Annotated in this window: 178 protein-coding genes and 2 pseudogenes; 134 read left to right on the forward strand and 46 right to left on the reverse strand. The window is 46.7% G+C overall.

The window, feature by feature from the left end; genetic code table 11:
* Nucleotides 1-191: 191 nt before the first annotated feature.
* The 3 genes from MZO40_RS08575 (at nucleotide 192) to MZO40_RS08585 (ending at nucleotide 8,224) form a co-directional block, all read left to right on the forward strand.
* Nucleotides 192-6,575: a mucin-binding protein gene (locus MZO40_RS08575; RefSeq protein ID WP_252133223.1), complete on the forward strand. Its 6,384-nt coding sequence runs from the start codon at nucleotides 192-194 to the stop codon at nucleotides 6,573-6,575.
* A gap of 329 nt (nucleotides 6,576-6,904) precedes the next feature.
* Nucleotides 6,905-7,456 carry a sugar O-acetyltransferase gene (locus MZO40_RS08580; protein ID WP_105961362.1) on the forward strand — a complete coding sequence of 184 codons (552 nt, stop codon included), beginning with the start codon at nucleotides 6,905-6,907 and terminating at the stop codon, nucleotides 7,454-7,456.
* Nucleotides 7,457-7,477: 21 nt separating this feature from the next.
* Nucleotides 7,478-8,224 carry an SDR family oxidoreductase gene (locus tag MZO40_RS08585; protein ID WP_122211145.1) on the forward strand — a complete coding sequence of 249 codons (747 nt, stop codon included), beginning with the start codon at nucleotides 7,478-7,480 and terminating at the stop codon, nucleotides 8,222-8,224.
* 102 nt (nucleotides 8,225-8,326) lie between these two features.
* Here MZO40_RS08585 and MZO40_RS17440 read toward each other — a convergent pair whose 3' ends face one another.
* The 4 genes from MZO40_RS17440 to MZO40_RS08600 are packed head-to-tail and all read right to left on the reverse strand — an operon-like array spanning nucleotide 8,327 to nucleotide 11,261.
* Nucleotides 8,327-8,449 (reverse strand): hypothetical protein, encoded by a 123-nt coding sequence (locus MZO40_RS17440; RefSeq protein ID WP_260209097.1) that lies wholly within the window; start codon nucleotides 8,447-8,449, stop codon nucleotides 8,327-8,329.
* A gap of 30 nt (nucleotides 8,450-8,479) precedes the next feature.
* Nucleotides 8,480-9,475 carry an iron ABC transporter permease gene (locus tag MZO40_RS08590; protein WP_105961363.1) on the reverse strand — a complete coding sequence of 332 codons (996 nt, stop codon included), beginning with the start codon at nucleotides 9,473-9,475 and terminating at the stop codon, nucleotides 8,480-8,482.
* Nucleotides 9,472-10,470 (reverse strand): iron ABC transporter permease, encoded by a 999-nt coding sequence (locus tag MZO40_RS08595; protein WP_088770694.1) that lies wholly within the window; start codon nucleotides 10,468-10,470, stop codon nucleotides 9,472-9,474. The genes MZO40_RS08590 and MZO40_RS08595 overlap by 4 nt, the downstream gene beginning before the upstream one ends.
* On the reverse strand, nucleotides 10,467-11,261 hold the full coding sequence (locus MZO40_RS08600; RefSeq protein ID WP_088770695.1) for an ABC transporter ATP-binding protein: 795 nt from the start codon (nucleotides 11,259-11,261) through the stop codon (nucleotides 10,467-10,469). The genes MZO40_RS08595 and MZO40_RS08600 overlap by 4 nt, the downstream gene beginning before the upstream one ends.
* Before the next feature lie 257 nt (nucleotides 11,262-11,518).
* On the opposite strand from MZO40_RS08600, the gene MZO40_RS08605 reads away from it, so the two are divergent.
* Nucleotides 11,519-12,457 (forward strand): ABC transporter substrate-binding protein, encoded by a 939-nt coding sequence (locus tag MZO40_RS08605; protein ID WP_050339928.1) that lies wholly within the window; start codon nucleotides 11,519-11,521, stop codon nucleotides 12,455-12,457.
* Nucleotides 12,458-13,590: 1,133 nt separating this feature from the next.
* On the opposite strand, the gene MZO40_RS08610 is transcribed toward MZO40_RS08605, so the two are convergent.
* Entirely contained in the window at nucleotides 13,591-14,190 is a 600-nt protein-coding gene (locus MZO40_RS08610; protein WP_105961365.1) for a TetR/AcrR family transcriptional regulator, read from the reverse strand.
* A 117-nt stretch (nucleotides 14,191-14,307) separates the two neighbouring features.
* Here MZO40_RS08610 and MZO40_RS08615 point away from each other — a divergent pair, with 117 nt between their 5' ends.
* Together MZO40_RS08615 and MZO40_RS08620 are read left to right on the forward strand one after the other, a co-directional pair.
* Nucleotides 14,308-15,780, forward strand: a complete 1,473-nt coding sequence (locus tag MZO40_RS08615) for an MDR family MFS transporter (RefSeq protein ID WP_105961366.1) — start codon at nucleotides 14,308-14,310, stop codon at nucleotides 15,778-15,780.
* A gap of 112 nt (nucleotides 15,781-15,892) precedes the next feature.
* Nucleotides 15,893-16,846, forward strand: a complete 954-nt coding sequence (locus MZO40_RS08620; RefSeq protein ID WP_105961367.1) for an aldo/keto reductase family oxidoreductase — start codon at nucleotides 15,893-15,895, stop codon at nucleotides 16,844-16,846.
* Between the two features lie 455 nt (nucleotides 16,847-17,301).
* Here MZO40_RS08620 and MZO40_RS08625 read toward each other — a convergent pair whose 3' ends face one another.
* Entirely contained in the window at nucleotides 17,302-18,342 is a 1,041-nt protein-coding gene (locus MZO40_RS08625) for an aldehyde reductase (protein WP_050339776.1), read from the reverse strand.
* A gap of 122 nt (nucleotides 18,343-18,464) precedes the next feature.
* On the opposite strand from MZO40_RS08625, the gene MZO40_RS08630 reads away from it, so the two are divergent.
* Complete coding sequence (locus MZO40_RS08630; RefSeq protein WP_105961368.1) at nucleotides 18,465-19,037, forward strand: TetR/AcrR family transcriptional regulator; 573 nt, start codon at nucleotides 18,465-18,467, stop codon at nucleotides 19,035-19,037.
* Nucleotides 19,038-19,385: 348 nt separating this feature from the next.
* Here MZO40_RS08630 and MZO40_RS08635 read toward each other — a convergent pair whose 3' ends face one another.
* Complete coding sequence (locus MZO40_RS08635) at nucleotides 19,386-20,114, reverse strand: SDR family oxidoreductase (RefSeq protein ID WP_101872842.1); 729 nt, start codon at nucleotides 20,112-20,114, stop codon at nucleotides 19,386-19,388.
* A gap of 133 nt (nucleotides 20,115-20,247) precedes the next feature.
* Between MZO40_RS08635 and MZO40_RS08640 the strand changes: the two genes are divergently transcribed.
* Nucleotides 20,248-20,613, forward strand: coding sequence for a helix-turn-helix domain-containing protein (locus tag MZO40_RS08640; RefSeq protein ID WP_050339773.1), 366 nt, complete (start codon nucleotides 20,248-20,250; stop codon nucleotides 20,611-20,613).
* A gap of 1,094 nt (nucleotides 20,614-21,707) precedes the next feature.
* On the opposite strand, the gene MZO40_RS08645 is transcribed toward MZO40_RS08640, so the two are convergent.
* Nucleotides 21,708-21,992 carry a DUF1905 domain-containing protein gene (locus MZO40_RS08645; RefSeq protein ID WP_050339772.1) on the reverse strand — a complete coding sequence of 95 codons (285 nt, stop codon included), beginning with the start codon at nucleotides 21,990-21,992 and terminating at the stop codon, nucleotides 21,708-21,710.
* A 275-nt stretch (nucleotides 21,993-22,267) separates the two neighbouring features.
* On the opposite strand from MZO40_RS08645, the gene MZO40_RS08650 reads away from it, so the two are divergent.
* The 6 genes from MZO40_RS08650 to MZO40_RS08675 all read left to right on the forward strand — a co-directional run bounded on the left by MZO40_RS08650 (nucleotide 22,268) and on the right by MZO40_RS08675 (nucleotide 30,492).
* Nucleotides 22,268-24,955: an SH3 domain-containing protein gene (locus MZO40_RS08650; RefSeq protein WP_105961739.1), complete on the forward strand. Its 2,688-nt coding sequence runs from the start codon at nucleotides 22,268-22,270 to the stop codon at nucleotides 24,953-24,955.
* Nucleotides 24,956-25,300: 345 nt separating this feature from the next.
* The gene (locus MZO40_RS08655) at nucleotides 25,301-25,993 is read left to right on the forward strand and encodes an N-acetylmannosamine-6-phosphate 2-epimerase (protein ID WP_105961738.1); all 693 of its coding nucleotides are present in this window, start codon (nucleotides 25,301-25,303) and stop codon (nucleotides 25,991-25,993) included.
* Between the two features lie 9 nt (nucleotides 25,994-26,002).
* Nucleotides 26,003-26,791 (forward strand): Cof-type HAD-IIB family hydrolase, encoded by a 789-nt coding sequence (locus tag MZO40_RS08660; protein WP_225366910.1) that lies wholly within the window; start codon nucleotides 26,003-26,005, stop codon nucleotides 26,789-26,791.
* Nucleotides 26,791-28,323, forward strand: a complete 1,533-nt coding sequence (locus MZO40_RS08665) for a DUF4127 family protein (protein WP_122217829.1) — start codon at nucleotides 26,791-26,793, stop codon at nucleotides 28,321-28,323. The genes MZO40_RS08660 and MZO40_RS08665 overlap by 1 nt, the downstream gene beginning before the upstream one ends.
* 3 nt (nucleotides 28,324-28,326) lie before the next feature.
* On the forward strand, nucleotides 28,327-29,628 hold the full coding sequence (locus MZO40_RS08670) for a PTS sugar transporter subunit IIC (RefSeq protein ID WP_225366909.1): 1,302 nt from the start codon (nucleotides 28,327-28,329) through the stop codon (nucleotides 29,626-29,628).
* 48 nt (nucleotides 29,629-29,676) lie between these two features.
* Nucleotides 29,677-30,492, forward strand: coding sequence for a MurR/RpiR family transcriptional regulator (locus MZO40_RS08675; RefSeq protein ID WP_105919681.1), 816 nt, complete (start codon nucleotides 29,677-29,679; stop codon nucleotides 30,490-30,492).
* Between the two features lie 273 nt (nucleotides 30,493-30,765).
* On the opposite strand, the gene MZO40_RS08680 is transcribed toward MZO40_RS08675, so the two are convergent.
* Both MZO40_RS08680 and MZO40_RS08685 read right to left on the reverse strand, forming a co-directional pair.
* Nucleotides 30,766-32,178: an NAD-dependent succinate-semialdehyde dehydrogenase gene (locus MZO40_RS08680; RefSeq protein WP_050340086.1), complete on the reverse strand. Its 1,413-nt coding sequence runs from the start codon at nucleotides 32,176-32,178 to the stop codon at nucleotides 30,766-30,768.
* Nucleotides 32,179-32,215: 37 nt separating this feature from the next.
* On the reverse strand, nucleotides 32,216-33,130 hold the full coding sequence (locus MZO40_RS08685) for an SDR family oxidoreductase (protein WP_105961376.1): 915 nt from the start codon (nucleotides 33,128-33,130) through the stop codon (nucleotides 32,216-32,218).
* Between the two features lie 125 nt (nucleotides 33,131-33,255).
* On the opposite strand from MZO40_RS08685, the gene MZO40_RS08690 reads away from it, so the two are divergent.
* The 4 genes from MZO40_RS08690 to asnB all read left to right on the forward strand — a co-directional run bounded on the left by MZO40_RS08690 (nucleotide 33,256) and on the right by asnB (nucleotide 38,519).
* Nucleotides 33,256-33,837, forward strand: a complete 582-nt coding sequence (locus tag MZO40_RS08690) for a TetR/AcrR family transcriptional regulator (protein WP_105961375.1) — start codon at nucleotides 33,256-33,258, stop codon at nucleotides 33,835-33,837.
* Between the two features lie 334 nt (nucleotides 33,838-34,171).
* Complete coding sequence (locus MZO40_RS08695) at nucleotides 34,172-35,452, forward strand: GHKL domain-containing protein (protein ID WP_105961374.1); 1,281 nt, start codon at nucleotides 34,172-34,174, stop codon at nucleotides 35,450-35,452.
* A complete protein-coding gene (locus tag MZO40_RS08700; protein ID WP_105961373.1) occupies nucleotides 35,449-36,189 on the forward strand; it encodes a LytTR family DNA-binding domain-containing protein in 741 nt (246 codons plus the stop codon). Before MZO40_RS08695 ends, MZO40_RS08700 begins: the two co-directional genes overlap by 4 nt.
* A 431-nt stretch (nucleotides 36,190-36,620) precedes the next feature.
* Complete coding sequence (gene asnB / locus MZO40_RS08705) at nucleotides 36,621-38,519, forward strand: asparagine synthase (glutamine-hydrolyzing) (protein ID WP_105919676.1); 1,899 nt, start codon at nucleotides 36,621-36,623, stop codon at nucleotides 38,517-38,519.
* A gap of 165 nt (nucleotides 38,520-38,684) precedes the next feature.
* Here the strand turns inward: asnB and MZO40_RS08710 are convergent, their stop codons facing one another.
* On the reverse strand, nucleotides 38,685-39,326 hold the full coding sequence (locus MZO40_RS08710) for a L,D-transpeptidase (protein WP_088770714.1): 642 nt from the start codon (nucleotides 39,324-39,326) through the stop codon (nucleotides 38,685-38,687).
* A 570-nt stretch (nucleotides 39,327-39,896) separates the two neighbouring features.
* Nucleotides 39,897-41,102, reverse strand: coding sequence for an MFS transporter (locus MZO40_RS08715; protein ID WP_252133224.1), 1,206 nt, complete (start codon nucleotides 41,100-41,102; stop codon nucleotides 39,897-39,899).
* A 125-nt stretch (nucleotides 41,103-41,227) separates the two neighbouring features.
* Between MZO40_RS08715 and MZO40_RS08720 the strand changes: the two genes are divergently transcribed.
* From MZO40_RS08720 to MZO40_RS08795, 16 genes are all read left to right on the forward strand, one after another.
* A complete protein-coding gene (locus MZO40_RS08720) occupies nucleotides 41,228-41,590 on the forward strand; it encodes a helix-turn-helix domain-containing protein (protein ID WP_082230333.1) in 363 nt (120 codons plus the stop codon).
* A gap of 371 nt (nucleotides 41,591-41,961) precedes the next feature.
* The gene (locus MZO40_RS08725; protein ID WP_105919673.1) at nucleotides 41,962-44,565 is read left to right on the forward strand and encodes a BspA family leucine-rich repeat surface protein; all 2,604 of its coding nucleotides are present in this window, start codon (nucleotides 41,962-41,964) and stop codon (nucleotides 44,563-44,565) included.
* A gap of 237 nt (nucleotides 44,566-44,802) precedes the next feature.
* Nucleotides 44,803-47,553: a BspA family leucine-rich repeat surface protein gene (locus MZO40_RS08730; protein ID WP_252133225.1), complete on the forward strand. Its 2,751-nt coding sequence runs from the start codon at nucleotides 44,803-44,805 to the stop codon at nucleotides 47,551-47,553.
* 171 nt (nucleotides 47,554-47,724) lie between these two features.
* Nucleotides 47,725-48,114: a hypothetical protein gene (locus MZO40_RS08735; protein ID WP_050340097.1), complete on the forward strand. Its 390-nt coding sequence runs from the start codon at nucleotides 47,725-47,727 to the stop codon at nucleotides 48,112-48,114.
* Nucleotides 48,111-48,719, forward strand: a complete 609-nt coding sequence (locus MZO40_RS08740; RefSeq protein WP_050340098.1) for a WxL domain-containing protein — start codon at nucleotides 48,111-48,113, stop codon at nucleotides 48,717-48,719. The genes MZO40_RS08735 and MZO40_RS08740 overlap by 4 nt, the downstream gene beginning before the upstream one ends.
* A gap of 71 nt (nucleotides 48,720-48,790) precedes the next feature.
* A complete protein-coding gene (locus MZO40_RS08745) occupies nucleotides 48,791-49,834 on the forward strand; it encodes a DUF916 and DUF3324 domain-containing protein (protein WP_252133226.1) in 1,044 nt (347 codons plus the stop codon).
* A 1,155-nt stretch (nucleotides 49,835-50,989) separates the two neighbouring features.
* Nucleotides 50,990-51,616: a GyrI-like domain-containing protein gene (locus tag MZO40_RS08750; protein ID WP_105961517.1), complete on the forward strand. Its 627-nt coding sequence runs from the start codon at nucleotides 50,990-50,992 to the stop codon at nucleotides 51,614-51,616.
* A 101-nt stretch (nucleotides 51,617-51,717) separates the two neighbouring features.
* A complete protein-coding gene (locus tag MZO40_RS08755) occupies nucleotides 51,718-52,113 on the forward strand; it encodes an iron-sulfur cluster biosynthesis family protein (protein WP_105919668.1) in 396 nt (131 codons plus the stop codon).
* Nucleotides 52,114-52,141: 28 nt separating this feature from the next.
* Nucleotides 52,142-53,110 (forward strand): alcohol dehydrogenase catalytic domain-containing protein, encoded by a 969-nt coding sequence (locus MZO40_RS08760; RefSeq protein WP_105961518.1) that lies wholly within the window; start codon nucleotides 52,142-52,144, stop codon nucleotides 53,108-53,110.
* A gap of 691 nt (nucleotides 53,111-53,801) precedes the next feature.
* The gene (locus MZO40_RS08765; RefSeq protein WP_252133227.1) at nucleotides 53,802-54,506 is read left to right on the forward strand and encodes a WxL domain-containing protein; all 705 of its coding nucleotides are present in this window, start codon (nucleotides 53,802-53,804) and stop codon (nucleotides 54,504-54,506) included.
* A 61-nt stretch (nucleotides 54,507-54,567) separates the two neighbouring features.
* On the forward strand, nucleotides 54,568-55,635 hold the full coding sequence (locus tag MZO40_RS08770) for a DUF916 and DUF3324 domain-containing protein (protein ID WP_105961519.1): 1,068 nt from the start codon (nucleotides 54,568-54,570) through the stop codon (nucleotides 55,633-55,635).
* A gap of 30 nt (nucleotides 55,636-55,665) precedes the next feature.
* The gene (locus tag MZO40_RS08775; protein WP_101872861.1) at nucleotides 55,666-56,100 is read left to right on the forward strand and encodes an LPXTG cell wall anchor domain-containing protein; all 435 of its coding nucleotides are present in this window, start codon (nucleotides 55,666-55,668) and stop codon (nucleotides 56,098-56,100) included.
* On the forward strand, nucleotides 56,093-57,583 hold the full coding sequence (locus MZO40_RS08780; protein WP_105961520.1) for a cell surface protein: 1,491 nt from the start codon (nucleotides 56,093-56,095) through the stop codon (nucleotides 57,581-57,583). Before MZO40_RS08775 ends, MZO40_RS08780 begins: the two co-directional genes overlap by 8 nt.
* 514 nt (nucleotides 57,584-58,097) lie before the next feature.
* On the forward strand, nucleotides 58,098-59,426 hold the full coding sequence (locus tag MZO40_RS08785) for a GHKL domain-containing protein (protein ID WP_105961521.1): 1,329 nt from the start codon (nucleotides 58,098-58,100) through the stop codon (nucleotides 59,424-59,426).
* Nucleotides 59,427-59,465: 39 nt separating this feature from the next.
* On the forward strand, nucleotides 59,466-59,729 hold the full coding sequence (locus tag MZO40_RS08790) for a TfoX/Sxy family protein (RefSeq protein ID WP_228733582.1): 264 nt from the start codon (nucleotides 59,466-59,468) through the stop codon (nucleotides 59,727-59,729).
* A 430-nt stretch (nucleotides 59,730-60,159) separates the two neighbouring features.
* Complete coding sequence (locus MZO40_RS08795; protein ID WP_050340107.1) at nucleotides 60,160-60,921, forward strand: AraC family transcriptional regulator; 762 nt, start codon at nucleotides 60,160-60,162, stop codon at nucleotides 60,919-60,921.
* A 243-nt stretch (nucleotides 60,922-61,164) separates the two neighbouring features.
* Here MZO40_RS08795 and MZO40_RS08800 read toward each other — a convergent pair whose 3' ends face one another.
* The 3 genes from MZO40_RS08800 to MZO40_RS08810 all read right to left on the reverse strand — a co-directional run bounded on the left by MZO40_RS08800 (nucleotide 61,165) and on the right by MZO40_RS08810 (nucleotide 64,589).
* Nucleotides 61,165-61,932, reverse strand: coding sequence for a TerC family protein (locus tag MZO40_RS08800; protein WP_105961522.1), 768 nt, complete (start codon nucleotides 61,930-61,932; stop codon nucleotides 61,165-61,167).
* A gap of 269 nt (nucleotides 61,933-62,201) precedes the next feature.
* Nucleotides 62,202-62,672 carry a YhcH/YjgK/YiaL family protein gene (locus tag MZO40_RS08805; RefSeq protein WP_105961523.1) on the reverse strand — a complete coding sequence of 157 codons (471 nt, stop codon included), beginning with the start codon at nucleotides 62,670-62,672 and terminating at the stop codon, nucleotides 62,202-62,204.
* Between the two features lie 159 nt (nucleotides 62,673-62,831).
* Nucleotides 62,832-64,589 (reverse strand): PrpR N-terminal domain-containing protein, encoded by a 1,758-nt coding sequence (locus tag MZO40_RS08810; protein ID WP_105961524.1) that lies wholly within the window; start codon nucleotides 64,587-64,589, stop codon nucleotides 62,832-62,834.
* Between the two features lie 180 nt (nucleotides 64,590-64,769).
* Between MZO40_RS08810 and MZO40_RS08815 the strand changes: the two genes are divergently transcribed.
* The 10 genes from MZO40_RS08815 (at nucleotide 64,770) to MZO40_RS08860 (ending at nucleotide 76,375) form a co-directional block, all read left to right on the forward strand.
* The gene (locus MZO40_RS08815; RefSeq protein WP_105961525.1) at nucleotides 64,770-65,996 is read left to right on the forward strand and encodes a four-carbon acid sugar kinase family protein; all 1,227 of its coding nucleotides are present in this window, start codon (nucleotides 64,770-64,772) and stop codon (nucleotides 65,994-65,996) included.
* 37 nt (nucleotides 65,997-66,033) lie between these two features.
* Nucleotides 66,034-67,182, forward strand: a complete 1,149-nt coding sequence (locus MZO40_RS08820) for an exo-alpha-sialidase (protein WP_165861023.1) — start codon at nucleotides 66,034-66,036, stop codon at nucleotides 67,180-67,182.
* Nucleotides 67,179-68,339 (forward strand): iron-containing alcohol dehydrogenase, encoded by a 1,161-nt coding sequence (locus MZO40_RS08825; RefSeq protein WP_216681111.1) that lies wholly within the window; start codon nucleotides 67,179-67,181, stop codon nucleotides 68,337-68,339. The genes MZO40_RS08820 and MZO40_RS08825 overlap by 4 nt, the downstream gene beginning before the upstream one ends.
* A 25-nt stretch (nucleotides 68,340-68,364) precedes the next feature.
* Nucleotides 68,365-69,291 (forward strand): 4-hydroxy-tetrahydrodipicolinate synthase, encoded by a 927-nt coding sequence (gene dapA / locus MZO40_RS08830; protein ID WP_105961527.1) that lies wholly within the window; start codon nucleotides 68,365-68,367, stop codon nucleotides 69,289-69,291.
* Entirely contained in the window at nucleotides 69,284-70,312 is a 1,029-nt protein-coding gene (pdxA, locus tag MZO40_RS08835) for a 4-hydroxythreonine-4-phosphate dehydrogenase PdxA (RefSeq protein WP_216681112.1), read from the forward strand. Before dapA ends, pdxA begins: the two co-directional genes overlap by 8 nt.
* A 357-nt stretch (nucleotides 70,313-70,669) precedes the next feature.
* Entirely contained in the window at nucleotides 70,670-71,950 is a 1,281-nt protein-coding gene (locus MZO40_RS08840) for an SLC13 family permease (protein ID WP_105961528.1), read from the forward strand.
* A 365-nt stretch (nucleotides 71,951-72,315) separates the two neighbouring features.
* Nucleotides 72,316-72,690 (forward strand): cupredoxin domain-containing protein, encoded by a 375-nt coding sequence (locus MZO40_RS08845; RefSeq protein WP_050340108.1) that lies wholly within the window; start codon nucleotides 72,316-72,318, stop codon nucleotides 72,688-72,690.
* Between the two features lie 31 nt (nucleotides 72,691-72,721).
* A complete protein-coding gene (locus tag MZO40_RS08850; protein ID WP_050340109.1) occupies nucleotides 72,722-72,991 on the forward strand; it encodes a cupredoxin domain-containing protein in 270 nt (89 codons plus the stop codon).
* On the forward strand, nucleotides 72,988-74,916 hold the full coding sequence (locus MZO40_RS08855) for a copper-translocating P-type ATPase (RefSeq protein ID WP_105961529.1): 1,929 nt from the start codon (nucleotides 72,988-72,990) through the stop codon (nucleotides 74,914-74,916). Before MZO40_RS08850 ends, MZO40_RS08855 begins: the two co-directional genes overlap by 4 nt.
* A gap of 337 nt (nucleotides 74,917-75,253) precedes the next feature.
* Nucleotides 75,254-76,375 carry an NAD(P)-dependent alcohol dehydrogenase gene (locus MZO40_RS08860; protein ID WP_088770728.1) on the forward strand — a complete coding sequence of 374 codons (1,122 nt, stop codon included), beginning with the start codon at nucleotides 75,254-75,256 and terminating at the stop codon, nucleotides 76,373-76,375.
* Between the two features lie 348 nt (nucleotides 76,376-76,723).
* On the opposite strand, the gene MZO40_RS08865 is transcribed toward MZO40_RS08860, so the two are convergent.
* Nucleotides 76,724-77,896, reverse strand: coding sequence for an iron-containing alcohol dehydrogenase (locus tag MZO40_RS08865; protein ID WP_252133228.1), 1,173 nt, complete (start codon nucleotides 77,894-77,896; stop codon nucleotides 76,724-76,726).
* A gap of 295 nt (nucleotides 77,897-78,191) precedes the next feature.
* Nucleotides 78,192-78,587, reverse strand: coding sequence for a hypothetical protein (locus tag MZO40_RS08870; RefSeq protein ID WP_050340199.1), 396 nt, complete (start codon nucleotides 78,585-78,587; stop codon nucleotides 78,192-78,194).
* 301 nt (nucleotides 78,588-78,888) lie between these two features.
* Here MZO40_RS08870 and yjeM point away from each other — a divergent pair, with 301 nt between their 5' ends.
* The 4 genes from yjeM (at nucleotide 78,889) to MZO40_RS17445 (ending at nucleotide 82,224) form a co-directional block, all read left to right on the forward strand.
* Nucleotides 78,889-80,373, forward strand: coding sequence for a glutamate/gamma-aminobutyrate family transporter YjeM (gene yjeM, locus MZO40_RS08875; protein ID WP_088770729.1), 1,485 nt, complete (start codon nucleotides 78,889-78,891; stop codon nucleotides 80,371-80,373).
* 175 nt (nucleotides 80,374-80,548) lie between these two features.
* Complete coding sequence (locus MZO40_RS08880) at nucleotides 80,549-81,376, forward strand: helix-turn-helix domain-containing protein (protein ID WP_105961530.1); 828 nt, start codon at nucleotides 80,549-80,551, stop codon at nucleotides 81,374-81,376.
* Nucleotides 81,377-81,671: 295 nt separating this feature from the next.
* Nucleotides 81,672-82,100: an SRPBCC family protein gene (locus tag MZO40_RS08885; protein WP_252133229.1), complete on the forward strand. Its 429-nt coding sequence runs from the start codon at nucleotides 81,672-81,674 to the stop codon at nucleotides 82,098-82,100.
* The gene (locus tag MZO40_RS17445) at nucleotides 82,090-82,224 is read left to right on the forward strand and encodes a hypothetical protein (RefSeq protein WP_257790728.1); all 135 of its coding nucleotides are present in this window, start codon (nucleotides 82,090-82,092) and stop codon (nucleotides 82,222-82,224) included. The genes MZO40_RS08885 and MZO40_RS17445 overlap by 11 nt, the downstream gene beginning before the upstream one ends.
* A gap of 91 nt (nucleotides 82,225-82,315) precedes the next feature.
* Here the strand turns inward: MZO40_RS17445 and MZO40_RS08890 are convergent, their stop codons facing one another.
* On the reverse strand, nucleotides 82,316-83,257 hold the full coding sequence (locus MZO40_RS08890) for a magnesium transporter CorA family protein (RefSeq protein ID WP_252133230.1): 942 nt from the start codon (nucleotides 83,255-83,257) through the stop codon (nucleotides 82,316-82,318).
* A gap of 190 nt (nucleotides 83,258-83,447) precedes the next feature.
* On the opposite strand from MZO40_RS08890, the gene MZO40_RS08895 reads away from it, so the two are divergent.
* Nucleotides 83,448-84,338, forward strand: coding sequence for an SDR family oxidoreductase (locus MZO40_RS08895; RefSeq protein WP_105961531.1), 891 nt, complete (start codon nucleotides 83,448-83,450; stop codon nucleotides 84,336-84,338).
* Nucleotides 84,339-84,410: 72 nt separating this feature from the next.
* Here MZO40_RS08895 and MZO40_RS08900 read toward each other — a convergent pair whose 3' ends face one another.
* Together MZO40_RS08900 and MZO40_RS08905 are read right to left on the reverse strand one after the other, a co-directional pair.
* Nucleotides 84,411-85,604, reverse strand: a complete 1,194-nt coding sequence (locus MZO40_RS08900; RefSeq protein ID WP_122217825.1) for an amidohydrolase — start codon at nucleotides 85,602-85,604, stop codon at nucleotides 84,411-84,413.
* A 425-nt stretch (nucleotides 85,605-86,029) separates the two neighbouring features.
* Nucleotides 86,030-86,629: a hypothetical protein gene (locus tag MZO40_RS08905; RefSeq protein WP_105961532.1), complete on the reverse strand. Its 600-nt coding sequence runs from the start codon at nucleotides 86,627-86,629 to the stop codon at nucleotides 86,030-86,032.
* A 420-nt stretch (nucleotides 86,630-87,049) separates the two neighbouring features.
* On the opposite strand from MZO40_RS08905, the gene MZO40_RS08910 reads away from it, so the two are divergent.
* The 6 genes from MZO40_RS08910 (at nucleotide 87,050) to MZO40_RS08935 (ending at nucleotide 94,758) form a co-directional block, all read left to right on the forward strand.
* A complete protein-coding gene (locus MZO40_RS08910; protein ID WP_122217824.1) occupies nucleotides 87,050-88,774 on the forward strand; it encodes an ABC transporter ATP-binding protein in 1,725 nt (574 codons plus the stop codon).
* Complete coding sequence (locus MZO40_RS08915; RefSeq protein ID WP_088770735.1) at nucleotides 88,767-90,548, forward strand: ABC transporter ATP-binding protein; 1,782 nt, start codon at nucleotides 88,767-88,769, stop codon at nucleotides 90,546-90,548. Before MZO40_RS08910 ends, MZO40_RS08915 begins: the two co-directional genes overlap by 8 nt.
* 21 nt (nucleotides 90,549-90,569) lie before the next feature.
* Nucleotides 90,570-91,757 carry a hypothetical protein gene (locus MZO40_RS08920; protein ID WP_252133231.1) on the forward strand — a complete coding sequence of 396 codons (1,188 nt, stop codon included), beginning with the start codon at nucleotides 90,570-90,572 and terminating at the stop codon, nucleotides 91,755-91,757.
* A 403-nt stretch (nucleotides 91,758-92,160) separates the two neighbouring features.
* A complete protein-coding gene (locus MZO40_RS08925; RefSeq protein WP_088770737.1) occupies nucleotides 92,161-92,733 on the forward strand; it encodes a hypothetical protein in 573 nt (190 codons plus the stop codon).
* 52 nt (nucleotides 92,734-92,785) lie between these two features.
* On the forward strand, nucleotides 92,786-94,300 hold the full coding sequence (locus MZO40_RS08930; protein WP_105961536.1) for a LytTR family transcriptional regulator: 1,515 nt from the start codon (nucleotides 92,786-92,788) through the stop codon (nucleotides 94,298-94,300).
* Entirely contained in the window at nucleotides 94,300-94,758 is a 459-nt protein-coding gene (locus MZO40_RS08935; RefSeq protein ID WP_105961537.1) for a hypothetical protein, read from the forward strand. Before MZO40_RS08930 ends, MZO40_RS08935 begins: the two co-directional genes overlap by 1 nt.
* Nucleotides 94,759-94,893: 135 nt before the next feature.
* Here the strand turns inward: MZO40_RS08935 and MZO40_RS08940 are convergent, their stop codons facing one another.
* The 3 genes from MZO40_RS08940 to MZO40_RS08950 all read right to left on the reverse strand — a co-directional run bounded on the left by MZO40_RS08940 (nucleotide 94,894) and on the right by MZO40_RS08950 (nucleotide 97,669).
* Nucleotides 94,894-96,030: a GGDEF domain-containing protein gene (locus tag MZO40_RS08940; RefSeq protein ID WP_105961538.1), complete on the reverse strand. Its 1,137-nt coding sequence runs from the start codon at nucleotides 96,028-96,030 to the stop codon at nucleotides 94,894-94,896.
* Nucleotides 96,031-96,201: 171 nt separating this feature from the next.
* A complete protein-coding gene (locus MZO40_RS08945; protein WP_225367230.1) occupies nucleotides 96,202-96,858 on the reverse strand; it encodes a DNA-3-methyladenine glycosylase I in 657 nt (218 codons plus the stop codon).
* 271 nt (nucleotides 96,859-97,129) lie between these two features.
* Nucleotides 97,130-97,669, reverse strand: a complete 540-nt coding sequence (locus tag MZO40_RS08950; protein ID WP_252133232.1) for a hypothetical protein — start codon at nucleotides 97,667-97,669, stop codon at nucleotides 97,130-97,132.
* Between the two features lie 113 nt (nucleotides 97,670-97,782).
* On the opposite strand from MZO40_RS08950, the gene MZO40_RS08955 reads away from it, so the two are divergent.
* Nucleotides 97,783-98,676, forward strand: a complete 894-nt coding sequence (locus MZO40_RS08955; protein WP_252133233.1) for a metal ABC transporter solute-binding protein — start codon at nucleotides 97,783-97,785, stop codon at nucleotides 98,674-98,676.
* Here MZO40_RS08955 and MZO40_RS08960 read toward each other — a convergent pair.
* The gene (locus tag MZO40_RS08960) at nucleotides 98,665-99,009 is read right to left on the reverse strand and encodes an ASCH domain-containing protein (RefSeq protein WP_105961542.1); all 345 of its coding nucleotides are present in this window, start codon (nucleotides 99,007-99,009) and stop codon (nucleotides 98,665-98,667) included. The two genes, MZO40_RS08955 and MZO40_RS08960, sit on opposite strands and share 12 nt — an antisense overlap.
* A gap of 156 nt (nucleotides 99,010-99,165) precedes the next feature.
* On the opposite strand from MZO40_RS08960, the gene MZO40_RS08965 reads away from it, so the two are divergent.
* Nucleotides 99,166-99,756: an SdpI family protein gene (locus MZO40_RS08965; protein WP_225367231.1), complete on the forward strand. Its 591-nt coding sequence runs from the start codon at nucleotides 99,166-99,168 to the stop codon at nucleotides 99,754-99,756.
* 167 nt (nucleotides 99,757-99,923) lie between these two features.
* On the opposite strand, the gene MZO40_RS08970 is transcribed toward MZO40_RS08965, so the two are convergent.
* The 3 genes from MZO40_RS08970 to MZO40_RS08980 form a co-directional block, all read right to left on the reverse strand.
* Nucleotides 99,924-100,601 (reverse strand): LysM peptidoglycan-binding domain-containing protein, encoded by a 678-nt coding sequence (locus tag MZO40_RS08970; RefSeq protein WP_120769213.1) that lies wholly within the window; start codon nucleotides 100,599-100,601, stop codon nucleotides 99,924-99,926.
* A 559-nt stretch (nucleotides 100,602-101,160) separates the two neighbouring features.
* A complete protein-coding gene (locus MZO40_RS08975; RefSeq protein WP_050340131.1) occupies nucleotides 101,161-101,784 on the reverse strand; it encodes a LysM peptidoglycan-binding domain-containing protein in 624 nt (207 codons plus the stop codon).
* 383 nt (nucleotides 101,785-102,167) lie between these two features.
* Nucleotides 102,168-102,611: a MerR family transcriptional regulator gene (locus MZO40_RS08980; protein ID WP_088770745.1), complete on the reverse strand. Its 444-nt coding sequence runs from the start codon at nucleotides 102,609-102,611 to the stop codon at nucleotides 102,168-102,170.
* A 106-nt stretch (nucleotides 102,612-102,717) separates the two neighbouring features.
* Between MZO40_RS08980 and MZO40_RS08985 the strand changes: the two genes are divergently transcribed.
* From MZO40_RS08985 to MZO40_RS09005, 5 genes are all read left to right on the forward strand, one after another.
* The gene (locus MZO40_RS08985) at nucleotides 102,718-103,734 is read left to right on the forward strand and encodes an NAD-dependent epimerase/dehydratase family protein (RefSeq protein ID WP_105961545.1); all 1,017 of its coding nucleotides are present in this window, start codon (nucleotides 102,718-102,720) and stop codon (nucleotides 103,732-103,734) included.
* A gap of 282 nt (nucleotides 103,735-104,016) precedes the next feature.
* Complete coding sequence (locus MZO40_RS08990) at nucleotides 104,017-105,399, forward strand: glycoside hydrolase family 1 protein (RefSeq protein WP_122217822.1); 1,383 nt, start codon at nucleotides 104,017-104,019, stop codon at nucleotides 105,397-105,399.
* Nucleotides 105,399-106,871 carry a PTS sugar transporter subunit IIC gene (locus MZO40_RS08995; RefSeq protein ID WP_088770747.1) on the forward strand — a complete coding sequence of 491 codons (1,473 nt, stop codon included), beginning with the start codon at nucleotides 105,399-105,401 and terminating at the stop codon, nucleotides 106,869-106,871. Before MZO40_RS08990 ends, MZO40_RS08995 begins: the two co-directional genes overlap by 1 nt.
* Nucleotides 106,872-106,893: 22 nt before the next feature.
* Nucleotides 106,894-107,220: a PTS sugar transporter subunit IIB gene (locus tag MZO40_RS09000; protein WP_003639677.1), complete on the forward strand. Its 327-nt coding sequence runs from the start codon at nucleotides 106,894-106,896 to the stop codon at nucleotides 107,218-107,220.
* Between the two features lie 878 nt (nucleotides 107,221-108,098).
* Complete coding sequence (locus MZO40_RS09005) at nucleotides 108,099-108,545, forward strand: PTS glucose transporter subunit IIA (protein WP_088770748.1); 447 nt, start codon at nucleotides 108,099-108,101, stop codon at nucleotides 108,543-108,545.
* 159 nt (nucleotides 108,546-108,704) lie between these two features.
* On the opposite strand, the gene MZO40_RS09010 is transcribed toward MZO40_RS09005, so the two are convergent.
* Both MZO40_RS09010 and MZO40_RS09015 read right to left on the reverse strand, forming a co-directional pair.
* Complete coding sequence (locus MZO40_RS09010) at nucleotides 108,705-109,529, reverse strand: helix-turn-helix domain-containing protein (RefSeq protein ID WP_105919645.1); 825 nt, start codon at nucleotides 109,527-109,529, stop codon at nucleotides 108,705-108,707.
* Nucleotides 109,530-109,711: 182 nt separating this feature from the next.
* Nucleotides 109,712-110,026, reverse strand: coding sequence for a hypothetical protein (locus MZO40_RS09015; protein WP_050340138.1), 315 nt, complete (start codon nucleotides 110,024-110,026; stop codon nucleotides 109,712-109,714).
* Between the two features lie 404 nt (nucleotides 110,027-110,430).
* Here MZO40_RS09015 and MZO40_RS09020 point away from each other — a divergent pair, with 404 nt between their 5' ends.
* From MZO40_RS09020 to MZO40_RS09050, 7 genes are all read left to right on the forward strand, one after another.
* Nucleotides 110,431-111,276, forward strand: a complete 846-nt coding sequence (locus MZO40_RS09020) for a metallophosphoesterase (RefSeq protein WP_105961548.1) — start codon at nucleotides 110,431-110,433, stop codon at nucleotides 111,274-111,276.
* 62 nt (nucleotides 111,277-111,338) lie between these two features.
* The gene (locus tag MZO40_RS09025; RefSeq protein ID WP_050340140.1) at nucleotides 111,339-111,707 is read left to right on the forward strand and encodes a hypothetical protein; all 369 of its coding nucleotides are present in this window, start codon (nucleotides 111,339-111,341) and stop codon (nucleotides 111,705-111,707) included.
* Between the two features lie 285 nt (nucleotides 111,708-111,992).
* On the forward strand, nucleotides 111,993-115,394 hold the full coding sequence (locus tag MZO40_RS09030; RefSeq protein ID WP_252133234.1) for a LamG-like jellyroll fold domain-containing protein: 3,402 nt from the start codon (nucleotides 111,993-111,995) through the stop codon (nucleotides 115,392-115,394).
* Between the two features lie 422 nt (nucleotides 115,395-115,816).
* The gene (locus MZO40_RS09035) at nucleotides 115,817-117,820 is read left to right on the forward strand and encodes an ABC transporter ATP-binding protein/permease (RefSeq protein WP_252133235.1); all 2,004 of its coding nucleotides are present in this window, start codon (nucleotides 115,817-115,819) and stop codon (nucleotides 117,818-117,820) included.
* Between the two features lie 374 nt (nucleotides 117,821-118,194).
* The gene (locus MZO40_RS09040) at nucleotides 118,195-118,758 is read left to right on the forward strand and encodes a cadmium resistance transporter (protein WP_050340143.1); all 564 of its coding nucleotides are present in this window, start codon (nucleotides 118,195-118,197) and stop codon (nucleotides 118,756-118,758) included.
* Nucleotides 118,759-118,781: 23 nt separating this feature from the next.
* On the forward strand, nucleotides 118,782-119,096 hold the full coding sequence (locus MZO40_RS09045; protein WP_050340144.1) for a helix-turn-helix transcriptional regulator: 315 nt from the start codon (nucleotides 118,782-118,784) through the stop codon (nucleotides 119,094-119,096).
* An 11-nt stretch (nucleotides 119,097-119,107) separates the two neighbouring features.
* Nucleotides 119,108-119,794 carry a TVP38/TMEM64 family protein gene (locus MZO40_RS09050; RefSeq protein WP_050340145.1) on the forward strand — a complete coding sequence of 229 codons (687 nt, stop codon included), beginning with the start codon at nucleotides 119,108-119,110 and terminating at the stop codon, nucleotides 119,792-119,794.
* Between the two features lie 178 nt (nucleotides 119,795-119,972).
* On the opposite strand, the gene MZO40_RS09055 is transcribed toward MZO40_RS09050, so the two are convergent.
* From MZO40_RS09055 to MZO40_RS09065, 3 genes are all read right to left on the reverse strand, one after another.
* Nucleotides 119,973-120,245: a hypothetical protein gene (locus MZO40_RS09055; RefSeq protein ID WP_105961551.1), complete on the reverse strand. Its 273-nt coding sequence runs from the start codon at nucleotides 120,243-120,245 to the stop codon at nucleotides 119,973-119,975.
* Nucleotides 120,246-120,436: 191 nt separating this feature from the next.
* On the reverse strand, nucleotides 120,437-120,868 hold the full coding sequence (locus MZO40_RS09060) for a universal stress protein (RefSeq protein WP_050340147.1): 432 nt from the start codon (nucleotides 120,866-120,868) through the stop codon (nucleotides 120,437-120,439).
* Nucleotides 120,868-122,460 (reverse strand): Nramp family divalent metal transporter, encoded by a 1,593-nt coding sequence (locus MZO40_RS09065; protein WP_003639664.1) that lies wholly within the window; start codon nucleotides 122,458-122,460, stop codon nucleotides 120,868-120,870. Before MZO40_RS09065 ends, MZO40_RS09060 begins: the two co-directional genes overlap by 1 nt.
* Before the next feature lie 440 nt (nucleotides 122,461-122,900).
* Between MZO40_RS09065 and MZO40_RS09070 the strand changes: the two genes are divergently transcribed.
* Entirely contained in the window at nucleotides 122,901-123,563 is a 663-nt protein-coding gene (locus MZO40_RS09070) for a helix-turn-helix domain-containing protein (RefSeq protein ID WP_105961553.1), read from the forward strand.
* Nucleotides 123,564-123,702: 139 nt separating this feature from the next.
* Here MZO40_RS09070 and MZO40_RS09075 read toward each other — a convergent pair whose 3' ends face one another.
* Nucleotides 123,703-124,344 (reverse strand): hypothetical protein, encoded by a 642-nt coding sequence (locus MZO40_RS09075; protein ID WP_105961554.1) that lies wholly within the window; start codon nucleotides 124,342-124,344, stop codon nucleotides 123,703-123,705.
* Between the two features lie 244 nt (nucleotides 124,345-124,588).
* On the opposite strand from MZO40_RS09075, the gene MZO40_RS09080 reads away from it, so the two are divergent.
* The 16 genes from MZO40_RS09080 to MZO40_RS09155 all read left to right on the forward strand — a co-directional run bounded on the left by MZO40_RS09080 (nucleotide 124,589) and on the right by MZO40_RS09155 (nucleotide 140,365).
* Nucleotides 124,589-125,059 (forward strand): GtrA family protein, encoded by a 471-nt coding sequence (locus MZO40_RS09080; RefSeq protein ID WP_105919638.1) that lies wholly within the window; start codon nucleotides 124,589-124,591, stop codon nucleotides 125,057-125,059.
* A gap of 355 nt (nucleotides 125,060-125,414) precedes the next feature.
* On the forward strand, nucleotides 125,415-126,227 hold the full coding sequence (locus MZO40_RS09085) for a matrixin family metalloprotease (protein WP_088770759.1): 813 nt from the start codon (nucleotides 125,415-125,417) through the stop codon (nucleotides 126,225-126,227).
* 89 nt (nucleotides 126,228-126,316) lie between these two features.
* A complete protein-coding gene (locus MZO40_RS09090; RefSeq protein ID WP_003639659.1) occupies nucleotides 126,317-126,535 on the forward strand; it encodes a hypothetical protein in 219 nt (72 codons plus the stop codon).
* A 497-nt stretch (nucleotides 126,536-127,032) separates the two neighbouring features.
* Complete coding sequence (locus tag MZO40_RS09095) at nucleotides 127,033-128,226, forward strand: ABC transporter substrate-binding protein (protein ID WP_003639658.1); 1,194 nt, start codon at nucleotides 127,033-127,035, stop codon at nucleotides 128,224-128,226.
* A gap of 27 nt (nucleotides 128,227-128,253) precedes the next feature.
* Nucleotides 128,254-129,132 (forward strand): branched-chain amino acid ABC transporter permease, encoded by an 879-nt coding sequence (locus tag MZO40_RS09100; protein WP_050340152.1) that lies wholly within the window; start codon nucleotides 128,254-128,256, stop codon nucleotides 129,130-129,132.
* 13 nt (nucleotides 129,133-129,145) lie between these two features.
* Nucleotides 129,146-130,108 carry a branched-chain amino acid ABC transporter permease gene (locus MZO40_RS09105; protein ID WP_105961555.1) on the forward strand — a complete coding sequence of 321 codons (963 nt, stop codon included), beginning with the start codon at nucleotides 129,146-129,148 and terminating at the stop codon, nucleotides 130,106-130,108.
* Nucleotides 130,101-130,880: an ABC transporter ATP-binding protein gene (locus tag MZO40_RS09110; RefSeq protein ID WP_050340154.1), complete on the forward strand. Its 780-nt coding sequence runs from the start codon at nucleotides 130,101-130,103 to the stop codon at nucleotides 130,878-130,880. The genes MZO40_RS09105 and MZO40_RS09110 overlap by 8 nt, the downstream gene beginning before the upstream one ends.
* Nucleotides 130,881-131,585 carry an ABC transporter ATP-binding protein gene (locus MZO40_RS09115; protein WP_003639654.1) on the forward strand — a complete coding sequence of 235 codons (705 nt, stop codon included), beginning with the start codon at nucleotides 130,881-130,883 and terminating at the stop codon, nucleotides 131,583-131,585.
* A 2-nt stretch (nucleotides 131,586-131,587) separates the two neighbouring features.
* A complete protein-coding gene (locus MZO40_RS09120) occupies nucleotides 131,588-132,226 on the forward strand; it encodes a CBS and ACT domain-containing protein (protein ID WP_088770760.1) in 639 nt (212 codons plus the stop codon).
* A 1,131-nt stretch (nucleotides 132,227-133,357) separates the two neighbouring features.
* Entirely contained in the window at nucleotides 133,358-134,125 is a 768-nt protein-coding gene (locus MZO40_RS09125) for a WxL domain-containing protein (protein WP_105961556.1), read from the forward strand.
* A gap of 79 nt (nucleotides 134,126-134,204) precedes the next feature.
* The gene (locus MZO40_RS09130) at nucleotides 134,205-135,248 is read left to right on the forward strand and encodes a DUF916 and DUF3324 domain-containing protein (protein ID WP_252133236.1); all 1,044 of its coding nucleotides are present in this window, start codon (nucleotides 134,205-134,207) and stop codon (nucleotides 135,246-135,248) included.
* 64 nt (nucleotides 135,249-135,312) lie between these two features.
* On the forward strand, nucleotides 135,313-135,708 hold the full coding sequence (locus MZO40_RS09135; protein WP_133305829.1) for a cell surface protein: 396 nt from the start codon (nucleotides 135,313-135,315) through the stop codon (nucleotides 135,706-135,708).
* Nucleotides 135,683-137,194 carry a WxL domain-containing protein gene (locus MZO40_RS09140; RefSeq protein WP_105961559.1) on the forward strand — a complete coding sequence of 504 codons (1,512 nt, stop codon included), beginning with the start codon at nucleotides 135,683-135,685 and terminating at the stop codon, nucleotides 137,192-137,194. Before MZO40_RS09135 ends, MZO40_RS09140 begins: the two co-directional genes overlap by 26 nt.
* Before the next feature lie 512 nt (nucleotides 137,195-137,706).
* Nucleotides 137,707-138,672, forward strand: a complete 966-nt coding sequence (locus tag MZO40_RS09145) for an ABC transporter substrate-binding protein (protein ID WP_105961638.1) — start codon at nucleotides 137,707-137,709, stop codon at nucleotides 138,670-138,672.
* Between the two features lie 27 nt (nucleotides 138,673-138,699).
* A complete protein-coding gene (locus MZO40_RS09150; protein WP_105961560.1) occupies nucleotides 138,700-139,701 on the forward strand; it encodes an ABC transporter permease in 1,002 nt (333 codons plus the stop codon).
* Nucleotides 139,598-140,365: an ABC transporter ATP-binding protein gene (locus MZO40_RS09155; RefSeq protein WP_105961561.1), complete on the forward strand. Its 768-nt coding sequence runs from the start codon at nucleotides 139,598-139,600 to the stop codon at nucleotides 140,363-140,365. The genes MZO40_RS09150 and MZO40_RS09155 overlap by 104 nt, the downstream gene beginning before the upstream one ends.
* Before the next feature lie 621 nt (nucleotides 140,366-140,986).
* Here MZO40_RS09155 and nagE read toward each other — a convergent pair.
* A complete protein-coding gene (gene nagE / locus MZO40_RS09160; RefSeq protein ID WP_105961562.1) occupies nucleotides 140,987-142,978 on the reverse strand; it encodes an N-acetylglucosamine-specific PTS transporter subunit IIBC in 1,992 nt (663 codons plus the stop codon).
* Between the two features lie 525 nt (nucleotides 142,979-143,503).
* On the opposite strand from nagE, the gene MZO40_RS09165 reads away from it, so the two are divergent.
* The 11 genes and pseudogenes from MZO40_RS09165 (at nucleotide 143,504) to MZO40_RS09215 (ending at nucleotide 153,765) form a co-directional block, all read left to right on the forward strand.
* Entirely contained in the window at nucleotides 143,504-144,157 is a 654-nt protein-coding gene (locus MZO40_RS09165) for a nitroreductase family protein (protein ID WP_088770766.1), read from the forward strand.
* 232 nt (nucleotides 144,158-144,389) lie between these two features.
* On the forward strand, nucleotides 144,390-144,926 hold the full coding sequence (locus MZO40_RS09170) for a MarR family winged helix-turn-helix transcriptional regulator (RefSeq protein ID WP_050340166.1): 537 nt from the start codon (nucleotides 144,390-144,392) through the stop codon (nucleotides 144,924-144,926).
* A 27-nt stretch (nucleotides 144,927-144,953) separates the two neighbouring features.
* A pseudogene (locus MZO40_RS09175) lies at nucleotides 144,954-146,710 on the forward strand (ABC transporter ATP-binding protein).
* Between the two features lie 291 nt (nucleotides 146,711-147,001).
* Nucleotides 147,002-147,883 (forward strand): ROK family protein, encoded by an 882-nt coding sequence (locus MZO40_RS09180; RefSeq protein WP_252133237.1) that lies wholly within the window; start codon nucleotides 147,002-147,004, stop codon nucleotides 147,881-147,883.
* 384 nt (nucleotides 147,884-148,267) lie between these two features.
* Complete coding sequence (locus MZO40_RS09185) at nucleotides 148,268-149,533, forward strand: sensor histidine kinase (protein WP_105961565.1); 1,266 nt, start codon at nucleotides 148,268-148,270, stop codon at nucleotides 149,531-149,533.
* Nucleotides 149,526-150,248 (forward strand): LytTR family DNA-binding domain-containing protein, encoded by a 723-nt coding sequence (locus MZO40_RS09190; RefSeq protein ID WP_101872918.1) that lies wholly within the window; start codon nucleotides 149,526-149,528, stop codon nucleotides 150,246-150,248. The genes MZO40_RS09185 and MZO40_RS09190 overlap by 8 nt, the downstream gene beginning before the upstream one ends.
* A 251-nt stretch (nucleotides 150,249-150,499) precedes the next feature.
* Entirely contained in the window at nucleotides 150,500-150,859 is a 360-nt protein-coding gene (locus MZO40_RS09195) for a DUF2712 domain-containing protein (protein WP_105961566.1), read from the forward strand.
* 66 nt (nucleotides 150,860-150,925) lie between these two features.
* A complete protein-coding gene (locus MZO40_RS09200; RefSeq protein ID WP_101872920.1) occupies nucleotides 150,926-151,720 on the forward strand; it encodes a hypothetical protein in 795 nt (264 codons plus the stop codon).
* Complete coding sequence (locus tag MZO40_RS09205; RefSeq protein ID WP_105924167.1) at nucleotides 151,704-152,417, forward strand: hypothetical protein; 714 nt, start codon at nucleotides 151,704-151,706, stop codon at nucleotides 152,415-152,417. Before MZO40_RS09200 ends, MZO40_RS09205 begins: the two co-directional genes overlap by 17 nt.
* The gene (locus MZO40_RS09210) at nucleotides 152,414-153,124 is read left to right on the forward strand and encodes a hypothetical protein (protein ID WP_105924166.1); all 711 of its coding nucleotides are present in this window, start codon (nucleotides 152,414-152,416) and stop codon (nucleotides 153,122-153,124) included. The genes MZO40_RS09205 and MZO40_RS09210 overlap by 4 nt, the downstream gene beginning before the upstream one ends.
* Before the next feature lie 2 nt (nucleotides 153,125-153,126).
* Nucleotides 153,127-153,765, forward strand: coding sequence for an ATP-binding cassette domain-containing protein (locus MZO40_RS09215; protein WP_105924165.1), 639 nt, complete (start codon nucleotides 153,127-153,129; stop codon nucleotides 153,763-153,765).
* 657 nt (nucleotides 153,766-154,422) lie between these two features.
* Here the strand turns inward: MZO40_RS09215 and MZO40_RS09220 are convergent.
* Complete coding sequence (locus MZO40_RS09220) at nucleotides 154,423-155,124, reverse strand: esterase (protein WP_101872926.1); 702 nt, start codon at nucleotides 155,122-155,124, stop codon at nucleotides 154,423-154,425.
* Between the two features lie 192 nt (nucleotides 155,125-155,316).
* On the opposite strand from MZO40_RS09220, the gene MZO40_RS09225 reads away from it, so the two are divergent.
* The 9 genes from MZO40_RS09225 to MZO40_RS09265 all read left to right on the forward strand — a co-directional run bounded on the left by MZO40_RS09225 (nucleotide 155,317) and on the right by MZO40_RS09265 (nucleotide 167,219).
* Nucleotides 155,317-156,222, forward strand: a complete 906-nt coding sequence (locus MZO40_RS09225; protein ID WP_105961567.1) for a DMT family transporter — start codon at nucleotides 155,317-155,319, stop codon at nucleotides 156,220-156,222.
* Nucleotides 156,223-156,359: 137 nt separating this feature from the next.
* A complete protein-coding gene (locus MZO40_RS09230) occupies nucleotides 156,360-158,204 on the forward strand; it encodes a collagen binding domain-containing protein (RefSeq protein WP_105961568.1) in 1,845 nt (614 codons plus the stop codon).
* Nucleotides 158,205-158,529: 325 nt separating this feature from the next.
* A complete protein-coding gene (locus MZO40_RS09235; protein WP_105961569.1) occupies nucleotides 158,530-159,942 on the forward strand; it encodes a subtype B tannase in 1,413 nt (470 codons plus the stop codon).
* Between the two features lie 1,280 nt (nucleotides 159,943-161,222).
* The gene (locus MZO40_RS09240; protein ID WP_105961571.1) at nucleotides 161,223-162,317 is read left to right on the forward strand and encodes a PTS transporter subunit IIC; all 1,095 of its coding nucleotides are present in this window, start codon (nucleotides 161,223-161,225) and stop codon (nucleotides 162,315-162,317) included.
* Nucleotides 162,318-162,505: 188 nt separating this feature from the next.
* Nucleotides 162,506-163,255, forward strand: coding sequence for an alpha/beta hydrolase (locus MZO40_RS09245; protein WP_105961572.1), 750 nt, complete (start codon nucleotides 162,506-162,508; stop codon nucleotides 163,253-163,255).
* Between the two features lie 192 nt (nucleotides 163,256-163,447).
* Nucleotides 163,448-163,708 (forward strand): bacteriocin immunity protein, encoded by a 261-nt coding sequence (locus MZO40_RS09250; protein ID WP_225083501.1) that lies wholly within the window; start codon nucleotides 163,448-163,450, stop codon nucleotides 163,706-163,708.
* Between the two features lie 69 nt (nucleotides 163,709-163,777).
* A complete protein-coding gene (locus MZO40_RS09255) occupies nucleotides 163,778-163,891 on the forward strand; it encodes a hydrolase (RefSeq protein WP_105961573.1) in 114 nt (37 codons plus the stop codon).
* Nucleotides 163,892-164,225: 334 nt separating this feature from the next.
* Nucleotides 164,226-165,698 carry a UbiD family decarboxylase gene (locus MZO40_RS09260; protein ID WP_003639625.1) on the forward strand — a complete coding sequence of 491 codons (1,473 nt, stop codon included), beginning with the start codon at nucleotides 164,226-164,228 and terminating at the stop codon, nucleotides 165,696-165,698.
* A gap of 141 nt (nucleotides 165,699-165,839) precedes the next feature.
* On the forward strand, nucleotides 165,840-167,219 hold the full coding sequence (locus tag MZO40_RS09265; protein ID WP_105961575.1) for an SLC13 family permease: 1,380 nt from the start codon (nucleotides 165,840-165,842) through the stop codon (nucleotides 167,217-167,219).
* Between the two features lie 98 nt (nucleotides 167,220-167,317).
* Here MZO40_RS09265 and MZO40_RS09270 read toward each other — a convergent pair whose 3' ends face one another.
* Nucleotides 167,318-168,235 carry a LysR family transcriptional regulator gene (locus tag MZO40_RS09270; RefSeq protein ID WP_105961576.1) on the reverse strand — a complete coding sequence of 306 codons (918 nt, stop codon included), beginning with the start codon at nucleotides 168,233-168,235 and terminating at the stop codon, nucleotides 167,318-167,320.
* A 445-nt stretch (nucleotides 168,236-168,680) separates the two neighbouring features.
* Here MZO40_RS09270 and MZO40_RS09275 point away from each other — a divergent pair, with 445 nt between their 5' ends.
* The 3 genes from MZO40_RS09275 (at nucleotide 168,681) to MZO40_RS09285 (ending at nucleotide 171,652) form a co-directional block, all read left to right on the forward strand.
* Nucleotides 168,681-170,030 carry an LPXTG cell wall anchor domain-containing protein gene (locus tag MZO40_RS09275; protein ID WP_252133238.1) on the forward strand — a complete coding sequence of 450 codons (1,350 nt, stop codon included), beginning with the start codon at nucleotides 168,681-168,683 and terminating at the stop codon, nucleotides 170,028-170,030.
* A 270-nt stretch (nucleotides 170,031-170,300) separates the two neighbouring features.
* A complete protein-coding gene (locus MZO40_RS09280; RefSeq protein ID WP_050340187.1) occupies nucleotides 170,301-170,495 on the forward strand; it encodes a hypothetical protein in 195 nt (64 codons plus the stop codon).
* A gap of 152 nt (nucleotides 170,496-170,647) precedes the next feature.
* On the forward strand, nucleotides 170,648-171,652 hold the full coding sequence (locus MZO40_RS09285; protein WP_122217815.1) for a tRNA-dihydrouridine synthase: 1,005 nt from the start codon (nucleotides 170,648-170,650) through the stop codon (nucleotides 171,650-171,652).
* Nucleotides 171,653-171,883: 231 nt separating this feature from the next.
* Here the strand turns inward: MZO40_RS09285 and MZO40_RS09290 are convergent, their stop codons facing one another.
* The 3 genes from MZO40_RS09290 to MZO40_RS09300 all read right to left on the reverse strand — a co-directional run bounded on the left by MZO40_RS09290 (nucleotide 171,884) and on the right by MZO40_RS09300 (nucleotide 173,944).
* Nucleotides 171,884-172,885, reverse strand: coding sequence for an FAD:protein FMN transferase (locus MZO40_RS09290; protein ID WP_105961579.1), 1,002 nt, complete (start codon nucleotides 172,883-172,885; stop codon nucleotides 171,884-171,886).
* A 46-nt stretch (nucleotides 172,886-172,931) separates the two neighbouring features.
* Nucleotides 172,932-173,342: a peptide deformylase gene (locus tag MZO40_RS09295; RefSeq protein WP_050340189.1), complete on the reverse strand. Its 411-nt coding sequence runs from the start codon at nucleotides 173,340-173,342 to the stop codon at nucleotides 172,932-172,934.
* A gap of 128 nt (nucleotides 173,343-173,470) precedes the next feature.
* A complete protein-coding gene (locus MZO40_RS09300; protein ID WP_050340190.1) occupies nucleotides 173,471-173,944 on the reverse strand; it encodes a hypothetical protein in 474 nt (157 codons plus the stop codon).
* Nucleotides 173,945-174,403: 459 nt separating this feature from the next.
* On the opposite strand from MZO40_RS09300, the gene nrdD reads away from it, so the two are divergent.
* The 7 genes from nrdD to MZO40_RS09335 all read left to right on the forward strand — a co-directional run bounded on the left by nrdD (nucleotide 174,404) and on the right by MZO40_RS09335 (nucleotide 183,939).
* Nucleotides 174,404-176,626, forward strand: coding sequence for an anaerobic ribonucleoside-triphosphate reductase (nrdD, locus tag MZO40_RS09305; protein ID WP_252133239.1), 2,223 nt, complete (start codon nucleotides 174,404-174,406; stop codon nucleotides 176,624-176,626).
* Nucleotides 176,592-177,140, forward strand: coding sequence for an anaerobic ribonucleoside-triphosphate reductase activating protein (gene nrdG, locus MZO40_RS09310; protein ID WP_260201273.1), 549 nt, complete (start codon nucleotides 176,592-176,594; stop codon nucleotides 177,138-177,140). The genes nrdD and nrdG overlap by 35 nt, the downstream gene beginning before the upstream one ends.
* Before the next feature lie 210 nt (nucleotides 177,141-177,350).
* Nucleotides 177,351-178,031: an EAL domain-containing protein gene (locus tag MZO40_RS09315; protein WP_050340193.1), complete on the forward strand. Its 681-nt coding sequence runs from the start codon at nucleotides 177,351-177,353 to the stop codon at nucleotides 178,029-178,031.
* Nucleotides 178,032-178,046: 15 nt separating this feature from the next.
* Entirely contained in the window at nucleotides 178,047-179,180 is a 1,134-nt protein-coding gene (locus tag MZO40_RS09320; RefSeq protein ID WP_252133240.1) for a GGDEF domain-containing protein, read from the forward strand.
* A gap of 447 nt (nucleotides 179,181-179,627) precedes the next feature.
* Nucleotides 179,628-180,161 carry a PTS glucose transporter subunit IIA gene (locus MZO40_RS09325; RefSeq protein ID WP_050340195.1) on the forward strand — a complete coding sequence of 178 codons (534 nt, stop codon included), beginning with the start codon at nucleotides 179,628-179,630 and terminating at the stop codon, nucleotides 180,159-180,161.
* A gap of 521 nt (nucleotides 180,162-180,682) precedes the next feature.
* Complete coding sequence (locus MZO40_RS09330; RefSeq protein ID WP_065674859.1) at nucleotides 180,683-180,925, forward strand: cytochrome b5 domain-containing protein; 243 nt, start codon at nucleotides 180,683-180,685, stop codon at nucleotides 180,923-180,925.
* A 374-nt stretch (nucleotides 180,926-181,299) separates the two neighbouring features.
* Complete coding sequence (locus MZO40_RS09335; RefSeq protein WP_252133241.1) at nucleotides 181,300-183,939, forward strand: collagen-binding domain-containing protein; 2,640 nt, start codon at nucleotides 181,300-181,302, stop codon at nucleotides 183,937-183,939.
* 453 nt (nucleotides 183,940-184,392) lie between these two features.
* On the opposite strand, the gene MZO40_RS09340 is transcribed toward MZO40_RS09335, so the two are convergent.
* Entirely contained in the window at nucleotides 184,393-185,112 is a 720-nt protein-coding gene (locus MZO40_RS09340) for a UTRA domain-containing protein (protein ID WP_088770793.1), read from the reverse strand.
* A gap of 174 nt (nucleotides 185,113-185,286) precedes the next feature.
* On the opposite strand from MZO40_RS09340, the gene MZO40_RS09345 reads away from it, so the two are divergent.
* From MZO40_RS09345 to MZO40_RS09355, 3 genes are all read left to right on the forward strand, one after another.
* Entirely contained in the window at nucleotides 185,287-186,117 is an 831-nt protein-coding gene (locus MZO40_RS09345; protein ID WP_105961582.1) for an alpha/beta hydrolase, read from the forward strand.
* Nucleotides 186,118-186,263: 146 nt separating this feature from the next.
* Complete coding sequence (locus MZO40_RS09350) at nucleotides 186,264-187,556, forward strand: alkaline phosphatase family protein (protein ID WP_105961583.1); 1,293 nt, start codon at nucleotides 186,264-186,266, stop codon at nucleotides 187,554-187,556.
* Nucleotides 187,557-187,561: 5 nt separating this feature from the next.
* Nucleotides 187,562-188,812: an MFS transporter gene (locus MZO40_RS09355; protein ID WP_050340399.1), complete on the forward strand. Its 1,251-nt coding sequence runs from the start codon at nucleotides 187,562-187,564 to the stop codon at nucleotides 188,810-188,812.
* Nucleotides 188,813-188,976: 164 nt separating this feature from the next.
* On the opposite strand, the gene MZO40_RS09360 is transcribed toward MZO40_RS09355, so the two are convergent.
* Together MZO40_RS09360 and MZO40_RS09365 are read right to left on the reverse strand one after the other, a co-directional pair.
* Nucleotides 188,977-190,353: an APC family permease gene (locus MZO40_RS09360; RefSeq protein ID WP_105961584.1), complete on the reverse strand. Its 1,377-nt coding sequence runs from the start codon at nucleotides 190,351-190,353 to the stop codon at nucleotides 188,977-188,979.
* A 55-nt stretch (nucleotides 190,354-190,408) separates the two neighbouring features.
* Nucleotides 190,409-191,314, reverse strand: coding sequence for a proline iminopeptidase-family hydrolase (locus MZO40_RS09365; RefSeq protein WP_105961585.1), 906 nt, complete (start codon nucleotides 191,312-191,314; stop codon nucleotides 190,409-190,411).
* Between the two features lie 359 nt (nucleotides 191,315-191,673).
* On the opposite strand from MZO40_RS09365, the gene MZO40_RS09370 reads away from it, so the two are divergent.
* Entirely contained in the window at nucleotides 191,674-192,975 is a 1,302-nt protein-coding gene (locus MZO40_RS09370) for an ATP/GTP-binding protein (protein ID WP_105961586.1), read from the forward strand.
* Between the two features lie 166 nt (nucleotides 192,976-193,141).
* On the opposite strand, the gene MZO40_RS09375 is transcribed toward MZO40_RS09370, so the two are convergent.
* Nucleotides 193,142-194,038 carry a helix-turn-helix domain-containing protein gene (locus tag MZO40_RS09375; RefSeq protein ID WP_252133242.1) on the reverse strand — a complete coding sequence of 299 codons (897 nt, stop codon included), beginning with the start codon at nucleotides 194,036-194,038 and terminating at the stop codon, nucleotides 193,142-193,144.
* 99 nt (nucleotides 194,039-194,137) lie between these two features.
* Here MZO40_RS09375 and MZO40_RS09380 point away from each other — a divergent pair, with 99 nt between their 5' ends.
* Nucleotides 194,138-195,361 carry an MFS transporter gene (locus MZO40_RS09380; protein WP_252133243.1) on the forward strand — a complete coding sequence of 408 codons (1,224 nt, stop codon included), beginning with the start codon at nucleotides 194,138-194,140 and terminating at the stop codon, nucleotides 195,359-195,361.
* A gap of 224 nt (nucleotides 195,362-195,585) precedes the next feature.
* On the opposite strand, the gene MZO40_RS09385 is transcribed toward MZO40_RS09380, so the two are convergent.
* Nucleotides 195,586-198,093 carry an excinuclease ABC subunit UvrA gene (locus MZO40_RS09385; RefSeq protein WP_252133244.1) on the reverse strand — a complete coding sequence of 836 codons (2,508 nt, stop codon included), beginning with the start codon at nucleotides 198,091-198,093 and terminating at the stop codon, nucleotides 195,586-195,588.
* A gap of 147 nt (nucleotides 198,094-198,240) precedes the next feature.
* Between MZO40_RS09385 and MZO40_RS09390 the strand changes: the two genes are divergently transcribed.
* From MZO40_RS09390 to MZO40_RS09450, 13 genes are all read left to right on the forward strand, one after another.
* A complete protein-coding gene (locus MZO40_RS09390; protein ID WP_105961589.1) occupies nucleotides 198,241-200,073 on the forward strand; it encodes a DUF2207 domain-containing protein in 1,833 nt (610 codons plus the stop codon).
* 79 nt (nucleotides 200,074-200,152) lie between these two features.
* Nucleotides 200,153-200,947 carry a Cof-type HAD-IIB family hydrolase gene (locus tag MZO40_RS09395; protein ID WP_050340415.1) on the forward strand — a complete coding sequence of 265 codons (795 nt, stop codon included), beginning with the start codon at nucleotides 200,153-200,155 and terminating at the stop codon, nucleotides 200,945-200,947.
* A gap of 328 nt (nucleotides 200,948-201,275) precedes the next feature.
* A complete protein-coding gene (locus MZO40_RS09400; RefSeq protein ID WP_050340417.1) occupies nucleotides 201,276-202,898 on the forward strand; it encodes an ABC-F family ATP-binding cassette domain-containing protein in 1,623 nt (540 codons plus the stop codon).
* Nucleotides 202,899-203,104: 206 nt separating this feature from the next.
* Nucleotides 203,105-204,304, forward strand: a complete 1,200-nt coding sequence (locus tag MZO40_RS09405) for a CPBP family intramembrane glutamic endopeptidase (RefSeq protein ID WP_105961590.1) — start codon at nucleotides 203,105-203,107, stop codon at nucleotides 204,302-204,304.
* Between the two features lie 475 nt (nucleotides 204,305-204,779).
* Nucleotides 204,780-205,610: a phosphotransferase gene (locus MZO40_RS09410; RefSeq protein WP_105961591.1), complete on the forward strand. Its 831-nt coding sequence runs from the start codon at nucleotides 204,780-204,782 to the stop codon at nucleotides 205,608-205,610.
* Between the two features lie 76 nt (nucleotides 205,611-205,686).
* Nucleotides 205,687-206,214, forward strand: coding sequence for a GNAT family N-acetyltransferase (locus MZO40_RS09415; RefSeq protein ID WP_105961592.1), 528 nt, complete (start codon nucleotides 205,687-205,689; stop codon nucleotides 206,212-206,214).
* 226 nt (nucleotides 206,215-206,440) lie between these two features.
* On the forward strand, nucleotides 206,441-206,980 hold the full coding sequence (locus MZO40_RS09420; protein WP_105961593.1) for a GNAT family N-acetyltransferase: 540 nt from the start codon (nucleotides 206,441-206,443) through the stop codon (nucleotides 206,978-206,980).
* Nucleotides 206,981-207,060: 80 nt separating this feature from the next.
* Complete coding sequence (locus tag MZO40_RS09425) at nucleotides 207,061-207,990, forward strand: DNA/RNA non-specific endonuclease (RefSeq protein ID WP_003639595.1); 930 nt, start codon at nucleotides 207,061-207,063, stop codon at nucleotides 207,988-207,990.
* A gap of 595 nt (nucleotides 207,991-208,585) precedes the next feature.
* The gene (locus MZO40_RS09430) at nucleotides 208,586-208,915 is read left to right on the forward strand and encodes a helix-turn-helix transcriptional regulator (protein WP_003639594.1); all 330 of its coding nucleotides are present in this window, start codon (nucleotides 208,586-208,588) and stop codon (nucleotides 208,913-208,915) included.
* A gap of 98 nt (nucleotides 208,916-209,013) precedes the next feature.
* A complete protein-coding gene (locus MZO40_RS09435; RefSeq protein WP_050340275.1) occupies nucleotides 209,014-209,568 on the forward strand; it encodes a TetR/AcrR family transcriptional regulator in 555 nt (184 codons plus the stop codon).
* A 24-nt stretch (nucleotides 209,569-209,592) separates the two neighbouring features.
* The gene (locus MZO40_RS09440) at nucleotides 209,593-213,468 is read left to right on the forward strand and encodes a YhgE/Pip domain-containing protein (protein WP_105961594.1); all 3,876 of its coding nucleotides are present in this window, start codon (nucleotides 209,593-209,595) and stop codon (nucleotides 213,466-213,468) included.
* 341 nt (nucleotides 213,469-213,809) lie between these two features.
* On the forward strand, nucleotides 213,810-214,598 hold the full coding sequence (locus MZO40_RS09445; RefSeq protein WP_105961595.1) for an alpha/beta fold hydrolase: 789 nt from the start codon (nucleotides 213,810-213,812) through the stop codon (nucleotides 214,596-214,598).
* A 361-nt stretch (nucleotides 214,599-214,959) separates the two neighbouring features.
* Nucleotides 214,960-215,286, forward strand: coding sequence for a bacteriocin immunity protein (locus MZO40_RS09450; RefSeq protein WP_133305828.1), 327 nt, complete (start codon nucleotides 214,960-214,962; stop codon nucleotides 215,284-215,286).
* Nucleotides 215,287-215,398: 112 nt separating this feature from the next.
* Here the strand turns inward: MZO40_RS09450 and MZO40_RS09455 are convergent, their stop codons facing one another.
* Nucleotides 215,399-216,793 (reverse strand): MFS transporter, encoded by a 1,395-nt coding sequence (locus MZO40_RS09455; protein WP_105961596.1) that lies wholly within the window; start codon nucleotides 216,791-216,793, stop codon nucleotides 215,399-215,401.
* Nucleotides 216,794-217,078: 285 nt separating this feature from the next.
* Nucleotides 217,079-217,183, reverse strand: a pseudogene (locus MZO40_RS09460) (IS5/IS1182 family transposase); the annotation flags it as partial.

Below are 217,183 nucleotides of genomic sequence, written 5' to 3' on the forward strand. Positions count from 1 at the left end.
TCAATCATAACCGACTAAATAAGTAGCCACATCTTGACCAGCATGGTCTTGAGTGGGTACTTATTTTTTTGTTGTAATCACAATAATCATTAGGTGGTTTATTAGTAAAAGCGGTATGCTTATCATTAATATGAAATATATAAATAAATGATTAAAGTGAAAAACCGAGTAAGGATTTGGGGTGATGGAAAATGCAAAAACGACGGTTACAACGTGCACGTTTGACTGAAAAAAGAACTTATAAAATGTACAAAAAAGGGCGTTTCTGGCTGGTGGCTGGTCTGAGCACCTTTACGTTAAGTACTGGAATTGTTCAGATGCGGGCGCATGCCGACGATACGGCGGGTAGTGCGACGGCACAGCAGGGGGCAACGGCGGCCAGTATCACGGCACAGTCAGTCACGCTCACTAGTCATAGCCAAGCGACTAGCGTTGACGAATCAAATACCGCAACTGATTCGGATGCGACCGAAGCGACGACGGCACAGTCGACGAGTCACACTGATTCATCCACGGCCGCAACCGAGACCGCGACAACTGATTCAGATAAAGCGACGGCTGATCACAGCACAAGCGAGACCACGGTAACGACTGATACCACCTCAAAAGCGAAGACATCTGATACTGCAACGACTAGTGCCACGTCAACCGATGCCACCAAAACTGATACGACGGCCACACAAACAGCTGCTAAGACTGCGACTGACCAAGATAGCACGTCAAAGCAGACCAGCACAACCAATCAAGGCGATACCACTACTAAAACGGACGCAGCTGGTCAATCGACGGCAAGTAGCCAGACCACTGACGACCAAACGCCCACTGAGAATGCAGCGTCAACCACAACTACCCAGTCAACTGCAACCGATTCCACCAGTTTAGCGGAAACTGCGACTGAAGCCTTGGCTACCAGTGACGTCAAAACGGCTACCGACCAAACGATGCAAACCGCTGCCAAAAATACCATCGCGGCAGTTTTGTCACAGCAATCAGGCTTAATGCGTGCTCGCAGCGCGGCCGTCACCGTGGCGACACTCAATGATGCGACCAAAGCCTATGATGGCAAAACGACGACACCTAATCAGTACACCGTCACGTTGGCGGATGGCACTAAGGCGCCCGCTGATTGGGCAGCGACGAGTACGGCGAACGTTTATACGGTCACTGACCTAACAGACATCGACACCACCTCGTTTAGCGCTGGCGTTGGAACTTACGCAATTGCGTTCTCAACGACCGGGTTGGATAAACTCGCACAGGCGAACAGTAGCGCCGATATTACGGCCGCTAACGTGGTCACTGGGACGTTGACGATCACGCAGGCGCCAGTTCCGAGTTCGACGATTACGATTGGCTCGACCAGCATTGACTATGGGGATGCCAAACCAAGCACTTATACGATTACGGTTCCGAGTCAGTACAACGTTCCAAGCGATTGGACGTTAACGAGTACGGCGACGGATGGGACCACTAACACTTACAGCATTGCGAGCGCCAGTGGTGATATCACGGTTCCGACCGCAACGGCTTCTGGAACTTATCAATTAGTCCTCTCAGACCAAGGCATGACGGCGTTGCAACAGGCTAATCCGAATGAGGCCATTACTGCAGATACCGTCGTGACGGGGACTTTAACGATTGCGAGTCACGATATTATCACCATGGGCGCTTCGACGGTGACGGTCAATAAGACGACCAGCACCGTACAAGTCACGGTTAATAGTCGTTCAGTGGTTGTTCCGAGTGATTGGAAGGTGTATTACGACGATTCGGAAACTGATTCAATCGTGTATAGTGTTCCAGTTGCGGATACCACCTATTCGACTGCGGTTAATACGGCCGTTATTGGTCAATATACGATTACACTGACGGATGCGGCGTTGGCTGATTTAACCAGTTTGAATACTGGTATGACGTTTGACCGTGATAACGTTGGTGACGGTGTTGTATTGGTTAAGGCCAGCTCGACAGTTAACCTGTCTCCGAATAACTTTGGCGCTCAGGCTAGTTACGAAAGCCCAGTAACGGTCCTGACCATCTCACATGCGCGAACTAAAGGCATCGATTTGTCATATGGTCAAGGGTTGTACTTGGTATTGCCATTACTCAATATGGCTCAAGTGGCCGCCAGCGGTCAATTAACTGTGGATAATTTGACGGAATATGTGATCGTACCCGCGGGGTTTAAAGTGGCAAGTACGGCTAGTGATGGCAAACTGCAAGTGGCAACTGACCCAGTCGCTACTTTGACTGCCGCTATTGAAACGATGTTAACGACGCATGATGTGACTTATCAGGGTTTAACGGTTACGCAATTGACTGATTACAAGGGACGGCAAACTTTTCAGGTACATTTTGATCAAACGGTGGTATACAACGGTAATGCGTTTGAGTCATTGATTTATACATTATTGCCAACGATTGCGGTACAAAGTAGTGGTGTCACGAGTGGCCTGATTGGTAACCAAGTCTCAAGCCCTGATTCGGCAGTTGTGTATGTGACTGATGATCCTGATAAAAATGAGGGGAGCTACTCGCTCAACTTGCAGAGTTATACCAATATCGACAGTGTTGCCGATGCGTTGGGAATCGCGGATGCCGTAACGATTAGTAGTGGCTTTACTAACTATTTATACAGCTACAAACTGTCAGCAAAGTCAATTACAGATACTTACCAATTAGTCAGCACGGACGGGACGGATTTAGGGCAGGTCACCTATACCGGTGATAGTGGTGCGACGTACGTACCACTAGCCAAATTGCCCACCACGATTGATAAAGACGGCGTGACCTATTATCTGAATGTGAGTGCGGTAGCGGCAACACAAACGTATGATGGTGATGATCCGAGCACTTACACCGTCACTTACCAACGCTACGTCACGACCACCAGCACGGACACGACGGCCGCAATTACGATGGCACCGGCGACTAAAGTGTATGACAACGATGCGACGACTGACCCAAGCAGTTACACGGTTTACTTGCCGACGGAATACACGGCCCCAAGTACTTGGTCCGTTGATAGTACGGCAACGGCTGTGACTGGTACGACGGCCTACACGGTGCCAGTGACTGATGTGGATGTGACGGCGCTTGAGCAAAATGTTGGTGCTTACGCCGTGACCTTGAATGCGACGGGGATGGCGGCATTGGCTGCGGCTAATCCGGGCTTGTTGATTGCAAACAAGGTCAATGCTGGCGGCACGTATACGATTACCAAACGGCCAGCGACCATCACGCTACCAGACACGGTTCTGTGGGCCAATGGACAAGAACAAAATATCACGCCAGCCGTCAGCAACGTCGTCACGGGCCAAACCTTGGGCTACACATTAACGGCTGGCTTGACGGAACCCGGAACTGAAACGGTGACGGCCACGTTAACGAGTGCGGCGGTCAATGATAACTACGACATTACGATCGTTCCTGGCAAGCTAATGGTCGGCGATATCACGGTTGTGTATCAGTATCAAGATTATGATGCGGCTAGCGGGACCTATCACTTAGCGACCACGGCAACTGGGACGGTCACGCATGGCACGGACCGCACGGCTGCTGACTATTTGACCTATTCGACAACTGGCGCCGCCAAGACTGGCTACACGCTCGTTTCTGATGATACTGGCTACGCCCCGAATGGCACGTTGAGCGATGTAGGCGGCCAAGTCGTTTACATTTATCAGCAGAACAAGGAAACGGCGACGGTCACCTTCATGGATACAACCACTAACCAACCACTCGGGACGACCGTGCAATTGACCGGTGGCTACGGGTCGACGGCGACCTATTCACCCGCAGACCAAATTGCGGCCTACGTCAAAGCCGGTTACGTGCTCGTTTCAAACGGCGTACCGACGACCGGTATCACGTTTGGCGCTACTGGAAATGATTATGTCATTGAACTAGCACATGGCACTCAGACGGTCACGGTCGATCAGCCGGGTAGTGTCGACCCTGATACGTTGCGGCAGACCAGTCAGCGGACGATTCATTACGTGTACGCTGATCAGACTAAAGCAGCGGATGACCAAGTCCAAACGGTCGCTTATACACGCGCGGCCACGGTCGATACCGTTGACCAGACCGTGTTATCGTATGGCAATTGGACGACGGCGGATGCGACCTATGCTGCCGTAACGTCACCGACGCTCGTCGGGTATACGCCCGATATCGCAACGGTGGCTGCAGCAACGGCCACCAAAGTCGGCGAAGCGTTGGCGACAACGGTGACATATGCGGCTAATCCCGAAAGCATCACCGTGCAGTTTGTTGACGAAACGGCCGGCAACACGGTCTTAAAGAGCGTCCCACTGAATGGTTATTACGGCGATGTGGCTGACTATAACGCTACAGCCGATATTGCTCAGTACACGCAACTCGGCTACATTTTGACCGCCTCGGATTTGCCAGACCAGCTCGTTTACACTGAGGGCCAACCGGTTTATACCATTAAGCTTGCGCATCAGCGGGTGACGGTGAGTGTCGACCATCCCGGAACCCCTGGCAGTGCGATTGACCCGACCAATCCAGATGGACCTAAGTATCCCGCTGGCACGGCGCAAACTGATTTACAAAAGACAGTCACGCGGACGATCGATTATCAATATGCTGATGGGACGCAGGCGGCAACGCCCGTCCAACAGTCGGTCACCTTTGACCGTACGGCGACCTTTGACATGGTGACTGGCGATCAGTTGACCTATAGCGATTGGACCGTGGCAACTGGCCAAAGTGCCGGCGTTGCAGCAGTGACATCACCAACGATTACTGGTTATCAGGCTAGTTCTGACGAAGTGGCGGCAACGACGCTGACTAGCCAGAACCAACCGCAAACCATCGTGATTACGTATGCCCCACAAGCGATGACAGCAACGGTGACGTTTATCGATGCCACTGGTGGGCAGACGCTGACGACGACTCCCGTGACCGGTGACTATGGCACGACGAGCACTTATTCACCAGCTACACAGATTACGGCTTACGAGCAACAGGGCTATCAATTAGTGGACAATGACGTCCCAACGACCGGTATCCAATTCGACCAAGTGGGCACACCACGTAACTATACGGTCAAACTAACGCACCATTTGACGACGGTAACGCCGAGTGAACCCGGAACGCCGGGACAGCCCATCGATGGCGATAATCCCGATGGCCCCAAATATCCAGCTGGTACTGGTAGCGCGGACTTGACGATGAGCAAACAGCGCACGATCACGTACGTTTACACGGATGGAAGTACCGCTGCACCCACGGTCACGCAAACCGTCGCCTTTTATCGCAATGCAACGGTTGACCAAGTCAGCCAACAAGTGGCTTACAGCGATTGGCTGACAGCTGATGCCGCCACGACTGGGTCGTACGCCGCGATGACGTCGCCAACGATTGTCGGGTACACCCCAGATACCACGCGCGTCACTAGTGTCGATGTCGGCGCGACAGCTGCAGATACGCAAGCGGTCGTGACGTATCAGGCAAAGACGGAAACCACGACAGTTACCTATATCGACGCGACGACCAATCAACAGTTAGGCGCGACAATCACGTTAACGGGCGCGTTTGGGACGCCACTCGGCTATCAAACGACTGCCCAGATTGCAGCGTACGTTCAAGCTGGGTATGTCTTGATGGGCAGCGATTATCCAGCGGACGCGACCTTCGACCAAGACGACGCGGTCCAAGCGTACACCGTTTACTTGGCACACAATAAGATGGTGATTACGGCGCCTACTCAGCTGACGAAGGTCGTGACCCAAACGATTCATTATCAAGACCGAGCTGGTAAAGCGTTATTAGCCGATACGGTACGAACGCTGACCTTCACCCGTTCTGGGGTCAGTGATGCAGTCACTGGTGTCAACACGTATAGTGAATGGACACCGACGACCATGGCGTTCACGGCATTAGCGGCACCAACGCTTGCGGGCTACCACGCGGTAACGGCCGGGGCCCAAGCTGTCACGATTACGGCGGCGAGTGGTGATGACGTTCAAACGGTGACATATGCAGCGAATGAACCAGTCAAGCCGACTGAGCCGACAAAGCCAGTCAAACCAACTGAGCCAACGAAGCCAGGTCAACCGACTAAGCCGGAGAAGCCAGCCGAACCAGTAAAGCCAACTGAACCAGCGAAACCAGTCAAACCGATGAAGCCAACGGAAACAACCAAGCCGGTCAAGCCAACCAAGCCGGGTCAATCAACGACCACGGTTAAGACGGATGACCACGTTCAACCCGGTAAGACTGGTCAAACGACCCCAGCACCGCAACCGGCAACGGGAACGTCAACTGGTCAAGTTGCTCAAGTAACGACGACTAAACAAGCACGCTCGTGGCAGGCAGCGCAGACCAAGCAATCTAATGCACGACTTAAGCCCGCGACGGCCGCTATCAAGTCGGGTGTAAAAGCGACATCGGCACCGACTCGTCAGCGTCAATCCAACGCAGCCGGTCAGCTACCACAGACCAGTGATAACCGGCAGTCTGGGTTAATGGCAACGACGCTCGGGTTGACGTTAGCGACATTCCTGTTGGGTTTTGGTGGCGTGAAGCGGAAACGGCATCATGAATAAGCCCTGAATTTCAACAGTTTTTAAATAAGATTAGAACGCCTCACAAGCTCAGGATGGGTACTAGTTACCATTCCTGATGATTGTGAGGCGTTTTTGTGTATTTGCATGATAGAGGGCGAATTGAGTCGCGACGTTGGACCGGAATAGGATGGGACGCCGTTTTCGAGGTGCTCGAGTTTAACGCTGGTTTTTCGCAGTTGTCAGTCTGCGGTAGCCTGCCAGATAGGTGGCGTCGATTAAACGTTCGAACTATGCTTAAAGGCTATCAATTATCATTTGATATAAGTATTTTACATGATAGCTACTCGCCCGTATACTAGACGTATCTTATGAAGGAGGGACGACTTATCGAACCTAAATATTTAGATAAGGCGCAGCTCGCGGCAATTCAACCAGTAATTGATGAGAATCAGCGGCGCGTTCACCAATTGAATCATACGGCTAAGACATTACCGGAGATTCGCCAAATCTTGTCCGAAATCACTGGTCAAGATATTGACGACTCCGTGGAAGTGCGGTTGCCATTGTGGACGGATTACGGGCGTAACTTGCGACTCGGTAAACGCGTCTACATCAACGATAATGTTCAGATTACCGATTTGGGCGGCATTAGCTTGGCAGACGACGTGTTGATTGGCCCCGGTGCGATGTTGTTATCCGTGAACCATCCCTTGGATCCGGCTAAACGGCGGGCCGTCGTGGTTGAGCCGATTAAAGTAGAACGCAATGCGTGGATCGGTGCGGGTGCTAAAATCCTGGCGGGTGTCACGATCGGTGAAAATGCGGTCGTCGGCGCTGGTGCAGTTGTTACTAAGTCAGTGCCGGCCAATACCGTGGTTGCGGGCGTTCCCGCCAAAGTCATTAAAACAATCGAAGGGTAATTTTAGGAGGACGATTAAATTATGAGTATTGAAAATAAAGTTGTCGTGATTACGGGTGCATCGAGTGGGATTGGCGCTGCCACTGCAAAATTACTCGCGTCGAAGGGGGCTAAAGTTGTGTTGGGTGCTCGCCGTGAAGATCGGTTACAGAAATTAAGTCAAACGATTGGCGACAATGCCGTCTATCAAGTGACGGACGTGACTGACCGAGCACAAGTCAAAGCACTGATCGACCTAGCCGTCAGCAAATTTGGCCGCGTGGATGTCTTATACAATAACGCTGGCACGATGCCCCAGGGTAATTTGAGTGACCGTGAATATGACAAATGGCAGATGATGCTAAACGTAAATATCATGGGCGTTTTGAACGGTATCGGCGAAGTCTTACCCATCATGCAAAAGCAACAAGATGGTCTGATTATTGCGACCGATTCAGTGGCCGGCCACGTCGTTTACCCAGCATCTGCCGTTTATAATGGAACGAAGTATGCGGTCCGGGCAATCATGGAAGGCTTACGTCAGGAAGAAAAGAACCACGGGATTCGGTCAACAATCGTTTCACCAGGTGCGGTTCGGACTGAACTGGTCAACACGATTGGCAACACCCAGATTCAGGCTGGAATTAGCGAATTAATGAATGCGGATGACAGTAAAGGATTAGCGTTGAATCCGGAAGACATTGCAAACGCCGTGTTATTTGCGATTGACCAACCTAAGCACGTTGCGATTAGTGAAGTGTTGGTACGGCCGGCACAACAGGAAGTTTAATTTTAAATCAAAAAATGATGCGCTAGTAAAAAGCGTGTCCTAACTATTGATTGATGATAGTCAGGACACGTTTTTTTGAGCAAGCAAGTGAAGTCCATACAATTAGTTGTGATGCTGGTCGCCAGATGTTATTCGAGTGACGGAACAATCAAAAACGGCCCCTAATTCCACAATCCAAGCAGAATCAGGGGTCGTACGTAACTCAATAATTGCTAAAATTTCCATCAATCCTAAGCGTCCCACACGCGTCCGTATTTACCCCCGCACCAACAAATAAATAAAGTACGGTGCGCCAATCAGCGCGACTAGCACGCCAGCGGGGAGTTCCGTCGTCGTGGTGATCAGTTTACCGAGCGTGTCAGCCGCCAATAATAGTGCGCTCCCTAATAAGCCGGCCAGTGGCAACTGGTAACGCTGCCGGGGACCGACGATGCGGCGCGCTAGGTTAGGCGTGATGAGACCGATGAAGCTGATACCGCCACTGATGGCGACGCTCACACCTGCCAGCATCGCAGCGACGCTGATTAAGCCGAGCTGGCGATGTTTTAAGTTGATGCCTAGGGTTTGTGCAGTGGTGGAACCTAACGTGAAGGCGTCCAGGACGGGCAGTTGGGCGAATAGAATCAGGCTGCCGCCAATCAACCACGGTAATGCCCAGCCAATGTAGGACCAAGCCGTTCCCCAGAGGCTACCGGCCAGCCAGTTCATCACAAATTGATAGTTATCAGGTGATAATTCGAGTGTCATTAGAACCATCAAGGCTGAAAAACATCCTGATAAGGCGACGCCGACCAGTAACAGGCGTTTGGATGATAGGCCGCGTTGGGGCTGGTTTGCAAGTAGAAAAATCAGGCCGGTGCTGCCCCATGCGCCGAGTAATGCCACGATGGGCAGGCTAAAAGTTAGTGCCGGGTTAGTGCCCGCGCTAATAATCAACAGCATAACCGCCAGTCCCGCACCGTTATTGATGCCTAATAGGCTCGGATCGGCCATTGGATTATTCGTCAGTGTCTGGAGCACGTTGCCGGCTAATGCCAAGGCCCAGCCGACGATGATGGCGAGGACGATTCGTGGAAGCCGAAAGTTCAGTAATACGAGTGTATCAGTCGCGGAACCTTGCCCACTCAGTAATTTGACGAGCGCGGACCAACCAATCGCCATACTTCCGGTACTCAGGTTGAGAACCGCTAAGCAGCCGATGATGACGACTAATGCCAGCGTCCAAGTGATTAAACGTTGTCTTTGGCTCATGCGGTCGTCGACTCCTTTCGTGCCAAGTAGATAAAGCACGGCACCCCAATCAGTGAAATGATGATTCCGAATGGCGTTTCGTGGGGTGGGTTGACGAGGCGTGCAATCAAATCAGCGCCAACCGTCAAAGTTGCACCCAAGATCAGGGTCAGTGGCATACTGTAACGATAACTGGCCCCGACTAACCAGCGCGACATGTGCGGAATCATTAGGCCGACGAAACTGATCGTGCCGACTAACGCGACGGAAATACCTGAAAGAATCACGGCACAGACGAGTGCGAGTCCACGTAATAAGGGCAAGCTTTTGCCCAAACTTTGCGCGTTATCGTCAGTCAGGTAGGCGAGGTTTAACTGGGGTGCTAATAGTAAGGTCAGTAGGAGTCCGACTACTAGTCCGGGTCCTAATAAGTTCAGCTGAGACCAGCTAACGGCGCCGAGACCCCCAAAATACCAGAAGGCCAAGTCTTGTTTGAGCTGCAAGACAAGGGCTAGGCCTTCACTAATGGCCGTCAGCAGGCTACTGATGGCGATACCGGCCAAGACGAGAATTGTTGGGTCGAGTTGCACGTGGCGGGCGGTACTGATCATAAAAATCAGACCGGCGCTCACTGCGGCACCGACCACGGCCCATCCAGTCGTTTGTAAGGTCGAGAGGTGCGGCCAAAATGCGAGACAGAGCGTCAGCATCAAGCCGGCGCCGGCGTTAATGCCCAGCAGACCGGAGTCCGCTAACGGATTACGCGTCACTGCCTGCATCAGCGCACCACTGCCAGCGAGGGCCGCACCAATCAACGCCGCCCCCAGTACGCGCGGCACCCGAATATGGCGGATGATTTGCTGATTGAGGGTCGTAGTCTTAGAAGCCGTCAACGCTTGCCAAACGGTTGCGGTTCGTACTTGGTCCGCGCCGAATCTGAGACTTAATAACATGACAATTAACAGGACGCCAACGCTGAGCCCAAGAACGAGCCAAGTTTTAGTCGTCGTTTTCATGAATGGACCGCCCCTTGACAACCGTTGTAGGTCAGGATTAATGGCGTCCCTTGGTAATCGACTAGGGTCGCGTCGATATTAAAAATCGTTTTTAGATTAGCAGCCGTCATAACGCTCGCAACCGGGCCGTGCGCTAAGACGTGACCGTCCTTGAGCGCAATCAGTTGGTCTGAGAAGCGGGCGGCGTGATTTAAGTCGTGCAAGGCCATAATAATCGTCCGGTGGGCCTGCTGATTGAGCTGTTGAACGAGCTGCATGACTTCCAATTGATGGGTCAGGTCTAGGTAGGTCGTCGGTTCATCCAAGATAATCGTCTCGGTATCTTGAGCGACTGCCATGGCAATCCAAGCACGCTGGCGCTGCCCACCAGATAAAGTGCTGAGTGGCCGATCGCGGAGGTCCTGCAGACTAGCTTGTGTCAACGCCCACTCAATCTTCTCGTGGTCCGTGGCACTGAGACTGCTCAATGGGTGCCGATAAGGTAAGCGGCCAAAGGTGACGAGTTCGTCGACGGTTAAGTCGTTGGCCGATTGGTTCGTTTGCGGCAGGACCGCAATCTTTTTGGCAAAGGCCTTACTCTTGATATGTTGGATGTTCTGATGGTCGAGTAAGATAACGCCAGTGGTTGGTTTCAACAGGTGGGCAATTGACCGGATCAGTGTCGACTTGCCACTACCATTGGGGCCAATCAAGGTGGTGATTTGGCCCTGTGGAATGGTCAGTGAGAGTTGGTCGACGATGACTTTGGTGCCATAACCAAGGCAGACATTTTGTGCTTCAATCGTATTCACAGATAGACTTCCTTTCGAAAAATTGCGTACTAGTGCAGGGATACTATGTAAAAAAGTGTAAGCGTTCACTTAATTGGACTTTGTTTAGTTGTACACAATCTAGTTTTATTAAATCTTAATTGAACTATTAATAGACAATGCCGGTTTAACGTGGTTTTATTCATCTTTTATATCGATGAATAGTTACATTTTAAATGTTTTTGTTGACAATTGATAGTGTTTTCACTAATAATTTGAGTAATGACGGAAAGGTGGCAATGAGATTGGTAAAACGGTGGCAGGGAATCAAGTTAGGGTTAGTCGTGGGGCTCGCGTGCAGCCTATTATTAGGCGCTTGTGGGACTACGAAGCAGACCAGTTCGACGACGGTGACGCGCACAGATTACTTAAAACATAAGGTCAAAGTACCGAAGCATCCCAAACGCGTGATTGGGAGTTACTTAGAAGATGATTTAGTCGCCCTCGGCATCAAGCCGGTCGTGCAGTGGTCGGTCAAAAACGGGAGTGGCACGCAGGAATATTTGAAGAAATCGTTAAAGGGCGTTCCGTTGATTGATTATTCCTTACCCTATGAAGCGGTGACGAAAGCCAAGCCGGATTTAATTCTGATGGGTACGAGTAGCGCGGTCGCGAATGGCAAGTACGCCCAATACAGCAAAATCGCGCCGACCTACGTCGTGAAGAATGGGACTAATGTAACTTGGCGCCAGACTTTCTTAGACGTGGCCAAGGCGGTCAATCGACAGGCCAAGGCCAAAAAGGTGCTCGCCAAGTACGATCAGAAGGTTGCGACCACTCGTAAGGCGTTGAAGAAATCAGGCCAACATAAAGTCGCCGTCCTGTGGGTGACCAATAATACGGCTTACATGGTCAATGACAGTTCTGCCAGCGGCGCACTATTGTACGGTGATTTGAAGCTCGGTGAGCCTAGCTTGGTCAAACAAGTTTCTAAATCCGCGACTGCGGACTGGTCGGCAGTTTCATTGGAGAAGCTCGCTAAGTTGGATGCGGACGACATTTTCTTAGTCAACAGCCAGAAGGGGGCCGCCCTGTTTAAGGACCCACTGTGGAAAAATATCAAAGCCGTTAAGAACAAGCATCTGTACCAGTACGGCGATAGCAGCAGTTGGCAGTATTCTGGCCCAATTGCCTATTCACAAATGATTGATATGGTGAAGAAGGACTTGTTGAAGTAGTGGTTAGGTCGTTATTCTAGAGGATTCGGGTTCGGAAAATGAGATTTGGCTGGGCGAACGTACCCATGCCAAGCACGTTATGTCCTGTTTGAGAACGCGAATTCAACCGGCTTTGCCCACTCAAGATCGACTGATAAGCATCGTTAATGATGCTTATCAGTCGATTTTTTTGGAAGTTTCATGCTTCAGTTTGTCCCCACCTGATAAAAATAGTTTGTCATGTTAGCTTTCATTATTTGTGCTTTTTAGTCGGATAACAGGTCAACAGACGAGTGATTTTCAAAGGGAGAATAATGACTCGCGTGTAATAATAACGATGTAGATAGTTGACGGATGATTTGTTAATATGACGGTATTACGCAGATTTGTGAGGCATTAGTTTTTGAGGGGGTCAAGATTGAAAAAAAGTCTATTTACGATATCAAAACCAAATTAATGGTTTTATAGATGTCAATAAATTTATGTTGATATTTGACTTTGTCTTATTGTTTGTCGTGAAGGGCGGTATTGATTGTTTTAACAAGCGACCATATGATTGGGTTAACTATTTAACGCAATTGATCCGCTACTCCATAGGTACATTTGGCTTTTTTAGTATTATTCTAGTGATTGAATGTGTCCGGAGTAGGTCCAAATAGCGGGGATGTAGACGAAATGTGCTTAAACAGCAGGTGATAACCAGAAATATTCTCAATGGCGATTTGGGTACTCACAAAAAGGAGGGGGCTTAAGGCGAGGATGTGTGCCTTGCTTGCAGTTCAGAAACTGGTCGGCTCTATGTTCAAGGTAAGGTTGATGTTGAACCAATTTTGGGTAAGTTGAAGGCGTCTTTTCGGAGTTAATCGTTTCTGGGTGCGTGGCTTCGAGCGAGCCATCGGAGAAGTCGAAATCGTCGCCATGGTATTCAACATCATGAAACTGGTCGTACGGGGCCAGCTAAAAATACAGACGTCAGCAAATAGGACGAGCAACCGAATTTTGGTTGCTCGTCCTATTTGCTTGTGTAGCCGCTGACTTATGACACAGCGTTTTGCCAAATAGTGGTTACAAGCATCGACTTAATGGACAAAGATGGAAAACTAAATCATCGTGGCAGGTGCGGCTACGTCTGTTGTTAACATGTCTCAACCTGATTAGCCCAATACGTGATAATAGGCAGGAACTAATAAGTCATCAATTAGAAATTTTAGCGTTGCATCTGTGATTGGTTCGTTGGTAAAAGCCCGATAACGAAGCCAATCGAAAGGCAATAATTTTAATTCATTTGGAAGTGTCCCCGCTTTTAGCTCACCGCGCTTTTGGGCCCGCTGACAGACACGATCGATGGCGTGCGCGTCGATGGCCTTAACGGATTCAAGTAGCGCCTGAACTTCAGGATTACTTGGCTGGTCAACGTGTTGAAACCAAGTGATGACTGCCGCCTGATTGAATGTGTCGATGCTAACGATGTATCGTTTAAGAACTTGTGATAAGTCTTCGGTAAGTGTTGTTCCAGTTAATTCGAGTTCATCCAATCGACCATGATTTTCAGTAACGATTTGATCTTGAATGGCAGCGATAGCTAACTCCAGTGGTGAATGCCAGCGTCGATAGAGTACAGGTTTACTAGTACCCGCACGTTCAGCGATAGTAGCAAAACTAAGTTGTTCGATGCCATCTTTGCTTAAAATTTCGCGCGTAGCTTGAAAAATAGCTTTTTCCAATTCGGCCCCGCGACGACGCGTTTCTGTCATAAACTTACTCCTTTCGTCAATAAGAAACTAAAAGTTTCTTATTGACTTTTTCTTTATACAGCGTATTATACCAGTTATGAAAATAAGATACTTCAAGTTTCTTAATTAGGAGGAAATATGAAAACTAAAATTTCGAAGTCAACAATGACGATCGCATGGGTCGTTGTGTTCGGTGCAATGGCACCATTATTGGATTCGACGATGATTAACATCGCAATCAATGATTTAGTGAACAGCTTTGATACTAATGTGACCACCGTGCAGTGGGCGGTCACTGGCTACTTATTGGCAACCGGAGTCGCAGTACCATTTTCTAGCTGGCTGTTAGATAAATTTGATGGGAAGGCCGTTTTTATGGCTGGTGAGGTCTTATTTGGCCTGGGATCGATTTTTGCCGCGCTGGCGCCAAGTATTCAATTGTTAATTCTGGCGCGTCTCATACAAGGCTTTGCCGGCGGACTGATTATGCCGTTATTGACAACGTTACTTGTGCAGACAGCAGGTGCAGCGGTTATGGGCCAAATGATGGCAACAGTTGGCTTACCGATGATTCTTGGACCACTGGTTGGGCCAGTCATTGGTGGCATTATCATTAAAGTGACTTCGTGGCATTGGATTTTTTGGATTAATGTTCCAATTGTCATCCTTTCGTTGGTCTTAATCGTCTGGAAAATGCCGCACTACCCAGCTCAAAATCGTCAAGCAAAAATGGACTTCATCGGTATTCTATTGTTGATCGTCGCGTCTAGTGCAATCATCTATAGTTTGGTGAATATTGCGCACACGACTAGCTTCGACAACCAAACGAGCCTTGAAATGCTTGCACTTGGGATAGCTGCTTTGATTGGCTATGTTGGTTGGGCGGCATGGAAAAAGGGACGAGCGGTTGTTCCGCTGCAACTGTTTGCTTTTAAGTCATTTATTGGCTCTGGGCTAGGATTATTTGTTGCCGGCACTGTTTTGAATGGTGCGATGTTACTCTTGCCACTTTATTTTCAAAATGTGCGTGGTATGAGTGTGGTGATGGCTGCTTTGGCACTGGTTCCCCAAGGGTTAGGGATGTTAGTATCTCGGACGCTGACCGGTAAGTTGACTGATCAAATTGGGGCGAAGTACGTGGTGTTAGTTAGTGTCATTATTACTTGTATTGGGACATTGCCGTTTTATTGGTTTGGACAACATACCGCTTACTGGATCATGGGAGTCGTGTTGTTTATTCGTGGCATTGGCGCTGGTGGAATTTTGATGCCGTTAATGGCGGATGCGTACACGGGCATGCAGCCAAAGCAAGTACCCGCAGCGACGATTGGGACTCGTATTATCCAGAATATCGGTAGCGCGTTTGGCTCGGCCTTGATTACAACGATCGTAACGCAGTATTTAACGCATCAAGTCGCTATATTCAAGCAGCATCTGAATTCCGGTGCCTACCACGTGAATGCGACTCACCTACAAGCATTTACGGCTACCCATTTAGCGGCGATTCGGTTGGCTGGCTATCAACAGGGCTTCCTCGTGATTGCCGTCGCAGCGCTAGTCATTATTTTACCGACGCTACTGTTAACGAACAAACTAAGGACAGAAAAATAGCCGGCCACTCACAAATTTAAAATTCACGCTTGACTTATAGCTGACTCTAACGACTATATTAGTCTCGTTGGCAGATGCTTTAATATAATTCATCGAAAGGGAGACGAAATTTATGAAAACAATTCAAATTGGCGCGAGTCAGCTCAAAGCGTCCGCAGTTGCGTTAGGAATCATGCGGATGGTGCGGTTGGACCCCAGCGCAGCGGCCAATGTCTTGGCGCAAGTTCATGACCGGGGCATTAACTATATTGATTCCGCGGATATTTATGGTAATGGTGATTCGGAGCGAATCTTCGGACAGGCGTTAAAGCAATCAGGCTTGAAGCGAGAAGACTTCTTCATTCAATCCAAGGGTGGCATTGTCCTGGACCCGAAGAAGAGCGCCGGCGAATTAGTCTTTGGGCAACGGTATGATTTTTCAAAACAACATTTGATTGCGACGATCGATAAAATCTTGCAACGGATGCAACTGGACTACCTCGATGCATTTCTATTGCACCGGCCAGACCCATTGATGGATCCCGCTGAAGTAGCCGCAGCGTTTGATGAATTGCAAGCTTCCGGTAAAGTACGTCACTTTGGGGTTTCCAACTTTAATCCCATGCAAGTCGAGATGTTACAGGCTGCGGTGAGTCAGAAGTTAATGATTAACCAACTACAATTTGGCGTAATGCACACGGGTCCCATCCAGTTTGGGCTGCATACCAATATGCAAGATGCGGCTAGCCTCAATCATGATGGGGAAATCATTGAATATTCGCGGCTGCATCACATGACGATTCAAGCTTGGTCGCCATATCAATACGGGATGTTTGCGGGGACCTTCATCGACAATCCGAAGTTTCCAGAACTGAACAAGAAATTACAAGCGTTAGCCGACCAATACGGTGTGACCAAGAATGCGATTGCGACGGCCTGGATCTTACGGCATCCAGCTAATATGCAAGTCATTTTAGGGTCAATGAATCCGCAACACCTTGATGAGAGTATTGCGGGTGCTGACGTCACATTGACACGCCAAGAATGGTACGACGTTTACTTTGCGGCGGGCAACGATTTGCCTTAATCATGATGTGAAACTGAAATAAAATCCCCATGTGGATAACTGGTTACTTTAGCAGTTATCCACATGGGGATTTTTGAATATCGTTTTTTATGGTCAATTGCATTGACAGCGGGAGTCACGCTCAACTGGGGTCGATGTTTTGCTACGGCAAACCTTAGCTGAATGATATTTGGCAATTCAAACTGAGTGTCCGGGGCAAAGTTGAGTACCGGCGCTTGATATGGTGTTCGTGCAGAGACAATGACGGTGCCTAATCTGGTGTTCGTGTAAAGCTGAGTGCCGGCGCTTGATCCGACGTTCGTGTAAAGTGGCGTGTTTACATCTAATCTAGTGGTTGCGTAAAATTGAGGACTCGCATCAAAGTTGATGTTTGTGCAATACATACGGCAGAGCGCCTAAGCCAGTGCTAGTCCAAAACAGGGGGCTGGTGCTTGATCTATCGCTGGTGCAATGGCTTAGTGTGGTGCCTTCACGATGCCCAAATCAATCATGGATTGGGCAGTCGCGATAATAGATTCCGCAGCGGGGCGCGGATGCCAGTCTAGTAATGTCTGGGCCTTATGATTGCTGGTGCCCGCATAAGTTCCCACTAGTGAAGCGACCATCCGTAAATCAGGACGAGCTTTAGCGGCAAGTTTAACGACGGCATTGGGGATCGTCTTGGTTGGCAGCTGACTAGCAAAGGCTGGCAGCGACTCACGTAAGATATTGGCGACATCTAACATCGATAGCGTTTCACCCGTCGTCGCGAGGAAGCGCTCGCCGTTTGCCTGTGGTGCGGTCATCGCTAGCAAGTGTAGACTGGCGACATCTCGAACGTCGACGTAACCGGAATCAACGTTCGGCACGGCTTTCACTTGGCCTTCTAAGAATTGTTGAATCTGAATATTAGAGTGCGAATATTTTGCGGACAGGACTGGGCCCATGACAGCCACGGGGTTGACGGTCGTTAATTCCAAACCGCGCCCGTCATGCTGAATAAAGTCCCAAGCCGCTAATTCTGCCCGCGTTTTCGATTCTTGATAGGGGTGAATCTCTTTCCAGTCCAAGTTGGACCAGTCTTCTTCAGTGTACGGGGTCGTCCGATGCTTGTGACCGGCAAAAATGGCGCCGTATGCAGAGGTTAAGACGACTCGTTTGACACCGGCATCACGACTTGCGGCCAGCACCCGGCGCACGCCATCCACGGCTGGACGAATCATTTCAGCTTTGTTTTTGAAATTAAGTTTCGGTGTTGGTGAAGCGACGTCGATCGTGTAAGTGGCACCTGCCATGACTTCTGGCCAGTGGTCGTCGCTAGCGAGGTCCGCCACGACGATTTCAAGCGATGAGAAGTCGGTGATTCCACCGTTACGCAGCATTTCCTTGATGACTGGCGCCTTGTCCAGGGCGCGGACCGTGGTGCGAACGGCATAACCTTGTTGTAATAATTGACGAATAATGTGAATCGCGATAAAACCACTACCACCGGTGACGACGACTAATTGTTTTTGCATGAGAATGCCTCCAAATTTGTTTTTAACTGTTACACTTGTAACGTCTGTGCTAGTATCTTACAATGGACCCATATCGAATACAAGGTAATCACGGGCATCTGTGACAGAATGGAGGAATTGTTATGGCAGCGACCAATCACGCGCAAGCAATTAAAAAGGACTCACAAACGTATCTCACCACCGCTTTACTGCAATTGTTGCGAACTCACGATTTAGACACGATTACGGTGACGCAAGTTGTCAAACGTGCGGGTGTCAGTCGAATGGCTTTTTACCGCAACTTTTCAACACTTGCGGAGCTTTTGACAGCCTATTTCGCACCAGCGATTGCGGCTCGGTTTCAGGACGTCTTACAACACGTTCCCGCTGAACAGAAGCTGGTTGCGATGGGCCAATTTTTCAGTGATTTTGCACCAACGCTGCAGTTAGCGGCACAACGGGGCTTTGAAAGCATCATTCAACAATTATTTGATGACAACATGACCACTTTTTACCAAACGACGATGGCGGAGGCTGGCTTAACGGCCGTTCAATTGAAGTATTGGACTAAATTCATGAGTGCCGGCGTTTATGCGATTTGGCGAGAATGGCTGCTAAATGGTCAAACGGAATCACTGACCACGATTCATGACTTGTTGGCAACGTTGCAGAACAGCACGATGGAGGCGTTGGTTAAGGCTGCTAAGGAGGCGTAGTACTTTGGACTGCGGATGAATGCGGTACGAAAAAACTGATTTCAAGCTGGCGTTTTGATTTTGGCAGGACACAAATAATCACCTTGAGCCATTGATACACAATCGCTCAAGGTGATTATAGTTAGTACGAGTTATAACAGGGACGGCCGCTGTTCACGTTAGCCGTGGCAAAGGGCCTGATTGGCTGTTAACAATGAGTGCCCGAACATTGACAGTGGTAACGCAATCTGGCCAATTGATGACCGTAAAACGTGCTGGTCGGCTGATTGTGGAAAACCGTGCTGGTCAACTATTCGTAGTAAAACCGGCTGACTAGAGCTGATTGCAGTAAATCTGCTAGTTGAAAGCTTAAGCGTCTTGAGCCGTAGCCGCAATGTCAACTTCACGAATATTGACATTTTGAGGCATGTCATACATGAACTTGACCGTTTCGGCGACGTGTTTGGGATTCAACGTCAAGCCACCCATGGATTTTTTCCAGGCTTCGTAATCTGATAAGGCCGATTGGCTCGTGACGTGGGTCAGTAGTTCAGTTTCGGCAGCACCCGGTGCGACTAACATGACCCGCACATTCTTAGGGGCATTTTCTTCACGCAAGGTTTCGGATAGGCCGTGAACGCCGAACTTAGACGCAACGTAAGCGGCGTGGTTGACGAACGTCTTCTTACCAGCTAGGGACGACATGTTTAAAATCGTGCCGTGTTCCCGTTCGCGCATGTCATTCAGCACAATTTTAGTGCCGTTTAAAACGCCCATCACGTTGGTGTTCAGCATCGTTTGCCATTCTTGTGGGTCTTGATTCTGAACGTTACCAAGTAACATCAGACCCGCATTGTTTACAAGTAAATCTGTCTTGCCGTATTTGGCTTCGGCACGCCGAATTGCAGCTTCAAACTGGTCATAATTAGTGACGTCGACTGTATCAATTAAGGTATTTTCAAAGTTGGCCGCCAAAGTAGCGAGCTTTTCACGCCGCCGACCTAACAGCAACATGGGGTAACCGTCCGCCGCAAATTGTTTCGCGATTTCGGCCCCAAAGCCTGAACTGGCACCAGTGATAACGACTAATGGTTTCATGAGTTGTAGCCTCCGTAATTTTGATTTTGACTGTCTTTCAAATTTCAACGTTTTCAAGTATACTTGTCAGGATTAAGCCCCACAAGTACGCACTTTTAGGTAACTACCAATTTGTCAGATAGGAGTCTCGATAATGGTCACTGAACCAGAAAACAAGCAGCCGCGTTACCGCAATGAGTTTGATGCGACGATGCAGATGATTCGCGGTAAGTGGAAGATCATGATTTTGTTTGAACTAGCAGAGACACACGTTAGTCGCTTTGCGGACTTGCAACACCACATTCAAGCGGTATCACACAAAACGCTGGCTAGTCAGTTGAAGGAACTAGAGCGCGACGAGTTGATTAAACGCCATGATTTCGAAACGGCGCAACCGCACGTCGAATACGAGCTGACGGATAAGGGGACCAGCCTGATTCCCATCTTGGACGCCATCTGTACCTGGGGCGACCAGCATGTCGATCCAGCACTGATTGAACGGTCCTTGTGTGATGAGTAGGGCGATGTTGATAAACGCAAGCAGTGTAGCTTCACCACAGCCACTAAAATACCGGTATTAGCAGTTGTTTTGCTAGTACCGGTATTTTTGAACTTTCGTTACGTGTTGTGCTAGTTATTCTTTAGCCTTAAAGATGGTTAAATCATGACAAGTTGGCGTCTTGTTCGTCTGCCGATGCGCGCCTTAGTCCGACCTCCGGGGCTGGCTGACAACGCTGGAACAGGGCGGACATCGATTTGAACTCACGCAGAAACCCACTGCGCAATTTCAAATACGAGTCTTCTTCTAGCCCGGGAACCCCACCCGGACAAGAAGAACTTCGCCCTTGAGCATTGTCAGCCAGCCCCTACAGTCGGGAACCCGCTCGAATGGCAGATGAACGGCCACCTATCTTGGTGCAATTGACCAATGAATATTTAGTTGCAGTAACTTCAAGTAAACTTTGAATCAGCATTACACTGATTTGTCGCATTTAAATGTTGGTAAAATGCCATGAAATTAGTCGATAGTCCTGGCCTCACTTAGCATATTGTCACTTCAGGCGAGTAGACAAAATCTATACAATCTTCAGTAATACTGAAGATTCGCAGAATTGAAATACAACAGGATAATCTGAAAACTTGCCAGTCCTACAGCCGAATGTCAACATGGCGTGTGCCAAATATCAACGACCAGTTCATTTAAAGATGGGTCCGCACATGTCCGCCTTTCGAATACCATCCCAGGCTGGAAGGTATTCGGGGCAAGGCCCAGTGGTGAAATTTCACTTAGCAAGCGTTTTTGGCTTGGTTAGTGAAAGACCAGTATTTAAGACGTGGGCTTCGGCTTAAATCTGTGTCCACCACGTTACGGCCATTGACCAGAATGCCTGGAAGCCGGCCTAGGATGTCTCCACAACAGCAAGTTTACGCTAAGTCGCACTTTTTCCAGCGGGTCTCAGCTGGTAGCACTTGAACTTAGAACTTGTCATGATTTAACCATGAATCATGACAAATTAACTAGCACAATGCGTAACTTTCGTTAAATGTGGATTTGATGAGAATGGCGTTGAGCTATCCAACTAATCGGTGTCCTGTATTAACTAATGAATCAGGTTAACTAATTGGATCGATTGTGACCATCACGGTATCGCCAATTTCCTTGTGCAGGGTCTGACGAATATCTTTGCGCATGCCGAGGATGTAGCAGATGCTGCCGTCGGGATTCTTTACGCCCATGTTGACGATTGACCCGTCGTAAGGCACGCCATCAAAGGTCGCATGGACTTTCAACCGCCCCTTGCCAAAGACGGCACGGAGATCAAATGGGCACGCCACGTAGGCACCACCCTTACCAATCGTGGCGGCTTGGATTTGGGCTTCAAAACGATAATTTGGCATGAAATGGACACTCCTTTAGTCGATTGAGATAAACAATAACTACCAATACAATTAGAATTCCTTTTTATTATAGAAGAGAACGGGTCCAGAATAAAGCGTCGCTACTAATGATTATTAAGTGATTAAATGAATAAACGCAATATAAACCCTGTATATGATTAATATCGAAAAATAATTGTGAAAAAATACAATTATCGTACTAAATTAGCTTGCGGTTAGGAGAATATAAACCTTATAATAAAGTTGCTTTTAGTAAATAAAAAAAGGGTGTTTATATGAATTTCAAATCTCAGAACCCGATTGATGTCAGTCAATCGCAACGTTTTAAGCTTTACAAGTCAGGCAAACTTTGGCTTGTTGCTGGCTTAACCTTCTTCTCATTTTTGGGTGGGTCCGTAGTTAGCAGCACCAATGTCCATGCCGACGCAACGCCAGTAGCTAATGCCAAGACGACTAGTGACAGCTCTAGCGCAGCAACTAGCACGGCTTCAAGTGCCGCAACGAGTGCTGCTGCTAGCGATGCCACGACTAAGGCGACGAATGCGTCATCAACAACAACGACGCAAGCCACTAGTGCTGCAACAACCAAGACCACTGATCAAGCTTCAGCAGCTTCTTCCAGTGCCGCTACCAGTTCAGCAACTAGCACGGCCGCTTCGTCTGAATCATCAGTGAAGACTGCCACTAGTGCTTCTTCAACGGCCACGAGTCAAGCAACGAGCCAAGCAACCAGCACGGCTACAACCAAGGCTTCAAGTGCCGCAACTAGTCAAGCAACGAGCACCGCTGCAACCAAGGCTTCAAGTACCGCAACTAGCCAAGCTACTAGTGTTGCCAGCAGCACTGCAACTAGTGTTGCTTCAAGTACGGCAGCTGTTAAAGCTGTTGCAGCATCCAGCACGGTAAGTAGCGCCGCAACCACGACTAAGAAGACGACTGCAAAAGTTGCTGCCGTTGCTTATTCTGCTGCAACCACATCGACCGACATTTGGACGATTGGGGATACAACGCGTCCACGGGTTGACGTTGTCGATGTTGCCTCATATCAGAGTGAAATGACGCAATCTGATTACAATAAGTTAAAAGCAGCTGGCGTTAAGACGGTCATCGTCAAGTCCACTCAAGGAGACAGTTACACCAATCCAGCTGCATTGAACCAAGCTAAAATGGCGAACAAAGCTGGTTTGAACGTTGACTTCTATCACTATGCGACTTTCAATACGTCGACTGAAGCTAAGTCAGAAGCAACCAACATGGCTAGTTTCTTAGTTAAGAACAACGTTTCAACCAAAGTGCTATTATTCGCTGATATGGAAGATAGCTCAACGTACACGGTCAATGCCGAAGCAAACTTGAATGCGTTCTGGTCAACGTTAAATTCATATGGTTACACGAACCATGGTGTTTATACTTCAAACACGTACTTATATCGGGATGCCGTTATTAGAACCGTTGGAACATCACGCGTTTGGCGGGCACAATATCCATACACGCCTTCTGCCAACAATTTGTGGAACACTGGTGATGGGGCATGGCAGTTCTCTGACACTGCATTATTACCATCTGGTTCTGACTACACCGGTTACATTGATGTCAGCATCGACTACAATGGTTTAACTGAAGACAGTGCCGGCACGAACACGTTTGTCACGACGACGGCCAGCGACGATACGGTCACTAGCAACACGTCGACGGATACGAGTTCCACGACGACGAACAACAATACGAGCTCGTCAACTAGCAGCAATACCAGCACCAGCACATCAACCAGCAAAACGACGGTTAAGAAGGCTTCTGGTTGGTATACCTTTACTAAGAACACGGCCATCAAGAGTGCCGCTAGCGATTCTGCTAAGACGGTCGGCACTTATAGCAAGGGCAACCGGGTTTATTACAATGCCAAGGTAACGACGAATGGCGAAACTTGGCTCCGGTACTTAAGCTATAGTGGTGCTGAACACTATGTCAAGATCAGTAGTGCAGCCAAGACTACAAAGCCAAGCACGAGCTCAAGTTCAAGCAAGACGGTCACGAAAGCCGAAACTGGCACGTACAAGTTTACTAAGACCACGGCCATCAAAGGTTCAGCTAATGATTCAGCCAAGACCTTAGGCAACTACTACAAAGGTGACACTGTTTATTACAATGCCAAAGTGACTAAGAATGGCGAAACTTGGCTCCGTTACTTGAGTTATAGCGGTGCACAACACTACGTCAAGATTAGCTCTGCTGCTAAGGCAACTACGACTAACAAGACCACGAGTTCAAGCTCAAGCAAGACGGTCACGAAGGTTGAATCTGGTGCTTACAAGTTCACCAAGACGACGGCTATCAAGGGCTCAACTAGTGATTCCGCTAAGACCTTAGGCAACTACTACAAGGGCGACACCGTTTATTACAATGCGAAGATCACGAAGAACGGTCAGACTTGGTTACGTTACTTAAGTTACAGTGGTACGCAACACTACGTTAAAATCAGTGGCGCTGCCGCAACGACGACAAGCACCAACAAGTCAACGTCAACGAGTGCCAAGACGGTCGCTCAAAGTGGCACGTACAAGTTTACGAAGACCACGACCATCAAGTCATCCGCAAGTGACAGCGCAAGCACGGTCGGCACGTATTACAAAGGCAATACGGTCAACTACAACGCCAAAGTAACTGCTAATGGCCAGACTTGGCTTCGTTACACGAGTTACAGTGGTGCCCAACACTACGTTAAAATCAGTGGTGGGGCCGCAACGACGACTAGTGCTGCCAAAGCAACTAGCGCCACTGGAACTTACACGTTCAAGACGACGACCAACATCCGGACTGCACCTAGTTTGAGTGCTTCAGTCGTTGGCCAATACTACACTGGCGAATCAGTCTACTACATCGGCAAAGTTTCAGCTGATGGTTACCAATGGCTGAAATACGTCTCAAACTCTGGTGCTTACCACTACACTGCAGTGGTTGACTAAGCTAGTTTGAGTCGACGTTAAATTCGGGAGAATCCAATTCGATTGTGAATTGGGTTCTTTTTTTGCGTGGGGGCGACAAACTGCAGGAGGGATAAAGGATTAAGAGCAGAATAGAATCGATTAAATTATCGGAAATTAGAATGGCAAGCAAAGTTAGGTTAATTAATGATGCTGACTAATCGCATCTTAATTGGGGAACAACCACAATTGCTATTTATATCGATTGCAAGTGATAAGGAGGCTGTCGTATCTTAAAGAGAAACTATTTTTCTTTTTTAAAATTAAAAAAGATATTTACTTCTAATTCGTTTTCGTGTATGCTGATTCATGAAAGGAGTTAATAAAATGAACATTACAAGTATTCATCATCAATTAATTGTGTCATGTCAAGCATTAGAAAACGAACCATTACACAGCAGCTTTATTATGGGGCGCATGGCAGTTGCCGCTAAGGAAGGCGGTGCCAAAGGAATCAGGGCTAATTCAGTTGCAGATATTCAAGAAATTGAAAAGCAGGTAGATTTACCGATTATTGGTATTATCAAACGTGATTACCAAGACTCTGAGATTTATATTACTGCTACCAAAAGGGAAGTTGATGAATTAGTTACGGGAACTCATGCCGCAATAATTGCGACTGATGCAACTAAACGGATTCGACCTCATCACGAAGATCTGAAGGATTTGGTCGAGCAGATTCATGCTGCCGGTAGACTAGCAATGGCGGATATTTCAAATTTCGAAGAGGGTGTTAATGCAAGTAAAATTGGTTTTGATCTCATCTCGACAACGATGTCTGGCTACACACCATATACATCGAAACGAGATACACCAGACTTTAAGTTGCTTGCACAATTATCACAAGCTGTTACTACACCAATTATTTTAGAAGGACATACCTATGAGCCTGCCCATGTCACACGCGCCTTTGAAATGGGTGCTTACTCAGCTGTAGTCGGTGGTGCGATTACTCGGCCTCAACAGATTACTCAACGATATACACAAGAAATCAATAAATTCAATCAAATTGGAAATTAGGTAATCAAATTGAAAAAACTTTTAGTATGTGATTTAGATGGGACCTTGTTGGATAAGAATAATAACATTGATGACTATAGCTTGAAGATGCTCAAAAAGTTTATCGATGCGGGAAATGATTTTAGTGTTTGCACAGGCCGCTTAGATGCGGATATCAAATATATCGAAAAATTATTAGGCGTAAATGGCGCTTATCGGATTAGTCAAAACGGCGCTGTTATTTATGATAGGACAGATGAAATTGTAAGCGCTTTAACTATTCCTGATCGACTTCTCCCAACGATTAATGATGTGGTGTTCAATCGGGGATTGAGAGTAGAAGTATCAACAAGTACTAACCGCTACTTTCCATCTCCACGTGATGCAAACCAAGTAGCTGAATTTGTGGATACATCGATTGTTGAACCAAGATTAGCAGCGAATGTTTTACACCCTAGTTTTCATGCCGTGAATTATTTGATTTTTGGCGATAACCAATCTTTTCAACCGATTATTACGGAGTTGCATGAAAAACTAGATAACTTAGTGAATGTTCAGCAGACGAGCCCAAGCTCGCTTGAAATATTTTCACCCGAGGCTTCCAAAGGTATCGCCGTTAAAAAACTGATTACGCAGCAAGGTTATTCTAAAAGTCAGGTCTATGTTGCTGGTGATGCGGAGAATGACATAACGATGTTTCCGCTGACAGTTCATAATTTTGCTGTTGGCAATTTAGCAAGTACTGCCACGATTGCGGCAGCCAATAAACATGTTGCAAATATAGGTGATTTAATCAACTCGATGGGAGCAGAACTGTAATGAAAAAAATAGTTTTTATTCCGCTTGATGAACGTCCGTGTAATCTTGAGTATCCTTTACGTTTATTCAAGAACAGAGATGACATAACAGTTGTTTGTCCGCCGAAGTCAATTTTAGGTAAAAAAAAGATTCCAGCTAATATTGAACAGGTGCGAAAATTTATTGTTGATCAAATTAGTGGGGCGGATATTCTCATCTTTGCTACTGAAATGCTAGCGTATGGTGGTTTATTACCATCGCGAATATATAGTGTAACAGATTCTGAGGCGAAAGTTGCAGCCTATCGAGACTATGTTATTCAACTAAAGAAAATTAATCCCCAACTAGTTATTCTGGCCTCTAACTTAATTATGCGTACGCCACGTTATAGTAGCAATGACGAAGAGCCGGATTACTACGGTGAATATGGCGCAAAGATATTCAGATACGGTTGGCTGATTGACCAAAAGAAGAGGGAGGTATTATCGCCAGCTGAATTGAATGAACTTGAGACTATTAAGAAGACTGTTCCTCAAACGTATATCTATGATTATGAACAAAGGCGAGCTGCCAATCTCAAAATTAATATGGCTAATATGACGCTTGTTAAAAGTAAAGTTATTGATTACTTGGCAATACCGCAAGATGATAGTGCACCTTATGGTTACACGGCTATGGACCAAACAGTAGTTTACTCGGCGATTAAGCAAAATCGATTACAGAATAGAGTTGGAACCTATCCGGGTGCTGATGAGACTGGGTATACGCTACTCGCACGTGCGGTTCAGATTGTTAACAAACGACAATACAAAATTTATCCGTTTTTTGCCAGTGCGGTTGGGCAGTTACAAATTCCACTTTATGAAGATCGTCCAATGGTTGAAAGTGTAAAATCCCATATTTTATCAGCGGGCGCAGAGATTGCTGCTACACCAACTACGGCAGATATTATTCTAGCAGTAAATACACCAGGTAAAAAAATGATTGAGGCGCGTGAACAATTAACCAATCCCGATGTAACGTATGACACGTTCAGAAATTTACGAGCATTTGTTTCAGAGATTAGTAGTTACCTTGCAACTGGTAAGCTAGTTACAGTTGCTGACAGTGCATATGCTAATGGGGGTGATTTAGAACTGATTAGCATGTTGGATGAACAGAATTTGCTCAATCAGATTGATGTTTATCGAGCCTGGAATACGAATTGTAATACAGTGGGAAGTGCAATTGGAAGTACTATCATTCAGTTTGATTTGCCACAAGAGATTCGTTTTCAGGAGCTAATTAATAATTTAATTGATGATGTTTTTTATCAAACGATTGTTAGAAAAATGATAACGGATGATTATTTACCGAAATATAATATGACTTATTTTGATTTAAAGGGTGATGCTGATCAAGTTGCTACACAAGCTGAAGAACTCTTGCATAAGTCTACAGCTAGGTATTTAAGAAAGACACTGACGGGGATGTCTAATTATCAGATTGGTATTGAATTCCCCTGGAATCGAATGTTTGAAGTGAACTGTCAGCTCAATAGTATGGAGGATTAGACAATGATGGAAAACAAAGATAAAAATCGCTTTGTTCAGGCGTTACTTTTGGGAGCTAATAAATTTGCCGCTCAAAAGCACATCATGGCGATTCGGGATGGCTTCATTACGCTGATGCCTGCAACAATTATTGCCTCATTTTGGGTCTTAATAAACAATTTGGTTCTTGGTACTAATGGGCTACTTGGCAAATACGCTTGGGCAGCAAAACTTACAGCTGTTGGTAATCAAGTTTATAATGCCATGATGGGGATATTAGCGATTCTGATTGCGTTCACAATTGGTGAAAGGCTTGCTCGTGCGTATGGTGATGAAGATACAATTTTTGCCGGTGTTTTCGGTGTGATTAGTTTCTTTATTATGTTACCAGCCACGTTGTCTGTTGCAACACTCAAAGGTAAGACAGTGGATGTTGCAGCTATCTTTTCACAAAATGAAACAAGCGCGACTGGTATGTTCCTAGCAATGATTGCAAGTTTATTGGGTGTAACGTTACTTTGTAAATTCAATAAAAACAAACATCTCCGAATTAAGATGCCCGATTCAGTTCCACCTGCCTTGGCAAAATCTTTTAATGTTTTAATTCCAGCATTTATCGTGTCATTCATCCTAGCACTAATTGAATTTATTGTGGAAATTGGACTATCAGCTAATATTCCAGATTTGATTGTTAAATTCTTCCAGGCACCATTGGTTGGCGGTTTTCAAACTTTGTTTGGCGTTCTGACATATGTTTTCTTAAGTAATCTATTATGGGCATTTGGCCTACATGGTACCTTTATTCTTGGATCAGTTGGTGAACCGATTTTGTTAACATCACTACAACAAAATATGGATGCACTCAAACAAGGGATTTCCCTGCCAAACATTGTCACAAAGCCCTTTTTAGATGCCTTTGCATGGTGTGGTGGGGGTGGGATGCTTCTCTGCTTAATCCTGGCTGTCCTAATTGCCTCGAAACGTGATGACTATCGTACAATCGCAAAAATCGGGCTTGTGCCGTCTTTCTTCAATGTTAGTGAACCAATTATGTTTGGTATGCCAGTTATTTTCAATCCTGTACTTGGCATCCCATTGATTATTACGCCTATGGTGACAACAACGATCGCCTACTTTGCAACTGCTGCTGGGTTGGTTGCGCGTACCTCTGTCTTAACCCCATGGACAACGCCAACCATTATTTCTGGGTATCTTTCTACTAATGGTGATTGGCGTGCATCAGTCTTGCAAATTATTTTAATTGCAATCGGAACACTCATCTATCTTCCATTTGTTCGATTTGCTAATCGGATGCAAGAAGTATAGGTATTAAAGTGATATAATTTACCTTTAGTAAGCTAAAGGAGAAATTATATGGATGTTTTGACGACTATCAACGGCTTTTATCCTTCATTAACGAAAGCTGAGCAAAAAATCGCTCAATATGTTTTGGTCAACTCAGAGGATGTTGAGCAATTTTCTATCAATGAGCTTGCTGAAAAGGCTGAAGTTGCTGAAACGACAATAATTAGATTTTGTCGAAAATTACATTTCAAAGGTTATCAAGATTTTAAACTAAATTTAGCAAGAGACATGGCCGCCGAACAGGTTCGTAAAGAAGACAGTGCGGAAGGCTCAAATCTAATAACACAAGAATACATTGATTATTTAAAAAAATTTAGCCAGTCGATTAATCAGGCAAAGTTACATGAAGCCGTCAACTTAATTGATCACGCTCATCAGATTTGTATTTTTGGTACTGGAACTTCTGGAATTGTTGGCACATATTTGAAGTCACGATTAATGCGATTAGGAATTTCAGTTATTTTTGATACAGACGTTCATCTTCAAGCCATCAATACGGCTATCTTGCAAAAAGATGATATTGTAATTGCAATTTCGGCTAGCGGAAATACGATTGATGTATTACAGAATGTTGAGCTTGCAAGACACTTTCAAACTAAAGTCATTGCAATTTCTAATTATTTGAATTCTAAGTTGTCAGAGATCAGTGATATTAATCTTGTTCCTCCTGCAGGGAGTGGTCGTGATGGCTCTGAGCTGTTACCGGTCATGGGACAATTAACGGTAATTGATCTTCTTTGTCAAAAGTTGACCGAAGCGAATCCTGAACGTATCCGTTTGATGAAAGAACGGGTCAATGAGGTTTTGATTAATCGAATCGAGTAAAAAAATAACAATGATTTGGCAAAGTGAAAACTAAAAAAGCACCAATTTTAGAAGCATCGATTTTATGAGACAGACTATGTTGTTGACGAATCAGCAGTTTATCGTTAATTCAATAAAAACTCCTAATGTGGAAGGCTACCATAATGATGGCCTTCCGCATTAGGAGTTTTATTTTGCCAAGTGAAATCAAAACCTTTTTTGTGTCTCCACGATAATTTCATAAGCGAGCGTCAACCGTGCCATGACCAACTAGCGCGTCACCTAAATTCGTGTCTATAAAACAACCAAACCACCAGCACCGTTATCATAGTCCGGCTTCTGCGCAGTCACGACTAGTTTTTCATTAACGAAGGCGTTCAAGCCTAGGCTGCTGAGTTCGCGGCCGTAACCGGAACCTTTGACACCACCGAATGGCAGTTCTGGCAGTGAACTGAGGAAGGTGTTGACGAAGACCATCCCAGTTTCGATTTGTTGGGCAACTTGCTTGCCGTGAGCAGCGGTACCAGCGAAGACGATGCCACCTAAGCCTAATTCAGAGTTGTTGGCGAGGTCGATGGCGGCTTGTTCAGAGTCGACCTTGAAGACTTGTGCCACGGGACCAAACATTTCTTCATAGAAGACCGGGTTATCCTGGTCAATATCCGTCAAAATCGTTGGCTGGAAGAACTGACCAGGCAGGTCGATAGGTTGATTGCCATAGACCACAGTTGCGCCACCATCAACGGCTCGGTCAACTTGCGCTTGTAACTTTTCCTTAGCACGCTTGGAGTTCATTGGCGCTAAGGTCGTTTTTGGATCCATTGGGTCGCCAGGGACCATCTTTTCAAAGCGCTCTTTGAGTTTGGCAACAAAGGCATCGTAAATGTCTGCGGCGACGATAAAGCGTTTGGATGATGTGCAGACTTGTCCAGCATTATAGAGCCGCACACGCCAAGCCAAGTTGACTGCTTCGTCAACATCCGCATCCGCCAGCACAACGAACGCATCGGAACCGCCTAATTCCATCGAGCTCTTTTTGAGGTTGGCGCCGGCTGCCTTAGCAACGGCTTGCCCACCACGTTTGGATCCAGTGAGGGCGACCCCTTGAATCCGTGGGTCGGCGATGATATCACTGACCTGATCGTAGTTGAGGAAGAGGTTAGTTAAACTACCAGCGGGAGCGCCGGCTTCGTTGACGATTTTTTCAAACGCAGCTGCAGAACCAGGCGTGTTGGAAGCGTGCTTCAAAATCATCGGGTTACCGACCATAAAGTTCGGGGCAAATACCCGCATGATTTGATAGTAAGGGAAGTTCCATGGTTCCACTAACATCAGGACACCCGTTGCTTGTTTCTCAATTTCAGCATCGCCGGTTGCGATGGTACTGATGGGGGTTGGCGCTAATAATTCTGCCCCGTGGTCTGCGTAGTAATCTGCAATCATGGCGCAGAGTTCAACTTCGCCTTGGGATTCCGTTAATAGTTTACCCATGTCGATCGTCGCGATTTTAGCGAGTTCGTCTTTGTGTTCACGCAGACTAGCCGCGATCTTGTGGAGGGTGGCTGCGCGCGAGGTGACGGGTTCTTGCCGCCACTGCTTGTAGAGGGCGTGGCCGGTTGCCAGCGCCTGTTCGATTTGGTCAGCGGTCGCGTTATCGTAAGTCTTAACGACTTCGTTGGTATAAGGATTGGTTGTTTGATAAGCCATATAAAATTCCTCCTGAGTGGATTGATTTTGTAAGCGGTTAATCTGCGATGGTATTCGAATGGTAACCGCCTTCACTATTGTACGCTACCACAAATGTACGTACAAAGTCAGCTAATACGACTTGACCGGGAATGGTGTGGGTCGCATTCAAATCTGCGTACAACCCATCTGGATCACGCTGATAGCGGCTAGTTTGAACGAGCGCCTGGGCAATTTCGACGGAAACACCGTGGTTTGTCAAGTTAGCTTGATATTGGGCATCACTGATTTGGACCCACTGCAAATCAGGCATATCGAGGGCTTTTCGTAAGGCAGCCACGAACTGGTCGCCGGTAAACGTATCGCTGAAGGCGTATTTGACGGTCACGCCAGCGGGGGTCGCCGTGAGCAGTGGCAAGACGATGCGGGCGATGTCTTCAGGCGCGACGTATTTTTGCGGCACGTTCGCGGGGATATTGCTATAAATCGCGTGGTCGGCTTTGATTGTCGCAAGATTGCTGAAGAGGTTGGCGTAGAAACCAGTTGGCCGGACGAAGGCTAAATTGACCTGTTGTAACTGGCGCAATTCAGTTTCAATCAAATTATAGGCGTGCAGGGAGCCGGCAACTTCGCCAGCATCCGCGCCAATACTGCTCAAATTAACGACGTTGTGCACGCCGGCAGCCTCGATGGCGTGTTTCCAAATCTGCGCTTGTGCCACGGCACTCTGGAACAAATCGTCACCGGTGCTGCCGGATAACATGAGATAGACCACATCTTGGCCCGTGAAAGTTCTGGTCAAAAAATCACCGTCAGTCATGGTACCGATGGCGGCGTGAGCGCCCAATGCTTCGATGGTGGCCTGACGTTCAGGGTTGGTCGAGATGACGGTAACCTCGTGGCCGGCCTGAATGAGTTGGGGAACGACGATTCGATTGATGTGACCTAGTGAACCTAACATTGCAATTTTCATAAGTTTAAAACCTCGCTGAATTTATTTTTAAAGATAAATCTATCTTTTTAACAGGTCTAATCATAAAAGATAGTTCTATCTTTGTCAAGCTTGAAAAAGATATTCTTATCTTTTATACTAGTGACATGAAGAAAAAAGATATGAACAAACAAGCAAAAATTCAAGATGCCGTGGCCGCAATCATCTTGGCTGAAGGCCCGGCTGGCGTGTCCACGACGAAGGTCGCCAAGCGCGTCGGCATTGCCCAATCCAATGTTTATTTGTACTTTAAAAATAAACAGGCACTGATCGATAGTGTCTATGCGCGCGAAACGAGTCGTATTCTGAGTACGACGGATATTGCACGCTTAAGCGACGCCACGATTGACTTGCCGACGCGCATTCGGTTATACGTTCAGCAAGTCTATGATTATTCGCTCGCGCATCCGGACAGCCTGACCATCATGCAGCAGATCAAAGCGCTCAACGGGCAGCCGATGACGGTGTTGCCCGGCGTGGCCGACCCCAACAATATCGTGGTCAAATTATTAACGGCGGCCGTTGATGCACAAGTCATCAAGCCACTGCCGGTCAGTCTCCACATGGGGGTAGTGTTCTCAACGATTCATACCCATACGACCAACATTAGTCAGGGACGCTATTCTGCAACACAGTACAGTTTTGACGATATTTTTCAGCTGATTTGGGATGCGATGAAGCGCGACTAGACTTTAATTTTTAATCAATGCGGCCTGCTGGGAGTCGATGATGACTATCAGCGGGCCGCGTTTGTTTTGGATTGTGGGTGACAAAATATGGGCGCGTTGTCCGTTTTATCAGGTTGGCTGGTCAGTGAAAATGGGCGATTAAGCTTAAGTTGAATGATTTATACCCGTTGGCGGCTTTTCAAGTCATTCCGTCTGTTTTACACTAGTTAGTAACGATTTGAAACAAGCGTGTTAAAAATGGGGAAGGGGCGCTGCTGATGACTTATCCACGATTACAGGTCAGCACGAGCGGTTGGCGATGGGATTGGCCTGGTGAATTAGCAGCAATAACACTATGACAGCATTGATGCAAAGCGAGACACTGATAGTTTTTGTTCAAACCGGCGTGTTGTTTTTATTTGTTAAATCAATCTTACGAGACTGGGGGACGTTCAGTTATCTAGATACCGGGTATGCGCTGGCAGTCATTATGATCAGCCGGTGGATTTTTGATAGTATCGGAACTTATGCGTCGATGCCGATACTGTTGATGGTGATGCTGTATGCGTGGCGACGGACGCGAAGTCTGAGCGAATCGTTTTTGATTGGACTGCAAGTAGGTATTTGGTCGATCGTGATCGACCATGTGAGTGACTTGATCGTGTATGCCTTAAAGTTCGACGGGGGCTACTTGCTGACGTTTACGAGCTTACAATTGTTGAGCTTGGTCATTCTCAATGTTATTTTGATGAATACCCATGTTAAATCGACCTTTAACCGCCCAAGTTTGAATCGAGTCACGGGGGTATTACTATTGGTTATTTATCTGTATATCATCGTCAGTGAAGGCCTGAACGATGAGCTACGACTGGTAGCCAGTAATTTAGTCGTCTTATTAGTCGTGATTGGCCTGGCAGTAGCGCTCTATGATGAATATCGAATCACGATTCGTGCGAAGTATCAAGTGCAGCAGCAACAGGCACAAATCAAGAATGACACGCGCTATATGAATGAAATTGAGGTTCATTACAATGAACTGCGTAATTTTCGGCATGATTATCAAAATATGATGCTTTCAATTAGTGAGTATTTAAAAACAGATGATCTTACGGGATTACAAGAATATTATCAAGAAAATATTGCACCCGTGACGAAACGCGTTGCGGATGAACAGTATAATCTTGAGGATTTGAGTCGGGTTAAAGTTAAATCAGTCAAGAGTATCCTATTCAACAAATTGAACTATGCCCAATCCCAAGGAATCAAGGTCCATTTTGAGTTACGGCAGGTGCTTGAACGAGTTGCAACTAATGAACTAGATCTGGATATCGCGCTAGGCATTATTTTAGACAATGCTGTTGAAGCAGTGGTCGGAAATTACCATGGCGAAATCACCAGTGCGATTTTTCAGACGGCCCACAGCACGGTATTTTTAATTCAAAATAATCTTTTTGAACAATTACCCCCATTGTGGCAGCTGAAAGAAGTGGGCTATTCCACGAAGGGCACCAATCGTGGATTAGGCTTGAATCGGTTGGGGACCATTGTCAATCGAAATGAAAATATGATATTGGAGACGCGCGTTCTGGAGAACCGGTTTGTTCAACGGCTAACGGTGGCGCGAGAAGAGGTATGATTAAAGTATATATTTGTGAAGATGATCCAAAGCAGCTCCAGGAGCTTGAGCAACTGGTCAGCAAAGTCATTATCGACCGCCAACTGGACATGGGCTTTGGCCTGAGTAGTTCAGACCCGCATGAAATCCTGGCCAGTGTTCGCAGACAATCGCCTGAGAAGGCGGTCTTTCTACTGGATATTGCGTTAAATTCGGATATCAACGGCATTCAACTGGCCAGCGAAATTCGTGACTTAGGTGGTCGCAATAAAATTATCTTTGTGACGACGCATACTGAACTGTCACTAACAGTTTTTCAGTATCAGGTCGAAGCACTCGACTTTATTTTGAAAGACTTTCCGGACCAATTGTATGATCGGTTGAGGCAAGTCTTAACAGTCGCCCAAACACGGTTTAAATCCGAAGAACAGCCTCAAGAAGAGTTGATTCAGATTAAAATTGGCGAGATGATTCGTTCGTTAGAGGTGCAGCACGTGTTGTTCTTCGAAAGTTCGCTGAACCCGCATAAAATTGTGGTGCATCTCGATGATGGGGAACTCGAGTATTACGGCTTGTTAAAGGACGTTCCTGATTTGAACGATAATTTCTATCGTTGTCATAAGTCATACGTTGTGAATCTCACGCGTATTCGTTCCTTGGACAAGCGCTATCGGCAAGTAACAATGGCCGATGGGGAACGCGTGCTATGCTCTGCTCAAGCCAGTCGGTATCTAGCTAGACGGATTGGTAAGTATTGACTTGAAGAATCGGCTGCCACACCAACAGGAGATAACCATCATCAGGGTTGTGCACAGAGACTTGAAAAAAGCATCGACTGGGTTAGTTGGACTCGTGAAAGGGTCTGATTAGCCCAGTTTTTTGCAATCGTCAGTCCCGTTGTCTTAAAATGGCCGAATCGTGTCTTAAACGCACCAAAATGGACGTGAGGTCGTCTTAAAACACCCGTTACGATGGCAAGTTTCACCCTATAATTAGCATTGTTGAGTGCAAGACCGCAGATAACACTAGCCCCAAACCGTATTTTCTGGGAATCGGCATACTAGAAAAACACCGTTTGCTTGGTTGTTGTCCGGTCCAAACTCGCTGACTGTCAATGATGAGCGTGACATGCTTTAATGTTGTTCATCACTTGTCACTAAGGTCAAGCTTGTGTATAGGAGTGAGGATAATGTGTGGATTAGTTGGGTGCCTGACTGACCGAACGCTGGCGGATAATACCGCGTATGATGAGCTGGTACATGAAATGACGAAAATGATCGTGCATCGGGGGCCAGATGACGAAGGCTATTTTGCGGATGATAATATCACGATGGGGTTTCGGCGGCTGAGTATTATTGACTTGGCAGGTGGCCACCAACCGCTATCGTATGACAATGAACGGTACTGGTTGACGTTTAACGGTGAGATTTATAACTATATTGAATTGCGTGAACAATTGATTCAAGAAGGGTATCCATTCAAGACTGATTCGGATTCCGAAGTGATCTTGGGCATGTACGCCAAATACCATGAGAAACTAACGACTTATTTGCGGGGCATGTTTGCGTTTGTGATTTGGGACAAACAGGAAAAGACGCTGTTTGCCGCACGTGACCAATTTGGCATCAAGCCATTCTACTACGCGATTGCGGGCAACGATTTTTACTACGCTTCTGAGAGCAAGGCCATCTATAAAATCCTGAAGGACAAGCAGTTTGACCAGGATGCCCTCCAAGATTATCTGACCTTTCAGTACGTGCCTGAACCGGAGACGCTGACCAAGGAGATCAAGTTATTGGCACCGGGCTGTTCACTGATTAAGAAACTCGGCGCTGCGCCGCAAATCAAGCGGTATTACCACCGTGAGTTCCATCCCGTAAAGCGTTCTGAACAGGAATACGCGGAACGCTTGAAAGCAACGCTGATTGATTCCGTCAAAATTCACATGCGCTCAGATGTACCAGTGGGGGCGTTCTTGTCAGGCGGAATCGATTCGTCGATCGTCGTGGCGATTGCCAAACAGTTCAATCCCAATCTGCAGACGATTTCAGTTGGCTTTGAACGGCCGGGCTATAGTGAACTCGATGTGGCTCAGGAAACGGCGGCACAGCTGGGGGTCGAAAATAAGCAGATGATGATTACGCCTGAAGCGTTTATGGCGGCCTTTCCACATTTTGTCTGGAGTATGGATGACCCGTTGGCAGATCCGGCGGCAGTACCGCAGTATTTCTTAACTAAGGAAGCGGTCAAACACGTCAAAGTCTGCCTGACCGGCGAGGGAGCGGATGAGTTATTTGGTGGCTACACGATCTACCACGAACCGGAATCACTGAAACCGTTCCGCTACACGAAGCCGTTCAATGGCGCTTTACAACGAATCGCCACGATGATTCCAGAGGGGGTTCGTGGAAAATCTTTACTGATGCGTGGCACGACGCCTCTGGAGAACCGGTATGTCGGCAATGCGTTTATTTTTAATGAGGCCGAGAAGCAGCAGTTTATGAAGCATTACAATGCGGACCACACTTTCCCGCAGGCTACTAAGACTTACTATCAAGAGGCGGCAGACTATGACCCGATTTCAAAAATGCAGTTCGTCGATATGCATACCTGGCTCAACGGCGATTTACTGCACAATGCGGACCGCACGGCGTTAGCGCACAGTCTAGAATTGCGGACGCCATTTGTTGACCGCGCCGTCTTTGACTTGGCGGCGGAAATTCCAGCCGAGTTACGAATTGCCCACGGGACGACGAAGTATATTCTGCGCAAGGCCGTCGAAGAGATCGTCCCAGCACACGTGCTGCATCGCAAAAAGCTCGGGTTCCCAGTGCCGATTCGTTGGTGGCTTAAGGATGAAATGTATGATTGGGCCAAGCAAATTATTCAGGACTCACAAACCGAGCAGTATTTTGATAAAACTTATTTCTTGAACTTGCTCGATGAACATCGTGCGGGTACTCGCGACAATTCCCGTAAACTGTGGACAGTCCTGACTTTCATGATGTGGCATAAAATTTATGTCGAATCAGAGACGCTGATGGACAGTCGGACGGCTAATCAGGTCGCCGCAGAAGTTGAAATTTGATGAAGGTGCAAGCTGAATTGTCGGTTAGTCAATGGTGAGTGTGGTCGCAGTGCTCGCCTGAGTTGTAAAGTAGCTGTCAGACCAATTGATCAATTCAGCGATGAAAAAAACTAGCAACGTTGCGGATGACCGCAAATACGTTGCTAGTTTTTCGTCTAGGCACTTTTAATCGATGACGACCTTGGTGCCGTATTTGATATTCTGATAAACCCATTTGGCGTCCGCAACGCTCAAATGAACGCAACCATGCGATGATGGACGTTTGCCCAAATCGTTGGCGTCGGATTTGATGAAATGCCCCTGCGCGTCGACGGGCGTCGCGTGAAAGAGATATTCACCATGATTGAGCCAGGAGACCCAATAAGACGCGCCTTCACCGACGGACGAACTATAGAAATACTTCCCGCGCTCAGCTTGAACATGATAGGTGCCACGCGGCGTTTTACGGTCCACAGTCGGTACCCCTGTCGAGACGTACATCGTGTACAGGACGTGGTGATGATTGATCAGCGTCATCCGTTGCTTCGCCAGTGAAACGTGAATCCACAGGTCAGGATAGTCGTTAACATTTGGGTAAGCAACGGTTTCTGATGACTTGCGCCAGTTGATTGGTGTTCGCATGACGGATGACTGTGAGTTCACTGCTGACTTGGTGCGATGCGCCGTTTTACGGGTCGTTTGCCGTGTCGTTGCGGTGGTTCGTTCAGTCGCATGTGCGGTGCCAATGACCTTAACCATTCCCGTGGTTAAGATGCTGATTATGAGTACAATACTCGTCAATAAAATAACTAATGATTTACGTTGCATGTCGGTCCCCATTTCCCCTTAAGCGTGATTGACTGGCGATGATATTGTGAACCCAAGTCCGGCCTTGGTTTCACAATCCATCATTGTAATCAGTTCCTCCATTACCGTTATAGCTTTCAGAAAGGTAAAATGCAAGTCTCAGTCAGCTGACGGGCGCAATTAGGCGTTATTAAAGGTGGAACGGTTAACACTAAATTCGAATAAACCGGTGTTTTGGAGGAGAAAGACGATGGTGATTTCAATTGATTAGTCCTGTCAAATGTGCTTCAAAGGGTGTGGAAACATTGAAATTTTTTCAGACCTAAATGAAAAATCTGTTGGTATTTGGAAAGTTTTCAATCGTGACAGCAAACACTAAACCTGTTTCTGGTGCCAATAAGCGTCTGAACTTTGACGTCTAAATTTTTAGAATCAGCCGAAGATTTGACGGTCACTGGCACAGCATACTATATAGTAGAAACCGATAATTTCCACGTAACCGTCAGCAAGAAAAAACGCCACCAAGCACCAGGTGAACTTGACTACTAAAGTTAGTGTCAGCCCTGGGTTTGGTGGCGTTTGAATTAACGGTTAGTTTTGGGTGCAATTCCTAGTCAACTGCTTCGCTGGCCGGGCTAACCAAATCAGCCCTAAAAGGAGCACCAGGCTGACGGCGACCATGATGGCACCGAAGATGGGTGTCATCCCGAGACCGAGCTTGGTTGTGACTTGTCCGCCAATGCCAGAACCGAGGGCGATCCCAACATTAAACGCGGAGATGTTTAAGGCGGACGCCATTGTAATATCGTGCGGGGTATTTTGTTCAGCTAACTGAACAATGTATAACTGCAAACCGGGCACGTTCATGAAGGCGAAGACGCCCATTAAGAGTACTGTGAGTAGCCCGAGCCAGTGACTATAACCGGTCACGCTCAGAATCAAAAGGGTCACGAGTAGGCCAGTGAACATTTTGAACAGGGCAATTAGTGGCCGTGCATTGGCCCACCGTCCGCCTAAGGTATTACCAAGGGCGACCATCAACCCATAGACGACGAGAATCAGAACCACAGCACTCGCGGACCAGTGCATCTGTTGTTCCAATAATGGTGAGAGGTAGGTGTAGACGACGAAAGTACCGCCGTAACCGAGTGCCGTCACGAGCAGAGCCAAGACCAATTGTCGATTCGTCAGGACGCGGCCAATTCCTCGAATCGTCGCTTTACTTGGTAACGGGAGGTTGCGTGGAATCAACCAATAGTCCGCGAGCAACCCGATGATCCCAATGGCGCTAATGAAGATGAACGACCAGCGCCAGCCGCCTAATTGCCCAATCATGGTGCCCAACGGAACCCCGGTGACGGTCGCAACGGTCAGTCCGGTGAACATGATGGCGATAGCCGAGGCGCGTTTGGCCGGCGCAACCACATCGGCAGCAATTACGGATGCGACCGTCATAAAGATGCCGTGGGCTAGCGCTGCGACGACCCGACCGGCCAGTAGGACGCCAAAAGTCGGGGCGCTGGCAGCTAACAGATTGCCAATAATAAATAAAATCATAATCAGCATCATCAGGCGGTGGCGATTAAGCTGACCGGTGAGCAAGGTCATCACCGGCGCACCGACCATAATACCGATGGCGTAGATTGAGACTGTCAAACCAGCCTGCGCCAGATTAATATGAAAACTACTAACGAGTAGTGGCATCAGGCCGACGCTAATAAATTCGGTCGAGCCAATTGCAAAGGCACTGATTGCGAGCGCAAAGAGCGTCCAGCTAGGATTGAACTGTTTTGTCATAAGATAAGCCTCCTGCTATTGCTAAGTTGATAAATAATGATTATACTAGCTAGTAACTTAATAACAAGTACCTACTTTAAAGTTCTATACCCACCAAAAAGTAAGTATGGATGGAGGCTAACCAAATGGCGAATGCAACGTACCATATCGGTGTTGAAGCGACGATGGAAATTATTGGTGGCAAGTGGAAATCAATCATTTTATGCCACTTACGGAAGAAAACGATGCGAACGAGTGAGCTCGAGCGGGCCATTCCACAAATCTCGCAGAAAATGCTCGTCCAACAGTTACGAGAGTTAGAAGCGGCTAATATCGTGACGCGCAAGGTCTACCAACAAGTGCCACCCCGAGTTGAATATGGATTGAGCGAATATGGGCGCAGTTTGTCCGTGGTGCTGCACGAGTTGTGTGTCTGGGGTGAGGACAATATCGACCGCCGCCGAGCTGCGGGTGAAGAGATCGAGTTGTTGCATCGCGACGACTTATAGTCAGAAAACTGAAATGACATATTGAAAAATGGTGCCCGAGAAGCGATGGATTCTCGGGCACTATTTTTTGGAATAGGATAAAGACGCGCCTTGTTTTGAAGTGTGCTTCTCATTTTGTAAGTATTCTTGTCGGACCAGTGAATTAAATGCCAAACAAACTTTCGGCTAACTGTGGCTTGAATCAACAAAATAGCCAATCGTGCAGATTAGCTCTAAATATTAACATATAGAATACTCAACCGAATAAACTTTAATATCCAAATATTACTGAAAATTGTAAGCCTTTTTTTCATCGTCATTTGTCGTAAATATTGTAAGATAATTAACGTTAAGGGATGTTAAAATTTAATTTATTGGAGGGAGCGATAGATATGCAGTACCGGCGTTTATGGTATCGAGGGAGTCTGGGACTGGCATTAGCATTAGGTGTGATGGGCGTTTCATCTTCACGAACGGAGGTCAAGGCGGAGCCCCGGACGCCATTGCCAGTAGACCAGACGATGTCGTCTGCAAGCAGCGTCTTTTCTGCGAAGGAATCAGGCTCACACGTTCTATCAAGTGGCCATTCATCACAGGCACCAACTCATCCTAAAGTGGATGCGCAATCATCCGCACCAGCGAGTTCAGAACGCGGTAGTTCGAGCAGTTCAAGTAACTCAAGCAATTCAAGTAGTTTATTAAGTACAAGCCAGGGAAACGTTGATAAGGATCAACGTTCAGAAACACCAGTTACCCGGGCGACTCGGGCAGCCGACATGGTGAATGGAACGGTCACGATGACCTTGGATCCAAACGGCACCTTGCATTTGAGTGGGGGCACGTTTGGCACCTCGGTTGGTAATAATGGTGTCGGCTGGATTTCACAGGCCTTGACCGCCAACGGTTATCAACCGACCCAAGTGACCAAAGTGGTGATTGACGGCAAGATTACCGCCATTAATGTTAGAGATTATTCATTCCTGTTTGCTGGATTGACGAATGTGACGAGTATGGAAGGGCTTAATAACCTGGATCTCTCAAACGTCACGGATATCTCCTGGATGTTTTTCGGATGTTCTCAATTGACGTCCCTAGATTTGAGTAGTTGGAACGTCAGCCAGGTCACTCGAATGGAAGGAACGTTTCAGAACTGTACGAAGTTAGTGACACTGAATGTCGCCAACTGGGATACGCGTTCGTTGGAAAACTTGACGGATACCTTTAATGGCGACCGGTCACTGACATCATTACCAATTGGCAAATGGAATATCAGTAAAGTTGCTTCTATTATGCGGACATTCTTGAATTGTTCTTCGTTGACTTCCTTAGATGTTGGGAGTTGGAACACCAGCATGATATCGAACATGTCGAACGTGTTCCGGGGCATGACCAATCTGAAAAGTTTACCCATTGATAATTGGAATACGAGTCGGGTCATCAATATGCAGTTTGCCTTCGCTGATAATCCTGGCTTGACCAGTATCAATGTTGGCAAATGGGACACGGGGCGCGTCGTTTCATTGGATGGGACGTTCTCCGATTTGCCGAATGTGACGACGCTGCCAATTGCTAGCTGGAAGACCAGTGGTGTGTCCACATTGCGGCACGCGTTCAATGGGTCGACCGGCCTAACGAGTTTGCCGATTGGCGGCTGGGACATTAGCAACGTGTTTGATATGAATGGGACTTTTGAAGGCTGTACGGGTCTGACGTCGTTGCCGATTGGTAACTGGAACACGTCGAGCGTTCTCAACCTTGGTTCGACCTTTGCCGGTATGACCAATCTAACCAGTTTACCGATTGATAAGTGGGATACCAGTAAAGTCTCGACCATGAGTGGGACTTTCAAAAATGTGCCTAAGATGAAGACTTTACCAATTAGTAGCTGGAAGACGTCCAATGTTAAGACGATGGCTCAGCTATTTGCCGCAAATCCACAATTTACCAGTCTGCCGATTGACAACTGGAATACAGGTTCAGTAACCGATCTCAGTGAAATCTTTAGCGGCGATAGTGGCTTAAAGGAACTGAATTTAGGTGCTTGGAATACGGCCAATGTCGTTAAATTTGACCAGGCGTTTGTCGGGACACAGTTGGATAAGTTAGACTTACTCGGTTGGAATACGGCCAGCGCGTCTAGCTATACCAATACGTTCAGCACTAAAATTGCGCCGAAACATTTGATATTGGGTAAGAATTTTAAGTTCTTTGGCAGCACTGCTTGGAATTTAACTAAGCCTAGTGAAGAATCGCCGTACGTTGGCCGGTGGCGTAGTTTGAATAACCAGAAAGTTTATTCGTCCGCTGATTTGATGACCAAATATGACGGTCAGAGCATCGTTGGTGAATTTGTGTGGGCTACTGGAAACACCATTACGGTTAAATACGTGGACGCGGCCGGTAATTCGCTCGCACCAGACACCAAGCTTAGCGGGGTTACTGGGGACGCTTATCATATTAAACCGATTGCGATTGAAGGTTACACGCCGGATAAGCCGGATGGCGTTCAAGGAACCTTCACGGATAAGGATGAGACGATTACGCTGACCTATAGTACGGCTGGCGAGCTGATGTTTGTCTCCGCGCCTAAAACCATTGATTTCGGTGAAAATAAAATTACCGGTAAGCCAGAAAATTACGGTGCCACTTACGATACTGGATTAGTTGTTCAGGATGGTCGCAAACTCGGTTCTACCTGGTCACTGAATGCGACCCTGGCCGCCAACGGGTTTACGGGTGCCAAATCAAGTCGGCCGTTGACCGCCACGCTCAGTTACAAGGACCAACAAACTGGCAATGAGGCCGTCTTGGCGCCCGGAGTAGCGAGTGCAGTGATTAGCAATCATCAAACGGTTTCCCATCAAAACGTTAACGTGTTGGGACAATCGGCTGCACTGGGCTCGTTGTATTTGAAAGTGCCAACGGATCAAGCTTTGACGGACACGTATGAAACAACGGTCACTTGGACGCTGGGCGCAACGGTCGCCAACCGGTAACTGTGATTAAGAATTGAAAGTTTTTACTTGTTTTTTCAAAAAGTTAGTTCGGTTTCTTAACAATCAAATACACGGACTAGCCCCATCGCACCAACTGAAAGGTGCTGTATAATGAACAATTTTGTATGTAAACAATAATGAAAATTGTAAGCCGTTTTTTCAGACGACTAGTCATTTGCCCGGTAAAATGATATTGTGTAAAGACAAGTTTTTGTACAATAAGGGGGAATGATCATTATGCAGTATCAACGACTGTGGCAGTGGGGTGCTGTCGGAATTGTACTGACGACGATTGGTGTCATCGAATGGCGAACGCCACCAGCAGCGGTACAAGCAGAACCGCGAACACAGTTAGATCTCAAACAGTCGGTCGCAACTAGTCAACGGGTCTTTTCAGACGATTCAGTAGCACGCCTGAACTCAGAGGTGAGTGCAGCGGGACTATCCGAGCCTGAACCCGACCCAATCGGAATTACTGAGCAGGTGGGTGCAACAACGTCCACCTCTGAAATTAGCGCCAGCCACAGTGCACGTTCATCCAGTACAACGCTGGAAAGCGGCAACAAACGGCCGCGTCCTGAAACGGCAATCACCCGTTCAACGCGCGCATCAATGACCAATGGCTCGGTGCAAATGACCTTGGATGCTGATGGGACGTTACATTTGAGTGGTGGCTCGTTCGTCGCGGCAGTCGGCGGTGATTCGGGGAGCTGGATTGCTAAAACCCTAACTGCCAGTGGGCTCAACCCAAATTCAGTGACTAAGTTGGTGATTGACGGTGCAATTACGGTTAAAAATCAATCTGACTACCGCTACTTGTTTGCGGGACTTCGTAATTTGACGCAGATTGAAGGATTGGCCAATCTTAATTTAAAAGGGGTCACGAACCTGGCCTATTTATTCAAAGATGATCATAAATTGACTACGATTGACTTTGGCCAACTAGACTTTTCAACGGTCACTAGCTTTGAAGGCATGTTCTTTTCTTGTTCAGCGCTAACGACTATTGTTGGCATTGAGCAGTGGCAAATGCCCGGTTTGACAAATGCTTCCAGAATGTTTGCCGCCGATACGCAACTCAAGACTTTGGATTTGAATCAGTGGCAGACGTCGCGACTCAATAATATTCAAGGGATGTTTAGCAACTGCTCGCAGTTGACGTCGCTGCAAATTGGCAAATGGCAAACGAAATCACTGACCAGCCTAATCGACACCTTCAATGGCGCGAGCTCGTTGACTGACTTGCCGATTGGTGAATGGAATACGAGCAATGTGACCAATATGTTGCGGACGTTTGCTGGCTGTGCCTCATTGACGTCTTTAGATATTGCCAAATGGGACACCCATAACGTCGTTTCGATGGAAGCAACGTTTATGCGGATGCCCAAGCTAGTCTATTTGCCGGTTGATAATTGGCAAACGAGTCGGGTCGACAACATGGCGATGACGTTTTATGAAGATGAGACGTTGCCGCACTTGCCAGTGGCGAACTGGGATACGAGCAATGTGACCACGCTCAAGGGGACGTTTGCATACATGCAAGCCATCAAGTCATTACCAATCGATAAGTGGCAAGTGGGTAAAGTCCAGACCATGCTGCAGACATTCCAAAATGATGCGAGCTTGACGTCCTTACCGATTGGAGACTGGGATGTCAGCAATGTGACGACGCTGAATTCAGCTTTCCGGGCTTGTCGCAGTTTAGCGGCCTTGCCAGTTTCAAAATGGCAAACGTTGCGGATGCAAGATTTAGCGTTGACGTTTACCGAAATGGATCGGTTGACGGACCTGCCGATTGATGATTGGGATACCAGTCACGTGACGACACTGAGCGGAACCTTTAATCGGGCCCTATCATTAACGAATATCCCGGTTCGCAAGTGGGATACGAGCAGTGTGACCGACATGCAAGCAACGTTTTTTGGTAATCCGCAACTGGTGAGTCTGCCGATTGAGAATTGGAATACGAGTTCCGTCACGAGCCTTTCGCAGTTGTTCATGGGCTGTTCTGGGCTGAAATCGTTGAACTTAGGGACTTGGGATACGACTAATGTCACTAACTTTGGCTTTGCTTTTAATGGCACTAAGCTCGATAAATTAGACTTGACCGGCTGGAATACCAGTAATGCACAAAATTATTACAATGTCTTTTCCGACGGTCAGGCGCCTAAACGACTATTGCTCGGGAAGAACTTTAACTTCTTTAACTCCCAGCTGTGGGGCCTGCCTGATCCTAGTCACCAATCACCGTATATCGGTAAGTGGCGGAGCTTGAATAATGACAAAATTTACACGTCATCCGAATTGATGACGACTTATGATGGTAATAAAATCGTCGGTGAATTTGAATGGGCAACTGGCCCGACGATTACGGTCAGGTATGTCGATGAGGATGGCAACGTTTTAGCGCCTGAAACACAAGTAACGGGGGCAATTGGAGAAGATTATCATCTCAAACCGATTCCAATTAAAGGATACGTGCCAGAACAGCCGGATGGCATTCAAGGGAAATTTTCGGATCAGGATGAGACCGTAACGTTTAAGTACAGTGCTGGTAAAGTCGCATTTACATCAGTGCCGAAAAATATTGATTTCGGTCGTAATCCGATTACCGGTGAGTCAGAACGTTATGCTGCTAAGTATAGTGATGGGTTAGTGGTGACTGATAGCCGGGAAAGTGGTGCCAGTTGGTCATTAATGGCTAGTTTGGCAGCTGAAGGCTTTAGGGGCGACCAGACTGGCCAATTGTTAGCGGCAACCTTAAGCTATCAACCGACCACGACCAATCAAGAAATTTCGTTGCAGCCGGGTGCATCAGTCATGATTGTCGAAAACCACCAGACGACTTCTAATCAGGGCGTCAGTGTGCTCGGCTCGGCAACACCGCTTGGTCACTTGTACTTGCAAGTGCCGACGGATCAAGTGTTGACCGATGTCTACCAGGCGGCTGTGACGTGGACGCTGGGTCAGACGGTCGCCAACCTGTAACGAAAAAATTATAAAAGATTAACATAATCTTTGTAAGAGCAGTTAGTTGTTTAGAAATAGTTAGTTATGTATATTTACAATGTACCCTGATAATTGATGTGTCTAACCGATTACCGGCGGTCACAATTTAGTTGTCAGACAATGTTTAGGATGAGGAAGTGGTAGTGAGCGATGAAACGCAGGGGAATGATTGCCGTCGTTATCAGTACCCTACTTTGGTGGGGGTGGTTATCAACGCCAATCATTGGTGTGGCTAGTACGGCGGATAGCCAGGCAACAATCCGGTTTGACGGTCAATCTGAATCCGTCAGCGAATCCAGTAGTAGCGAGAGCAAACCGGGTACAATTCATGTCACTGAAGATGAGCATCATGAGTCAGAGTCAACCGTGACGGTTCAACCGCCAACTGTACAAGAACCGAAAACGTCGGTCAGCGGTTGGTTACCACAAACGAGTGAAGCGTGGTGGCTAAGTGCTTCGATTGTTGGGTTGGGACTGCTCGTGATCTTAATTGGTTGTCAGTTAGTCAGTTACTTAAAAAAAAGGAGTTCATTATTATGAAGAAGACATTATTAGGACTTTTATTTTCAGCAGGATTAGTTGCATCGATGGGTTTGACCGCTAGCGCTGCGGATGAACCACAAATTTCTAATGGTACGGTTGGTTTCGAAGGTGGCGATGTGACCATCGATAACGGGGATACTGATTTAAAGGGTGCTAGCCTGGACTTTGGGACTAACAAAATCACTAATTCTAGCGTAGATGACAACTACAACAACACGAACAAAGCCGCAATGATTTCCGTTATCGATTTACGTGGGACTGCTGCGGGTTGGAAATTGAACGTTAAGCAAAATGACGTCTTCAAGAATGCCGCAGCTGCAGCTAACAAAGAATTGACTGGTGCGGTCTTAACCTTAAACGGTGTCTTGGACCCAGCAGCTTCAACGACTGGTGCGGACGCCACGGTTAACACGGGTGTTGCCCTGGATTCGATTGGTGCTGACAAACCAGTTATGAGCGCCGAAACTGGTAAAGGTAATGGGAAGAACGCGGCTAACATCGCTGCTTCAACTTTGATGGTGCCACATACGACTGCTCGGGCTCAAGGGAGTTACACCACGACCTTGACTTGGAGCTTAAACGCAACTGTAGCAAATAAATAATCTAGATTCATCGGAAAAATATTGATTATGACCAGTTAATATCATTTTTCCGAGTCATAATTAAGGGGGAAATGATGTTGACGAAGAAATGGTGGCAGTTAGGGTTAGGCTTGTTGATGGGGTTATTATGTGTGGGGTGGGCCCAGACCAGCTCAGCTAATTCGGTTGGGTTTGACGTCTTACCAGTGACGTCCAAGTACCAGGTCGATAAAGCCGTACCGTACTTTGATTTAAAATTAAAGCCTGGTCAAGAAACGGACCTGTCCGTTCGAATCAAAAACACCAGTAAGCAAGAAATTACGGTCCACACGACGATCGCACCAGCGACCACCAACGCTAATGGGGTTGTGGAGTATCAAACCATGCCTGACGGTCAAAATATTGATGAGCCTGCCAAGGTGACTCAGTTAATTACGACTGCCAGTGATAAAGTCACACTGGCTCAGGGGACGAGCAAAATCGTCACTTTTAAGGTCAAAATGCCGGAACACGCCTATGATGGTGTTGTGGTAGGTGGCCTGAGCTTCTTGAAAAAGGCCGCTAAGCAACAAAGCAAGAGTGCGATGGCCATTAAAAATCAGTACGCCTATTCAGTTGCCGTGGTCCTTCACGGTAAGCAGGCGCTGACTAAGAACAAGCTGACACTTGGTAAGATCAAAGCCACGCAAAACAATGGTTATAATCAAATCAGCTTAGCATTACAGAACCATACTGCAGCCTTCTTGAATCAGGTCACGACCGAGGTCAAAGTTTATCGGCGCGGGGGTCAAAAAGTCCTGTATCAACAGAAGAATCAACATGGTCAGATGGCCCCTAGTTCGGTCTATCAATTACCATTACGAGTCGGCCGCGATGCCTTGAAGCCGGGTAAATATACGGCGAAGTTAGCAGTGACATCCAAAAAGCAACACTGGATCTTCACGAAAGATTTTGAAATCACGAGCGAGACGGCCCGCACGTTAAATAAAACGGCGGTCATCGAACCACATACGAATTGGCAATTGTGGTTCAGCTTGGGTGGCTTACTAATTTTGTTATTACTAGTTGCCTGGTATATTCATCGCAAGCAACAACGCATCAAACGCTTAGAAGCACAACTTAAAGATAAACGGTAAGTATTAAGGGCTCGGTCAAGTTGACCGGGTCCTTTTTTTTCGGCTCAAGGTCAGAATCAGCCAGCTGAGAACCGCTGGAAACAGTGCAAGTTACCGTAAACTTGAAGTCGTGGCGCCGTCCTACGCCGGCTTTCAGGCATTCTAGGCAATGGCCGGAACGTGGTGGACACAGATTTAAGCCGACAACCCACGTCTTAAATACTGGTCTTACACGTTGCCTGCGATATGGATGAAACGTGTTCTGGTCAGACTGGGACTTCCGGTTAGCTACGCCAGAACGCCAAGCGGAAGTTCGCCGCTTAACGTTCTAGCTAGGCTAATCCTCAGTCTCAACCCGTCTGAACCTCACACTCTGGGAATCACTGAGCCTTGCCCAGAATACCTTCCAGCCGGGACAGTATTCGAAAGGCGGACATGTGTGGACTCAATTTTTGATGAGAGGATCGTTGATTCTTAGTAAACAGCCATTTTGGCAATAAACTGTGAGATCAATTTCTGATAGAACCTATCATACTCGTGTTCTAATTATAGGAGTCAACAGCATTACTGAACGTTGTCAGAATCTTCTCTAGTCACTTAAAATGTAAATGTCATAAATTTTTAATAGATGACAAATTTGTCAGCTAACTTCAAGAATAGTGTCCATTTAAATTGATCAATAATCTTCAGGAATCATATCAGTATTTATATTGGATAGGTATTGAAGTTCAATAAAGCGTCATAGATGCTAGTTCAAAGTTTGCATGAAGGTTCAGTCACCTAATGTTAAACGTTCAGTTGTTCCAAGATAGGTGGCCGTTCATCTGCCATTCGAGCGGGTTCCCGACTGGAGGGGCTGGCGGACAATGCTCAAGGGCTAGAAGAAGACTCGTATTTGAAATTGCGCAGTGGGTTGCTGCGTGAGTTCAAATCGATGTCCGCCCTGTTCCAGCGTTGTCAGCCGGCCCCGGAAGTCGGACTAAGGCGCGCATCGGCTGACGAACAGGAATCCACCAACCGGCACGTTTTAATCAGAATTCATAGCAAATTAGCCAGCGCCATGTGGCAGATTTTTGTAACTGAAGAACAGCAAAAAAGGAACTCAGGTTAGCGGCCGTTGAGGACGGTTTATTAGTATAATGGTAGCGTAGTTAATTCAAAAGGATGTGAGTGTCGATGAAGTATGAATGGCGGAAGCAAGAAAAGACGTTGTATTCGACGAAAAAACCAGCACAATTACTGACGATTCCAGCACAAACGTTTATGTCGTTACACGGGACTGGGAACCCGAACGGTCCGGCGTTTCAGGCACAATTACAGACCCTGTATCCAGCGGCATACGGCCTGAAAAGTGCGTACAAACAATACGCCCAAACGCAGGACTGCGAGTTTGACGATTACGTCGTCTTTCCACTCGAAGGTGTCTGGTCGCTAACTGAAAAGGGGCAGCAACTCGACCATTTAGATAAAAATGAATTCAGTTATGACATCATGATTCGGATTCCTGATTTTGTTCCTGAAGACTTGATTGAACCAGCGTTGGCGGCCGTTAAAGCGAAGAAACAGTTGCCGACTGAGCAGATTCAGATTTTGCATTTTGACGCCATGTCGGTCGCACAGATTCTGCATGTAGGGGCTTACGACGATGAACCGTCTAGTTTTGCCAAGATTGACGAATTAGTGGCGGCTGAAAATCAACAGCGTTTTAGCAAAATCCATCGGGAAATCTACCTCTCAGATGCGCGGTGGGTGGCGCCTGAGCGGCTGAAAACGATTTTGCGGTATCGGATTGCTCCTAAATAAGTTGTCGCTCTCAGGCTTATGGCTGTCATTTGTGAGACGTTGTGCATATAATTAAAGAATGAAATCGCATATAAAATTATAATCGTGGGGGTATCATCACAATGACACAAATAAAAATTAGCGCGCGTTTGAAAGCATTGTTGACTGCTAAGGGGTTTGCGGATAAACAGCTCGTCTTAGTGACTGACGATGGTGGGGGCAAGTATTCGTTGCACGGTGGCGCCTGCAGTATTGGGACGAAATTTACGCTGATCGTGCTCGACCAGTCGGATCCTGAGTATGATGTCGCTGTAGACAATAACCAGCAGTTGGCATTGTGGACTTCAGCTTACGACTTGATTTTCTTTAATGACGGGATTCAAATGGACTACGACCAGGGGCGCATCTCCATCAAGGATAATGCGCACATGCTGGACAATGCGGTGCAAATTGCCAAGGGCGCCGAAGTGCTGGCGGCGTTTGAACAAGGGGTACCAGCAGATAATTTGACTTGTTAGGTCGCAGATAATGAAGAAGGAACCAGTAATGAAGGCAGTTGTTTTTGATGATTTTGGTGGTCCGGACAAGTTGCATGTCGCTGAGGTGAAACGACCCACGACAATCGCAGAGACCGTCCTCGTACGGGTGACCGCGGTGTCCGTCAACCACGTGGATACGTTCGTGCGTAGCGGGGCGTTTAAAACGCCATTAGCGACACCTCATATTGCGGGACGGGATTTAGTTGGTCGCGTGGTCGCAAGTTCACAAGCGGATTTTAAAGTTGGTGACCGAGTCTGGACGAACTCAATGGGCTACGAGGGCCGGATGGGTGCCACGGCTGAATATGTGGCGGTGCCAGTTGACCGGCTGTACCATGCGCCAGATGGTGTGGATGGCTTGCAACTGGTTGCGGCGGTGCATTCGGCAGCGACCGCGGCCATCGTCCTGTACGATGTGATGCAGGTTCAAGCTGGTCAGCGGTTACTCATTGAAGGAGCCGCTGGAAATGTCGGCCGCAAGTTGATTCAACTAGCGGCCGCGGCTGGTGTCACGGTGGTCACGACGTCCGCAGCCCGCGACTTCGACCAATGCCAACGACTTGGAAGTCAAGCTTGTTACGATTATCAGGCTGGCTTTGAAGACCAGCTGGTGCGTGACGAGTGGACGTTTGATCATGTTATCGATACGTCTGGCCGGGTCGCATTGGCGACTAATCTGGACTTGCTACGACTGGGTGGTGAAGTCACGCTGATTACCGCGCCGAAAGACGATCAATTCACGTTTGGCGTGCGGGCCTTTTACATGGCGCAGAAGCGAATTAACGGCTTTGTGATTAGTCATGCCACTGTTGATCAGTTGGCGCGGGCGGCAGAAGTCTTGAACCAAGCTTTTAGCGCCGGGCAATTGCTAGACGACCAAGTTAGTCAGCAGCATTTTTCAGATGCCCCGCGCTGCCACCAGTGGCTGGAAGACGGTCAGGACGGGCACCAGCGCTTTGTTTTGTTACCAGATTGATGAGAGTTGAATCGACTGCTGGACTTAGCGCGGTTGAACCCAGTGTGGCCGAAAATTATCGGTTGTCGTGAGATAAAGCTTAATTAAAGTGTTACTGATCATTGGCGTTGATGGCTAAAAGCTGTCAGCGCCATTTTCGATATTCAGTCCATTTATTGGTGATATGCCAGCATTACAGCTAGCCTTTGAACAGGTCACGGCTAGTTGGTGTGGCCTGCTTGTCGCGCCCAATTTTCCACTGAGATTGGTAGCTTGTACGTCTCACGATTGGGCATCTAACTGAGGCGTCACGCCCCACCAATATTATGAATCTGTTTAACCATCACACCGCCAAAAAACAAAATTATTGATTTAATCTCGCGCCAACCCTCGCAAAGGAAGTTCGACTAAGTAACCCGATAAAAGCACTCAGGATAGCGCTTACACGAACCCGCCCGGTTTGTAAATATAGTTAACGTTATGTATTATTAGCACCTTTGTGTTGAAGCTCGATATAATGAAAATGTGGTCAAAGGAGTCGGCATTTAAATAAATTAATTAATGGTTAGCGATTGTTGGGGGAGGTTGCCACGAAGTTAAGTGCCAGTTAGTTATCCAATCAAATTACATCAGTCGCATTTATAATGACCACCGTTCTTAGTTGATGAAAGCTTAACAAGCGCTGGTAAATGAAAAAGGGGGATTTTATATTATGAAGTCAATGTTAGGACACTTATTAATGGCAGGCACCTTATTAGTTGCAGGGAGCATGCCGATTGTGGCAAACGCCGCCGAAAACCGGAGTGGGAGCACGAATCTGCAAGCGGAATTCACGAAGAGTACGTCGACCGTCACACCAGTTGACCCGACCGACCCGAACACACCAAGTACCGGTGGTGATGATAATAACGGTGCGACACCTGGTGGAGACTTGTCTTTGATTTACGTCTCCAAATCGTTAGGATATGGGACGCATGAAATCGACGTTTTAAATGACCAACAGTATACGCCGGATTTGACGAGTGCCAACACCAATTTATGGAAGGGCAACATGGTTGTCGAAGTTTCGGACGTTCGTGGGACTAATGCCGGCTGGAAGCTGACGGTAACGGGGTCTAATTTGACTGGTCTCGACGGTACAACGGCGAAAGGTGCGACGCTGAGCTTGCCTAAGGGTGACGTTTCCAACAGTGGTACCGATGCAAACGGTGCCGTTGCGACTGCTTCTGAAGTGGCATTGAACGGGACAGTTGGTTCGAGTGCCGTCTTGAATGCAGCTAAGGGCGGCGGTGCCGGGGTGACCGTCAGTCAATTAAATCCAAGCAATTTAACGTTGAATATCAAAGCGAACACGGTTAAAGCTCAGACCTACAGCGGTAACTTGAACTGGACGTTGAGCGATTTACCAGCTGAATAACTGGGTCGATGGGACGGTGACAATCGCCCCATGTACATACGCGAGTGTCGGGGGTGAAAGGATGCAATTAATGAAACGAATCATGGTCGCGCTGGCCTGCTTGGTATTGGGGTTACAAGCTGGGCTCGTGACGAGTTTTGCGGCGGGGGATGCCAGCAGCAAGTCGAGTAGTCAAGCGAGTCAGAGCAACGACATCGGTTTTAGCGTCGCTGCTAAAATTCCTAGTAATCAGCTTGATCAGCATCAATCGTATTTTGATTTAAAGATGACGCCGGGACGCCAACAAAAAATTCAAACGACGATTTATAACGTGACCAATGCTGAAATCAAAGTTCAGACGGCGATTCATACCGCCTACACGAATGGTAATGGGATCATTGAATACGTGACGCCAGCCAAAAGCTTTGACCCCTCACTGAAATATCGGATGTCACAATTGACAACGATTGACGGCCCGAAGACGGTCACGATTCCAGCGAATGGGTCCAAAGTTGTGACGGCGACAATCAAGATGCCGAAAGCTGCGTTTAATGGCGTGGTACTCGGTGGTTGGTATTTCAAACGCGTCAGCAATAAAGTCACGGGACACGTGAAGGGATCGATGAACATTGCCAATCAGTACTCCTACGTTATCGGTCTGAAGTACACGATGGGCAAATTGCCGGCGCCACAATTGAAGCTAGATACGGTCACGGCCGGGATGCAAAACTACCGGCGAGGGATTTTTCCACAACTACGTAATGTCAGTGCGGTGATCGTGCCCAAGCTGACGCTCAAAGCGAAGTTGACCAGCAAGAATAGCGGCAAAGTGGTGAAGACCTTTAGTCAAAAGGACGTGCAGTTAGCGCCTAATTCCGTCTACAAAGTGCCGATTCTGACGGGAACGAATCGGTTACAGGCCGGCACCTACCATGTTCATTTAGTGGCGCAGAATCAGGACCATCGCTGGGTCTTTGATAAGGATTTTGTCATCAGTACGGCCGCTGCGGATAAGTACAACCAAGCGTCAGTGGATAATTCCGGCATCAATGTCGGGTGGTTCATTCTATTTGGGGCGCTAGGTATGCTGATTGTTGGGTTGATTGGCGTCTTGATTTTCTTAAAGATTCGTAAACGGCGACGTGCATAGTTTAAAGTGTATGGAAATGGGGGAAGGGTCATGCCGATTAAACGATGGCGATTAATAGTAGGCGTTGTGCTGGTGCTAGGCTGGCCACTGTCCGCTCAGGCGGGTACTCAGGGGCGAACTGAGATCAGTGTCGGCTTTTATGAGACGACGTATGACGCTGACCGCATTATTCCAGCGCGCGATATTCCGGATGGCAGACGGCCCTATGTTCTCAAAACGACGAAACAGCGGCCAGGAATACAATCTCCAGTGACACAGCCGACGACCGGTACTTCGCGTCAAGGGCAACCAACGAACACGATTGCGGGCTGGCCGACAGCCTTGGCGAGTGGGCGGTTACCGCAAACCAGTGAGCGCGCCAGTTTATGGGGATTACTCGCTGGCATGAGTTTATTAGCCGGAACGCTGCTGGGCGCACTTTACCGGCAATTAAAGGAACAGTTTGGGGGTGACGCTGGTGTTTAAACAAATTATGAAAGGACTATGGCTAGCTGGTTTCAGTCTGGTTCTAATCTTAAGTGGGCTGAGTTTAAATGCTGGTGCGGCGACCCTAACGGATAAGATGACGGATGTGAAGTCGAATGCCGCCTTTCAGGTAACCCCAAATGGGAACGTTGTTGGTAGTAACGTCGATGAAGGGTTGTCGACTTATCCGTCCGTGTCAGCGATTACCGCCAATTATGCCGATAATGGCCGAATCACGAAGCAGACGACCAAGATGACGGTCACCATGAGTGGGACGATTGGCTTAAGATCCAGTAAGTCAACGATAACTAAGGCGTACTATGACATTATGACCAAGCCGGCAAGCGACAGTTTTACCGGGACGACGTTAATGACGACCACGCCAGCAAGTCTTGGGAGCGGTAATTCTTTCAGTATCAGTTCATCCAAACAAACCCAGACGTTAGCGGTCAATTTTCAAAATATCAAGACCGCACTCCCGATTTATGTCGGCTTCCGGATTACCGTGAATGGGCAAGAAGGAACGTATCAAGTCGGTAAGTTTTCTGCCCAGACACTGTCGCCTAAAATTACCGGGACGCTCTATTCTACTGACACGGTCATCAAAGGTACTGGGACCCCTGGCAACACCATCAGCAGTAACGTTAATGGCGTGACAACGACGGTCGGTAGTGACGGTACGTATACCTTGAATCTCGGGACGGCGTTAGGTTCGTTGTCTTCAGTGACAGTGACTGAAGTGGATGAGGTGACTGGTGACAATGGTACGGCGACGGCCACTGTGACGCCAAAGAAACTCAATATCACGAGTTCGAAGACGGCTGTGGATGTCTATCCAGGTGATTTGGATTCGTTGACGAGTGACTCGGCGGTGGTCGCGTGGTTGGTCAAACAAGCAGGCATCGTTGCGACCAATCCGGATAGTGCGACCGATACGATTACCTATGCAACTCAGGAGACGGGTCTAGCTAGCAAATTAAGCGCGTTAGCAGTTGGCGGCAGTACCACGATCAACGTCTATGGTAAGGGGAGTTCCGGACTACAATCGGATGCCAAGACGATTACCGTCACCATGCGCGATGGCACTTTGAGTCTCGGCACACCCCCAGCCAGCCTGACGTTTGGAAGTTTGACGATTCCATTCAAGGAGACCCTGTATCAGCCGACGAGTAGTTGGAATATTGTCGTCAACGATACGCGTAAGACTGGCTCAACTTGGTATCTCCGCGCAACGGCGACCGCGATGAAATCTGCGACGAGGACCCTTAGCGGCAATCTGATTTATCTAAACGGTAGTACCAAACAAGTCTTGACGAATACGTCTGTGACGGTCGCTTCCGGCAGTAAAGTGGCGGGCAAGACCGCGACGACTGCCACTAGCGACTGGTCAGCCAGCAAAGGCATTTTACTAGACGTCCAGCCGAGCGTTCAAGTCGATAGTTATAGTGGATCCGTTAATTGGACGTTGCAGGATACGCCGTGAGTGATTTTACAGTGCGCCTATTAATTGGACCCTGTCGATTAATGAAGGTACTGATTTGGTGAGCGTCCACCGGGAACATTCTAGTGCAGATTTTTGGTAGGCGCAGGAAGTGAATTGCTCGCGAAACAATGAATTGGATACCGGTGTGGCGGGCGTGGTCGGCACGACTAGTTGGTGTTGAATCGATCAGACAATAGTCTGGCCACTAAATCTGAAAAAATATGCTTGCTTCAATTGCAACTAATAACGCTTGAACATTGTCAATTCAGTGTTCGAGCGCTTTTTAGTTATTGACATCCTGAGCCGTGAAAGGTAGGCTAAAAAATAGTTGGCGAGCTGCGTTTGAAGCTCACGTCTGCTGATTTTGCGAGATTATCGCAACTAATGAGCGCCCATACTGACCAAAATTTAGAAAAACGCTTACAATAGTAATCAGTATTGTGATATTTTTTTGACATTAGACGTTCGGAAGTTCACTTAACAAATAGATTTTAATCCATTGAGAGGTGGTTGTATGGCAACAGTTTTCTTCGTATTGTCCCTAAGTTCTGGCATGTTTGAAATGTTATTTCTAATGATTGCGTTTCGAGAATATGTCACTTGGCGCATCAGCATCGTCTGGGTCCTCCTGATTTTGCTCGTGCAGGCGTTTGGTGAGGGGTGCACGCTGCTCTTTCCGCACGTGCCACTGGTCTTTTTCTGGATCATACCCTTAGTCGCGGTGAATACGTTCATGAGTTCACGGCTGTTATATACAAAATGGTTACTAATGTTACCGGTTGCAATTTTTCTAAACGCGGTCAAACGGCTGATTAGTGCCGTGATTGCGGTTGCGGCTAAAGCGCTGATGGCACCGACCGCACCGATGCTATTACGGCAGGCGATTGGCTTTGACATCACGGCGGATTTAAATATTTTGGTCACCGTGATTGTCGACTTGCCAATTGTTTTGGCTCTGGCATTCATGGCGCATCGCTGGTTAGTGCGGGTTTCAGCAGCTGACTTTTTGCAGCGGGCACGGGTTGACGCGAGTGATTATTTGCTCGTGCTGTTATTCTTCATCATTTACGTGATTGCGTATGTTTTTGCGATGGAATGGACGGTCAATTCGCAGACTTACATGGCGATTGCCGCCAGCGTCACTTTTGGCATCATCGGCCTATACTTAATTAATAATAAAAACAGTCATTTGAATGACGCCCAATTATTATTAGAAGTCTCCAATTATAACGAATTACTTAGTCACCACAACCGCGACTTACACCTCTTCAAGCATGACTATCAAAACGTTTTACTCAGCTTGTCTTCGTTTATTAAAAACGACGATATGCCGGGGCTTAAACAGTATTTTGAAACGGAAGTCTTGCCGAGCAGCGTCCGCTTGAATCAACAGTCAGAACTCGCAAGCCTGAGTCGCTTGGCTATGCCGACCGTTAGTGGCCTGATTTATGCCAAGCACGATGCGGCGATGACGCAACACGTTAATCTGCTGGTCTATATTTTAGAAGATGTTGAATTACCCAACGTCCCACAAATTAAAGTCGTCCGGATTCTGGGCAACTTGCTTGATAATGCGATTGATGCCGCATTGCGGGCGGACCAGCAAGTCAAGCTGACGGTAACCAATCAGGACGAGCACACGGTAAGTTTTACCGTTCAAAATCAAATTCCGAATGATGAGACTTTGGATTTGTCGGTGATCAAAAAGAGTCGGTTTACCACCAAACCTGGTCATTTGGGTTATGGCTTAAGCAGTATTGAACAGTTGACGACCGATAAATTACAGGTCAATTATGCCATTGAAGACACTGATTTCGTGGCGGAACTGATTGTTGAAGGTTAGCGTCCATTGCGATAAACTGATAGTAGAAGTTGAAAGGAAATGAGTCAAATGGCAACCTTAACCAAATTACCCAACATTGGACCGACCTTAGCCAAGCAGTTAGAAGCAGTCGCGATTACGTCGCCTGAGCAACTCTCGACCATGGGTAGCAAGGATGCGTTTGCGGCCATTAAGAAAGTTAATCCGCACGCTTGTATCCAATTGTTGTATTCGCTGCAAGGTGCGATTGAAGACAAGCCTTATACGCAACTGCCAACGGAGACACGCGAAGATTTGAAGCAGTACTTTAGAAGTTTGGCCTAGTGTGAAGCACTTCATAAACGGTGGGCAAAGTGCCTGATGGTGGTTAAAGCTTAATCGGTAGAAAAAGTTCGGCTGCGGCCGGACTTTTTTGTCATGACGGGAATCAGTGTTTTGTGATGACGATTATCGTGGACACTATTATAGTGTGAAAAATCTAATAAATCTCATAATCAATGCTGAATGTGTCTGGAAAGTCAATGGTATCAATGCTTTCATTGTGAATAGCAACTGTCAGTTATTGATTTCTGATAAGTGTATTGATTGTTTAATCAAAATCATTTGATAGAATCATTAATATACAAGAGAATTGGTTGGTATTATAAAACGTTAACTTGAGCTGCAAAATAAGAGGTAGTGGACAGTTACAGCAAATCGGCACCAATTTAGGTTAATTAATATCGACTGAGCATGCAAAGGGGATATTAGCGTAATGGGGACTGAAATACAATTTGTACAATATCTACATCAGATGCGTGACTACAACGATCAACATCCGACCACTAAGGGATTGATCTTATTGGGGTATTTGGAACGGGATTTTATTCGCTTTTACAGGGCTGGAAAAGTTGAGGAGGGCATTCGATTTGTGAAAGAAAACCTGACTCGTTCGCGTGATCTATTAAATAAGTTATCGAGTGAAGAAAAGCAGCTCCAACTGAGCGCACTAGTGGATGTGCTCGCCTTTGAGGGCATGCAAAACCATGCGGAGATCTACGAATTTGTACAGCTTCGTAATGATTACCATCATTGGCTCGATAAGTTGCCAGTGACGACCGAGCGCTATCAGCCGTTAGTTGTGCAAATCATTCGCGATTTTGCGGCCATCGCACAGCCGAATGCCCTGACTTATAGCGCGCATCTGGAATCGACCTTAGACGTGTTGTATTACACCAACGCACATTTGCATGACCATCTGACCGTCAAAAAAGTCCTAGCCCACGTCAATCAGCGGTGTAATCCAGAGACGGTGCGGCGCGCTTTCAGTCAAGAGATGCACATGTCGATTCGCGACTATATCAACGCCAAAAAGATTCAGGAGGCGGAGCACATGCTGCTGGCGACTGATCACACGATTCGCGTGATTGCCGCCGAGCTGTCCTTTTACGACGCGGCTGATTTTTCCAAACGTTTTAAGAAGGAGACCGGGCAAACGCCACTGGAATACCGGCAAGAAAATACCCGGCGCGCTTGAGTATGAGGTGAGTGCTGGCTTGCGGCATTAGCCCCCTGATGATGGCTGGTAAGCGGTGTTGTTGTGGGTGGAGATTCAATCTATGTCGTAATTTGATTAGAATTAGTATTACTAAAAATGCCAAGTATGGATTTGTAAAGTCCATACTTGGCGTTTTTAGAGTGAAAAAGAATGTTGATTCATTTATGCATTTATTGTGAAGAGAAATAAACTCATGGTAAGGTTGTTGATTTCCGCTATGTGCTAGTTAGCAGTATGATTATTTAATTCTTTATCTTTATCAGATTTGTGTTTACGGAGAAAATGAATGCTAAGTGTTGCTACAAATGCACCAAGAACAAATATACTGAAGAAGGTATTGGAAAGCTCAATACCAATTGCTGGAATACTGAGACCAAGCTTCAAAGCAATGAATCCAATCAAAACATATGCCATGACTAACAGCTCTGGTATTTTTTCTAAGAGCACAATCATCATTGATGCAACGAATCGCATGGCTAGAATACCAATCATACCACCTAGCAATACAATGACAGGATTATTATCTAATGCAAGCGCGGTTAGAATAGAATCAATCGAAAAAACAAAGTCTAGAAATATAATAGCAGATACCGTTTTCCAAAAAGATTTAGGTTTAATGTTAGTGGCATTATCAGTGGAACGATTCATTCCTTTATGTTGTTCATAAAAGAAATGAACAGACATCCATAGCAAATAGCCAGCACCGAGTGCCTTCACTAGCCAGAATTTAATCAAAAAACTACCAAGTCCAATAGCGATGAATCTGAAAATATAGGAACCCCATAAGCCCCATATTAAGGCGGCATCTTCTTTTTTACGATCTTTTAAGCTAGACGTTTGTGCAGCCAACACGACTGCATTATCGACAGATAGTAGGCATTCCATGATTGCTAGGGTGGCGATTGTCATCCAGCCACTAGTTGTCATGACAGCTGCCTTCCAATCGGCTGCTGCAAAAAAAGGTCCATAAAGCTTGATTAATAAACTCATGAGTAACCTCCTTGTCTCTCTGATTAAATATATTATATCGAACATGAGTATTGATTATTTTTGAGAAGTGTTACATGGTGCAACAAATTCTTAAAGAGCATGCAGTTAGTGTTTAAAATTGAAATATGCAAAGGTAGTTTGAATACAGTCGTATGATTGTATGAGCTAATTTTGAAAGACAAACTTTCCAGTAAGTTGATATCTAGATGAATTTAATATGTAAAAAGCATCTCTAAGTTAATTAGAGATGCTAACGGGGTATATTGATATTATTTAAATAGTGCCACTGGTACTTTAATTACAAGCTTTCGTACTGAAGATGCTTTCTCAACATTAATGCAAGCTTCATGTGCATCTTCAGGAAACAGAATCACAAAGTCGCCAGGATTAACCAATACATTAGTGGTAGACCCTTGGTATTTTTGATAATAGTAAGCATCTTTTTGAGATAAGGCATCGGTTTTTACTTTTAACTGAGAAGCTGAACATACACGAATATACTCACTACCATGTTGAATATACTGGAAGTCAATGTTATTGACATGACTTTCCCAGCGGCCTTCATTTTCAGCTTTTGTCAAATATTCTTGCACATTCGCGGATATATTTGATGTAATTTTGTGATGACCAACATCAAGTTGCGTTAAGTCTGTAGTTTTCAGAAATTCAAGAACTGGGTTGAATTCAGTCCTATTTTCTAGCCAAGTTGCGGTTTTACTATCAATACTTGCAATAATCATAAGAATGTACCTCCAAATTTATAAATTATACCGTTGTTACCTATCTATCCATCATGATAGCTTATCTGTAACAATGAGTATGCTTCGGAGACGATTTGATTTGAAACAGATTTGAAACTAGATAAATAAATAAGGACGTAACGTTTCAATTAAGTACGATTAGGCCTGTTTCAGATAGCGCCAGAGTGTAGCGCGAGAAATACCAAGGACTTTTGCAGTTTTTGTTCGATTATTATTATTTGCGGCTAAAGTACGCACGACAATTTCTTGGACCATATCTGAGAGTGTCTTTCCCTGTGGCAAACTAGATATTTCTTTTGTTGGCTGATGATTCTGTATAAAACGATTTTTCTGATCAGTGGCAAGTGCCATTCGGATTTCATCAATCCCAATATAGTCTTGAAGAGTACTAGCCATGGCAATATTCAGAACTTGATAAAACTGAATGAAGTTTTCAGGCCATGACTCGTTTAAAATGAAATCGAGTGCAATATCGGAGACCCCCATGATTGAAGTGCCATGTTCGCGATTATAAGTATTGATCATGCCAGTTAATAATTGAACAATTTTTGCTCCAGTTACGTTTTGAAAAGAATCAAGCGTTAGCGTACGTGCATAATCTAGTAATGGTTTGATTTCTGTAGAAATTCCGTCATCTGGACTTTGTTTAAAAGTGAAGATAACTTGATTACGACTTGCTAGCTGCGTTTGAATTGTAAATTCAACTAAATTACGTTGGGTAATAGCATTAGCGCGATTTAATCCTTCAAAGACAAAGCATTGATTCGTGCCATATAGCGGTGAATTACTTTGGTTCATGAGTTTATTGAATGCATCTGCCTTTCCCATATCTAGGTGGTGAATGGGGTGTGCTGATTGGAGACCTTCTGCGTGCAATAAATCAGCAATATAATTTTTACCAGATCCAAGTGCCCCTATGATAAGAACTGGCCGGTTTAAGCGAGAATATGATTGAATAAGATTAAAAAAAACAGGGGGTTGCGTTAATTTAAAATATGACGCAAAGGCATCTTTGAGGGCTGGATCCATCGGAAGAGAAAGCTCATCTGTTTCATCACGCTTTTGAGGGCTCCCCCATTTCCCGATAGTATAAACTGTTAGGTTTCCATTTTGGTAAGGTGTCAGCTTGTAGCGAACGGTGTTTAAGGCAAAGTGATTGCGGCCATTGTGAATTGCACGAAGTACTGACTTTTCTAATGACTCATCCTTAGTGAGCAGTTTTGAGGAAAAGAGTGGAAGTTGTTGAGAAGTCATTGTAATTGTTGGAATATTTAAATTATCCAGAGTATTTGCCAAGGCATCAGCTAATTCACGCTGAGTGTCCATTTGATTAAGAAAGTTCAGTCCGTTACGAAATGCATTTATCACACTTTCTTTGCTAGTCGTGATTAGTAATGTGGTAAATCCAGCAGATTTAGCTGAAGCCTCTGTACTCGTGTCGCAGATTAGTGTGCTAATGTCTTGACCACTTAATGTGCGTAGTAAGTCAGGTAATTCATTTTCGTGTGCAATTTCATAAATCGGTGTTTTTAAATTAAAGCTCTTGAGCACTGCTTTGACGCGCTGAGTAAAGGCTGCAAACGCAACGATGGCCACCTTGGATAGCCGACTGGCGGTCTGAATGGTTGAGAGTAAGTCGTATTGGGAAACCCCAATATCAATGATTGGTACTTTTGTCATTTTCTTAAGAAGTGTAGCAGTCCCGCCACGAGAGATGATTAGATCGTAATTAGTTTGAAGTGCATCTGTAATTATCGTTATATCATCTTTACGATCAAAGCGAATGAAGTCAAAGAGTGGTTGCCTGATATTCTTGTCAGTAATCAGTTCGCGACTAACTTCCTGAAAGAGCATGTTTAGACCTTGATAAGGTGCCACACAGAGAATCTTTTTCAATATTTTCACCTTCCTGTTTCATTTCGAAACAATTATATACATAAGTGGACCTAAATGTAAACGTATTCAATAAACTATTTCAAAATTAAACAGTTCATTTCTAGTAGTGAAGTTCTGTAACCGGTACGATTGGACTTGTAAGAAATAAAGGCAGTCAGGCCTAAAATTGGTGGTGAGTATATGAAAAAATATCTGATTATAGCGGATGATTTCACGGGATCCAATGATACTGGAGTTCAATTAGCTAACTTAGGGGTAGATGTAAACGTTCAGTTCTCGGTAGCTTCACCCCATAAAGGAACAATCGTGCTTGATACTGAAACAAGGAATTCGTCGACTGAAGAAGCTGCAGATCGTTTGAACAGTCTTTTACAAAAGTTGGATTTTAAGCAATATGATGAGGTTATCAAAAAGGTTGATTCCACATTGCGTGGTAATATTTCGATTGAAATGCGATTACTCGCTTCGTACTACCATCCGGATATTATTGCTTTCGCACCAGCTTTGCCGGACCAAAATCGAGTGGTAGTTAGGAGTACTTTGAAAGTAGCTGGAATTCGTGCAATGAAAACTGATTTTGCCAAGGATCCAATTAAGCCGATTCGTACTGATGATGTACAGAATCTGATGGAACAGGCTTTTCCTGGTGAACCTTTACGTCACTATTCAGTGTCCGAGATTCGTGATTCAGAGTTCCACGTAGAAAATACTCGTTGTGTTAGCTTTGATTCCGAGAATAATCAGGACCTAATAAGAATTGTCCATGCGTTGCGTCAAACGACTAAAAGAATTCTATGGGTAGGCTCCGCTGGTTTAACTTCTGCGTTGCTAATGAAGGATTTTTCGGTTGCACCAGCCCTTGGGCTAATAGGAAGTGTCAGTGAAGTCACTCGCAAACAATTACATGCGGCAGAGCAGAATGGAATTAGATTGGTAAATATCCCAATTTATGAAGCATATAAGCAACAAACGTATGCACCATATGTTGATGCAGCAACAACGGCATTACTGGCAGGACAGGATGTAATTCTAATGTCCTCAGCTTCATATGATCGTAGTGAGTTGGACAAAACGCTGACAGCCCTGGCAAAGTACAATTTGAGTGATGAAGAAATTAATAGCCTAACACAAGCTGTTCTTTCTGGAATTTGCCGCAAAGTGCTTGCAAAAGTGAAAGTATCTGGATTATTTGTATCCGGCGGGGAAACTGCGAAAGGCTTTTTACGTATTGGTAAAGCTGCCGGGGCAAAAGTCATTACTGAACTGGCGTCTGGTGTACCTTTGTTGGAGGTACAACAAGGTGATTTTTCAGGGATGCGAGTGGTCACAAAAGCGGGAGCGTTTGGGAACCAGGATTTGATAAATTTTGCTTTTAAAAAAATTAAGAGTATGAATCAATGCGTATAAGAATGAATCATTCATGGATTAAAGGAGGCAGTATTTTATGAAGCTAGAGGACAGTTTAACAGATAGTTTCCAAGTGGCGATTACCTTGCCCGAATCTGGAATTCAAAGTCATGCATCAAATCTGTTAGTTTTGCCGAGTGGTGATACGTTATGCACATGGTTCTCCGGAACTGAAGAGGGTAAGGGTGATATCTCTATTTTTATCTCGCGGTTGAACCAAGGAGATGCACAATGGAGTTCTCCTGAAAAAGTTTCGAATAATCCAGGACGATCTGATCAGAATCCAATGCTTTTCCGAACGCCTGGTGGGGCGCTGTGGTTGTTATTCACTTCTCAAGATGGTGGTAATCAGGATACGGCTGTTATTAAGCGTCGAATTTCTAAGGATAATGGCAAGACTTGGGGACCGGAAGTACAACTTTTTGAAAATACCGGGCTTTTCATTCGTCAAGAAATGTTGATTACAGATGCACAAGAGTGGGTTCTACCAATTTTTCATTGCGTAATCAAGAATGATGGAAATCCATGGGATGGGTCTTATGACTATAGTGCAGTATTAGTGACGAATGATGAAGGTAAGACTTGGAAAGAATACAAGGTGCCAGACAGCCTTGGATGTGTACACATGAATATTCAAAAGTTGAAGGATGGTAGCTATGTTGCGTTTTACCGATCACGTTGGGCGGATAAAATTTATCGTAGCGAAAGCACAGATGCTAAGCATTGGACGGCTCCAGAAAAAACTGAATTGCCGAATAATAATTCATCAATCCAGTTTGTAACGTTACAAAATGGTGATTTAGTAATGGCCTTTAATAAAGCTAGCCGTGATGATGCAACGGTACGTCGTACCAGCCTGTATAGTGACGGTATTGAAGATAAAAATGTTACATCTAACGATGATCAGCCACGGGCGTTTTGGGGTGCTCCTCGGGCCCCGATGACAGTGGCTGTTTCCGAAGATGGCGGAAAGACTTGGCCATATCAACGCAGCGTGGCAGAAGGTGACGGATTTGCTTTAACAAACGATTCAAAAAATAAAAAAAATCGAGAATTTTCTTACCCATCAATTAAGCAATCACAGGACGGAGACTTACTACTCACGTTTACTTATTTCCGTCAAAAGATCGCGTTATTAAAATTTAACGAAGAATGGATTAAAACAGGAAAGAAGGAAGCAAATTGACAGAAACAGCATTTTTAAGGATGCCGAAGAGTGTTTATGCAGGAGAAGACCTAAGTACGCATCTCGGAGAGGTAATTAACATTCAAGAAAATCGGCGAGTATTACTATTCACCGACAAAGGTATTGAAAGTAATGGGCTTGTTGCACCAATTGAGGCATATTTTCAACAGCATGACATTGATTATCGAATTGAGGATGAAATCACACCTGAACCGAGCTATGTGCAAGTAAAGGAATTACTTGAAAAAGTCACCACCTTTGATTTTGGAACCATTGTTGCAATTGGTGGAGGTTCTGTGATGGATGCTGCCAAGTTAATTTCATTATTAAGGGGAGCACCATATACTATTGAGGACTTGTTAGATAATGCATCAATTGCAAAGAAACAAGTTCCATCAGTAATGATTCCAACGACAGCTGGTACCGGTTCAGAAGCAACAATCAATGCGATTGTCACTATTCCAGAGAAACAAGTTAAGTTTGGAATTGTTTCTAGCGAAATGCTTCCAGATTTAGTTCTGTTGGATGTCAATAACGTTAAAAAATTACCAAAATCCATTTTGGCAGCATCAGCAGTTGATGCTTTAAGTCATTGTGTAGAATGCTATACTTCAAAAAATGCGACAACATTTTCCAATGATATTGCGAAAATTGGTGCCCGGTATATTTTTCAGAATATTATCACTGCTTATACAGATCCCGATAATGTTGAAGCACGAAAGGCGTTATTAATGGGGGCCTTCTATGGTGGTGTTGCGATTACGGCTTCAGGGACCACTGCAGTGCATGCATTATCGTATCCTTTAGGTGGAAAATTTCACATTGCCCACGGTGTTTCAAACGCGATTTTATTCCGTCAAGTGATGGAATTAAATGAAAATGTGATTATTCCTCAATTAGCTTCGATGGCGGACTTTGTATATCCGAATAATGGACAAACAGGCGCTAAGAGCAAAGCAGATTTCTTAATTTCGAAAATAGCGAATATCGTTAAAACAGTTGAAATTCCCACGGATTTACACAAATTTGGTGTTCAATCATCAGATATGGACTTTTTGGTTGATTCTGCACTACAGCAGACTCGGTTGCTTGATCATAATATGAAAAAACTCAGCCGAGCGGATGTTGAAGGTATTTATCGATCTGTATTGAACTGACATACAAATGAGGAGGAATAGATTCATGACAAATCAAATCGCACAAGGAATTATTGCAGCAATGGTGACACCGTTGAATGATGATAGTACGATTAACGAGAATGAATTACGTAACCAAGTTGACCGTCAAATCAATGCAGGCGTTAATGGGGTATTTACACTTGGAACCAATGGTGAAGGCTATATTTTAAACCATGATGAAAAGCTGAATGTAATTAAGATTGTGGTTGATCAAGTTGCACGTCGTGTTCCTGTATACGCGGGTACGGGATGTGTTTCTACGCAAGAAACGATTCAATTATCTAAAGAAGCTGAGGAAATTGGCGTTGATGCGTTGTCTGTTATCACACCATCGTTTGCAAAAGCATCTCAAGAGGAACTTTATCGTCATTACGAGGCATTGAACGAGGCAGTAAACCTTCCAATTTTGCTTTACAATATTCCTGCACGAACTGGAAATGCCCTGGAACCACAAACGGTTTCCCGACTCGCTAATTTGAAACACATTGTTGGTGTTAAAGATTCAAGCGGAAATTTTGATAATATTCTTCAATACATTGAGCTGACGCGTGATCGTGATTTTAAGGTAATCTCCGGTAATGATGCCTTAATTCTCTGGACACTCCAGGCTGGTGGATCAGGGGGGATTACCGCGATTGCTAATGTGTTGCCTACAGTTATGGTTTCCATCTATAAGCGTTGGCTAAAAGGTGATTTTAAAGGTGCACGAGCCGCACAGGATTCAATTCGACCATTGCGCAATTGTTTCAAGTATGGCAATCCAAATACAATTACCAAGGTAGCTACTAATATGATTGGTTGTCCTGTAGGTGAGACACGAGCGCCGTTTAATTATTTAAGTGAGGAAGGGCGTAGTCAACTTAAGGCTACTCTGCATGAATATTATAGTGACTTTTTCGTTAAGCCAGAAAGTGTGATTAGAGATGAATAAACCAGTTGTTGCAATTACAATGGGAGATCCAGCAAGTATAGGGCCCGAAATTTCCCTCAAAGCTTTTCAAAACACGGAATTATATGCAAAGTGCCGGCCGTTACTTGTTGGTGATGTGAATGTTCTCAATAAGGTTATGCAAGTATTGCCGGATCGTAAGTTAAATCTAAACGTTATTAAGACTGTCGAGGAGGCAAAATTTGAGCCGGGTACAATGGATGTTATCGACATGCAATTAGTTGATATTGACCAGCTTAAATTTGGTGAGGTTTCTAAGATGGCCGGGAATGCAGCATTCCAATATGTTAAGAAAGTGATTGACTTAGCACTAAATAAAGAAGTTGATGCGACAGTCACAAACGCACTGAATAAAGAGGCGATGAATTTAGCGGGACATCATTTTGCTGGACACACTGAAATTTACGCACATTATACACATACGAAAAATTATACGATGATGTTAGCTCACAAGAATGTACGGGTTGTACACATTTCCACTCACGTTGCGCTCAGAGATGCCTGTGACCTCGTGAAAAAGGCACGTGTTGCTGAAGTGATTAGAATCGCCGATGATGCTTGCAAGAGACTAGGAATTTCTGAGCCTAAAATTGGTGTGGCTGGATTAAATCCACATGCTTCTGAAAATGGGATGTTTGGCACTGAAGAGGCCGAACAAATTACTCCTGCTATTGAGGAAACACAGACAGAAGGTATCAATGTAGATGGACCTATCCCACCAGACACGCTGTTTCCAAAAGCAATTGGTGGTTGGTACGACATCGTGGTAGCAATGTACCATGATCAGGGGCATATTCCATTAAAAGTTCTTGGCTTTCAATATGATGAAGAAAAGAAGAAGTGGGGTAGTGTCGCCGGGGTCAATATAACACTTGGGTTACCGATTATTCGGACTAGTGTAGATCATGGAACTGCTTTTGACCAATCACTCAAAGGCACTGCCAATGAGATTAGCCTAGAAGATGCAATTGATTATGCCGTTCGTTTAGCAGTAAATTCTTAGAGCTTGAAAATAGTATTTTAGTAATCACTATTTAAATCAATTAACCTACTAATTGTAGTGGTAGATAAGGTGAGAGTGGGGTTTCAATTCTTACCTTATTTTTTATACGAAAATTCGGTTCGAATTTGGCTGAAGAATTATGAATGAAAACCAGACATCAGTCACAACTATAATTTTTACAAGTTTAATAGAGCTGTTTCAATACTAAACATTTTACTGGCCTCCGTTGCTTGGGCGGATTCGGATGGTGCAACATGAGACACTGAAAGCGAATGAAAGCGCTTCACGTCTAGATATAATGAGTGTATTAAATGGGTTGCGAATTTTTCTGGAGCATCCTCAATATAGGAGGCAATTATGACACTTTCCATGATTATTACACTAGGAATTACTGCCCTAATGATTATCTTGATTATGATGGATAAACTTCCATTCGGGGCACCACCCCTACTAGCATGCTTGTTATTGGTGATTTTTGGGATTACTGATATCCCGCATGCCTTTGCTGGATTTGCTAATTCAACCATTGTCATGTTAGCTGAGTTTATGGCAATCATTGCAGCATTGCAAAAGACGAGTATGATTGTCAAATTCAAAGAAGTTATGTTTAATCTGGCGAGTAAGGGCGGCTTAAGAGCCTATATTTTGATTATTTTAATTGTTATGCTATTTTGCAGTTTATTCGGTACGGGATCTACAGCATTTTATGTGTTAACAATTGGAATTCTCTCAACGCTACCATATAACAAAAAATTGCCACCGTCAAAAATCTTGATGCCAGCTGGCTTTGCCGCAAACCATCCATTATTACCATTCAATACCGCCTTGCAATATGGAATTTTGTTGGCTGTGCTGAAGTCTGCAGGGGTTACGGATCATGTGTCGGTCGTCAAATTTGTCGTAATTAACGTTTTTCTGTCCGCTGGCTTTTTACTAAACTGTGTACTTCAATATAAATTTATGCCGGATCATCCAATCAATAATCCAAAAGGAGAAACAAGTTCTGTCAGTTCTAAGCCGGATGTTAAATTACCAAAATGGAAAGAAAATATTGTTTATATCGTGTTTATTGGTGCAGTTATTGGGATGTTGTTTCAGGGGCAGATTGGAGATGCTGGATATGCAATTGCTGGTCTTGCCGTTGGTGTGATTCTCGTCATTGGGGTTCTAAACTTTGATGAAATTCGAGATGCACTCGCTGCACCAATCATTCTCATGTCTGCTGGTGTTATTGGGGTTGCAAATGCACTAGGGAGTACTGGATTAACAAAACTAGTTGGTGATACAGTTGCAGGGATGCTAGGAACCAATATTAGTGAGTTTGCTTTGGTATTTATTTTCTGTATTTTAACCAGCTTGCTAGCAACATTGACTGGTACAAATATTGGAACAGTTTATGTTTTTGCCCCGTTGGTCATTGCGACTTCAGTGAGTCTCGGCTTTGATCCTCGAGCAGCTGCAAGTGCAGTGGTACTTTCAGCATGGTGTGGACACTTCCTACCAATTGATGGGATGCCGGCTATGATTTTAGGTGCCGGGAAGTATTCCGCTAAGGAATTTTGGATATTCACCATACCACAATATTTCATTCGGCTATTATTTTTAACTGTCGGTTCATTGTTAGTCTTCCCATCTTAAGCAAAGTAATCTTTCCAAAATGGAGTTGTGATTGTTGAAGTTAACCGATTTATAAATAAATAATTTGATTGGTACTCACGCTTGTGTGGATAACAAGCGTGAGTGTTTTTTGCTGCAAAGATTTTTTTGAGCTCGGCTAACCAGATAGATCAAAGATAAAATGATTCTTCAATTTTAATCTAAAATAATTGCTTCTAAAATAATTGGCGGTAGCACAATAAAAAAAATGCTACAGCCTGGAAAAGTAAATGTGGTTCAACGCCCATTTTTTTTGAATTTTATCGTTGACAATTGTAAACGATGGCGGTAAGCTATTCATATAAATTACAAATGTAAACGACAATGCAAATTGGGAGATGGGTTGGATGATAACGAAAGCATTAGTTTTGATCATTGGATTGGCTGCGATTGGTTTTATTTTGTGGTGGTTCTTCGGCAAGCACACGACAGCGACGGTAACTGCGGATGGTGATGCGGACTTGCAACAAGTGGATGTCGAGGTCAATGGTGGTTATTCGCCGGAACAAGTTGTCCTCAAGCAGGGCGTGCCGGCCGTGCTCAATTTCACGCGTAAGGATGCGTCAGGTTGTCTGGATCACGTCGTTTTCAGCGATTTTGGAATCAATCAGGAACTCCCACAGAATCAAACGCAAACGGTCACGATTGACACTAGTAAAGCTGGTGAATACCAGTGGGCCTGTGGGATGGATATGTTCCACGGCAAAGTCATCATTAAATAAATACAACATTAATTAACGGAGGAATCAGATTATGACTGAACAAAATATTAACATTAACGTGAATGGTAAATATGAACCAGCTGAAGTGACGGTCAAACAAGGCGTACCTGCCCAATTGACGTTTACCCGGACGAGTACCCAAGGTTGTTTGGAACACGTTCATTCGACCGACTTAGGATTTGCGACGGACTTACCAATCAATCAGCCCCAAACGGTCACGATTCCAACGGATCAAGCGGGTGAATTCACCTTCAGTTGTGGTATGGACATGGTTAGTGGAAAAGTGGTGGTCCAAGGATGACAACGACGCGTCGGTTTTGGATTTCATTAATTTTTTCATTACCGTTATTAGCAAATATGATTCTGATGCCATTCGGTTGGATGCTGCCGGGTGGTGACTGGACGCAACTGGCACTGACGACTGTCATCATGCTCGTGTCAGCGCGGCCGTTTCTTCAAAGTGCTTGGGCGTCATTTAAAAAGCACCACGCCAACATGGATACACTGGTCGCAATCGGGACGGCCACGGCTTATTTTTACAGTTTGTACGCGATGGCGACCGGTCAAGCGGTCTTCTTTGAAAGCGCGGCGCTCGTGACGACCTTCGTTTTACTGGGCCAAGTCTTTGAAGAACGGATGCGGCATAACGCCTCGAACGCCGTTGCCAAATTAGTTGGTTTGCAAGCCAAAGAAGCGGAAGTTTTACGCGGCACCGAGTTTGTGCAAGTACCATTGGATCAAGTGGTGGTTGGTGATATTATTCGGGTCAAACCTGGCCAGAAAATTCCAGTCGATGGCGTCATTACGGCTGGTCAGTCAACCGTTGATGAATCGATGGTGACGGGTGAAAGTATGCCGGTTCAAAAGCACGAATCGGATGCCGTGATTGGTTCGACGATCAATAGTAACGGGACCTTCCAGTTTCGAGCTAGCAAGGTCGGTGACCAAACAATGCTGGCACAAATCGTTGAGCTGGTCAAAAAGGCTCAGAACAGTCACGCGCCAATTCAAAAGCTGACGGACAAAGTCTCTGATATTTTCGTGCCGGTTGTTTTAATTATTGCCATTTTGACGTTCCTCACCTGGTACGTGTTACTCGGCGCTAGTTTGGCGAATGCTTTGATTTTTGCCGTGGCGGTCGTCGTGATTGCTTGTCCATGTGCGCTCGGTTTAGCGACACCAACTGCTTTAATGGTCGGAACCGGTCGTGGTGCCAAGCTCGGAATTTTGATCAAAAACGGTGAAGTGTTGGAAGCCGTTAACGAAATTCAGACGGTCGTTTTTGACAAGACTGGGACGATTACTGTGGGCAAGCCCCAAGTGACGGATATCGTTGGCGATGAAGCGCAAGTTTTACGGGTCGCAACTAGCCTCGAAGCTGCTTCCGAACATCCACTCGCAGCTGCAATTCTAAAACGCGGCCAGGATAGTGCGATTAAAGCGCCCACGGCCACTGATTTTCAAGCGGTTGAAGGTAAAGGCGTCACCGCGCAAATCGACGGACAAGCTGCCGTTGTCGGCAATCATAAGCTGTTGATGGACGAGGCGATCAGCGATGACTTGGCTCAAGCCGCCACTAAGTTACAGGACGCGGCTAAAACGGTGGTTTACGTCGGCCTCAATCATCAAATTATTGGGTTGATTGCCATTCAGGATGTCGCTAAATCAACGTCCAAAGCGGCCATTGCTAGTTTGAAGGCGCGGGGATTAAAGACCGTTATGTTGACGGGGGATAATCCACGGGTCGCGCAGGCGGTCGCCGCACAAGTGGGTATCGATGACGTGATTGCGGACGTGCTACCAAGTGACAAGGCTGCCCACGTCGAAGCCCTTCAAAAGACGGGCAAGGTGGCCTTTGTCGGCGATGGCATCAATGATGCGCCTGCCTTGACCACTGCCGATGTTGGTATTGCGATGGGCTCCGGGACGGATATCGCCATCGATGCGGGTGGCATTGTGCTCGTTAAGAATGACCTGCGCGACGTTGACCGGGCGTTAGCCTTGAGCAAGAAGACGTTTAATCGGATCAAGCTCAACCTATTCTGGGCCTTTGTCTACAATGTGCTCGGTATTCCAGTCGCTGCGGGGGTCTTCTACGCGATTGGCCTGACGTTGAGTCCTGAGTTAGCGGGCTTAGCGATGGCGTTTAGCTCGTTGTCAGTCGTGACGAGTTCAGTCTTGCTCAACAAGGCCAAGCTGGGTACGGCGGCAGCACAACCAGCTTAAAGCGCGACGCATTTTGTCAGCGAGATACTGACGAACAATTAAATTGATCAAGTGAACCGGTGTGGTGCCTGTAATTAGGCACCATGCCGGTTTTTGTTTACATGAAAGTCGCATTGAATGATTGAAAATAACCGATAAACTTCACAAGACGGTGCAAATGAGTATTATATTTACACTAATTAAGTATCATATCGTTAGGGTGAAATCGGCAATTAGCCGGTATTAATAGGATTTGAACGTTTGTAAGCGATAATGAAAGCGTTTGAATTTGATTGTAGATTGTGTAACAATATGAATTGTAAGCGTTTTACATACTATTTGAAACGAGGGTTTGATTATGAAGATTAAAGCAGCAGTAGTTGATAAAGTTAATGATCCATTTGTCATTAAAGATGATATTGATTTGGCGGAAATGACACCCACTGATTTACAAATTAAAATCGTGGCATCCGGGATTTGTCATTCTGATGAAGCGATTCGGCGCGGCGATGCCTCACTCGGCTATCCCGTTATCTTAGGACATGAAGGTTCTGGGATCGTTGAAAAAGTTGGTTCTGAAGTCACTAATTTCGAAGTCGGCGATCACGTTATCTTGTCATTTTACGCTGACGGAACTTGTGACAACTGTTTGAAAGGGATGCCAACCAAGTGCCGGAACTATGCGGACTACAACTTGAGCGGGACCCGTCCAGATGGTTCTGACCATTTCCAAGAAAACGGCCAGCATATCAGTGACATGTTCGACCAATCCTCATTCACGACTCATACGGTGGTTGACCAACGCAATGCCGTTAAAGTGCCTAAGGAATTAGACTTACGGCGCTTAGGACCTTTAGGCTGTGGTTACGTGACTGGTAGTGGGACCGTCTTGAACAGTCTCCAACCACGTCCTGGGCAAACAATTGCGGTCTTTGGGACTGGTGCCGTTGGGTTAGCTGCTATGATGGCTGGTAAGATTTCAGGCTGTACTGAAGTGATCGCCGTTGATATTGTGGATTCACGGTTGGAATTAGCCAAGGAATTAGGCGCAACGCACGCCATCAACAGTAAAGAAGAAGACCCAGTCGAAGCCATCAAGAAGTTGACGCACGGCTATGGGGTTGACTTCGCTGTTGATACCACCGGTGTTGAACCAGTAATGGTATCCGCAATCCATGCCTTAGCACAAGGTGGGACCGCTGCTTTGATCGCCGTAACGTCTAAGAACATTACCATCAGTTCATGGAACGACCTTTGCGTTGACGATAAGAAAGTCATCGGGGTCAACATGGGTGATTCGATTCCTGGCGTTGATATTCCACGGTTGATCGACTTCTATCAACATGGTATGTTTCCATTTGAAAAGACTGAAAAGTTCTACAAGTTTGAAGATATCAATCAAGCCAATGCCGATTCTGGTAGTGGTAAGACCATCAAACCAGTCTTGATTATCGATGAAGACTACGTGCCTGGTAAATAAGCTTCAGGCTGATGCCTTTAACAGATTGAAATAAGCACAAAAACAACACCGCAACTCTAGCGCAAATCGCGCTGACTGCGGTGTTGTTTTTTATTGACTGTATTGCCGTTGACAGCTGTTAAACGGCGTGATACCCATGATTAGAACTTGATGCCGCGATGGTATTGTTGCCGGCTTTGATGAGTAGTTGCACGATGATTCAACATGTAAAGTCATCGGTAATCATTTAATGAGCGAGGCCATTAGAGATGAGTCGATGAACCAAGCCGTTTCAGAAACCGCTACCATTTAAGTGCTAGCGGCTAGCTTTAGCAATCTTGTACGCTGGGGCAGTCAGTAGGCACGGTTTTACTTCGCGTCATAAGCTGCTTGGAAAATCTTGATGATGTCTTCCTTGGTGCCTTTACGTGGGTTTGAGAAGGCGTTGCCGTCTTTGAGGGCGTTGCTGGCCATGTGCTCGAAGTTCTCGATTTTGGCGCCAATTTCCTTGATTGAGTGCGGAATCCCGACATCTTCACTGAGTTGTTTCATCGCTTTAATGGCTAATTCAGCGGCATCGCGGGTCGACAAGCCATCGGTATTTTCGCCCATGATTTTGGCCAGTTCGGCAAAGCGTTCTGGGCAAGCAATCAGGTTATATTCTTCAACGTAAGGTAATAATAGGGCGCAGCAGACCCCGTGTGGCGCATCGTATTGACCACCGAGTTGATGGGCCATCGCGTGCACGTAGCCTAAGTTGGCGTTGTTGAAGGCCATTCCAGCGAGCATTTCGGCTTCGACCATGTGGGTCCGGGCCTCGAGATTATGACCGTTGGCAACCGCTTCTCGTAAGGAAGATTCAATCAACTTGATGGCTTGAATGCACTGCGAGTCCGTGATCGGGTTATGGTCGACGGAAACAAAGGGTTCAATCGCCTGAACGAAAGCGTCCATCCCGGTAGCGGCGGTTAATCCCTTAGGAACGTCCAGCATCAGCGTTGGGTCGTTGAACGAAACCAGCGGCATGTTCCGCCATGATGCGACCACGAACTTGTAATGGGTGGCTTCATTGGTGATAACGCAGTGGCGGGTGAGTTCTGACCCGGTTCCGGCAGTCGTGTTGACCGCAATCAGTGGTGGCAGAGCGTTTTTGAGCGTTTCGATCCCGGCTAACTTGGTGATGTCGTCACCGTTAGTCATAATAATTCCCGCGCCCTTACCAGTATCATGCGCAGAACCGCCGCCAATCGTAATCAGTGAGTCGGCATGGTTGCTTTCGTAGAGTGCTTTGACGGCTTGAATGTTATGAATTTTGGGATTAGGTTCGACTTGATTGTAAATAACATAGTCGATCCCAGCAGCGTCGAGTGAGGCCCGGACTTGGGCAACGGCACCGTTTGGGAGACTCTCTAAAAATTTATCCGTGACGATGACGGGTTTGTGCATCCCCAGGGTCTTGGCACGGTCGCCAATCTTGCTAATCACACCGGGGCCAAAAAAGTTCACGCTAGGCATTAGGAAATCAAAATTACGTTCAGTCATATCAATTACCTTCTTTTATTGTAATTATTATCATTACTAATTTACAGCCCAAATTATAGTCGCAATAATTACAGTTTGCAATAGGTTTGACGAAAATAATGATATTTTTCACAATATCTAGTGATTGAGTAGGCGGTATCAGGTGCAATATTTAAGATTCAGTTGGCAGAATATGATTAAACTGGCAATCTATCACTTCAATATCTTAGAATATCAAAAACCACCCGTTCAACAATGATTCACAATCTCATTGCCAAACGCGCGGTTTTTAGTCTGAATGATTCAATTTTTGAGTTTAGTACCAGTGGTGATGTTGCCAGAATTTCTTGGCTTTGACCCAGGTGCCGTAGCGGCTTTTAACGTAGGTGTTGGCCCGCTTTTCCTGATTAACAGGGGATAAGTTACCATGTAAGTATGACCGCAATAGTTGGTAACGGCCATAACATTTACCATTGCGCGCGGTATAACTGTAGCCAGATTCGCGATAGGCGATCCAGTTCTTCGCGGCCCGGTTAGCCTTGGAAAGCTTGGCGTTGATTTTCTTGATCTTTTGCGCCTGCGTCAGCTTTTTTGAGGCTTGCGCTGTAATTGTCGTTTGTGGAATCCAGCTGCTAGCAACGTTGACCATCATCCCGAAAGCGCAGCCAATCAGTACCAGCCATAAAATTGATTTCAACCTAAAATTCTTCATCATGTATGTATACCCCGTTTTTACCCTTGATTTCGTCACTCAATTAACCTGATGACTGTAGAATACCCTAATTATGTTGCAGTTATGTTAAAACCAAGTTACTTAGTTATTAAATGAATATTTACTCAATGAAATAGTTAGCGTCAATAATTATTTCTCAACGGAACAACTTAATAATTAGACCGATTATCACATGGAAAAATCATCCGATTGTTAGAGAAACTAAAGCGCTTTATTGCATGCTTACGGTAATCTTAAAATGAGCTAAGCTTTACAACAGTATAAAAGGGGAAGTGCAATAATGGCAACAAAAGATAATGAGAAGATTACGCTAATTGCATTAGTAATGATGATCTTCACCACCGTTTTTGGTTTTGCCAATAGTACGGTTGCGTATTATTTAATGGGCTATAGTTCTATTCTATTTTACCTGGTCGCTGCCGTGCTGTTCTTCATTCCGTTCGCGCTGATGATGGCGGAATTTGGTGCCGCGGTAAAATCTGACAGCAGCGGGATGTACAAATGGTTGGAAGTGAGTGTTAACGCAAAATTTGCGTTCGTGGGGACCTTCATGTGGTTTGCGTCGTACATCATTTGGTTGGTGTCGACCTCTGCAAAGGTGTGGATTCCATTCACGACTATCTTCTTTGGAAGTGACCAAACTCAGCGTTTTGCCATGTTTGGTCTAAACGCCACGCAAATGATTGGGATTTTATCCTGTTTATGGATGGTGCTCGTCACCTTCATTTCAATCAAAGGGATGAAGGGCATTGTGCGGGTCACCAGTCTCGGGGGCTTGGCGGTCACCAGCTTGACTGCGATCCTATTAGTCGTGTCCGGCGTCGTTCTGGCGTTAAACCATGGTCAGTTCGCGCAACCCTTACAGCACGTGCTGACGTCACCTAACCCGAGCTATCAACATCCAGTCGGGTTACTCGGATTCGCAGTCTTCGCCATCTTTGCCTACGGGGGCCTAGAAGTGCTCGGTGGGATGGTTGATAAGACTAAGAATCCTGAAAAAACATTTCCACGGGGCATCATCATTTCAGCGATCGTGATTACGTTAGGTTACGGCCTGGGTATCTTCTGCTGGGGGATCAGTACAAACTGGCAAGCCGTTTTATCGAACCCAACGACCAACCTGGGGAATATTAGTTATGTCATGATGCAAAACTTGGGTTATGTCTTGGGACAATCATTGGGATTAAGTGCGGCCGCGGCCAAAACGTTAGGCCTGTGGTTTGCGCGCTACACCGGGCTAGGAATGTTTCTCGCCTACAGTGGGGCCTTCTTCACGTTGACCTATTCGCCATTGAAAACGTTGATTTTGGGAACGCCTAAGGAACTGTGGCCGAAGAAGTTTACCCAACTCAACAAAGCGGGGATGCCTAGTTACGCCATGATGGTTCAATGTGTGATCGTCATTGTGATCATTCTGGTCGCCTCTTTCGCAACCACGGATGCGTCCGCATTTTATAACGTTTTGACGCTGATGGCGAACGTTTCAATGACGTTACCATACTTGTTCTTGCTCTATGCGTTTCCAAAGTTCAAGGAAAATCAGAATATCATCAAACCGTTTGAAGTCTACAAATCGTTGACCTGGACCAAAATCATTAGCTGGGTCGTCTTTATTGTCGTATTGGGTGCCAACGTCTTTACGTTGATCCAACCAATCTTAGAGACGGGCAAGTTTCAAAATACGATTTGGATGCTGGTCGGACCAATCGTGTTTGGGGTCGCCGGAATCATCTGGTACCAAGTGCGCGAACGGCATGTTAATTAAGTGAAATTCCAAAGTATCGTTTACTGGCCAAGGGGGTCGGGAAACGGTACTTTTTTTGACTGATTTTAGGCCTGTTTTAGTACACTAGGTCTAATAACCATCATTGGCTGAACGTTCGTAGCCCCAGCGGCCGTACCTGGTTGGATGGTGATTAAAAAGTGGAGGTGATGAACCGGTGCAAACTTTAGGAACGACACTTAAGTCCGCGCGTCAAGCGCAACACCTGACCCAGCACCAAGTTGCGCAAGACATCTGTGCCCAGTCGATGTTGTCGGCCATTGAACATGACCGCTATGTGCCAAACGCCCGCTTGTTGTTAGCGTTGTGTCAGCGATTGAACGTCGCCGTTAGTGCTTTGAAATTGGCGGATAATTTCGCCATCAGCGCTGATGCGAGTTTTAATCACCGCGTCGAAATGCTTTGTAACGCCCACCAGTATCAAGCGTTGAAGGACTTTTTACTGGTTCCAGCGACCTTAACTTACGTTCAAACAGATGAGCAGACGCAAGCTTATTACTATTATTTAGGGATCGCGTGCTGGCAAGTCGATGCGACGAGCGGTGACGCGATACAAAACATCCAACTGGCGCTCGGAATGGCCACGCCGAATGCACCGTTAACGACGCTCTCAAGGTTGGCGCTAATTTCATTGGCGGTATTCAAAACGGTTAATTATTCGGCTGCTCACGTTGAAACACTGGTCACGCAAGCGCTACTGGGCATTAAGACCGGTCCGTATGAAGAAAACCTGAATATTGTCTACTATTTGGCCGGGTTAGTTGCTTATCAACAGCACGCTCCCGAATTAGCGATGAACCGTCTGACTGCTGGGATCGCTTTTGCGACTGCTCATAATTCACATTATATGCTGGCCAATTGTTATCAGCTACTTGCCCAGTTAGCCCTGGAAGCAAATGACACCACTGCAGCACAACAAGCTTCCGAGCGCTCGGCAGTGTTTCGCGAGCTGTTCCATGAGCAAGTTCATGATGAGTTCGGATAACCAGTGTTGGCTTTGCATTTGGTTATGAACATTGAATTAGTCATGATTAAAATATGCCAATTATTAATTTCAGAAGCAGCCGCTTAAGCTCATTTCCCACTAATTTTTCAACTATTTCACGCATAGTTTAGTCGTTGTTATCAGTATACTGATTTTCAATCATCTACAGGCGCGCGTACATTGTAACCACCAACTAACAAAACGGGCGGGACAATGTCAGTGAGCGTCACATTCATCAAGTGTGGTTGGTGCGGATGGGGATGCAAGCATTGTCGCCGTCTTTGGAGGTTACATCATGACAAAGACTTTATTTACCAATCGCGTTTTGGCACATGCCAGTTTAGCAACTGTTCGGCGCTTGTTAGCGTATCCATTGAATTTGCCAATGTGGGCGACTGCGGTAACCGCTGTCGCGCCTGCAACAAACGGCTACACGCTCGAGCGGGCTGGCGCAGCAATCAATCAGTCGGAGCGCTTGCGAGTAACGACGCATGATAACCAGGTCATCTACCAGGGTGTCGGCGACCAGCTAGTGTATCAAGTCACGTTTACGCTGACAGCGGATGCGAGCGGGCAGACCACGGTCGATGAGCAAGTCAGTTTACTGGAAGAGGCGCCGAGTTGGCTACCATTGCCATTAATTAAACCGGTGATGCAGCGAGACTTTCAGCGTAAACTCAACCAGTTTGCAGCACTCGCAGGGGCTCAGAATAATGACGATTAACGATGGCATCACGCTTATCAAGGTTTTCATCACGTGGTGGGCCGTGAGTTGGGTGTTGCGCGCATTATTGATTGGCGGGGCCGCCATGCTGATTTATTATCGGTGGTATCGGCATCAACGGTAGCGAAATCCGCCCGTTAAGTTGTGAAGACACACTTAACAGGCGGATTTTTTGTGCGCGGTGAGTCCTAATACGGAAACTTGGTTGATTGGTACTATTCCGAAAAGTCCTTGTTTTTCAAATGCACCCCGGCGACAATTGCGAGAACGGCTGACAGGCCGATGACGATCATGAAAGTCATGGGGCTATCTTCGCCGGGAAGACCGCCCGTATTCATTCCCCAAATTCCAGTAATCAAGGCCGGAATCGAAATAATCAGTCCAGCGGAGTCGAGGTATTTCATTAAGTGGTTGAGGCGATTGTCCATCATGTCGGAGAATAGCCCGCCAATCGTTTCGAGCAAGTCCCGATAAGTGCGGACCAATTTATCGGCATAGCGTTGTTGCAATTCGATATCATACTGTAGCGCTTCGTTATTCAATTTTTGTAAATAGTCGTCGTTATTGAACATCGCCTCAAGCGTTTTCGCCTGGTCTTGTAAGGTCTGGTCTAAGAACACCATCGTTCGTTGGGTGTTTGCCAGACGGAAGAGCTCATCGTTACGCGTCGTTTCGCGCGCCGCTTGGTCGAGTTCGTCAATCGTGGTTTTAAGCGCTGTCAATTCCATAACGTAGTGCTCGTAAATCTCGAGGATGGCGTAACTGACGAGTAATTCATTCGAGGTGATTTCGGTGGCATGTTGCTCAAGCAGGCGCTCGATAAAGGTCGAATCCTGACAGACGTACGTGATTAAAAATTGGTCGGTCACCACAAACGAGAGTGGTTCCAATCGTTCTTCGATGCTGTCGTCGGTCGCAGCGGAGAGATTCGTCAGGACGAGCGAGTAACTGGTGGCAAAACGCGTGTGCTTCAGCTTTTTGAGTTCTGAAACTTCGACACCCTCATTGGCATTGTCGAAAATATTGGCGGGCAGTTCATAGGTGTCAATTACTTGCTGAGTTTCGTCGTCGCTCGCATCTTGGAGGACGATCCAGTTGGCGTTGTCACGAGAAGTGGTCGTAACGCCATCAGATTGAATCAGGTAGTGGTCAATCATAACAATAGTGCTCCTTTCAAAGAGTCCGTGGGCAACAATCAACTTTTACAACGCCGTATTATGACAAGAATTTAGTTGAACGTAAAGAGATACACTAATAAAGATTGTTAGTATAAACTTATGCATTTGGCTGTCGTTTTGACGAAATTTCCGGTATGGTGTGTGTATTCAAATAAAGGAGGCCCACACAATGACACAACCAGATTTACGTGATCCACGCAAGTTATACAAGACAGACGGTTTTGAGAAGCAGGACCAGCCGACGCCCGCATTACAGACGAAGATGCAACCTGAGCCAGACTGTGGCGAAGAAAGCTATCAAGGTCATGATAAGCTATTGAATCGCCGTGTCCTAATCACGGGCGGCGACTCGGGCATCGGGCGCGCCGCTGCAATTGCGTTTGCACGCGAAGGCGCGGACGTTGCGATTCAGTATTTGCCAGGTGAAGAAGCGGATGCCAAGCAAGTTGCCAAGCTGATTGAGTCAGCGGGGCGCAAGTCGCTTCTGTTGCCGTGTGATCTGAAGCAGGATGGCGTCGCGGCTGATTTGGTCGACCAGACGATTGCGGCTTTTGGTGGCCTGGATACGCTGGTCTTGAATGCCGGTCAACAGATTTCACAGCCGTCACTTGAGAAATTACCAATTAAGCAAGTTCAGGAGACCTTCCAGGTGAACATCGTGGCGATGATGGCGATTGCGCAGGCGGCCCTGCCACACATGCCGGCTGGGGGCAGCATTGTGACGACCACGTCGATTCAAGCCTATTCGCCAAGTGGGCACCTGATGGACTACGCGGCGACTAAGGCGGCCATCAAAAACTGGACGATCAACTTCGCGGCAGAAGCAGCCGAAAAGGGAATTCGGGTCAATGGCGTCGCGCCAGGGCCAATTTGGACACCATTACAGTTGGATCAGGGGCAACCGATTGAAGCACTGCCGAAGTTCGGTCAGGATACGTTGTTAAAACGGGCTGGACAGCCAGCTGAATTGGCGCCAGTCTACGTCTTTCTGGCTTCTAACGACGCGAGCTATGTTACCGCCCAGATTTATGGGGTGACTGGTGGCGGTGTGATTAATTAGGGTAAAAGATGGCATGAAAAAAAGACCTAGCTGCGAGTGCAGCTGGGCCTTTTTGCATATTAATCATAAATCTCAATCCTCTGGCGCCATCAACAACGCCAACGTCGCACTGCCCATCGCCTTAGCCGCAATCAGCAGGCAATCTTCATTCATCATGAAGTCGGGACTGTGGTGCGGATGGTTTTCGCCGGGTGCCGTTTGACAACCCGCGTAGATGAAGCTGCTGGGTTTGGCCTGAGCGAAGTAGGCGAAGTCTTCGGAAGGGTCTTGTGGACCGCAGTCAAAGATTTTTGTGATTTCAGGAATATCGGCGAAACGGATACTGTCAATCACTTGTTGCGTCAAGGCGGCATCGTTCATCAGTACCGGATAGTTGTCGTCGTAATTCATATCGACTTGCACGCCAAAGGTTGCACCGACACCATTTGCGATTTGAGTGATCTGGTCGCGCAAGGTTTGGCGTGTGTCTTCATTCATCAGGCGGACGTCGCCTTTCAGCTGGACTTGTTCTTTGATGGCATTGAATGAACCGACGCCATCAAACGAGCCAATCGTGACGCTACCGGTATCGAAGGGGTCGATACGGCGGGAGACCACGGTTTGTAAGGCGGTCACAAAGTAGCTCCCAGCGACGATCGCATCATTTGAAAGGTGTGGCATAGACGCATGACCACCCTTGCCAGTAAACGTGACTGTAAAATTGGCGCGGCCCGTCTGCGCAGCATTCAAATGGTAGCCGATGGAACCGGTCGGCATGCTGCTCATCACGTGGAGCCCTAGGACGTGGTCGATACCGTCGAGAACGCCCGCGGCTAACATTGATTTGGCACCACCGGGCGAGACTTCTTCGGCAGGCTGATGGATGATGCGCACCCGACCGTGTAACTGGTCTTTCAGATTTGAGAGCGTTCTTGCCAAAATCATCAGGTACGCGGTATGACCATCGTGGCCACACGCATGCATGACATTAGGCGTTTGCGATTTGAATGGTAAGTCGTTGACTTCCTGAATAGCGAGTGCATCGAAGTCCGCGCGTAAGGCCAGTTGGGGGCCGGGATGCCCGCTATCAATGTCCATAACGAACCCGTAGCCATCACCATAATCAGTCGTGGTCAGGCCCAAGTCTTGATAGAATTGTTTGAGATACGCCGCGGTCCCTTTTTCGTGAAATGAAACCTCGGGGTGGGCGTGTAAATGCCGTCGAATCTTAATCATCTCGGGTTCAGCGGCAGTCAGTTGTTGCATTAATTGGTCTTGAAGGCGCATGCCTGTATCATCCTTTCTGTCTTTACGGGTGGGTATCAAGCAGGAATACCAAAGTAAATTTGGCAGCCGTTTGATCCAACACTACCTTTAGTTTAGCATCAAGTAGCGGAAGTAGGGGGATTGCTGCGCTTGGTCGTTGAGACCGAACTAGTCAATATTCGGACTTTCCGGTGACTGCCATTTCACACTGATGATTTTTGACCGGTTATGTGACGTGACCTGAAATGTGCAGATAGTCGAGGCTGCGGACTGGCTGGTCAATTTGGGGCCGAATGCCACACGTGTTGATTACAGTGCACGACGGCCCAATCATCTCGAGTTTAATTTCCACAACAAATAGCCGTCGCAAGACTTGGAATGCTTGCGGCAGCTACTGTTGAATTTATTAGGATAAGACACGTTTTTGAATCCGTTTTCAATTGCGCCTAGAAGTTAGTCACTTGTTTGATATTGGCCTTCAAAGGTGGGAGTTTAACAATTTGACTTGTTTTCTTATCCGCAACGCGCTGAGTAACGGTTAACCCACGTGTGCTGTTCTTGATTTGCGCATTTGAAATGAATACCTTAGTGGTCGTGCCGGTCGTCTTAAGCGTTTTGATTGTGCGGCCATTTTGTGCGATTTTAAGTGTCGCAGCACGTGGCCCGGCAAACGTATAGTGAATTCCCTTAGTCGTCCGTTCGGCGCTGATGACTTTGACCTTAGGCGTTGCGTATTGTTGTGACCGAATCGTAGTCAACACTTGACGACCACTTTTCAGTTGGAAGGTGCCGTAGCCCTTGAATGATTGTGTCAACTTGAACTGGCCTGATTTGACCGGAGCGGATTTAACGGCTTTCCCCTTGTAAGTCAAGGTTAGTCGTTTAGCACCGGTCGCATGACCTTTTACGGTGAGTGCGTGTGTTTGTGCGCTGTAACTGGTGGTGATGTGATTGACCGTAGTCGGTTTGGCCATTGCTGGTACGGCGCCCAGACCAGCTGCCATAGTAGCGGTCAATAGCGTTAGAACTGGTTTAGAAATTAGCATGGGGGATTCCCCCAATCCGGTTGTCGTGAGTAGTGTGGCGTGCGACGATTGCGCTGGCAGACAGGCAACAACGTTATGGCGCTGGCATTAATAGCAACTGTTAACAGGAGGTCTCTTGACACTAATCAGTATAGCAAGGCGTTGTCATTCGCGAAAGAATTGTCGATAATTCGTTACTTATCTAAACGATTGCTTTCACCAGTAAATGGCAAATTGACCAGATGACGACCGCAACTGCTTAATTATTAGTAAATGAATACCAGCCAATTAAATCAAGCTGTCCATCGTATTAATCCCACATATCCCAAAAGATTATCATCGTAATCTGATTTTGCAAAAGATATGATATATTGATTGTCCTAATCGCTAATATCAGGTACCCTAAAAAGAAGACCACAATTACGAGGAGGAACGATTTTAATGAAGATTTTGATGCCATATTTTAAACGATATCGGCTGGACGTCTGGATTGCGATGTTGTCAGTGATCGTGCTGGTATTTGCGACCTTATGGCAACCGCGGTTGTTACAAGTGATTATGGAAGCAATCATTAAAAATGATCAAGCGACCGTTTTCCGCGAAGGGCTGATGTTATTGGGGTTGGCCGTATTGGGAATCATTGGCGGAATCGTCAATACGATTTACGCGGCCCGCGTTGCGCTCGGGGTCGCAACGGATTTGCGTGCGGACCTATACGCGAAGGTGCAGTCGTTGGCGTATGCCGATGTCGAAAAATTTTCACCTTCCAACTTAGTGGTCCGAATGACCAATGATATTAATCAAGTGCAACAGATCGTGATGGCGGGTTTTCAACAGATTACTCGGATTCCGCTGCTATTTATCGGGGCGTTAATTCTAGCCGTGATGACGATGCCAGAACAGTGGTGGGTCATCGTCGTCATGATGGTGGTTATTTTGGCGGTGGCCTTGTTAGCTGTGCGCCGGATGACGACTTACTTTGCTCAGACCCAACAGGATATTGAAAACGTGAACACGGTGGCGCGCGAAAACTTAATGGGGATTCGCGTTGTTAAATCGTTCGTTCAGGAACCAAATGAAATCAAAAAGTTTGCGTCTGCCTCCGACGAATTGACGGCGGTGACGGCCAAAATCGGGTACTGGTTTGCCATTCTGATGCCAGCCTTCTTCCTAACCGCGAACGTCGCTGTGGGGGTAGCGGTCTATCTGGTTGGTCAGACGATTACGACCCATCCGTCCTACTTGGCGGCAATCACGAGTTTTATTTCTTATTTGATGCAGATTTTATTTGCCGTGATCAACGGGGGCTTCTTAATGACCTTTGCCTCACGGGCAGTCATTTCGCTCGGCCGGATCAATGAAGTTATGACGACGACACCTAGTATGTCGTACGTGGACGGTGATGATGCGCCGGTTGCCGGGGACATCCACTTTGACCACGTGACCTTCACGTATCCTGGTGATGACCAACCGACCTTAAAAGACGTCACGTTTACGGTCAAAGCCGGTTCAATGCTGGGAATCGTCGGTGCGACGGGGTCTGGGAAGACGACCTTGGCGCAACTGATTGCGCGGTTGTATGATCCAGACAGTGGTCGGGTCTCAATCGGGGGCATCGATGTCCGTGAATTGCCGGAAAAGGCGTTACGCGCCACGGTCGCCTATGTGCTGCAACGCTCGACGCTGTTCTCCGGAACGATTGCGGGCAATTTGCGCCAGGTGAAGCCGGATGCCCAGCCGAGTCACATGCAATGGGCAGCTAATATTGCCCAATCTGCAGAGTTCATCGAACAGCTGCCACAAACGTATGATGCGCCCGTTGAAGAACGCTCACAGAACTTTTCTGGTGGACAAAAACAACGGCTCGCGATTACACGGGGCGTCATTGCTAATCCTGAAATTTTGATTTTAGATGACGCGACCTCGGCCCTGGATGCACGGTCAGAAAAACTCGTGCAAGAGGCGTTAGACCGTGAACTCACTTCAACAACGACGGTCGTGATTGCCGAAAAGATCGCCTCGATTATTCGTGCGGACCAAATTTTAGTCCTGGACGATGGTCGGATTTCTGGCAGCGGGACCCATCAAGAATTGTTACAGCAAAGTGCGATTTATCGGGCCATTTATCAGACGCAAAAGGCACGAGAGGAGGGCTTACATGAGTGATTTACGCAATGCCGGTAAGTACTACTGGCACTATTTAAAACGCTATTGGTTAGGCTTTTTACTGAGTGTCATCCTGATTGCCATCTCGACTTGGTGTATCGTGGTGGCACCGACTTACCTCGGACGCGCCGTTGAAGAGTTGACGCAATACTTGCAACAGTGGACGAATCAGGCCACCCGGGCACAGGCTAGTTTACAGCCGTTTAACCGGACGTTGATCATCTACGTCTTACTCTACGTGGGCGATGCTAGTACGATTTTTATCGCCAGTTTGATTTTGGCGCGGGTGACGGCTTTCTCGACCGGGACCATGCGTGTCGGCCTATTCCGTAAAATGCAGCGGATGAAAGTCCAGTACTTTGATACGCATAGCGATGGCGATATTTTAGCGCGGTTTACATCAGATTTGGATAATATTTTTAATGCAATGAACCAGGCGCTGCTGGAAATTCTATTGGCGGTGGCACAGTTTGTCGGCTTGCTTATCGTGATGTTCAATCAGAATGCGACGATGGCCTGGGTCACAATGGCTTCGACGCCAATCGCCCTGATCATTGCGGCGTTTGTCATGCATAAGGCGGGCGTCGCCGTTAACCAGCAACAGGATGATATCGGTCAGCTAAACGGTTATATCAACGAACAGATCACCGGCCAAAAAGTTCTGATTACCAATGGTTTACAGCAGGATTCCCTGAATGGTTTTCACGAGTACAACGGCAAGGTCAGAAAATCCGCATTGACGGGTCAGATCTGGTCTGGTATTTTGAATCCATTGATGCAGGGAATGTCGCTGCTGAACACGGCCATCGTGATTTTCTTTGGTTCGTGGTTGGCGCTCAACGGCAGTATGTCGACGGGGGCAGCCTTGGCACTCGTGGTCGTGTTTGTTAACTATGCGCAACAATACTATCAACCGATTATGTCGTTGACCAGTTTGTATAGTATGATTCAGTTAGCGATTACCGGTGCACGCCGGGTCGATGAAGTGCGTAATCAGCCCGATGAAGTCAGTCCTGAACACGGTCGGACGTTGGATGGTATTCAAGATGAGCTCTTGATTGATGACGTGCGCTTCAGTTATCAGCCGGGCAAAGAAATTCTGCACGGTGTTTCCATCCATGTGCATCGCGGTGAAATGGTCGCACTGGTTGGACCGACTGGGTCTGGTAAGACGACGGTGATGAACTTGCTCAACCGGTTCTATGACGTGGATAGTGGGGCGATCACCTTTGATGGCGTGGACATTCAATCGTTTGATTTGAAAGTCTTGCGGCAAAATGTCGGCATCGTGTTGCAGGAACCGCAGCTCTTCACTGGGTCGATTGCCGACAATATTCGGTATGGGGAACCAACAGCGTCGATGGAACGCGTGATCGATGCGGCCAAGCAGGCGAATATTCATGATTTCGTGATGAGCTTGCCGGACGGTTATGAGACGCAGGTTTCTGACGAACAGAGCATCTTCTCTGCGGGCCAAAAACAATTGATGTCGATTGCCCGGACGATTTTGACTAACCCGAAACTGTTGATTTTGGACGAAGCGACGTCTAACGTTGATACGGTGACGGAAGCCAATATTCAAGCGGCCATGGACAACGTGATTCAAGGCCGTACCAGCTTTGTCATCGCGCACCGCTTGAAAACCATCCTCAATGCAGATAAAATCGTTGTATTGAAAGATGGTCAGATTATTGAGCAAGGCAACCATCAAGCACTGCTAGCCGCTGATGGCTTCTACGCCGAGCTCTATCGGAACCAAATGGTATTTGAATAATGAAAGTGTTAGGAGTTTGAAATGACAGGGCAAGAGCAACAAGTGCGCGTCTCAATTCCGGTCTCCGCGTTAGAGCGAGCCGGCATCGACCGTGATGATCAATTACAATTAAAAGTGCAAAATGACGCGCTAGTGTTAGAAAAAGTCCAACCGCGTCAGCCGCAGTGGCAACAATATTTGGTTATTTGGCCGTTGATCGTCGCCTTAATCTCAGGCGTTGCCAGTTATGCTTACTGGTGGTTTCAAAAGGTGCGACCGGTCCCGCTAACCGGTGCCCAATCCATCGGGAGTGTGACGATTGTTGCTGGGGTAGTGACGGGCGCACTCCTGTTTATCGGTTTCTTTCTCAAAACGCGAAACGATCCTGAAAATCGCTTTTCACGGCACATTTACTGGCGGAATTTCCCGGTGATTACGATCGCCTTTATTATGATTTTGGCGTTTGCGTTAGTTGGGGTTTTCTGGGTGCTAGAACTGCTATTTCCAGATGTCGTGTTTGACCGGTTCACGTCACTGTTACTCATCGTGATGTTTACGTATTTTGCGGATGCGTTCATGGTTGGGGCGGCCCTGACGATTAATGCCCGTTCGTTAACCTCGATTCTGACCGTCGTGATCGTCAGTGGCTGTGTCATCTCAATGGCCGCCAATGGTCAGCGGCGCTGGTGGCAACATAACCTGAGCTTTCTCGGGACACATGCTGCTGAAAATGCGTGGCAGTTTAACCTGACGTTGATTTTTTCAGCGTTACTGATGGTCGTTTTGATCGACTACCTCTTCGTTTCACTGAGCCGGATTTATCCCCGGACTTGGCGAACGTTGACGTTGCGAATTTTACTAACATTAACGGCCATCGACTTCGGGGCAGTCGGACTATTTCCAAATAATCTGACTTTTCACTGGCTGCACGACTTGGTGGCTGGCGGCCTAGTGACATTGCTGGTCTTACTGATCGTTGGCGTCCGTTGGCTATTACCTGCAATCACAAAGGACTTTTTGTGGCTGTCATACGGTGTCGGCATCTTGCTCTTACTGTTGAACTTCGGCTTTCACTGGTTCAACTATCCATCGCTGACGGCGTTTGAGATTCAAGCCTTTGCCTTATCGTTTGGTTGGCTCCTGATGCTCTTTTCGCGCCTCCAAGCGTTGGTTAATGAAGATCCAGAATTACTGACGATTCAGTTGGAACAGGATTCGAAACGCGAGTAGGACGGTAGTTGTAAACAATTATAAAAATGACGAAATCGGTCGTTGCGCACGGAGAATTGGTGCGCGGCGGCCGATTTTTTGAGTAAGCAAAAATTCAACTTGTGACTAGCGACGACGCAACGGGAAGAGGCTGAGCCGTCGGTATTCTAGCTCAACTGATTGGGTCCAACCGCTTAACAGCCATTTGGTAGGTGAAAGATGAGCGTGATAGCATCATGATTGGATTGCAGAAATATGAGACTGGCCGAATGTCTCGGTTATGATGTTTTTTGAAACAAAACAATTCTGGCATTTTAGACTGAGTTATTTTATAATTAAGGGAACAAGAGTTCGTGTGTGATGTATGAATAGCACAATAAACGGCACAGTAAGGGGATAGACAGTCAAAAAGGGGGCGAAGGCAGTGCGGAAAACGTTGATGGACCGTCCGCGGCAACATTTTACCGGTGTCATCAGGACTTATGGCAGTGATCATAATGGTCGCGGTGTAACGGCGCTGACTAACGTTGAAGATCAGGCTGGTAACACTGTGACTGACCATTTGTGGGTGCAAAACGTGATTCACCCGGTCCCCGGCAGGCCGAAACACAGTCTGATGCGCCTGATTTCAGCTGTCGCAACGCCCAGGACCTATATCCGCCACAATAGTCAGCAGCCCGATGTTGGCTTGGCAGATTTTGGACGCATCTTTTATGCCGTCAACTTACCACCGGATTTATCACCACAAGTCGTGGCCCAATTGAATGACCATCCGAATCGGTACTTTGCTGGCTTGATCAGCGAGCGTCAGCTAACGTTCATTTATATGGATGAGAGTGGCCATATGACTGATGGCTTGCAGGACGTGATGTGTTTTCGAAGCATGCGTGGCTTAGCGGCAAACGTCCAGCCGTATGCGCAATCGCGGCCATTCTTTGTTTTCAAAGTGATACGCTATCGGAGTGAAATTTATTTTGGCTTACCAGCACGCCATTGAGAACTGAGTCGTACTAGTAACAGCCGTTGATTGAGAAAGTGAGGGTGAATTGATGACGACGAAACGAACGTACATGGCAATCGACTTAAAATCATTCTACGCTTCGGTTGAGTGCGTCGCGCACCACCTGGACCCGCTGAATGCCAATTTGGTCGTGGCGGATACCAGCCGGACGGATAAGACGATTTGTTTGGCGGTATCACCAGCATTGAAGCAGTTCGGTGTACCAGGACGACCACGCTTGTTCCAGGTCAAACAGCGATTAGCGGATTTGAACCGGGAACGCGGGCGGCAGACGAGCTATGCCCAAGTAAAGCGCCATCAGTCGATTTATCGCGACCAACTGTTAGCACATCCGAATCTGGGCATCGACTATCAGGTCGTCCCACCGCGAATGGCTTACTATATGCAGAAGAGTGCGGAGATTTATACCATTTATCTGCGCTTTATCAAGCCAGAGCACATTCACGTTTACTCAATCGATGAGGTCTTCATGGACGTGACAGACTACTTGGCAACTTACCACGTCACGCCGCACGCGTTAGCCAAAACCATGATTCATGAGATTCAAGCGGAGACCGGGATTACCGCCACCGCGGGGATTGGCACCAATCTCTACTTAGCGAAGGTCGCCATGGATATCGTGGCCAAAAAGATTCCGGCAGATGCGGATGGCGTCCGCATTGCCCAGATGGATGAGAAATTGTATCGACGTTACCTATGGGCCCATCGGCCATTGACGGACTTTTGGCGGGTCGGACACGGCTATGCTAAACGTCTGGCAGCGCTCGGACTCAATACGATGGGTGATATTGCGCGCTGCTCGCTGGGGAGTTTGTCCGATCAATATAATGAAATGTTGCTCTATCGTGAGTTCGGCAAGAACGCGGAATTGTTGATCGACCATGCTTGGGGGGATGAGTCGGCAACGTTAGCGGACATCAAGAATTACCATGCCAGTGAGCACGGTATTTATGCGAGCCAGGTGCTGATGCGGCCATACGACTACACTGCTGGCCAGGCAGTTCTTCGCGGGATGGTCAATAATCTAGTCTTCGATTTGGTCAAACGCCACGTGGTCACTGACCAGATTGGGCTGCGAGTCGACTATGATGCTAGTACGGCACAAACAAGCCAGACGACACTGACCGAAGATTACTATGGTCGACAAGTGCCCAAACCGGCACACGTGACGACGCGATTAACGATCGCCACTGCCGCCCAACCAGAGCTGAGTGCGGTTTATCAACAGCTTTATCAGCAGGCAGTTAATCGGAAATTGATGATTCGCCGTGTCACTGTCATGGCGAACCACCTCGTTGATGAACAGCAGGTGGCCGAACAGCCTCGCTGTGAGCAAACGAATTTGTTTGAAAATCCAGCTGTTGCACGTAACCGCGAGCAACATGACCAACGACGCCGTGAGCGAGACCGACAACTGCAGCAGACGATTCTAAACTTACAAGCGAGTTCGGGCAATAAGAATGTCGTGATTCGGTTGGCTGATTTGAAAGCCGACGCGACGACGATTGAACGCAATGAACAGATTGGAGGTCACCGCGCCTAATGTCAGAATCTAGACAAACGACTTCAGAAGCCACACAACCTAATCCAGCTGGATTGTTTAACGATACGAGCGAATACGCCGATATTATCACAACACCGCGGCCCGTCAGTAAACATCATTTACCGATGCCTCAAAGTGACCGAGCGGCACAATTTGCGCCGTTCGCTGCGCTGACCGGGTATAACGAACTAATTGAAAAACGGGCTAAAATCTACGCGCATAAGCATTATCCAACTGCAGCGGCCAAACAAGCGGTGACGGAACAGTTGCAGCAGTTAGCTGCGATGCCAGAATTACCGGTCGTCGTGTTGGATTACTTCAACGATGACGTCGGCTACTACCAGTCCGTCACCAGCCAATTATTGAAGCTGGACTGGCAGCGTGCTCGAATTTACTTAGAAACACCGCATAGCGTTCCGATGGCGAATATCCGTAGCGTTTCGATTGCAGCGCAATAGGGCCATAATTGTCCAACGAAGTTTTGAGAATAAAATGTTAACAAGTTTAAGAAAGTCCCCTGATCATTAGCAGTTCGTGCCAATTGTCAGGGGACTTTTCGTTCTGATTCAGTTTGAAAATGTACTCATGAAGTCTTACTTGGCCACGATTTGCATCCGACCATGTTTCTTGGCCGCATACAAGTTGTCATCGACGCGACGATAAAATTCAGTTGGGGTGGTATCTTCCGGCTGTAATTGTGCTATGCCGACTGATATCGACAGTTGAATTTGATGGCCGTTGAATGGAACGACCAGGTGGTTAACAGCCGCAAAGAGTTGTTCAGCGACCAAGCGCGCTTCGGTTAAGTCGTAACTTGGGAAGAGCACGTTGAATTCTTCACCGCCCGTTCGGTAAAGGGCAATGTTGGGATTGTTGGCTTCAAAGACCGTCTCAGCGACCTGGGTGACGTGTTGTAAAATTTGGTCACCCGCCAGATGACCATAGGTGTCATTGACGCGCTTGAAGTGATCGATGTCGAACATCATCATTGTCAGCGGCACGCCATTTTGACGACTCGCCGTCAGATGGTAATTGATAGCTGTCGTGTAGGCGGCAAAGTTCTCAGTTTTGGTCAGGGCATCGTGGTTGGCGAATGAGACCAAGTTTTGTTTGAGTTGGGCATTGGCTGACAACATACTGGCGTAGATGTAGAGTAGCACTTCGAAAATCATGAGGTAGCCCCATTCCTGCCAATACGTCCCCCATGAAAGATTGAATTTGAGCCACATGAACCACCATAAAATCAAGCCGAAGCACGCACAAGTGACAAAGTATAACGTAACTTGGCCGACTTTAGTTTGTAACGGCACGCGCTTCCGTAGCGTTCTCAACGTCGTAAAGAATAGTAGTAGTGCTAGCGCGTGGCCCCACGATTGCCAGTAACCCAGTGATCGGTTAAAAATCATGAAGACCAGTACCAGCGGATACAAGTAGTAGTTGGCAATCCGAATGTTGAGAAAATAGCCGCAAAAAGTCAGCGCAATCAGTTGGAAATTCATGAAAATCCAGGCATCCGGTTGACCAACAATCAGTGCCTGCATCCCGAAGACGAAAACCAGCATATACACTAAGCCATACCAATCGTTGATAATCGACTCATTGACGCGTTGATAATGCGTATGCAAAAATGTGATCAACCAATTCTGTGATACCCAAAAAAGCGTTAGTACGCCTAAAATAAAGAAAACACTTGTAATAAATGGTGAAATCTCCCAATGTGACCAAGTCATACCCAAACACCCTTCAATTCATTATTCTATGTTCATTTAAATTAAAGTATACAGGTATTAGTATAGCCCTCCAATCGATAAATAGCGACTGGGAGTTTTAGGTGGAGACCTGAAGCTAAAAGTTGTATCAACAGTGTTTAAACGTGAATCGTCGTCCTGTTCGCGTATCGGTTACGGTTCAAAATGTCCCAACTGATGAGGGGAACGCGGCGGCAATAACGGTTGTACGGGTGAGATGATGCGGGTATTGGCATTAATGATTCCGCGTTGATCAGGCCGCGCTGCAATAAAGCCGGTATTAACCAGCCAAGCGTTCACCGTGACTGGCCCCACGAACTGAAAGCCTGCTTGGTGGAGATGTCGCGCCAACTGGTCCCCGGTAATGGTTGTTCGGGGCAAATCTCGAAAGTGGGGTGCGTTTAAGACCAGTTGCTGGTCGTTCAGTAGTTGCCAGAGATAGTCGGCGAAGGAGCGCGTTTGTTGAATTTGGTGGATCAACTGTGCATTGTGGATAACCGCCATAATTTTGCGTCGGTTGCGGATGAGTTGTGGATTAGCGAGTAACTTCGTGATATGTGCCTCATCATAAGCCGCAACGACGTCGATTTGCCAGTCACTAAAAGCGGTGGTCAGTGCCGGCCGTTTCTTTAGCACCCCCGACCAACTCAAACCAGCGGCAAATCCACCGAGACTTAAAAATTCGAAGAGGTGCGTGTCTTGGTCAGTCGGCAGACTCCATTCGTGGTCAAAGTAGTAACGGTAGGCTGAATCGTAAGGATAGTAGCGGTTAAATAATGGATCGTCGTCAAACCAGGTCGTAATCATCATGTTGGCCCCATTTCAGTCTAAAAGTAGGTTACACCAGATAATTACGCGAAATGCCGCTGGTTTCATTTCAAAAGCGTGTGAATTTTTGGCAATTGTGGTCCGAATTAGATGCTGGCATCGTCGGACGAGACGGTGTGAGAATAGTGAGTTAACACAGAGATTATGCACAAGCGTGTTTTTGCAGTCGGAACAGTTATGCACAGTTCCAGCAAACACAAGTCCTCATTCTGCCACCGTCACTCGAGTTATACACAGTGGTCGAGCGTCGCCACTAGTCATCGACACGCGCGTGTTCTTTCACCACTAGATTAGGGCGCATGTTACGGACCGTTTTGGTGGCGTGATCTTGTTGGATTTGCTTAATAATCATTGTCAGGCTGACAGTTGCGGTCATATCTTTTTTGAACGTATGCACCCCAAAACTATCGTAAGTCACCTGACCATTTTTGATTGTAAACCAGTTCGGCTGAAGTGCTTTGGCACTCGTCTTGATATTTTTGTCCGGCCAGACGAGGTACTTCGATTGGGACGCTTCGTGATAAATCTCAACTTGCCAGCCTAATTTGAAGTCACTGACTTCTTGCCAGCGTTGAATTTTTAGGTGCTTAACGGCGTAATAAATGATGCAGCTATATTTCAATTTGGGATCCTTTGCGACCGCGGACGCAGTGATTGGCGCGACACGCCGCGGAACCTGCGCTTTTTTGGCAGTCGTCGTAGGGGTTGCTGCTGGTGCGTGGTGCAGCGTGACGATTCCAACCACCGTGCCAATAATGAGGACGGTGATGAACGGTAAGAGCAATTTTTTCATTGAAAACACCTCACGACAAAATTGTAAAAAGTAAATATTACTATTTACAATCAAGATAGTTATTGTTATTCTGTAAAGCGTAATGATTACTATTTAAAAGAGGAGTGGCAAATGTGAAACGTTTTTGGGTACTATTAGTTGGCTTAGTGATTGGTGGTGGCCTGTTGACGGGCTGTCAATCCAAGTCAGAGTCGACGAACAACAGTAAGATTAAGGTTGTCGCAACGACCAACTTTTATGGTGCGGTGGCCAAAGCAGTCGGGGGTAAGCACGTTCAGGTCAGCTCGATCATCAATAAGCCGTCCGTTGACCCCCATGATTTTGAACCAACGCCAGCTGTCGCCAAACAAGTCAGTCAGGCGGATGTGGCGCTCGCCAACGGACTTGGCTACGATGGTTGGATGAATAAGGTCGTCCGGTCAACCAAGCAAGCCAAGTTGATTCGCGTCGGGGAAGACGTGCTCCATCGCAAAGCCGGCGTCAATGAGCACCTGTGGTATGACGCTAAAACGATGCCAGTGACGGCGACATATTTGGCCGAACAGTTTGCCAAGCAGCAGCCACAACATCGGGCCTATTTTAAGGCGAACGCCAAAAAATATATTGCGTCACTCAAGCCAATTCAACAAGAACGGCAGCAATTACAAGCAAAAGTGAAACGATTAAGCAATCGCCAGGTCCTCGTCAGTGAACCAGTCTTCGATTACGCCTTGACCAGCTTGGGCTTCAAAGTGGCCAATCATGATTTTGAAAATGCCGTTGAAAAGGGCACGGATCCGTCGCCACAAGTTATCCACAAGATGCAGCGGGGATTAAAAAATAAGCAAGTTGCCCTGTTTGTGAACAACCAGCAAGTCAGCGACAAAATCGTCACGAACATGGTTACGTTAGCGAAGCAGCACCAAGTTCCTGTCCTCAACGTGACTGAAACGATGCCGGCTAACTTGACTTATCAACAGTGGATGTTGAAGCAGTATCGCCAACTCAACCAGTTGTTAACTGACTAGTCGTTTAATTGTCAGCGCAACGACACCCCATTGGCGGACTTGTTCCGCTGAATAAATGGTCAACATGTCCACGACCATCTGCGCAACGGACGTGTGGGGCGCACTCCCAACTTCAACAGCAGTATAGTTGGTTAGTAAATCGGCAAAACTAGCATATGTTCGTTTGGCAACAAGCGTGGTGCGCACTGACTGACCAGTCTCTAAATCTAAAAAGCAGATGGCGTCGCCGACTTGTAGTGGTTGCCGTTTAGGATCATTGAGGCGAATCTCAACGGTCTTCGTGCCCGCTTGAACCAATTGCCACTGTGGATGTTGCAGTTGCATGGTGCTCATGAAGATCATCTCCCAACACTTGCCTTTTATTATACTTGAAAACAAACTAACATGGTGGGCAAAAGTAAGGTTTATGATGCTCAAGTGAGTAGATCAAAATTGCTGCAGAACTTATTCGTGCGACAATTATTGATAGGTAGCAGGGAGATGACTTAAATGACAAAACGACATACGCTGCCGATAACCTTACAATTGCTAAGTCTATTGAATACACTGATTCTCGTCTATGCATGGAGTCGCTCCTTGCTTGGACGACCACTGCCGCTGGGCAATCAGCAAATGACTTGGTGGGGACTGATTTATTGGACCAGTGCGACGATTTTATTACTAGGTGGTCCGTGGTTGGCCAACCGGTTAGCGCTGGAACCGTTCGATTACTTGCGGATGACGACCCACTTAGCAGCGGGGTGGTTAGGGTATCAGATTTTATTATTAGTCGTGCCAGTTTGGTTTCAACCAGCGAATAGTGGTCTGGTATCCGGGGTGGCGTTTGGCCTGATTGGCGGCTTGTGCATGGATATGCCCCGTAACTTGGGTTGGGGCGTCCGAATTAGTTGGACCTTCAAATCGCCAGTGGTCTGGCACAAAACTAATTGGCTCGTCGGATTATTGTTATTGTTGGCGAGTTATGGCATGGTTGCAATCGGTTGGTTGTGGCCCGTAGCTTTTCCGTGGTACTTGCTGATTAGCGTAATTGGTATTTTACTGCTGGCGGTCGGCTATGCATGGTGTTTGAATCATCAGTAGTTGCTAAATTATTGAAATTAAAAGCGTTGAGGCTGTCACGAAATAAACGTGCGCTTACCATCGCGTTATCCATCATGAGACAACGATGATGGAACTAACAAGTAGACTACGAGCACGCCAAAAAAGGCTGAGGAATCTTATCCTCAGCCTTTTGTCATGACAAATGATTAATATAATGCCCAGGCTTGCATGCCTTGTGCATGGTACAAATTAACAGCCGCGTCGATTTGTTGTTGGACAGAACCGCCGCTGATGTGAATGTTTTGGAATAACCCATAAGCGCCACTAGCGCCGTTCACCACGTGTGGTTGCCAGTTTGATTCACGATTGATGATGTGGTCCCAAGTGCTGGCAGACACACCCGTCCGTGATTGCATTTGACCTAAAACGTAGCTCTGAAGATTGCCGCCCGTGTAAGTTTCTGGGGCAGGCGTCGTCGCTGCAGGTTCACTCGTTTGAGCAGGTGCCGTTTCAACTGGCGTTGCCGGTGCAGTCACAGCTGGTGTTTCAGCAGGTTGCGCAGGCGTCGTTGCCGGTGCTTGTTGAACCGGAGCCGTTTGAACCGGCGCGGTAGTTACGGGGGCTGCTGGTGTTTGTGTTGCAGTCACTGGAGCAGTTGCGCCCGGAATCCGGAGTTGTTGGCCTGGTAAAATTAAATGGCCGTGAATGTTGTTGGCCGTTTCAATTGACTCGATCGTCGTCTTGTATTCTTGTGAAATTGCCCAGACACAGTCACCCTTCTTAACGGTGTAAGTTGCGTCGGCATTTGCAGAAAGCGTTCCGGCCATCAGTAAGCCAACCGTTGCAGCGGAAGTTGTTAAGATTGTGGTTAATAATTTTTTCAAGTTGTACGCTCCTATTTTTTGAATGTCTCAGTCTAAAATCAGTCTTTGTTGATCAACAAAAATTAGTATAGCGGCGACTTGTTACTCGTTTGTATCGGATATTTTAAGAAGCGATTGCGAGATTCTGAGAAAATTATGGCGATGAAATATTTCTGATTGGCATAGAATGCTGTTGAGACGGCTCAAATCATCGTCAATATATCCACGATTAATATAATAAATATGACAAAATTAACGATAAACTAATTTTGAAAACGGGGGATAGTTGCTAGGGTCATCTAATAATGCCGTCAAATCCGTGATAAAGCTGATAGTTTCACGATAATATCATTAATGGCAGTCGCTTAGTCAATGACTGAACCGTAATCGACACGGGGCGAGTGTCTTTGTTCACAGGTCGTGTGACAGCAAGCGCCTTAATTATTGCGGACTGTGGATAACTCGTGCTAGATTTCAATTAAGTTATCCACCCTGTGCATGACAGCGTGCGACTGTGATCTGTTTTAGGCCACAAAAAAAGCCGGGAAAAATCCCGACTTGGATGTGTGTTTGATTTAGATTAAAGGGCCCAAGCAGCCATGCCTTGTGCTTCGTATAAAGCAACGGCGGCGTTAACTTGTTCTTCAACAGAACCACTACTAATGTGCATGTTTTGGAATAACCCATAAGCACCACTAGTACTGTTGACAACGTATGGTTGCCAGTTAGATTCACGAGTGATGATGGTGTTCCAAGTTGAAGCGGAAACGCCAGTCCGTGATTCCATTTGGCTCAAGACGTAGCTCTTTAAGTTGCTACCAGTGTAGGTAGAAGTTGATGAGCTAGTTGATGAAGACGTTGAGCTCGTGGTTGCAGTCGTGTTGCTTGATGAACTAGTTGAAGTTGAGCTAGTTGATGATGAACTAGTCGTCGAAGCACTCGTGCTGTTTGAAGATGAGCTGTTCGTGTTTGATGAGCTCGTCTTGATGGTTAATTTTTGACCAGGTAAGATGTAGTGACCCTTGATGTTGTTGGTCGTTTCAACGTTATTAATAGTTGTGTTGAATTTTTGTGCGATGGCCCATACGGAATCACCGCTCTTAACGGTGTAAGTTGAGTCGGCATTAGCATTGACCACACCGGCGAAGAATAAACCAGCGGCTGCGGCTGAGGTAGTTACGATTGTACTTACAAGTTTTTTCAAATTAAGACACTCCTATAAATTTTGTGTTTATCGATTAAATTACTTACTGACAAAAATCTTAATTGCGATGTCTGTCGCAATCAACAGAACCCAGTCTAACCCCGACGTGTTACTTGTCCGTGTCGCGAATTTTAAGAACGCAATGCAAAGATTACAGAAACCACCCATTTTGTAATGTTCGTAACCGAACTGTGACCTGGTGCCAACGGTCAAAAAATGCTGAATCGGGGTCTATGACGAGCACCATCAACTAAGTTTAGGCCACCCTAAAATGAACAATGTTACGTTAAAATCGCTAAAAATTAGCCCGTAAAAAAAACGATTATTTTCGAAATAATCGGTCATTTGGGGTTGAATTAACGTTTTATCGGTGTTTTTAGGCATTATTCCGTGACTGGAAACGGGTCGGCTAAGCCGGATGCCTGCTTTTCAGATTTAGCTTGGGCGAGTTCTTGATTGACGAGTTCGCTCGCTTGCGGGTCGTTATATAGGTTCAATTTGTAATCGACTTCTTGCAAATTCTTCATGATCTTGGCTTGCTCAGCCAGAATAGCGTTGCGATGAGCTGTCAGTAATGCGCGGCGCTGTGGAATCGAATCGGGGCCGGCCATCACGTAATCGATATATTGGCGGATGTCGCTGATTGCCATACCGGTGTTCTTTAAACAAATAATCGTATGTAACAAGTGTAAGTCGCCGTCAGTGAAGGCCCGATAGCCCGACTGATTGCGACTGACGAACGGTAATAAGCCTTGTTTGTCATAGAATCGAAGCGTATAGGCACTCAATCCGACCTTTTCCGCAACTTCTTTGATGGTGTAAGTCAAAATAATTCCTCCAAGCGCTTGCCTTAGAGTGTTATCTAAGGTTTATTGTAGCTATATTAACAAGAAATCAATCAAAAAACAATCGTTAATACGAGGTGGATCAACCATGCAAAATCAATCATTAATTTTAGTTACAGGTGCCAATGGCTTTTTAGCGAGTCACATCATTAAACGATTGTTGACGGCGGGATACGCGGTGCGCGGCACGTTGCGCTCATTAGACAAGGCCGCTGGTGTGCAACAAACTTTGGCTGGAACGCCCAATTTAGATCAACTTTCCTTTGTCGCGCTCGACTTGACCCAGGAGGCTGGCTGGAATGACGCGATGCAAGGGGTCACGACTGTCATGAGTGTGGCGGCACCGGTCTTTGTGAATCAGGGGCAAGCTTCTGCCGCAGTGGCGAACGCAGCCAAGGATGGCACGTTGCGAATCATGAAAGCCGCAACGGCCGCCGGGGTCAAACGAGTCGTAATGACGGCTAATCTAGGTGCAGTCGGGTTTAGTCGTCTAGATCATCAGCGACCCGTAACCGAAGCCGATTGGACCAAAGTCGACCAGGCTGGGCTCTCATTATACGAGCAATCGAAGTTAGTTGCCGAGCAAGCTGGGTGGGACTACCAGCGGCAACATCCTGAAGGCCCGGAATTTACAACGGTCAATGCGGGCGCGATGCTCGGACCATCATTAAATGGTCACGTGACCGGGAGTTATAATTTGGTCAACCGACTTTTAACGGGTCAGGCGATGCCCAATTTGGTCGTTAATGTCGTCGACGTCCGCGATGTTGCTGATTTAGAAGTTCGGGTCATGACTGCACCGGAAGCGGCTAATCAACGCTACTTAGCGGTTGCGCCTAAGCCGGTCTCAATGGCCGCCATTCGTACTTTGATTCAACAACAACGGCCCCAATTAGCAGCCAAGCTGACTAAACATTTAGTCCCAGACTGGCTTGTTCACGGCCTGGCCCCATTTAATCGGCAACTCCGCGAAGCCAACTTGATGATGCGGCTCAACCATGACGTCAGCATCCAAAAGGCTGAGCAATTGGGCTGGCAACCACGTACAGCGGACACGGCTGTCCTAGCAGCGGTGGATACTTTGGTGAAGAACGGACTGAAATAGGGTAGCGCGCTCAACGGCTGACGGACAGCAATCCAGTTCGCGGGCACGTTTAAATCATGAGTCATGCAAGGTAATTCTATAATATGTCGTAACTGGTCTAATGGTGAAAATTACTGTTAGATCAGTTTTTTAGTGCGGTCATTCAAATTAGATTGGGCTAATTTTAGCAAAAGTATATATTTTTAAAGTAAAAGTGTTGATTTCTAAACCGAATTAGGCTAGTATTATTTCACGAGGAAAGCGTTTTCCAAACTAAATTGTGATTAGAATAGGAGGAGTTTAATGAATAAGGAGCGACAGATGCCCAAGGATTTTTTCTGGGGCAACTCAGTATCAAGTATGCAGACTGAGGGTGCTTGGGATGTGGATGGCAAGGGCCGCTCAGTCTATGATGTTCGACCAGCAACAGCGACAACTTCAGATTGGCACGATGCGATTGACGAATACCATCGTTACGAAGAAGATTTAGATTTAATGAAGGACTTACACCTGAACATGTACCGAATTCAAATCTCATGGTCGCGGGTCGTTCCGGACGGGGATGGCGCCTTCAATGAAGCTGGGATTGTTTTTTATGACCGGTTAGTTGATGCGATGCTGGCCCGGGGTATCACCCCAATGATTTGCCTGTATCATTTCGATATGCCGTTAGCATTGGCCGAAAATGAAAACGGGTTCATGTCGCGCCACACGGTTGATGCGTTCGTTCGCTTCGGTGAGAAGATGATTGAACACTTCGCAGATCGGGTCAAATATTGGATCGTCTTTAATGAACACAATCTGTATTTTACCGATGAAGTGTTCAACATTTCGGGATACACCAAGGGCGACCAGAGCGTGAACGACCTGTATCGAATCTTCCATCACACGATGTTGGCGCACGCACGCCTGGATGATTTTGTGCATCAAAACTATGACGACGTGAAAATCGGCGGCATGTTGGCATACACACCAGTTTATCCAGAAACGGCTAAACCAATTGACGTGATGGCGGCACGTAAGAGTGATGAGTTCTTGAACAATAACTTGAACGACGCCTACGTTCATGGCCACTATTCACCAGAAGTCTTGCGTTACATTGACCAACACGGAATTGACTACGACTTGCAACCAGGCGACGAAGCCATCATTGCCAAAATGAAAGCGGATTTTTTAGCTTTTAGTTATTATCGTTCCACGGTCATCAATGGGGATAAGATTCCCACGGATGCCGTCCCGAACCGCTATCTCAATTATTCATTTGAGGCTAACCGCTTTTTGAAGGCGAATGAATGGGGTTGGACCATCGACCCACTTGGCTTCCGGAACCTGATTACCAAGTTGTATGACCAATATGAAGTGCCAGTCTTTCCGATTGAAAACGGCATTGGCCTGCGGGAACACTGGGATGGCCAACATATGATCGAAGATGACGCGCGGATTGCGTACCATGCCGACCATATCAAGGCAATGAAGGATGCTATGTTGATTGATGGCGCTAAAGTACTTGGCTATCTTGGCTGGGGATTGATTGATATTCCAAGTTCACATGCTGATATTGAAAAACGCTACGGGGTCGTTTATGTCAACCGAACCAATCATGATCTAAAAGACTTAAAGCGGGTTCCTAAGAAGTCATACTATTGGCTTCAAGGGGTCCTAGCAAAAAATGGAGATGAATTGTAATGGAAAATAGTAGTAATGGTGCTGTTAGCAATTTCATTAACAACAAAGTTCTACCACCGATAATGAAGTTCGTTAACACCAAACCAGTTAAAGCCTTACAAGACGGGATGGTTTACGCGTTACCATTTATTATCATTGGGTCCGTATTCTTAATCTTATCCAATATTCCAATTCCAGCAGTCGCCGCAGTCGTTAAGGCGTCTGGTTGGGCCGCTTTCTTTAACCAAGCTTATACCGTGACGTTCGGAGTACTGTCACTCTGGGCCGCTGTCGGGATTGCTTATGTGTATGTCCGCAATGAAGGTTACGAACCATTACCAGCTGGTTTGACCTCCATGGCCGTATTCTTACTTTTGCAAACGCTTAACATTGCCAATCCACTGGTTGCTGCAATGGGTAAAGCCGGCACTGGGATTACGAATGCTGCCGGAAACGTTGTGATGTCGGGGAGTGCCGTTTCACAAAACATTGATAAGTTGCCAAAAGTCCTACAAGATTTCGTGCAAGCACCAGTTACTGGTGTCATCAACATTACTTGGCTGGGTGGCCAAGGGATGATTGCCGCCATTATCGTTGGGATTTTAGTTGGTTGGGCTTACTCAGCAATGATTCGTAAGGGTTGGAAGATTACCTTGCCAGAACAAGTTCCCGCAAGTGTTGCCAACCAATTCACTGCTATGATTCCTGCCGGCGTAATTTTAATCGTCGCAATGTTGATCTTCGCTGCTTTCAGTGCCCTTGGTAACACTGATATGCTGCAATTCATTTACAAAGTCCTACAAACGCCACTACAAGGGTTATCAGACTCACTTGGTGGGGCCTTAGTCATTGCGTTCTTAGTCCCATTCTTCTGGTTCTTTGGGGTCCATGGTGGGTTAATCATGGGTGCCATTACCAGTGGGCTATTAATTCCTAACACGTTCGACAATGCTTCATTATATAAAGCAGGTAAGTTGACCGTTGCGCAAGGTGCCCACATTGTGACCAACGAATTTTACAATAACTTCATTAACTTAACTGGTTCTGGGATTACGATTGGTCTGGTTATCTTTACGTTATTTGCTGCTAAATCAGTCCAATTCAAGACAATTGGTAAAGTTGAATTTGTTCCTGCATTGTTCAACATTAACGAACCATTCTTGTTCGGGTTACCAATCGTTATGAACCCATTCTTGGCAATTCCATTCTTCTTGACACCAGTTATTGTCGCCTTATCAACGTACTTGGTGATCTACTTTGGAATCGTACCACCACTGAATGGTTTCGCGGCACCGTGGACGACGCCAGCGATTATTTCTGGCTTCCTGATTGGTGGCTGGAAGATGGCGATTTGGCAAACGATTACGTTGGTTATGTCAACCGCAATCTACTTCCCATTTGCTAAGAAGTACGATGCTATTTTGACGAAACAAGAAGGCGAAAAGGCTGCTGCAGAAGCTGCTGCCGGCAACGCTGAAATCGAAAAGATGTAATATAGAAAGGAATTAAATGATTATGGCTGAAAAGATTATCATGTTGGCTTGTTCTGCGGGCATGTCAACCTCACTACTGGTTTCCAAGATGGAAGCAGCTGCAAAGAAGGATGGCGTGGATTACAAGATTTTTGCGACATCCGCGGCGGATATTGACCATCAATTGAGTCAAGATCCACATCCAGACGTCTTATTGTTAGGCCCACAAGTTCGTTATATGGCGAATGATGTGAAGAAGAAGACGGATAATGCCGGGATTCCGATGGACATCATCAATATGTCAGATTATGGCATGATGAATGGTGAAAACGTCTTACAGGCGGCGGAAAAGTTACTCGGCGATCGATAAACGGGTTTCAACCGGGGAAGTCGATGCAATCGTGAATCACCAACGTGTGCGGTGGTTGCTTTAACTCGATTGCGACTTGTCCGAGTGATAATCAAACACTAACCAAATCCTAGATCGTTTTGGTTGTGGGTATCACATACCTATATGTTACGAGTCCTCACTGGCGGTGCTGGTGGGGACTTTTTTTAGAGTGTGAGGTCCGAACGGGTTGGGACTGAGGATTAGCTTAGCAACGATGGTGGCTGGGTGGGCTTCCCAGTCATCATCGTTGCTAGGCTAACCGGAAGTCCCAGTTCGGCTCGAACACGTTTCGGCAATATCGCAGTAGAAGCGCGGTTTTGGCATTAGTCCTTTAGCGTAGCAAGCGCAGACTTCAGCGGCCCCGAACACGTTTTGACAGTATTGCAGTGGTGGACTTCCAGTCATCATCGTTGCTAGGCTAACCGGAAGTCCCAGTTCGGCTCGAACACGTTTCAGCCATATCGCAGTGGAAATGCGGTTTTGGCATTAGTCCTTTAGCGTAGCAAGCGCAGGCTTCAGCGGCCCCGAACACGTTTCGACAATATTGCAGTGGTGGTCTTCCCAGTCATCATCGTTGCTAGGCTAACCGGAAGTCCCAGTTCGGCTCGAACACGTTTCGGCAATATCGCAGTAGAAGCGCGGTTTGTGCATTGGACCTTTAGCGTAGCAAGCGCAGGCTTCAGCAGCCCCGAACACGTTTCGGCCATCAATCAAACAGCGATTTAAACCAAATTAATGATAAGAAACAAAACTTTTTTACAACTTTCCCTTGACCTGAAACCCGTTCGAGCAGTTAGGATAAAGGTAATCAAAGATGGTAGCTGGCCAGCACCATAATCAAATTGGGAGGGTTTATCATGAGTTTATTTTCATTCGGTAAAAAAGTTAAATTGTACGCCCCAGTTGATGGGACGCTGGTAGATTTATCAACGGTCGCGGCGGATGAGACCGGGTTTGCGGTTACGCCTGATCGTCATCATATTTTTAGTCCGATTACCGGGACGGTCAGTGCACTGATCCCTGAACAACGCGCGATTAAGTTGTCGACGGGCAAGCTGGATGTGTTACTCAAGATGGGGACGAATATGAGTGAAACACCTGCGACCTATGTGCACGAGGGCGACCAAGTGACACCGGAAACACCATTAGCTTTCGTTGACCAAGAACAGGCTAACGAGAACAACGAGGATACGACGGTGATGGTGATTGTGGATAACGCGGCTGAACATGCCAAAGGATTGAAATTATCCACAAGTGGACAAGTGAGTCATGACCAAGAAGTTGCAACCGTTGTGGCTAAGTAGCTTGAACGGGTATTTCAATCGCGCTGGACGTGGCCAACCAACCGTGTTTAGACGGCTTGTTCAGTATCGACGATCCACAGTGAACAAAGCAATATTAAATGAATAAAACCTGGTTTGAAGTGACGATGCGCTTCAAACCAGGTTTTATTTTGATTTCGGTTAATTGGCCGCAGATTTCGGGCCGCTTTGTTCCAACGCGGCAAGTTCAGCTTGATACGCGGCGTTGATTTTGTTCAGTTGTTGGTGAAAGTCTGTAATGAGCTTGTTCATCTGAATTTGATATTTTTCATCTAAGGAGAAGCCATTGCTGGTATTCTTCTGAGGTGTCGTCGTCTGATTCAAGTAGCGCTTATAATCATCATCCGGCTGAAGTTTCTCATATAAGTCCACGTTATCGAGTAAGCGGACGATGCGGTTATATTTACCAGTAAACGTCCGCCGCACGATTTGAATCCGATGGCGATAGACGTAACATCCGGCTTGAATGACTTCATCCGGTTCCGGGTAGGTCGAATTGTCAGATTCAAAATGGCGTACGACAGCCGGAACGATTTGGTTAATCGCATAGTTGATGGTCGGTGTAATCAGGGCGGTGGCAATTTTCGTTTGTTGCAACTGGTCCTGTTCAGAGTGCGCGGTAGGCGTGAACACGTCACTGGATAAAACGTCGGGATTGGTAGTCGTTAGATCGACAAATTCCCACAATAAGACGTTGAATTCAGAGTGGTTGAGTCCCGTTTCTTTGAAGACCGTCGTGACGTAATCGGTCAGACTGCCGTAGCGAATGTAGTTAACCGGTACCTTAAAGAAGACAGCCAACTTTTCCATCCGTTCAGCGTTTGCCAGCGTACGTCCTTTCTCCCAATCATTGATGGTACTTTTTCCGGCTAAACCAACGGCAGATGCTAGTTCAGCCATACTTAAATTCGCGGTTATCCGGAGTTCGTGAATCCGGTGACCGACTTGTTGTTTATTAATTTGCAACGCAAGTGCCCCCCAGTTTTGACTAACTCTAGTTTAACATAGGATATGAATCGCTTTCATGATTATTGTCGATTTCGTCACTGCGACTGGGCTGCAAGTGACGAAAAAAATCCCAGTCCAATTCAGACTGGGACGAACACGATTTTAATGATGGATTCGATTATCGATAGTCGACCGTTTGACTATAGATACTTCTGAACGATTGCCATCAAGGCCGCACTATTGTTGACGGGCCAACCATCGAGCTTGATGTCATACGGCTGACTGGTGCCTGGTGAAATGCGGCCAGGAATCGCAAGTTTTTGATGGTGGTCGTGAATGATCAGTAGAAACGAAGCCGTGTCGCAGAGAATCGTCACGTGCGCTGCCAACCAAGTTCCAAGTAATTGCGTCAGTGGCTGATTCACACGGGCCAGTCCAGGCGTTCCCTCATCAATGACGGCAGACCAGTAGCCGTCCAAGTTAAAATCATGTACTAAGGGTGTCAATTGTTGCATGTTGAAAGCCTCCCCCAAGGTTTAGTCGGATATTAAATCGAGTCGTGCACGTAAAGCAGCTGCTTACGACTGATTGCTCGGCAATGGGCCGATTGTGCTTTTTTTAGACTGACATCGTGTTCAGTCTAAAAAAGCTGACGCTGGTAGCTGCAGATGGCTGTCAATCGTTCGTGGCATCTGTGACTGACTAGACGCCAGCTACGACTGGTTGACCTGTCGTCTGTTCATCATTGCAACGCAAACGTGCACTCGTTATAATTGTTACTTTTAGCATACAAGTAAGCGCTTACTAATGCGAACATTAGCACTTATCCCGCTAGATTAATAAGGTCGCTTTACAGCAACGACTTTAGTCTGCACTCGGCGTATACTAGAAGTAACGATTGGTGAGGGAGTGACGAGTAGTGTTACATCGAATTGCAGTTTTGGCAGATATTCACGGAAATTTGACGGCGTTACAGGCGGTGCTAGCGGATGCCCGGCAGCAGGAGGCCACAGATTATTGGTTTTTGGGCGATTTGTTTTTGCCCGGCCCGGGAGCCCAACAGCTTTATCAAACATTAGCGGACGTTGCACCATCCGTCTGGCTACAGGGTAATTGGGAACAGGGGATTAACGCGATCATGACCGGCACCGGCCGTTTAGAAGAACCGTCAACGATTTATTTTGCGCGGCTGACGGAATACCTGGTCACCCATTTACAGTCGGCGCAGTATGAAGAATTGATTCAGCGACCGATTGCGACTCAGTTAACGCTAAACGGTTTGACGTTCCAATTAGCGCATAATCAGCCAGAACGTTCGACGGGCCACGACCTCTATCCAGCTGGTGAACAGACTAGTTTTGATCATTTAGCGGGGGATGCAGACGTTGCCGTTTATGGGCATACGCATCAACAAGTGATGCGCGTGAGTCAGCGGGGGCAATTGATCATCAATCCGGGCGCCACTGGACAACCGTACAGTCCGTACGCGAAGTTCATGGCGGATCAGCGGGCGAACTATGCACTGTTGACGGTCACGGATGCGGGACAAATCAGTGTGGAATTTCGCAAAGTGACTTATGACATTGAACAGGAGTTGGCGCTGGCCCGAAAACAAGACTTACCTTATCTGAAATTATATGAACATCTGCGGCATACTGGCTATACGAGCACGCATGATGAGAAATTGTTGAAGCGACTGAACGACGAGTACGGCTATCAAGCAGTCGTCCAAAAGTTTTTTGGCCCCCAGCGTGACAATCAGTAGCGAGCGTCTTCGTTAACTTCTATAATAGAATGGACAGTTGTGACAAAACGAGGAGGAATTTCATGAATTTTGCACCATCCGAGTGGTTTGGATTTAATCGCCGCGTCAAACACGATATGACGTTCACAAAAACGATCAATGGTGAGACGAGTACCAAAAAAGTATACGCCCGGTTTAATGTGTGGGCACTATTGTTCACTTGGTTCTACGCGCTGTTCAGTGTTCGTTGTCGGACGCCATTTATCGCGCTGAAAACGGCCGTGCCGTTCTTAGGAATGGTCTTACTAAACATGGTTGTTCAGTTATTTTTCACTGAACAAATCGCATTATCAATTAATCTACTAGGCGACATTTGGTATGGGTTTATGTTTGAAACTTGGTTCCGCAACCAATTGATCGCTAATGGTTACCAGGAAGTCGCTCAACAATAACCTGATTAGGCTTGGCTCGATTGTCGGGCAAACCTGCCAACTGATAAAACTGAAAAAATCGTTTCAAGAATCCAGACTGCATTTTTGAAACGATTTTTTAGTTGTATCGAAAGGTATCACGAGCTATTTTGCATGACGGTCCACTGAAGTTTCGGATTTTAGTTGCGTCTACACACAAATAATATCGTTTCTTTACAAACCTCTGTCTAAACACTTTACATTAGTTAACTATGCTTAATATTGCAGTTAGTTTTACTATAAAAAATGTGGAGTGATAATTTAGTAATGAAGCCGCGTGTTTTAACGACCTTATTCGTATGTACTGCAATTTTAACGACCACGGTGAGTCCAGCGATTGCCGCTGTGACCCCCGTGGATACGCCAAGTGAGCAAGTCGCTGTTCCGGCTGCGAACGTTACGGTGCCAACCCCGATCGTCGATTTAGGAGTGCAAAATCGGCAACTGGTAGACCATGCTGGTAAGACGCAATGGCAATTGGTGGGCCAACCGTCAGTGACCAAGACGCCAGAATTTGATGATCAAGTCTTGAATTTTGATGGCAAATCCGCGTTTTACACCACTTTCACGGATGACCAATTCCGTCAGATCCAGAGTGGTATGGCGGTTGAAGCCTACTTCAAATATGACCCAGCCGCTGATGCCGGTCACGAACATGAGATTTTCTCGAGCCAACAAGGTGGTGGCCTCGGCCTCGGCGTTGAAAATAATCAAGTGGTTTTCTATGCCCATGATGGTGCCGGCTACAAAACGCCTAAAGGGCTGCTGCATAAGGGCCAGTGGGTGCATGCGGTCGGTGTGATTGATAAAAATAAGACGGCGAGTCTGTATCTTGATGGCAAATTGGTGCAACAAGTGGCCATGCCGGGTGATTTGAAGCTGGCACAAAATACCAAGGATTTCGTCCTAGGTGGCGATGCCGCACCTGGCTCACACGTGCAGTCGATGATGACGGGGCAAATCAAGCAGGCCCGGTTGTATGACCAAGTACTCACTCCTGAACAAGTCAGCCAATTGAACGATCAAGCGCAACAGGGCAAGCATGCAGTAGCGCCCGTTGAACAGTCAGTAGCGACGCGTTTAGTGGGAGCGAAGCGCATTGCAACTGGCCATACTTATGGGCTGAATGTACACGCCCGGCAACTAAAGGCAGCGCCAGCGCAACCGTTGACCATCGATGTGGTTTATGATGCCAACAAGTTCGATTATGTCGGTGCTGAACGACTATTGCAAGGCAATCAGACGCAGGTACAACTCGTTCAGCCGGGACGGGTCCGCGTGACGACGACCGCTAATTTGTCGACGGCTGATTTCAAGAAATACGCCCAGACTCGACTGGCGCACCTCAATTTAAAGGCCAAAACAGCGGGTGAGACGCAAATTCAATTGGAACAAACCACCAAAAACACGACGGTTCAATTAGGACCCGCGCAATCCGTTGAAATTCAGGGAAAATACGCCCTCGATTACAATGGTGACGGTATTATTGGGGTTGGCGACGTGGCCTTAGCTTCCGCAACTGACCAAGTCGCTGCCGCCAAACAGGCTGAAATCAAGCCGTATAAACACGTGGTCGTTTTGACGACGGACGGTGGTGGTAACCCCTGGGATCCAAAGGGGATGTACTATGCGCAAGGGACCAAAACACCCGCATGGACGACTGACCCGGTCATTATGAAGAAGCGTCGCAACACGTACACGATGGATTTATTCAATAAACAGTTTGCGATGAGCACCTCTGCGCGGGCAGTTTCGCCAGCAATTTCAGCTCAAAACTACATTTCTATGCTGCATGGACGGCCATGGGACACGTTACCTAAGGAATACCAAGGCACTAACGGGTCAATGGGACAAGAATACTTTGCTGATTTTGATAAACCACAAGCGTTGTTCCCGTCCGTCTTCAAGATGCTTCAAGCTGAGAACCCAACTCGTGGCGCCGCGGCCTTTTCAGAGTGGGGCCCAATCGTGAACAGTATTGTTGAACCAGATGCAGCTGTGATGACCAAGCAGTCCGCTTCGTTGAAATCCTTTGACGATGTCGCCAACTACATCGGCTCATCTGAGTTTAAGAACACTGGTCTAGTGTACATGCAAAGTGATTACATGGATGGTCAGGGCCATAGTCGTGGCTGGTATAACGATAATTATTGGGATAAGTACGCGCAATATGACGGCTTATTCAAGCGCGTCATGGACAAGCTAGAAGCAACCGGGCACATCCATGATACGTTAGTGATTGCTAACGCGGACCACGGTGGCGCCGGGACCAACCATGGTGGCTGGGATGAATATAACCGTAGCATCTTCATAGCCCTCGGTGGCGAAACGGTGGATAGCGGGCGCCGACTACACGGCGGTAGCAACGCGGATGTAAGTGCGCTGATTTTAAACGCCTTGCAAGTACCACAAGCCCCACAAATGTTCGACAGTCAGGTCTTTGACACGTCAGCCTTCCTCAAGCAAACGGAGCTGACGAAGAAACACCGCGCGGTTGAAACACTGAAATTGAGTCGCAACGACCACGAAGCACAAGTTCAAGTGACGAATGCTCAGAAGCGGCAATTAACCGCGTTTGACTTACAGTTTGATCTCGCCGGCCGTGACGTTGCGGACGTTCAGGTCCCAACGGGTGTCAAAATTTTACGCCGAACGGTGGCTAACGGACAATTACGTTTGACCGTCAGTGCGAGTCAACCCGTGACGAATCTGGTAACGATCAAGTTAGCGCCAAGCAAGGCCAAAGCAGCCAAGACGATCATGTTAAGCCAAGCGATGGCGGCAACCGCCGATGGCACGGAAGTCTTAGTCGACCTTGACAACGATAATCCGTTAACGACGCCAGCTAAACCGGATGAAAACGGGTCAAGTACGACCAAACCAGATGGTAACGGCAATACCGTGGTTAAACCGGATGGCAATGAGTCAAGTACAGACAAACCAGATGGTAACGGCAATACTGTAGTTAAACCGGACGAAAATGGTTCAAGCACTACTAAACCAGATGGCAACGGTAATACTGTAGTTAAACCGGACGAAAATGGTTCAAGCACTACTAAACCAGATGGCAACGGTAATACTGAAGTTAAACCGGATGAAAATAGTTCAAGCACCACTAAACCGGATGGCAACGGTAATGTTGCAGTTAAACCGGATGAAAATAGTTCAAGTACTGAGAAACCAGATGGCAACGGTAATACTGTAGTTAAACCAGATGAAAATGGTTCAAGTACCGAGAAACCAGATGGCAACGATAATGTTGCAGTTAAACCGGACGAAAATGGTTCAAGCACCACTAAACCAAATGGCAACGGTAATACTGTAGTTAAACCAGATGAAAATGGGCCAAGTACCACAAAACCAGGTGGTAGCGGCAATGTTAAGCCAGATGACAACAAGTCAAATGCCGCTAAACCCGATGGTAACGCCAATACGCCGGCTAAACCTGGCAAAGGTGGAGATGGCACGTCAACGGCCAGCACCAATGGGACGACCTTACCTGAAACGAATACTGCGACTAATGGCGCACATTCGACCACGAAGCCCCATCATGGTAGCTGGTTACCACAAACCGGTGAAGCGATTCAACGTTGGTTGGCGGTCGCAGGGAGTCTCTTATTGATGATTACTGGTGGCTTAGCCGTATGGTGGCGGAAGCGTCACGCCTAGCGTAGATTAACAATGCCACAGTGATTTAAATAGCACCATGTCGACGAGGGCAGTTCTGAAAAACGAGAGTTCGTTTCAGAACTGCCCTTTTGTACACAAGCTAGTTAAGTAGTAGGCGGACTAAACGCCTGATTGCTAGCTATCGGAACGGGTCATGTGACTGACTAGGGGGAGACACACTCGCAAGACTATTTGATGGTGCTTACGTGTCTCGAATTATAAAGATTGTTAGTATTTTAGTTAGATTTCGTGGCAATAGACTAACTAACGTGCTATGCTAAGTTCCAATTAAATTGACGCATTAGGGTGTTGCCGGAGCGTAATCTCTGGTAAACTTAATGACCAATAGTCACAGTTTAAGTCTTGTTACATCACAAGACTATTGGCGCACATGACAGTGAAGTAAGGTAGGGTGAATTAGCGTGAGTTACTTAGAATTAAAGGATATTCACAAAGCCTATTATTTAGGTAAACAAGCCTTCCCAGTTTTGAATGGGATTAATTTAACTTTCGAACGTGGCGAGTTCGTGGCAATTTTAGGTGAATCTGGTGGCGGGAAGTCAACGCTGATGAACATCATCGGTGGGCTGGACCGGCAATTTGAAGGCCAAGTCTTGCTTCAAGGAACCGCATTGGACCATCACCAAGAGAAACAAATGGACCAGTATCGCCGAGAAACCATCGGCTATATTTATCAATCCTATAACTTGATCAATCACTTATCGGTTCTAGACAACGTTTTGATTTCATTGGATATGACCAAGCTCAATCGTTCTGCGCGTGAGCAACGCGCCAAGGAATTGTTGGCGAAGGTCGGATTAACTGATCAAATCAAAAAGTATCCGAACCAGTTGTCTGGTGGGCAGAAGCAACGGGTCGCAATTGCTCGGGCACTCGCTAGTGATCCGCAAATCATTATTGCGGATGAACCGACTGGGGCGCTGGATTCTGAAAATACGGCGGATGTGCTGAAATTGTTGGACCAAATTGCTGAAGAGGGCCGGTTAGTGATTTGCGTGACCCACTCTGAGGATGTTGCCAACGCCGGGACGCGCATCGTTCGATTAGCGGATGGCCAGATTACATCGGATGACCGGATCAAAGCCGCCTATCCAGTTGATGAAAATCGGCAACAAATTCCTGCGCGCAAGTTGCCATGGTACGTACCGATGAGTACGGCGTTTAAGCACTTACGCTACACCTGGACTTGGAACCTAATCATTATTATTGGGACGGCCATCGGGCTATTTGCGGTGATGCTATTCAACGGCCTAGGCAACGGGCTCAAAGGCTATATCAACCAAGAAATCAATGATATGGTTAATCCGCGGGTCGTGACGGTCAGTCGGTATCAGAAGACGAGCCAAAACCAACGTGGTGGCGGCGCCCAAGCTAATAATCAGCAGGCCGCCGCAATGGGGGTCAGTTCGACGACCACTAGTCAACCGACCTTTAGTAGCACACAATTAGCACAGTTGAAGAAGGTTAAACACGTTCAGACGGTTCAACCAATTATTAGTGCAAGCAACGCGACGCTGTCAATTGGATCAAAAGACTATACGGCATCTACGCTGACAACTTGGACGGCTTCCAACCGGAAATCCATTATTAAAGCGGGTCATACGGCTGGTAAGAATGAAATTGTCGTTGATAAAGACACGGTTGCCAAGAAGTGGTCGTCTAAGAATTGGAAGGACTTAGTTGGTAAGAAAGTTACCGTCTCCTTCCAGACGACCAATGCCAGTGGCAAGTCAGTAACCGTCAAGCAACAGTTAACCGTTGCGGGAATCACTGAAAGCACGACTGGTGGTGCGGTCAATGCGGTTTCGTACGCTACCATGAAGGCGATGCGTTCGTCGAAAGATTTGAGCACGAAACCGACTTCTGTCGCGGTTAAAGTCGATTCTCGAAATCACAATGACGCGGTCACGAAGCAAATCAACAAGCTCAAAACTGACGGTAAGCGAACTTATCGGGCCACGAGTATTGCCAGCATGCTAGACACCGTCAACACGTACGTCAACTTAGCGACGACCATTTTGGCTGCGATTGCGGGTATCTCATTACTCGTTTCAGCGTTGATGATCATCGTGACGATGTTCATGTCCGTTAGTGCCCGTAAAAAGGAAATTGGAATTTTACGTGCACTCGGTGAAAGTCGGGGCGATATCCGCCGCTTGTTCACGAGCGAATCGCTCATTATTGGGGTCATCAGTGCATTGCTCGCCACGGGGATTGCCTATGGTGTCAGAGCCGCGCTGAATAAAGTCCTCTATCAAATCGCCAGTTACAATATGATAGAAATTCATCTCGGCAATGTTGTTTCGACCTTTATCATCGCCCTAGTAATCGCGCTATTAGCGGCAATTCTACCGGCATGGCGCGCTGCTCGCTTGAATCCAATCGATGCGTTAGCCGCAGATTAGTGCTTAATGCTGACTGGGTAAGAATGTGACAAACTTGGTCGCAATATGAAACGATGCTAATGTGTCAGGGCGTATGATTGCTGGTATGGCCTGTCAACCCAGCACAGTTTCCAAGATGCACCTTGATTAGCTCATTATTTGAAGATAACCATCAAAATTAACGTTGATCTGCTAGTCAGCAGTCAACCAGAAGACGTCCGCCATTGCGGGCTAAGCACCTGCTTAGTCCCATTGGTGGGCGTTTTTTTCGTGGTGCGGGTGTTTGATTGTGGACTGACTAGTAACTATTTACTTTTCAGTTGGGTGCAGCTTTTACTTTACATATGTCGATTTTGACATATAATGAAGTCAACAATAAAAGAGTGGGTGATGGGATGCACTATGGGATTTTAGCGATAACCTTTTTGAGCGTTAATTTGGACTTCTTCTTTATGTTGGTGTTCTTACTCAAAAAGTACCGGTTATCACAGGTTATTTGGGGTTATTTCCTGGGAAATATGATTTTACTGACAGCGAGTTTTTTTATCGGTCGGACGTTAACGTTGTTCTTGCCGGAATGGTTGCTCGGTGTGTTGGGGATTTTGCCAATCTGGCTAGCGTTCCATGACGATGATGACGAGCAAGCGGACCGTTCTGGTCGATCGCCAGTGTTGAACGTGCTGGTAACGTATTTGGCGGTATGTGCGGGCTGTAATTTATCGATTTTCTTGCCGGTCCTCGTTGGCGAGAGCATGGCGCATTTCTTGATGACGTTAGTTTTTATTGGCGTGTTAACGGTGCTAGTGGTGATTATTATTAAACAAGTGGCGACATTGCCAGTCGTTCAACGAGTGATCACGGCACACGGTGAACGGTTAATGAAGATTTGTTATGTGTTGATTGGCTGCTACGTCTTCTGGGATAGTGGCCTAATTAGTCACTTGTTGGCACTGTGGTGATAACTGGGAACGGAGGCCCACGGATGGAAGTTAGTGATCAACTATTAGTCGAAGCCGCTAAAATCTATAAGGTACTCGGCAATGTGAATCGAATCAAAATATTGCGCTTTTTAGAACGGCACGAAGCGGATGTGACGGCCATCGTGAGTCACGTGCAACTGCCGCAACCACAAGTTTCTCACCAATTAGCGATTTTATTTCAGTATCAATTGGTGTCTAAGACTAAGCGCGGCAAGCACGTTTACTATTGCTTAGATGACCCCCATATTTTAGAAATGGTGGATGCCATGATTGGGCACGTGGCGCATGAAATCAAGCATGAGCCCCATCATGATTAGCGGAGGATAATGTGAAAGTTAAATTAACGAAACGGCAACTGATTGTCGGCGCTGCGCTACTCGCACTGCTACTGATTGGGCTATTAGTCTATCGCTATCATGGTACCTGGGAGCTCGTTCAACACCGGGTCTTCAACCAAGATGCGCTAGTCGCACAAGTGCGGCGACATCGCGCCGTAGACATTGGGTTGGTCGTACCCTTATTGATTTGTTTTTCAATTATTCCGGGCGCACCCGTTGCGACGATCAGTGTCGTCGCCGGAATTTGTTTTGGCAAAGGACTCGGTGCTGTCCTGAATATTATCGGGATTACGCTGGGAAATTTGATTGCACAGCGATTCTTCGGCCGGGTGACTGCTCATCGGACGCAAAAATCGTCAAAACTCGTGACCGCGATCGGTAATATGCGCCATCCGCTACTCGGCATCATTATCGGCTACACCGTGCCGTTTATTCCGACTTCATTGGTGAGCTTGGCTGCTGTCGAAACAGCGGTGACACGACGACAATTGGCGTGGGCGACGCTAGTAGGGAGTATGCCGACCGCCATTATTTATGCCTGGGGTGGCGATGAATTAATCAAGGCTCATTTTAAAAACGCCGCGCTCGTGATTGGCATTGTCATTTTATTAGTGGGCTTACTATGGCTGATACACCATGACCGCCGGCGCGCGCCAGTATCGGATGAAGAAGTGTAGTTAAGTGCTGACATCCGGCAGCAATCGCTAATGGCCAGCTGCACCACCAACTGCAGGTGATGGGCCGTTTTGCCAGCTGCAACGGACAAGCAACACCACAATCGAATCGATTCAAATAAGCGTTTCAAGAATGGTAGGTTCATTCCTGAAACGCTTATTTGCGTGCTAATGACAATTATTATGAGGCAACTGGTTGTGATGGCTTGAGTTGACTCATTTGTTGTGGTGTTAGTTGAATCGTTTTAAGGGGCTCGAAGTGTTCAGAGAGTTCTGAACTAGGGTCTGCTTGAAAAATGTCGACGGTCGCGTCCGCTAAGTTCAGCCGATAAACGCGCCGGTCGTGCGGACTGTCAACAAAGATGGTGGTAGAAGTGAAGGGCCGCCAAGTAAATTGGGCTGCTGGTAATAGATGCAATTGTTCTAAATCTGCGTAGGTCTCGTTAGGTGTCATGATCAAATACCCCCTTCACCATCTATTATAGTAGGTTAAGGCTAATAGTCAAATAAAGTTATGCTATCCTAAAAATTGAATCTGTAAAATAAAAGCGACCCACACAGATGTGAGTCGCCGCTTTTGTCAGCAAATAATGCTGTATTTTTAAAGAACTGATTCAATGTTCTGAATTAGCAACACTGGTTGGATTAACGAATGACCAGTACCGAAACGGGGGCGTATTTGGCCATATAAGCAGCTTGGCTCCCAAAGTGCTTGGCAATGCCCTTCTTCGCTAATGAACCAATGATGAGTAAATCAGGTTGAACGTGTGGAATGACTTCCTTAACGATCGTCTCACCAGGTTCACCTTCCGCAATCATTGAGCGAACCTTGGTCACACCAGCTTCTTGAGCTTGTTGCTGGTATTTTAAGATGTGTTGCTCTAATTCCTTGCGTTCGCCGTGCACGTAATCTTTGCTTAAGGCTTGGTAGACGTTCATTTCGTCGTTTTCCAGAATCGAAATGATGACTAGTTCAGCATCATCTTGTTTAGCCTGATGAATCGCATAGTCGAAGGCGAGTAGGGCGTCAGCCGAATCATCGACACCGACTAAGATTCGTTTGAATTTGGTTGCCATTATTTGTCAGCCTCCTTAGCCGCTGCGGCGAGTTGTTGTGCGACGTAACGCTTGTTGCCGCGTTGTAAGTCGAAGATCGTCCATGCAAGTAGCGCTAAGATGGCAACGATTAAGACGTAAGCTAAAATCTTAGAGAAGGTTTGTTCGCCGGCAGATGGATTGTCACCGAAGAAGCCCAGAATTGAATCCGGTAACCCTAATAGGTTCAAGAAGGTTAAACCGATAACTGATAACCAGCCAAATCCTTTGATCCAGAGCGAGTTCTTGAAACGTTTGCCCATTTCAGCCGCACTGTCGGTCATCATGAGTAATGGCAGCATGGAGAATGGTAAGGCAAAGGCCAGGAACACTTGCGAATTATTCATCAGATTATTCAGCGCGGTATGTTCATCAATCGCACTCTTACCGCTAGTCAACAGCACGCAAATCAGCACTGGAATCACAGAAATCAACCGAGTAACTAACCGCCGTAACCAGAGTGGCATCCGCATGTGAACGAAACCTTCCATAATCACTTGCCCAGTCAACGTCCCAGTAATCGTGGAGTTTTGACCAGAAGCAAGTAACGCGATTGCAAACAAGGCTGATAAGGCCCCAGACTTAGCAACACTAATCAAAATCCCATTGCTGAGCATTGAGGTGTTCGATAGCGCTTCGTAAAGCCCGAAGAATGAAGGATCCTTAACGGCACCACTCTTGAAAACGGCAACCCCCATGATTAGTAGGAGTGAGTTAACGATGAAAGCGAAGGATAATTGAATGTTGGAATCCCAAGCGGCAAACTTAACCGTCCGAGCAACATCTTCTTCATCATTGTGATCAATCTTCCGCGTTTGTGAAATGGCAGAGTGCAAGTACAGGTTATGCGGCATAACGGTCGCCCCGATAATCCCAAGAGCACCAGATAGTGGCGTCATCCCGTTAACCGTCCGGCCAGTCGAGAAGGTGTCAGCAGTTGGAACTAAGCCCTTGATGACACCGCCCCAGTCTGGGTTGGATAAAGCGACTTGATAGACGAAAACGAATAAAATGACGAGAATCAAGCAAACAACGATGGCTTCGATCTTTCGGAAACCGATTTTGGTCAATAATAGCAAAACTAAAACGTCTAAGACGGTAATAAATACCGCGATAACTAATGGAATATTGAATAATAAATACAGGGCGATAGCGGCACCGATAACTTCCGCAATATCAGTTGCCATAATCGCTAATTCAGTTAAGATCCACAAAACGATTCCGAGTGACCGACTCGTCCGGGCACGAATAGCTTGGGCCAGGTCCATCTGACTCACGATACCAAGTTTAGCTGCCATGTATTGAAGCAACATCGCAATCAAACTTGAAATCAAGATGACAGACATCAACATGTATTGGTAGTTTTGACCACCAGTGATTGAAGTGGACCAATTACCGGGATCCATATAACCAACTGCGACTAAGGCACCAGGACCAGAGTAGGCAAACAAGGTTTTCCAGAAACTCAGATTCTTAGGAACCTCGATTGTCCCGTTGATTTCCTCTAGTGAGGGGCCGTTCGCATATTCAATCAGTTTATGCTTCCGGTTTGGGGTGTTCGTCTTTTCGCTCAATTAAAAGACCACCTTTCTATTTGTATAAATCTTTGAGCCGTTGTCATTGTACAATAAATAAAAGTAAATGGAAATACTTTTTTAGGTGCACCTACAAAAATATCAAACCGTTTTAATTCGAATGGTAACAACGGTTAACTATTATTTTAATGGCATCAAAGGCCGACTGATTGGTGATGAAAGCGGTTCACAATTCGACACCGATTTAGTGTCATATTCGGCCATAGAAAAATTTTAGTGGAAGACGATATTGAAAAATCCGCTATGGAAACGCTATGGTCCGTTTGTTAAGTGGCGATTCACCTCTTCAAGTCGGGCAGTTACGGCCGATATTAATTTAAACGTGACTGGTCATAAAGCCCGGCCTTATCAGGATGCTAAGAAGCTTAGCTTGTCTTTTGACGGGTGACTGGTACGATATCAACATGGGAGGTACGGGGATGAGTTTTGGCGAGAATTTTAAGTTTGTTCGGCAACAGAAGCACTTAACGCAAGCAGCGGTTGCTGAAGAATTACACGTGGCACGACAGACGATTTCCAGCTGGGAAAATGGCCGTTCATATCCGGATATTGGCATGTTAGTTCAGATTAGTACGGTCTACGATTTGTCACTCGATTATTTATTGAAGGAAGATTTGAGTATGTTAAAACATTATGAAGTACAAACGACCACGAGTCGGCGGCAACAACGGCTGTTGTCAGTGGGGTATGGGATTAATCTGGGATTGTTGGTTGTGAGTTACTGTTTAGATTTTTTACAAATCGATAGTTCATTTAGCGAGTTAATCTCAGTTGCGCTAATCGTCATGACTTTTACGCTATTACTGAATTATCCGCACTTTGATGAGTGGGCGACGACTAAGCGCGAAGGGTGGACCTTGTTTGGTTTAATTATGATGTTATTCGCATTGAATCTTGCGCTGGAATGGCCAGATATTGTTGCGGCACTACCATCGGCCAGTACTGTCGCACACACGCCATCAGCGGCCTTGGCTGGAGAGGCTAGTGGCTTTTTGTTTGGCGTAGTGTGGCACCAATTTGTATGGACGATGGCGGCCTTAATGGCGATTGAAATTCCGTTTCAGCGTCTAAAGCGTGCGTGATATATCAAACAGCCTGACATCCGGGTAGGGGATGTTAGGCTGTTTTTAACTTGGACTGCTATTCAAAACGACAGTGGGTGTGGTGTCGAGATTGACAAGTCACTGATAGATGACATTTAGGTGCACATTGCTTGATCGTTTAGTTACGGTGATGCGTACGAGTTCTGAAGACCGCTTGACGGACGGCGGCTGACCGGTGTGCAAGCCAGAGTGTGTATGCCAAACTGGTTGCGCCGGTCAATGCCCAAAGGGTCCAACTCGTGTGGCGGCCGCTTTCAGAAAAACGATAAATTGAGCTGAGGTCTGCGAAGACTTCTTTCAAGAATTCATTATTGATGGTTGCCCAGGAGAGTTTCTCATGAAGATAGGACCATTCGATCACCAACTGCGCGCCTAACGTCAATACCCAGCCAAGCAGGTAGGACCGACCGCCTTGTGCACTGACCGTTGTGGCCCGATTCGTGGTTGGCTGACCGGTGGCTGCTTTTTGGTGTGAGGACGTTTTCATAACGGTTGTAGATTGGGCGTCAGCAGAATGATGCTGGATAGTCGGCTCAATTTTCAATTGCGTGTGACTGGCTTGAAAATAACCGACGACCGTTGCAAACACCAGAATGCCAACCAGCACGATGCCGTTGGTGATTGACCACGTGAAAGTCCGGATAAATTGATACAGCATGATGACTGGAATAATCCAGTAGTTCAACCGCGTGATCCGACTGAATTCGAACTGTTCGTGAATGAAATGATAAATGATAAAAATAATCAGTAGCGCAAGCATTGTTAAGCTCCTTACATTTAGTTTCAGCTAACGATGAGAGTAGCATGTGTTCTTCCTGGCAGATTGCCCGACATTGCGGGATAATTATCTTGATAGAAATTGGATAGTTGTCATCGCCAATAGTTAACTGCTGTGATAAGATTAAGATGTGTTGAATTTTACTCATTGAATGATAATGATGCAACTTAAAACAAATTATTTCATGATAATGGGGTTTAAGTGAAGAAAGCCAGGTGTGATAATCATGAGTAAATCGAATCAGAATGAAGAAACGGTGACGGATATCCTAGAACCAACGGCAGAATTGGATAAGCAAATTCTATCGCCAGTGAAAGAGACCCGTAATCAAGCGATTCGCTATATTTTATGGGGCTTAATTAGTGTGGCGGTCAATTTTGCCACCTTCTATACAACCTACCATTTAATTGGTTTGGAATATCAGGTCGCTAACGTGATTTCCTGGGTGATCGCCGTGCAAGTCGCCTTTTGGGTCGACCGGCTGAAGGTGTTTGATCACCATTCCAAGTACGTCTTTCGTGAAATGGGCAAGTTTTATGCCACGCGGATCGTGACTTACTTGATTGAAGCCGCAATCTTATGGTTGCTGATGTCTGTCATTGGCAGCTCAGCAGTCCTTGCTAAGATTCTCGGTCAAGCTGGGGCGATTATCGGGAATTTCTTATTCTCGAAATTATATGTTTTCCGAAATAAATAGCAGTCTGGAGGTCACGAAGCACAACTTCGGGCCTTTTTTATTACCGCTCACTAAAGGGCGCATTAGTGCTAGTCTGGTTTACAGCCGGCCCTGGAAGCCGAACTAGGTCGTTCATGGCTGATGAACGGCAAGCCAATTAACCGATACGTCAAAAACGCCAGTCCATCAAGGGATGAACGAATACCTTGGTTAGCCCAACTAATGAGGAAAGCGGATTAAGATTACAACTAGATTGCGGTATTCCTAAATATTCTTAATGATTCGCTAAAACCTGTGTCTAAGGGTGGTGACATGTGGTTTAATTAAGCAATAAATGTCCCCGTCCCATTTTAGAATATTAAGAGGAGCGCGCATAATGCTAAAAAATCTGATTCGTGGGTTGAAAGCACTTTGTTTGATTGGACTGGTCATTTTTGGCTGGCGCCACTATGATACGTTGGCGCCCCGCGCTGTTGCCTTATATCAGACTAGTCAGAAGAACTTGGCAGCAGCCTTATCTGGGGACTTATCAAGCCATCTGTTAGATGCGGATGAGACCAGTGAGACGGCTGACTCGACAACGACTCAGTCATCAGGCGACAGTACGAATAACTCGTCAGCAAGCAGCACGACGAGTACGAGCAATGCCAGTGAATCCAGTTCAGTGGCGGCTTCGTCATCGACGAGTACCACTGACGCGACACCAATCGAATCAATCGTGCAGAACACGACCCTGAAAAAGACTTATTATTACACATTTTCAAGTAACTTACCGAAAGCGGCTCGCCTAGTCTTTAAAGAAGCGGTCGCCACTTATAACCAGACCGGACTTGTCCACTTAGTTGCGGGCAAGGCGAGCGGCACCCAGAATTCCGTCACTTTTTCAATGTACCACAAGAAGATGTCAGCCGGTTCTACCAGTGTTGAACTTGGTCATGGGGGCCCAGACATCACCAAACAGATCAGTTGGCGCGGCACCCAGTATTGGAATAATGCGACGGCTAGCCTGAATGGCTCGTACTCGTCAGCCTTCAGTAAATCCGTTGCGGTCCATGAACTCGGGCACGCACTGGGATTAGACCACAGTACGTCCAAAGAATCGGTGATGTATCCAATCTCGCAAGGCAAGAGCAGTTTATCGTCAGCTGACATTGCGGCCTTACGAACAATTTACCAAAAGAACGCCTAAGTGAAAAAAGTCAGACAAAATTTAACCATTTTTAAAATGATGACCTATAATTGAGGTGTACCGAAAATTAGAAAGGAAGTTGTTTTAGTATGGCTGCAGCAGTTGAAATGAACAGTATGTTAGACGAACGGATGACGGACGTGTTTGATTGGAGCGATTCCAAGTTACCTGTACGGGATGCAATCTGGAATCACTTTATGGACGCGGATAGTCATGATACTGACAAGACGGCTGACGAAGTAGCGCCTTATATGAGTATGGACGAAGCTAAGCTCAAGAGCGAAGTTGAAAAACTCCTAAAGGCTTAACTAAAATAACGACCATGACGGCCTAATTTTTCGAAGAGAACGGTGACATAATTGTCAGCCGTTCTTTTTTTCGCATTTTTTTAGCCTTCAAGAAGACCGGCCATGGCGAGGCTGATTTTTAATTAATATAAAAATAATTAAAAAATTCGCTTGACTTATCACCGAAAATTAATTAACCTAAGAAACATCAACTAAACAAAAAAACTTTTTGAAAGCGAGGTGCGTCAACAATGAAAATTCAATCTAACCTAACCAATTTGTTGACGACCCTTGCTGTTCAAAACTTAGCCTTATTATTAACGAAGAAGGACCCGGTCACTTGACCTTGAGTTAAAACTCAAAATTCAAGTGAACTGAGCCCTTCTTTCCCATTGTGGTAATGAGGCTCAGTTCCATGAAAAGGCCTCATTCACTACGGTGGATGAGGCCTTTTTGTGACATAAGGAGGATTGGGGTTTCAACTAGTTTCAATCAAAAAAAGAAAGTGGGAATTGAAAATGAAAACATGGGAAAAACGAACGATGCAGATTGCGGCAGTGGGTGCGATGGCAATGACGTTGGCAGGTTGTGCGACCGCTAAGTCGAATTCTAGTCAAGGAAATAATCCAGGCAAGACGATCAAGATCGGGGTCAACATGGAACTATCAGGCTCCGCTGCCGGTTATGGTGAACAACAGAAGCAAGGAATTCAGTTGGCCGTCAAACAAATCAATAAGCAGGGTGGTATCAAGGTCGGCGGAACCAAGAAGAAGATTCAATTGGTCATTCGCGACAATAAGACTTCGAACACCACGGCGGCATCAGTGGCTGCGCAATTGGTCAATAACGATAAGGTCGTGGCCGTCGTTGGACCAGCCACCACGAGCGCTGGGACCGCAGCCATTCCGAACATGACTAAGGCTGCCGTGCCGTCCGTGAGTCCTTCAGCGACCGACCCCGATTACACGTTGCAAAAGAGTGGCAAGGTTCAAAAGTACATATTCCGGGCTTGCTATCAGAATAATTTCCAAGGTTCCACTGCCGCCAATTTTGTGACCAAGCAGCTGAAGGCCAAACGCGTCGCAATTTTGACCGATAACTCCAGTGACTACGGGACGGGGTTGACCAAAGCGTTCAAGAAGCAATATAGCGGTACGGTTGTCAGCAGCCAGACCTTCCAGGAAGGCGATAAGGACTTCAACGCCGTTTTGACTTCCCTGAAACATAAGAAAATCGATGCGATTTATGCGCCTGGCTATTATTCCGAAATTGGTCTGATTGTTAAACAAGCACGTCAAGCGGGCATCAAGGTTCCAATCGTCGGTAGTGACGGGATGGCGGATGCGAAGTTGGCCCAAATCGCCGGTAAGTCGAACGCCACCAACGTTTATTACACGACGCCGTTCTCGACTAAGGCGAGTGCAACGAACAAGGTCGCATCGAAGTTCATGAGCGCCTACAAAGCCAAGTATGGTAGCACGGCACCAACCTTCTCCGCGTTGGCTTACGATTCAGTTTACATGATCAAGTCAGCAATCGAAAAAGAGGGTTCAGCGAACTCCGTCAAAATCGCGGATGGCTTGGCCAAACTCAAGAACTTTAAGGGTGTGACCGGGACGACCACGATCGACAAGCAACATAATCCTGAAAAGACGATTTCAATCGAACAGTTGACGAATGGCACGGTCAGCAAGGTTTATAACGTCAAATAGCTTAAGTAAGCGCATGGGGGAACACATATGCAGACATTTGGACAACAACTCATTAACGGCTTATCGCTCGGCAGCATCTATGCGCTGCTAGCGTTGGGCTACACGATGGTCTATGGCATTATCAAATTAATTAACTTCGCGCATGGCGATATTTATATGTTGGGCGCCTTTTGGGGCTATTACAGCCTCAGGTCACTGCACTTTAATTTCTTAGAAGCACTCTGCTCGGCAATGATTATCTGCGCGGTGAGTGGTGTCATCATTGAGTATTTCGCTTATCGACCGCTGCGCCATTCACCGCGAATCACCGCTTTGATTACGGCGATTGGGGTCTCATTCTTACTTGAAAATGGCATGTCCTATTTCGTGGGTGCGAGCGCGCGGTCGTTCCCCCAAGCCATCAAAGTAGTCACCTATCATTGGGGTGGACTGCGAGTCTCTAACGTTCAGTTATTGATTTTAGGAACTGCCTGCTTGCTGATGGTTTTGTTGGAGTTAATTATCAAACGTACCAAGATGGGCAAGGCGATGCGGGCCGTGTCAGTTGATCCAGAAGCGGCCCAGTTGGTCGGGATTGATTTGAACCATACCATTTCGTTTACGTTTGCCCTCGGGTCAGCGATGGCCGGTGCGGCGGGCGTGTTGATTGGTCTTTACTACAATTCGATTGACCCCCTGATGGGCATGACACCCGGTATTAAAGCCTTTGTTGCCGCAGTCATTGGTGGCATTGGCTCGGTCCCGGGTGCGTCGATTGGCGGCTTCATCATTGGTATTTTGGAGACGGGCGTTCAAGCAATCGGCTTGTCCGCTTACAAGGATGCGGTCGTCTACTTCGTCCTGATCGTGATTTTGCTCGTTATGCCAGCCGGGATTTTTGGCAAACGAACCAAGGAAAAAGTATAGGAGGCGGCACAACATGAAAGCAAATCTGAAAGCGAATCTCGCTTGGTTAGGCGTAATGGTCGTCGGCTTCGTGGCGATTGACGGCTTCGAATTGATGGGGCTAATTAATTCGTTTATTGAAAACATGCTCGTCACGATTGGCATTAACGTGATTTTGGCAGTTGGACTTAATTTAATTATTGGCTTTGCGGGCCAATTTTCACTTGGTCACGCCGGTTTTATGGCGATTGGTGCCTATGCGACCGGGATTATGACCCAGACGATGGCGACACCCGCGGGCTTCTTCCTGTCGATGGTCGTCGGGGTGGTGATCGCGATTGTCGCTGCGATTATTGTCGGCATTCCAACGTTGCGGTTGCGCGGTGATTATCTCGCAATTGCCACGATGGGCGCCGCCGAAATCATTCGCATCTTAATCAACAACTTAAAAATCACGAATGGGGCCGCTGGACTGTTCAATATTCCACCGTTGGCTTCGTGGGCAACGGTTTACGTCATGATGTGTGTGACGACGATCGTAACGGTCAACTTTATTCACAGTCGTGGTGGCCGGGCAGTCATGGCGGTCCGCGACGATGAGTTGGCAGCCGGTGCGATGGGGATCAATACGACCCGTTGGAAGCTCGCGGCCTTCGTCTTTGGCGCCGCCACCGCGGCAATTGGCGGTTCCTTACACGCCGCTTACATTCAAACGATTGCCCCTGGTGACTTCAATATCATGGCATCGATTGCGATTTTGATTATCGTGGTGCTTGGTGGCGTCGGCAGTATTACCGGGACGTTTGTGGCCGCCATTGTCTTGGGAGCCCTAGATACGGTGCTCCAGAACTTTGGGACGATTCGGATGATTATCTATTCACTGGCGCTGATTCTAATAATGATTTTTAAACCAGCAGGCTTGTTAGGCACGTGGGAATTCTCGTTTGACCGCTTGTTTAACCGTCGGCGGAGCAAGGAGGCCATCAATCATGAGTAGTCGATTATTAGATGCACAGGGCTTAGTCAAAAATTTTGGTGGCCTGACCGCGGTCTCGGACGTCTCACTGCATTTTGACCAGGACGAATTGATCGGACTGATCGGGCCAAACGGGGCTGGTAAAACGACGCTGTTCAACTTATTGACTGGTGAAACAAGCGTCAGTGCCGGCAGCATCAGCTTTTATACGGATAACGGTGTGGTAGCGTTGACCGGTAAACAACCGGCCGCGATTGCTCGGATTGGGATTTCTCGGACTTTTCAAAATATCCGGGTCTTCAAAGCGATGAGTGTGCTCGATAACGTTCGCATTGCGATGACAAACCATTATCGGGAAGGCTTTACGACCAGTATTCTGCGGTTGCCACACTACTACCGCACTGAACACGCGATGACGGTGGCCGCCCAAGAACTACTCGCGATGTTTGATTTGACCGCCGTAGCCGACCAACCGGCGAAGAACTTGCCTTATGGGATTCAACGCCGTCTTGAAATCGTGCGGGCCTTGGCGACTAAGCCAAAGTTGCTCTTTTTGGATGAACCGGCCGCGGGCATGAATCCCGAAGAGACGGCTGATTTGACCCGCCTGATTCGCCGGATTCAACAGGAATTTCACATTACCGTCGTCTTGATCGAACACGATATGTCACTCGTGATGAACGTCGTCGAACGGCTATACGTGTTGGAACACGGCGCATTACTCGCTACCGGGACGCCGGAAGAGATTCAGCACGATCCAGCAGTCATCAAGGCCTACTTGGGAGGGATGTAAATGCTTGAGGTACAAGATTTAGTCGTGAACTACGGTGCGATTCAGGCGGTCAAGGGCGTTAGTTTTGAAGTCAAACAGGGTGAGATCGTGACCTTAATTGGTGCAAATGGTGCTGGTAAGTCGACGTTGCTACACACGATTTCGGGGTTAATGCGACCAACTAGCGGAACGATTCGGTATTTAGACCAACCCATTCAAAAGACCGCCGCGCCTAAAATCGTGCGAGCAGGAATTTCACAAGTTCCCGAAGGTCGCCACGTGTTCCCTGGATTGTCCGTACAAGAAAATCTGCAGATGGGCGCCTTTCTGCGTCGTGACCGCCAACAATTAGCGGATGCTTATCAACGGGTCTATGATTATTTCCCTATTTTGAAGAAACGGCGACACCAGGATGCCGCGACGTTATCCGGTGGCGAGCAGCAGATGCTAGCGATGGGTCGCGCGTTAATGGCAGCGCCCAAATTAATGTTGCTCGATGAACCATCAATGGGGTTGGCCCCCATTTTCATTAACGAAATTTTTGAAATTATCAAAGCAATCAATCAGGCTGGTACGACCGTTTTACTGATTGAGCAAAATGCCAATCAGGCGCTAAAAATTGCTGACCGCGGCTACGTCCTGGCTAGTGGACAAGTCAAATTGAGCGGCAAAGGCTCGGAGTTGTTGGCGAATGCGGATGTACAAAAAGCTTATCTAGGGGGTTAAGTATGAGTGTTGCAGATTATATGACCGCCCACTTAGTCGTTGTCAATCCGAAAACGACCATCAGTGTAGCGGTAGATTTAATGAAGAAAAATTCAATTCACCGGTTACCGGTCATGGATGGCAATCAAATGGTCGGGTTAATTACGCACGGTATCATCCAACGTGCGTTACCTTCGCAAGCGACGAGCTTGTCGGTCTACGAATTAAACTACTTATTAAATAAAACGACCGTCGATCAAATCATGACGACTGAGGTCCAGACCGTTGCGGCGGATGCCCAGTTAGAGGCCGCCATTGCGACCATGCGCCGGCACAAAATTGGTGTCTTACCGGTCATGAATGATCACCAAGTGGTTGGTATTATTACTAACAACGATATTCTCGATGCGTTTTTGAACATTACCGGCTACGGTGAACCCGGTATCGTGACGCGGGTCGTCATCCATCACGACCAAGTCGGTGTCATCTTCGCAATCAGCAAGGTGCTGGCAGCCAATGACCTCAGTATTCAAACGTTGATGGTCGTCAACCACCAAGCCACTAAAATCATTGAGCTTCACGTTAACAGCGAGCTTGCGGAACCGGTGAATCAGGCCTTGATTGCTGCGGGCTTCGATGTGCAGCCAGTTAGTCAGCACTAACGATTTGTCATGAATCGTGACTAAATCATGCCAATTTTTAAGTTCAAAAGCGGCCAGCTGAGACCCGCTGGAAACAGTGCGAGTTAGCGTAAACCTGCTATTGTAGCAACGTCCTACGCCAGCTTCCAGGCATTCGAATGGCGGACATTTGCGGACCCAACCTTTGTTGGATTAGTCGTCGGTTCTTAGCACACGGTCATTTTGATAGTCAACTGTGAGACTGGCTCTAACAATAGCCTAACTTTCTTACCCGTGCTTTAATGCTTCGGACACTTGGCTTCGCAGAACTTGTCAGAATTTTCTCTGATCGTTTGAGCTAGCAAAGTCTCAAATCATTTCACCAGTATTTAAATGCTATAAATCATCATAGATGCGAATTCAACGCTTGAATGAAGGACCGGTCACTAATATTCAGTGACCAATTGCACCCAGATAGGTGGCCGTTTATTCGCCATTCGAGTGGCTTCCCGACTGGAGGAGTCGGCTTACGTTCCAGCAATTGTCAGCCGGCCCCGGAAGTCGGACTAAGGCGCGCATCGGCTGACGGACAGTAAGCCTAACAATTGGCATGATTTAATCATGATTCATGTCGGCAAATCGTGAGTACTACTAGACAAGTAAAGACCTTAATTAAGACGCCCCAAGCCAATCTGCTTGGGGCGTTTTTAAGCGCTGTTCATAAATCCCGTTATCGTTAACCAAGCGATACGAGGTATAAACTTTTTTATATTTAATCGTGACAGTTTCCACGGACCTAATAGTTGTGAGGAATAAACGAAAACAGTTCCGTGCCAGGACTTATACGCCATTATCAATCAGATGAACATAAGTTACTGGTCGAACAATAAAATGACTATTTAAGCGTAATTAGTTATCGATATATAAATAAAATGGTGATTAGCTGAAGCCTATCTGTTGACATAATGACAGCGGTTAAATTTTGTGACATTAAATTGTACACTTAACAAAAATTTAATAATTATTATGAAACGTCCTATAAATGTTGACCCTATTGACTTTTAACGCTTAATCGAGAAGTGATGCAAAGATTAAGGGGTTGTAATTGTTTGCGGATGTGGTAAATTATTAATGCAGTTAATGAATTAGGTCAAACAAAGGGGATGTCACATTATGAAAAAAGTAGTAGGCAGTCTACTAATGACGAGTACGATGTTATTAGGTGCGTTGGCACCGATTGTTGCAAACGCCGCAGATGGGGAGAACCGTAGTGGGACGACTGATACAACGGCAACGTTTACAGCCAACACCACCAATCCAGTTGATCCGGTAGATCCAACTGATCCAACGAAGCCATTAAATCCTGGTGACGGGGACAACGGTGCCAATGCTGGTGCGGGCTTATCATTGATTTATGCACCAAGTAAGTTAGGTTTCGGTTCTAACCAAATTGACGTCATCAATAATCAAAGCTACGCGGCTGATGCTTCTAGCACTGTGATGATGGGGACGACTAATAAGGTTGGGTTACAAGTCTCTGACCAACGTGGGACCAACGCCGGCTGGACGCTGAGTGTTGCGGCCGCTGATGGGACGGATGGTAACTTGAGCAGCTTGAAGGGCGCTACACTTAGCTTGCCTGCTGGAACGGTTACTTCGACTGGTGCCACTGCTGGTTCTGGTAGTACCGCTGGTAACGGCGCAACTGGTCAAGCCGTTGACTTGGACTTAGGTAGCCAAGCGTCAACTAGTGCTGGTGCGACCTTTACGGGTGCGACTTCTGGAGTTGTCCTGACCGCCGCAGATAAGAACGGTGCCGGGATTACTTCTGACTTGCTGGACCCAACGGCAATCAAGTTGAACGTTGTCGCGAACACGGCTTCCGCAACCACGTACAAAGGTGTTTTGAACTGGACATTAACGTCATCCGCAGATAATTAAAATAACGAACACATGAGATGACCATTGCCAAGCAGTGGGCGTCTCTTTTACATAAAATGACGGTGGGGGGACGTAAATCATGAAAAAATTAATGCAAAGCATCGCTGCAATTTTATTTATCGTCGGAGGCTTGGCAGCAGCCATTCCGGCACAGGCAGCCAATAGTAGCACCAATAATAATATCGGTTTCAGCGTATCGGCTCAGACACCTGATAATCAAATCGATAAACAAGCGACCTTTTTTGATTTGAAAATGAAGTCTGGACAAACGCAACCGTTACGGACGCGTATCTATAACACGACTAATCGTGATATTCGCGTGAAGATGGGCATTCATACCGCCTATACCAATTCGGCGGGAGCCATCGAATACGTGACACCGGCGAAAAAGTATGACGCGTCACTGCGATATCGAGTGGACCAATTGACTAAGATTCAGGGCCCAACTACCGTAACGGTACCGGCTAACGGTTCCAAAGTCGTGAGTGCTAAAACCACGATGCCGACGAGTGATTTCAATGGGGCGTTACTTGGTGGCTGGTATTTCAAACGAGTTGATCAAAAAGTGACCGGTGAAGTCAAAGGCGCGACCAACGTTAGTAGCGTCTATTCCTATGTGATTGGCATCAAGTACAGTTTGGGGACCGCGCCATCACCAGTTTTAAAATTGAGTGACGTTTCGGCTGGGATGGTCAACTACCACCGTAGTATTGTCGCGACGTTACGCAACACAACGGCGGTCATGATTCCGCGGGTCACCATGAAGACGGTGGTCACGGCCAAGGATAGCGATAAGACTGTCGTTAAAGCGACTAAAAAGGGCGTGATGTTAGCCCCGAATACGACGTTTAATTATCCAATGTTGTTGAATAAGCAGAAATTACAGGCGGGGACTTACCACTTGCACATGGTCGCAACCAATAGTGATCATAAGTGGACCTTCGACCGCGATTTCAAAATCAGTGCGGCGACGGCCAAGACGTATAATGATGATACGGTCGACGATAACGGGATCAGTATTTGGTGGCTGATTGGCCTTGAGGCGCTCGGCATGCTGATCATTGTGTTACTGGTATTGTGGCTAGTGTTCTGGCTCAAAAAACGGCGGCAAACGCAAAAATAAGTTATAAATTAGCAAGTTGATAAGCGGTAACCATGGAGACTCAGGAAAAAGGGGGGACTGACCGATGTGGAGACGACGATTGATGGGAATCGGATTGGGGCTACTTGTATGGTTATGGTTAGGACCAGCTGTGCTGGCAACGGCGCAACCACTGGGAACCACTGAGACTCAGATTAGTTTTTATGCGGGGCCCAAATCAACCAAGCCAACAGTGACGGGCCAAATTCCACAAGGCGATATGGTTTATCAGACACGGCGAGTACTGACACATGAGGCTGATTTTGCTGGTCAATTGCAGCGTACTTTGGCAACCGGTCAGTTGCCACAAACTGGTGAGAATCTGCGACGCTATCAGCAATTGTTCGGGGTGCTCACATTAGTAGCGCTCGGATTAATCTGGCAAATCAGCCGGACACTAAGGGGAGGGGACACGCGTGCGACGTTATCAAAAAATCATTAGTCTAAGCTTATTGCTGGTCAGTGGCCTGTGCCTCTTATGGGGATTACGATTGACTGGGCATGCAGCCACCGGGTTGACTTCGGCGATGACAACGATGCCGACGAGCAGTACCTCGTACTATACAATTTATGAAACTGGGAATGTTGTTGGTTATAACATTTCTGGTGGGATTGGGTCGTATCCTAAGCTGACTAAGGTCACGGCCAACTACGCAAATGAGGGGCGGCTCTCCACAAAAACGACTAGTATGGCATTGACTTTTAGTGGGACGTTAACGGCTAATTCAGCTGAGATCAAATCGCTGTATTATGACGTTTTCTACAAGTCTGCGGATGCTGATTCCGGTACATCTCTAGTGACGACCACGCCGTCAAATATGGCTTATGGGACGAGTTCAGTTACGATGAATTCAACCAAAACGCTGTCAGTCAATATGAGTAAACTGAAAGATGACTTGCCCGTATATGTCGGCTTCCGGCTCACAACAACTAGTGGTGTGACGGCAACCTACCGTTTAGCTATTTTTAACAAGGTTAGTCTGAAAACGACGCTGGATACACCGACCTCGACGGACAGTAAGCTGATGGGGAGTGGAATTGCTGGTAATACGGTCAGCACGACCATCAATGGGACGACCTATACGGCAACGATCGGCAGTGATGGTAAGTATGAAATCAAACTCAATAATACGTTGAATGGCGTTAGCTCCGTCACGGTCACGCAGACTGGTGACGCAGACTACGGTGAATCCGAATCAGTCAAGAAGGACGTGACGGTCGCACCGCTGACAATTAAGAGTACAACGACTAGTGTCAACTTGTCGGTCACTGATTTGGAAGGCCTGACGAGTGATGCGGATGTTGTGAGTTGGCTGGTCAAACAAGCCGGGGTCGTTGCGACTAATCCTAGCAATGCCAGTGACACAATGACCTATTATGCTAGCGAGTCGGATCTACTCACAACGTTCAAAGGTCTAGCTGATAATGAGAGCACCACGGTTCACGTTTATGCGAAGAGTGCTAGTGGTTTGACCTCAGAAGAATTGGCCCTGCAAGTCACTAAGCTAGCGGGGACCTTATCCTTTAGTGAATTGAGTAGTAGCCTCGGATTTGGTAACTTAACGGTGCCAGTCAATCCGACCGTCTATCAACCGACTAGTACGATGAACGTGACGGTCGCAGACACCCGCTCGACCGGGTCTAAGTGGTACTTATACGTGAGCGCGACCCCGTTGACATCCACGACGGTTACGGGGCGGACGCTAAAAGGTGATCTGATTTATCGCGATGGTTCCACCGATACGGTACTCACAAATCAATCCATGTTGGTCCAGCAAGGCCAAAAAGTCGCCGGTACTACCGACACCAAGGTGACGAGCGACTGGTCCAGTACGAAGGGCATTGGCCTTTCTGTACAGCCTGGAATCTACGCTGACACCTATCAAGGGACTTTGAAGTGGACCCTGACTGATACGCCGGATAACTAGGATAATCAAGAATAGAGACGTTCCCACAACAGCAAGTTTACGGTTACCTCGCACTGTCTCTAGTGGGGCTTAACTGGCCGCATTTGAACTTAAGAATTGTTCTGTTTCAGCCACAGTGAATAAATAGTTAAGTTCACACTTGACAAGTAAGTCACCGCCATGGTTTACTATAAGCTATAAATTGAAACGGAGGATGACAACCATGTCATTAACAACTAACCTTCAACTAAATATTCAATTTGCCTTTAGCTTTTTCTTTAGATAGCGTTTGTATTCGTTTGATGGATACAAGCGCACGCAACGCGTTTGTATCTATCGAGAGCTAAAGTTATTCAACATGACTTAAACGCCAGATAGATGCAGGGACAATCTATCTGGAAAAATATCGGGCCCGATAAAACACCAGGTGGATTCTTCCGAGAATCTAGCTGGTGTTTTTTATTTTCAGTCCGGTTCATCAAGACGTTGATGGTATTGGGGCAAATCACACAACGATTAAGGGGAATTTCAAGATGAAAAAGACAATTTTAACGGGTGTTATTTTAGGTGCCGGCTTACTGCTTGCCGGTTGTGGACAACAAGCAACGGCTAATAAGAAGACTGTTTCAATCGGGATTTTACAAGTGGTGCAACACGGGTCATTGGACCAGGCACGCAAAGGCTTCAAAGCCGGATTACAAAAGGAATTGAAGGCGCATGATAGTAAGCTCAAGGTCAAGTATCGCTACTTGAATGCGCAGGGCGACCAAAGCAACTTGAACACGATGAGCCAGCAGTTAGTTCAACAAAAAAATGATCTGTTAGTGGGAATTGCGACGCCCGCAGCTCAGGCGCTGGCAAAAAAGACGACCAGCATACCGACCTTAGTGACAGCGGTCACGGATTTAAAAGCTGCGGGATTGGTCAAGAGTGATACCAAACCGCAAACTAATGTCAGTGGGACGAGCGATTTGATGCCGGTCGGGAAGCAATTACAACTGCTGAAAAATATGGCGACTGGCAATAAGCCGTTAGGGATGATGTATAACTCATCGGAAGAAAATTCCGTGTTACAAGTCAAGATCGCCAAGGCGTATGCCAAGAAGCATCACATTGATTTAAAGGTCGTCAGCGCCACCAGTACTAATGATGTCGCGAGTGTCTTAGCCGGTTTGACAGGTAAGATTTCTGGGCTGTACTTGCCGACGGATAACTTGATGGCGAGTGCGATGAAGACGATTGGTCAGAAAGCGACCGCTGCCAAATTACCAGTTGTGACTGGTTCGATTGAAATGGCTGAAGATGGCGGCACGGCGACCTATGGGCTGAACTACTATGAATTAGGCGAACAGACTGGGAAGATGGCCTACCAAGTGTTAGTTAAAAAGCAGAAGCCACAGACGATGGCAGTGCAAACGGCAGACAAGTTACACCTGTATGTCAATAAGTCAAATGCCAACGCGATTGGAATCAAACCAAGTAGTATCAAACAACCTTAGGCACGTCACGAAAGGAGTCGAAATAAGATGTTAACGACAAGTATTGGTCAGGGATTATTATGGGCGCCACTCGTGATTGGGGTCTTCTTAACTTTCAGAATTCTGAACATTCCAGATTTGACGACGGAAGGTAGCTTCCCGCTCGGGGCGGCGGTGACGATTAGTGCGATGTTGGCCGGTCAATCAGCGGTGACCGCCAGCCTACTTGGCTTCATCAGTGGCTGTGCCGCCGGATGGGTGACTGGGATGCTCGATACTAAGTTGAAAATGCCGTCATTACTGGCCGGAATTTTAACGATGACCGGGTTGTATTCAATCAATATGCACATTATGGGTAAGGCGAACATCCCGCTACTCGCGCAAAAAACGTTGATGATGGGTTTACCAGCCAGCTGGTCACCGGACTTGCAAACAATCGTTGTGGGTGCCAGCGTCACGCTAATGGTCGTGATCGTACTGATCTGGCTATTTGCGACTCGGTTGGGCTTGTCCTTGATGGCGACGGGGAACAACCCGGCAATGAGTGCCGCCAACGGTATTTATACTGATCGAATGGTGATTATTGGCTACATGCTATCCAACGGGCTGATTGCCTTATCAGGTGGGCTGATTGCTCAGAGCAACGGTTATGCGGATATTGGGATGGGCATCGGAACGATTGTGATTGGCTTAGCGTCAGTCCTCGTTGGTGAAATCTTCTTACACGGCCGCCAGATGTGGGTTCGTTTGACTGGGATGGTCGTTGGGGCCATCGTTTATCGTTATCTATTGACGTTAGCGATGGGCCTAGGCTTCCCGGTCAACGACCTCAAGATTTTATCCGCAGTGATTCTCGTTATCGTGATTTGTTTGCCACTATTACAAAATAAATACCGGACCAAACGACAATTGCGCCGGTACCTCAAAGAGATTGGAGTCGATCAATATGCCACAACCAGCCATTCTGAACGTACAACACTTACAAAAGGTCTTCTTTCCGGGAACCAGCAACGAACGGCACGTCTTAAAGGACGTGAATCTAACGATTGAACCCGGCGAATTCGTGGCCGTGATTGGCAATAATGGGGCTGGCAAGTCGACACTACTCAACACGATTGCCGGTACGCTCAGCACCGATGCCGGGGAAATCGAACTAGCCGGGCACCGGGTAACCAATCGGCCCGTTGCGTACCGCTCACGGTGGGTCGCCCGCGTCTTTCAGGATCCCAAATTAGGGACAGCGGGTGACTTGAGCGTTGCCCAGAACTTAACGTTAGCGGCGCGGCATACCGGAAGCTTGAGTCTGCGTCGGTATTGGCGTCGTGACCAAGAAGCGCAGTATTTGGACTTATTGGCCAGCCTCAACATGGGCTTGGAACAGCGTTTGAATACCCAGGTGAAATACTTGTCGGGTGGGCAGCGACAGGCCTTATCCTTATTGATGGCCACGCTCAGCCACCCTGAATTGTTACTGTTAGACGAGCACACCGCCGCCCTTGACCCACAAACGAGCGCCGAGGTGATGGCGTTGACGCAAACAATTGTGACGGCTAATCAGCTGACGACCATGATGATTACCCACAAGATGAGTGATGCCCTTGCATACGGCGACCGTTTGGTGATGGTCCAAGACGGCCAGATCAAGTTAGATGTCCGTGGGGCAGCCAAACAAGCGTTGCAGGCGGATGAATTGTTGACGATGTTTGCAGGGTAACTAAAAAAGGCGCAGCAGGTCGATTTCGAGACCGCTGCGCCTTTGTGATTGTTCGGGACCGCACCGATTAATGTAATCGGCGGGCGACTAACCAGATGATGCCACCGACGATGAGAAAAAAGGCGACGACGGATATGATGAAGATGTAATCTCCGGTGTATACGGACATGGTGGGCCTCCTCGATTTTATCGCACTGATGCAGTATGCGTTCATTTGGGGCGATGACCGCGGTTATTGCAGGGCAACTGCTAAGTTCAGTGCAAGTAGTGTTAACTTAGTTTGATGGTAACATTTATATTTATAGGCGTAAATATTCACATGGTGTACATTGCTGGCAATCAACCTCATGAATTCGCTGGTTACACTAAGTCTTGAATGTGCACTAAAACGCTGATTTGAAGCGGATTGACACTGAAGCACTAAAAATAATTGTCTGAAAATTATTAGCTCAAGTGTTTCCATATTAAAAGCCGGTTCCACGAGTGGGTTTCAACCACCTTTTGGAACCGGCTTTTTGACTAGTGATGCCAGCATAACGTTTATTTTATTAACGAACAATCGGCAGTCTATCTGACCAAACGATCCGATGTGATGAATGAAACGCCACCAAACCGTGTCCCTTACTTGGTAGTGACCAGCATGATTTCATCGCTGACGTTGACTTGGCTGCTGAGCATTTTGAACTTCATCAAGTTGACGGTGGCCATGTTGGTGATGATGACCATCATCGTGGCGTCCTTGCCAGCGGCGTTAATTGCGGCTAAATCAACCTTGGCCACGACTTCACCATGTTGAACGGGTTGGTCGGCCTGAACGAGAATCTCGAAGGGGCCGCCGTTTAATTCGACCGTGTCGATTCCCATGTGTAGCAGAATTTCGAGGCCGGATGCGGTCTTGAAACCAATCGCGTGTTTGGTTGGGAAGACGGTGCTAACGATACCATCGATGGGCGCACAAATCGTCCCGTCACTTGGATTGATGGCGAATCCATCGCCGAGCAGCTTGTCTGCAAACGTCTTGTCCGCCACCGCTTCAATGTCGACATATTGGCCGTTCGCCACGCTGTAAAAATCAGTCGTCACACCACTCGTGATACCCGGCATTTCAGTAGTTGTGGGGCCTTCTTCATTTGAAGTTAACGTGGTCGAAATCGGTGCATTGGCGGCTTTCAGCTTAGTGAGCGCGTCGGCGACGAATTGGACTTCAGTTCCGATAATAATTTGTAAGTTGTGTTCATCCAACTTATTGATGCCGGCAGCGCCACTGTGTTTGATAGCGGCTTCGTTGATGGTGCCTGTGTCTTTGAGTTGGAGCCGCAAACGCGTCGTACAATTGTCGATGACCGTCAAGTTGTCGGCACCGCCCAACGCGGCGTAAATTTGTTTAGCTTGGCGGGTGTACTTGTCATCATCAGCATCCGTAGCGACCGAAGCTAATGCCAAATCATCGGCATCGTCGGCAGTGATCGGTTCGCGACCAGGTGTCATCAGATGGAATTTCTTGATGGCAAAATTAAAGCCGAAGTAGTAAATCACGGCTAGAACTAAGCCTTGTGGGATCAGCATCAGTGGATGATTGGCAATCGGGTTGCTTAGACTGAGCACGTAATCAACGAACCCGGCTGAGAAGGCGAATCCAGCGGTCCAGTGCATGAAGGCGGCAAATCCTAGCGATAAGCCAGTGAAAACGGCGTGCAACACGTAGAGCGGCCAGGCGACGAACATGAATGAGAATTCCAAAGGTTCCGTTACCCCGGTGAAGAAGGAAGCGAAGGCCCCGGCCATCATCAATGAGGCCGTTTCAACTTTGCGTTCAGGACGTGCATTGCGGTAAATTGCATATGCCCCGGCTGGAAGGCCAAACATCATGACGGGGAAGAAGCCACCTTGATACATCCCGGTAATCCCTTTGACTCCTTTGTGAGCGATGAATTTCCCAATATCATTAATGCCAGCGACGTCAAACCAGAAAACGGAGTTCAGGGCTTGATGTAGCCCAGTTGGGATCAATAGGCGGTTGAAAAAGCCGTAGAGTCCGGCACCAACTGCACCAAAGCCAACAATAAGTTTACCAAAGGCAACCAGTACATCATAAACGGGTGGCCAAACGATCAGCAGGACGACGCTGGCGAGCAGCATCGTCACTGCAGCCAAAATTGGGACTAAGCGTTTGCCGCTAAAGAAGGACAACGCCATTGGCAACTTAGTTTCGTGAAAACGATTATACAGTGCAGCTGCGATCAGACCGGAAATAATCCCGATGAGAACGTTTCCAATTTGGCTAAATGCAGGATTAACGGTCGCAACTTTAATATTGAGCAGCGTCGCTACCGACTCAGGCTTCAAAACGTTGGTCGGCAATTCGAAGGCGACGAGGCCGGCTAGGGCTGCGGCACCATCCTTGTCCTTGGACATCCCTAAAGCTAATCCAACGGCGAACAGTAGTGGTAACTGCCCCAAAACAGCGTTACCACCAGCTTGTAAGAAGTGCGCGACGATATCGTTACTGGCGGCTGCCCACCAGTTCCCAATCCCAACCAGCAGCGCGGCGGCTGGTAGGACGGCGACGGGCAATTGCAGTGAACGACCCATGCGTTGTAAGTAATTCTTCATGTACAAAATCCCCCTAAAAGTGATTAATTAATAAGTGCAATCATTATTGTACGGCCTTGTAAGCGCTTTTTCAATCGCGTTATATTGGTATAGTCCATTGGTTTATTTTAGCTGACTTAATCGGGATAACTGGTCTAATTACCCAAGTAGGTTAGGGGAGTGAATCGCGAGCATTTAATAATACTGGTATGAATAATGACGGGTGGTAATTAGTGTGAAAATAAATATTGGTCGTAACTGAGTGCAGCAGTTTTTTAATCCGATTGGCATCGTCGGGATTGTGGCAGTTGTGGATAGATACTAATGACGTTTTTCATTACAGAGGTAGACGTGGCGTAATTGACGATTGTAATCTGACATGAGTTGCAGTTATCCAAATCCGGGTGTGCGTTTCGAGCCAGCAACCAGTTGATGACAGGCGGCTAAAATAATTGTGAAGTTAGACACAAAATCGGTTATAATGGAAATGTAAACGGATTCAATATCTAGGAAATACAGAGATTAAACGAACGAGGAGTGTTTAATATGACTGCAACAATGACGACTAATATTAAGAATAATGATTTTAAAGACGTTGTGTTTAACCGGCAATCAGTTCGCCAATTTGATCCAGCCGTTAAGATTGACCGGGCTGAATTACAGACGATTATCGATGAGACCATCAGCGCCCCATCGGCTTGCAACTTGCAATCCTGGCATTTTGTAGTTGCAGATACGGCGGAAGGTAAGGCGAAGGCTAAGTCCGTCCTGATGAAATTCAACTATCCACAAATTGATTCCTGTTCCGCAATGATCTTCGTTTTAGGCGATACTCAGTCACACTTGGTTTATCGCGATGTTTGGAACAAGGCTTGTGAAGAAGGGCGCATCACCCCTGAAAAACGGGACGAAATCTTCAAGACGTTCCTACCAATGTATGAGAACGCGACGCCCGAATTTCTGCAAGCCGATGCGATGATTGACAGCAGTATGGCTGCGATGCAACTCTTACTGATTGCCCGGGCTCACGGTTATGACACCAACCCGATTGCCGGCTATGCCGCAGATAAAGTTGCGACGACGTTTGGCCTTGATCCTAAACGGTACGTGCCAGTCATGGCGATTGCCATTGGTAAAGCGGCCAGTCAACCGATTACGACGACCCGGTATGATGGCAGTCAAGTGACGGAATTCTGTTAAGAGACTAATTCTGTTAAAACGTGAATTTTAAATTTAGTTATCGTGGGTGTTTGCAATCAAATATTAGACGTGATGACTAATTTCTATGATTTTTTTAAACAGCTTGAACCTTGTTATGACAGGGCCCAAGCTGTTTTTTACACTAAATGTTAGAAAATTAGTTAGTTTTTGTTGTATTAATCTAACTAACGTGCTAACATAATGTCATTCAAATTCGTAGGAGGATGATTTCATGACAGATCATAATCGAGATTTATTCAATAGTTTTGGTCAATTGTTTCAGAATCGGGCGTTCATGATGGCAATGGCCCAACAATTTCATTTTGGTGACCGTGGTAATGATCGGGGTGGTCGCGGCCAGATGGGGATTTTGCGGGTATTAGCGGATGCGCCAGCGGGCTTGACAAACGCTGAGATTGCCGAAATTTTAGACATCCGGCCCAGCTCAGTCAGTGCGACCTTAAGTCGGTTGGAAGATGCGGAACTGATTACGCGTGAGCCAAGTCCGCGTGACAAACGGGTCGTGATTATCAAACTGAGTGCCCGTGGACAGGAAATGGCCGCACATCGCGTCCAAGGTACCAATGATTTAGCTGACCAGTTATTCGGCAATCTAACGGACGAAGAATGCGAACAATTGCAGCGCTTATTGGCAAAATTACGCGCAAATGCGGATGGTATTGATATTCGGGAATTGATGCACTTTGGCCAGCAACATGGTTTTGGTCCTCATCCAGGTTGGGGACGGGGCCCACGGTGGTTCAACTAAATAATCGAAATACGAGGCATATGTGAAATGGAACGATCACAAACGGCATACTCGCGTCAGGCGGGTCAGAAGTTTGATTTAAAACAGTTTTTACAATTAATTCGGATACCAGTCCTCGTTACTGGCAACTATGGCTAGGCCTCGGATTGGGACTATTGGCGACGGGTGCGCAATTGATGGTGCCCAAGTTTGCCCAGACACTCATCAACGGGTTTAGTCATGGTGTCAATCAGTCACTGCTAATCGGTGTGATTGCACTGTTCCTCATTAGCGCCGTCATCAGTGCGTTATCAGGCACACTGCTCGGTGTCTTTGGTGAAAATGTCGTGGCGAATTTGCGTGGCACGCTGTGGCATAAATTAGTGCGACTACCAGTCCGCTACTTTGATAACGTCAAGACGGGCGAGATGACCTCGCGGCTCGTCAACGATTCGACGCAGATCAAGGACTTGCTCGCCAATGCCTTCCCCCAGATGGTGACGTCCTTGATGCAGTTAGTCGGCGCCATCGCCATCATGGTTCTGATGGACTGGAAGATGACCGTGATCATGGTCTTGGCGATTCCAATCGTTTTATTAGTGATGTTTCCGATTATGCGCCAAACTGGCAAGATTGGGCATGAGCGGCAAGACGCACTCGCGGGATTTAGTGGCACGGCGGAAGAAACGTTGAGTGAAATTCGACTGGTCAAATCATCGAATGCGGAACCAGTAGAAACGACGACCGGTGCTGGTCAAATCCAAACCCTTTATCGGATTGGGTTACGCGAAGCAGTGTATGACTCGATTTCTGGTCCAGTCATGACGGCGACGATGATGGCACTATTCGTGGGCGTGCTGCTGTATGCATCGGCGCGCGTCGCCAGTGGCACGATGACGATGGGAACCTTAGTGTCCTTTCTAATGTACCTGTTTCAAATTATCGGCCCCGCTGGTACGCTCGGACAATTCTTCACGACCTTAGCCAAAGCGAGTGGGTCAACTGCCCGTATTCGGGAACTACTCGCTGAACCTGAAGAACAATTGACTACTGGTGACACCCATTCAGTTGCCAACGAAACGTTAGCGATGGACCATGTTGATTTTGCTTATGATGAAGATAAGCAAATCTTGCATGACGTGAGCTTTGAAGCGCAACCCAATACCGTCGTGGCGTTTGCCGGGCCTTCTGGTGGCGGTAAGTCAACGATTTTCAGCTTACTTGAACGTTATTATCAACCAACTGCTGGGCAGATTCGGATTGGCAATCAAGATATTGAGGACCTCAGCATTAATAGCTGGCGGTCACAGATTGGCTACGTCAGTCAGGATTCGGCCATTATGGCTGGTACGATTCGTCAAAATCTAACGTATGGCGCGGATCGTGACTATTCTGACGCTGAACTATGGCGAGTCTTGACGTTGGCTTCAGCCGCGGATTTCGTCAGCGCAATGGCGGATGGGCTTGATACCCAAGTCGGTGAACGCGGGGTTAAAGTCAGCGGCGGACAACGGCAACGACTGGCGATTGCACGGGCGTTCTTACGGGACCCCAAGATTTTGATGTTGGATGAAGCGACGGCGAGCTTGGATTCAGAGTCAGAAGCGATGGTGCAACAAGCACTGGGTGAATTGATGAAGGGTCGCACTACGCTGGTGATTGCCCACCGGTTGAGCACGATTGTTGATGCCGACCAGATTTACTTCATCGAAGACGGCCACGTCAGCGGTTCCGGGACTCATCAGGAATTAATGGCCAATGTCCCGTTATATCGTGATTACGTCAAGATTCAATTTAAAGAATAATTTTGATAACCGTGATCCATTTGGCATGAAACGCTAAGTGGGCCACGGTTTTTAGGTTACCACGGTTATTAGTTAGCCTTGCGATTGTTGTCGCGACGACATAAAATTACTGATAATTAGCGTGGCGCTGCTATGCTGACTTAGCGATAACGATCTGCTGTGCAAGTTATTATGGCGCAATAAATATGACAAATTAACGAGCAGCCTGCATCGTGATAAATGCATATACATTTAACCGGTGAAGCGCTATCATTAAGATAACAAGATTATTTGAAAAGGAATGATGAACGGATGCGAGCATTAGGTGTTATTGATATTGGTGGAACGACCATTAAGTTTGCGGTATGGCAGAATCGGCAGTTAGTGGCGAAAACCAAGGTGGCCACGCCAACCATGTTAGCTGAATTTTATGAAGTACTCACGAGCCAGGTCGCTCAGATGAAGGCGGATTATCAAATCGGCGGGGTGGGCATCAGTTCGCCCGGGGCCGTCAACAAGGCCACGGGTGTGATTGAAGGCGCAAGCGCCCTCCCTTATATCCACAATTTTGAGATTCAGCCGGAATTACAACGGCGCTTTGGCTTACCAGTCAGTATGGAAAACGACGCCAACTGTGCGGCTCTAGCAGAACTCGCAGACGGTGCGGGCAAGGACGTCGCCAGTCTCTGCTTTTTAATTGTTGGGACCGGGGTCGGTGGGTCGGTCATCGTTAATCATCAGATTTGGCATGGCGCCCATTTATTTGGTGGCGAATTCGGGTTTACCTTACTGAATGACCACCAGATTTTGAGTGAAGTGGGGACTGCCGTTTCTGTCGCAAACCGCTACAACGCTGCACATCCGGACCAGCCTCAATTAGACGGGCAGGCGGTCTTTGAACTCGCCGCCCAGGGTGATACCGCTGCACAAGCAGAAGTTCAGGTCATGATCAAAGCGTTAGCCCGGGCAATCTATAATTTGCAGTATAGTTTTGACCCAGAGTTAATCATCATGGGCGGGGCGGTCTCGAATAATCCACATTTATTGCCAGCGATTGATGCTGAAATCGAAAAATTGCGGGCAACGGTTAAGATTGCTTCCATTAAACCTAAGGTCGTTGCGTGCCAGTATACGGATGCGGCTAATTTGCGGGGAGCGGCTGTTGATTTTGAGCAGACGTATCCGGATATTTGACAATAGCAGTTGGAATATGTAAATAGAGCGTCTAAGAAAACCATGAAATAGTTTGTTATACGCTGGAGCCGAGTGGTAAACAATCAATCAAACATTGACCCAAATTTTTGAAGAACTCTTTCATTTATGGTCAATGGTCGATTGATTTTTTTATTAAATCAATATAGATATCGAATACACCATCTTTTATTTCAAGGTTGGTGTAACTAAAAGTTAAAGAAAGTTCATAATTCAATCGTACAATCATCACTTTATTAAATTATTATGAGAATATGTGAGGAGCCTATCTTTATTGCTTGATGTTTGGTACGTGGTCGATATGGCGGATTCGCTTTCAATGGAAATTTAGCGGATTGTTTAAGAATTTTTGTAAAAGGAGTACTTATGTTTTGGTTATTGTGTTTACAATATATTGCGGTTTTACTGTTCGGGAAGATAATCATTGAACAGTTTACATTACATATTTGGGATTTGCTGTACATTATCGTTTGCTCGATCCTCGGACTGCTGTTAAAAAGGCCAAATGTCATTTTTTTGATTGCGTGTGTTGTGATGACAAGTTTAACTTTGCTAGCGGATAGCCATCAGATTAAGCAGGCGGTCGTAGCAGCGATTGAGAGCATACTAATTCTTATTGTAATTGAGCACATTGCCAATATAATTGTCCGTTTATTGCATATATCAGACTTTTATATGTATCTCTTTATTGCTTTAGAAATTTGTTCTGGAACGATACTATTTTTTATATATAACAGGCAATCAGAGGCGGCACTTAAAAATAGTATTGGTATAAGGGAACTGATACTTTCAATTCTGACTTTAGTGATCGTATATGGTTATGTTCTCTTTATCGAGCAGAATACGACGGATTTTTATGACGTTATCTGTGATCTGGTCTTCTTTGCTTTCTTTGGTATTACAAATGTGTTGTTACAATTCGAACATCAGCGAGGTGTCAATCGTGCTGTTGAGTTAAAACATCAGTCTGCACTTTTGGATAATCATCGGCGTTATATTGCAGAAATGGAAAAACATTACACTGAAATGCGGAAATTTAGACATGATTATCAGAATGTTATTTTGGCTTTAAACGAATACTTGAAGACGAACGATGTTGAAGGCTTAAACGACTACTACCAGAATGTGTTAAAGCCAACGAGTGTTGCGTTAAGTGAGCAGAAATATGAACTTGAAGACATTAGTCATATTGAAGATAAGGCGATTAAAGGGCTATTATTTAGCAAGTTAAGTGTTGCTCAGAATGAAGGCATAATTATAAGCTTTGAATGCCCCACTGTATTCGAATGTTTTTGTATGAAACGAATTGACTTGATTATTGCACTCGGAATCATTATTGACAATGCAATAGAAGCAACGCATAAGAGCGAAAATGGAAGCGTAAGAGTTGCATTATTTCGGGCTGATAAAGAGCAAATAATTATTGTAGAAAATACAATTGATGAAAAATTACCACCGTTGTGGCAACTTAAGAAGACTGGCTGTTCAACAAAGGGAAATAATCGTGGGTTAGGGTTAACAAATCTGCAGGAAATCATTGATAAATATCCGCGAGTTTATTTGGAAACAACGTATACCGATACTGTATTCGTACAAAAGATTATTATTGGAAAGGATCAGTTGAATGATTGAGGTCTATATCTGTGAGGATAATGTAAAACAACTGAATGCATTGGTGGAATATGTGAATAAGTATCTATTGATTCACAATGCTGATATGATGCTGGCCCGAGCAACAACAGAGCCTAACCTTTTGCTGAAGAATATTAGTAATAAACATCGAAGAATTTATTTACTGGATATTAGTTTAAATAGTCAAATTAATGGTATTGAACTTGCCAGTAAGATTCGCGAGCATGATATGAATAGTAAAATTATTTTTGTAACAACACATGTTGAGCTTGCAATGACCACTTTTCGCTACCATCTTGAAGTTTTAGATTTTATTTTGAAGGATAATCCAGAAGAGATGCAACTCAGAATTAACCAGGTATTACAATTGGCGGAAGAAAGAATTAATCAGGACATTCATATAAGTCCAGAATATATTCGAGTGAAAAGCGGAGAATTGGAGCGCGCATTAAGGATTAAAGATATTTTGTTTATAGAAAGTTCTGCAACGCCCCATAAATTAACGGTGCATTTATTTAATTCGCAAGTTTCATATTATGGGACTATTAAAGACGCTGAAGACCTGGCACCAAATTTTTTTAGATGTCATAAATCTTTTGTGGTTAATAAAGATCATATTCAGAGCATCAATAAAAAGACACGAGAATTGCACTTAACTGATGGAGAAACAATAATGTGTTCAATTTCGGCAGCTCGGATTCTAAGTAAAACTTGATTTTTGAATATGAGAATTGCTGTCAGCCTATATTTTCAATTCCTTTTATGAAGTCATAATTGATCAATTTAGCTTCTGTGAAAGATATTTTGATGTAAAAAAGCCTTTTTATGAAGAAAGTCTGCTCTTCTCGTGAACGTTGTTATGATAGGACTGTATCACATATATGTTCAGGAGGAGTAAATATGAATTTCAAAAGAGTAGCAATGGCAGTAGGGCTGAGTGGCGCGTTATGATTATCATCTGTTCCAGTGAATGCTTCGAATGATAATCATAACTATTCATTCAGAATTTATGGTCTTAAGCAGAACTCACAATCCGCAGGGCGATATCGCCAAACTAAAAATTATAAAAATAATTGGAAAGTTAAGCTTGTTAGTTCGGGTGAGGGTGTTCACACAAAGTCAATTTTTTGGTTAGAAAAAGCGGGTGGAAAGAATATTAGCGAATCCGTCAAGAAGCAACAAGGTAAGGGAGCCAGTTATCGACGAGTCAAGTCTAGCTTTCCGGGAGGCCGTACAGTAATGCTAACGGCTCAAAATAATAATTTTAACGGTAGCGAATTTAATGTTTCTGGATATTGGGATGAAGAAACAGGTCGTATCCAATAAAGATTAGTTGGTGGATCAGTATGCTTGCTGATTCACCATTTTTGAAGGTGAAAGAATGGTGGAAGAATGCTGAAAAGCGAACTGAACAGATACGTACATGATCGACGAACACGTATCTTTGCAATTTTAATTATTGCGATTCCAATATTAGATTTTATACAGGTCCTATTTTCTCAAGATTTTATTGCTTTTGGTGACCCGAAGTACCGTTTTAATCCAATTGTGGCGAGTTTTCTTTCTGGCAGTCAGGCTGAACACTACGGACAAATCATTTTTGTTTGGTTTATGCCAATTCTGTTGTTGGGATTGTGTGCAGATCGGGTCATTCGAGATCACAAGGAGCAGTATGATGTGACTCAAATCATGCGATTAGGGAAGAAACGATATTATTTGGTTGGTTTAATGGTCAATGGGATTTTTGCTTTTGTGATAACAGGAATTGGGCTAGTTTTGAATTATTTACTAGCTTTGTTAGTTTTTCATGGCGGCAAGGACTTTTTAACAGATGATTTGGAAAATACAAATATGCTGACTTCTGAGTTGAGCTGGCAGTATGACCACACGGTATTAACGATGTTGATTGTGACCATAATGACAGTCTTATTAGCAACTGCTTTTTCGTTAGTATGCTATGTTTTAAGTTTAATGTTTGTAAACTATTATGTTGTGTACACAGTGGCTTTTGTCATTTGGTTTGCACAGATTATTTCCAAATACAGTACCACTTATTTGATGCAGCCGCTCATTGAGTATGGACTTAAATACCAAGTTCCAAGTGCGGTGATATTTGTCGCAATTAGTGGTGCAATCATCGGTTTCGGATACTGGAGGATGGTGATACGGCATGACGATTGGTTATAAAAAAGTACTAATAGTTAGCCTCCTCGCTGGCGGAAGTGTTTTATTAGTCCTTTTTTGGCTAAGATTCGTCAACGTTTCAAAGCTGTCTTTAGCCAATTTTACACAGCTTTATGATATTGAAAATCAAAATGCCGGTTATCATAGTGTCAAGCTGACGGCCACTTTTTTTACACTGTTATTGGGAATTTTAAATGTGAATCGATTTACACATGTTCGTGTTGAAAGATTGATTCGGCAGCGTCCTTTTCAATATTTCAGGTCAGATCTGATGCGGATAGTATTAGTCACACTTGCTTTTTGTATCTGGTTTTATGGTATTGATGCGTTGCTATTATTGGTGTTCATTCCGAAAAAGCTTTTGTTGACACCACTAGTTATTGCTACACTTGTACTGCGTTTTATATTAGCCATTGGTTATTATGTTTTAGCATGTGAATTTATCTATTGGGTTAATCTAGTTACTAAGCAGTTTGTCCTTGCTCTTTTTTTGGCACCAGTAGTGATGATTTTCAGTCTGCAACTTTGCACAAGAATGAATTGGTCACATCCGTTAACGACTCTTGACACGTTTGGTGATATTAGTCTCCACGGATTGGATTTAGTGCCAATTGCTCAGGGTGGAATTCAGCTCGTGTGTTTATTATTACTATTATTTTATTTGAATGTGTGGCAGCTAGGTAAGCGTGATTTCTTATGAGAAAAGTAATTGGTGAAGATGCCATTTTGATTCTATGCTTGGTTGCATTCTTGCTTTTTATGTTTATGGGGCTTAAGTTTCCCTTAACGTGGTCGTCGATATGGCAAATACCTAGTTACCAAATGAACACCTTTAAAATGATTGCGCTGAACTTGCCTTGGTTAGGCGTTTCTTTTTATCATTTTGTCAAGATGCGGGCTAGTTTTGAGGAATCATTTATCTTAACAATCTTGCGATTAGGTGTCATCAAACGAATTTGTTGGCGATACAATGTTCGTTTGATGAGGGCCTCGGTGATGGTCGTTATCGGCTATGTCGGTTTGGCTGAGTTCATTGCTGTTGTACTGAAGGGGAAATGGCTAGTTATGGACCAATGGAACATTTGGGCGCCCGTTCTAATGCTAACTTTGGCTTTTAGTATTGGTCTCTCTCAATTAGTTATTAGTATTTTTGTGGACACGAGGGTTGGCTTACTAGTTCAGTCATGTTACTCACTTTTTTCAATTATAGTTGCGCGCTTGCTGGTACTAGACAGTCATGCGCAACTAGGAGTGCAGATTTTCTTTTGGCCGCAGTGGCTGACAACGGTGAGACTAGTAAATCTTCATTATTCAGGTGTCATGATGGCCATGGGCATGGTTATTATTATTTTGGTTTTAGAACTTGCACTGTATATCGCCGTTAGACGGAAAGATTGGTTGGGTTAATTATGGAAATAAAAGTAAATGATATCGTCAAAAAAATTCGCGGACAGCTCATTCTTGATCATATCAGTTATCAGTTTCGTAGTGGTCATATCTATGGATTAACTGGAATTAACGGCTCTGGAAAAACGATGCTTTTGCGTGCGTTGGCAGGGCTGATTCACTTGAATTCAGGTGAAATCTGTTTTGATGATCAAGTCTTGCATCGTGACATGGATTTTGCCCCTAATACAGGTATTATTATTGAAAATATGCGTTTATTACCACAATTTAATGCATTCGATAATCTGAAGCAATTGAGCAAAATTCATGGCGTCGCAACAGATGCAGACATACGCTGGGCGTTAGAGGCGGTCGGAATGAAAAAACAGATCAATGCACCCAAGCTAAAGGACTATTCGTTAGGGATGCGACAAAAACTGAATATTGCTCAGGCTATTTTTGAACATCAACAAGTCATTTTGTTAGATGAACCAACAAATGGATTAGATACTGAAAGTGTCAAAATATGCATTCAAACGCTGAAAGAATTACGTGAGCAGGGCTGTTTGATTATCTTAGCAAGTCATATTAGTGATGATATGAGCCAATTAGCAGATGTTCGACTGACATTAGATGCCGGAAAACTAGTGCAGAATGCCTAGCAGGTCGTGCTCGTTAATTTGTCATGAATCATGATTAACTCGTGCCAGTTGGTGGATTCCTGTTCGTCAGCTGATGTGCGCCTTATTCCGACCTCCGGGGCCGGCTGACAACGCTGGAACAGGGCGGACATCGATTTGAACTCACGCAGAAACCCACTGCGCAATTTCAATTACGAGTCTTCTTCTAGCCCGGGAACCCCACCCGGACAAAAAGAACTTCGCCCTTGAGCATTGTCCGGCAGTCCGGCCAGTCGGGAAACCGCTCGAATGGCGGATAAACGGCCACCTATCTGGGTGTAATTGACCACTGAATATTAGGTGACTGGTCCTTCAGATAAACTCATAATCAGCAACGACGCTGATTTGTGGCACACGTAAATCCTGTGAAGATGGTCTAGAGATCATTGATAAGTATTACTGGTAACTAGCTTTAAAATTCACCGATAGTATTGCCTTGCATCTAGGAATCAAGGTTTGTAATCTTGGTCGTCTAGAAAATCAGATGACTGCTGGACAGTCCTCAAAATCAAAATCCCAGTACGCTGATGAGAATCGTTAGCGTACTGGGATTTTGCTGGTGTAAGTGGATAGCAATCGTCCGGAACGATGACGTGAATCATGACGAACACTTAACCTTAATTAAGAATGGAAAACGGGTTAAGGTTCCGCAGTCTTAGCCATCGTCTGACCGACCGTAGCGGTGTATTCACGTTCACCGAGGCTATTAGGATGTAGATTGTCTTTGACGAACCAGTTGTCGTTATCTTGAGCGACGTACAGCCAGTCGACCAGGTGGACGTTGCTGTACTTTTTGGCAGCTGCCGCGATTAACTGGTTGTTGTCATCTTGCCAATCTTTGCCAGGAACCCGGGTATTGACCCAGTAGATCTGGTGATTGGAACCGATTTGTTCGATGATGCTGTCAATTTCTTCAGCGCTAGTCGGGCCATTGGTTCCAAGGTTGATCAGCACGTTCTTATGAATCGCGTTGTCTGACTTGAGTTGGCTGATGACAGCCGGTGCTGCGGAGACTTGGCGACCAACTTTGGCGTTGACGTTAAAACTACCGAAGATTTGTTTCAAATCTGAAGTGGTTCGCACCATGATCGAATCACCGATACCCGTCACTTTAAGCTTGCGTAATGCATGAATTTCACTAGTTGAGAGTTGATATTTTTCACCAAGTGCACTGTCGGAAACGGCATGCGTGGCACCCTTAGTTTTGGTGTTCCCCGTAATCGCGTTACCGATGCTGACGACTTGTTGCTTGATCGTTGGTGTTGGAATAATTAACGCGCCACCAATAAAGACGACGGCGAAGATTCCAACTAACCAGTAGACTAATTTTTGATGTTTCATTCGACACCTCCATACCCCGTTATTAGATTAGCTTACCACTAATAGGCTGTCAATTACGAAATTAATATTTACGCGTCAGTCCTGGTGCTGACATTAGTTAAGTGAGTAATCAAACCCATGTCAAAATGGTCATTGGCAAGTTCAGGGGCAGTTGTTAGACTGTAGGTAAGGTAGTTGGAGGAGCGAATTTTGATGCAGAAGAAAACAGTAGGGTTGATTTTAGCTAGTGCCGGGCCATTCCTGTGGGGCAGTTCGGGGACGGTCGCGCAACATTTATTTGATACGACCGCGATTTCGCCATTGTGGTTGGTGGCTGTGCGGATGCTGGTGTCCGGCACGTTACTGATTGGGTATGGTGTGAGTCGCCATTTGCCAGTAATGGCCGTTTTTCATCATCCACAGGCGACGCTCAAGCTGATTTTATTTAGTTTGTTTGGTATGGCTGGGGTGCAACTGACCTATTTTATGGCGATTAGCACGGGAAACGCCGCGATGGCCGCGATTTTACAATTTCTGTCGCCGGTCATGATCATCGTGTACGTGACCGTCACGACCTGGCAGGCACCAAGCAAGGTCGATGTGATCTCCGTGATTTCAGCGATAATCGGGACGTTTCTAATCGTGACGGAGGGACAATTACATTCGTTAGCCTTGCCAGTCGTCGCGATCGTCTGGGGCGTGCTGGCAGCGGTGGGTGCGACTGTGTATACGTTGATGCCACAACGCCTGCTGACTGGGTACGGCGCTACGCCAATCGTCGGCTGGTCGATGTTGATTGGTGGGGCCTTCGTGCTCGTTGGGACGGGTGCATGGCGGCACGCACCGGAGCTGACGTGGACCGCGTGGGGACAAGTCGGGTTTGTCGTTATTTTCGGGACGATGCTCGCCTACTTGTTCTTCCTGCAAAGTCTCGAGTTTATTTTACCCACGACTGCGAGCGTCCTCGGAGCAATCGAACCACTTTCCGCAACCATTTTAAGCGTCTTATTCCTACATGTCAGCTTTAATTGGGTCGGTCTTATCGGGGCATTATTGATCGTGGGCGTCACCTTTTTGCAATTCGCCGCATCCCGCGCCAATCCGTTTGTGCCGAAGTGAAGTTGCTCTGTAAATTAGGCCACTTAAGACAAATGAACGAATTAATCGTTTTATTCACAAATTCTATTGAAAATCCCCCTTGCTAGCGTATACTTTTCGTTGTAGAAAAATATGGGAATAGGGGGATTTTTTTAGTTATGAAGTTGAGTAAACGGGGACTGTACTGGCTACTTGGTCTAGTAAGTTTTGTAATCTTACTATGCTTTAGCCACACGACTGTCGCGCAAGCCGCAACGAATTATCTTGCGAAAGATTACACAACTGCGGCATCGGTCATTAATGGCCCAGATTTCAAACATGCGGATACGATTCAGATTCGCTATCAAATGAGTTTTGGGGATACCGCCTTTAAAGCGGGCGACACCATCACGATTGATATGCCAGTCAACCTGGAACCCAAGACCGTTGGCGCCACGTTTGATGTGATGGATGCTGAAACCGGCGAAGTGATTGGAACCGGGGTCGTGGGTGCAGATGGTAAGACTGTTTTGACCATGAATGCTGCGATTGAAGGCAAGACGAATGTCAAAATCGACGTCAATCTGGGGATGAAATATCGCTATGATGACTTAGGTGAACAAGACGTCGTGTTTGAAACCCAAAATGGCCCAGAGACCTCAGTGATTAATATGGTCGCTAACGAGGCCAACATGTCGAAAAAAGGCACGATGGACAAGGAAAATGGCTTAATCAAATGGACGTTGTTGGTTGACCGTCGTGAAATCACCATGAAAAACTTATCGATTGCGGATACGATCGGTGATCATCAACAGCTGATTGAAGGCGTCGAAGTTTATAACGGTGAATGGTCGAGTGCTAATAGCTACAAACGACGCGATAAAGTTAGCGAAGATGCTTATCAAGTCAACTATCACGAAAACGGTTTTGATTTGAAGTTCAACGACACCGTCAGCAACCTGGTCGTGATTGATTACTATACTAAAATCACGGATACGTCACTGATTGATGAAAACTATCATTTTAAGAATAAAGCCATCATGGAATGGGGTGGCGGCACGTCCGGCACTAAGAACAGTGAAGAAGCGAATGGTAAGGTCTACGACAAGACCGTCAACGATGGTAGCGGGACTGGAGATGCCAGCTCGAGTTCGAACGATTCATCAAGTGTGGATAGTTCTAGTTCAGTAGATTCGAGTTCGGACAGTTCGTCGAGTGTTGACAGCTCTAGTTCGGTGGATTCGAGTTCGGACAGTTCATCGAGTGTTGACAGCTCTAGCTCCGTGGACTCTAGTTCAGATAGTTCATCGAGTGTTGACAGCTCTAGTTCAGTAGATTCGAGTTCTGATTCTTCATCGAGTGTCGACAGTTCTAGTTCAGTAGATTCGAGTTCTGATTCTTCATCGAGTGTCGACAGTTCTAGTTCAGTAGATTCTAGTTCAGATAGTTCATCGAGTGTTGACAGCTCTAGTTCGGTTGATTCCAGTTCGAGCACTTCATCGAGTTCCAGCAGCTCATCGGCTACTTCTAGTAGCAATGTCAACTCTGGCTCAGAAAGCTCTGACAGTACGTCTCAGCCTGATAACAACGGCAATCAAACCGGGGACATTGAAGACCCAACGGATAATACCGATGTCTACCCAGACATTGACGAAGATACTGGGACCGTTGATGTTGATGCCGGTTTTGATTTGAACTATGATGCTAATCAATCGAGCGGGACGAATTCGTCTGACAAGTTAACGGATTCAACTTCGAGTGTGTTTACCAGCTCACCTGCGAACACGACGACTGATAACCAGAATGAGGGTAATCAAACTTCAGCGCCTGCAACCAAGAAGTCCAGCGCGGCTTCGACGGTGTCACAGGGTGATGCGTTGACGCCATCAACACCATCACAACCCGCTAAGTTACCACAAACGAACGAAGCAAAAACGGATAGTCAAGCTTTGCGTTCAGTAGGGATTTTACTCGGCGTTTTGACGCTTGGCGGCGGTGCGTTGATCCGGCACTGGTTGGCTTAATATTAAGTTCAGAATAAATCCGATATAAACCAGCTCATTTGGGTGCTAAAACGATTTTCCTAACCAGGAGAATCGTTTTTTTGCGAGGCGTTTTCGGGTTCAATATTGTCATGGATCCGTGGGTAGTCTTAGCTTTTTAACTGTCGGTCCAGCCTAGCTAGGGTGCACATCAATCTGGACAAGTGCAATCTGCGGCTTATTGATTCCTTGACATCTAGTGAACCGCACCGTTATTCTTAATCGGCATAATAGATTGTTAAAAATGAATTGATTTTACTTGAAGCGTTGTTTTACAGTGACCATAAATAGAAACGGAGGTACAGGAATGACGGATACTTTGATTTTTGATTCTGATTGGTTGACGCCTGAACAAATTCAGCTGGACGGCAAAACAATTAATTATCTTGCGGCTCATGATATTCAGTATGTACAACATCCGGCTGCGGCAATTCAGCGACTCAACGTGTTTGTACCAGCGGCTTATGAGAACGGCGGGACGGTTAATGGCTATACGCGAGATACGGCACCCATTTTTATGCCTAATACAGTTGGTGGGTATTTTCCCGGTCCAGTCGATGATCCGACTAGGACGCAGTGGCCGAATAACGCAACCACCATTAAACAAGCTTTGAAACGGGGCTACGTTGTCGTGTCAGCCGGACTGCGCGGCCATACAACCGTCAATGAATCTGGTCAACGAGTTGGCCAAGCACCCGCGTTTATCGTTGATATGAAGGCCGCTGTTCGGTATGTCAAGTATAACCAGGAACGATTACCAGGTAATGTTAAACGGATTATTACCAACGGGACAAGTGCCGGTGGGGCAACCTCAGCATTGATGGGTGCCAGTGGTAATGCAAAGTTTTTTGAAGGCGCTTTAAAAACTTTAGGTGCCGCCCCAGCTACTGACGATATTTTTGCGGTCTCGGCCTATTGCCCAATCCACAATTTGGAACACGCCGATATGGCTTATGAATGGCAATTTAATGGCATCAATGACTGGAATCGCAGCCAACCAGTCGCCGGTTCAATGAAAAATGGTCGGCCAAAATTCGAATCAATCACTGGGACTTTGTCAGCAAGTGACCAATCGTTATCAGCGGACCTCAAACGCCAATTCAGTGATTATCTCAATGGGTTACAGTTACACGACGCGAATGGTCAGGCGCTGACAGTGTCGCCTGATGGGACTGGGACTTTTCAGAATTATTTGGTCCAATTATTGACGGATTCAGCTCAAGCAGCGCTCGACAAGGGTGTAGATATTCATAAATACGCTGGTTTTACCGTGACTAACGGCAGAGTGACTGGGCTAGATTTAAAGGCCTATTTGACTTCACTGACGCGCATGAAGGCTGTGCCCGCATTTGACCAGCTTGATTTAGGGAGCCTTGAAAACCGACTATTCGGTGATGCTACGGTGATGAACCGCCATTTCACGTCATTCTCACAGGAACACACGACGGCGACGGCACAGCTAGCTGATCCAGAGCTCGTTGAAGCCATTAATCCATTGACCTATCTCACTGGTAAGCAGTCAGCCAAGATGGCCCAACACTGGCGAATTCGTCATGGCGCCGCCGACCGCGATACCAGCTTTGCAATTCCAATCATTCTGGCGACAGTGTTGCAAAACCAAGGACGAGACGTGGACTTTGCCTTACCATGGGATATTCCACACAGTGGTGATTATGATTTGGGTGAACTGTTTGCCTGGATCGATGGACTGTGTCAGTAGTACTGATTCAGCGTGGCTACTAACTTCATCGCTTTATGGACAATAATTTGAATCGGAAGACTCGCAATTGCAAAATTGCGGGTCTTTTGATTTATTCTGAGGTGATACGTATGGTTCTAGTTTATTTGTCATGAATTAGGATTGAATCATGCCAGTTGGTGGATTCCTGTTCGTCAGCCGATGTGCGCCTTATTCCGACTTCTGGGGCTGGCTGACAACGCTGGAACAGGGCGGACATCGATTTGAACTCACGCAGAAACCCACTGCGCAATTTCAAATACGAGTCTTCTTCAAGCCCGGGAAATTCACCCGGACAAGAAGAATTTCGCCCTTGAGCATTGTCAGCCAGCCCCTACAGTCGGGAAGCCGCTCGAATGGCGGATGAACGACCACCTATCTAGGTACAATTGACCACTGAATATTAGGTGGCTGGTCATTCAAGCACAGGCTTAATCGGAATCGATGATACTTCTGGCGTTTGAGTACTGAGAAGATTACCTGAATATTGTTCACTCATCTTAATGCCACTAATTTCAATGGCAACTGGTCTTGGATTTAGTCGATAAGATTATCTTCGTTGAGAATTCGAGATCTTGCTATCTCAGGCAACTAGGAAGAGCTCTGACAAGTTCCGTGAAGTCACTGATTCGAAAAGCTAAAACATTGGTAAGAAAGTTTAGCGATTGTTACAAACCAATCTGAAAGTTCAATATTAAAATTTCCGTGTGCCAAGGAATCAACGACTAGTCCAACAAAAAGTTGGGTCCGCACATGTCCGCCTTTCGAATACCATCCCGGCTGGAAGGTATTCGGGGCAAGGCCCAGTGGTGAAACTTCACTTAGCAAGCGTCTTTTGCTTGGTTAGTGAAAGACCAGTATTTAAGACGTGGGTTGTCGGCTTAAATCTGTGTCCACCACGTTTCAGCCATTGCCCAGAATGCCTGGAGGCCGGCGTAGGAAGCATCCACGAAAGCAAGTTTACGGTAACTCGCACTTTTTCCAGCGGGTCTCAGCTGGCTGCCTTTTGATTTTAAGAATTGGCACTTTTTAATCATAATTCACGACAAATTAACTAGCCCAAAGCGTATTTTAAAGCGCTAGTGTTGCCAACAAAACCTAAGTAAAGTCGCCGTTTAGGCTCAATGGACGTTGACCTTAGTAAAGTGAGCGACTAAATCATGAAAATGGCGTTGACAATTTTCAGGCCGCGTGGTTAAATAGAACCATTCTCACATTTCTCTAATCATAATCTTATTAATTAAAATGCAGGAGGATTACATATGGAAGCAACCACTAACGCGGATACCGCGACACATAAGATGAGTACCATGGATTACGTTTATAAAGTTTCAGCCGGTGTTTCTAATGCTATTTTAGTTTGTTTGGGAATTGGCCTCTTGTTACAGTCGTTGGCGAATTTTGTTCACTGGACGGCATTATATCAAGTGGGTGCAATTGCGCAAGTGTTATTAGGGCCAGCCTTTGGCGTTGCGATTGCGACGATGCTCAACAGTAATACCTTAGTCACGTTTAGTGCGATGATTTCGTCGACGATTGGTGCGAACGCCGTCTTCTTTTCACAATCAGCGACGAACGGGGTGACGGCGACGGGCCATACTTTGACACAAGCGGCGCAAAGTTCGGTTTTTACGACTGGTCAACCGATTTCGGCCGTTGCTGCCGGATTAGTAGCCGTCTTGGTCGGTAATTACTTAACCGGAAAAACGCCGCTCGATATGATGCTGGTCCCATTGGCCGCAACCTTTGTCGGTGCCGTGGTTGGTTTAGGCTTAGCAGCAGTGACGACGCCGGCCTTGGTGTGGTTGAGCAAGTTCATTGCAACGTCAATGAAGGTGAACCCATTGATTGGGTCGATGGCAGTTTCGTTAGCTTGGGCCTTATTCTTGATGACCCCAGCCTCATCAGCTGCGCTAGCCGTGGCGGTCATGTTGGATCCCGTTTCGTCAGGGGCGGCCTTGATTGGAACCACCGCACAATTCGTCGGTTTCACGATCATGTCATTTCGGCAAAATAATCTCGGTGCCAACATTGCGCAGGGAATCATCACGCCCAAGGTCCAATTTCCCAATTTGATCGTTAACCCGCGTTTAGCGATTCCACCAATGGTCGCGGCCGTGATTTCCGCACCGGTGGCAACGATCGTCTTTCATTTTTCTACCAGCTATAAGTTAGCTGGTTTAGGCTTAAACTCGTTGATTGCGCCGATTTCCTTGGCTTCCACCAACTTCAACAGTTTCATGGTCTATCTCCTAACTGGTGTGGTCATGCCAGTCGTCATTTCAATCGTGCTCTACCGGGTACTGGTCGCTGCTAAGTGGGTCGAATCACGGCAGCTCCAGTTGGAAGTGGTTTAGAATCCAAGCTTCTGTCATCAAGAAAACACTGTCACTTCGGAATTGTTCCGCTTGTGGCAGTGTTTTTTCTGATAGGCACGTAGCGAAATCCTGAATGAATCAGTAGTGATTCATTATGGTAAATAGTTGTGATTGACGCCCTAAATCAACTATAGTAAGGGTAACTTGGTTGAAACGAGATGATCTGAATGGATTTTAAAATTAAACGCGATGGGCTGGCGTTACAAGCTCGGCTAGAGAAACCGGCAGTTGCCAGCCAGACGCTGGTCATCTTGATGCACGGTTTTACGGCTGATATGGGCTATGACTCGAGTCGAATCGTGCCACAACTCGCACAAAGTTTGTTGGCGGCTGGATTAGCGGTATTGCGTTTCGACTTCAATGGCCATGGTCGCAGTGACGGCCGTTTTCAAGATATGACCGTGCCCAATGAAGTCGCGGATGCTAAAGCCGTGTTGGATTACGCACAGACGTTGAACTATCAGCGTTTAGTCGTGATTGGCCATTCGCAGGGCGGAGTGGTAGCTAGCATGTTAGCCGGCTATTATCCAGACTTAATTGATCACCTCATCTTGATGGCGCCGGCAGCGACGTTAAAGACGGATGCCCAACAAGGCGTGCTACAGGGGACGACTTATGATCCGCACCACATTCCAGCGGTGTTGCCGATTCGTGATGGCTTTAAGGTTGGCGGATTCTATCTCCGGACGGCACAAACGCTGCCAATTTACGAAGTCGCTCAGCAGTATACGGGACCAGTTGATTTGATTCATGGGACCAAGGATGCAGTCGTTTCACCACAGGCTTCTGAAAAATATCACGCGGTTTATCAACAGTGCCAGCTTCATCGACTACCAGACGCCGACCACGGTTTCACAGGTGCCGCGCGGGAGCCAGCCATCCGATTGGCAGTTGCCGCAGCGCAATCTGACCAGTAGTCGTGATAAAACACGGTTAACATAGCCTTTTAAATCATGACTGATTGCGCGTTATTTTTGAACACTGAAGGTAATGACTAGTCTCAACAGTTGGCTATTAGCCCGAAGTTTAGGTTTAACCAAAATTACCTTAATTTTTGGCCCCAAGACGACTATACTGAAGGTGGTTAGTTTTCTGAAAGAAAGGTGTGCATGATGAAAAGCGAAGCACAAGGTATCATTCAAGATTTGTATCAGGAATTGGCACCAACCGCGGTCAACGAAGGGATTCGCGCGGAACTCTGCAAAGCACACCAGCAGTTGCAAGCGACACCTGAGTTAGATGAAAGTTTGCTCAAAAAGTTGACGAATTATATCACTTATACGATCTTCACCCAGCAACTGCGGCTGACACCAACACAGAATTTGTTAGTGAGTGAATTGTTGTCACTAAGCCATCGATTGAGTGCCTAGGGATGGTTCATCGGGCGTTGAATTGAATGTGAAAGGGCACTAAGGACAATCGGCTGAAAGGGTGATTCAATGACTCGTGGACGCGCAATGCGCAAAGCGTTAGTGACGGCTAGTTGGCTGATTGCCGCGGTACTGGCTGTCTACCAAAGTGGTCGTCAGTTGGGTCGACGCTGGTTTAAATGAAATACTAATTGGTTTTAATGTTTTCACAATGATTATAGTAAGCAAAGAGCCGCATAACGGCAATTCACACAGATGGATTGTCGTTATGCGGTTTTTGAGTATTGAAGCAATAATAGTCTTGCGGGACAATCAGCAAATCAGCGTGGCTGACACAGCTGGTGACCCCAGCAAAGCCCAAGCCAATCCCCATTTTACAAACTAAATCCCCACCCAACAAAATCCACCACTGACTGTATTATTCACGAATGGAATAATACAAGTGCTGAATCCGAATTGAACCCGCTTACGTCTGGCATTATGATGGTCTTGTAAATTTTAAAGGAGATGAATTGAAATGGCAGAACAACCATGGGATTTACGCCGGGTACTTGATGAGATCAAAGATGATCCGAAGAACTATCATGAAACCGACGTTGAAGTAGATCCAAATGCGGAACTTTCTGGTGTTTATCGGTATATTGGTGCTGGTGGGACCGTTGAACGGCCAACACAAGAAGGTCCAGCAATGATGTTCAACAACGTGAAGGGTTTTCCTGACACGCGTGTCTTGACTGGTTTAATGGCTAGCCGTCGTCGGGTTGGTAAGATGTTCCATCATGATTACCAAACGTTAGGTCAATATCTTAACGATGCAGTTTCAAATCCAGTTGCACCGGAAACGGTCGCTGAAAAGGATGCACCGGCTCACGAAGTCATTTACAAGTCAACTGATGAAGGCTTTGATATTCGGAAGTTAGTTGCAGCGCCAACCAACACACCACAAGATGCTGGTCCATATATCACGGTCGGTGTTGTCTTCGGTTCAAGCATGGACAAGTCCAAGAGTGACGTTACGATTCACCGGATGGTTCTTGAAGACAAGGACAAGCTCGGAATCTACATCATGCCTGGTGGCCGTCATATCGGTGCCTTTGCTGAAGAATATGAAAAGGCCAATAAACCAATGCCAATCACGATCAACATTGGTTTGGATCCTGCCATTACCATTGGTGCCACCTTTGAACCACCTACCACCCCATTTGGTTACAACGAATTAGGGGTTGCTGGTGCCATTCGGAATCAAGCCGTTCAATTAGTCGATGGGGTTACCGTTGATGAAAAGGCGATTGCACGTTCTGAATACACGTTGGAAGGCTACATCATGCCTAACGAACGGATTCAAGAAGACATCAACACCCATACGGGTAAAGCGATGCCTGAATTCCCAGGTTACGATGGTGATGCCAACCCAGCCTTACAAGTCATCAAGGTGACGGCGGTAACGCATCGGGAAAATGCCATCATGCAAAGTGTTATCGGACCATCCGAAGAACATGTCAGCATGGCTGGTATTCCAACCGAAGCAAGTATCTTACAGTTAGTTAACCGCGCCATTCCTGGCAAAGTGACCAACGTTTACAATCCGCCGGCTGGTGGTGGTAAGTTGATGACCATCATGCAGATTCATAAGGATAATGAAGCGGATGAAGGGATTCAACGGCAAGCAGCCTTATTGGCGTTCTCAGCGTTCAAGGAATTGAAGACGGTCATTTTAGTTGATGAAGACGTTGATATTTTCGATATGAACGATGTGATTTGGACCATGAATACCCGTTTCCAAGCTGATCAAGACTTGATGGTCTTATCTGGTATGCGGAACCATCCATTGGATCCATCAGAACGACCACAATACGATCCAAAATCGATTCGTTTCCGTGGGATGAGTTCGAAGTTGGTTATCGATGGCACTGTGCCATACGATATGAAAGACCAATTTGAACGGGCTCAATTCATGAAGGTCGATGACTGGGAAAAGTATTTGAAATAAACCTTAATACTTGCTACGACTAGTTATGCCGTCAATAACGAATCGCACAAGTTAACTTTAATAACGTGAGGAGCCGCCAGACCACGGAAGCGTCCTGGTCGGGTGGCTTTTTACTGTCAAAATGAAGGGAGCATTTAACTCGTGAACAAGAAAACGATTGGCTTTTTGAGCGGGATCGCTGTGTTTGCTATTATCTACTTCCTACCGATTGCCGGCTTATCTGCTAAGGGCCAAATGGACTTGGCACTTAGTCTGATGACTGTTGTGTGGTGGGCGACCCAGATTGCTCAGCCAGCATATGTCGGTGGGATTTACCTGATGTTACTGATTATTATGAACGTTGCGACACCTAAGCAAGTCTTCTCGTCGGCGTGGACAGGTTCAATCATGTGGCTTGTGATTGGGGCATACTTGATTGCCGGTGCCGTTAACGAATCTGGTTTGGGACAACGAATCGCATACGCGTTTATTATTAAATTTGTGCGTAGTTGGAAGGGTATCGTGATTTCGATTTTCGCGTTGACCTTCATCTTAGCGCTCTTAATTCCACATCCATGGCCACGTGCATTCATGATTATGTCGGTCATTACGGTGGTTGCCGAAACGGCTAACATGCCAAAACGTGATTTAGCCAAATTAGGACTGGCTGTCTTTGCGGCTTCCTGTCCACTGTCTGGGGTCTTCTATACTGGTGATACGTCTTTGAACCCACTAGCTGTTCAAGCTTCTGGTCAAAGTGTCAACTTTGTCTCTTACTTCGTCTACATGGGCGTCCCAATGATCATTGCGGCCGTCTTGACGATGTTCTTGTTCCTATTCTTGTTCAAGCCTAGTCAAGAAGTTCACATTGATGTTGAAGCTTTGAAGCAACAACAATCTCAACTCGGCGCCATGACTGGTAAAGAAATCCGGACGATCGTTTGGTTGGTTATTGCGATTGCACTCTGGTTAACAAGTGGAATCACTGGCCTGGATGTTGGTTGGTTGACCTTGATTGTCGCCTTAATGATGAGTCTACCAGTTATTGGTGGTATTTTGACCGCCAAGTCATGGGAAGGCGTTCCCGTCAATGTGCTGGTCTTCTTGACCTCAGCCATTGCGATCGGGAATGTCGGTGGCGTGACCGGGATGAACAACTGGATTGCCAAAACGTTGATTCCAAGTAACTTGCCAACGAACATCTACTTGTTAGCAATCGTGATTACGGTCTTCGCCATGATTATCCATATGTTCATGGGTTCCGTTATCGCGGTCATGGGGATTACGATTCCTGCGTTCGTGGCAGCGACTGCTCACATGGGTATCTCACCATTGGCCGTTTCACTGTTGGTCTTCTCAGTCACCAACTTGCATTACATCTTACCGTTCCACAACTTAGCCGTCTTAGTTGGTAGCGACCCTGATACCGGTGGTGGCTACACGCAAAAAGACGTCATGCGGTTGGGGATTCCGTTGACTGCAGTGGTCTTCGTGGTGGCCCTCGTTGAAATGTTCTGGTTCCACTTAGTTGGTTTGGCATAAGCCACGGTTTAGAACCAAAATTGAGAATTGAATTGATTAAAAAACGCTTTTCAGATTTGGCCCAATTGTGGTCAGCTGAAAAGCGTTTTTTGTGTTGATTAATGTTTCATTGTTGGTTGTGTCTTGATACCATGGGCAGTTACCGTCAAGTAATCGATTAAATCAGTCAGTAGTTGATTACCTGAGCGTTGCGGATAGACGAAGTTCAGTTGACTAATCAGTGGGACGGCGAGTGAACGCATGACGACGTGCTCAGTCATGAATGGTAGCACGGACTGCTTGAAGAGAAAGGTCACGTTGCTATCGTCCAGCATGCCTAGCAGTGTTTCAATATGCGTACTTTCAAAGAAGAAGTTTGGCGTCAACCCTTGGCGGCCAAACAGGTCATTGATGGGCTCATAAACGCCAGAGCCAGGTGGAAGCGTCGCAATTTTCTGCTTGGCGAGGTCTTGAAGTCGAATGACCGACCGATTAGCGAGGGGATGATTTCGGGATAAAATGATTTTTAACTCGTCGGTCAGCAGTGGTTGCTTTTGAAAGTCAGTCGGTTGCAGCTGATGGGTCTGTGTGTCCCGAATGATGGCGGCTTGTGATTCGCCGGCCAATAGCCGTTTCACGACTTGATCGCCTTCGTCTTCAATGATCTTGATTTCAACGTCAGCGTGCTGATTATCAAAAGCGGCAATCTTTTTGGCAATGTTATATTGGCCCGAGACCGGAATGGATCCAATCACCAGGTTTTTAGAAATTGTCGGTCGATTAGGGGCGAGGTCGTGCATCATGTTTTCGTAATCGCGAATGATTTTGTGGGCGTGATGATAAAACGTCTCACCAGCGGGCGTAATTTGGAGGCGGCGCTTATTATGCGTGTCGATTAATTGGAGGTTAAGTTCGTTTTCCAAGGCGCGCATCCGTTTGGAGAGCTCTGATTGCGAGAGATGCAGTTCTACGGCGGCGTTCGAAATGTGGCGTAAATCGTACACCATCACAAATGCTTGCAGGTCGTTAATGGTCATGTCAGTCACACTTTCCTTAAGTTAGCTTCTATTTTAACACCGATGTGGAGTGCGGCCTAATTATGTGACAGTTATAATCTGCGATAAATTTGGCAAGCAAGTTACGGTGATTGAAATATAAGTTAATTTTTTTCACGATAATGGGTTTCTGATGGCATGATAGCGACCATTGACGTTTGTGGCTGTGAATTATTGAGACTAGTGTGCATAACCGTGGTGTGACAAGCTCGATCAAAAGTCGCTTTCATGAAAAAATATAAATATTTTCAATTGGCCTGATTGGTATTTAACAGTGGTTGCGGATTAATAAAACGCCGTGCTCTCGGGATTACTTGTATTTAGATTTTCTTCAGGCACAATGAAAATAGACCTGTAAGGGGACACCTGAAATTGATTCAGATGATTCAGGTGTTGGTCAATACTTTTTTAAAGGATGGGTTTTCGTATGACAAAGGCACTAAAAGTTGCAATGGGAATGACGATGTTAACTGGAGGTTTGATGGCTCAGGGAGTTGCTGCCAGTGCGGCCATCACGACTAAACCAGTTGTTTATACTGCTAAAAGCACGCAGACGACTGATTCAATCGCTGCTCAAGTCGACCGCCATCCAGCGGTCCAAGCTGCACAAGCGCGGGTGGACGCAGCCAATCAAACATATACGAACGCTAAGCAAGCCTTGACCGCTGCCAAGAGCGCTGCTCAAGCAGCTCAAGATGAACTCGCAGCTGCCGATGGCGTTTTGGCAATGAATCAACGGATCCAAGATGCAATGGCCGCGTTGCATGACACCGCAGTTGCACGTCAGACGAAGGCCAAGCAAGCCGTTAACACTGCCACGGCTAACCAGGCAACGGCTCAAACGGCTGTTACAACTGCCCAGGCAACTGTGGATCAATTAACTGCGAACGTTAAAACCGCCCAAATGGCAGTTGACAAGGATAATAGTGCCGCCAACCAAGCTGCTTTGGACGCTGCGAAGGGTAAGTTAACGACGGCTCAGACTGCATTGACGGCGGCACAAGCCAAGTTAACTAAAGCGACAACTGCTTTAACGGCAGCTAAAGAAGAACGCGCTAACGCCGATATTGAAGTCAGCGGGACTGCAGTTGATTATCGTGTGGCTAAGAAGGAACATGATACGGTTAAACCTCAGGCCGCTGTCGACAAAGCAGCAGATGCGGTTAAAGTGGCACGCAACCACGTCGATTCAGCCAAAGCGGAAGTGAGAGCTGCAGAAAAAGAGCGGACGGCGGCCCAAAGTGACTTAACGGCATTACTGAACGAGGCTAAACAGCCCGCCCGCCCTGATGATGGCAAAGGTGGACAAACACCGGCCAATCTAACACCGACAAAGCCAACAACGGTCCATGGTAATGACAAGGGTGGACAAGCACCAATCGACCAATCAACTGGGCATGGCAACAACTCGAATGGACAAACACCGGCCAACCCAACAGGTCACCATAATAACCACACAGATGGACCAGTTGGCGGAACACCCCAACCAACTGTGACGCATTCAACGGATCAACCACAAGTTAAAGGAACGGCTAATCCACATGTAAAGTCGGCCTTAAGAACGACGACTAGTCCAGTTGTGACGAAGCCAGTCGCAACGCATCCGATTGCAACAAACCCAACGAGTACAGCTAAGACCACAACTAGGACTGCAACTTTGCCACAAACTGATGAACGTACCAATCAAGTTGTAACGGTATTAGGGTTTGTATTGTTAACGGCGATGAGTTTATTTGGTTTTAAGCGGCAAAGCAACAAACGTCACACGACTGATTAATGAAACAAGTGGGCACGGTCAAGTGTGACTGAGCGACAATTAGGATGATGTTAGCAAGCGCCAATATCGTTCACTAAAATTAGAATTTAACGGAGGGTTCTTTCGAAAGGGCTTTTTCGTGCTTTCAAATGCCCATCTTTGATTAATAAAAAAACGCTAAGAACGCCGGTTTTTCGGCCGGAATTGCTTGCTTGAAAGCTGGTACTGGACTACTATGAACATGGTTTTAGAAAGCCACAAATATTTACCAAATGAGGAGTTGAGTTTGTGATGATGATGACTGGAATGATGGTTCTATTTGTATTGTTAGTTGGCTTAGTTTTAAGTGGGATTTTCTTCCGATACATGGATACAACGGCCGGTATCTCATTCAGCTCACTGAAGTTGGCTGATTTGCGGATGGAACTCTTGAACGTGGTACTTATCATCGGACTACTGGTGTGGGCACTATTTTTGATTCACTAGATAAGGTTTAGCTATTTTTTCAAAAGTCCGGCTGCGGCCGGGCTTTTATTTTGCCGTCAGAATGGCGAATGCGGCACCAAAATGCTTGCACTTAGGGGCCGAACATCGTTATTATGAAGAGGTGATTATTTTTAGAAGGGAATGAAGTCACTATGACGCAATCGGCATATTGGCAACAGATTGCCACTAAGGCGCGCGCCGCTAACCGGCCGTTCTTCAGTCTTGCACCGATGGAGGCCGTGACGGGGTCCGTCTTTCGCCGAGTGGTGATGCGTGCGGCGGCACCAGATGTTTTTTATACCGAATTCACGAATGCGCTGAGCATCACTCACCCCAAAGCCAAATTTACGACACGTGGACGCTTATACGTGGACGAATCTGAAAATCCACGGCCAATCGTCCAGCTATGGGGGAATAATGGTGTTGATTTCTCAAAAGCAGCGGCTGAAGTTAGAAACCAGGGGTACCAAGCAATTGATTTAAATATGGGCTGTCCCGACATGGCGGTCATTAAGAACCATAGTGGTAGTGATTTGATTCGCCACTTTGACCGGGCCAAAGAAGTCATTGAAGGTGCCCGCCAGGCCGGTCTACCAGTCAGTGTCAAGACGCGACTGGGTTTTGAAGATGTCAGTGAATACGAGACCTGGATTCCATTTTTACTTAAACAACAAGTGCCCGTCCTGACCGTCCATGTGCGGACTAAGAAGGAAATGAGTAAGGTGCCCGCGCATTATGAGCTGATTGACCAACTGGTTCAGATGCGTGACACTCTGGCCCCAGAAACGCTCCTACAAATTAACGGCGATGTGCTCAATTATCAAGATGGCTTGAAGTTGGCCCAAGCACATCCGGGCGTGGATGGTATCATGATTGGCCGCGGAATTTTTCAAAATCCATACGCATTCGAAACAGTACCACAGGAGCACTCAACGCGTGAAATGCTTGAACTACTGCGGTATCAGGTGGATTTATACGACCAATTTATCGGCCTCGGGTTACAGGGACACTTCGCACCGCTCCAGCGCTTCTTTAAGATTTACGTGCGGGGCATGCGCCACGCAGCTGAACTGCGCAACGAATTAATGCAAACGAAGACGACCGATGACGTTCGCGCTATTATTGACCGTTTGGAAGCTGAATTACCGGCTGAATAGCTTAGATCTAGCGAATGATTGTTGGTGTGACATCAAAATCAACAGTTGGCTGTTTTCGACAGTCACCACTAAAAAAACGTCTCAAAGAATGTTATTCTTTGAGACGTTTTTTGGCTTAGCCAAGCAAGCTCATGACGATGAAAATCCTGTGCTATGGATACTAGTCGGCTGGCAAGATACAATTGATGGACGCTTATTCTATGACCAACGACTTGCAAGGTCAGGGCAGGTCTAGATCAATTTAAATCGCTTATCCAATAAAGTCACGCTGCTGGCAGGCAGCCCGACGACTTGAATCTCTCGTTGTTTCGTCACAAAGATGGCCCCGTAAATATCTGGTCGGTCGGCGGCCCAGCCAGGGAGGGGTTGTCCGGCAAAGAAGAGGCGGGTCGTTTCGATCTCACCATCAATGGAAGCTTTCGTAAAGACCGTGACACTTTCCAGGTCGTTTTGGCGCGGATAACCGGTCTTGGAATCGAGAATGTGGTGATACGATTGGCCGTTGAATTCGAGGTGACGCTCATAGATGCCACTTGTGACAGCGGAGCAAGCGCCAATTGTAATACTGGCAATCGCATTACCACGGTCAGTCGTTGGGTCCTGGATCCCCACGCGCCACTTGCCATCCGCATGTAGCGGTGAATCGCCGACCATCAGCAAGTTGCCGCCCAGGTTGATCATGCCAGCGCGTTGTCCGAAGGCTTCCCAGTAATCCTGGATGCGGTCAGCGATATAGCCCTTCGCAATCGCGCCGAGGTCTAATTCCATGCCGGGCACTTTCAAGAACACACTCAAATCGGCGTCGTTACAGACAACCTGATTCGGGTCGATCAAGGCCAAACGGGCGTCGATCTCTGCTTGTTCAGGAACGTGTGCATTATCGAAGCCAATATGCCAGAGCTTCACTAAAGGTCCAATCAAGGCGTTAAAGCCGAAGTGTTGGCGGCTAAGTTCGACGGCTTGGTGGACGAGGCTGTAAGTCGCCGCGCTGACTTGAACCGGATGCTGACCGGCGGCATGGTTGATCGCCATGACTTCAGAAGCGGTGCGATTAACGGTGAGCCGGTCCTCATACTGGTCAATCAATTGGCAGGCGGCGGTCAAATAACGGTCGCTATCACTGCCGAACAAAGTCAGGTCAATATCAGTTCCGAGTGCGTGGTGCGCTTGATGGCGCCGCTGTTGTGCAAATGCTGGAATCGCGGGGTCGTCGTTATAAGTTAAAGTGGTCATAATACCAGTCCTATCTCTGAAATGCCAGCTTGTTCAGTAAGCTGAACTAAATTAGTTTTCCCGCTAGGTGGTCCAATTCGTGCTGAATGATTTGAGCAGTGAAGTCGTTGAACCGTTGTTGTTGGGGCTTGAAATGTTGATCTTTATATTTCACGGTAATCTGATGATAACGTTGCGTGGACCGTTCGCCTGGTAACGATAAGCAGCCTTCAGTTGTCTCGTAAGCACCATGGTGGTCAATAATTTTAGGATTGATCATTGCAATCGCAAATGGGCCGAGTTGGACAACGATAATCTGTTTGTTGACGCCAATCATGTTGGCGGCCATGCCGACGCAGTTATCCGTGTGCGCGGCCAGTGTTTCCAGTAAGTCGGTGACGACCGGTGCGTCGGCCGGGGTGGCAATCGTCGCGGGGACACTTAATGCGGCAGGATCGTGAACAATGGGTCGAATCATATCAGTTCCTCCATATCGTGGGTTTATTAGTTCAATTATAGGGAGCGGTTCACCGAGAAGCAAGCCGTTCGCAGGTGTGAGCTCAAAACACCCCACGCAGACAGAATCGCGTGGGGTGTACTAAGTCCTTAATTATTAACTTTAAAAGTTGGCGTGAGGCTGCTGGTCTTTAAGGCCTGAGTCGTCGTGGTTGGTATCTTACTCCGGTTCGGTCGCCAGTTCGGGTCTTTGACCAAGGTTGTCGCCGTTCCCTGATAATCGAGCGTCATACTGTTGGCATTATTGAGTGTTAGCACGGCGGTCGCCTGCTTGATTTTTACAGTCAGCTGCGTCTCATCCAGCTTGAAATCAGTATGGTTGCGCGCAGGTGATTTACCGGCTTGAAACAAGCCAAGCTGGTGTTCGGTATTCAGATATAGGCTCGTTGCGGGATCTTTGCTCACCCAGCGTCCTAAAAAGTCGCGGGACGTGACGGATTGCACGGCATGGACTGTTGACGTTGTTGGTTGAACCGGCTTAGCGGTAGGTGATGTCTTTGATTGGCACCCGGCGAGTAGACCGCTAAGCAGTAATCCCACAATTATGCCTCTAATTTTTTGCATAATTATTCTCTCCTCCAAATGCCCATTTTCCCCTGTAGGGCTTATTCACCATTATAGCGAATATGTCATCTTATTTAAACTAAATTGTCATACTCATCGTGAAATAATTAATTTTAAGCGATTTGATTGTATTGTGCTTAATTGGCGGCGAATGATCTCGACCGTTTTTGGTCATGAAAAAACGTGAAAGCCACTAAGACGGGCGTTCGATTGAAGGTTAAGAATATTGACTAAATATTCATAATGAAAGTGTAAACTGATACAGAAAATAATTTTAAAATATTCCAAAACTACGCCAATTCGATGGCTAGTGAGTCTTGCTGTACGCAACTGTATTTATCAGGCAATTTGAGCGATAGGCATTTTTAATAAAATGAGCTACTATATATAGTATTGATTCAAACGGAACGTACCATCAATTGTATGGACTTGATGACTTTGAAAAGTGGGGAATATAAGATGCTGACAACGACAACTAAGGATATTTTAGACGAATTACGGCCACTACCGGTCACGAAACGGGGCGGAGCACAAACCAAGTTTCACCCCTATAAATTAGACTTTGTCTTACACCAGTTATTAACGACTGAGGATGAGGTGCGCGTCGTTAAGCAAGCCCTAGTCGCTTATTATCGGGATGCGGACGGCATTGACACCCGGGAACTCCGAACGACACTGATGCAGATCTTGAATGCTCAGGGCTTGACTCAAGCGGCCCAAGCTTATCAAGACTACTTTGATGCTGAACAAGAACGCTTTGCGGCGGCAACGAATGTGCAGGGACGGATTGAAAAATTATTCGAACGCGATGCCAGCGTTGTGCATGAAAATGCAAATAAAGATAGTACGGTTTTTAATACCCAACGTGATTTGGAAGCCGGCGCTGCTAGTCGGGCACTAGGTCTGAAGATGTTGCCAGATCTAGTCGCTAAGGCCCATTTACGTGGTGATATTCACTGGCATGACCTCGATTATTCACCGGTCACGCCTGAAACGAACTGCTGTCTGATTGACTTTGACGGCATGTTCAAGAACGGCTATAAGATTGGTAATGCGGAAGTTGCCTCGCCACGGTCGATTCAAACCGCTACAGCCCAGATGGCCCAGATTATTGCCAACGTTGCGTCGCTGCAATACGGTGGTTGTTCTGCCAACCGGGTCGACCAGTTGTTAGCCCCCTATGCGGCCATTAATTATCAAAAACACTTGGCGGATGCTGAAAAGTGGGTCGCTGAAGACCAGCGCGAAGCCTATGCTAAGGCCAAGACGAAAAAGGATATCTACGATGCAATGCAGGCCTTGGAATATGAAATCAATACATTATATTCATCACAAGGGCAGACGCCGTTTACGACCGTTAACTTTGGTTTAGGGACGAGCTGGATCGAACGCGAGATTCAAAAGGCGATTCTCCAGATTCGAATCAAGGGTCTCGGTAAGGAACATCGGACCGCAATCTTTCCCAAATTAATCTTTACGATGAAGCGCGGCCTGAATCTCAGTCCCAACGACCCGAATTATGATATTAAGGAACTGGCCATCGAATGTTCGACGAAGCGGATGTATCCAGATTTGTTGATGTATGACAAAATCAAGGAATTGACTGGGAGCTTCAAGACACCGATGGGCTGCCGTTCCTTCTTGCAAGGCTGGCGTGACGAGAACGGGGTGGAAGTCAACTCTGGTCGGATGAACTTGGGCGTGGTAACGGTCAACTTGCCACGCATCGCACTCGCTGCTCATGGAGATCAACAGCTGTTCTGGGAGATTTTTGAAGAGCGGATGCAGACTTGTCATGAAGCGCTAGCTTACCGAATCGAACGGACGAAGCAGGCTAAGCCGGAAAACGCACCGTTACTGTACATGTACGGAGCATTTGGCAAACGGTTGCCAGCCGGTGGTAACGTTGACGAACTCTTCAAGAATCAACGGGCGACGATTTCTCTCGGTTATATCGGGATTTATGAAGTCTGCACGACATTCTTCGGTCCTGACTGGGAAAATGATACGCATGCTCGCGAGTTTGCCGAGACGGTCGTCAAGGCCTTACGTGACAAGTGTGCTAAGTGGGCGGCTGAAAGTGGCTACCATTACAGCTTGTATTCTACGCCAGCTGAATCGTTGACCGATACCTTCTGTCGCGACGATATTGCCAAGTTCGGCCGGGTCGCGGATATTACGGATAAGGAATACTACACGAATAGTTTCCACTATGACGTCCGCAAACACCCGACCCCGTTTGATAAGCTGACGCTAGAAGAACGCTTCCCGAAGTACGCCTCGGGTGGCTTCATTCATTATTGTGAATATCCAAATCTGACGCAGAATCCTAAGGCCCTAGAAGCAGTCTGGGATTGGGCCTATGACCACGTCGGTTACCTCGGGACCAATACTTCCATCGACCAATGTTTCAAGTGTGGGTTCAAGGGTGAATTTAAGGCAACTGCCCGTGGGTTCGTGTGTCCCGAATGTGGCAACCATGACCCGAAATATTGTGATGTGGTCAAACGGACGTGTGGCTACCTCGGTAACCCACAACAACGGCCAATGGTTCATGGTCGTCACGTTGAGATCGCGTCCCGTGCTAAAAATATGTCTCCGGAGATGATTAAAAATGCCGCGCGCTACGAAAGGACCAAACAATCCGATGCCCAAAGAATGGCTGGCAAAGGACTTAAGTGAACAATATGTTGCTGATTACAAGGCATTTAACTTTGTTGATGGGGAAGGGGTCCGCTGCAGTCTCTATCTGAGTGGCTGTCCCTTTCATTGTCCCGGTTGTTATAATGTCGCCGCTCAGAATTTTCACTATGGGCAGCCCTATACGACTGAGCTTGAAGACCAGATTATCGAGGACCTTAGTCAGTCGTACGTGCAAGGCCTGACTTTGCTCGGCGGCGAACCGTTTTTAAATACGCAAGTCGGTATCCGCATCTGTGAACGGGTCCGCGCCGAATTTGGCCATACGAAGGACATCTGGTCATGGACTGGGTACACTTGGGATGAGCTTCAACAGGATTCGGAAGACAAATTAAAGATGCTATCGCTGATTGATATTTTGGTCGATGGTCGTTTTCTGCAAGACCAGATGGATCTCTCACTGCAGTTCCGTGGGAGTGCCAATCAGCGCATCATTGATGTCCCTAAATCATTGTCAACTGGCGATGTCGTTATCTGGGATAAGTTGGTTAAATAAAATTGAGCAATTAAAAATGACGTTGTAACTTAGTTGTTACGACGTCATTTTTGTCGTGGACTAAATATAACGGTTACATATTAGAATTGATTATTTTTTTGGTTAATGTCTGCAACTATGTCTCGATATTTTAGTTAAAAGCGGTTATACTTTACAGGAGTAGTCAATATATATTGACATAAAGAATCTAATTAAAGCGAGGTTTCGTGAATGTATCGTTTCTTTGTTCAACCTCAAGTTGACCAGCGGCGTCGGGCCGTGTTTGGGTACGAATTATTATTGCGTAAAGAAATGGATGGTCGTTGGGCAGTACCGCAATCATTCACTGAACTACCGTTAGACAAGCAAGCGGACTTGTTAGCACAGTTAGCCGGACAGTTGAAGACTAAGGCGACCAATCAAGTGTTGGCCTTGAATCTCAACCGTCAGCAGGCGGAAGATGACTTAATGTTAGGAACGATTATTTATCTCAAAAAGCGGCTCAATCCGGCTGCGCTAACGATTGAGTTAACAGAAAGTCCGTCATTAGCCGAAATTCAGAAATACAGCCTCTTCTTTCATCAGTATGGGATCAAACTGAGTATCGATGACGTTGGGACTGGCTCTAACACATTTGAAAACATTCAGCATGCATTACCATTTGTTGATCAAATCAAATTTGCCATGCAAAATCTGCGGATGAGCGGACAAGCCGAACGTATTCCTCGTGAAGTGGCGTTTTGGCGCGATGTGGCACAGGACTACCATTTAGAATTCATTCTGGAAGGTGTCGAAGACCAAAAGGATCAAAAAATGGCGGAACAACAAGGCATCGAGCGCCATCAAGGCTATTACTATGGCAAGCCTCGCTTGATTGCTGATGATTGTCAATTCGTAAATGGCAGCTGCTAGGAAAGGGTCCTGACAATGACATGGCCTTATTGGCGAATTTCGCCGTTTGTAACAAGTATCTTTTTTATCCTCGGGGTGTTGACACTCTACTGGGTACTGTTCAATTGGATTACGTCCTGGTTCCATGCCCGTCACATTAACATTGATGATGATACGATCAATGCTTGGCATGGCGTCATCTACATGTTGGTCTTCGTATTTGTGATGCAACTGTCGGTCATCGGCCAGGCGAATAGTTGGGAGTTTGTGAACTTTCACCTGATTGCCGTCATCTTCTGTGCCTTCTTCCTCAACATTCGAATGCCGTATTACACATTGTTACCAGTGGTCATTGTGTACATGGTTTTCGACCAATCGATTTTCTTCTGGGAATCTTGGAGTTATGCGGCCGTGTTCGTGGGTTTCTTCTGGAGCCTGAATTACTTACGGCTGTGGGTGCAGAAGCATGCGCATAGTTGGGTCTATTACTACGGGACGGTTGGCTTCTTCGGCGGTGTCTTGTGGGGCTTGATTAAAGTCAAGTACTCGCTGAGCTGGGAGAACACGTTACAGGAGTACGGATACCTGCTGATTTTTGCCGGTTTACTCTACGCCTACGTCAATATGCTGACACAGGATAGTGAGATCAAACTGCGACTCGCTCAGTTTGCCAGCCACGACGCATTGACGCAAACGGAGAACTTCGCGGCCTACACGGAGCATATCAAATATTTATTTGATGACAGTACGGCCAATAATTTAAACTTATCAATGATGATGTTTGATATTGACCACTTCAAGCACGTCAACGATACCTATGGTCACTTGGCTGGTGACCGCGTCTTACAGGAAGTCTCGGAAACCGTCCAGACGGTGTTGAGCGAAAATGATCCAAAGGTTAAGCTGTATCGGACGGGTGGCGAGGAATTCAACGTCCTATTTCCTGGCTATGATCTAGTCAGCACGCGTGCCATTGTTCGGCAGATTTTTGCAGCAGTTAATCATTTGGTCGTTAAGTACGGTGACCAAGAAATTGCCGTCTCGATATCAGTCGGTGTGTCAACCTTGCATCAAGCGGATGACAGCCCCGTCGATTTTTATAATCGGGTCGACCAGAATCTGTATTTCTCAAAACGCCATGGTCGCATGCGTGTGACGGTTGATCAGTGATAATCGATGGTCAGTTGGTCATTACACTTTTTAATAAGCAAGTCAATGATAGTAACTTTGAATCTTCAGCATTCAAGGTTACTTTTTTTTTACGCTCAATTCAAAGTCGATAGTGGGATGTCGCTTGACTGTCCACAGATGGCTGATACGGGCATTCTGACTTCTGCCGATAATTTCCGGTATGGCGGCGTTAGTGAATAAAGCGCTTCATAGCTTGTTCGTTAATTGAGTTTACGAATGAACCTCTGCAGGCTCAAACTACCGTTAAAACTGTTGATTATGCTGGTATTCTGGTTTTATTATGGTAAAGTTTATGTTGAAAGGATAACAGTCAATGGCTTGAACTAATTGATTTACACTCGGTTGAGGGCAAGTTTTTTGGCAGCAGATTATCAGCGTGAGGTTCAGTAGTCGACACATCATTTAATGATTAAGGAAGTGAGAAGTGTGCCAGTAGTTATCAGCTCATTGATTCCCGTAGTTGCGCCGGTCAAACGCCAGATTATTAGTGTGACGACGCTTGCCAACACGGTACATCTATATGGGCTACTTGGGTTTAAAAAACAAATATTCCCAGTGACCGACCAAATCGTTGCGCCCTTTGGTGGGGTCATCACCGCTGTGGCTGTCGATGAACGGCGGGTCGGCTTTCGTGCCACGAATGGCCTGGTCGGCTGGTTACGAATCGGACAGTTAACAAATCAACTGGAATCATCGATGATTGATTTTAAAGTCAAACCAGGCGACACCGTGGTTGCAGGACAAGTGATCGCGAATCTGGTTTCAATACTGGCACGCCGTTTGCAGCCAGTCGAAACTGCGCTCAAATTGACGATCAAACGTGCATTAGACCAGGGACGTGAACGTCTGCTGGTCGCGAGCAATCACGTCGATCCAACCGGTACTGTGATTTCAGGCATTACGACTAGCATGGCTGGTAATCACCGGGTCGCAACGATCGGACCACCGAGCTGGGATTAATGTCAGACAATAAGCAATCGACGTTCCTAGATACGGGGTGTGTCTAGACGTCACGCTTCGACGCAGTCCTAATATGGACAGTAGTGGCTGAGGTGTGCGTTTTGTATAACGCAGATAGGGGCAGTCCCGGCGTTGTTTGGGATTGGTTCACAAGGTCGTCGTGTTGACAGACACGGCGTCGCTGATGGTATTAAGGTATTAAGGTAAATCAGTAGGAATAGCAGTCATTGGTCAGCGACTAAGTTTTGGTAGACTTATCTGCACAGCTGCTATTTAACAATCTGAACTGGGACGGTCGTGATTGACGCCCGTTCAGGCAACAGTTCGGTTTCTAGAATTACGACGGTCAAAGGTTAGGGCCAATGTTACTCAGGTGGTTATGGGGGTATAACGGCCTGGGCAGTGGTTTAACGTCGCGTATAAACCTAATGAATGTACGAAAGTTTGGTTAAAGGCGAATCGCTTGCTTTTACTTGGCAGTCCAGCTTATCATGAAGATAAACTGTGAAGGAGTGATTCGGATGAGCGCTATGACATTTAACCAGACTGAATTATCCAAATATAATGGTCAAGATGGTCAACCCGCATATGTGGCGGTTGATGGTGTTGTTTATGATGTAACGGGGGTTGCAGCATGGGCCGGTGGTAAGCATCATGGTAATCTTGCCGGTCAAGAATTAACAACGGTCATTGACACGAAATCCCCACACGGTCGTAAAGTATTGAATAATCTAACAGTGGTTGGCCAGTACGTGGCTGATTAAATTAACGAAGACCAGTTGCCTAGCAGCTGGTCTTTTATGATGCCTTTTTTGAGGGGAGCGTCTAATTGATGAACAGACGTGCATGAGGTTGTCGTTGGAATCAGTGGGGTTACATTTGAACTGCTCATTAAATGATGTGATTCTTATCGGCTTATTGTCATAATCTCATATTTGTTAGCCGTTATTAAAGTAGTAATAACGCCGTTAAGCCAGTGTTATCAGCGGTAGTAAGTGTAGTGGTTATGTTAACACCTTGACTATTTATACTGCAATATAAAATAAATTATATAAATGGTTGAATGTTGTGTACAATAGCGTGAAAATAGAGTTTGAATTAAAGGATAACTAATTAAAGAAATTAGGTGGGGTTCACGATGGAACGTAAACAAACACATTTTAAGATGTATAAGATTGGCCGTCGGTGGGTATTTGCCTGTGCGACGGTCTTAACATTAGGACTCACAACGCTTGGGGCGCGGGCGGATTCAACCACGGCCAACACTGATACGGCCGCTGCAGCCACAACCAGTGCGACGACTGATAAGTCAGTGAACAATCAAAGCCAAACGTTGAAGACGACGGTTGCGTCTGACGCGACGACTGATACTAGCAAGTCAGATCAAGCAACAAGCACCGATACGGCGTCTCAAACCGCAACAACTGACGATGATGCGACGCAAACGACGGCGAGCTCGTCATCTGACAGCCAAAAAGTGGTCAGCGGCACGACTGATGCTTCGTCAACAACCTCGCAGACGACCCAGTCAGTAGCGGGGACTACTAAGCAAGCTGATACGGCGGACAAATCGACGACTAAGACAACGGCTGCCGATGCGACGGCCACGACCACGGTTGCCAAGGCTAGCACGGATACTGACGCGACCAAATCGTCGACTAGCGCAGATTCTGACGATACGACCAGCACTGATAGTAACAATGCAAAAGCCGCAACGACGGACACTGATACAGCCAGTGCAGTAACGGCAACCACCGATACCACTGCCGCTGAGACCAGCACGGATACTAATGATACAACCGCTACCACGAATTCAGCCAAGACGACTGCTCAAATGGTTAGTGCGCAAACCGTTGCGACGACGCTTAGCCAGGCTGTGACGCAGGCCAATGATGCGGTGGCGGATGGTGGCAATGTCACGGACGACTATCCTGATTTACATAACATGCTCGGGGTCTCGTCACAATTTCACATTTTTGCTCGCGAAGCGGAACTGCACGCGCACACTAATGGGAATATTGCGGTTCAAAACCTAGTCGGCAACGTTAACTTTGGGACGAATATCATTGAAGAATTGTTGGATAAGGATATTTCTTACATTCAAAATATCACCAACATTGCCGGTAGTTCGTTTGTCTCGGCTGGTGAAACTCGTAGTAATAAGGTCATCTTTGGCGAAAATATCGATATCGATGTCTCCAATCCTAATCGGCCAATGGTCAACGGCGTTTATATCGACCATTTGCTGGCGTCTGAAGTTTATCAAGATAAAGATGGCAACGTCTATATTGATTTTGACGCGGAATTTGCCAAGCTTGAAAAACTCAGTGCCAGTTTGAGTGAACAAACTGCGAATGCCACTTATTCCAATGATAGTTTTGATGATATGAATCAGCGGGTCATCGACGTCACGGATATGGAACCGGACGCTGACGGCCATATCGTCATCAACTTATCCGCGGATGTTCTCAATACGAGCACACCGCTGACGATCAAGGGCTTATCGGCGGATCCTGACGGTAATACAGTCATTATTAACGTTGATACGGCCGGCAGCACCAATTATCAAGTCAATTCGCAAATCAAGATTATTTACGATGACGGCACGGAACGGAATAACCAGGAAACGGAAGACTTTGGGGATAATCACTTACTCTGGAACTTCTATGATTCGACGGCTAGTGACAAATTGGCTACCGGCGTTATCAGTGTGGACCGGCCATTCCAAGGCAGTATCTTAGCACCCGCCGCGGAAATTGATGCCAATCAAAATATCGATGGTAATCTGATTGCCAACAAAGTCAATGTTAAAGCAGAAACCCACCGTTGGGACCTCCAGGATAATGTTGATAATGAAAATGATCCTGACACGGACGAACCGGACCCTACTGAACCGGAGGACCCAGAACCTGTTGAACCAGGCGGCCCAGCGCCTATTGATCCGGAAGAACCAGGCACGAACGAGCCGGAACCGAATGAACCTGAACCTAGTGAGCCAGAAGAACCTGGCACGAACGAGCCGGAGCCTAATGAACCAGAACCTAATGAGCCGGAAGAACCAGAATTTCAAAAACCAGTTCATCCGACGTTAGATGTTGAAATGCCAAACTTTGATGAAGATGAAGAAGAAGCCGAGCCTGACGAAGAAACGCCAGTCGAAGAACCTGAAGTTCCAGACGAAGAGGCGCCTGATGAAGAAGAACCAGTCGAGGAGCCTGAAGAACCGGACGAAGAGGCGCCAGACGAAGTTGAGTATCAGAAGCCAGAACATCCAATCATTGACGTTGAAATGCCTGATTTTGATGAAATCGACGATGAGGCTGAAGCCGAAGAAGCGGAAGAAGAATTTGAGGATGAAATCGAAGACGAGATTGAAGCGGGCGTAGAACCTGATGAAATTGTCGATCAAATCGTCGATGAAGTTGAAAATGAAATCGATGCTGGCTGGGTCACTGATGAAACCGTCGAGGAACTAGAAACGGCATTCGAAGAAGTTCAAAAGGAAGCCGTCATCGGTGATCAGATCAATGATGAAGAGACCCTACTGAACTTGATCGATCAGGCGATTGCACAAGCGAAAGCCCATCACAATTCAGCGTTAGTTGCACAATTACAAGCACTTCGGACTAAAGTTGCGGCGGCTTTAGCGGTGGCACAAGGCAAGTCGCTGCCACAAACGAGTGAAACGTCGAATCAAGCCATTTCTTTAGCTGGAATTGCCTTGGCAAGCACGTTAATGCTGGGTGCTTACGCCAGCCGACGTAAACGGCAAAACTAATTGAAATAAGTGAATCGTGGTTCTAGAATCGCTGCTGCCAGTCATCAAGTTTTGACTTGATAACCAACAACCAGTGACAGAGAACCTGAATAGATACGGCTGATAATGCAGAAATAAATGGCATTATCAGCCGTATTTTTGTCAAAAAAATGTCACTAAACCAAATTGGTCTAGTGACGCTCAATTTTCTCTACTCCATGACCGACCTAATCCTTTGACCCCAAATGCGCCACCAGTGAAACGTGGTCTAAATACTAACCCCCATTAGTATTTATGATAATTATTATAAAGACTCTTGGGAATTAGTCAACTTTTATTCGAATATATTTAGCAATTATATTGAAATCTATTTTGAACCTGACTGCCGACAAATTCGAGATGGTCTAAAGTCAATGGGGTCAAAGAAAATCCGCAGGTCAGTGATTGACCTGCGGATTTGTCAGTTGGTAAGGTTCAATTACGAATTAATTCATTGAAGTTAAATTCGTTTGGAATAAAGTGGGATTCGGTGTATTCGATCTGGCGGCCCTGGTCGTTGAACGCAATGCTGATCATGTTGCCGACACAGTTATTCGTACCGAGTGCGAGCAACTGATAGTCGAGTGGGGTTGCCGTTTCGACCCGCAGCATCCGCTTAACCACGGCAATTTTGAGCCCGTTTTTTTGAAAATGACGATAAATCGACTGTTCAGCGATTTCCTGGGTCAATTCGGGGATGCGCTGGGCATTAAAGTAGTTGATATCGAGGACGGCCCGGACGCCATCAACGACTCGAACCCGTTGAATGGCATAGACTGGGATACCAACTTCGAACGCCGTCTGGGCACTGAGCGCTTGGTCGACGATCCGGCGCTGGAAGCTGACCACGTCCGTCCGGTAATCCAAATGACGCTCGGCGTTCAGACTCTGTAGCCCGTTCAAATTATTCAAGGCCAGATTGAACTGCTGCGTTTGGGGCGTATGTTCCAGTAAGACAACACCGCGGCCCTTGACGGAGTATACTAAGCCGTCAGCGGCCAACTGTGCGATCGCCTTGCGGACGGCATAGCGACTGCTGTGGAATTCTTCAATCAATTCATCTTCAATCGGTAGCCGCATTTTGACACTATAGCGTCCCGCGAGAATTCGTTCCTTTAGAGCTTGATAGATTTCATTAAATGATGCGTTAGCCATACAAGCACCTTCGTTCTGTTTGTGATTAATTTAATTATACCAAATAATTATCCTTTTGGTGTAAATAACCGAATAAATATTGATATTTATTCGAATATAAATTGACAGTCACGCAAATGCCCCATATAATGTAAGCGAACACAAGTTGTGGTCAGTACGAGGGGGATGGGGAACATGCAAATCGAACAACAAACATTGAATGCGGTGCAGCAGCCGTTTCAAGTCACGGCCTATTGGCTAGACCAAATCAGTGATTTTGAAACAGCCGTGGATTATCCGCTGATGATTATTTGTCCAGGTGGTGGGTTTACGTATCATTCTGGACGTGAGGAAGCACCGATTGCGGCGCGGATGGTGGCAGCCGGCATGCACGCCATCGTGTTGAACTATCAACTGATTGCGGGACATCTAACCGTTTATCCCGCGGCACTACAGCAATTAGCCGCAACTATCGATTGGGTGACCAAGCAGGCGACCCAGCATCATATCGACACGCAGCGTATCGTACTCGCCGGTTTCTCGGCTGGCGGACACGTGGTGGCGACGTTTAATGGGGTCGCGACGCAGCCGGAACTGCGCGCCCAGTATCAGCTAGACCAGTATGCGGGGCACCATGCCGCCGTGATTCTCGGCTATCCAGTGATTGACCTACAAGCTGGTTTTCCAACGACTGCGGCTGAGCGAGAACAAATTACTACTGATCGGCAATTGTGGGCGGCCCAGCAATTAGTGACGGCGACTAGCAAACCCGCGTTTGTTTGGCAAACGGTCACCGATGAACTGGTGCCACCGCAAAATTCACTGGCATACGTTCAAGCCTTGCTCGCACACCAGATCCCGACTGCGTACCATCTATTTAGTAGCGGGATTCATGGGTTGGCACTAGCTAACCACGTGACTCAGAAACCAGGTAAGACCAAGTATTTGAATGCGCAAGCCGCTCAGTGGCCAGAATTGGCCTTAGCTTGGTTGCAAGAACGCGATATTTTAGCAGGCACATTTTAATGCTTTAGCAGGAACATTTTGACGATAGCAGCGCCCGTCGACAGGAGACTGTCTGGTCGGGCGCTCTTTTTGTCAACGCCCCTGACACGAATTAATGTTCTGCGGTATAATAATACGAATAAGCTTATAAAGAGGAGCGATAGTAGATGGCAACTAATCAACACCTTGTGATTATTTCCTTGGATGCCTTGGGTTTTCGGGATTTGCGCGAGCATCAAGCAGAACTGCCCGTTTTGAATCGCCTAATGACTGGGGGTACGTGGGTTAAATCAGTGACTGGGATTTATCCAACACTGACTTATCCGTCACATACCACGATTATTACGGGTCAGTATCCCAATGTGCATGGAATCGTCAATAATACGAAATTACAACCAACGCGCCGCTCGCCTGATTGGTACTGGTATCAAAAAGACGTGCAGGTGCCGACATTATATGACTTAGCGCGGCAGCAAAAACTAACAACGGCCGCGTTTTTATGGCCAGTCACGGCGGGAAGCAAGATTACATACAACCTCGCTGAAATATTCCCAAACCGGATCTGGACCAACCAGGTGCTCGTCTCACTCAAAGCGAGTTCGCCACTGTTCTTACTAGAAATGAACCATAAATACGGGCACTTGCGGAATGGTATCAAGCAGCCACAATTGGATGAATTTATTACGGCTTGTGCGGTCGACACGCTGACCAACAAACGGCCAAACCTGACCATGATTCACTTAGTCGACATGGACAGTATGCGCCATCGCTATGGGGTGCGTTCTAAAGAAGCCATGGCGGCCCTTCAACGGCTGGACCGACATGTTGGTATGCTGATTGAAGCCACCAAGCGTGCCGGGACGTTTGAAGACACCAACTTTGTCATCTTAGGCGACCATTATCAAATCAACGTCGATCGCATGATCCATTTGAACACGCTCTTCGCACAACGCGGCTGGCTGACGCCTCGTCAGGACCAAACCTTTGAAAACGATTGGCAGGTCATGGCGAAGACGGCGGATGGCTCGACCTACATTTATACCCGGCCTGGTTTTGACGAACTGGATGAATTGCGTTCGTTAGTCAGTCAAGTCGAAGGCGTCGAAACCATCATTACCGGTGCAGAAGCGGCGCAACGTGGGGCTGACCCAGCGTGCGCGCTGATGGTAGAGGCTAAGGAAGGCTACTACTTCACGGATGAAAGTCGCCGGCCACTCGTGGTCGAACCAGTCCATCCCGATACGTTGGGCCAACCCGACCGCTGTCACGGGGTTCACGGCTACGATCCAACCAAGCCAGATTATCAAACGACGCTGTTATTCAACGGACCGGCTGTCAAGGCGGGCGCCACGATTGATTCAGCGAACTTGGTTGATGAAGCACCGACCTTTGCCAAGTTGCTTGGCTTACAATTTGCAGGACCAATGCCTGGTCAACAACTCGATATTTTCAAGGAGTAAAATAGATGAAATTTAATAAGCAGCAGTGGAGTTGGATCTTCTATGATTGGGCCAACTCCGGCTACGGAATCATTGTCACAACGGCGGTCCTGCCCGTTTACTTTAAGGCGGTTGCCCAGAGTAACGGGGTCACACCCGCCAACGCGACGGCGTATTGGGGCTATGCCAACAGTATCGGGACGTTATTGGTCTCGATTTTAGCGCCGGTGCTGGGGGCGTTAGCAGACTATCCGCATGCGAAGAAACGGATGTTGAACATCTTTTCCACGCTCGGCATGGTGATGACACTTGGTTTAAGTGTCGCGCCGACCAGTGCCTGGAAGTGGTTGTTAGGCATTTATATCCTGTCAATCATTGGCTATTCGGGTGGTAATCTGTTCTACGATAGTTTTCTGACGGATGTCGCACCGAATGACCAGATGGACCGGCTGTCATCGTACGGCTATGGCTTCGGCTACCTCGGTGGGGTGCTCGCCTTTATCTTGTTCTTAGTCCTCCAACTCACGAGTGGCTTTGGCCTACTTTCCAGTTACGGCGTGGCCCGCAGTAGTTTCGTGCTCGCCGCGGTCTGGTGGATTATCTTCTACGTGCCATTGCTTAGAAATGTCCATCAAAAATACGCCTTAGCGCCGAGTGCCCATCCAGTACGGTCTAGTTTTCAGCGAGTATGGTCGACTTTGAAGCATATCCGCAATTATCGGGCCGCCGCCTGGTTCTTGGTGGCGTACTTCTTCTATATTGATGGCGTCGATACGATTTTCACCATGGCGACCTCAATTGGGATGGACATGGGAATCACGACGACCACGCTGATGCTAGTATTGTTGGTCGTTCAGTTGGTCGCTTTCCCATTCTCGCTACTGTACGGCTGGTTGGCCAACAAAACGTCGACTCGAGCCGGGATTTTGTTGGGCATTCTCATTTACTTGGGAATTTGTTTATACGCCTTGCGCTTAACGACTGCCACTGATTTTTGGATTTTGGCCGTATTGGTTGGAACGAGTCAGGGTGGGATTCAAGCCCTCAGCCGTTCCTACTTTGGCCGGTTGATTCCAAAGACTAGCGGTAGCGAATTCTTTGGTTTCTACAATATTTTAGGTAAGTTTTCAGCCGTCATGGGACCAGTCTTGGTCGGTATCGTGACTCAGATGACTGGGAAATCGACGATTGGTGCAGCTTCGTTGAGCATTCTGTTCGTCATTGGTTTGGCGATTTTCTTGGCGTTGCCGCATTTGAATCAGAATAAGTCGGTGTGATCGTAATGATACTAGGCTCACCGAAAATGCCAACTTTGGCAACTTCTGATGAATTATATTTACCAATTTAAGCTTTTACCAGCTTCCCAATTTATATCAGTATCAAACACAAAGGGACTTCTCCAGTGCGGAGAAGTCCCTTTGTACACAACATAAGCCAATGTTTACAAATTCATTTCAGTATTTCGTTGTAATAAGCGGAGAATAGCGTAATAACCAACACCGATGAGCAGCCAAATTCCGCCAATTTCCTTAGCTAAAATATTTAGGTTGACCATAACAAAACCGATGATTAAGAAGCCAATAATTGGAACGAGTAAGTGGTGCCAATAGTCCCGCGAATGTTGTTTGATGAAGAAGTGATTAATCACCGCTACGTGAATCACTAAGAAGGCGGTTAATGCGCCACAGTTAACGATTTCGGAAAGTGTTCCACTATCGTTCATAAAAATTAAGCCAACAATGAGTGAGATGATGGCGACTAGTAGGGTACTAATATAAGGTGTTTTAAATCGCGGATGCACACGCGCAAGAATTTTAGGGAGGTTGTGATCACGAGCCATCCCAAACAAAATTCTCGAAATTGCAGCTTGTGCGGCCAACGCATTTGCAAATCCCCAGGATAGAATAGTTGCAATTGTGGTCAGGTAAGCTAGAAAATGACCACCTACTTTTTCGGCAACGACATAGAAGGCAGTATTTAAGTCACTGAAAGACTGCCAGTTGGGAACGATTAGGGCGGCTAGATAAGTTTGAATGATAAAAAGAACGCCAACAATCAGTAGCGACCATAGGATTCCTTTACCTACTGCTCGGTTTCCGCCAGTCGTTTCCTCTGCGAGTGTGCTGATGCCGTCGAATCCCAAAAAGCTCAAGACTGCTACAGAGGTTGCGGTCATGACAAATTGAAGATTGAAATGACTGGCGTCGTAGAATGGCTTCAAGGTAAAGCCATTACCCGCACCGTGAAACAGACCGTAGCTGCCCAGAATAATGAAAAAGCCTAGTACAATCAGCTCACCAATCAAGAAAATACGATTGGCAATAGCGGTAAATGCAATCCCCCGAACATTAATCAGGGTGTTAATGACAATAAATCCGATTAACCACAGCCAAGATGGAACCGTTGGGAGCAGGGACTTTAGCGAATTAGCGGCAATGATATACAGTAGGGCAGGAACGAAGATGTAATCTAGAATAATCATCCAGCCGGATAAAAAGCCAATCGTTTTGTTGATACCAAGTTTTGCGTAAGCATATACAGATCCAGCGACTGGAAACGCACGTGACATCTGTCCATAACTTAGTGCGGTAAAAAACATGGCAATCATCCCAATCGCATAGGTGAGCGCAATCATCCCTTGTGAAACAGAAATCACAGATCCATAGATTCCCATTGGTGCGATTGGGACCATAAAAATCAGACCGTAGATGACTAAGTCTTTAACGGAGAGTGTGCGCTTTAACTCCTGTGTGTAGCCAAAGTCATCGAGATTGGTATGACGTTTAGATGTTGATTTTGAAACGTGTTTTAGTTCCATAGGCAGGTACTCCTTTGAATAACGAGTAATCAGAAACTATTTTTAATAGCTGTGTTTAGTGTGTAGAATCTGTCAATTGGTCTGAAAAGTAGTTTCGTAAATAGGTGAAAAAGACATCGGGATTATCGACCATATGATTGTGCCCACTGTCGGGTGTTACGACTAACTTGGCATTTGGCATCCGTTGTTCCATTCGTTCGGCAGTCGCTAATGGCATCGTCTCGTGGTCCGCAAACATTAATAATGTGGGTAGTTGAATTGTTGCCAATTGTTCGGAAAAGTCCCAGTCATCAAGAACACCATAGACGACAAACTCATTATCACCCTGAAAATGGTTATAAACTGGTTTAGCCTGAATATCGACCTGATGTTGCATTGGACTGGGTTGGCGGCGATTGATGTATTGGTGGTAGAGATGAGTGATTAATTGACGATAATGGGGATTATCCCATTCTTGCCGTTTCTCAACGGTTAGCATAAATGCATTTTCGGCTGGAGAGAATTCGGCTTCTCGGATCGCCTTCATGCGCTTCAAATAATCAGCGATATTATCAATCATGCTGATTATGATCAGCCCGTCGAGATTAGCTTGGTGACTAGCGGCGTATGTCATTGCTAACATACCACCCCACGAGTGACCGGCAAGATAGCAATGGTCATACCCGAGTAGTTGACGGACTTCATCAACCTCACTTAGGTAATAGTCCTCGTTAAGAAACTTGTTACGGATAGCTGAATCTTTCCAGTCAGGCGTATCAGAATACCAAGAACCTAGTTGGTCGTACATGGTGACTTCAATATCTAATGCGGCTAATTCAGGACCAAAACGTTCGAAAACTTCATGGGTATCACCGGGACCGCCATGTAAGCAGAGCAATTTAGTCTTGCCGCCTAGATTACTAGTATGGGTCCAAATGTGATAACCGTTACTGAGCGTTAAAATCCGTGTCATGTTTTTCATGCGAGAACCTCCTGAGATAATTGGTTAGCGTCTACAATACACTGGAATTTAACTATTTTCAAATCATTTTTTAATCTAAGCAATCTATTTAATCGTAATTTTTACTGAGCGTTTGATTCAGCGATAATGATGGTTACTGTAGGCCTGCAGCTCGGTGTTGTGTTGGAATCGACAGTTAACGAACTGATTCAAGTGTGAAAACTAATGTTAATCACGATAAATTGTGATTAGAACTGATTTTTGTTTTTTTGTTAAGAGTTTTAAACCATTTTATTCACGTAAAAACGACGTAATGTGGTATGGTGTGAGTAATAAACGACTGATTGTGCAACGAAGACTAGGAAAAGGAGGCGGATTTGATGTTAATCGATTTTAGCATGCAGAATTATAAATCATTTAAAGCCGAAACCGTGTTGTCAGCCGAAGCAGGCGAGCGATTACGCAAATTTCAAGCAACGCATACGGTCGTCATGAACGGTAAACGGCTCTTGAAGAATTTGTTGATTTTTGGTCCCAACGGTTCAGGAAAATCCAATTTGCTGGCTGGCTTGAAGCAAATGCAGACCATCGTCTTGAATGATCCAGGTAAGGTGACTGACTTACTAACGGCTGACCGGTTTGTGCTTGCACCGGAGACACAACTGTCTGATACAACGTTTTCCGTGACCTTTTCGGTGGGTCAGCGGATTTATGGTTATCAGTTCTCGTATAATGCCAAACAAATTAGCTATGAATGTCTGACAATCACTGAAAAACGACGTCCCAAAGTTTATTTTGAGCGTTCAGCGCAAGGGTTCAAGACTAGTGTGCCAGCGCTAAATGAAGTTGCAAAGCGCACTAAAAAGAACAGCCTGGTCTTATATACCGCAATGCAAAACAACGATTGTGTCGCGACCGAAGTATTTACCTGGTTTGCTGAAGACTTATTGTTTGTCGGTGACTATCAGCCCACACCCGTCGTTAGTGAACTAGTCGGTCTAGCCAAGAATGAACAGGTTAAAAACCAGTTGCTTAATTTTCTACATTTTGCCGATTTCAATATCGTTGATTTAGAAGTTAATGAGCAGCCGACGATGCCTGACAGTCATTTGGCGGCCTTTTCCGCTAACCCGTCGTATCCATCATATTCTTCATATCAAATGATGAATAAATTATTCGCGGTGCATAAAGTTTATGATGAAGCTGGCAACATGATTGGGACCAAAAGTTTGGCGATGGAAAGCGAGTCTCGTGGCACGCAAAAAATCTTGATAATTGCGTTAGCTTTTATCAACGCCGAGTTGAATGGTAATCATAAAACATTGTTGTTTGATGAATTTGATGATTCGTTACATTTAGAATTATCACAAGCCATGATTCGGATATTCAATTCGGCCGCCAGTCAGACCCAATTCATCTTGACCACCCATGAACTCCAATTACTTGATTCTGAATTACGCACTGACCAAATCTATTTAGTTGAAAAGGACTTTAAGGGTGAAAGTCAGCTGACATCACTTTTTGATTTTAAAGATACTCGGCATACGACTCGTGGTGGTATTAGCTATATGAAACGTTATGTCGAGGGGCGGTTTGGGGCAACACCAATCATTGAACCTGATAAAATGCTGGACGCACTGATTGATACTGAACAAAATATGACGAAATTGAGTGGTCATTAGTTGTGGGGAGAAAGCGGCAGAATAAGCCATTAAAAGAAATTATCGGTATTTATCGCGAGAAATAATATGCTTAAAATCCCAAACTTTAAAATCTAAATAACGACGTCCCACCAACACTACGAACAGCAGTGTTAGTGAGACGTCGTTTTGATTATTCATCTCTATTTTAAGTGTGTTCCTCGCGATAGGCCCGTGCCTGTTGTGTTCGGACACGCCGAATTGCGAATATAGTGTTGTCGATTCGCGGCTGGTGACGCGCTTCGAGGGCAAAGATTTCATCTAGTAGCGTATTACCGGCCTGCCAGTCGCCAAAGTATAACGCCCAAATTCCGAGCCAAAATTGCTGGTCGAGACGGCCATCCCAATTGAGTTGCTGACTGGAAATGGCCGTGAGCTTGGCTCGTAGTTCACGGGCTGCGTCAAAATCATGAAAGTTCAGTTGGACTTGAAAGCAGGCGCCATAATAGGCAATTAAATCATTTAGAACGTGGAAAGGGTCACCCCAAGTCGTTTGATAGCGAGTGCAATTAGTCACCATTTTAGTGGTGAGCGGTGTTAATGCCGGCAGCCCTTCGACAGTGGCGACGATTGGTACCAGTAACTGGATTAATTTCAATTCCTGACGGGTCCAAGTCTTAGCTTGCCACAAATGGTCAAACGCTGGGCGAGTGGCCGAAGTGAGGGGAATTGAGCGATGATCATAGGTCTGTAATAGAATGCTGGCGTAACTCGCGACTAGCTGTTCGTAAGCGCGGTCGCTATGTTGATGGTCACGTATCCAGTCGGCCATCGCAGGAAAGTTTTGGGCGCGATAGACCTGCTGGATCGTCGCCAAAGCCTGCTCATAAGGCGACAGCTGATAATTCTGGTGAATAAACCGTAACTCGTCAGCTGAGATGGCCAGGTTATCTAAAATCGCAAATAACTTGCTAGCGCCGATGTCATTTGCACCGGATTCAAACCGGGAGGCAAACGAACGTGAGATGATGCCGCTATAGACTTCCTGTTGTGTAAGCCCCTTTGTTAACCGAATCTGATGAATCGTTTCGCCAATTGTCGCCATCGCAATCTCCTTTATGTGGCATATATGCAACCTACTTGTTGATTGTACCATGCTGCAGCAGGGTAAGCTAAGGCTATTAATTTAATGGCGGTGATCAACATGCTTCAATTATTACGAAATCGGACGTTGCAAACAATTCTGAGCGCCAATTTTTTCACGACGCTGGGCGTGAGCCTGTTCAATATTATCCTGCTGACCTATGCGAAAGGATTCTCAAATCCTCACTGGTTCGTCTCCGTCGTCTCGGTCGCAACGGTGGTGCCATATGTCTTCGGTGGACTGACTGGGCGGTTTGCTGACCAGACGCAAAAGAAAACGAATTGGCTGATCAGCACCAAACTGGTTCAAGCGGGGCTGTACTTGATTTTGGCACGTATCATCAATCAGGAGACGGCTTGGGTATTTTACGTCGTAGTCGTGATTAATTTTGTTTCCGACGTGCTCGGTCGCTATGGTGGTAATCTACTGACAATTGTGATTCAAGCGCGCATTGCACCTGCCAGCCGGCAACAAGTGATGGGCGTTAATTCCAGTGTGGGGACGCTAATTGAACCCTTGGGGCAGACGCTGGGGGTCCTGATTATTGCCCAAAGCCACAACTATGCACTTGCTGGGATAATCAACGCGCTGACTTTCATTCTGGCAGCAGGCTGTTTATTGATTGGTCGCACGACGATCAAAACGACCGAAACGATGGTCACGTCACCGCAGCAGTTGCCCGTCTGGCCGGTAATCCAGCGTGTCATGCGCAACGTGACTGGGATGGACGCGGTGAGTTATCTCGCTAATTTAATGATTTTAAACGTGGCCACGATGAGTCTCGATGCCATTTTGAATTTGAAATTCATCAGTCTAGCACCCCAACTGCACGTCAGCTATTCGGTGGCGATTCTGTTAGTCAACATCGTGTTGATTGCCGGCAACGTGCTGGGCGGTGTGACCAAAACGACCTGGTTTGACCGTTGCTCATTATATCAATTGTTGTTGGTCGCAATCCTGGCGCCAGCGCTGACTTATACCATTTTGTTGTGGTGGCCGCGACTCACTTTGATTTTAGTCGGAATGTTTGCGGTGGGCTTTATTAGTGGCAAACTAGACCCGAAGATGTTTGCGATTATGATGCGGGAGGTTGAACCGGAATTGACCGGATCATTTTTCGGCACAATTAGTTCGATCGTTACGCTGGCGGCGCCGGTCGGCAGTGTCGGAATCGTCTTGTTATATAACTTGGTTGAGACCAACGCCTCCTGTCTGCTGGCGATTGGTCTGTGCTTGGTAGCATTCGTTTGGGCGATTTATGCACATCGATCCGCGTCAATTTAAGTTTATTCAGGTCAACTGAATAATTGCCCGGTAAAGTCAATAAGCGTGCCATCTCGAACTTATGACAAGTTTCGAGATGGCACGCTTATTATTATTGAACTGCTTTTTCAGTATTAAATTGTCGTTAATTGCCGGTATAGCCTAACCGCGACAACAATCGTGAAACCAATTGAGCTGCCAGGCAGGGGCATCACTTCAATGCCCGCTACATCCACGCCGTTAAGTTACTTCCGAAACAACGCCAGATGGGCCTTCAAGTATTTTCCAGTCACACTATCGAAATTTTCACTGACTGCAACTGGTGTCCCAGTGGCGACAATGTTTCCGCCATTGATACCACCAGCGGGGCCCATGTCGATCACGTAATCGGCGTTGGCGATGACGTCCAGGTCATGCTCGATGGCAATGACCGTGGCGCCCTGTTGAATCAGTTGGTCGAAGACTTTGACCAGTTGTTGAATATCCAAGGGGTGCAGGCCCACGGAAGGTTCGTCGAAGACAAACAGGGTTCCGGCCTGACGTTTGCCAATCCGGGAGGTCAGCTTAAGTCGCTGAGCTTCACCACCAGAGAGTGCTGGCGTACTTTCACCTAACAACAGGTAGCCGAGTCCCATGTCATGCAGAATCTGGAGCGTGTTTTCGATGGCGGTCTGGTTTTCAAAGACGGGGAGCGCTTCGTCCACGGACATATCGAGGATGTCGGCAATCGAATAGTCATGCCATTTTACCGTCAACGTTTGCTTATTGTAGCGTTTGCCGTGACATTGTGGACAAACTTCGGTGATGTCTGGCAAGTACTGGACGTCGAGCGAAATCTGGCCGGTTCCGCCACAGGTTGGGCAAGCGCCGGCAGCCACGTTGTAGGAGAATTGACTGGCCGTCCAGCCGTGGTCTTGCGCTGCCGGGGTGGCCGCAAATAGCTTGCGTAACTGGTCCAAAATATTGGTATACGTCGCAACGGTTGAGCGGACGTTTTTCCCAACCGGGACCGAGTCGACCGTGACAACGTGGCGAATATGATTGGCATCAAACGCCTTGACGTGCGCCGGAAGTGGTCGCTTCTGCGCACTGGCGGTCAATGCGGGAATTAAACTATCCAAGACCAGCGTGGTTTTGCCGGCACCACTCATCCCCGTGACGGTCGTGAAACGGTTCTTAGGAATCCGCGCCGTGATGTCTTGAATGTTAAAGTGATGGGCGACCTCAATCGAAAGCGCGCCTTTTTGCCAGAGGGCCTCGTCCGTAAGTACCGGCCGCTCGCGCAGTTGCACGCTACCATTGAGGAATGGCGCGATCAAGGAATTCGAATCTTGTTTGATAGCGGCCACAGTACCCTGACCAACAACCGTACCACCGTGTTTGCCGGCGCCTGGACCGATTTCGATGACATCGTCGGCCGCACTAATAATACTGGTGTCATGGTCCACGACAACGACTGAATTACCTTGGGCGACTAAGCCGCGGAATGCTTTGATCAAGCCGTCAACGTTGGCGGGATGCAGCCCGACGGACGGTTCATCGAGGACGTACAAGACGCCAGTCGTCGCACTTCGCAAGGTCCGTCCAAGCTGAATCCGTTGCAATTCACCAGTTGAGAGGGTCGCGCCGGGGCGACTGAGTGTCAGGTAATCCAGACCCAGTTCTTCCATCGGTTGCAAGCTTAGCAACAATTCGTCAACCAGCGATTGCCCCAGATGGTGCATTTTAGCGGGTAGCCAGGGGACGATCGTGCCCGCAAACTGGTGCAGGTCAGCAACGGTCATGTCGCTGACTGTTGCAATATTTTTACCATTCAATTCTTGCTTCAGGAGCTGAGGATTGAACCGGGACCCGTGGCAATCCGGACAAGTATCGAATTTGTAGAAGCGATTCAGCCGGGTGATGGCACGTTCGTTTTTGGTCGTTGCCATACTGTCTTCGACGGCGGCAAAGGCGTTCTCATACACCGCGTTGTCCATATGGAAAATCTTACCCTTAGAACTCGGAATATTAATGGCGACCGTTTGCTTCGGGCCGTGTAAGACGCGTTCCTTATCGCTGGCACTGAGGTCCTTGTAGGGGATATCGATGGGAATCCCAATCTCGCGGGCAACGATCGGCATAAAATTACGGCCGGGGAGGTGCCAAGAAGCAACAGCGCCTTCCTCAATCGTCTGGTTCTTATCAGCGATAATCAGCGATGGATCGATTTGACGCACTTGGCCTAAGCCACCGCACGTTGGGCAGGCCCCCGCTGAATTAAAGGCAAAGTCTTCGGCGCCCGGTGCGCGAAATTCAACGCCACAGGTCGGACAGGTGACATAGCCGTCGTTTTCAGCAACATCCAGCGTTGGCGGCATCCGGTGCCCATTGGGACAAACGGTTGAACTGAGTCGTGAGAAGGCCAAACGGAGAATGTTCAGGCTTTCTGACATCGTGCCGACCGTTGAACGGACGCCTGGCACCTGAGGCCGTTGGCGTAACGCTAGTGCGGATGGCAGGTATTGTACGGAATCGACACTGGCTTTGCCGACTTGATTGATTCGCCGGCGCGTAAAGGTCGATAGTGCGTTTAAGTAACGGCGGGCCCCCTCTGCATAGAGCACGCCCATTGCGAGTGATGACTTACCGGAGCCACTCCGGCCGGTGATCGCAACGAATTCGTTCAGTGGAATATCAATATCGAGATTTTTTAAATTATTGACGTGTGCGCCCCGCACTTGAATGTGGGTCGGTAACGTTGTTTGTGGCATCGTGCACGTCTCCCTTCATGTCACTTTCCATGCTACAACAAAAGTCTCGTTTTGCCTAAAAAAGCGCCGCAATTGTCAGCTGCCCGGACTGGCGGCGAATATGATACACTTAGGCTAATCATTAAATGGGGATATGGGGTGAAGTGTATGTGGAAAAAGGGACGAGTCAACTGGTTGGCCCTGCTGGGATTTCTGGTGGGACTCTGCTGGTGGGCGAGCTTAGCCTTGCCGGCGTCGGCGGATTACGATATCAATCAGTATCATGTTAACGTGGCAATTCAACGCGATGGCAGTGCGAATGTGACACAGACGGTCAATTATCAATTTGATGATGACTATCACGGGGTCTTCAACGTTCAGGATTTACGGGGCATTCAGGGCGCCAAGCTGCAAAAGGTCACCACGCAACTAAACGGTGGCATGGTGATTCCGGCCAGTGCTGGTAATCTTGAGAATAATAATACTTATGAACTAACGCAAAACACCAAGCAGATGCGGGTCAAACTCTATCGGTCGGTACAAGATGGGGACCGCTTGCGGGTGGTTTATCGCTATCAACTTCAAGGTGTCATTACGAACTATGCCGATACGGCGGAATTGAACTGGAAAGTCATTGGTAGCGGCTGGGACGTGCCATTAGAAAATGTCAAAATCGTGATTCAGTTGCCGGCTAAAAACGTGCAGGCCTTGCAAGCATGGACACATGGTCCGTTGAGCGGACAGACGACGGTCAATCGCCAGGCTGGGCGGGTCACGATGACGTTGAAACACAATCCGGCCAACCAGTTTGTTGAAAGTCACCTTCTATTTCCAACGACGGTCACCAGCGCCAATGCACGGACGGAAACGACCAAGCGCAAGGCGGCCGTGCAGCAGCAAGAAGCCAAGTTGGCGCAGGAAGCTAATGCTAAACGGCGGCGTAATCGGCTGATTAGACAGGTGGCTTTTGGTGTCGCGGTCGTTGCGTGGTTAGTGGCGATAGCCGGTTATAGTTGGTGGTTTGTGCGTCACCCGGCCAAGCGTCATCAGCAGCCGATTCCAATCAATCACTCGTTTGAGGTGCCACCAGTGACGCCGGCTGTTGCGGAATCACTATGGGCACAAAAATCACCGAATACGGATGCCTTGACGGCTGAAATTTTACGTGCAGCGGCTGAGCGGGAACTTACGATTGAGACGCTTGAAGGGAAGCGGCGCCCAGATGTGCAGTTGACCCAGTTAAAACCAGTCACGAACTCATTTCTAGCACATTGTTTTGACAAAGTTGCGGTCGACGGTCACTTCAAACTGACCGACCTTAAAAAGTATGGCAAACGAGACAAAGCTGGACGGCTCGGCAAGTGGTTCAGCAAGTGGCAACGTGAAATCAATCAGACGGTCGCTAGCTTTCAAGATGAAAATAACTATCAGATTCGGAATCGCTGGTTGACGGCGGCAGTCGTGGTCACAATTTTGGGTGGGCTGGCGACAGTTGCCGGCGGATTTGTCAGTGCCACCGCCGCGATGATCATGGCTGGGGTTGCGGTGCTAGCGGCCATTATTTTCTGGGTCAGCTGGCTCGTTCAGCGCAAACGCATCGCCATCAATACTGATGAAGGGTTGGCATTGCGCAACCAGATCAACGGCTTGCGGCGGATGATGAAAGACATCGGTCATTTCAATACAGCCGAAGTCGGTGACCTGATTTTATGGGAGCAATTGTTACCTTATGCGGCTGCCTTTGGACTGGCCAACCAGGTCACCAAGCAGTTAGCCATTGATTTTGGTACGGAAGCGTTGGCGACTGGGATGCTGATCTACTACCCACTGTTTTACGGTTACGGCGGGGTGGACTTTGACCTGTCTGGTGCCATCAACGACAGCTTTAGTGGCGCCTTGGATGCTTCCGGTAGTGCGAGTTCGCCATCCGGTGGTTCTGGGGGCTTCTCTGGCGGGAGTTCCGGCGGCTTTGGTGGCGGTTCTGGCGGTGGCGCGTTTTAATGAAAAAAGCCTTGTACTTTGCGGCTAATACCGGTAATCTAAGGGTTGGAAAAGGCTTACACGGAATGGATGATTAGTGATGACGATAAAATTGGTAGCAACGGATATGGATGGGACATTTTTGAACGACCGCGGGGAGTATGACCAAAAGCGGTTTGCGAAGGATTACGCGGCTTTACGGCAACGTGGAATCCAGTTTGTGATTGCCAGCGGACATCAAGCGGCTGAACTCGCGACGACTTTTAGCGACTATCCGGATATGTGGATGATTGGTGGTAACGGTGCAGAATTATGGCAACGGGCAGCTGGACTAACAGCGACGACGTTTAGTCCGACCGCGACGCAGCAAATTTTGACGGCGCTATCGGCGTATGACGACTTACAGATCGCGCTCTGTGGCACTGAGACGGTCCACGTGCTCAAGTATGCGGACCCCCAGTTCGTTGCCAATATGCAGCAGTACTACTATCGGGTCGCGACTTGCGATGACCTGATGGCAGTGACGGATCCCGTGGTGAAGTTCGATATTATCTGTCCGCCGGCGCTGACGGATCAGCTCGTCTATGAGTTGACGCCCAAACTGGCCGGAATTGCGGTGCCAGCATCGGGCGGCCAGGGGAGCTTAGACTTGATTCAACCTGGTATGCATAAGGGCCGAGCGCTCAAACAATTGGGTGCCCAACTGGGTATCACGGCGGATGAAATGTTGGTCTTCGGTGATGGGACGAATGACTTAGAGATGTTCCACTACGCGGGGCACGCGGTCGCGATGCACAACGCGCCAGCAAACGTGCGTGCTAATGCGACAGCGGTCACTGGCACCAACATTGATAATGGGGTGCTGGATTATATTGAGAAACACTTGTTATCCTGATGATGTTATCCTTATTTAAAACGGTTGGCGTGCTCATCGAAGTGGCATTCGGAAGCTGTAAACGGGGCCGCTTGTTGGTGGCTGAGGGGCGCGCCAGTCGCGTCGACGAGGACCACTGGGTTTTCGTGAAATGTCGGACTTAGTAAGGTCAACGATGTAAATTCATGCTGATTTTCAGAAAACTAGCCGTGGTTTTAATTGCCAAAGCAGTTGTAAGCATGCTAGAATTGTATTCATATAATTAACGACGCAGAGGTCTGGAAGGTTCACTTAATTCCGACCTCTTTTCTATCGGACAATTTCAATCATAAAAAGAAGAGGTAATGCAATGCTCACCGTAAGTAATGTTAGTATGCAGTTTTCAACACGTAAGCTTTATGAAGCTGTTAATTTAAAATTCACGCCGGGAAACTGCTACGGCGTTATTGGCGCAAATGGCGCGGGTAAGTCCACATTTTTGAAAATTTTGGAAGGTAAACTTCAGCCGACGACCGGGACTGTCTCAATGGGCCCCAACGAACGGATGTCTAGCTTGAACCAAAACCACTTTGCCTTTGAAGATGAAGAAGTCTTATCAACGGTGATCCGTGGGCATGAAAAGTTGTATGAGATCATGACTGAAAAGGATGCCCTATATGCCAAGCCGGATTTTAGCGATGAAGATGGGATTCGGGCGGCTGAATTAGAAGGCGAATTTGCCGAAATGGACGGTTGGAACGCGGAATCTGAAGCCGACCAACTCTTGCAGAACCTCGGTATCGATGAATCGATGCAACATTTAAAGATGAGCGAGTTAACGGAACCTCAAAAAGTGAAGGTATTGTTGGGACAAGCCTTGTTCGGTAACCCGGATGTGCTCTTGTTAGACGAACCGACCAACGGGTTAGACGTGCAGTCGATCAGTTGGCTGGAAGACTTCTTAGCCGGCTATCAGAACACCGTTATCGTGGTTTCCCATGACCGTCACTTCTTGAACCAAGTTTGTACCCACATGTGTGACGTTGATTTTGGTAAAATCACGTTGTTTGTCGGGAACTATGATTTTTGGATGGAATCCAGTCAGTTGGCTGCTAAGCTGCAGGCGAACGCCAACGCGAAGAAGGCTGACCAGATCAAGGAGTTGCAAGAATTCGTGGCGCGGTTTAGTGCGAATGCCTCGAAATCCAAACAAGCAACTTCCCGTAAGAAGCAGTTGGAAAAGATCACGCTGGATGATATCAAACCATCGTCACGGAAATATCCATTCATCAAATTCACGCCAGAACGTGAGATTGGCAATGATTTGGTCCGGGTCGAGAACGTTTCAAAATCAATTGAAGGCGTTAAGATTCTTGACAATATTAGTTTTACCTTACGACCAAATGAGAAGACGGCCTTAATCAGCCGCAACGACTTGGCGACGACCACGCTGATGCAAATCATTGCCGGTGCCATGGAACCAGATAGTGGTACCGTGACTTGGGGCCAAACGACGTCACGGACTTACTTGCCAAAGGATATCAATGAAGAATACGCCGGTAACGATATGCCGATTATCGACTGGCTGCGGCAATTCGCTTCCAAGGAAGAGAGCGACAATACGTTCTTACGCGGCTTCTTAGGGAAGATGCTATTCTCAGGGACCGATGTGGAACGCAACGTCAGCGTGCTCTCCGGTGGTGAAAAAGTGCGGGGAATGTTGTCTAAGATGATGTTAAGTCGGGCCAACGTCTTGTTACTCGACGATCCCACTAACCACTTGGACTTGGAATCAATCACCGCACTGAACGACAGCTTGATCGACTTTAAGGGCGCCATTATCTTCACGTCCCATGACCACGAATTCATCCAAACGATTGCCGACCACATTGTTGAAGTCAGCGCGAAGGGTGTCGTTGACCGCGGCGACACGACTTACGATGAATACTTGGCCCATGAGACGACGCAGGGGCGGGTTCAAGACCTGTACTAAACTCGATGTCAAATGATGGCACTGATTGAGGACGGACCCGTGTTTGAAAGCGGGGCTGATCTGCAGTCGCGCACCAATTTAAGACGGTGACAATCGGTCTATAATTAAATTGATCGATCGATGCGCACAATTTTATTAAACAAAATGACATGAGACAATCCCGCAATCTGTTATGATTAATGCATATCAGATTGGGGGATTTTTTAATGGCGCCAGAAATTGAACAATTATTACGCCGCTGGTACGTCGGCCAGTTGCTCGTCTTGTTTGTGGCGGGCTTGGTGCAATTATTTGTCACCAACAACGGCTTTTTCTTTCCCGCTGGTGGGATGGTCCTGCTGGTCTGGGGGCTGTTTGCCTGGTGGCCGGTGGCTGAGGACGACCAAGAACAGTGGTGGCGATTGCGCCACGTGAACTATTACGTCCAAACGGTTTTGCAATTTACATTATTTCCAGTGTTGTTGGCAAATCTGCTGGCTTTGCTGAGTCAGGTCTCCTGGTTAGACGAACAGGGCCTGATTGCCGTGGGCTTGGCCTATTTGCTGGTGATGTTTGTTCCGGTCGCATTTGTGGTCACGCGTCCAATTGAATCCGTGATTGGACGAATTGCGGTGCTGATCACCGCAATCTTTAGTGGCGTCGTTAGTGCACATTCAACGTTTTTACTGTTACCGATTCTAAAAGCACCGGCAGTCTTTGAGATGGTCAGTGATACGGGTATTTTAGGGGCCTTTGGATTTGTCATCACGATTTGGGTGTTGATGCGCGCTTGGGGCCTCAAAGGACCAACGGCGCGATTTAATCGGCATGCTCAGGCCGGCCTGATTGGCTTGATCATGATAGTCGGGGCCGCTTTTAGTCTCTGGAATGCGTTTAGTGCTGGCGGGTCGTGGGCAACGACGTTCATTCATTGGGACTTTCGGCTGCGTTCGGCAACTTGGCAGATGTTTCTGAGTGGTTTAGAACCTGGTATTGCGGAAGAATGGCTATATCGCTTTGCCGTCTTGACCTTATTGTTGCAGGCCTTCCGTCACCGTAAACATCAACTGGACTGGGCAGTCTGGCTGAGTGGTGGCCTATTTGGACTGTGGCATATCACCAATGTCTTTGCCGGCCAACCACTTTCAGCGACCATCGAGCAGATGATTTTTGCGGCTACGCTGGGGTGGTTCTTAGCCATCGCTTATTTGTATTCCGGTAGCATTTTGTTGCCAATGGCGATTCATGCTGCGATTGATGTCTTAAGCATGATGGCCTCTGGCAGCCAAACGATGGTGAAACCGGACGCGTTTGAATGGCAGACGATTGGGTTCACCGTCATTATCTTTGTTGGCCTGACCATCTATTTCTTGACCGGGTCCCGCCGACAGGTCATGCAGGAGCGCGTGAATCAACGGTTGATGTGAGTGCCGGTTAAGCTGGTCATTCGGAATTCGGCAGTTGCGGTTTGTTCGTGAAAACGGGGCAAGTACTTCTTGACCAAATGTGGAAAGACTTGTTAGACCTAATTTTGGCTGGTTTAGACCAGTTGTAACATTTTTGTAATCTTCGTGTTATCCAAACGCAATGCAAGCTCGCTATACTGAGGACAGAGTTATGGGAAACATACATACGCTTTGTCTGCGGGTTCAGGTTGGGAGCCGGATCGATTTACTTTGTCAGGACATTATGAATAAGCAATTATTGATAATGATAAGTAGCTCAGTTAGTTGAATCACAACGTGTGACAAGCATTAATACCTCTCGGGATGGGCTGGGTCCATGACGAGGCACATACACAATGGCAAGCATGAGTTTGCAGGTCGATCATAGTAAGGGACGGTTGGTTACCGGCCCTTTTTTTGTGCGACGAAATTTTGAGGACGGATTTAGGAGGACAAGATGGAATCACAACATAAAACGCTGGCACGGCTGTTACAGGCAGACTTGGTTCCAATTGCGCACGTCTCATTCAATCAGATGTATACCGGTTATAGTCGTCGCTACGGTACTGTGATTTTTGTTAAAGTTTTTGGCCCAGACCGTGAACGTAAATTTAGAACTGAGCAGCAAGTGACCGCACAGCTCACAAACCGAGTCTTAGCTGGTTTTCAATTAGCAAGTCACGAGTGGGTATTGGTGTTACGTGATTGGCAACTAACGCCTGTACCGAAAACGTTGACTCCGGCGCTCGTTTACCAAATGGGCTGGCTAGTCTCTCAGTTTCATCGTGCAGTCCAGCTTCCGACAATCCAAAATCTGATGCCAGTTCTGGATTTCGATGGGATGGTGGCTCGAGTCGATCGGTTAGAGACTAGTCCTCATTACAGTGAACTAGTGACTCTATTACAGTACTTCCTTGACCGCCAGACGATGCTTAGAAGGGCACTAGCACAGCAACCAGTCGTGACCTTACATGGGGATATGGGTACTCGTAACTTTCGCTACCATCACGGTCAACTAGTCCTGATTGATTTTGAACGTGCTCGGCGCGGATACGCGCTCGAAGATTGTTTAAAATTCTTTTTTGAGGATCTTCAGCAACGTTCTGTTCTGATCCAAGCGTTTTGGGCAGGTTATGGCGCAGATTTGCAAATGCCGCCATTAGTGAAGCAGTGGTTACTGTTACAGTGTAGTACTGGAATATTCACGTACGTCAACCAGATTGCCGACCCCAGTTTTGAAGCTGTCGGAGTTGAGATGCTGGCACAGGTTACCTTACCAAATCACTAAGGCTGGAACGAATTAGTTTACATTAGCAAGTAAATTATTATAATTAACCCATCAATAATAATTTGGGGATGAAATTTTGGCACAGTTTGAAACGGAACGGTTGATATTACGACCAATGACAACTGCGGATCATGATGTGTTGGCGGACATGATTTTTGATCCACAGGTCGTTGCCTATCTACGTTATCGACGGGTTCAGAGCGTGGACGCGTTCGAGCAAGTATTCACGGATCACTTTTTGGCGGACAGGACTCGAGTCTTCGGTATCGAGCGGCGTCGTGATCATCAATTGATTGGTTTTTATGAATTCCATGATGCCGAGGCTGGCGGCGAATTGACCTATGCGTTGCGACCAGATGCGTGGGGTCAAGGCTACGTCGCCGAAGCCGGCAATCGCTTGATGGGATACGGCTTTGAAACGCTGAATTATCAGACTATCGAGGCTCATTATGCGAGTGTTAACCCTAATTCTGGTCGGGTGATGGCCAAGATGGGCATGCAGGATGCCGGTGAATTGCACACTTTCACGAGTGACCGTGGTGAACTCATTCACGTCATGCGGTATGTTTTGACCAAACAGGCCTGGCAACGGCTTAGCGCTTAAGCGATAGCCTAGCGATACTAATTGAATCATGATTGAAATACAGCGACTAGTGACTTCGGGCAGAAGCAACGGTGGCTGTTTTTTGTGCTTCGGATAAGTTGCGGTGCAATACTAGCTCAATTAAGAAAGTGATGATTGTCGTTGCCTACTAATTAGCGTATTCTTAGAAAAACACCAGATTTAAAATTGACGTGCAGCGGATAAAAATACTTAAGGACGTGAGCAAATGGCGGCAACAATTACGATTCGACCGGTACAACCAACGGAACTGACTACTTTATGGCAACTCGGATTCAGCGACCCCGAGGCGGCCTGGACGCAATGGAATGGCCCTTATTTTCATGACCAGTTACCGACCCAGCACGATTTTGAAACGATTATTGGGCCACGAGACTGGCTGATTCGGCAACATAATTGGGTAATTACGCGTGATGATCAAATCGTGGGTAGCGTCAATTGGCACTTTGTGGATGGTGATTTGCAGCGGTGGTTGGAAGTCGGCATCACGATTTATGACCAAGCACATTGGGGTGAACACATTGGTCGAATCGCGTTGACGCAATGGCTGGCGCATTTGTTTGCTGAAGTCACAACACTCCCACACATTGGTCTAACGACTTGGTCCGGTAATCTGCGCATGATGCACGTTGCAGAAGCGATTGGGTTGAAGCAAGAGGCACGAATCCCGCAAGTGCGCTTTTGGCAAGGCCGGTATTATGATTCGGTTAAGTACGGGATATTACGTACGGATTGGCAGGCTAAATAATTAAAGAAAACATTTGTTCCCCTATCAAAAGTACGGTATGATATTAGTGTACTTAAAAAAGATAGGGTGGAAGAGAAATTATGATTAAATTAATGCGGCGCGTTGGCATAGCGGGTCTCTTAAGTTTGACGCTCTTACTCGGGGGCTGTCAATTAACGACGGGTACGAGTTCGACGTCATCGAGTGAATCGACGGCAACTTCTTCACAGACGACGGGGAACGGCAATACGCAACAAACCTATCAACAACTCGCCAAAATGACGTATAAATCAGGCGGGGCGGCGGCCATTAAGGTCAATAGTGGCAAGAGTACCTTGGCGGCAAGTCAGTGGAAGAAGTCCAAAATTGATTATGGTAATTTGGATTCTTTGAATAGAACGACGACGGATACGGCTTATTTGAGTAAGGCTAATTTAGGTCGTTCAGAAGGCCGGACTGCTCAGACTTGGAGTCCAACGGGCTGGCATAATCAGCCAATTACGGTGAACGGCAAGCGGGTTTATCCACAAAATCGTGGCCACTTGATTGCGTACACGTTATCCTTCAATTTGACTTCCGACGGTCAATATCGTTCTGGTGAGGATGGCAGTCTGGATAATCCCAAGAACCTGGCAACCCAGACGGCTTACTCCAATCAGAAAACGATGCAGATTTACGAGGATCAAGTTCGGACGGCACTGGAACAAGGTAAGAAAGTCATTTACCGCGTGACGACTGTCTTTCGGGGCAATGAACTGATGCCACGTGGTTATTGGTCACAGGCGATTTCAACGGACGGTAGCGTCAACTTCAATGTTTATATCTGGAACGTTGAACCGGGTGTTAGCTTCGATTACGCGACCGGCCGGGGCAAGGCCGATAGCAGCATGCAAGTTGCGGGCGCCGATAAGGTCAACAGTAGCCAGAACACGAACGCGAGTCGGTATTCGCAATCAACGACTACGACGAAGCAGGTTGAGCGTGAGTTAGTAAAGTATGGTTATAAATACGTCAAAAAAGCGCTGAACTAGGCGTGGAGACGGACTTCAAGCCCTGTGTGACGGGCATAGTGCTTTTTGATTACAACCCATCAATACAACAGTTTTCACGATGTGTTGTGTTTTGCGACAATCTGATTAAACTAGGACTGGCAAAGTTTGGGTGAGCGGTTATACTGTAGTTATTCGAGTTACTTAACCGCCGTTAATTTGCTGATGTATCTGTCATTATTAACAAGTAACGCGATGTCTCAAATCATGGGGCCTTCCCAAACACCTGTGATTTTCCATACAACGGCCCCGGCTCCCAACCGGGCGTTGCTATCAATCGTTATGATTGCTAGTACTAATTACCCTTGGAAACGTCTGACTGCGTGGTCAGGCGTTTTTTTGTGGCAATTTAATCGAAAGCAAATGATATTGCAGCGGCACTGACTGTTCGTGAAATGACGGTGAGTGCACCTTTGCCAGCAGACGAGTGTTCATTTAATTTGTCCCAAATCGCGACAGATTTTCAAGTTTGTCGCGTTTGTCGACAAACGGAATTTAGGTGTTGCAAACGGATTCAAATAGTTTTATCATTGATACATTCGAACATTAGAATATAAGAATATAGGAGGCTACTAGCATGGTTAGTAGTGAAGAAGCACTACAAGAATTTCGGGAAACGATTCCGATTTTTGAAGTTTTAGCGGATGAACGTCGTCAGCAGATTATGATTGAGCTGTCACAGCACGCGAAGGGCATGACTGTTGGTGAGCTGACTGAGCGGATGCACATTTCTCAGCCGGCAGTGTCACATCAGCTGAAGACTTTGAGAGAGCGACACTTTGTCGCCGTCGAACACCAGGGGACTCGTAATTATTATCGGGTGACGTTTGACGCGCCATTGACGCAGGTCGAGCATTTGATTCATACGCTCAAAGCGGATCTAGAATTGAAACCGTACTTGCACTAAACTGAATGAACGCCAGCAATCGTTGCACGGGGATGCAGCGGTGTTTTTATGGCAACTATATTCTTCTATTCGAATATAAGAATTTAAAAAACGGGGTGATGGGTATTTCAATTCGTACGGAGCTGGATTTACAGCGAGCGATGTACCAATTGTTGGAGCAACGTTCAATCTCACAAATAACGGTTGAGCAAATATGTAAGCAGGCATTTATACATCGCAGTAGTTTTTATCGATACTATACCGATAAATTTGATTTACTTCGGCAGATGGTCATGCACACGTTAGACGAGTTACTGGCAGTTGAACGGACAGATACGATGGGTTCCACCATCATGTCCGCGTTTATCGGCACCCACACGCAGGTGCTTCGCCACTTATTGGTGACGAACAACGAAGGCGACAATACGCGTTCACAGCAGGTGATCAACGACTGTTTTGTCACAGTCGCTCAGTCCGGGGCTGATGATCGGGTGTTCGCCATGATTCGCGACTCCCAACATCCAGATCTGACGGCGTACCTTGTCAGCGGTGTGATAACGAGCATTGTTCAGTGGCTCAATAACGGTCATCGCGATGGTCAGGCGGCCAGCACGCAAGCGATGATTCAAGAGACGCTTGCAACGGTATTCTCGCTCGAGCAGCATATGCATTAATTATTTGAAGGAAGGTTTCAGGTTGTGAAAATGATACGCGACGAATGGCGGTCAATTCGTCATAGCAAAATACTATGGATTTCAGTTTCAGTCATGATTTTGATCCCATTCCTATACAGCATCTTCTTCTTGAAGTCAGTATGGGATCCATATGGGGATACGCAAAACTTACCAGTTGCAGTCGTTAACCAAGATAAGTCAGTGAACTATCAAGGCCAAAAATTTGCAGTTGGTAAGCAAATGGTAACCAATTTAAAGAAAAACGACGATTTGGAATGGCACTTCGTTTCAGCCAAACAGGCACAACAAGGGCTCAAAAATCGGAAGTATTATACGGTCGTCACGATTCCAAGTGACTTCTCAAAGAATGCAACGACCATGACGGATACGCATCCGAAAAAGATGAACTTGCATTATGAGACTAACGAATCACTCAACTACATTGCGAAAGTTATTACCGATACCGGCGTTTCGCGTGTCAACAAGAGTATTCGCGCCGAAGTCACTAAGGCTTATGCGTTAGCCATTTTTAAGAAGATTCGAACCGCTGGCGACGGCTATCAAAAAGCAGCTGATGGCGCAACCAAGCTCAAAGATGGTGGCGTTGAACTCCAAGACGGTTTGACGACGTATACCACCGGGGTCCATACGTTGAAGGACGGGACCACTGAGCTGAATACGAAGGTCCAACAACTACCCGCTGGAATCGCAAAGTTAGCAGATGGCGGTAGTGCTTTGAAGACCGGTCTGGATACTTTGAATAGTAAGACCGGGGCACTAGCTAGTGGTGTCAGTCAGTTGAAGGACGGTTCTGGGCAAGTGACTAATGGGCTTGGAACGCTGAATGGTAAGACTGGGGCGTTGGCTAGTGGCGTGAGTCAGTTGGCGAATGGCTCTGGACAAGTTACTGCTGGGCTGTATACGCTGAATGGTAAGACCGGGGAGCTGGCCAGTGGTGTTAGTCAGTTGAAGGACGGTTCTGGGCAGGTGACAACCGGGTTGATTACCTTGCAAGGAAAAGTGGTTCCAATGGTCAGTGGTGTCAATCAACTGACTAATGGTTCGACAAAAGTTTCTGATGGCTTGCAACAACTTGGTTCAAAATTACCAAGATTGCAAATTGGGTCACAATCGATTACAGAAGGCCTGTTGAAGCTAGGGACTAATGCCGGAACGTTAGCGGATGGCGTTAAATTATTGACAGATGGTTCAGGCGAGGTCACCACTGGATTAGAAAAGTTAAACGGCCAAACGGGAACAATTAGCAAAGCAACTGATGATTTAGCAAACGGCTCAAAACAGGTTAAAGTCGGTGTTGCCACATATACGAATGGTGTTTATAAGCTGACGACTGGGTTGACGAAAATGAATAGTCAAACGGGAGAATTAACTAATAGTGTTTCGCAACTTTCAGATGGTTCGACAAAGTTGGCTAGTGGTGTCGCGGATTATACAAAGGGTGTTGATACTGCTAATAATGGTGCGAGCCAGTTGAAGTCAAATACCAGTGACTTAAGCAGTTCAGTTAACGCGTTATCAACCGGTGCTCAGACAGTAAATTCGAGCGTTAGTGATCTACAAACAAATAGTGCTAAGATTTCTGATGGGTTGAATCAGTTGTCAGAAGCGGCCACTGATTCCGCAACCAAAACGAAGATTGAAGCCTTAAAGACTGAAATGGCACAGTTTGAGCAGGCGTTGACAGCAAGTCAAAAAGAAATTGCCGCTAATAACAAAAACAGTAGTAATAGCGATGCATTAAATACTGCACTGAAGTCGTTATCAACGAATGTGGATGCTCTAAACACTTCCAATTCGACCACGCAAACTGATATTACGTCACAAATAAACAGTAAAATCGACGGTCTCAAGTCATCACAGAACCTGACTGATGCCCAGGTTGCTGCGATTAAAGCGAGTCTAAAGGATGTTGGACAGAGCACGACGACTAATGATAATGCACAACAAGTTCAGAACGTGAAGAGTAGTCTATCAAAGGTAGAATCATTAGTTGCAGAGAATAGCTCAGCAACCAGTAATTCAAACGCAGACTTAGTAACTGAATATGGGAAAATCGAAGCTGGGATGAATGCCATCATCTCAGATATTAATTCCACGACTTCGGGAATTAGTCAGTTTGCTAATGGCTCTCAACAAATAACCGATGGATTGAAGACATTGCAAACTGGTACAGCTGGGTTAAGCAGTGGATTGGCACAATTGAATGAGAAAGTTCCCGGATTGGTGAGCGGCATTGAATCGTTGTCAACGGGTACAAGTGCATTGACCACACAGTCAGCTAATCTTAACAAAGGCGCAAGCGACTTGAATAATGGTCTTTCCAAGCTTAACGACACTGTCCCAACTATTACTGGTGCAATTGGTCAATTAAGTAACGGTGGAGAACAACTGAATGCCCGCTCAACTGATTTGAATAAAGGAACGACGCAACTGGCAACCGGTGCTTCAGTGCTAAATGGCAAAATTCCAACACTGGTTTCAGGTGTTGAACAGTTGTTTAGTGGCTCTCAAACTGTTACAGGTGGCTTGAAGACCGTCAACGGTAACGTTCCCGCGATGATCACTGGTATCAATCAATTGAAAGCTGGTTCTCAAGCAGTTACCGATGGTGTTGGTACGACACGGGATGCAGTCGGTAAACTACAAGTCGGATCTAACCAAATCACGACTGGCTTGGTAAAGATGAATGGTCAAGTTCCTCAGTTAGTAAGTGGTGTGCAACAATTGAAAGATGGTTCTAGTAAGGTCACAAATGGCTTAGTTACCCTTAATGGTCAAGTGCCAGTTCTTACGAGTGCAGTGCAACAACTCTTTGCTGGTTCAAGTCAAGTTACTAATGGCTTAGTCACATTGAATGGTCAGGTACCTGTTCTAGTAAGTGGTGTGCAACAACTTTACGCTGGTTCAAGCCAAGTCACAAACGGTTTAGTCACATTGAACGGCCAAGTCCCAGTCCTAGTAAGTGGTGTGCAACAACTTGATACCGGTGCCGGTCAGTTAAATAGTGGCTTGCAAACATTGCAAGGTAGCACCGGGCAATTGACGAGTGGCGTTAGTCAACTAAATGACGGTGCCACCCAGCTTGATAACAACTCCGCCAAACTCTTATCAGGGACGAAGCAGCTCAAGGATGGTAACAAGACGCTCGCCACTTCCTTACAAGAGGGGGCGGATCAAGTTAACGCAACGCCATTAAAGAACGCGAATGCGAAAATGATGGCAGCGCCAACCAAGACGTCTTACAAAGACTATACGCACGTACCAAATTATGGTCACGCGTTAGCACCTTACGTTCTGTCATTGGCGCTCTATGTTGGGGCAATCGTCTTCAACTTCGCTTATCCAATTCGGCGGATTGCGGATGATGATGGTACGCCAACGCAATGGTTCTGGAGTAAAGTGGCCGTTGGTGGTCCCGTGGCACTTGCCATGGCGGTCATCGAAGCGACGGTATTACTTGTCGCTGGTTTGAAACCAATCAGTGTGCCAGAATACTACTTGACGGCAATCATGATTGCATTTGCGTCAATGTTCCTGGTCATGTTCTTATCGATGCTATTCGATAACCCAGGACGGTTTGTCGCGATGGTTATCTTGATGCTACAACTTGGTGGTTCTGGTGGGACCTTCCCAATGGAAATTACCAACAAGTTCTTCAACGTTATTCACCCATACTTGCCATTAACGTACTCGATTCAAGCGTTCCGGCAAGCATTGACAGGTGGTTGGGGCAATGGCATTTTCTGGTCATCAATCGTTGTCTTAGCAGGAATTACGATCGTGTCGTTAGGATTACTATGGGCTTCCATGGTCTTCCTGAAACAACACGATATGCAAGAACCCGCTGAGGCTGAAATTCAGATGAAAGCTGGTAAGTAATTACTGGTGATTTAAAATTATCGCGCTTCCAAGACGAAAAATCGCGTCTTAGGGGCGTGATTTTTCGTCTTAGAAGCCTTTAACCTAAAATTTCGTAGATGCTTTTTGGCTACATTTAAAGAAATTTGATTGTAGTTAAAAGCAGCTGTATCCCGCTCATTTGTTAATCACTATAAAAAACGGTTGTGACTTGGGACTAGCCTAATGTTAAGATTACAAGATGGATATTTTGAGGCGGATAAATGAGTAATTTAAATAAGCAATAATGACTAACGCGTTGAAACGTGATCTTTGAACTCGTGAAAGTTGATAGTCTGATTGCTGTGGAGGTGTAATAGAATATGTCTGAGTATGATCAACTAAAATTTCAAAGCTTTGGGTCAGGACGGTGTGTGCTCGTTTTCTTACATGGCTTTCCGCTGAATTCGAAATCGTTAATAAATAATTTTGAGCCTTATTTTGGTGAATCACAACAATTTACAAGAGTATATATAGATCTGCCTGGAATGGGCAAATCTCGCAATGTTTTATCAGATGACTCTGATCAAACTGTAGAAATGATTGTAAAGTTATTACAGGTTTTATTTTCGAATCGCCAATTAATTGTTATTGGAAATTCATACGGGTGTTATTTGGGTATCGGACTTTTAAAGAGCAGCTTGAACATAAGCGGGTTATTTTTGATTGCTCCAATGTTAATCCCTGATAAAGATCGTCGAAATGTCGAACATTTGGAGCATGCGTTGGTCACATTTCGAGAGGATTCAGATGAATATCAAGCTTTTTCGAGCACTAACTGTTTTTTGACGAAAGAGAAGTTCAACCTCTTCAAAGACGTTATTGACACGCCAATGCGTGAGAACCAAAGTAGATATTTTGCGCGTTTCGAAAAAAATAGTTATGCGTTTGTGAAAAATAATATTGAAATTACAGGGGATGTCCCAATCTGTATAATTGCTGGATTGTATGACAATATTGTGGGATATAAGGATTCAAAAAAATATGCACAGCAACATGAGAACGTCAATATTAAGGTAATCAATAATGCTGGTCATAATATACTGATTGATAGACCCGAATGCGTCGTGTCTTCTTTTAGGGACTTCTTACGGAATATACCAAGTCGTTAATATGAATTTACATTGTGTAAGGAAGTCAAACGGAGCGTTTATTCTCACTTTGAGGATGGCTAAATTGAGCCGGGAGAGTGTATAACAATTGAAGAAGGCAACCAGTTGCTTCAAACCCCCATATTGACAGGTTAATTATGCGTTCTAATATTCAAAAGTCGTTATTCTTGTCCACCAACTCTTTTTTCACCCTAAAGTAATTGCTATTTGAAAATTGCGCGGTACGATTTCAATATCAATTACTTCGAGATGACGGATAACAAATCCAAGTTACGAAGAGGCCGAATTGCCAGAGGTTGGCCTAGCCGTAACGATGGGGAATCAGAACCGGATTGAACTTAACAGAAACGTGGTGGGGCTTATGGATGAAGAGGCAGAATATTTTTTCCAGTTGATTGATCAGGCTTATGCCGAAAATCTAGAGAATCAGCCTAGTGGATATAAAAAGTGTTTGCTCAAGGCAGCAACGGATTTAAGCAATGGCAAAAGCGTCATCAAGGTTGCCACTGATATCTATCTGACTTGTCAAAAGGATTGTATCGTTCCGATGGGATTGCCACCGAAAAACCGAATGCTGCATGGCTTTATCCACGACAAGCTAAAATCACTCAGTCAAAAAGAGCTGCGCAACTTGAATATTGGACATGGTTTGATTGCCACTCATTTTACATTTGGGCCGTTTCTATAGCCTTTTCGATAAGACTCAATCAATCAAAACTCATACGACACAAAAGCCCAGGTCAGCGAATGACCTGGGCTTTTGTGTCGTATTATTAGTAATTTTATCTGACCGGTTCGTGTTAATGTTGGGCTGCTTCCAACCGCTTGACGCGCAAGACGCTGGCTAAAATGGCGATAGCCAAGATGAATAACAGGATGAAATCCAACTTGCTACCCATCACCGTGCCAGTGACCGTCGTATGATGAATTTCATAGCCGGAAATTACGGCGGACATAATACTGGTCCCGATTGAGCCAGCATACTGTTGCATCATACTGAACATGGAGTTCTGGTCTGACTTTTGCGGTAACGGCACGCGGGTACTACCATCTGAAATTGCGGTCCCAAAGCCGGTGTTAAAGCCGATTCGGAGCAACGCATAAATTGAGGCGATCAAGACGACGGTGAAGTGGTCGGTGGTCAACCAGAATAGGATGAGGGCGACACTGGCCATGATCGCACTGAAGGTCAGCAGCATCGTCGGACCTTGCTTGTCATAAATCTTACCCGCAATTGGACCGGTGATGGCCCCCACGATGGCACCGGGCAACATCATCAAGCCAGCCATCATCGCCGAGGCGCCGAGCACCGTTTGGGCGAATAGTGGTAAGACAAATGATAAGCCGATGTTGATAAATTGCAGGCCAAAGTAGTTGAACAGGCGGAGGCGTAATACGGGCAGTTTTAAAATCGAATAATCGATCAGCTTACGACGACCCTTGAGTGCGTATGTGACCATGATGGCAATCATCACAATACTCCAGAGGCACCAGCCACCAAAGTTCAGTGACAACCAACCGTGCGTTCCGGCGTTGTTGAATGTAAATAACAGACTAGTGAACGTCACGGCTAAGAGGAAGGCACCCAGAAAGTCGAACTTCTTGTCACCAACGCCGAGCGCCTCACCGGAAATGTTGATGGCGCCAAGAATGGCCAGCAACGCTAAAATCGGAACGATGCCCACGAAAATAGCGCGCCATGACCAGATACTCGTCAGGACACCACCGTATGTCGGTCCTAACGCCGGGGCTAGCGACACGATCACACTCGCCATTCCCGTGTAAGTTCCGAGCTTGCTCCGCGGGACGTTAGTAAAAATCAGCTGGAACATTAATGGAATCGAGATCCCCGTCGCAATTGCTTGTAAGAGCCGACCGGTCAATAACACCGGAAAGCTGGGGGCAATCCAGCAGAGAATCCCGCCGAGAAGACAAACGAGGGCGGCAAATAAGAAGAGGGGCTTCGGGTTGAAGCGTTTCAACACATATGCGGTGGTACTCATGACGATGGTGGTCAATAATAAGTAGCCGGTCGTCAACCACTGAACGGTATCGAGCGAGACGCCCATCGTTTTGATCAACGTGGGAAACGTCACGTTCATGGAAGTTTCCACGAGGATACCGACAAATGAGAGCAGGCCAACGGATAGGATGGCGAGCTTCGTTTTTAAAGTAACGGTACTTGGTTCAGACACAATTAAACACTCCTTAATCGATAATTGGCGTATTTTGGACAGCTCACCAAGCCCAATCGGACATGTAGTCAAGCCTGTTAAGTAAGTACTCACGCGACTTGACCAGTCATGCCGGTGATGGCCGATGGGCGCGATATTCGGTCAAAATGTTCGCTCAACTGCCGCTGACCATCACCGAATGGCGCTCAAGAATCCACCGCCTGCGAGTGCCGTCAATGTGCTGCGCGACGGTGGAATTTGACCATATAAAAGGACGATCGCCTGGACCGTCCCGTTAGAACGTGTTTAGAATCTTTTCAAGAGTATTCGCAGGAAGGCTAAGCTAATCATCATCTTACTGGTGTTCAGCTTTCGCTCACAATTGCGCCAGAGGCGCCGATATTTTCCTAG

The organism is Lactiplantibacillus sp. B652, assembly GCF_023806745.1.
GTDB classification, from domain to species: domain Bacteria; phylum Bacillota; class Bacilli; order Lactobacillales; family Lactobacillaceae; genus Lactiplantibacillus; species Lactiplantibacillus pentosus.

What these genes read in the sequence shown, in the direction of transcription:
- MZO40_RS09165 (WP_088770766.1), top strand. Translation starts at nt 143,504, where the DNA reads ATGACTGCAACAATGACGACTAATATTAAGAATAATGATTTTAAAGAC.
- MZO40_RS08890 (WP_252133230.1), bottom strand. Translation starts at nt 83,257, where the DNA reads ATGATTGACCACTACCTGATTCAATCTGATGGCGTTACGACCACTTCT.
- MZO40_RS08815 (WP_105961525.1), top strand. Translation starts at nt 64,770, where the DNA reads ATGAAAAAATATCTGATTATAGCGGATGATTTCACGGGATCCAATGAT.
- MZO40_RS09380 (WP_252133243.1), top strand. Translation starts at nt 194,138, where the DNA reads ATGCTTCAATTATTACGAAATCGGACGTTGCAAACAATTCTGAGCGCC.
- MZO40_RS08580 (WP_105961362.1), top strand. Translation starts at nt 6,905, where the DNA reads ATGAAGGAGGGACGACTTATCGAACCTAAATATTTAGATAAGGCGCAG.
- MZO40_RS08755 (WP_105919668.1), top strand. Translation starts at nt 51,718, where the DNA reads ATGACACAAATAAAAATTAGCGCGCGTTTGAAAGCATTGTTGACTGCT.
- MZO40_RS09070 (WP_105961553.1), top strand. Translation starts at nt 122,901, where the DNA reads ATGAGTTTTGGCGAGAATTTTAAGTTTGTTCGGCAACAGAAGCACTTA.
- MZO40_RS09110 (WP_050340154.1), top strand. Translation starts at nt 130,101, where the DNA reads ATGAGTAGTCGATTATTAGATGCACAGGGCTTAGTCAAAAATTTTGGT.
- MZO40_RS09275 (WP_252133238.1), top strand. Translation starts at nt 168,681, where the DNA reads ATGACAAAGGCACTAAAAGTTGCAATGGGAATGACGATGTTAACTGGA.
- MZO40_RS09080 (WP_105919638.1), top strand. Translation starts at nt 124,589, where the DNA reads ATGAGTAAATCGAATCAGAATGAAGAAACGGTGACGGATATCCTAGAA.
- MZO40_RS08625 (WP_050339776.1), bottom strand. Translation starts at nt 18,342, where the DNA reads ATGCAAAAACAATTAGTCGTCGTCACCGGTGGTAGTGGTTTTATCGCG.
- MZO40_RS08995 (WP_088770747.1), top strand. Translation starts at nt 105,399, where the DNA reads ATGGAAAATAGTAGTAATGGTGCTGTTAGCAATTTCATTAACAACAAA.
- MZO40_RS09055 (WP_105961551.1), bottom strand. Translation starts at nt 120,245, where the DNA reads ATGACACCTAACGAGACCTACGCAGATTTAGAACAATTGCATCTATTA.
- MZO40_RS08615 (WP_105961366.1), top strand. Translation starts at nt 14,308, where the DNA reads ATGAAAACTAAAATTTCGAAGTCAACAATGACGATCGCATGGGTCGTT.
- yjeM (WP_088770729.1), top strand. Translation starts at nt 78,889, where the DNA reads ATGGCAACAAAAGATAATGAGAAGATTACGCTAATTGCATTAGTAATG.
- MZO40_RS09255 (WP_105961573.1), top strand. Translation starts at nt 163,778, where the DNA reads ATGACTCGTGGACGCGCAATGCGCAAAGCGTTAGTGACGGCTAGTTGG.
- MZO40_RS08670 (WP_225366909.1), top strand. Translation starts at nt 28,327, where the DNA reads ATGATGGAAAACAAAGATAAAAATCGCTTTGTTCAGGCGTTACTTTTG.
- MZO40_RS08850 (WP_050340109.1), top strand. Translation starts at nt 72,722, where the DNA reads ATGACTGAACAAAATATTAACATTAACGTGAATGGTAAATATGAACCA.
- MZO40_RS09240 (WP_105961571.1), top strand. Translation starts at nt 161,223, where the DNA reads ATGGAAGCAACCACTAACGCGGATACCGCGACACATAAGATGAGTACC.
- dapA (WP_105961527.1), top strand. Translation starts at nt 68,365, where the DNA reads ATGACAAATCAAATCGCACAAGGAATTATTGCAGCAATGGTGACACCG.
- MZO40_RS08785 (WP_105961521.1), top strand. Translation starts at nt 58,098, where the DNA reads ATGGCAACAGTTTTCTTCGTATTGTCCCTAAGTTCTGGCATGTTTGAA.
- MZO40_RS08950 (WP_252133232.1), bottom strand. Translation starts at nt 97,669, where the DNA reads ATGAAAAAATTGCTCTTACCGTTCATCACCGTCCTCATTATTGGCACG.
- MZO40_RS09105 (WP_105961555.1), top strand. Translation starts at nt 129,146, where the DNA reads ATGAAAGCAAATCTGAAAGCGAATCTCGCTTGGTTAGGCGTAATGGTC.
- MZO40_RS08575 (WP_252133223.1), top strand. Translation starts at nt 192, where the DNA reads ATGCAAAAACGACGGTTACAACGTGCACGTTTGACTGAAAAAAGAACT.
- MZO40_RS08685 (WP_105961376.1), bottom strand. Translation starts at nt 33,130, where the DNA reads ATGAAAATTGCAATGTTAGGTTCACTAGGTCACATCAATCGAATCGTC.
- MZO40_RS17445 (WP_257790728.1), top strand. Translation starts at nt 82,090, where the DNA reads ATGACGATTAACGATGGCATCACGCTTATCAAGGTTTTCATCACGTGG.
- MZO40_RS08745 (WP_252133226.1), top strand. Translation starts at nt 48,791, where the DNA reads ATGATGTTGACGAAGAAATGGTGGCAGTTAGGGTTAGGCTTGTTGATG.
- MZO40_RS09060 (WP_050340147.1), bottom strand. Translation starts at nt 120,868, where the DNA reads ATGGCAACCAAATTCAAACGAATCTTAGTCGGTGTCGATGATTCGGCT.
- MZO40_RS08910 (WP_122217824.1), top strand. Translation starts at nt 87,050, where the DNA reads ATGAAGATTTTGATGCCATATTTTAAACGATATCGGCTGGACGTCTGG.
- MZO40_RS08775 (WP_101872861.1), top strand. Translation starts at nt 55,666, where the DNA reads ATGCCGATTAAACGATGGCGATTAATAGTAGGCGTTGTGCTGGTGCTA.
- MZO40_RS09340 (WP_088770793.1), bottom strand. Translation starts at nt 185,112, where the DNA reads ATGGCTAACGCATCATTTAATGAAATCTATCAAGCTCTAAAGGAACGA.
- MZO40_RS09350 (WP_105961583.1), top strand. Translation starts at nt 186,264, where the DNA reads ATGGCAACTAATCAACACCTTGTGATTATTTCCTTGGATGCCTTGGGT.
- MZO40_RS08870 (WP_050340199.1), bottom strand. Translation starts at nt 78,587, where the DNA reads ATGAAGAATTTTAGGTTGAAATCAATTTTATGGCTGGTACTGATTGGC.
- MZO40_RS09200 (WP_101872920.1), top strand. Translation starts at nt 150,926, where the DNA reads ATGCTGAAAAGCGAACTGAACAGATACGTACATGATCGACGAACACGT.
- MZO40_RS08895 (WP_105961531.1), top strand. Translation starts at nt 83,448, where the DNA reads ATGACACAACCAGATTTACGTGATCCACGCAAGTTATACAAGACAGAC.
- MZO40_RS08730 (WP_252133225.1), top strand. Translation starts at nt 44,803, where the DNA reads ATGCAGTATCAACGACTGTGGCAGTGGGGTGCTGTCGGAATTGTACTG.
- MZO40_RS09170 (WP_050340166.1), top strand. Translation starts at nt 144,390, where the DNA reads ATGACAGATCATAATCGAGATTTATTCAATAGTTTTGGTCAATTGTTT.
- MZO40_RS09135 (WP_133305829.1), top strand. Translation starts at nt 135,313, where the DNA reads ATGTGGAGACGACGATTGATGGGAATCGGATTGGGGCTACTTGTATGG.
- nagE (WP_105961562.1), bottom strand. Translation starts at nt 142,978, where the DNA reads ATGAAGAATTACTTACAACGCATGGGTCGTTCACTGCAATTGCCCGTC.
- MZO40_RS09025 (WP_050340140.1), top strand. Translation starts at nt 111,339, where the DNA reads ATGAATTTTGCACCATCCGAGTGGTTTGGATTTAATCGCCGCGTCAAA.
- MZO40_RS08595 (WP_088770694.1), bottom strand. Translation starts at nt 10,470, where the DNA reads ATGAAAACGACGACTAAAACTTGGCTCGTTCTTGGGCTCAGCGTTGGC.
- MZO40_RS09425 (WP_003639595.1), top strand. Translation starts at nt 207,061, where the DNA reads ATGATTAAATTAATGCGGCGCGTTGGCATAGCGGGTCTCTTAAGTTTG.
- MZO40_RS09115 (WP_003639654.1), top strand. Translation starts at nt 130,881, where the DNA reads ATGCTTGAGGTACAAGATTTAGTCGTGAACTACGGTGCGATTCAGGCG.
- MZO40_RS08965 (WP_225367231.1), top strand. Translation starts at nt 99,166, where the DNA reads ATGACAAAACGACATACGCTGCCGATAACCTTACAATTGCTAAGTCTA.
- MZO40_RS09290 (WP_105961579.1), bottom strand. Translation starts at nt 172,885, where the DNA reads ATGACCACTTTAACTTATAACGACGACCCCGCGATTCCAGCATTTGCA.
- MZO40_RS08940 (WP_105961538.1), bottom strand. Translation starts at nt 96,030, where the DNA reads ATGACTTGGTCACATTGGGAGATTTCACCATTTATTACAAGTGTTTTC.
- MZO40_RS09005 (WP_088770748.1), top strand. Translation starts at nt 108,099, where the DNA reads ATGAGTTTATTTTCATTCGGTAAAAAAGTTAAATTGTACGCCCCAGTT.
- MZO40_RS08765 (WP_252133227.1), top strand. Translation starts at nt 53,802, where the DNA reads ATGAAGTCAATGTTAGGACACTTATTAATGGCAGGCACCTTATTAGTT.
- MZO40_RS08700 (WP_105961373.1), top strand. Translation starts at nt 35,449, where the DNA reads ATGATTAAAGTATATATTTGTGAAGATGATCCAAAGCAGCTCCAGGAG.
- MZO40_RS09075 (WP_105961554.1), bottom strand. Translation starts at nt 124,344, where the DNA reads ATGCTTGCGCTACTGATTATTTTTATCATTTATCATTTCATTCACGAA.
- MZO40_RS08820 (WP_165861023.1), top strand. Translation starts at nt 66,034, where the DNA reads ATGAAGCTAGAGGACAGTTTAACAGATAGTTTCCAAGTGGCGATTACC.
- MZO40_RS08735 (WP_050340097.1), top strand. Translation starts at nt 47,725, where the DNA reads ATGAAACGCAGGGGAATGATTGCCGTCGTTATCAGTACCCTACTTTGG.
- MZO40_RS09435 (WP_050340275.1), top strand. Translation starts at nt 209,014, where the DNA reads ATGGGTATTTCAATTCGTACGGAGCTGGATTTACAGCGAGCGATGTAC.
- MZO40_RS17440 (WP_260209097.1), bottom strand. Translation starts at nt 8,449, where the DNA reads ATGGAAATTTTAGCAATTATTGAGTTACGTACGACCCCTGATTCTGCT.
- MZO40_RS09185 (WP_105961565.1), top strand. Translation starts at nt 148,268, where the DNA reads ATGTTTTGGTTATTGTGTTTACAATATATTGCGGTTTTACTGTTCGGG.
- MZO40_RS09090 (WP_003639659.1), top strand. Translation starts at nt 126,317, where the DNA reads ATGGCTGCAGCAGTTGAAATGAACAGTATGTTAGACGAACGGATGACG.
- MZO40_RS08900 (WP_122217825.1), bottom strand. Translation starts at nt 85,604, where the DNA reads ATGCGCCTTCAAGACCAATTAATGCAACAACTGACTGCCGCTGAACCC.
- MZO40_RS08960 (WP_105961542.1), bottom strand. Translation starts at nt 99,009, where the DNA reads ATGAGCACCATGCAACTGCAACATCCACAGTGGCAATTGGTTCAAGCG.
- MZO40_RS08930 (WP_105961536.1), top strand. Translation starts at nt 92,786, where the DNA reads ATGACGACGAAACGAACGTACATGGCAATCGACTTAAAATCATTCTAC.
- MZO40_RS09030 (WP_252133234.1), top strand. Translation starts at nt 111,993, where the DNA reads ATGAAGCCGCGTGTTTTAACGACCTTATTCGTATGTACTGCAATTTTA.
- MZO40_RS09015 (WP_050340138.1), bottom strand. Translation starts at nt 110,026, where the DNA reads ATGCAACAATTGACACCCTTAGTACATGATTTTAACTTGGACGGCTAC.
- MZO40_RS08585 (WP_122211145.1), top strand. Translation starts at nt 7,478, where the DNA reads ATGAGTATTGAAAATAAAGTTGTCGTGATTACGGGTGCATCGAGTGGG.
- MZO40_RS08750 (WP_105961517.1), top strand. Translation starts at nt 50,990, where the DNA reads ATGAAGTATGAATGGCGGAAGCAAGAAAAGACGTTGTATTCGACGAAA.
- asnB (WP_105919676.1), top strand. Translation starts at nt 36,621, where the DNA reads ATGTGTGGATTAGTTGGGTGCCTGACTGACCGAACGCTGGCGGATAAT.
- MZO40_RS08720 (WP_082230333.1), top strand. Translation starts at nt 41,228, where the DNA reads ATGGCGAATGCAACGTACCATATCGGTGTTGAAGCGACGATGGAAATT.
- MZO40_RS09085 (WP_088770759.1), top strand. Translation starts at nt 125,415, where the DNA reads ATGCTAAAAAATCTGATTCGTGGGTTGAAAGCACTTTGTTTGATTGGA.
- MZO40_RS09215 (WP_105924165.1), top strand. Translation starts at nt 153,127, where the DNA reads ATGGAAATAAAAGTAAATGATATCGTCAAAAAAATTCGCGGACAGCTC.
- MZO40_RS09095 (WP_003639658.1), top strand. Translation starts at nt 127,033, where the DNA reads ATGAAAACATGGGAAAAACGAACGATGCAGATTGCGGCAGTGGGTGCG.
- MZO40_RS09285 (WP_122217815.1), top strand. Translation starts at nt 170,648, where the DNA reads ATGACGCAATCGGCATATTGGCAACAGATTGCCACTAAGGCGCGCGCC.
- MZO40_RS08845 (WP_050340108.1), top strand. Translation starts at nt 72,316, where the DNA reads ATGATAACGAAAGCATTAGTTTTGATCATTGGATTGGCTGCGATTGGT.
- MZO40_RS08715 (WP_252133224.1), bottom strand. Translation starts at nt 41,102, where the DNA reads ATGACAAAACAGTTCAATCCTAGCTGGACGCTCTTTGCGCTCGCAATC.
- MZO40_RS09220 (WP_101872926.1), bottom strand. Translation starts at nt 155,124, where the DNA reads ATGAAACATCAAAAATTAGTCTACTGGTTAGTTGGAATCTTCGCCGTC.
- MZO40_RS08920 (WP_252133231.1), top strand. Translation starts at nt 90,570, where the DNA reads ATGACAGGGCAAGAGCAACAAGTGCGCGTCTCAATTCCGGTCTCCGCG.
- MZO40_RS09420 (WP_105961593.1), top strand. Translation starts at nt 206,441, where the DNA reads ATGGCGGCAACAATTACGATTCGACCGGTACAACCAACGGAACTGACT.
- MZO40_RS08655 (WP_105961738.1), top strand. Translation starts at nt 25,301, where the DNA reads ATGAACATTACAAGTATTCATCATCAATTAATTGTGTCATGTCAAGCA.
- MZO40_RS08770 (WP_105961519.1), top strand. Translation starts at nt 54,568, where the DNA reads ATGCAATTAATGAAACGAATCATGGTCGCGCTGGCCTGCTTGGTATTG.
- nrdD (WP_252133239.1), top strand. Translation starts at nt 174,404, where the DNA reads ATGCTGACAACGACAACTAAGGATATTTTAGACGAATTACGGCCACTA.
- MZO40_RS08610 (WP_105961365.1), bottom strand. Translation starts at nt 14,190, where the DNA reads ATGACAGAAACGCGTCGTCGCGGGGCCGAATTGGAAAAAGCTATTTTT.
- MZO40_RS09370 (WP_105961586.1), top strand. Translation starts at nt 191,674, where the DNA reads ATGTTAATCGATTTTAGCATGCAGAATTATAAATCATTTAAAGCCGAA.
- MZO40_RS08675 (WP_105919681.1), top strand. Translation starts at nt 29,677, where the DNA reads ATGGATGTTTTGACGACTATCAACGGCTTTTATCCTTCATTAACGAAA.
- MZO40_RS09295 (WP_050340189.1), bottom strand. Translation starts at nt 173,342, where the DNA reads ATGATTCGACCCATTGTTCACGATCCTGCCGCATTAAGTGTCCCCGCG.
- MZO40_RS09260 (WP_003639625.1), top strand. Translation starts at nt 164,226, where the DNA reads ATGGCAGAACAACCATGGGATTTACGCCGGGTACTTGATGAGATCAAA.
- MZO40_RS09445 (WP_105961595.1), top strand. Translation starts at nt 213,810, where the DNA reads ATGTCTGAGTATGATCAACTAAAATTTCAAAGCTTTGGGTCAGGACGG.
- MZO40_RS09345 (WP_105961582.1), top strand. Translation starts at nt 185,287, where the DNA reads ATGCAAATCGAACAACAAACATTGAATGCGGTGCAGCAGCCGTTTCAA.
- MZO40_RS09000 (WP_003639677.1), top strand. Translation starts at nt 106,894, where the DNA reads ATGGCTGAAAAGATTATCATGTTGGCTTGTTCTGCGGGCATGTCAACC.
- MZO40_RS09230 (WP_105961568.1), top strand. Translation starts at nt 156,360, where the DNA reads ATGAAGTTGAGTAAACGGGGACTGTACTGGCTACTTGGTCTAGTAAGT.
- MZO40_RS08945 (WP_225367230.1), bottom strand. Translation starts at nt 96,858, where the DNA reads ATGATGATTACGACCTGGTTTGACGACGATCCATTATTTAACCGCTAC.
- MZO40_RS08690 (WP_105961375.1), top strand. Translation starts at nt 33,256, where the DNA reads ATGAAGAAAAAAGATATGAACAAACAAGCAAAAATTCAAGATGCCGTG.
- nrdG (WP_260201273.1), top strand. Translation starts at nt 176,592, where the DNA reads ATGCCCAAAGAATGGCTGGCAAAGGACTTAAGTGAACAATATGTTGCT.
- MZO40_RS09320 (WP_252133240.1), top strand. Translation starts at nt 178,047, where the DNA reads ATGACATGGCCTTATTGGCGAATTTCGCCGTTTGTAACAAGTATCTTT.
- MZO40_RS08645 (WP_050339772.1), bottom strand. Translation starts at nt 21,992, where the DNA reads ATGCCAAATTATCGTTTTGAAGCCCAAATCCAAGCCGCCACGATTGGT.
- MZO40_RS09150 (WP_105961560.1), top strand. Translation starts at nt 138,700, where the DNA reads ATGTTAACGACAAGTATTGGTCAGGGATTATTATGGGCGCCACTCGTG.
- MZO40_RS09245 (WP_105961572.1), top strand. Translation starts at nt 162,506, where the DNA reads ATGGATTTTAAAATTAAACGCGATGGGCTGGCGTTACAAGCTCGGCTA.
- MZO40_RS09125 (WP_105961556.1), top strand. Translation starts at nt 133,358, where the DNA reads ATGAAAAAAGTAGTAGGCAGTCTACTAATGACGAGTACGATGTTATTA.
- MZO40_RS09410 (WP_105961591.1), top strand. Translation starts at nt 204,780, where the DNA reads ATGGAATCACAACATAAAACGCTGGCACGGCTGTTACAGGCAGACTTG.
- MZO40_RS08800 (WP_105961522.1), bottom strand. Translation starts at nt 61,932, where the DNA reads ATGAGTTTATTAATCAAGCTTTATGGACCTTTTTTTGCAGCAGCCGAT.
- MZO40_RS08620 (WP_105961367.1), top strand. Translation starts at nt 15,893, where the DNA reads ATGAAAACAATTCAAATTGGCGCGAGTCAGCTCAAAGCGTCCGCAGTT.
- MZO40_RS09180 (WP_252133237.1), top strand. Translation starts at nt 147,002, where the DNA reads ATGCGAGCATTAGGTGTTATTGATATTGGTGGAACGACCATTAAGTTT.
- MZO40_RS09250 (WP_225083501.1), top strand. Translation starts at nt 163,448, where the DNA reads ATGATGAAAAGCGAAGCACAAGGTATCATTCAAGATTTGTATCAGGAA.
- MZO40_RS08640 (WP_050339773.1), top strand. Translation starts at nt 20,248, where the DNA reads ATGGTCACTGAACCAGAAAACAAGCAGCCGCGTTACCGCAATGAGTTT.
- MZO40_RS09405 (WP_105961590.1), top strand. Translation starts at nt 203,105, where the DNA reads ATGGCGCCAGAAATTGAACAATTATTACGCCGCTGGTACGTCGGCCAG.
- MZO40_RS09190 (WP_101872918.1), top strand. Translation starts at nt 149,526, where the DNA reads ATGATTGAGGTCTATATCTGTGAGGATAATGTAAAACAACTGAATGCA.
- MZO40_RS08680 (WP_050340086.1), bottom strand. Translation starts at nt 32,178, where the DNA reads ATGGCTTATCAAACAACCAATCCTTATACCAACGAAGTCGTTAAGACT.
- MZO40_RS08630 (WP_105961368.1), top strand. Translation starts at nt 18,465, where the DNA reads ATGGCAGCGACCAATCACGCGCAAGCAATTAAAAAGGACTCACAAACG.
- MZO40_RS09355 (WP_050340399.1), top strand. Translation starts at nt 187,562, where the DNA reads ATGAAATTTAATAAGCAGCAGTGGAGTTGGATCTTCTATGATTGGGCC.
- MZO40_RS08710 (WP_088770714.1), bottom strand. Translation starts at nt 39,326, where the DNA reads ATGCAACGTAAATCATTAGTTATTTTATTGACGAGTATTGTACTCATA.
- MZO40_RS09205 (WP_105924167.1), top strand. Translation starts at nt 151,704, where the DNA reads ATGACGATTGGTTATAAAAAAGTACTAATAGTTAGCCTCCTCGCTGGC.
- MZO40_RS08650 (WP_105961739.1), top strand. Translation starts at nt 22,268, where the DNA reads ATGAATTTCAAATCTCAGAACCCGATTGATGTCAGTCAATCGCAACGT.
- MZO40_RS08935 (WP_105961537.1), top strand. Translation starts at nt 94,300, where the DNA reads ATGTCAGAATCTAGACAAACGACTTCAGAAGCCACACAACCTAATCCA.
- MZO40_RS09235 (WP_105961569.1), top strand. Translation starts at nt 158,530, where the DNA reads ATGACGGATACTTTGATTTTTGATTCTGATTGGTTGACGCCTGAACAA.
- MZO40_RS08760 (WP_105961518.1), top strand. Translation starts at nt 52,142, where the DNA reads ATGAAGGCAGTTGTTTTTGATGATTTTGGTGGTCCGGACAAGTTGCAT.
- MZO40_RS09365 (WP_105961585.1), bottom strand. Translation starts at nt 191,314, where the DNA reads ATGAAAAACATGACACGGATTTTAACGCTCAGTAACGGTTATCACATT.
- MZO40_RS08725 (WP_105919673.1), top strand. Translation starts at nt 41,962, where the DNA reads ATGCAGTACCGGCGTTTATGGTATCGAGGGAGTCTGGGACTGGCATTA.
- MZO40_RS09335 (WP_252133241.1), top strand. Translation starts at nt 181,300, where the DNA reads ATGGAACGTAAACAAACACATTTTAAGATGTATAAGATTGGCCGTCGG.
- MZO40_RS08905 (WP_105961532.1), bottom strand. Translation starts at nt 86,629, where the DNA reads ATGCTAATTTCTAAACCAGTTCTAACGCTATTGACCGCTACTATGGCA.
- MZO40_RS09145 (WP_105961638.1), top strand. Translation starts at nt 137,707, where the DNA reads ATGAAAAAGACAATTTTAACGGGTGTTATTTTAGGTGCCGGCTTACTG.
- MZO40_RS08740 (WP_050340098.1), top strand. Translation starts at nt 48,111, where the DNA reads ATGAAGAAGACATTATTAGGACTTTTATTTTCAGCAGGATTAGTTGCA.
- MZO40_RS08990 (WP_122217822.1), top strand. Translation starts at nt 104,017, where the DNA reads ATGAATAAGGAGCGACAGATGCCCAAGGATTTTTTCTGGGGCAACTCA.
- MZO40_RS09315 (WP_050340193.1), top strand. Translation starts at nt 177,351, where the DNA reads ATGTATCGTTTCTTTGTTCAACCTCAAGTTGACCAGCGGCGTCGGGCC.
- MZO40_RS09280 (WP_050340187.1), top strand. Translation starts at nt 170,301, where the DNA reads ATGATGATGACTGGAATGATGGTTCTATTTGTATTGTTAGTTGGCTTA.
- MZO40_RS09360 (WP_105961584.1), bottom strand. Translation starts at nt 190,353, where the DNA reads ATGGAACTAAAACACGTTTCAAAATCAACATCTAAACGTCATACCAAT.
- MZO40_RS08860 (WP_088770728.1), top strand. Translation starts at nt 75,254, where the DNA reads ATGAAGATTAAAGCAGCAGTAGTTGATAAAGTTAATGATCCATTTGTC.
- MZO40_RS09395 (WP_050340415.1), top strand. Translation starts at nt 200,153, where the DNA reads ATGACGATAAAATTGGTAGCAACGGATATGGATGGGACATTTTTGAAC.
- MZO40_RS08805 (WP_105961523.1), bottom strand. Translation starts at nt 62,672, where the DNA reads ATGATTATTGCAAGTATTGATAGTAAAACCGCAACTTGGCTAGAAAAT.
- MZO40_RS08665 (WP_122217829.1), top strand. Translation starts at nt 26,791, where the DNA reads ATGAAAAAAATAGTTTTTATTCCGCTTGATGAACGTCCGTGTAATCTT.
- MZO40_RS08635 (WP_101872842.1), bottom strand. Translation starts at nt 20,114, where the DNA reads ATGAAACCATTAGTCGTTATCACTGGTGCCAGTTCAGGCTTTGGGGCC.
- MZO40_RS08795 (WP_050340107.1), top strand. Translation starts at nt 60,160, where the DNA reads ATGGGGACTGAAATACAATTTGTACAATATCTACATCAGATGCGTGAC.
- MZO40_RS09300 (WP_050340190.1), bottom strand. Translation starts at nt 173,944, where the DNA reads ATGCAAAAAATTAGAGGCATAATTGTGGGATTACTGCTTAGCGGTCTA.
- MZO40_RS09210 (WP_105924166.1), top strand. Translation starts at nt 152,414, where the DNA reads ATGAGAAAAGTAATTGGTGAAGATGCCATTTTGATTCTATGCTTGGTT.
- MZO40_RS09155 (WP_105961561.1), top strand. Translation starts at nt 139,598, where the DNA reads ATGCCACAACCAGCCATTCTGAACGTACAACACTTACAAAAGGTCTTC.
- MZO40_RS09100 (WP_050340152.1), top strand. Translation starts at nt 128,254, where the DNA reads ATGCAGACATTTGGACAACAACTCATTAACGGCTTATCGCTCGGCAGC.
- MZO40_RS08885 (WP_252133229.1), top strand. Translation starts at nt 81,672, where the DNA reads ATGACAAAGACTTTATTTACCAATCGCGTTTTGGCACATGCCAGTTTA.
- MZO40_RS09270 (WP_105961576.1), bottom strand. Translation starts at nt 168,235, where the DNA reads ATGACCATTAACGACCTGCAAGCATTTGTGATGGTGTACGATTTACGC.
- MZO40_RS09375 (WP_252133242.1), bottom strand. Translation starts at nt 194,038, where the DNA reads ATGGCGACAATTGGCGAAACGATTCATCAGATTCGGTTAACAAAGGGG.
- MZO40_RS09390 (WP_105961589.1), top strand. Translation starts at nt 198,241, where the DNA reads ATGTGGAAAAAGGGACGAGTCAACTGGTTGGCCCTGCTGGGATTTCTG.
- MZO40_RS08985 (WP_105961545.1), top strand. Translation starts at nt 102,718, where the DNA reads ATGCAAAATCAATCATTAATTTTAGTTACAGGTGCCAATGGCTTTTTA.
- MZO40_RS08915 (WP_088770735.1), top strand. Translation starts at nt 88,767, where the DNA reads ATGAGTGATTTACGCAATGCCGGTAAGTACTACTGGCACTATTTAAAA.
- MZO40_RS09330 (WP_065674859.1), top strand. Translation starts at nt 180,683, where the DNA reads ATGAGCGCTATGACATTTAACCAGACTGAATTATCCAAATATAATGGT.
- MZO40_RS09045 (WP_050340144.1), top strand. Translation starts at nt 118,782, where the DNA reads ATGGAAGTTAGTGATCAACTATTAGTCGAAGCCGCTAAAATCTATAAG.
- MZO40_RS08790 (WP_228733582.1), top strand. Translation starts at nt 59,466, where the DNA reads ATGAGTCAAATGGCAACCTTAACCAAATTACCCAACATTGGACCGACC.
- MZO40_RS09385 (WP_252133244.1), bottom strand. Translation starts at nt 198,093, where the DNA reads ATGCCACAAACAACGTTACCGACCCACATTCAAGTGCGGGGCGCACAC.
- MZO40_RS09120 (WP_088770760.1), top strand. Translation starts at nt 131,588, where the DNA reads ATGAGTGTTGCAGATTATATGACCGCCCACTTAGTCGTTGTCAATCCG.
- MZO40_RS08590 (WP_105961363.1), bottom strand. Translation starts at nt 9,475, where the DNA reads ATGAGCCAAAGACAACGTTTAATCACTTGGACGCTGGCATTAGTCGTC.
- MZO40_RS09430 (WP_003639594.1), top strand. Translation starts at nt 208,586, where the DNA reads ATGGTTAGTAGTGAAGAAGCACTACAAGAATTTCGGGAAACGATTCCG.
- pdxA (WP_216681112.1), top strand. Translation starts at nt 69,284, where the DNA reads ATGAATAAACCAGTTGTTGCAATTACAATGGGAGATCCAGCAAGTATA.
- MZO40_RS09225 (WP_105961567.1), top strand. Translation starts at nt 155,317, where the DNA reads ATGCAGAAGAAAACAGTAGGGTTGATTTTAGCTAGTGCCGGGCCATTC.
- MZO40_RS09400 (WP_050340417.1), top strand. Translation starts at nt 201,276, where the DNA reads ATGCTCACCGTAAGTAATGTTAGTATGCAGTTTTCAACACGTAAGCTT.
- MZO40_RS08605 (WP_050339928.1), top strand. Translation starts at nt 11,519, where the DNA reads ATGAGATTGGTAAAACGGTGGCAGGGAATCAAGTTAGGGTTAGTCGTG.
- MZO40_RS08840 (WP_105961528.1), top strand. Translation starts at nt 70,670, where the DNA reads ATGACACTTTCCATGATTATTACACTAGGAATTACTGCCCTAATGATT.
- MZO40_RS09040 (WP_050340143.1), top strand. Translation starts at nt 118,195, where the DNA reads ATGCACTATGGGATTTTAGCGATAACCTTTTTGAGCGTTAATTTGGAC.
- MZO40_RS08865 (WP_252133228.1), bottom strand. Translation starts at nt 77,896, where the DNA reads ATGACTGAACGTAATTTTGATTTCCTAATGCCTAGCGTGAACTTTTTT.
- MZO40_RS08695 (WP_105961374.1), top strand. Translation starts at nt 34,172, where the DNA reads ATGACAGCATTGATGCAAAGCGAGACACTGATAGTTTTTGTTCAAACC.
- MZO40_RS08855 (WP_105961529.1), top strand. Translation starts at nt 72,988, where the DNA reads ATGACAACGACGCGTCGGTTTTGGATTTCATTAATTTTTTCATTACCG.
- MZO40_RS09130 (WP_252133236.1), top strand. Translation starts at nt 134,205, where the DNA reads ATGAAAAAATTAATGCAAAGCATCGCTGCAATTTTATTTATCGTCGGA.
- MZO40_RS09450 (WP_133305828.1), top strand. Translation starts at nt 214,960, where the DNA reads ATGGATGAAGAGGCAGAATATTTTTTCCAGTTGATTGATCAGGCTTAT.